Below are 179,090 nucleotides of genomic sequence, written 5' to 3' on the forward strand. Positions count from 1 at the left end.
CGACACCCGCCTTGAGCGCCAATGAATCGTTGATCCCGTCGCCGACCACCATCGGCCGGAAGCCGTTGTCGATTTCCTTGAGCACTCGGTTGAGTTTGTCTTCGGGCAACGCCTGGGCTTCGACTTCGTGCAGGCCGACATCCTTGGCCAGTGTCTGCGCGACGCTTTGCCGGTCGCCGGTCAACAGCAATTGCCGCCCCAGTCCGAGGTCACGCAGTTCACTCAGCGCAAATCGTGCTTCCGGTTTGACCGTGTCGGCCAGCAACAGCCAGGCAAGGAATTCTCCGTTCAATGCCAACCCGGCAATCGGGCCGTCGTGTTCGGGGATCGCCGTGGTCGGGATGCCCAACTGCGCAAACAGCTCCGGACGCCCGAGTGCGGCCTCGCCTTGCGCGGTTTTGGCCACTACGCCCAGCCCCTGCCGCTCATGAATATCGGTCAGCACCAGCGCCTCTTCTGCGCTGACCAGTCCGGCCAGCGCGCGGCTGACCGGATGGCTGCTAGCCGCACCCAGGCTTGCAGCCAGCGCCATTACCGACCCGTGATCAGCTCGCGGGCTGTTGATCGACTGCAAGCGCAGCGTGCCGTAAGTCAGGGTGCCGGTCTTGTCGACCACCAGCGAGGTGAGATCAGCCAGCTCCTCAAGGAATGCCGAACTGCGAATCAGAATCCCGTGCCGCGCCGCCACCGCCACCCCGGCAATCGCCGTGGCCGGCGCCGACAACACCAGCGCGCATGGGCATGCCGCCACCAGCACCGCGAGCATCGCCTGCGCATCGTTGGTGATAAACCAGGTCACCGCCGCGAGCAGCAACACCAGCACCATGTAGCTGCCGGCATAACGTTCGAGCAATCGGGTGATCGGTGGCTTGGAGCGTTCGGCGTTCTGCATCAGCGCGATGACCTTGCCGAGGGTGGATTCATCCCCGGTACGGGTCACTTCGATTCGCAGCAGCCCGTCGAGGTTGATCGCGCCGCCGAACACCGCCATGCCGGCACCCGCTTCCACCGGCACCGACTCACCGGTGATCGACGCTGTGTCGAGGCTGGCCTGGCCCGACAAAACCCGACCGTCCGCCGGCACTCGATCCCCGGCGCGCACTTCGACTTTGTCGCCGGCCTTGAGCGCGCCGTTGTCGACTTCGATGATCGAGCCGTCCGCCTGCACCTTGCGCGCGTGGCTGCGGGTCAATTGGCCGAGGGCATGAATCGCTTCCTGGGAACCGATCACACTGCGCTCTTCCAGCACGTGGCCGAAGATCATGATGATCGGCAACAGCGCCGCCGTGAGCAGATCGCCCGTGGCCCAAGCCCCGATCATCGCCAGGGCGATCAACTGGTCGGTGATGCCGTGCAGGCTCGGATAACGCAGGCTGAACCACGCCGAACGCATTACCGGCACCGCGACTAACAAAGAAGCAGATCCGAGCAGCAACTGACTGACGCCCGTCTGTTCCGGCATCAACCAGCGCCAGATCAGCCCCAGACCGAGCAAGCCGAGGGCGAGCATCGCCAAAGTCAACTGGCGCGCGGCGCGGCGTTGTTCGGCCGAGGACAACAGGCTCGGTGCGGTGGTGGTGGCAGTCATTTACTGGCTCCCTGAATGATCAGGCGTGAATCGTCTTTCGGATCGACCGTGGTGACCGAACCGGCCTGACCGAGAATCTTCGGCATCCGCTCGCGGTACAGACGCAAGAGCATTTGCGGGTCCGTGCCCTGCTGTTGCGCCTTGGCCAGGCTCAATACCGTCGCCGTGTCGGCGGAGGCTTTGGCCAGGCGCTCACCGGCCTGGGCGTGGGCGACTTGCAGCGTGCGGTCGGCTTGCTCGTTGGCGGACTGAGTGAGTTTCTCGGCCTCGGTGCGGGCATTGGCGACCGCTTTGTCGGCTTGCTGGCTGGCGGTGAGGACCGCGTTAAACGCGCTCACTGCCGGCTCCGGCAGGCTCGATTGCACATCGACCCGCGCCACTTCGATGCCGATGCCCTGACCGCTCGCCTTCAACTCGGCGAGACGTCGGTTGATGCCTTGCACCAGATCACCGCGCAACCGTTCGCGACGTTCGGCCGCCTGATTGTCAGCGCCGATCAACTCCGGCCGCGCCACCAGAATCGTGTCCAAGTCCCGCGCGGCCGTCAGCGCCACCGCGCTGCGCGTCACCAATCGATCCAGCGCCGGTAGCACATGTTCGCCCTGCAGTACGAAGTCATAGGGATCGGTGACCTTGTAGAACACCCGCACATCCAGCTGCACCACACCCGCATCACCGGTGAGCAGATAACCGGAGCCGGCCAGCGCGTCACTCAGCGGCGTGGCGAAGGTTGCCACGCGATCCGCCTGCATGGCCTGATCGCTGCGCAGCAGATTTTCCACCCTGCGCTCGATCACCCGATCCGCCGCCGGCAACAAAACCACCTGTTCGAACGGCTGCGGCCACGCCAATAACAAACCGGCATTCTGAATGCGATCCAGCGCTCCGAAATGCAGAACCACCGCGCGGTTTTGCGGATCGATCTGCCGGACATTGGAAAATGCCCAGGCCAATGCCGCGAGCACGGTTACCGCGTACAGCGCGAAAAACGCCAAACGTCCTGCTTGAATCCACGGACTGTTCAGCGAATGTGTTCCACGTGGAACTTCATTCATGGCTGCAATCCGCTCTTGCTGTCGAGATTCGGCGGACCGTCGACCAACACCCGGAATGGCGCGGCGTCGGTGCGCAGGATCAGTTTGGTGTCTGGCGAAACGATGGTGCCGAGGGTGTCCAGCGAACGAAGCAAGTTATACAGCTGCGGCGAACCGGCGTAAGCACGCCCGTAAATCTGCGCCGCTTCCACCCGCGATTGGGCTTCGATATCGGCGGCTTTCACCGTGGCATCGGCTTGCACGATTCGCGCATCGCGTTCGGCGGCGGAGCGGATCTGCGCCGCTTCACGTTTGCCGATGGCGGTGCGTTCGGTGGCGATGGTTTCACGCTCTGCGCGCATCCGGTCAACCGTTGCGGTCAGGGTCACCGATGGCAATGTCAGCCGTTCGATGCCCACCTGCACCACGCGAACGCCATAGGTGGCGAGCAGTTGCTGATCGATTTGCTGGCGCAACTGGGCTTCAAAATCGTCGATGCGAACCTGGCTGGCATCGGTATTCACCAGATTGGCCAGATCAAAACTGCTGGCCGTGGTTTCCAGTGCCGAGCCGACAAACGTGCGAATCTGCCGCGCCGCTTCGTCCGGCTGGTTCTGCACCGCGCGCATGAAGCGCTGCACGTTGTCGGGATCGCCCTGCACCTGCCAGGCCACGTACGCCTGCACGATGATGCGCAGACCGTCGCGGGTGCCGACATCCTGCAAGCCGCTGGAGGTCGTGCGCAAACGCAGATCCACCGGAATCGCTGCTTCGAACGGCGCCGGCCAACGCCAGCTCAGTCCCGGTTGCAGCAACACGCGGGACGGGTTGCCGAACCGGGTGATGACCGTGGCTTCACCGGAGCGCACTTGCACCAGGCTCGCCGCCGCGATGGCGAACGCCAACAGCAACGCCGCCCAGCCCATGCGTTTCCACGGAAAAGGCCCCGCCTCTTCCGGCGCACCGTGGTGATGGTGATGATGCCCGTGATGGTGATGACCGCCGGCATGAGCATGATCGTGGCCGCTGTGGTCATGGTGATCGTGAGTGTGCGACTGGCTCAATGGGTGGCTCCTGGCTGAGCGGTGGTGCGCGCCGGATCTGCCGGCAGCGTGAACGTACGCAGGTCGATGGTCGGTGCGTTACTGCTGCCGCCCAGACGATGGTCGAGTACCAACAGTTTGGCTTTGCTCAAACCCTGGCTGAGTTGGCTGAGGTATTGCTCCAGCACGAAGGCCTGGCCGGCGCTGGCGTAGGCTTTTTGTTCGGCGCTGAATTTCAGATCCGCCGCCCGGGCAGTGGCGTTGATTTCATGGGCGTTGGCACTGGCCTGATCCCGAGCGAGGCTGGCCTGCAACTGCGCCTGATTACTCGCTTCGGCAGCCGCGCCACGCTCGCGGGAGATCAACGCCTGAGCGCCGATCTGCGCGGCTTGCACACTGTGATAGGCATTGGCCGCCCCGGCCGGCGGGTGAATCGCTTCGACCACCGTGGCAAGAATTTCCACACCGCTGTCGAGCTTCTGCAGATCGCTTTGTACGGCACGGCCGATTTCTTCGGCGAGCCCGGTCCTGTCCTCGCCAAGCAATCCGTCGAGGGTGCGCGAGGCAAAGTCGTGCACCAGAATCCGGCTGGCGGTGCTGCGGATCAGCGTCGGCACGTCCGCGCTGTTGTAGGTGGCGGCCAGCGCGTCTTGATCACTGAGGCCGATGCGATAGACGAAGCGCACATCCATGTTGACGATCTGAAAGCTCTGCTGATCGCCACGGCTGCTGGCGATCACCTGTGACTTGTCATTGACGTGGCTGGCGTCCCACAAACGGTTGGCGGTGAGTGGCGCCGGGCCTTCTGCCGGGTCCAACTGCACGGGCGCCGGGTTCTCGCCGACGCTGGTCGCCAATTCATGGACCACGCCGTTTTCAACATTCAGTACACGCCCCAAGGGCCAGGGCAAACCCGCATGCAGCCCCGGCCCGGACACCTGCACCGGTTTGCCGAAACGCTCGTAAATCCCACGGCTTTGCATCGGAATTTCGTGAAGGCCGGTGAGCAACCAGCCCAGCGTTGCCACCAGCACCAACACCGGCAAGAACGCGCGGCGCATGTAACTGAAGGCCCAGATCTGGCGCAGATCGATGCCGAAGCGGTTGTGCAATTCATGCTGCAATGCGAGCAACGGTTGTGGCGGCCAGCGCAGCAGATCGGCGACGAAACTGCGCGCCAGCAGCACCGGTTCGAGTTGTTCGCGGCGCGGGCTGAACAGCGACAGCAGCGCACGCAACAGCAACTCCAGGGCAACCAGCCCCGGCAAAATGCCGATCAATACCGCCAGACGCACAGGCCAGATTGCACTGTCACTGGCGAACAACAGGCACAACGCGCCCAGCACCAGACTGATGATTGCCACGCGTGTCAGTTGCGCCAGCGCTCCGGCCTCGGGCCATTGCGCCGAGTTTTCCTGTGCCAGCTGTCGCTCCAGCACCAGCAGACCGAACGCCAAGAGCAACGCGATAGCCGCGCCGACCGTGGCGGACAACCCCACACCCGCCGCCGGCAGCGTCAGATTCCACATTTGCTCGATGCTTAACAGCGCCAGCAACGACCACCCACCCAGCCACAATGTGGCCGCGCCGATCTGCCCGAGCAGATGCAGACTGCGCTGGCTCATCCGATCCAGCAGCCGCTCGTACCAGCCATCCGGCGCAGGTTCTTCAGCAACCGTCACCGGCACCACGGGATTGATCACCCGCGCCCGCCATTGTGTCACCCACCACGCCGATTGCAGACCGGCCACCAGCACCAGCAACGCCGCGCTCTGATTGACCAGCAACGTGGGCCACAGCGATTGCGGCGCAAACAGCCCGACAAAAAACGCCAGTACCCACCCTGCCCCGGCCAACGCGCCCAGACCGATCGCCAGGCGAAGCAAGCGCCGGCCCTGCGTCGCCGCTTGCTGAAAGCGCGGCAATCCGTTCACCGGCGTGCCTTCATCCAGATCGACTTGCATATCCCCCCAAAACCCTTGGCTCACTGCACATATCGTTACGATATAACGAAAGTCGTGAAATATTTGTACTCATTTGCATCATTCAAAGCTGGGCAACCTGTCGCTTGCCTGAAGCCTTGACCGAAATGTCTGGAAACGCACATATTACGTTCGTAATTTTTAGCACGAACTACTTTTACCGATCCGCATCCTTCAGCCAGGAGTAAGAGCATGAGCAACTATGACGTGGTGATTCTGGGCGGTGGCCCCGGCGGTTATAACGCAGCGATCCGCGCCGGCCAGCTGGGCCTCAAGGCCGCGTGCGTCGAGGGTCGCGCCACGCTGGGTGGCACCTGCCTGAACGTCGGCTGCATGCCGTCCAAGGCGCTTTTGCATGCGTCCGAGCTCTACGAAGCGGCGCTGGGAACGGAGTTCGCCAACCTCGGTATCGAAGTCAAACCCACGCTCAACCTTGCGCAAATGATGAAACAGAAAGACGAAAGCGTGAGCGGCCTGACCAAAGGCATCGAATTCCTGTTTCGCAAGAACAAGGTCGACTGGATCAAGGGCTGGGGCCATATCGACGGCCCCGGAAAAGTCAGCGTGACCGGCGATCAGGGCAGCCGGATCGAGCTGACGGCCAAGGACATCGTCATCGCCACCGGCTCCGAGCCCACTCCCCTGCCCGGCGTGGAGATCGACAACAAGCGCATCCTCGACTCCACCGGCGCGCTGTCCTTGAGCGAAGTGCCCAAGCATCTGGTGGTAATCGGTGCGGGCGTGATCGGCCTCGAACTCGGCTCGGTCTGGCGCCGGCTCGGCGCGCAGGTGACGGTGGTGGAATACCTCGACCGCATCTGCCCCGGTGTCGACGGCGAAGCGGGCAAGACCCTGCAACGCTCGCTGAGCAAACAGGGGATCAGCTTCAAGCTGAGCTCGAAAGTAACCAGCGCCACCTCCTCGGCCACTGGCGTACAGCTCAGCGTCGAACCCGCCGCTGGCGGCAGCGCGGAAATCCTCGAGGCCGATTACGTGCTGGTGGCCATTGGTCGTCGCCCGTACACCCAGGGCCTGGGCCTGGAAAACGTCGGCCTGAGCACCGACAAACGCGGCATGCTCGCCAACAAACAGCATCGCACCGAAGCGCCCGGTGTGTGGGTGATCGGTGACGTGACCTCGGGGCCGATGCTCGCGCACAAGGCTGAAGACGAAGCCATGGCCTGCATCGAGCAGATCGTCGGCAAGGCCGGGGAGGTCAATTACGAGCTGATTCCCAACGTGATCTACACCCGGCCGGAGCTGGCCAGCGTCGGCAAGACCGAAGAGCAGTTGAAGGCCGAAGGCCGGGCGTACAAGGTCGGCAAATTCCCGTTCACCGCCAACAGCCGGGCGAAGATCAATCACGAGACCGAAGGCTTTGCCAAAGTCATCGCCGATGAACGCACGGACGAAGTCCTCGGCGTGCACCTGGTCGGCCCGAGCGTCAGCGAAATGATCGGCGAGTTCTGCGTGGCCATGGAATTCAGCGCCTCGGCCGAAGACATCGCGCTGACCTGTCACCCGCATCCAACCCGCTCCGAAGCGTTGCGTCAGGCGGCAATGAATGTCGAAGGGATGGCGACGCAGATGTAAGCACTGTGCGAATACTTCCCGCGCAATGCGGGAAGTATCAGGACGGCAGATGCCCCAGCGGCAATGCGCCGGGCGTTTTCACCGTGTGGATCGCAAAATTGCTGCGGATATCGCTCACCCCCGGCAGCTTCAACAGGCAACCGGTGAGAAAGCGGTCGTAGGCGCGCAGATCCGGCACCACCACTTGCAGCAGAAAGTCCGATTCCCCGGACACCAGAAACGCTGAAATCACCTCCGGCAATGCGGTCACCGCCCGGTGGAATGCCTCGGCCTGTTCGTCGTTGTGGCGCTCGACCTTGACCCCGACAAACACCGTCAGCCCCAACCCCACTTCATCACGGTCCAGATTGGCCTGATATCCGCGAATCACCCCGGCCTCTTCGAGCATCCGCACCCGGCGCAGGCACGGCGATGCCGACAGGCCGATTTCGTCGGCCAGTTGTACGTTGCTCAGGCGTCCGTCCCGTTGCAGTGCGGCAAGAATCTTGCGGTCGAAGGCATCCAGTTTCATGGTTGGCAGATCCTGATGGTTTTCGCGGTGAAAGAGCGCAGATTATGCCAATCCAGAGGCCTTTAGAAGCTGACTACGCAACCACCTGCCCTGCCCTTCGGCCCTAGACTGAGGCTACCGAATCGACAACGAAAGGGGTGCGACATGGCAAGTCTCTGGCTGTTTTTCCTGGCGCTGGCAGTGGTCTTTCTGTTGCCCGGCCCGGACATGATCCTGCTGTTGCAGACCGGTGCCCGTCAGGGACGCGGCGCAGCGCTGGCCACGGCGGTGGGTCTGGCCATCGCCCGAGGCTGTCATGTAGCGCTCGCGGCGTTGGGGCTGGCGGCGCTGTTCAAGGCGGCGCCGTGGACGTTCGATGCTGTGCGGATCGCCGGGGCGGCGTATTTGCTGTGGATCGGCATTCAATGCCTGCGCACCACGCTGTTGCCGGATCTGGACGCCGGCACCGTGACGGACAGTCATGCGCAGTGGTATGCAGCCATCCGCCGCGGCCTGCTGACCAACCTGCTCAACCCGAAAGCGTTACTGTTCTGCTCGGTGCTGCTGCCGCAGTTCATCGTGGCAAATGGCGCAGCGGTGCTGACCCAGTTCGCCGTGCTCGGTGCGATGCTGGTGGGCACAGGTCTGCTGTTCGACAGCGCCTACGCCCTGACCGGCGCCGCGCTGGGCCGCTGGCTGAAACACAGCCCGACGGCCCAGCGGGTGCAGCAGTGGCTGTTCGGCAGCCTGTTGATCGGCTTCGCCGTGCGCCTGACGTTCGTCCAGCAGGCTTAGGCTTTGCGGGCCTTACGCTGGCGGCGGGTGATCAGCAGCAACGCCACAGCGCTGAAGGCCAGGATCGCTCCGATCTGCACCGGCCACTTGTACGGCCGCAGTGTCGAACGCACCGAATCGGTCACCTGAGTGACGTAGCGCTTGTCGGCGTTTTCAAAATCCGGATAAGGGCATTGATGGCCGAAATCCACAGCCCACGGGACGTACGGCCCTTCATCGACATAGCGTTTGTACAACGCGCTCTGCTCTTCCAGGCTGCTGTTCCAGCCCGCCGCCGAACACAACACAGCGGCGAACGCCTGGCTGGTGTGCGGCAGATTGTCTGCCGCACGGCTGGCCAGCGCCGTGGCGACAAAACGATAGTGATAACGCTCATCCGGTTGCGCTTCACTGGCCTTCTGACGTCGCACTTCGGCCTCGCTGACCAGCGGCCCGACTTTCAGCTCGGTGTTTTCCAGGCTGTAGTTGCCGCCGAAGGTCGCGTAATCCGGGGCCATTTCGTAGCCCAGGATGTCCATGCCCCACTCACGGGCTGTCCACGCAGCATTGAACAGTGCGCTGGCACGTTTGGTCGGCCACCATGCCGAATCGGCCTTCAGGCGTTGCTCGCCATAGAGCCGGGCCTTGTTCTGCAAATCGGCATTGTCGAAATAACCGACCGCTTCTTCGTAGTGCCCCTCACGCAACAACCGCCGCCCCAGCAGATTGCGCAGGCTGGCGGCCACCGGCAGCGGCACGTAATTGTCGCGATCCTGCTGGCTCAGCGCGGGCGGTGCCGGCACGTTGGTATCGACATAGTTTTTCAGCTCCTCGACCGTCAGCACTCGCTCGGCCACGGTCGCGGCGTCGAACCAGTAAATATGCTGGCTGCGATACAACTGGTCGAAAGCCTGCAGGTACTCGCCACGTTGCAGCGCAAGGATCGCGCTCTCGCCCTCGACCCGGCATTTGGGCTGCACGGTTTCGAGATTCCAGTCGGCGGTACGCCGCTCGCCCCAGGACTCCTCCTGCGGGAACGCTTGCGCAGCTTTCGCATAGGCCGCAGCTGCCGCGTTCCTGTCGCCATCGCGCACGGCCAGTTTTGCCCGCAGCCACCACGCCAGACCGCTGTCGCCAGCGTGTTCGAGGAATGCCTTGGCGCTGGCGTAATCGCCCTGTTGATAATTCATCGCCGCTAATCGATCGGCGTTATCGAGGCTGCCGCGGGTGCTTGCTTGCAGCGCTTTGACCAGCTTCTTCTCGTTCGGTGGCTCATCGCCGAACGACCAGCCGATCCGGCTGATCAGCGAGGCGGTCACCAGTTGCTGCACCGCTTCGCGGCGCAGCAATTTCGCCAGCCGATCTTCGGGCTCCTCGGCCAGTTCGTTCATCAACTGCTTCAGCGAGGTGTAACCGACGTTCGAGCCGTGCAGGTTTTGCGCGGCATACAGCTTGATGGCGTTGTTCCAGTCACCCGCCATGCGCAGCGCCCGCGCCTCTTCGCCAAGGCTGGCCACGCCGAGTTCCAGCGGATCGCTGAAACCGTCGATGCTCAGTTGCCGCGTCTGGCGGAACGCGTCGATAGCGTTTTCCCAGGCTTCAAGCGCATCGCCCGCTTCGCTGCTCATGGCAAAGAACGCCCGACCCAGCGAATACGCGGCCCAGGTGCTGCGCAACCCACGCTGATCGGCCGGCAGCGCCAGCAACTGGCGGAAATACTCGACCGCCAATTGATGGTCACCGGCGCCGAACGCCACGGCGCCCGCCACATACAGGCGCAGTTCCGCCGGCAGGCTCGCGCCCTGCACGTCGACCTGACGCGCGTCGGTCAGGCTGCGCAGGCGTTTGACCAGCGTTTGCTGTTCAGGGGTCAGGCCGATCTGCTCGGCCTTGTCGCGCACCTCGGCGGGTTCTGGCGCCTCGGCGTAGATGTCATCCGGATTGTGGGTGGCTGCGGTGACGTTCTTCAGCCCGGCGATGGTTTTGCCGAGGCGACTGATCTCGAACCTGAAGTTGCCCTCCGGCATTTGCGCCAGCGATTGCCCGCGATCGTCGAGCAGGCGCATCGGGAAGTCCGGGCCACAGGCCAGCGCCGAGCCCAGCGGCAGGCTGAGGCTCAGGCAAAGCAGATGGCGGGGCCAGTTACGGGTCAACATGCGAACCTCCTTGATCAATATTTGCGCAGCGTGCCCAACCGATCGCACGCTGCCCGCCCGCCGGCAATCGGCCCTCGCGCAGGCGGGTGAAGGTAAGCAGATCCGCCGTCTGTTGCAACGCATAACCGGCGAGCGCGTCAGCCCCTTCGCAGCCCCGGGCCTTGACGGTGATGCGGGCGGGCCAGGCGCTGTCGAGGTTACCGACGTTACGCAGGGCAATGTCTTGCAGGCCATTCTGTTCGGTAAACACCACGCCGAGATGGCTGCTCAACGCATCGCCTCGGGCGACCGCACGCAGCGTGCTCAGGCTCCAGGCCCTGCGGTCGTTGGCCAACGGCAGACGAAACCAGATCAGGCCGGCCAGATGCGCCGGGCGATCCTCGCGTAACTCATTTGCCAGCCGGCCCAGTTGTTGTGGATCGGCAAGCAATTCGCGGCGCTGGCCACCCCGTTCGAGCGGTACTTCGCTTTCCACCACCGGAGCGCCATCGACATCCGCCAACAGCGCTACACCATAGGCCGGCAGCGCCAGATAAAACGGTTTGTCGGTCACTCGCCCCCAAGCCTTGGCCCAGCGCTGCGCCTGTTCGGAGTCGAACAGACCGCGACGCGGATCGCTGACGGCATGCACCTGCAACACACTGCTGTCGACGGTCGCCAGCAACGCCGGCAATTGCGGACTGTCGAGCCAGGCAGGTAACGCAGTGATGCTCAGGGGCAGATTGGCCGGCAATGCCGTACGCAAGTGAGCAAGGAATCCGGTGTAAGCAGGCAGGCGGGCATTGCCGGCGTCATGGTCGATCTCGATGCCGGCCAGCGTGAGCCCCTGACCTTGCCAGTCAGCAAGCACTTGGAGGATCTGCGCCGTCACCGCTTGCGAATCGAGCGCCTTGAGCTGGCCGTCGAGGCGAATCACCGCGATCAACGGCCGGGCATCGCGTCTCAGCAACGCAGAATCGACGCGTGCCCGACTCCATCCGGCATTCGGGAACGCCTGCAACGCCAAGACCCGCAACGTCGAAAAGTCGTTGCGACTGTCATTCAGGGCAAGCTCATGGGCCGGCGTCCATTGCCGTTGCCAGACGTAAAGTTGCTGATCGAGTGGCACTGCGTCCTGTCGCTCACAAGCACACAGCAACAACACAGCCACCAGGGCGGACCACCCGATGATAAAGCGCATACCTTGCAGATCCCTGAGACATCAGGCTGCAAGGTTACACAAAAGCGTTCAGGGCTTGCGGGCAATGATGACCTGACTTTTCGCCACCACCGCATCCAGCGCCAGCTTGATCTGCGCGCCGCGCGGCGAGTCGAGCACCGCTTGCCAGGTCTCGGCCCAATGGTTGAGCAGCGGATGATCCGGGTTGCTGAACTCGACCTTCGCTTCCCAGAACAGCATCATCCACATCGACCAGTAAAAGCCGTACTGGCTGTGGCTGATGATCTCGAGTCCCGCCTCGCTGACCATCGCCTTGAACTGCTCTTCGCTGATGATGCGAATGTGGTTGGGCTTCTGGAAATACTCCGGCGCGGCGATGTCTTTTTGCAGGTCTTCGGAGCTGGGGTGCGGCACGCTCAGCAAATACAGCGCGCCCGACTGACCGACGCGCACCAGTTCGGCAAGGAACTGCGCCGGGTCGTCGACGTGCTCGATGACTTCAGTGGACACCACGCGAGTGGCCGTTCCATCGGCGATCGGCAGCGGATTGCAGTCGGTCACATGGCATTCGACGCCACGCGCCGGCGTATCGCTCAGGCGCTGGCGAGTCGCTTCGACCTTGGCGCCGTCAATGTCGGCGATGATGATCTTCGCCCCGCGCATGCCGCAGAAATGCACGTTGCCACCGTCGCCGCAACCAACGTCCAGCAAGGTGTCGTCGGCGGTCACCGGGAAGCCCTTGAACAGCTCACCGGTTTGCTGGTTGAACCAGCCGCTGAGCATCGCGTCGTGCAGGCCGAGCATGTAAGGGTCGACCTTGTCGGCGACCGGTGCGACAGCGTGTGCGGGGGCCGGAGCCGCCGTGAGTTTTTTCAGAAGGCTCAGCATGAGGTGGCTCCAGGGGACGAGACGACGGTTCGCGAAGTGGCGAGGCGTTTCACCAGCGTGGCGCCTCGATTGCGCATGGGCATTTCGATCAAGCGGTAATTGAGTTCGCTGAGCAGCACGATCAGGCCACCGGCAATCAGCAGTGTCAGGATCGGATGTCCCGCCGGGCTCGGTAGGCCGGCGCCCTGCAAACGAAAGATCAGTTCTCGCACCAGTTGATAGGCCGGGATGTGAATCAGATAAATGCCGTAGGAGCGGCTGCCGATCCAGGCCATCAGTCGTTGCAGCCTGCCGGCCGGCAGCAGGTAATCGCGGTCGTACGAAGCAATCCACACCAGCACGGCGCTGAGCACGGCGATCGACCCGATGCGGTAACCGGCGAAGGTGAAACGGTCGGTAGCCATGAAGCTGAGCAGCGCTCCGAGGCCGATCAGCGCGAACACTCCGGCCCATGGCCGCCGCAGGAATACCGGCTCCCAACGGCGATAACCCGGCTGCACGCTCCACATGGCCAACAGCACACCCAGCGCCAGCGCATCGGTACGAATCACCATCAGCAGCGGCGTGCGCACCGTGAACAATTGCACCGCCACCAGCGCCAGCAATGCCCACACCAGATATTTGCGGCACAGCATGATCACAAGCGGGAACAACAGGTAGAACTGCTCCTCCAGCGCCAGGCTCCAGTAGACAAAACTGCTGCCGTATTCGTAATGAAAGAACGCATCGGCAAAGCGGAAGTTGGCGTACTGCAGTACCCCGGCCAACGTGGCCTGGACGTTGGCGGACCAGGTCCCGAACGCGCCTGATCGATTCAGAAACACGCACGCCAGCAGCATCAACGCCAGCCACAGCCAGGCCGAGGGCAACAGACGAAACGCCCGACGCAGCCAGAAATTGCGCGTCTGCTCCCAGTATTCCTGGCGATTGCTGCAACCGCGCAGCGCCGGGATCAGGCTGCGGGCAATGACAAACCCCGAGATCGCAAAAAACAGGTCAACGCCCCACCATGGCTGCGCCCAGGTATGGATCCTTTCAAGCAGCGGCACCGGGTCGGTGAACAGGCTGCCCTGCAAGTGATGAAACAGCACGCCGAGTACCGCGACAGCGCGCAGCACTTCAATGTCCATGATCCGCTTGCCGCTCATGACACAGGTCCTGCATCGAGCGGTTTGCGGGCGATGATCACCTGACTCTTGGGCATGAACCGGTCGAGCATCTGCTTGATCGCCAATCCATCGGGCTGCGCCAGCAAGTCCTGCCAGGTTCTGGCCCAACTCTCCATCAACGGTGGATACGGCGCCTGGATCCGGTCGCGCACGGCACCGCCCAGGTCACGTCCTGCAGCCCGTTCGCTGGCCCAGAAAAAGATCATGCCCATGACCCAGAAAAATCCCGTGGCCTGACGATGCTCAATCACCAGACCGGCATCCTCAACCAATGCCGCGAAGCGCTCCGGGGTGAAGATCTGCACATGATTGGGTGACTGGTAATAACCCGCCGGGGCAATGCCCTGCTGCAAATGCTCGCCCACCGGCGCCGGCACACTGAGCAGGTACAGCGCACCGGGACGGCCCATGCGTACCAGCTCGGCCATGAACGGCTCGGGATGATCGATGTGTTCCAGCACTTCCATGCACACGACCTTGCTCGCACAGCCGTCGCTCAGCGGCAATGGCAGGCTGTTGCTGACCAGACCGAGACTGGCCTTGCGGCTCTGCGCTTCGACTTGTCGGGCGAGGTCGCGCACCTTGTCGTGTTCGCTGTCGGTGAAGATCACCGAGGCGCCCTGGCGCACGGCGAACAATGTTGCCACGCCCTCGCCACACCCCACGTCGAGCAGGGTGTCGTCCGCGTCAATGACAAAGCCCTTGAGCAACTCACCACTGTCGCCGTGAAACCAGCCGTCGAGCATGGCGTCATGCAGACCCACATCCCTGGGCGACACGCCCGCGGCAACCGGTTCAGGCACGGATACCGGCGCCGGGTGCGCAACCGGACGCAAACGCTTCAGCAATGCGCGGATCATGTGCCCGTGGCTTCCGTTGCAGCGGCACCACGGTGCTCGTGTACCTGAGCGAGAAAATCGCGCAACCGCTGCTCGGCCACCGCCTGACTGCAGAACGCCTGCAGGCTGGCAACGGCCTGCGCCGACATCTGCGCATAGCGCCCGGGATCGTTCTTCGCCACCTCATAGCTGTCGCGATAGGCCACACAGACCGACGCCCAGTTGGTCATGTAACGCAACGTGCGGAACGCCTTGCGCGGATCGTGAGGCCAGGCGGTGAGTTCATCGGTGGACTCGACCAGGAACGCGTTGTCGGTGCTCAGATAATCGATCATCGCCGTGGTCCGCGGCGCCACGGCCGGCTTGCCGCAGGACATGAATTCCATCAGCGGCAGGCACTGGCCCTCGCCGTAGGAAGTGTTCACCACGTAACGGGTGGCCTGCACCAGACGCTCGTAGTCCGCGTCCGCGAGGTAGCCATAAATCAGCACGATGCGACAGCGGTAGGACTGGTTCTTGTACAGATGATGAAGAATGTCGCTGAGCGCCTCTTCGGCATCGTGGTGCGTGAGCTTGAGCACCAGCGTCGCGTCTTCGACCTCGCGAAACGTCACGCAGAATGCGCTGAGCATGTCTTCCCAGTTCTTGCGTCCGTCACCGGGATTGAACACCGATGTGTAGACGACACCGTCCAGCAGCAGCTCCTGCTCGCGCGCCGGTGCCTGGAAATCGATGCCCTTGCCACGGCGCAGGTGTTTCGGGCCGAACGCGTCGAGATCGAGCTGACGACTGTCGGCGACCAGCCCTTTGATCGTCAGGCGCACCGGCCCTGTCGAGGGCTGCCCCTGAAGCTGCGAGCCCCGGGCTGCAAAGCGATCCCACACCGGCGCGGGCACCGCGACAATCGGGTAATCGGCGCCCATGGCCTCGCGCACGGCGTTGACCGTGTAGGTGGAATGGGTGATCGCCGCGCCGCAGGCCCGGAGCACCGTGCGCCAGTCATTGCGCGGCTCGTTGTCGAAGGGTTCGTTGGGGATGGTGCTGAACTCCCAGGCGAACACCGGCAACGTCGGGCACGCCAGGTGGATCGGCGTGCGGTGCGGCGGCGAGAACGAGAGGAACACGCACGGCTCGCCACGGGCCAGGCATTCCAGATACAGCGCATCGACTTCGCGCGCCGGGTCGACGACCTCCAACACACGACCAAGGCGTTCGAGCACCGGCCGGTATTCCTTGAGGACGAAGTAATAGCTGTACTCCGAACGCCCGAGGTTTTGCGCGATGGTGTGCTGGTTGGTTTCCGAATGAATGATGATCAGCATGAGGCGTTGTCCGTCACGGGGGCGGCATCGGCAGCCAGCGGAACCAGGCCGAAAAAGTCCGCCATGCGCCGCTGCACCGGAGCAAACGCGCAGTAGTCGTGCATGCGTTCGACAGCGGCGGCAGACATGCGCGCGTATTCCTGCGGCTGCGCCTTGGCCATCCGGTAGCTGTTCTCATAGGCGCTTTTGAGCGAAGCCCAGTCCGGCCGGTAGCGCAGGGTGCGGTAGATGATGCGGGTGTCCTGGGGCCAGATCGTCAGCTCTTCGCTGGACTGCACGACGAAGGCCACGGTGTCGTCGATGTAGTCTTCCATGGCCGTGTGATCCGGGGCGATCACCGGTTTGCCGCTGGACATGAACTCCATCAACGGCAGGCACAGGCCTTCGCAGCGTGAAGCGTTGACGTAAAAACTGGCCGCCTGGTAGAGCCGCGCGTATTGCGCGTCGTCCAGATAACCGTGCATCACCAGCACCCGGCAGGCGAACGGTGTCAGTTGTGCGAGCAGGGTCATCAGTTCGCTGTAGTAGGACGCCAGATCGTTCTGCGTGATCTTCAGCACAAGTGTCGCGTCAGGCGTTTCGCGAAAGGCCCAGCAGAAGGCGGTAACCAGATGATGCCAGTTCTTGCGGCCGTCCCTGGGGTTGAACACCGTCACGTAGATCACGCCTTCCACCGTGGTCTCGACCACCGAGGACGTGTCCGGCAGATCCAGCGGCGGTGGCTCGGCCACGGCCACCGCATGCGGAGCGGCAATGGCCGGCAGGCGTTTCTCGAGCCAGGCGTGTGTGCGATCCGACAGCAGATCCTGCACACCTTCCCAGTACCAGTGGTGCAGGTATTTCACCCGTTCTTCACCCGCCCCCAGCATCCACAGGCGCAGATAATGACGGGCAATGACCAGGCGGCGTTTGAACGTCAGCGGTGGCGGGCGCAGTGCCTCGATTTCAGCCAGTTGTTCGGCAGTCAGCGGCTTGGGCAACAGATCGTCGGCAGATAACGCCAGCGTGCGACTGTCGAAAATGCAGCCCTTGATGGCCAGGGTCGCGCCGGGATTGATCGGCGCACTGACATGCTGCTCACGAATGGCGGCGAAGTTTTCCCACAAGGGCGTCGGCAGCACGAGTACCGGAAAGTCCTCGCCCATGGCGCGGCGAATCGCGCGGGCGGTGTGGCTCGACAGCGTGATGACCCGTCCCTGTCGGGCGAGCATCTGCGTCCAGTCGTGGCGCGGATCATCGTCCCATGACTCATCGGGGATCGAGTCGAACTCCCATGCGATCACGCAGATCGTCGGGCATTCAAGATCGGTCGGGGTATTTTGTGGCGGCGTGAAGGACAGGAAAACGCTGCTTTCACCGGCGGCGAGCAGTTGTCGGTAGAGTGGATCAACCTCGGCGCTGGTGGACACCACATGCACTCGCCCCAGGCTTTCCAGCACCGGGCGATAGGCCTTGAGCACAAAGTAGTAGCTGTATTCGGGACGCCCAAGACTCTGGCTGATGGAGCGGTCGTTGACGTCCGAGTAGAGAATGAAATTCATGACATCCCACGGTGCAACCGCCATCCCGGCAGCTTCACGCTATGACGGCCGAGCGTCGGATCGAACCGGCATCAGCGCGGTTCGTCCTGCATCATCGGGCACGTCTCTGTTCTTGTTTTAATGGTCGGTTTTACCCTGTCGCACGATCCTTGCGAAAAGCCGCCGGGGATCGCGACGAGGGGCATTCTAAACACATCCGTCGCGCATTCGGGAACCGCCGGGCGAGAAAAACCCGACTACGCTGACGAGAACTGACCGGTCACGATTTACCCTGTTGAAATTGCTGCGCAATTGGCACAGATTGGCAACCAAACAACTACAACAACGACTTCACCCTTTGTCTGGGCCGGGTTTTCTCTCGGTCTGACAGACATCCCCTTACAGCCTGTGGGAAGAGGTGAAAGTTAAAGACCAAGGGGTCGCTGTTTGAAAAAAAGTCTGTTCATCACGGGCCTCAGTGGGTTCGTAGGACAACACATCCAGTCACGTCTGCAAGGGGAAGACGCGTCGTGGCAACTGCTGCCTGCCGCCTCTGCCTATGACCTGACAAAACCGGACAGCCTCATCGACCTGTGGCCGCAACTGCCCGATGCGGTCATTCATCTGGCCGGCCAGACCTTTGTCCCTGAAGCTTTCCGCGATCCGGCACGTACCTTCGACATCAACCTGCTCGGCACCCTGAACCTGTTGCAGGCCCTCAAGGCCCGCGGCTTCAAGGGCACGTTCCTGTATGTCAGCTCGGGCGATGTCTACGGCCAGGTCGAAGAACCCGCGCTGCCGATCACCGAACAACAAGCACCCTGCCCGCGCAATCCTTACGCCGTGAGCAAACTGTCGGCGGAATTTCTCAGCCTGCAATGGGGGTTGAGCGAAGGCTGGCCGGTGCTGGTGGCGCGTCCGTTCAATCACATCGGCACCGGGCAGAAGGACAGCTTCGTCATCGCCAGCGCCGCACGGCAGATCAACCGCATCAAGCAGGGGCTGCAAGCGCCGCAACTGGAAGTCGGCGATATCGATGTCACCCGCGATTTCCTCGACGTCGGCGACGTGGTCTCGGCCTATTTTGCGCTGCTGGAAAAAGGCACGCCGGGACAGGTCTACAACATTTGCTCAGGTCATGAGCAAAGCATCCGCAGCCTCATCGAACAGATGGGCGACCTGGCCCAGGTCAAGCTGCAACTGGTTCAGGATCCGGCACGCATGCGCCGCGCGGATCAGCGTCGCGTCTGCGGCAGCCACCAACGGCTGGCCCGGACCACAGGATGGACGCCGCAAATCACTACACAACAATCCCTGCGGGCGATCCTGTCCGACTGGGAGAAGCGAGTACAACAAGAATGACAAAAAGTGCATTGATCACCGGGATCACCGGCCAGGACGGCGCGTATCTGGCCAAGCTGCTGCTCGACAAGGGTTACAAGGTTCACGGCCTTGTCGCACGGCGCAGCAGCGATTCACGCTGGCGCCTGCGGGAGATGGGCGTCGAAGCGGACATCGTCTACCTGGATGGCGACATGGCCGATGCCTGCTCGGTGCAGCGCGCGGTGATCAAGTCGGCGCCGGACGAGGTGTATAACCTGGCAGCCCAGAGCTTCGTCGCGGCCTCCTGGGACCAACCGGTGACGACCGGCATCGTCGATGGCCTGGGCGTGACCCACCTGCTCGAAGCGATCCGGCAGTTCAGCCCGCACACGCGTTTCTATCAGGCGTCCACCAGCGAAATGTTCGGTCTGATCCAGGCCGAGCAACAGGACGAGAACACCCCGTTCTACCCACGCAGCCCTTACGGCGTGGCCAAACTCTATGGCCACTGGATCACCGTCAACTACCGCGAAAGCTTCAACCTGCACGCCAGCAGCGGCATCCTGTTCAACCATGAATCGCCATTGCGCGGCATCGAGTTCGTGACCCGCAAGGTCACCGACGCCGCCGCCCGGATCAAACAGGGCAAACAGCAGGAGCTGGCCCTGGGCAACATCGACGCCAAGCGCGACTGGGGCTTTGCCGGTGATTACGTCGAGGCCATGTGGCTTATGCTGCAACAGGACAAGCCCGACGATTTCGTGGTCGCCACCGGCGTCACCACCACCGTGCGCGAGATGTGCCGCATCGCCTTCGATCACGTCGGCCTGAACTACCGGGATTACGTGAAGATCGACCCGGCGTTTTTCCGCCCGGCGGAAGTCGAAGTGCTGCTCGGCAACCCGGCCAAGGCCCAGCGCGTGCTCGGCTGGAAACCCAGGACCGACCTCGACACCCTGATTCGCATGATGATGGATGCGGACATGAAGCGCGTCGCCAAGGAGTAGGCCATGCTGATCCCCGTGATTCTGTCCGGCGGTGCCGGCACCCGTTTGTGGCCGGTGTCCCGCGAGGGCCATCCGAAGCCGTTCATGACCCTGCCCGACGGCCAGTCGCTGCTGGGCAAGACCTACCGGCGCGCCGCCGCGCTGCTGGACGGTTGGGGCGACATTGTCACGGTGACCAACCGCGAGTACTACTTCCAGAGCAAGGATCACTATCAGGCCGCGCGCCTGTCCCGGCATCGCGGACACTTCCTGCTCGAGCCCACCGGACGCAACACCGCACCGGCCATTGCGGCGGCGGCACTGTCGCTGCAAGCCCTGCACGGCGATGCGGCAATCATGGTGGTGATGCCCGCCGACCATTTGATCGTCAATGAAGAGGCGCTCAAAAGCGCAGTCGAACACGCGGTCAATCTGGCGAAGGACGGTTATCTGGTGACCTTTGGCGTGGTGCCGACCGCCCCGGAAACCGGCTTCGGTTACATCGAGACCGGCGCACCGCTCAACGACCGGGGCGCGGCCAAGGTGCAGCGATTCGTGGAAAAACCCGACCTGCAGACCGCCACCCATTATCTGGAGAGCGGCAACTTCCTGTGGAATTCGGGAATGTTCTGTTTCTCCACCGCAACGGTGATCGCCGAGCTGGCGCTGCACGCCCCCGAGCTGCTGGAACAGGCCCGCGCCTGCATGGCCGCCAGCGAACCGGTGGAAACCGCTGGTTGCCTGCAACAGGAATTGTCCGCGCAGCTGTTCGCCGAAATCACCGACATTTCCATCGACTACGCACTGATGGAGCGCTCGGAAAAGGTTGTGGTGGTGCCGGCGGGTTTCGACTGGAGCGACATTGGGTCCTGGGGTGCGGTGGCCGCGCTGGTGCCGGCCGACGCTGATAACAACCGTGCGAGCGGCGAGGCGATCTTCATCGACAGCCGCAACAACTTCGTTCAAAGCGATGGTCGGCTGGTGGCCGCCGTCGGTGTGGAAGACCTGATCGTCATCGACACCGCCGACGCCGTGCTGGTAGCCCATGCCGACCGTGCGCAGGATGTGCGGCGGGTGGCCAAGCAGCTCAAGGACAAGTCCCACGAAGCCTATCGCCTGCATCGTACGGTCAGCCGCCCGTGGGGCACCTACACCGTGCTCGAGGAAGGCCCGCGCTTCAAGATCAAGCGCATCGTGGTCAAGCCCGGCGGCAAGCTGTCGTTGCAGATGCACCATCACCGCAATGAACACTGGGTGGTGGTCGAAGGCATGGCCAAGGTCACCAACAACGGCAGCGGCACGACGTTGGTGGCGAAGAACGAATCGACGTTCATCGCCGCCGGTCACAAGCACCGTCTGGAGAACCCCGGCGTGATCGATCTGGTGATCATCGAAGTGCAAAGTGGCGAATACCTGGGAGAGGACGACATCGTCCGCTTCGAAGACCAATACGGCAGGACGGTGTGAATGCTGCTTTCCCTGTACCGCTCGCTGCACGACTACCGGGGTTTCATCCTCGGTAGCGTCAAGCGGGAGTTTCAAGCGCGGTATCGCAATTCGCTGTTCGGCGCGCTGTGGACGGTACTCAACCCGCTGTCGATGATCGTCGTGTACACGGTGATCTTTTCCCACATCATGCGCGCCCGCCTGCCCGGCGTGGACGACGGCATGGCCTACAGCGTCTACCTGTGCGCCGGGCTGCTGACCTGGGGCCTGTTCTCGGAAATCACCCTGCGCAGCCAGAACATGTTTCTGGAAAACGCCAACCTGCTGAAAAAAATCAGCTTCCCGCGCCTGTGCCTGCCGGTGATCGTGCTGCTCAATGCGGGAATCAACTTCGCGATCATCATCGGCCTGTTCCTCGGGTTTCTATTGATCAGCGGGCGCTGGCCGGGCATGGCCCTGCTGGCACTGGTGCCGCTGCTGGCGCTGCAAGTGCTGTTCTGCGCCGGACTGGGGATGATCCTCGGCGTGCTCAACGTGTTCTTTCGCGATGTCGGGCAATTGTTCGCCATCTGCCTGCAATTCTGGTTCTGGCTGACGCCGATCGTGTATCCGCTGAGCATCCTGCCCGAGTGGGTGCAGCGCCTGCTGCAACTCAATCCGCTGACCAACCTGATCGGCAGTTACCAGAACCTGTTTCTCTACGGTCAGTGGCCGGTGTGGAGTTCGCTGCTGCCGATCTTCGTGATCGGCCTGCTGCTGTGCGCGATCGGCCTGCGCCTGTTTCGTCGGCGGGTCGGCGAAATGGTGGATGAACTCTGATGGGGCACATACGCGTCACAGGCCTGGGCAAGGCCTACAAGCAGTACCCCACCCGCTGGAGTCGCCTGGCCGAATGGCTGATTCCTTTTTCGCCGATGCGCCATCGCCAGCACTGGGTGCTGCAGGACGTGAATTTCGAGATCGCCCCCGGTGAAGCGGTGGGCATCGTCGGGGTCAACGGCGCCGGCAAAAGCACCTTGCTCAAGATGATCACCGGCACCACCCAACCGACCTGCGGCCAGATTCAACTCGAGGGCCGGGTCGCGGCGCTGCTGGAACTGGGCATGGGGTTTCACCCGGACTTCACCGGCCGGCAGAATGCAGTGATGGCCGGGCAATTGCTGGGCATGCAGGTCGAAGACATCGAAGCACTGATGCCGGACATTGAACGCTTCGCGGAAATCGGCGAAGCCATCGATCACCCGGTGCGCACCTACTCCAGCGGCATGCAGATGCGCCTGGCCTTCAGCGTCGCCACCGCGCGACGCCCGGACATTCTGATCGTCGACGAAGCGCTGTCGGTGGGCGACGCCTACTTCCAGCACAAGAGCTTCGACCGCATCCGCAGCTTCCGCAAGGCCGGCACCACGCTGTTGATCGTGTCCCACGACCGCTCCGCGATCCAGTCGATCTGCGACTCGGCGATCCTGCTCGAAGGCGGCCACATGGTGATGCACGACAAGCCCGAAGCGGTCATGGATTACTACAACGCCCTGCTTGCTGAACGCGAAGGCCAGACCGTGCGCCAGGAACTGCTCGACGGCGGCCAGGTACGTACCGTGTCCGGCACCGGCGAGGCCGGGATCCTCAGCGTGCGCCTGCTCGATGAACGCGGACGCTCCATCGACGCCGCCGAAGTCGGTCAGCCGGTGACACTGGAAGTCGAGGTGGGGATTCGCCAGGACATCGAACGGCTGGTGCTCGGCTTCATGATCAAGGATCGCCTGGGCCAGGCCATGTACGGCATCAATACCCACCGCCAGAATCAGGCGCTGGAAGACCTGCGTGCGGGTGAACGCATCACCTATCGCTTCGCCTTCGTCATGGGCCTGGGCAAGGGCAATTACTCCGTGGCCCTGAGCCTGTCGCGACTGGACTCGCACCTGGACCGCAACTTCGAATGGCGTGACTACGGCCTGGTGTTCCACGTGATCAACAACCGTCAGGAAGATTTCGTCGGCTGTTCCTGGCTGGGCGCCAGCACCTCGATCACCCGCCACGCGGACAGCCTCGCGGAGCGCGCGCCATGACCCGCCTGCTGGTTGAATGCACCCACGTGTTCAAACACCCGAAGGTCAATTCGGGGATTCAGCGGGTGGTGCGCAACGTCATCAAACAGCTGCCGCCGAGCGCCGAAGGCGTCGAATGCGTGCCGGTGGTTCTGCTCAAGGGCCAGTTGTACCGAGTGAAGCGTCTGGCGCCGCTGGATTCGCCGCTGTTCAATGCCATCGTCACGTTTGGCGAACGCCTGGAGCGGCTGGCCCATCGTTTCTGGCAACTGCATCAGCGGCTGGATACCGGTTGCCGCACAAAACTGGTACGACGCCTGTTGTACGTCGGCTATCGCCTGACCTCGTTCGGTGCATTCGGAATACCGCTGCGGCTGGTCGAGCAGGTCAATCGCTATCAATTGCCTCAACGCTGCGAACCACTGCAACACCAGACTGGCGATCATCTCGTGCTGCTGGATTCGTCCTGGCATTCGGACTTTTTCCTGCATGCCGAGCGCCTCAAACAGGAAGGCTTGGGCATCGTTGCGGTGATCTACGATCTGATTCCCCTGTCCCACCCGCAGTTCTACGACACGCGGCTGGTCGAGGTGTACAGAGAGTGGTTCGACTGGATCGCCCGTAATGCCGACGGTTTCATGGCCATCTCCGCCACTGTGCGCGATCAGCTGCGTGCAGAACTGCAACGTCGCCTTGGTTCGGCACAAGTCGGCAAACGTTGGTTCGACTACTTTCACCTCGGTTCGGAGCTGGATCTGCAGAGCGTCGAAGCCGCCGTCGAACCGCGTCTGCAAAAGCTGTTCGCAATAAAGGAGCCGGTGCTCCTGATGGTCAGCACCATCGAACCGCGCAAGAACCACGACTATCTGCTGGATGCCTTCGACCATGCCTGGGCGAACGGCTCGAACGCCCGGTTATGCATCGCCGGGCGCATCGGCTGGAAGTGCGACGCGCTGCTGGCCCGGATTCGCCATCATCCGGAGCTGAACCGGCGCCTGTTCATGTTCAACGACTTGAGCGACACCAGCCTCGAACACGCCTACGCCCATGCCAGTGCGCTGGTGTTTCCGTCGTTCGTCGAAGGCTTTGGTCTGCCGCTGGTGGAAGCCATGCAACGCGGGCTGCCGGCGATGGGCAGCGATATCCCGGTGTTTCGCGAGATCGGCGGTGAGTTCATGGCGTATTTCGACCTGCAGTCGCCGCAAAGCCTTGCCGATCTGGTGCTGAGCTTTGAGCGCAGCGGTCGATTCCCCGCCGCCCGCGATGTCAGCGACTGGCATTGGATCGGCTGGCGGGAAGCCAGCGCGCAACTGGCCGAGCGCACCGCGCGCCATGTGCTGGAGGCACCTCAGGTGTCAGCGAGGCAACATGCGCATAGCCCTTAACGCCCGCATCCTCCAGGCACCGCGCACCGGCATCGGCCATTACGTGGCCGAACTGGTGAATGCCTTGCACGCTGAAACCGATATCGAGGTGGCGCTGTTCCACGGCTGGGGCTGGAGTGCGCAACTGCCGGAAGCGGCGATGCCCGGTTATTCGCGCCTGACGCCGCTGCTGCGGCAGATCCCCGGGGCCTATCAGGCGCGCCGCTGGCTTGAACAGAAACGCTTCGATCAGGGCCCGGCGCAACCGGTCGATCTGTACCACGAACCGAGTCTGTGGCCGCTGGCCTTCGATGGCCCGACCGTGATTACCCTGCACGATCTCACGCACCTGCATTTCCCCGAGACCCAGCCACCGGCGCGGCTGCGGGAAATCGAGCGCCGGCTCGCCGAAGGCGTACGCCAGGCGCGGATCATTCTGACCGACTCGCAAGCCATCGCTGACGAGGCCCGGAAGTATTTCGGACTGCCTGCCGAGCGCTTCGTGGTAGCGCCGCTGGGTGTCGCCGAGCGTTTCCATCCGCGCGAGCCGCAGGACATCGATGCGGTGCTCAAGGCCCATGCGGTCGAGTACCGGGAGTACTTCCTCTGCGTCGGCACCCTGGAGCCGCGCAAGAACCTGAATCTGGCCCTGCGTGCCCACGCGCTGCTGCCGGATCGGGTGCGCCAGCGTTTCCCGCTGTTGATCGTCGGCATGGCCGGCTGGCAGCGCGACCAGTTCAGTGATGAATTGAATCAGGCGTTGGCTTGCGGGCACGTGTGCCTGCTCGGCTACCTGCCCGATGAGCAAGTCGCGCAATTGCTGGCCGGCGCCCGGGCGCTGATTTTTCCGTCGCTGTATGAAGGTTTCGGCCTGCCGGTGCTGGAAGCGATGGCCAGCGGCACGCCAGTGGTAATCACCCGCTCTTCGGCCATGCCGGAAGTGGCGGGCGACGCCGGCAACTATATTGAAGCTGACGATGCAGACGGCTTGCGTGATGCGATGAGCCGACTGATCGATGATCAAGCGCACTGGCAGGCATGCCGGGAAGCCGGATTACAGCGGGCACGGCTTTTTTCCTGGAAGCGTTGCGCGCAGGCCACGGCCGGCGCCTACCACCAGGCCATGGGAGGTTGAATGCGAGTTCTTCATTTCTTCAAGACGTACCTGCCTGACTCGGTCGGCGGTATCGAGCAAGTGATCTTTCAACTCTGCGAAAGTGGCGCCCAACACGGCATCGAAGGCCAGGTGCTGACCCTCAGCGCCAATCCAGAACCTGCGGTGGTGCGTCTCGGCCAGCATGAAGTGCATCGGGCCAAACTGGATATCCAGTTCGCCTCCACGGGTTTTTCCTGGAGCGTGTTCAAGCAGTTTCGTGAACTGGCCGCCGAAGCCGACGTAATCAACTACCACTTCCCGTGGCCGTTCATGGATCTCGTGCATTTTGCCAGCGGCGTGAACAAACCGACGGTGGTGACCTATCACTCGGACATCATTCGCCAGAAGCACCTGCTCAAACTCTATCGCCCGCTGATGAACCGCTTTCTCGCCAGCGCCGACCGGATTGTCGCGGCTTCGCCAAACTATCTGCACACCAGTGATGTGTTGCAGCAATTCCAGGACAAGACTCGCGTCATCCCCTATGGCTTGAACAAGGCCGGTTATCCACAGCCTGACGTCGAGCGCATGAACCGCTGGCGTCAGCAGCTTGGGGACAAGTTTTTCCTGTTCGTCGGGGTGATGCGCTATTACAAAGGCCTGCACATCCTGCTCGAAGCCTTGAAAGACGTGGACTATCCGGTAGTGATCGTCGGCGCCGGCCCGCTGGAGCAGGAACTGCACGCCCAGGCCGCGGCCCTGGGTCTGCGCAACATTCATTTCCTCGGGCGGCTGAGCGATGAAGACAAGGTCGCCCTGCTGCAACTGAGCTACGCCATCGTCTTCCCATCGCACCTGCGCTCGGAAGCGTTCGGCATTTCGCTGCTCGAAGGCGCGATGTACGGCAAACCGATGATCTCCAGCGAAATCGGCACCGGCACCAGCTACATCAACATCCACAACGAAACCGGACTGGTGGTGCCACCGAGTCATCCATCGGCATTTCGCGAAGCGATGCGCACCCTGTGGGAAAACCCGGCCCGCGCCGCCGAAATGGGCCTCAAGGCGGAGGCCCGCTATCGGCAGTTATTCACAGCCGATGAAATGGGCCGCAAGTGGACCGAGCTGTATCAGGAGCTGCTGGAAGAAAAGGCGTTGTCCTACGCCTGATCCGTTACAGATCCAGCACCAGTGGCTGGGCACTCTGCGCCGGCACCGCGCAGCAAATCAGCACCTGCCCCTCCTCCGGCACTTCTGCCGGAGGCTGTGGATAATTCACCGCGCCGCTGATCAGCCGCGTCCTGCAGGTGCCGCACGAACCCCCGCGACAACTGAATTCCGGACGCAGGCCGCGACTTTCCGCCAGCTCCAGCAAACTGCCCCCATCGGGCTGCCAGCGCGCTTCCTTGGCTGAGCGTTCGAACACCACCGGCACCGACGTGGTCGCAGCCGGCGGTTGTTCCATCACGATCGCGTCCGGATCGGCCTGGCGCTTGAGGGTCGAAGGGCCGAAGGTTTCGGCATGGATCTGCCCGTCCCGCACATCCAGTTCGCGCAAGATGTCATAAATACCTTGGGTAAAACCGCCGGGACCGCAGAGCACGAAGTCGACCTGATCGAAGTCCTCGTCGGTCAGCAGATTGCGCAACAGATCGCCATCGATACGGCCACGCAGGTCGAAGTCTTTTCCTTCGACCAGATCGTCTTCCGGCTGACTTAGCACTCGCAACACTTTCACGGCATCACCGGCATCCTCCAGCAACCGATCCACCTCTGCGCGGAACGGCTGGTCGGCGAGGCTGCGGGAACTCTGAACAAACAGGGTCGGACGAATCCGCCGGGTCCGCAGGCCCTGATACACCACCTCACGCAGCATCGACAGCAACGGCGTGATGCCGACGCCGGCCGCCAACAACACCAGTGGACGACGCTCCAGCGCCGCGACCGTGAAATGCCCTTGAGGCAAGCGCGCCTCCAGCACATCGCCCACGCGAATCTGCTCATGCAGGTGCGTCGACACCCGGCCTTCGCGTTTCACGCTGATCCGGAAGAAATCATCCGACGGCGCGCCGGACAGGCTGTAGGTACGGATGTGCACCTCGCCATCGAGGGTGAACCGCAGCGGCAGATGCTGACCGGCGAGAAACACCGGCAGTCCTGCGCCATCGTCCGGCTCCAGATAAATCGAGCGGATGTGACGGCTTTCCATTTCGACTTTTGCCACGCGCAATGGCCGCCAGCTGTCCCCCAATGCCTTGGCCTGCAACCGTGCATCGGCCTGGGCCCAGTTACCGGTCAGCAGGCTGGTGGGTGACATGCCGTCGAAGCGCCAGCGAAGAGCCAGCGCTGCCGGACGCCGAACCAGTTTTTCCACCTCGAAAGTCCACAGGCGTTCGGCGCCCTGGAAGGCCTCGATCTGCGGCGCCTCGAGAATGATCTCGGTGCGACCGCTGAGCTGCAACACATCGCCTGTGGAAAAGTCGATGAACAGCAAGCCGGCCAAGGGATTGAGCAGCAGATTGCCCAGCGTGTTGAAGTGCAGGTTGCCGGCAAAATCAGGGATCGTCAGGCGATTACCCTCGATCCGCACAAAACCGGGCTGACCGCCGCGGTGGGAAACATCCACCGAACGCTCGCCGTCGACGTCGACGTAACTGGCGACGAAGAAAGTATCAGCGCTTTCAATCAGCGCAATGGCGGCGTCGTCGAGGCTGTCACGATGTTCGGCTTTGCGGGTCTGCGGATCGGTCAGCGGCACCCGCTGAAACTGACGCAATTGAATGTATTGCGGGCAGTTGCCGAACGATTGATCCACCGTCAGCCCGAAGCCGTTCGCGTCAAGATTATCGATGTGGCCATTGAGCCGATTGCGCCGGCGGGTGTGCAGTTCGATACCAAGCAGACCGATGGCGGCGCCGGCTTGTAACTGCGCCGGGTCATCGGCAGCCGGCAGACTGGCGAACTGCAATTGCGTCGGCTCGGGAGAGTGAGCAAAGCCCGGCTCCCCCTCCAGCACACTGGCCCAGGGGCGACCTTCGGCATCCACCGCGCCATACAGCATGAAGGGCAATTGCTCATAGAACTGACGGTGCTGATCCGGCATCCAGGTGCGAATCACCTTACGCCCGAATTCCGCCATGCGCTCAGCAACGCCGACATGGGCCTGCAACTGTTGCTCGCCAGCGTGCCACGGTGAACGTTCCATCACGGTCTCTCCCCTGCGCCATCGGCGTAGATTGAATGTCAGACGGTGGTTTGCAGGCCGGCAACGGTGCGCGGCATGCCGACGAAGCCAGGCAACGCCTCGATGCGCGAAAGCCAGGCGCGAACGTTAGCGTAGTCGTCCAGCGACACATTGCCTTCCGGTGCGTGGGCAATGTAGCTGTAGGCCGCCACGTCAGCGATGGTCGGCTCAGTACCTGCCAAATACGGGGTTTTGCCCAGTTCCAGGTCCATCACCTTGAGAAAATTGTGCGCGCGGGTGATGACTTCCTCGGCGTTGAACTTCGCCCCGAACACCGTGATCAGGCGGGCGGCGGCAGGGCCGAAAGCAATCGGCCCGGCGGCAGCGGACAACCAGCGCTGCACATGCGCGGCGCCGACCGGATCGCTTGGCAGCCAGCGACCATTACCGTATTTCTGTGCCAGATAGACGAGGATCGCGTTGGAGTCGGCCAGCACCACGCCGTTGTCATCAATGGCCGGTACTTGCCCGAAGCTGTTGATCGCCAGGTAGCCGGGCTGTTTGTGCTCGCCTTTGGCCAGATCGACAAAGATCAGCTCGGTCGGCAGTTGCAACAGTGACAACATCAGTTCGACGCGATGGGCGTGGCCGGAACGCGGGAAGTTGTAGAGTTTGATCGCTTGCATGGTCGACTCCGCTGGATGATGGCGCCGTTCAGGGTGGACGGCGGCCGTGGGAGCCATATTCCCTTGATCGCGAAAGCAATAGAATCACCAGCAAACGCAATCCATTATTTCTCTGGATGAAATAACGCGGCGTTTTTCAGCGCCGGATGCTCGCGCAACGCCTGCACGATAAAGTCGACAAAGCTGCGTATCCGCGCCGGCGCCTTGCGCCCGCCCTGATACACCACATGGATCGGCAAAGCAGGCAGTTCAAACTCGGCGAGGACGATTTCCAGTTCGCCGGAGGCGACCTTGCTGGCCACCTGATAAGACAGCACCCGGGTCAGACCCAGGCCCAGCGACGCCGCCGTGATCGCAGCCTGATTGGCGGTGACCACCAGACGCGGTTCCGGTTTTACGCCGATGAGTTCACCGTGTTCCATGAATGGCCAACTGCGCTGTTGACCGATGGCCGATGTCGCCACCACCGGCGCCCCGGCCAGGGCCTGTGGATGATTCGGCCGGCCATGAATCGCAAAGTACTCCGGCGAACCACAAATCACCCGCCGTACCTCACCGACCCGGATCGCATGCTGATTGCTGTCCGGCAACTCGCCGATACGCACCGCGACGTCGATGCCCTCCTCGACCATGTTCACCACCCGGTCGAGCAACAGGGCATTGATGGAAACGTCCGGGTATTGCGTCAGATAACGCGCCATCACCGGCGTGACAAACAGCTCGCCGAATAAAACAGGCGCCGTCACCGTCAACTGCCCACGGGGCTGGGTATGACTGCCGGCAGCGGAATCCTCCGCTTCCTGCACCTCCGCGAGAATTCTCCGACAGTCTTCCAGGAAACGCAGACCGGCTTCGCTCAAATGCACGCTGCGGGTGGTACGGATCAACAACTGCGTGCCGATCCGCTGCTCCAGCGCCGCCACCGCCCTGGTCACGCTCGCCGCCGACAGACCCAGACGCCGCGCCGCAGCGGAAAAGCCCTGCTCCTGGGCGACGATGGCGAATACCTGCATTTCCTGGAAGCGATCCATGGTGCCCTCGATACGGATAAAAAAATCGCAGCCGAAGCTGCGATTTTATTGGGGGGTGATCAACTGTGGATAACTTATTCCACCGTCACCGACTTCGCCAGGTTACGCGGCTGATCCACGTCCGTGCCCTTGAGCACCGCAACGTAGTACGACAGCAGTTGCAGCGGAATGGTGTAGAGGATCGGCGACAGGATGTCGTGGATGTGCGGCATCTGCACTACGTGTGTGCCTTCGCCGTTGGTCATCCCGGCCTTTTCGTCGGCGAACACGACCAGTTCGCCACCGCGGGCGCGGACTTCCTGCAGGTTGGACTTCAGCTTCTCCAGCAGTTCGTTGTTCGGCGCGACGGTCACCACCGGCATGTCGTTATCCACAAGCGCCAGCGGACCGTGCTTCAGTTCGCCGGCCGGGTAGGCTTCGGCGTGGATGTACGAGATTTCCTTGAGCTTCAAGGCCCCTTCCATCGCCACCGGGAATTGCGCGCCACGGCCCAGGAACAGGGTGTGGTTCTTCTCGGCGAACAGCTCTGCGATTTTTTCCACGGTGCTGTCCATCGCCAGGGCTTCGCCCAGACGGGTTGGCAGGCGACGCAGTTCTTCGACCAGCGTGGCTTCAACGCCTTTGCCCAAAGTACCGCGCACCTGACCCAGAGACAGGGTCAGCAGCAGCAGACCGACCAACTGCGTAGTGAACGCCTTGGTCGAGGCCACGCCGATTTCACGACCAGCCTGGGTCAGCAGGGTCAGGTCGGACTCGCGCACCAGCGAGCTGATGCCGACGTTGCAGATCGCCAGGCTGGCGAGGAAGCCCAGTTCCTTGGCGTTGCGCAGGGCGGCCAGGGTGTCGGCGGTTTCGCCGGACTGGGAGATGGTGACGAACAAGGTGTCCGGCTGCACCACCACCTTGCGGTAGCGGAACTCGCTGGCGACTTCGACCTGGCACGGAATGCCGGCCAGCTCTTCGAGCCAGTAACGGGCAACCATGCCGGCGTGATAGCTGGTGCCACACGCCACGATCTGCACGTTGCGCACTTTGGCGAACAATTCAGCAGCTTGTGGACCGAAAGCCTGCACCAGCACCTGATCCGCACTCAATCGACCTTCCAGAGTGCGCTGCACCACGGACGGCTGCTCGTGGATTTCCTTGAGCATGTAGTGACGGAACTCGCCTTTGTCGGCCGCTTCCGCACCATCCGTGTACTGGATGGTCTGGCGCTCGACGGCTTTGCCGGTCACGTCCCAGATCTGCACCTTGTCGCGCTGGATTTCGGCGATATCGCCCTCTTCCAGGTACATGAAACGGTCGGTGACCTGACGCAGGGCCAGTTGATCGGAAGCGAGGAAGTTTTCGCCCAGGCCCAGACCGATCACCAGCGGGCTGCCGCTGCGAGCAGCAACGAGTCGATCCGGTTGCTTTGCGTGGATAACCGCCAGACCGTAAGCGCCATGCAGCTCCTTGACCGCAGCCTTCAGCGCGTCGGCGAGGTCTGGCAACGACTTGAGTTTTTCGGTCAGCAGGTGAGCGATGACTTCGGTGTCGGTGTCCGAGGTGAACACGTAGCCCAGTGCCTTCAGCTGTTCACGCAGCGCCTCATGGTTTTCGATGATGCCGTTGTGCACGACAGCGACGTCACCGGAGAAATGCGGGTGGGCATTGCGCTCGCTCGGCGCACCGTGGGTAGCCCAGCGGGTGTGGGCAATACCGAGACGGCCAACCAGCGGATGTTCGGCCAGCGCCGCGTCGAGTTCGCTGACCTTGCCCACACGACGAGTGCGTTCCAGAATGCCGTCATTGGTGTACACCGCCACACCGGCACTGTCATAGCCCCGGTATTCGAGGCGTTTGAGGCCTTCGACCAGAATGGCGGTGATGTTACGTTCAGCTACCGCGCCGACGATTCCACACATGCTTATTTCTCCTGACTGACAGTCGCGCAAATCAAGTTGATACCGCGAGCCTGAATCTGATCGCGCGCATCCAGGGACAGGCGATCATCGGTAATTAGGGTATGGACGCTGCTCCATGGCAGCTCCAGGTTGGGAATCTTGCGGCCGATCTTGTCGGCCTCGACCATCACGATCACTTCCCGCGCCACTTCCGCCATCACCCGGCTCAGGCCGAGCAATTCATTGAAGGTGGTGGTGCCACGCACCAAGTCGATGCCATCGGCACCGATAAACAATTGGTCGAAGTCGTAAGAGCGTAGTACCTGCTCGGCGACCTGGCCCTGAAAGGATTCCGAGTGCGGATCCCAGGTGCCGCCGGTCATCAGCAGCACAGGCTCGTGCTCGAGTTCGCTCAGGGCGTTGGCCACATGCAGAGAGTTGGTCATCACCACCAGGCCTGGCTGCTGGCCGAGTTCGGGAATCATCGCGGCGGTGGTGCTGCCGCTGTCGATGATGATGCGGGCGTGCTCGCGGATGCGTGTGACGGCGGCGCGGGCAATCGCCTGTTTGTATTTGGAAACGTTCTGACTGACGTCCGCCACCAGTTCCTGGGGCATGGTGATCGCGCCACCATAGCGACGCAGCAGCAAGCCATGACTTTCCAGAGCGGCGAGATCCTTGCGAATCGTAACTTCCGAAGTTTCGAAGCGCTTGGCCAGTTCATCCACACTCACTTCGCCCTGCTCATTGAGTAAAGCCAGAATGTTGTGACGGCGCTGAGGTGTGTTGCGTTTCGACATGGCTAATTAAGTTTCGATTCGAAAGATAACGGAAGCAATCAAAACCTATCAGCTGCGAATCGTCAAGTCGGCGCCCAAAAAAAAGACCGCTGGCAGCGGTCTTTTTTAATTTGAGCATTGTGGATAACTCAGCTCTTCTTGATCTTCTCAGGCCGCTTCCAGCCATCGATGTTCTTCTGCCGCGCCCGGCCAACAGCCAATTGCGCGTTATCCACATTCTGAGTGATGGTCGAGCCGGCTGCAGTAGTGGCACCGGCGGAGATATCCACAGGCGCCACCAGCGAGTTGTTGGAACCGATGAACACGTCTTCACCCAACACGGTTTTCCACTTGTTGGCGCCATCGTAGTTGCAAGTGATGGTGCCGGCGCCGATGTTGGTGCGCGCACCGATCTCGGCATCGCCCAGGTAAGTCAGGTGCCCGGCCTTGGCGCCCTCGCCCATGCGCGCGTTTTTCAGTTCAACGAAGTTACCCACATGGGCGCGGGCCTCCAGCACAGTGCCCGGACGCAGACGGGCAAACGGGCCGGCATCGCTGCCTTCGCCCAGCACCGCGCCTTCGATGTGGCTGTTGGCCTTGACCACTACGCCTTTGCGCAGGGTGCTGTCCTTGATCACGCAGTTCGGGCCGATCACCACATCGTCCTCTATGACAACCTTGCCTTCGAGAATCACGTTGATGTCGATCAGCACATCGCGACCGACGGTCACTTCGCCTCGCACATCGAAACGGGCCGGGTCGCGCAGGGTGACACCCTGAGCCATCAGGCGACGTCCGGCGCGCAGCTGGTAATGACGCTCCAGCTCGGAGAGCTGTTTGCGATCATTGGCGCCCTGCACTTCCATCGGATCGTGAGGTTGTTCGGTGGCGACGGTCAGGCCATCGCTGACCGCCATCTCGATCACGTCGGTCAGGTAGTACTCGCCCTGAGCGTTGTTGTTCGACAGGCGACTCATCCAATCCGCCAGACGATTGGCCGGCACTGCCAGGATGCCGGTGTTGCCTTCAGTGATCGCCCGTTGCGCTTCGCTGGCGTCCTTGTGTTCGACGATGGCGGCAACCTTGCCGTCGGCATCGCGCACGATGCGGCCATAACCGGTCGGATCGTCCAGCTCGACGGTGAGCAAGCCCATCTGCCCGGGTACAACGTGCTTGAGCAGACGTTGCAGGGTCTCGACTTCGATCAACGGCACATCGCCGTAGAGAATCAGTACGGTATCGGCGGTGATGAAAGGAACAGCCTGGGCCGTGGCGTGGCCGGTGCCCAGCTGCTTGTCCTGCAATACGAAATTCAGATCGTCAGCGGCCAGACGCTCGCGCACTACATCGGCGCCGTGGCCGATGACGACATGAATGCGCTGTGGATCAAGTTGACGGGCGCTGTGGATAACATGGCCAAGCATGGAATCGCCGGCAATCGGATGCAGCACTTTTGGCAGCGCGGAACGCATGCGGGTGCCTTGACCGGCCGCGAGGATAACGATTTCAAGAGACATGACTGGCTACCAATCCTGGGTGGTCAGCAACTGCGACCGGGTTTGTAGAATTCTGAAAAGAAAAAAGGGTAGCCGAGGCTACCCTTTTTTATCAATCGCACAACAAGTGGCTGACGGATCAACCGCCAAACTTCTTGCGGATCTGCTGGACGGTGCGCAGCTGAGCTGCAGCCTCGGCCAGACGTGCGGACGCAGCTCCGTAGTCGAAATCTGCGCTCTTCTCATGCAGAGCAGCTTCGGCAGCCTTGAGAGCTGCTTGAGCCTGAGCTTCATCCAGGTCGGCGGCACGTTGCACGGTATCGGCAAGCACCTTGACCATGTTCGGCTGAACCTCGAGGAAACCACCGGAGATGTAGAACACCTCGGCTTCCCCGCCTTGCTTGATCAGGCGGATCGGACCTGGCTTCAGATTAGTGATCAGCGGCGCGTGGCCCAGAGCGATACCAAGATCACCCAGAGCACCGTGCGCAATCACCATCTCGACCAGGCCGGAAAAGATTTCTCCTTCCGCGCTGACGATGTCGCAATGGACTGTCATAGCCATCTGATTGCCTCAACCTAAATTAGCGCCCGTTGCCGGGCGCCTGGATTACAGTTTCTTGGCTTTCTCGATCGCTTCTTCGATGCCGCCGACCATGTAGAACGCTTGTTCTGGCAGGTGGTCGTAGTCACCGTTGAGGATGCCTTTGAAGCCAGCAATGGTGTCTTTCAGGGAAACGTATTTACCCGAAGCACCGGTGAAGACTTCAGCCACGAAGAACGGCTGCGACAAGAAGCGCTGGATCTTACGAGCACGGTTTACCAACTGCTTGTCGGCTTCCGACAGCTCGTCCATACCCAGGATCGCGATGATGTCCTTCAGCTCTTTGTAACGCTGCAGCACGTACTGAACACCACGAGCGGTCTCGTAGTGATCGTTGCCGATCACGTTCGGGTCCAGCTGACGCGAAGTCGAGTCCAGTGGGTCTACCGCCGGGTAGATACCCAGGGAAGCGATGTCACGGGACAGAACGACGGTGGCGTCCAGGTGAGCAAACGTGGTCGCTGGCGACGGGTCAGTCAAGTCGTCCGCTGGTACGTATACGGCCTGGATCGAAGTAATCGAACCTTGTTTGGTCGAAGTGATGCGCTCTTGCAGCACGCCCATCTCTTCAGCCAGGGTCGGCTGGTAACCTACTGCCGAAGGCATACGGCCCAGCAGTGCGGATACTTCGGTACCGGCCAGGGTATAACGATAGATGTTGTCGACGAACAGCAGAACGTCGTTACCTTCGTCACGGAACTTCTCGGCCATGGTCAGACCGGTCAGCGCTACGCGCAGACGGTTTCCCGGTGGCTCGTTCATTTGACCGTAGACCAGGGCTACCTTGTCGAGAACGTTGGAGTCCTTCATCTCGTGGTAGAAGTCGTTACCCTCACGAGTACGCTCACCCACACCGGCGAACACGGAATAACCGCTGTGCTCGATGGCGATGTTACGGATCAGTTCCATCATGTTTACGGTCTTGCCTACACCGGCACCACCGAACAGACCGACTTTACCGCCCTTGGCGAACGGGCAAACCAGGTCGATAACCTTGATGCCTGTTTCCAGCAGCTCGTTGCCACCGGCCTGTTCAGCGAAGGAAGGAGCGGCGCGGTGGATACCCCAGCGCTCTTCTTCGCCGATCGGGCCAGCTTCGTCGATCGGGTTGCCCAGTACGTCCATGATCCGGCCCAGAGTCGCTTTACCGACCGGTACGGAGATGGCTGCGCCAGTGTTGTTGACGTCCAGACCGCGCTTCAAGCCTTCGGTGGAGCCCATCGCAATGGTACGAACCACGCCGTCGCCCAGCTGCTGCTGAACTTCCAGAGTGGTTTCGGCGCCTTGAACCTTCAAGGCGTCGTAGATGCTCGGTACGCTGTCGCGTGGGAATTCCACGTCGATAACGGCGCCGATGATTTGAACGATACGTCCGCTACTCATAGCTGGATCCTCTGAATATTTGAACCGTTAAACCGCGGCAGCGCCGCCGACGATTTCCGAGATCTCTTGGGTGATCGCAGCCTGACGCGCCTTGTTGTAGATCAGCTGCAAATCGCTGATCAAATCACCGGCGTTGTCGGTAGCGTTCTTCATCGCGATCATCCGCGCAGCCTGTTCAGCCGCGTTGTTCTCGACCACCGCCTGGTACACCTGCGACTCCACGTAACGCACCATCAAGCCGTCAAGCAGCTCTTTGGCGTCTGGTTCGTAGAGGTAGTCCCAGTGGTGCTTGAGTTCTTGATCCGGGGTCGCCACCAATGGAATCAACTGCTCCACGGTAGGCTGTTGCGTCATGGTGTTGATGAACTTGTTGGATACCACGGACAGGCGGTCAATACGGCCGTCCAGGTAGGCATCCAGCATCACCTTGACGCTGCCGATCAGATCATTGATCGACGGCTCTTCACCCAGGTGGCTGATAGCTGCAACGACGTTACCGCCGAAGTTGCGGAAAAAGGCCGCACCCTTGCTACCAACGACACACAGATCGATCTCGACGCCGTTTTCGCGGTTTACCGCCATGTCCTTGACCAGGGCCTTGAACAGGTTGGTGTTCAAGCCGCCGCACAGACCACGGTCACTGCTCACCACGACATAACCGACGCGCTTTACTTCGCGATCGATCATGAACGGGTGGCGGTATTCCGGGTTGGCGTTGGCCAGATGCCCAATTACCTGGCGGATACGCTCCGCATAAGGACGGCTAGCAGCCATGCGCATTTGTGCCTTGCGCATTTTGCTGACCGCCACTTTTTCCATGGCGCTGGTAATTTTTTGCGTGCTTTTGATGCTCGCAATCTTACTGCGAATCTCTTTTGCGCCTGCCATGTAACACCTATCAGGTTAGCAAGCGGGAGCCTTGCGGCTCCCGCTGCGGCTTACCAGGTTTGGGTGGCCTTGAACTTCTCGATACCAGCCTTCAGGCCAGCGTCGATTTCGTCATTGAAGTCACCTTTAACGTTGATCTTGGCCATCAAATCGGCGTGATCGCGGTTGAAGAAAGCGATCAGCGCTTGTTCGAAGCTGCCGATCTTGGCGATTTCAATGTCAGTCAGGAACCCACGCTCAGCGGCATACAGCGACAGCGCCATGTCAGCGATCGACATCGGTGCGTATTGCTTCTGCTTCATCAGCTCGGTAACGCGCTGACCATGCTCAAGTTGCTTACGGGTCGCTTCGTCCAGGTCAGAAGCGAACTGGGCGAATGCCGCCAGTTCACGGTACTGAGCCAGAGCGGTACGGATACCACCGGACAGCTTCTTGATGATCTTGGTCTGAGCGGCACCACCCACACGGGATACCGAAACACCGGCGTTCACTGCAGGGCGGATGCCCGAGTTGAACATGGCCGATTCCAGGAAGATCTGACCGTCGGTGATGGAAATCACGTTGGTCGGAACGAACGCGGAAACGTCGCCAGCCTGGGTTTCGATGATCGGCAGTGCGGTCAGGGAACCGGTTTTGCCGGTCACTGCGCCGTTGGTGAACTTCTCTACGTACTCTTCCGAAACGCGGGATGCACGCTCCAGCAGACGGGAGTGGAGATAGAACACGTCGCCTGGGTAAGCTTCACGGCCTGGTGGACGGCGCAGCAGCAGGGAAATCTGGCGGTAAGCCACTGCTTGCTTGGACAGATCGTCATAAACGATCAGCGCGTCTTCTCCGCGGTCGCGGAAGAACTCACCCATGGTGCAACCGGAGTACGGAGCCAGGAATTGCAGTGCTGCAGATTCCGAAGCGCTCGCTGCAACAATGATGGTGTTAGCCAGTGCACCGTTTTCTTCCAGCTTGCGAACCACGTTGGCGATGGTCGATTGCTTCTGACCGATTGCCACGTAGACGCAGAAAATGCCGCTGTCTTTCTGGTTGATGATCGCGTCGATCGCCAGAGCGGTTTTACCGATCTGACGGTCACCGATGATCAGCTCACGCTGGCCACGGCCGACAGGGATCATGGCATCGACAGCCTTGTAGCCAGTCTGTACAGGCTGGTCTACCGACTTACGCCAGATCACGCCCGGAGCAACTTTCTCGACCGCGTCGGTCTCGGTGTTGCCCAGTGGACCTTTGCCGTCAACAGGGTTACCCAGTGCGTCGACAACGCGACCCAGCAGTTCCTTACCAACCGGAACTTCGAGGATGCGGCCGGTGCACTTGGCGCTCATGCCTTCAGCCAGACTGGTGTATGCGCCCAGTACAACGGCACCTACGGAGTCTTGCTCCAGGTTGAGGGCCATACCGTAGACGCCGCCCGGAAACTCGATCATCTCGCCGTACATGACGTCGGCCAGACCGTGAATCCGCACGATGCCGTCAGATACGCTGACGACAGTGCCTTCGTTACGGGCTTGGGAGGTCACATCGAGCTTTTCGATGCGGCCCTTGATAATTTCACTTATTTCGGAAGGATTGAGTTGCTGCATTGCTCTGCTGCCCCTTCAAACTCAAGATTTCAATGCTTCGGCAAGTTTCGCGATTTTGCCGCGAATCGAGCCATCGATAACCAGGTCGCCGGCGCGGATAACGACACCACCTATAAGGGCAGCATCCTCCGCAACTTGCAGGCGCACTTCCCGGTTGAGTCGTGCACTGAGAACCTTGGCGAGTTTGTCTTGCTGTTCTTGGTTCAATGCAAAAGCACTGGTCACTTCAACGTCTACCGATTTCTCTTGCTCGGCCTTGTACAGGTCGAAAAGAGCGGCGATCTCCGGCAGAAGCGGGAGACGGTCGTTTTCGGCAACGACATTGATGAAGTTCTGTGCCTTGGCATCAAACTTGTCGCCGCACACGTCAATGAACGTGGCGGCCTTTTCTGCGCTCGTCAGTCGCGGGGCCTTGAGCACGCGCTGCATGGTGTCGTCTTGCGACACCGCTGCTGCCAGGCCGAGCATGGCTGACCAATTGGCCAGTTGCTGGTGGGCCTGAGCGTGCTCGAAGGCCGCCTTAGCGTAAGGTCGGGCCAACGTGGTCAGTTCTGCCATGATCGCCCTCGCTTAGATTTCAGCAGCCAGTTGATTAACCAGCTCTGCGTGCGCGTTTTGATCGATTGTGGCACCCAGGATCTTCTCGGCGCCGCCGACAGCCAGCAAGCCCACCTGGGCGCGCAGCTTGTCTTTGACACTGTTCAGTTCCTGTTCGATCTCGGCTTGAGCCTGAACCTTCACACGGTCAGCGTCGACGCGGGCCTTTTCAACGGCCTCTTCGACAATCTGGTTACCGCGTTTCTTGGCTTGCTCGATGATTTCAGCTGCCTGAGCTTTCGCTTCGCGCAGTTGCTGACCCGCTTTCTCTTGGGCCAACTCCAGGTCGCGAGCTGCACGGCTGGCAGCGTCCAGACCATCAGCGATCTTCTTTTGACGTTCGTGCAGAGCCGCGATGACCGGAGGCCATACGAACTTCATGCAGAACAGTACAAAAATCAGGAACGCAACGGACTGGCCAATCAGGGTCGCATTAATGTTCACGCCAACACCTCGCAGTTACGTTGTCCATCACACCAAATCACTCGGAGATCCGAATGATTAGCCAGCGATCTGACCAACGAACGGGTTCGCAAAGGTGAAGAACAGAGCGATACCAACACCGATCATGGTTACGGCGTCGAGCAGACCGGCAACGATGAACATTTTAACTTGCAGCATTGGAACCATTTCTGGCTGACGCGCTGCGCCTTCCAGGAACTTGCCGCCCAGCAGGCCGAAACCAATTGCGGTACCCAGTGCGCCCAGGCCGATCAACAGTGCAACAGCGATAGCGGTTAGACCAACTACAGTTTCCATCTTTCCTCCCGACTTTTACGTCGTATGGTTTAGGTTTTTTAGATTAAAGCGGTAAAACAAATCGTTTCATGGTGCCCCGTGAGGAGCCCCTTCCCGTTTGACCGGGAAGGACATCAGACTAGTCGAGACTGGTCTTAATGGTTTTCTTCGTGCGCCATCGACAGGTAGACGATGGTCAGCATCATGAAGATGAACGCCTGCAGGGTAATGATCAGGATGTGGAACACAGCCCACGCCCACTGCAGGACAACGCCCAGGCCGCTGAGCCAGAGCAGGCCGCTGCCGAACATCACAGCGATCAGGATGAACACCAGCTCGCCGGCATACATGTTGCCGAACAGACGCAGAGCCAGAGAGATCGGTTTGGCGATCAGGGTCACGAATTCCAGCAGGAAGTTCACCGGGATCAGCAGGGCCTGAACGAAGATGTTCTTGCTGCCGAACGGGTGCAGGGTCAGTTCGCCGATGAAACCGCCGATGCCCTTGACCTTGATGCTATAGAAAATGATCAGTGCGAAAACCGAGAACGCCATGCCCAGGGTCGCGTTCGGGTCGGTCGTCGACACGGCGCGGAACGGGATGTGGTGGTCGCCGGAGATCAGGATGGCCAGCTGAGGAATCCAGTCGACCGGTACCAGGTCGACGGCGTTCATCAGGAACACCCAGACGAAGATGGTCAGTGCCAGCGGTGCAATCACCGGGCTACGGCCATGGAAGCTGTCTTTCACGCTGCCATCGACGAATTCGACCAGGACTTCAACGAAGTTCTGCAGTGCACCCGGCTGACCGGAAGTCGCCTTCTTGGCCGCCATGCGGAAAAGAATGACGAAGATCAGACCCAGCGCGACCGACCAGCCGAGGGTATCGACGTGGAAAGCCCAGAAGCCCATTTCCTTGGCTTCTGCTGCGGTGTGGGCAAAGCCCCAGCCGCCGTTGGGTAGCTGACCGAAGGTCAGGTTCTGCAAGTGGTGCTGGATATAGCCCGAAGCGGTTGTTTCTGCCATGGTTGCCTCAAACGCCCTAAGGTCTCGAAAGTCTTGTTCTCATCAGCAGGGGAGCGAACCAGCTGACCGACTGAGTCAGCACGAAGGCGCCGAATACAGCGATCGGCGCCAGTGGCTTCACACCTGCAAACACCAGTGCAAACAGCACTGCCGTCAAAATCAGTTTGCCTGCCTCGCCGGCATAGAAAGACCGGACGATGGACTGGGCTGCTCGGGCGCCGGAAAACCGAAATGCCTTGTGAGCGAAATAAACATTGGGCAGCAAGGCTATCAGGCCTCCGCAAAGTCCCGAGTATCCGGCAACGACTCCGTGCCATTGCCAGAGCGCCAAAGCGGCAATGAGCAAAATGACAAATTGAGCCATTAACACCGGAAAAACCGCCAGGCGATGGAACGGCAGGCGGTTTGGCTTGCGGGTTTCCATCACTATTGCTCTCCAATGGCCGGCTGCCGAAATTCAATAACTTGGCATAATTTGTGCCGACAAAATGCGCGCAGAGTATAGGGGCGGTTCTGCCCCTATTCAACTGTCAGGTAGTGATTTCCGACTGCGCGCTACAAGAGGAATTGTTTCAGCGGATGTGTGCGAGCACACCTTGAAGCTCATCGAGGGAGTTGTAACCGATCACCAGCTGCCCCTTGCCCTTCTTCCCGTGGCGGATCTGCACCGCAGAGCCCAGGCGCTCGGCCAGACGCTGTTCGAGGCGGGCGATATCCGGGTCGGGTTTGGACGGTTCGACCGGCTCCGGTTTGCCACTCAACCATTGGCGAACCAGTGCCTCAGTTTGGCGCACGGTGAGACCCCGTGCGACAACATGTCGCGCCCCTTCCACCTGCTGATTGTCCGGCAGACCAAGCAATGCACGGGCATGACCCATCTCCAGGTCGCCATGGGACAGCATGGTCTTGATCACTTCCGGCAGCGCAATCAGGCGCAACAGATTGGCCACGGTGACGCGGGACTTACCCACAGCCTCGGCAACCTGTTGCTGAGTGAGCTGGAATTCCTGCTGCAAGCGCTGCAGGGCTACCGCCTCTTCAATCGGGTTCAGGTCTTCGCGCTGGATGTTCTCGATCAGCGCAATGGCGATTGCCGTTTCATCCGGCACATCACGCACCATCGCGGGGATGGTTTCCTGCCCGGCTTGTTGACTCGCGCGCCAGCGACGTTCGCCGGCAATGATTTCAAAACGACCACCACCAATCGGGCGAACCACGATCGGTTGCATCACGCCCTGAGCCTTGATCGACTGCGCCAGCTCTTCCAGCGCCTGCGGATCCATGTCCCGGCGTGGCTGATACTTGCCGCGCTGCAGCAGGTCCAGCGGCAGGTGCTGCAACTCGCGGCTGTCAGCCTGCGCCGCTTGTTCTTCCAGCGAGCTGACAGTCGGACCGCTCAACAGCGCATCCAGTCCTCGTCCGAGACCTCGTTTCTTGACGGCCATGGGGATTCCTTAAGTTGGCTGGGCGGCGGCGGTGCGTGAATTTTTGCGCTGACGGCGAACCATCTCGCCCGCCAAGGCCAGATAGGCCAGCGCGCCACGCGATTGCTTGTCGTAGGCCAGCGCCGGCATGCCGTAGCTCGGAGCTTCGGCCAGACGAATGTTGCGCGGGATCACCGTGTCGTACAGTTGATCGCCGAAGTGTTCCTTGAGCTGGGCTGAAACGTCGTTCATCAGGCTCAGACGCGGGTCGTACATGGTCCGCAACAGGCCTTCGACTTTCAGGTTCGGGTTCAGCAGTTCAGCGATGCGCTTGATGTTATCCACAAGGTCGCTCAGACCTTCGAGCGCAAAATACTCGCACTGCATGGGGATAATGACCCCGTCAGCGGCGACCAGTGCGTTCAGTGTGAGCATCGACAGTGACGGCGGGCAGTCGATCAGAATGTAATCGTAGTTCTCGCGGATCGGCGCCAGCGCGCTGCGCAGACGGCTTTCCTTCATCTGCATTTCCAGCAGCACCACTTCGGCCGCCGTCAGGTCGCGGTTGGCCGGCAGCAGTTGATAACCGCCATGTTCGGAGTAGTGCATCGCCTGGGCCAGATCGCATTCGCCGATCAGCAGGTCGTAGACCGAGTTTTCCAGGCCATGCTTATCCACACCGCTACCCATGGTGGCGTTGCCCTGTGGATCGAGATCGATCAACAGCACCCGGCGCTTGGTCGCGACCAGGGATGCTGCGAGGTTGATGCAGGTGGTGGTCTTGCCCACACCACCCTTCTGGTTCGCTATCGCGAATACCTTAGCCATTCTTGCTTGTGTTCCCAATCATGCCGTGCGGCGCAGTATCAGCAGATGGCGTTGGCCTTGGCAACCGGGTACGGCCAGGGCGTGTTCGCTATCGAGTTTGAAGTCTGCCGGCAATGCTACCAGCTCATCCGCCGGATGGACGCCCTTCATTGCCAGCCAGCGCGTATCGGCGTCGCCGAGGTGGCGAGTCCAGTTGGTGAAGTTCTCCATGCTGCTGAACGCCCGGGAAATGATCCCGTTGAACGGCTGTGCAGGCTGGAAGGCTTCGACGCGACTGTGGATAACTTGCAGATTATCCAGTTTGAGTTCGAGTTTGACCTGGGTCAGGAAGCGGGTTTTCTTGCCGTTGCTGTCCAGACAGGTCACCTGCGAGTCCGGATACAGGATCGCCAGAGGGATCCCCGGCATTCCGCCGCCGCTGCCGACATCCAGCCAGCGCCCATTTTCGATGAACGACATCACGCTCAGGCTATCGAGCAAATGACGGGAAACCATTTCGTCCGGATCGCGAACGGCAGTCAGGTTGTAGGCCTGGTTCCATTTGATCAACAGGGCCAGATAACCCAGCAGCAGTTCGTGCTGGGTTTCAGTGAGATTGACACCGAGCTCGCGGGCTCCTGTGGATAACTCTTCGGCGTGTTGCGAAGTGACCTTAGAACTCAAGCGCTTTGCTCCAACTGACGGCCCGCGCCGCGTTTTTTCAAATGAATCATCAACAGCGAGATCGCTGCCGGGGTCACACCGGGGATCCGCGAAGCCTGGCCCAGCGTCTCGGGACGCGTGGCACCCAGCTTGCTCTGGATCTCCTTGGAGAGACCGGAAATGTTGGTGTAATCGATATCCACAGGCAGTTTCGTGTCTTCACTGGCACGCAGACGGGCGATTTCGTCCTGTTGGCGATCGATGTAACCGGCGTACTTGGTCTTGATCTCGACCTGTTCGGCGACCTGTGGATCTTCGGCGCCCTGCCCGGTCACTTCGACCAGACCAGCGTAGTCGATTTCCGGACGGCTCAAGAGATTGAGTAAGTTGTATTCGTGAGTCAGCGGCGTGCCGAATTTGTCGGCAATCGCATCGCCCTGCGGGGTGCCCGGGCGAACCCAGGTGCTTTTCAGGCGTTGCTCTTCGATTTCGATGCTTTCGCGTTTCTTGCAGAACGCTGCCCAGCGCGCGTCATCGACCAGGCCCAGTTCGCGACCTTTTTCGGTCAGACGCAGGTCGGCGTTGTCCTCACGCAGGATCAGACGGTACTCGGCACGGGAAGTGAACATGCGGTACGGCTCTTGGGTACCGAGGGTGATCAAGTCGTCGACCAATACCCCAATGTAGGCTTCGTCGCGACGCGGGCACCAGGCTTCTTTGCCTTTCGCACGCAGTGCGGCGTTCGCGCCAGCCAGCAAACCCTGGGCGCCGGCTTCTTCGTAACCGGTGGTGCCGTTGATCTGGCCAGCGAAGAACAGGCCGCCGATGACTTTGGTTTCCAGGCTGTACTTCAGGTCGCGCGGATCGAAATAGTCGTACTCGATCGCATAACCCGGACGCACGATGTGAGCGTTTTCCATGCCGCGGATTGATTGCACGATCTGCAATTGCACGTCGAACGGCAAGCTTGTGGATATCCCGTTCGGATAAAGCTCATGGGTGGTCAGGCCTTCCGGCTCGATGAACACCTGATGGCTTTCCTTGTCGGCAAATCGGTGAATCTTGTCTTCGATCGACGGGCAATAACGCGGACCAATGCCCTCGATTTCGCCTGCAGCGGAATACATCGGCGAGCGATCGAGGTTCGCGGCAATGATTTCGTGGGTGCGGGCGTTGGTGTGGGTAATCCAGCAACTGACTTGCCGTGGATGCTGTTCCTTGTTGCCCATGAACGACATCACCGGGATCGGCGTATCACCTGGCTGCTCGGTCATCACCGAGAAATCCACAGACTTGCCGTCGATACGCGGTGGCGTACCGGTTTTCAGGCGACCGACACGCAGCGGCAGTTCACGCAGACGATGCGCCAGGGCGATCGACGGTGGATCACCGGCGCGACCGCCGGAAAAATTCTGCAAGCCGATGTGGATAAGTCCGCCGAGGAACGTACCAGTGGTCAACACCACGGAATCGGCGAAGAAACGCAGACCCATTTGGGTGACAACACCGCGTACCTGTTCCTGCTCGACGATCAGGTCGTCAGCGGCTTGTTGAAATATCCACAGGTTCGGCTGGTTTTCCAGTATTTCGCGGACAGCGGCTTTGTACAAAATCCGGTCGGCTTGCGCACGGGTTGCCCGTACGGCCGGGCCTTTGCGGCTGTTCAACACGCGAAACTGGATACCGCCCAGATCGGTGGCCATGGCCATCGCGCCGCCGAGGGCGTCGATTTCCTTGACCAGATGGCTTTTGCCAATGCCGCCGATGGCCGGGTTGCAACTCATGGCACCGAGGGTTTCCACGTTGTGCGTCAGCAGAAGGGTTTTTGCACCCATGCGTGCTGAGGCCAGTGCTGCCTCGGTACCGGCATGACCGCCGCCGATGACGATCACTTCAAAACGGGAAGGGAAATCCACCACGCACCTCGTGCCTGCTTAAGTAGGTAATTCAGGAATAGTTTGAGATCAGGTTTCTGGACCTGGTCGGCAAGTATAGGGACTTCGCCCTTCCTAAAGAACCCTTTGCACAAAATTTAACCAGCTGTGGAGAACTTGCGGTTAAAAGAATAAAAAAGAGAGAAATTTATAAAACCTTTGTTTTAAAGCTTATTCTTACTGCCCATGATATCTGTGGATAGATTTCTACAGGCCTTTATTTTCAATGTGTACAGAGATTCAAAACCCTGTGGCCATGTCGCCATGAGGCCCTTGGATAACCGGTGTAAGCCTGTGGATGAATGGGGTGGTTATCCACAGAGGCAGTTATGTTCAGCTTTCAGGTCCTGTTATCAACTGCCCTCAGTGGCAGTTATTCACAGGGCTTAATCCACAGAAAATCGACGAAACGGCTTTTCCAGGGCGCCATAAAAGCGCCTGTCCGGGGGCAGGTGACGGTGGAGAAGCTGATGGAGGGAAGTGACAGGGCTATTGTGAGAGAACGTAACAGAGGCTAATAATAGCCATTATCATTAACTCACCAGTTGCTCCCATGTCCCTACCCGCCCATAACGCTGCGATCGAGCAAATCTACGAGCAACACCATTCGTGGCTATATGGTTGGCTGAAGGGAAAATTGCATGACGCCTGCGATGCGGCCGATGTCGCGCATGACACATTTGTGCGGATCCTGGCCGCCCGCAATGCGGCTCAGATTCGCGAACCTCGGGATTATCTGGCCACCGTTGCACGCGGCCTGGTCATTGATCGGTATAGAAGACGCGCGATCGAGGCCGCGTATTTGCAGACCCTCGCCGCCAGATCTGAAGCCACGGCCATCAGCGAAGAAGACAAGGCGCTGATCATCGAAACCCTGGTTGCTGTGGATAAAGCCTTGGCCGGTCTTGGCGCACGAACCCAGCGGATCTTCATGCTTTCGCAGATCGATGGGCTGACTTATCAACAGATCGCCGTGCAGTTGAAGGTGTCGCTGACAACAGTGAAGAAGCACATGATCCGCGCTTTGACGGAATGTGCCCTGATCATGGCGCAGCGTTGATGGCCATCGCACCCAGCCGCAAGATTTTCGAAACCGCCGCCAGTTGGTACGTGCAGTTTCAAGCCGACCCGCCGACCCTCACCGAACAGAAAGCCTGGCAACTGTGGATAGATAGTGATCCAGCGCATCTGGCGGCGTGGAACCAGATGGAACAACTACAGCGTCACCTCGGCACCCTGCCGCAAGATTTGAAACGTCGTGCGCTGAATACCGGCCAGCAACGGCGCCAGGTACTGAAGTTGTTGTTGCTCGCCGCAGGAACTGGTTTCGTTGGCTGGAATGTTCAGCAGCGTACCTCCCTTGGCGATGTCTGGGCCGACTATAAAACCGGCGTCGGTCAGCGCCGCAACATTACATTGGCCGATGGCAGCCAGATTCAGCTCAATACCGGTACAGCGATTGATGTGTCTTTTGACGCAGCCCAGCGACTGATCCGTTTACGCTCTGGAGAGATCCTGATTCAAACCGGCAAGCTCGGTGATCAACGGCCTTTTCTCGTCGAAACCCGCAATGGCCGGATTCAAGCGCTGGGTACCCGATTCTCTGTACATCAGTTGTCGGTTTCTACCCGTGTGGGTGTGCTGGAAGACCGGGTCAGCGTCCAGCCCGCCGACCTGTCGACAACCGCAATCATCCTGAAGGCGGGCGAAGGCGCCGACTTCGATGGTCGGCACATCGGGTTGATTCATCCTTTCAAATCCTCGGAAGTAGCGTGGACCAACGGTCAGTTGATTGTGCTCAATGCCCGGTTGGGCGAGGTGATCGACGAGTTGGGGCGCTATCGCAGCGGTGTTTTGCATTGCGATACCCGCGCACGGGATCTTCGGGTTTCCGGCACCTTTCGTCTCGACTCCACCGACGCAGTGCTGGCCAATCTTCAGGCGTCCCTGCCGATAAAGGTCCGCTACTTCACCCGTTACTGGGTTTCGATCAGTCACGACGCCTGAGCGAAAAAATACCCGGGGAAAAATAATTGAACACAAGGGTTATCTTTTTTTGCCCTGACCCGGCCCTACAGGTAATCGCGATAAACGCGGCTCTTTGCCACTTTCAGGGCTTATCCACACATGCGTCTTCCCACGTTCCGTCAGCGTTTTTCCCACCACTGCATTGCCTACAGCTTACTGATCACCAGTGCTGCGTCCTGCCTGGTCATCACCGATGACGCCTTCGCTGCGACAGCAGCTCAGCGGTACGCCATTGCTGCGGGACCGCTCGATACCGCCCTGAGCCAGTTCGCCTCGGCCGCGAATGTGATTCTGTCGTTCTCGCCGCAACAGACCAGCCGTTTGCGCAGCGCCGGGCTGAACGGCAACTTCAGCGTGGAACAAGGGTTTGCCCAACTGCTGCAGGGGTCGGGATTGCAAGCCGTGCCACAGGCGCCGGGAAGCTACATTCTGCAGGCACTGCCAAACGGCGATTCGCTGGAGCTGGCACCGACCAATATTAATGGTCAGCTGGCCAACCCGATGAACCTGGATTACGCCGACGACGTCGGTTACAAGGCGCAGAACAGTCGGGTCGGTACGAAAACCAGTACGCCGTTGTCGCAAACACCACGTTCCGTGTCAGTCGTAACCGCCCAACGCATGAAGGATCAGAAATCTCAGACACTCACCGAAGTACTCGGCTACGTACCGGGGATCTTTGCGCCACCGTTTGCCGCCGGCGACAGTCTGGCGGGGGATCTGTTCTACATTCGCGGTTTCAACGCCACCGATTACGGCTACGGTCTGTTGCGTGATGGACTACGCGTACAGGGCAACCGGTATGACACCAGCACCGAGCCTTATGGCCTTGAGCGAGTGGAGATTTTCCGCGGCCCTTCTTCGCTGCTTTATGGGGAAAACGCACCGGGCGGGCTGGTTAATCTGGTGAGCAAACGTCCTACCGCTGTACCCCGGGGTGAAGTGCAACTGGGCTACGGCTCGAACAATCGCCGGCAGGTCGGCGTCGATGTCGCCGGTCCGCTCAACGACAGCGGCAACATTCTCGGGCGGGTGGTGATGCTCGGACGTAAATCGGACACCCAGACCGATCATGTCCCCGATGACCGGATCTATGTTGCACCATCCCTGACCCTGAATTTTGACGACTTCAATACCCTGACCCTGCTGGCCAACTACCAGAAGGATCACACCAACATGGAACTTGGCCTGCCAGCCGCCGGGACTTTGCTGACAAACCCCAACGGCAAGTTATCCAAAGGCACCATGCTTGGTGACCCGGACTGGAACACGTTCGAAAGGGAAACGTGGAGCACTGGCTATGAATTCAGCCACTCGTTCAACGATGACTGGCAGTTCCGTCAGAACTCTCGCTACATGCAGTCGCGCATCACCCGACATGAGACCTGGCCGGGCAACCTTAACAACGCCGGGTTCGGCACGCGTCTGAACATGACCGCCTACGATCGCTTCAATAAGTCGATGGTGTACTCGCTGGATAACCAACTGGAGGGCAAATTCCAGGTCGGTGGCCTGGAGAATACGGTGCTGGTCGGCGCCAGCTATGATCGTACCTCCTTCAATCAGGACTGGAATGCAGGGCTGGTCGGGTCGATTGATGTGTATAACCCCGTCTACCTGCGCGATCCGACCACGCCGATCGCGGTGCAAAACACCTTGCTCGAACAACAGATGAAAGGTGTTTATGCACAGATCCAGAGCAAATACGACCGCTGGCTGTTCCTGCTCGGTGGTCGTCAGGATTGGGTCGACAGTGATTTCCGCGACAAGGTGGCCCGCTCCAGCGACATTAGTTCCGAGGACAAGAAGTTCACCTATCAGGGCGGAGTGATGTACCAGTTCGACAACGGTATGACGCCGTATGTCAGCTATTCCACTTCGTTTGTGCCGGTGCAACAGATCTCCAACGCCGGCGCGCCTCTCGATCCGATCACCAGCAGCCAGTACGAAGTGGGTCTCAAGTACGAACCGATCGGTTGGGACACCGCATTCACGGCGTCGGTGTATGACCTGCGCAAAAAGGACGACACCTACTTCGATGCCACGACGTCGAGTTACCGTCAGGTGGGCGAAAGCCGTTCCAAAGGTGTAGAACTTGAACTCAACAGCAATCTGACACAGAACCTGAATGTCACTGCGGCCTACACCTATACCGACGCCCGAATCACCAAAGACGCGACGACGTCATTGGTCAAAGGCCACCAGATGACGGGCGTGCCGCGTAATCAGGCCTCGGTCTGGGCCAAATACCGCTTCCTTGATGGCGAACTGAAAGGATTGTACGTAGGGGGTGGTGTGCGTTACTTCGACAGTGCGTTCGCCTACACCTCGCCTTCGCTATACGGAAAGCTGGACGCCGGCGATGTGACGTTGGTGGATGCGGCGATCGGTTATCAGATCGACACGCACTGGAGCGTCGACCTGAACGCGAAGAACCTGTTCGACAAGGAATATGTGTCTGGATGCAACGATGCCGGCCGCTGCTACTGGGGCGAGGACCGCACCTTGCTCGGTACGGTTTCTTATAACTGGTAAGACAAAAAAGGGGCTGTGGATAAAATGTCCACAGCCCATTTTGTCATTTGCCGATACAGAAGCTGGAAAAGATCCTTCCCAGCAGATCATCGGAACTGAAGGCCCCGGTTATTTCACCCAGAGAATGCTGGGCCTGACGCAAATCCTCAGCGAGCAATTCGCCAGCGCCCGCCAGCGTCAGCTGGGCGCGACCGTGTTCCAACGCCGCACTGGCGTGACGCAAGGCCTCCAGATGCCGGCGCCGCGCACTGAAGCTGCTTTCCGAGGTTTGCTCGTAACCCATACAGGCCTTGAGGTGATCACGCAGCAGATCCAGCCCCTCTCCCGCAGATTTGGCGCTCAGGCTGATCGTCACATGGCCATCGTCACTGACTTCCAGGGCAATGGCTTCGCCAGTCAGATCGGCTTTGTTCCGGATCAATGTGACCTTCGCCGGATCCGGCCGGGTTTCGAGGAATTCCGGCCACAGGGCGAACGGATCGGCGGCCTCTGGCGCAGTGGCGTCGACTACCAGTAGCACTCGGTCAGCCTCGCCAATGGCTTTCAATGCTCGTTCAACGCCGATCTTTTCCACATGGTCATCGGTATCGCGCAGACCGGCGGTGTCCACAACGTGCAGCGGCATGCCGTCAATGTGGATATGTTCGCGCAGGATATCCCGGGTGGTGCCGGCGATTTCGGTCACGATGGCGGCTTCACGACCGGCCAGAGCGTTGAGCAGGCTGGATTTGCCGGCATTCGGACGACCGGCGATCACCACGGTCATGCCGTCCCGCAGCAACGCGCCCTGCCCGGCTTCGCGCAATACGGTGGATAACTCGTCGCGCACCTTGTCGAGCATGCTCAGGACATGGCCATCGGCAAGGAAGTCGATTTCTTCTTCCGGAAAGTCGATGGCCGCTTCGACATAGATCCGCAGACCGATCAGTTGTTCGGTGAGGTTATGCACACGTTGGGAAAATGCCCCCTGCAGAGAGCGCAGGGCATTGCGAGCAGCCTGTGCAGAACTGGCTTCGATCAGGTCGGCGATCGCCTCGGCCTGAGCCAGGTCGAGTTTGTCATTGAGGAATGCTCTTTCGCTGAATTCTCCGGGACGGGCCAGACGGCAGCCCAGTTCCAGGCAACGCTTGAGCAGCATGTCCAGAACGATCGGGCCGCCGTGGCCCTGCAGTTCCAGTACGTCCTCGCCGGTGAACGAGTTCGGCCCGGGGAAATACAGCGCCAGACCTTCATCCAGCACCTGTTGATCGTCAGTTAAGAACGGGCCGTAGTGGGCAAATCGTGGTTTCAGTTCACGGCCGCTGATGGCTTTGGCAGCAACGCTGGCCAGCGGCCCGGAAATTCGAACGATGCCCACACCACCACGGCCCTGGGCGGTGGCGACAGCTGCGATGGTTTCACGAGGTGCGCTCATAAACCGGTATCCAGACAAAAATGGCAGATAGCAAAACGCCCCACTAGGGGGCGTTTTGAGTGGTGTTATCCACAGAGTAAGTTACGCCTCGGCTTTTTTCGTCGCCGCTTCGATCTTACGCGTGATGTACCACTGTTGGGCAATCGACAGGCAGTTGTTCACAACCCAGTACAGCACCAGACCTGCCGGGAACCACAGGAAGAAGAAGGTGAAGATGATCGGCATCATTTTCATCACCTTGGCCTGCATCGGATCCGGAGGTGTAGGGTTCAGACGCTGCTGGATGAACATGGTCGCGCCCATGATGATCGGCAGGATGAAGAACGGATCCTTGATCGACAGGTCGGTAATCCACAGCATGAATGGCGCCTGGCGCATTTCCACGCTTTCCAGCAGAACCCAGTACAGGGAAAGGAAAACCGGCATCTGCACCAGGATCGGCAAGCAGCCACCCAGCGGATTGATCTTCTCTTTCTTGTACAGCTCCATCATGGCTTGCGACATTTTCTGCCGGTCATCGCCATGTTGCTCTTTCAGTGCAGCCAGTTTCGGAGCCACGGCGCGCATGCGGGCCATCGACTTGTAGCTGGCGGCCGACAGAGGGAAGAAGATCCCTTTGATCAGCATGGTCAGGAAGATGATCGACCAGCCCCAGTTGCCGACGATGCTGTGGATATGTTGCAGCAGCCAGAAGATTGGCTGGGCAATGAACCACAGAATGCCGTAGTCGACAGTCAGTTCCAGACCTGGGGACAACTCTTTCAGCACCGCCTGGCTTTTCGGACCGGCGTAAAGAACAGCGCTGGTCTCGACTTTCGCACCCGGTGCAGCGGTCAGCGAAGGACCGGTGTAACCGATGATGTAGTTGCCTTTGCTGTCTTTACGGGTCTGGACGATGTTGTTTTCGCCCTTCGGAGCAACCCATGCAGTCACGAAGTAGTGTTGCAGCCAGGCTACCCAACCACCGGTGACGGTTTCCTTGAGCTGAGCTTTGTCCATGTCCTTCATGGACACTTTCTTGTACGGCTCGGAACTTGTCCACAGGGCGGCGCCCAGGTACGTCGCGGTACCGGTTGCAGTTGTGGACGAAGGATCGGCGCTGGCATCGCGTTTCAGCTGGGCGAACATCGAACCGGACCAGGGCTGAGCGCTCTGGTTGTCGATCAGATAAGTCACGGTCACGTCATACAGGCCACGTTTCAGAGTGAAACGCTTGATGTAATTGACGCCGTCCTTGCTGAACTTCAGGTCGACGACCAGTTGGTCCTGACCGTCAGCCAGTTGATAAGTCTTCTTCTCCGAGGAGTAGATCGGACGACCGGCCGGGTTTGCATCCGGACCGTTGGTGCCAATCAGACCGCTCTGTGCCAGATAAGTACGTTCACCACCGTTGTCGAACAGCTGGAACGGAACGTCCGGACGATCCTGACGACGTGGATACAGCGGCAAGGTCAGTTGGGCAACATCACCACCTTGTGGATCGATCGACAGATCGAGCACGTCGGTCTTGATCTGGATCAGATCCTTGCTGGCGGCGACCGGCGTTTCGGCAGGTGCGCTGGTATCGCTTGCGGCGCGCGGAATATCGTCACTGGCAGCAGCATTATTGCCAGTGGCGGTGTCCGGCAAACCGGATGTAGTCGTACTGGAAGCAACATTCTGAGTCGGCAGGGCAGCCTGGCCATAGTCCTGGTTCCATTTAAGGACCATGACGTAGGACACGATTGCCAGGGCGACGATCAGGATCGTGCGTTTGATATCCATGATTACTCGGCCATCGAAGAAGAACGGGAGGTAGGGATAGGTGGAACCGGGTCATAACCACCGGGATTCCACGGATGACAGCGACCTAAACGACGAAAGGTCAGCCAGCCACCGCGCAGAAGGCCATGATTTTCGATGGCTTCATACGCGTAGCAAGAACAACTGGGGTAGAAACGACAGTGACTGGCCATCAGGGGACTAATGGCGTAGCGATAAAACTGGATCGGAACGAGTGCCAGTTTACGCATCTGGACTGTCTACCCCTACAGTTTCGGTTTTGACTCCTGGTACCGGCTTGTTGCGTGCCAGACGTTTCCAGAGTTTGCCGAAATGCTGAATCAATTCGGGGTTTTCTACGTCACCCAAACCTTTGCGCGCGACGATAACGATGTCCCAGCCGACCAGTGAATCCTGGTGCAGGCGAAACGATTCGCGCATAAGACGTTTGAGGCGATTGCGCTCGACGGAGAGCTTGACGCTCTTTTTCCCGATAACCAGCCCGAGACGGGGGTGATCGAGATCGTTGTTGCGCGCAAGGAGCAGGAGATTTTTCCCCGGAACCTTGCCGGTAGGGGAGTCAAAGACTGCCTTGAAATGCCGGGGTGTAAGCAGACGCTTTTCCCGACTGAAGTCCTGACTCACCTCCAGTGCCGGATTATCAAACTGCCAGACGTGCGCGGCCTTTGGCGCGACGACGCGACAGTACGGCACGACCGTTCTTGGTAGCCATGCGAGCACGGAAACCGTGGGTACGAGCGCGTTTGATAGTGCTTGGTTGGAAAGTACGTTTCATGTCGTGTTACCTGGTTCGTCCACAACGGGCCGGAATGGCCCCCGTTTTAAGAGACCGGGGATTCTAGAGAAAGCAAGCCAATAGGTCAATTTCCAACCAACGTTTCCTTATAAATAGATCTTCAGAGCGTCCAGGACCTGATTACCCGTTTGCCAGAGATAAAAATAAAGAAGGGAATTATTTAAAGCTTTTCTGTAAAGCTTGTAAAAGCTAGGAACCCCGCTGTCTGTGGATAACTGGCTCAAGGCCTTGTTTCAAGTGATGTACAGAGAATGACAACTACAGTGGAAAACCGTGTTCAGCCTGTGCTGCGCTGTCGGATAACCTGTGTGTGGAATGGGTTGTTATCCACAGAATGGTTATCCACCGAGTTTCGCCCCCAGTTGTCCAGTGTGCTCAGATAGGGTTATCCACAGAGCTTATGCACACACCGTCGGTCGCCTTTTTCTCGTTTAACGTATTGATAAATCATGTCCACCGGGCAACCTGCATGTGGATAAGTGGACGACTGGCCGCTACAATGGCCGCTTGTTTTTGCCTCACCGGCTTTCAACTTAGGGGATATCCGTGTCAGTGGAACTTTGGCAGCAGTGCGTGGAGCTTTTGCGCGAAGAGCTGCCTGCCCAACAATTCAACACCTGGATCCGTCCACTACAGGTCGAAGCCGAAGGCGACGAGTTGCGCGTCTACGCACCGAACCGTTTTGTTCTGGACTGGGTCAACGAAAAGTACCTGGGGCGCGTCCTTGAACTGCTGGATGAGCATGGCAACGGTCTGGCACCGTCGCTCTCCTTATTAATAGGCAGCAAACGCAGTTCGGCGCCGCGTGCCGCACCGAATGCGCCATTGGCTGCTGCGCAAGTGTCCCAGGCTCAGGCCAATGCCGCGCCGGCCAGCGTTCCAGCGCCAGCTCCCACGCCTGCACCGACCAAGCGCTCGACGCAGAAAACCGAAGAAATCAGTGAAGAGCCGTCCCGTGACAGCTTCGATCCGATGGCTGGTGCCGCTTCGCAACAGGCCCCGGTTCGTGCCGAACAGCGCACTGTGCAGGTCGAAGGCGCGCTCAAACACACCAGCTATCTGAATCGCACCTTCACCTTTGAAAACTTCGTCGAAGGTAAATCCAACCAGCTCGCCCGTGCGGCGGCCTGGCAGGTGGCAGACAACCCGAAGCACGGCTACAACCCGCTCTTCCTTTATGGGGGCGTGGGTCTGGGTAAGACGCACTTGATGCACGCGGTGGGTAACCATCTATTAAAGAAGAACCCGAATGCCAAGGTCGTGTACCTGCATTCCGAGCGTTTCGTGGCCGACATGGTCAAGGCGCTGCAACTGAACGCGATCAACGAGTTCAAGCGTTTCTACCGTTCGGTGGACGCCCTGCTGATCGACGACATTCAGTTCTTCGCCCGCAAGGAACGTTCCCAGGAAGAGTTTTTCCACACCTTCAACGCCCTGCTTGAAGGTGGCCAGCAGGTCATCCTCACCAGTGACCGCTACCCGAAAGAAATCGAAGGCCTTGAAGAGCGCCTTAAATCCCGCTTCGGCTGGGGCCTGACGGTTGCCGTCGAGCCGCCGGAGCTGGAAACCCGCGTAGCGATCTTGATGAAGAAGGCCGACCAGGCCAAGGTCGAGTTGCCACACGATGCGGCGTTCTTCATTGCCCAGCGCATTCGCTCCAACGTCCGTGAGCTGGAAGGCGCGCTGAAACGCGTGATCGCCCACTCGCACTTCATGGGCCGCGACATCACCATCGAGTTGATTCGCGAATCCCTGAAAGACCTGTTGGCGTTGCAGGACAAACTGGTCTCTGTGGATAACATTCAGCGCACCGTCGCCGAGTACTACAAGATCAAGATCTCCGACTTGCTGTCCAAACGCCGCTCGCGTTCGGTCGCTCGTCCGCGTCAGGTGGCCATGGCATTGTCCAAGGAACTGACCAACCACAGCCTGCCGGAAATCGGCGATGTGTTTGGCGGTCGCGACCACACGACCGTGTTGCACGCCTGCCGCAAGATCAATGAACTTAAGGAATCCGACGCGGACATCCGCGAGGACTACAAGAACCTGCTGCGTACACTGACCACTTGATGAACACCAGCGCAGCTTATTAAGGCAAGGGACTAGACCATGCATTTCACCATTCAACGCGAAGCCCTGTTGAAACCCCTGCAACTGGTCGCAGGCGTCGTCGAGCGCCGACAGACCTTGCCGGTACTGTCCAACGTGCTGCTGGTTGTCGATGGCCAGCAACTGTCGCTGACCGGTACCGACCTGGAAGTCGAGCTGGTCGGTCGCGTGCAACTCGAGGAGCCGGCTGAAACAGGTTCCATCACCGTGCCGGCGCGCAAGCTGATGGACATCTGCAAGAGCCTGCCGAACGATGCGCTGATCGACATCAAGGTCGACGAGCAGAAGCTGGTGGTGAAAGCCGGCCGTAGCCGTTTCACCCTGTCGACCCTGCCGGCCAACGATTTCCCGACTGTGGAAGAAGGCCCGGGTTCGCTGACCACCAGCCTGGAACAGAGCAAGCTGCGTCGCCTGATCGAACGCACCAGTTTCGCCATGGCTCAACAGGACGTGCGTTACTACCTCAACGGTATGTTGCTGGAAGTGTCGACCGGTGTGATCCGTGCCGTGGCCACCGACGGTCACCGTCTGGCCATGTGCTCGATGCAGGCCGACATCGGCCAGCAGGATCGCCATCAGGTGATTGTGCCGCGTAAAGGTATTCTCGAACTGGCACGTCTGCTCACCGAGCCGGATGGCAATGTCAGCATCGTGCTGGGCCAGCACCACATCCGCGCGACCACCGGCGAATTCACCTTCACCTCCAAGCTGGTCGACGGCAAGTTCCCGGACTACGAGCGTGTTCTGCCGAAAGGCGGCGACAAATTGGTACTGGGCGATCGTCAGGCGCTGCGTGAAGCGTTCAGCCGTACCGCGATTCTGTCCAACGAGAAGTACCGCGGTATCCGTCTGCAACTGGCTAGCGGTCAGTTGAAGATCCAGGCCAACAACCCGGAGCAGGAAGAAGCGGAAGAAGAAGTAGGCGTGGAATACAACGGCGGCTCCCTGGAAATCGGCTTCAACGTCAGCTATCTGCTCGACGTGCTGGGCGTGATGACCACCGAGCAGGTTCGTCTGATCCTGTCCGACTCCAACAGCAGTGCGCTGGTGCAGGAGTCCGACAACGACGATTCGGCTTACGTTGTCATGCCGATGCGTCTGTAATCAGCTGACTCTGGATGTCGCTAAGTCGCGTCTCGGTCACCGCGGTGCGCAATCTGCACCCGGTGACCTTCTCCCCCTCTCCCCGAATCAACATTCTTTACGGCGCCAACGGCAGCGGCAAAACCAGTGTTCTGGAAGCCATTCACCTGCTGGGGCTTGCCCGTTCGTTTCGTAGCACGCGGCTGTTGCCGGTCATCCAGTACGAACAACTCGCCTGCACCGTATTCGGTCAGGTTGAACTTGCCGAGGGTGGCCATAGTGCATTGGGGATATCTCGCGATCGTCAGGGCGAGTTCCAGATTCGCATTGACGGTCAGAATGCCCGCAGTGCGGCACAACTGGCGGAGATCCTGCCGCTGCAGTTGATCAACCCCGACAGCTTCCGCCTGCTGGAAGGCGCGCCGAAGATTCGCCGGCAGTTTCTCGACTGGGGCGTGTTCCACGTCGAACCGCGGTTCATGGCCACTTGGCAGCGTTTGCAGAAGGCCTTGCGCCAGAGAAACTCCTGGCTGCGGCATGGTACACTTGACGCCGTTTCGCAAGCGGTTTGGGACAGGGAACTGTGTCAGGCCAGCGCTGAAATCGATGAATACCGCCGCGCTTACATCAAAGCCTTGAAACCAGTCTTTGAACAAACCTTGAGCGAACTGGTTGAGCTCGAAGGTTTGACGCTCAGCTATTACCGAGGCTGGGACAAAGACCGGGAATTGAGCGCTGTACTCGCCGGATCCGTGCAACGGGACCAGCAGATGGGTCATACCCAGGCTGGGCCACAGCGGGCTGACTTGCGTCTTAGATTGGGCGCCCACAACGCCGCGGACATCTTGTCCCGGGGTCAGCAGAAGTTGGTGGTCTGTGCCTTGCGGATTGCCCAGGGGCATCTGGTGAGCCAGGCCCGACGCGGCCAGTGTATTTATCTGGTGGATGACTTGCCGTCCGAGCTGGACGAGAGCCACCGTCGCGCGCTGTGCCGCTTGCTGGAAGACTTACGCTGCCAGGTTTTTATCACCTGTGTAGATCACGAATTATTGAGGGAAGGCTGGCAGACGGAAACGCCAGTCGCTCTGTTCCACGTGGAACAGGGCCGTATCACCCAGACCCACGACCATCGGGAGTGAAGGCATTGAGCGAAGAAAATACGTACGACTCATCGAGCATTAAAGTGCTGAAAGGCCTGGATGCCGTGCGCAAACGTCCCGGTATGTACATTGGTGACACCGACGATGGCAGCGGTCTGCACCACATGGTGTTCGAGGTGGTCGACAACTCGATCGACGAAGCGCTCGCCGGCCACTGCGACGACATCAGCATCATCATCCACCCGGATGAGTCCATCACCGTTAAAGACAACGGCCGTGGCATCCCGGTAGACGTGCACAAAGAGGAAGGCGTTTCCGCCGCCGAGGTCATCATGACCGTCCTCCACGCCGGCGGTAAGTTCGACGACAACTCCTACAAGGTATCCGGCGGTCTGCACGGTGTAGGCGTTTCGGTTGTGAACGCGCTGTCCGAAGAGCTGGTCCTGACCGTTCGCCGCAGCGGCAAGATCTGGGAACAGACCTACGTCCACGGCGTACCTCAGGCACCGATGGCGATCGTTGGCGACAGCGAAACCACCGGTACCCAGATTCATTTCAAGGCTTCCAGCGAAACCTTCAAGAACATTCACTTCAGCTGGGACATCCTGGCCAAGCGCATTCGTGAACTGTCCTTCCTCAACTCCGGTGTCGGCATCGTCCTCAAGGATGAGCGCAGCGGCAAGGAAGAGCTGTTCAAGTACGAAGGCGGCCTGCGTGCGTTCGTTGAATACCTGAACACCAACAAGACTGCGGTCAACCAGGTGTTCCACTTCAACATCCAGCGTGAAGACGGCATCGGCGTGGAAATCGCCCTGCAGTGGAACGACAGCTTCAACGAGAACCTGTTGTGCTTCACCAACAACATTCCGCAGCGCGACGGCGGCACCCATCTGGTGGGCTTCCGTTCCGCGCTGACGCGTAACCTGAACAACTACATCGAGCAGGAAGGTCTGGCGAAAAAGCACAAAGTCGCCACCACCGGTGACGATGCCCGTGAAGGCCTGACCGCGATCATCTCGGTGAAGGTGCCGGATCCGAAGTTCAGCTCCCAGACCAAAGACAAGCTGGTGTCTTCCGAAGTGAAGACCGCGGTCGAACAGGAAATGGGCAAGTACTTCTCCGACTTCCTGCTGGAAAACCCGAACGAAGCCAAACTGGTCGTTGGCAAGATGATCGACGCCGCCCGTGCCCGTGAAGCGGCGCGCAAGGCCCGTGAGATGACCCGCCGTAAAGGCGCGCTGGACATCGCCGGCCTGCCAGGCAAGCTCGCTGACTGCCAGGAAAAAGACCCGGCGCTGTCCGAACTGTACCTCGTGGAAGGTGACTCCGCGGGCGGCTCTGCCAAGCAGGGACGTAACCGCAAGACCCAGGCCATCCTGCCGCTGAAGGGCAAGATCCTCAACGTCGAGAAAGCACGTTTCGACAAGATGATCTCGTCCCAGGAAGTGGGCACCCTGATCACCGCGCTGGGCTGCGGCATCGGTCGCGAAGAGTACAACATCGACAAGCTGCGCTATCACAACATCATCATCATGACCGATGCTGACGTCGACGGTTCGCACATCCGTACCCTGCTGCTGACCTTCTTCTTCCGTCAGTTGCCTGAGCTGATCGAGCGCGGCTACATCTACATCGCCCAGCCGCCGCTGTACAAAGTCAAGAAAGGCAAGCAAGAGCAATACATCAAAGACGACGACGCCATGGAAGAGTACATGACGCAGTCGGCCCTGGAAGATGCGAGCCTGCACCTGAACGAAGACGCCCCGGGCATTTCCGGCGAAGCGCTGGAACGTCTGGTGAATGACTTCCGCATGGTGATGAAGACCCTCAAGCGTCTGTCGCGCCTGTACCCGCAGGAGCTGACCGAGCACTTCATCTACCTGCCGGCCGTCAGCCTGGAAATGCTCGGCGATCACGCAAAGATGCAGGACTGGCTGGCCCAGTACGAAGTCCGTCTGCGCACCGTCGAGAAGTCGGGCCTGGTCTACAAGGCCAGCCTGCGTGAAGACCGCGAGCGTGGCGTGTGGCTGCCAGAGGTCGAACTGATCTCCCACGGCCTGTCGAACTACGTCACCTTCAACCGCGATTTCTTCGGCAGCAACGACTACAAGACCGTCGTCACCCTCGGCGCTCAACTGAGCACCCTGCTCGACGAAGGCGCGTACATCCAGCGCGGCGAGCGCAAGAAAGCGGTCACCGAGTTCAAGGAAGCCCTGGACTGGCTGATGGCCGAAAGCACCAAGCGCCACACCATCCAGCGATACAAAGGTCTGGGCGAAATGAACCCGGATCAGCTGTGGGAAACCACCATGGACCCAAGCGTGCGCCGCATGCTGAAAGTCACCATCGAAGACGCCATTGGCGCAGACCAGATCTTCAACACCCTGATGGGTGATGCGGTCGAACCTCGCCGTGACTTCATCGAGAGCAATGCCCTGGCGGTGTCCAACCTGGATTTCTGATCCCGGTCAGCGCCAACGAAAAGGCCAACGCATTTGCGTTGGCCTTTTTTATTGCCTGCGATTCACTCCCCTGCCGCCACACTCTCCAACCGATACCCATACCCATAAATCGTCAGCAACTGCCAACCCCGATCCGCCGTCAGCCCGAGCTTGTTGCGCAGGCGATAGATATGCGTGTCCAGCGGTCGCGACGTGGACATTTCTTCGTGGGGCCAGAATCGTTCGTAAAGGTAATCCCGTGAAAGCGGTCGGCCGAGGTTGCTGAACAGACAATGGGCGAGGCGATACTCACGTTCAGTCATAACAATCGGTTTCCCGTCGCGGGTAACGGTGAGTTCGGCGTCGTCGAACACCAGGTCGTTGAAACGCAGAACCTCGGCCGGTGCGCTTCGTTGCAGACTGTGCCGGCGCAATACCGCCGCCACGCGCGCCTTCAGTTCATTGGGCCGAAACGGCTTGCTGACATAATCGTCGGCACCCGCATTCAGGGCCTGGACGATATCGCTCTCGCCATCGCGGCTGGTGAGCATGATGGCCGCCGGCGGGGCTTCCATGTGTTCGCGGGTCCAGCGCAGCAGCGCCAGGCCGGTGAGGTCGGGCAGTTGCCAGTCGAGGATCAGCAGGTCGAAGGTTTCCCGGCGCAACTGTCGCAGCAGGTCTTCACCGCTTTCGAAGCTGTGCAGTGACCAGGGCTGTCCTCCGGCCTCGGCCATTTGTTGCAGGGTCTGCTCGACCCGGCGCAGTTCGGCGGGTTCATCGTCCAGTATCGCAACGCGCATACGCGGTGGTTCCTTGTCGCTCGGGCAATGGGTGCCGACCGGATCGGCTCACTCCATGCAGTGAAAGTAAGCGGCACGCCGAGGGGTGAGCCGCTATGATTCTTCGGGTCTACGTCCTCAGACCGGCCGCCTATGAAACCATTCAACCCGCCCTGCCCTGTTCCCCATGAATAACCACCGCCGACGCGAAAGCCGCGTACCCAGCCAGGTTCAGCGTTTGTTCCGGCAACTGGTGCGCGAGTGGGTGTGGATAAGTCTAGTGCTGTTGCCGCTGACTGCACTGCTTTCCTGGCGTGCGCAGATCAATTTGCATGATCCGGCGCCGTTGATGGGCGCGGGACTTTCAGTTGCCTTGGTCGCGTGCGTACTTGGGTTGCTGCTGTGGCGCCCGCGTCTGGCACTCTGGCTGACATTGGGCGGGATGGCCTGTGTGCTGCTGACCAGTGCGGGTCTGGCGGAGATGAGGCGTTGGTGGTCGCCGACGCCGGCGGTGCTGGGCATGTTATTCGGTTATCTGATCTGGAACTGGCGACGCCTGAGTGTGGTGCTGACCTACTTCGGCTGGGAGCTGGCGCGGCTGGACAGTGAACCGAAAGTCTTTCCCGAACGGCGTCGGGCGCAGTTTCCCAGCGCCGACCGCTTGCAGGGGCAGATCATGGCGCTTGAGCAAGCCATGAGCCGTACCCGCGATACCCGCCGATTCATTGCCGACGGGCTGGAGTATCTGCCGGTCGCGACCCTGATCAGCGATCCACGGGGGCAAGTCTTGTTGGGCAACCGCAAGGCCCGGAGCCTGTTCGATCACAATCTGGTGGGCGAGGATGTGCTCGATCAACTGGCGGGCCTGGGCTATCCGGAGTTATCCACAGAGCCACACCCGCCGCTGTCCGAGCTGCCTCTGCTGGAGTTTCGTGACCACAAGGAACGTAGCCTGCGCCTGGAACGCGCCGCATTGTTGCCGGTTGATGGCGACCTGCCGATCGGCTGGCTCCTGAGTCTCACTGACCTCAGCGCCGAACGCGCCGCCGAGGAACAGCGCGGTGTGTTGCTGCGCTTCCTGTCCCATGACCTGCGCGCGCCCCATTCGGCGATTCTTGCCCTGCTCGATGTGCACCGACATCAGGCGGGAACGGATTCGCCACTGTTCGAACAGATTGAGCGCCAGGTACGCCGGGCGCTGGAACTCACCGACGGCTTCGTTCTGCTGGCCCGTGCGGAATCCGAGGCGTACCAGTTTCAACCGAGCCTGTTCGGGATGCTGGTCATGGACGTTCTGGATCAGGCGTTGCCCATCGCTCAGCAAAAACGCATCGAGCTCCTGAGCGACATGGACGAACAATCACAGGAGCGTCTGATTTTGGCCGATCAAGGCTTGTTGACCCGCGCCCTGTTCAACCTGCTGGAAAATGCGATCAAGTACAGCCCGGCTGGATCCACAGTGAATCTGCGTGTCAGTTGCGACAACGACTGGCTGCGTTGTGAACTGTCCGATCAAGGCAAAGGAATCGCTGCAGAAGAACTGCCTGACCTGTTCAGCCAGTACCGGCGGTTTTCCTCTGCGCAGGGTATCGATGGCGTGGGGCTTGGGCTCTCGATGGTCAAAGCTGTGATCGATCACCACGGCGGTCGGATCGAATGCCTGAGTGTGGTTGACCAAGGCACGACGTTCCTTCTGGAACTGCCACTGATCGCTGAAGAGCAGGCATAAAAAAACCGGCTATATCAGCCGGTTTCCTTACTTCCGAAAAAAACTTATGCACCTTTTACGGTGTTTTATCAGCTTCGGAAATATATAAGTAAATCAGTGAGTTAATTCGATAATTCGGGATTTTGCGAACAAACCGTACACAGGTTATCCACAAATCTCAGACAGCGATCTGATCGTTCGCAGCCGGTGCCTGAGGGGCCGGAGGCAGCGAGCCCATTTCTCGTTGTGTTTTCTCGTTCCACGCCTGCACCCGGTCATTCAGATCGGCGATGGCGCGCGGGCCACTACCCTCGGCGTACATCGGCTCACCGATGACCACGGTAATCACACCCTGCTTTTTACCCCAACCGATTTTCGGCCAGAACTTGCCGGCATTGTGTGCAATCGGCAGTACCGGAAGCCCCGCATTCACCGCCAATGCGCTGCCACTGCGGGAGAACTTGCCGATGGTGCCGTGGGGAACGCGAGTGCCTTCAGGGAAGATCAGCACCCAGACATTGTCCTTGAGCAGCTCGTCACCTTTCGCCGCCACCTGCTTGAGGGCGGCTTTCGGGTTGTCGCGGTCAATCGCGATCGGTCGCAGCATGGCCATGGCCCAGCCGAAGAACGGCACGTACAGCAATTCACGCTTGAGCACCTGGCTCAAGGGCGAGAAATAAGCGGAGAGAAAAAACGTCTCCCAGGTGCTCTGGTGGTTCGATTGAATCACACAGGGCCGGTCAGGCACGTTTTCCGCGCCTTTGACTTCGTAACGGATACCGAGAAATACCTTGGTCAACCACAAGGCGCAGCGGCACCAGTACACGTTGATGAAACGATAGCGCGCCTTGAACGGCAGAAAGGGCGCGATAAAAAAGCTCAGGCTGCACCACAGCAGAGCGGTGGTACCCAGCAGCAGGTAAAAGAGGAAGATTCTGATGGCCTGCAGTATCGACATGGCGACGTTTACCGTTACGGGCAATGCCCGACTGTTCAAGCGCACTCCCGATCAATCCCTGGTCAGGAACTTCAGAAGCACTCTAGTTGTGGATAAGTTCTGCGGCAATTGCCGCGAGATCGTCAAAAATCAGGGTGCCAACCGGCAAGGTCTTGGCCTGAGTCTTTTCGCCTTTCCCGGTCTTTACCAAAACGGGCTGTGAATCGACGGCTTTGGCGGCCTCCAGGTCACCAAGGCTGTCGCCGACGAACCAGACATTCGTCAGCGCGACGTTGTAATGCTGTGCGATGGTTTTCAACATCCCCGGTTTCGGCTTGCGGCAGTCGCAACCCTCATCCGGTCCATGCGGGCAATACACGATCAGCCCGACTTCACCGCCCTGCTCCGCTACCAGCGTGCGCAGGCGCGCGTGCATGGCATCGAGGGTGGCGAGGTCGTAGTAGCCGCGAGCAATGCCCGACTGGTTGGTGGCGACCGCCACCGTCCAGCCGGCCTTGCTCAACTGCGCAATCGCTTCGATCGAGCCGGGCAGCGGAATCCACTCCTCCACCGACTTGATGTAAGCGTCGGAGTCGTAATTGATCACTCCGTCCCGATCGAGAATCAGCAGTTTCAACAGCAATCCCTCAACCCAGCAGCGAAATGTCGGCAACGCCCAGGAACAGGCCCCGCAGACGCGCCAGCAGCGCGTAACGGTTGGCCCGCACATTGGCGTCGTCGGCATTGACCATCACCGCGTCGAAGAACGCATCCACCGGCTCGCGCAGTGCAGCCAGACGTGCCAGCGATTCGTTGTACTGACGCGCCGCAGCCATTGGCTGTACAGCCTGGTCCGCTTGCTGGATCGCCGAGTACAGCGAGAACTCGTTGGCGTTGTCGAAGTATTTGGCCTGGACTTCGGTCGGCACCGAGCCTTCCACCTTGCTCAACAGGTTCGATACGCGCTTGTTCACCGCCGCCAGCGCTGCCGCTTCCGGCAGTTTGCGGAAGGCCTGAACCGCTTGCACACGCTGGTCGAAGTCCAGCGCCGAACCCGGCTTCAGGGCACGCACCGACAGGTAGGTGGCGACATCCACGCCTTCGTCTTCGTAACGCGCACGCAGACGGTCGAAGATGAACTCCAGCACCGCGTCGTTCAGGCCGGCAGCCTTGACCTTGGCACCGAAGGCATTCACGGCGAACGCCACGGCGTCGTTCAGGTCCAGATCCAGTTGTTTCTCGATCAGGATCCGCAGCACGCCCAATGCCGCACGGCGCAGGGCATACGGGTCTTTGCTCCCGGTCGGCAGCATGCCGATGCCGAAGATGCCGACCAGGGTGTCGAGCTTGTCGGCGATGGCCACGGCCGCACCGGTCAGGGTGGCAGGCAGTTCAGCGCCGGCACCGCGCGGCATGTACTGCTCGTTCAGCGCCAGGGCGACGTCTTCCGGCTCGCCGTCATTGAGGGCGTAGTAGTAACCGGCGACACCTTGCATCTCCGGGAACTCGCCGACCATTTCGGTGGCCAGGTCGCACTTCGACAGCAGGCCTGCACGGGCAGCCCACGAAGCGTTGCCGCCGATGCGTGCGGCGATGTACGCGGCCAGTTTCGACACGCGCTCGGCCTTGTCGTAGACGCTGCCGAGTTTCTCCTGGAACACCACGTTCTGCAGGCGATCGTTGAACGCTTCGAGCTTCTGCTTCTTGTCCTGCTTGAAGAAGAACTCGGCGTCGGTCAGGCGTGGGCGAACCACCTTCTCGTTACCGGCGATGATCTGCTGCGGGTCTTTGGATTCGATGTTGGCCACAGTGATGAAACGTGGCAGCAACTTGCCGTCGGCATCCAGCAGGCAGAAGTACTTCTGGTTGTCCTGCATGGTGGTGATCAGCGCTTCCTGCGGCACGTCGAGGAAGCGTTCCTCGAACGAGCACACCAGCGGTACCGGCCACTCGACCAGCGCGGTCACTTCGTCGAGCAACGCAGGAGGCACGATCGCGGTGCCTTCCTGACGGGTGGCCAGTTCTTCGGTGCGCTTGCCGATGATTTCGCGACGCTCGTTGGCATCGGCCAGCACGTAGGCGGCACGCAGGTCGGCCAGGTAGCTCGACGGCGAACCGATGCGCACGCTTTGCGGGTGGTGGAAACGGTGGCCACGGGATTCACGGCCAGCCTTCTGCGCGAGGATCGTGCAGTCGATGACCTGGTCGCCGAGCAGCATCACCAGCCACTGGGTCGGACGCACGAACTCTTCCTTGCGCGCCCCCCAACGCATGCGTTTCGGGATCGGCAGGTCGTTCAGCGAGTCTTCGACGATGGTCGGCAGCAGGCTGGCGGTCGGCTTGCCGGCGATGTTCTGGCTGTAGCGCAGTTTCGGACCGCTCTGGTCGATTTCGCTCAACTCGACGCCGCACTTCTTGGCAAAACCCAGTGCCGCTTGAGTCGGGTTGCCTTCGGCATCGAACGCGGCCTGACGCGGCGGGCCGTCGAGGTTGATGCTGCGATCCGGCTGCTGGGTGGCCAGCGCAGTGATCAGCACAGCCAGACGGCGCGGCGCGGCGTAAACGGTTTTGCTCTCGTAATTCAGGCCAGCGGCTTGCAGGCCCTTGTCGATACCGGCCAGGAACGCTTCGGCCAGGGTGTTCAGGGCTTTGGGTGGCAGTTCTTCGGTGCCCAGTTCAACCAGAAAATCTTGAGCACTCATTGTGCAGCCTCCAGCTTGGCCAGTACTTCGTCACGCAGGTCCGGGGTTGCCATCGGGAAGCCCAGCTTGGCGCGGGCCAGCAGGTAGGCTTGAGCGACGGAACGCGCCAGGGTGCGTACGCGCAGAATGTATTGCTGACGCGCGGTCACCGAGATCGCCCGGCGCGCATCCAGCAGGTTGAAGGTGTGCGAGGCCTTCAGGACCATTTCATAGCTTGGCAACGGCAGCGGCTGGTCGAGTTCGATCAGGCGCTTGGCTTCGCTTTCATAGAAGTCGAACAGTTCGAACAGCTTGTCGACGTTGGCGTGTTCGAAGTTGTAGGTGGACTGCTCCACTTCGTTCTGGTGGAACACGTCGCCGTAGGTCACTTTGCCGAACGGACCGTCAGCCCAGACCAGGTCGTAGACCGAATCCACGCCTTGCAGGTACATGGCCAGACGCTCGAGACCGTAGGTGATCTCGCCGGTCACCGGGTAGCACTCGATGCCGCCCGCTTGCTGGAAGTAGGTGAACTGGGTCACTTCCATGCCGTTCAGCCAGACTTCCCAGCCCAGACCCCAGGCGCCGAGGGTCGGCGATTCCCAGTTGTCTTCGACGAAGCGAATGTCGTGGACCAGCGGGTCCAGGCCGACATGCTTGAGGGAGCCCAGGTACAGTTCCTGGAAGTTGTCCGGGTTCGGTTTCAGAACCACCTGGAACTGATAGTAGTGCTGCAGACGGTTCGGGTTTTCGCCGTAACGGCCGTCAGTCGGACGGCGGCTTGGCTGCACGTAGGCGGCGTTCCAGGTTTCCGGGCCGATGGCGCGCAGGAATGTCGCGGTGTGGAAAGTGCCGGCGCCTACTTCCATATCGTAGGGCTGAAGTACCACACAACCTTGCTCGGCCCAGTACTGCTGGAGCGCGAGGATCAAGTCTTGGAAGGTACGCACGGCTGGCGTAGGCTGGCTCACGAAATTCACCTGTTTCTTGGGCTGCGATTTAAAGAGCGGGAGTATACCCGATTCAGTCGCACCTCCACCCCCTGGAGCCTTATGCCACGCTGCTTTTGGTGCAACGAAGATCCGCTGTACATGGCTTACCACGATCAGGAGTGGGGTACGCCGCTACGCGATGCGCAGGGTTTGTTCGAGTTGCTTTTGCTCGAAGGGTTCCAGGCCGGGCTGTCGTGGATCACCGTGCTGCGCAAGCGCGAGCGATATCGCGAGGTGTTGTTCGGCTTCGACGTACAGCGCGTGGCGCAAATGAGCGACGCGGAAATCGATGAATTGATGCTCGATCCGGGAATCATCCGCAATCGCCTCAAACTCAATGCCGCCCGGCGCAACGCCCAGGCCTGGCTGGCGCTGGAGGATCCGGTGGCCTTCCTCTGGTCGTTTGTGGATAACCGCCCGGTGATCAATCATTTCAAGGATCGCAGCGAAGTCCCGGCGATCACCCCGCAAGCCGTGGCCATGAGCAAGGGCCTGAAAAAGGCCGGTTTCACCTTCGTCGGTCCGACCATCTGCTACGCGCTGATGCAGGCCTCGGGCATGGTCATGGATCACACTCAGGACTGCGACCGCTACGCGCAGCTCGTCAACGGCGGTTAGAATGGCCGCCTCGCGCACAGCACAAGATCAGGAGTGACCTGTGGAAAAGTTTAAAGGCGCCATGCTGGTTGGCGCTCTGCGGCTGTTTGCCCTGCTGCCGTGGCGGGCCGTGCAGGCCGTGGGTTCGGCAATCGGCTGGATCATGTGGAAAACCCCCAACCGTTCCCGCGATGTGGTGCGGATCAACCTGGCCAAATGTTTTCCCCAGATGGACCCGGCCGAACGCGAGCGTCTGGTCGGCCAGACCCTGAAAGACATCGGCAAGTCCCTGACCGAAAGCGCCTGCGCCTGGATATGGCCGGCCCAGCGTTCCATCGACCTGGTGCGCGAAGTCGAAGGCCTCGAGGTGCTGAAAGAAGCGCTGGCATCGGGCAAGGGCGTGGTTGGCATCACCAGTCACCTGGGCAACTGGGAAGTGCTCAACCACTTCTATTGCAGCCAGTGCAAACCGATCATTTTCTATCGGCCGCCGAAGCTCAAGGCTGTGGATGAATTGCTGCGCAAACAGCGGGTGCAACTGGGCAACAAAGTCGCCGCGTCGACCAAGGAAGGCATCCTCAGTGTCATCAAGGAAGTGCGCAAGGGCGGTCAGGTGGGGATTCCAGCAGACCCGGAGCCGGCCGAATCCGCCGGGATCTTCGTGCCGTTCTTCGCCACCCAGGCCCTGACCAGCAAGTTCGTGCCAAACATGCTGGCTGGTGGCAAGGCCGTCGGCGTGTTCCTGCATGCCCTGCGTCTACCGGACGGTTCCGGCTACAAGGTGATCCTGGAAGCAGCCCCAGAAGCCATGTACAGCACCGACACCGAAACCTCCTGCGCGGCGATGAGTAAAGTCGTCGAGCGTTATGTGGCGGCTTATCCGAGCCAGTACATGTGGAGCATGAAACGCTTCAAGAAGCGTCCGCCGGGCGAGGCGCGCTGGTACTGATCGGCGATGGGTGTTTGTGGATAACCTGAACAAACGGGTTATCCACAGCCGTCATGGCTTCCGCCGATCCAGCTTCTTCAGAAACACCGTCATTTCCTTTTCGGCCTGCTTGTCGCCATGGGCCCGGGCGGCTTCCAGCCCCTGCTCCCACGCCTGCCGCGCAGCCGCCAGATCACCCAGCGCCAGTTGCGCCTTGCCCAACAGCTTCCACGCCGCCGAATACTTCGGATCAAAGCCGACGCAATGCTGGAAATGCTCGGCCGCCTTCGTGTTCTCCCCCTGATCCAGATAACCCTTGCCCAAGCCGAAGCGCAGCAGCGAGTTATCCACACCCTTGGCGAGCATTTTTTCCAGGGATTCGATCATCGGTCTCGCCTCTTGGTCGGTCAGAAGAAACTCAGGCCCACGTGGAACAGCTTCTCCACATCGCGAATATGCTTTTTATCCACAAGGAACAGAATCACATGGTCGCCGGCGGCAATCACCGTGTCGCCATGGGCGATGATCACTTCTTCATCGCGGATGATCGCGCCAATGGTGGTTCCCGGCGGCAGCGCAATGTTTTCGATGGTCTTGCCGATCACCTTGCTCGACTTCGAATCTCCGTGGGCCACCGCTTCGATGGCTTCCGCCGCGCCACGGCGCAATGAGTGCACGCTGACGATATCGCCGCGCCGCACATGCGCCAGCAAGGTGCCGATGGTTGCCAGTTGCGGGCTGATGGCGATGTCGATGTCACCGCCCTGGATCAGGTCCACGTAGGCCGGGTTGTTGATGATCGTCATCACCTTCTTCGCGCCCAGGCGCTTGGCCAGCAGCGACGACATGATGTTGGCTTCGTCATCGTTGGTCAGGGCGAGGAAGATGTCGGCGTCGGCGATGTTCTCTTCCAGCAGCAGGTCGCGATCCGACGCGCTGCCCTGCAACACCACGGTGCTGTCGAGGGTATCGGAGAGATAACGACAGCGCGCCGGATTCATCTCGATGATCTTCACCTGATAGCGGCTTTCGATGGCCTCGGCCAGCCGTTCGCCGATCTGCCCGCCACCGGCGATGACGATGCGCTTGTAGCTTTCGTCTAGCCGGCGCATTTCGCTCATCACCGCGCGAATGTTCGCACGGGCGGCGATGAAGAAGACTTCGTCGTCGGCCTCGATCACCGTGTCGCCCTGGGGAAGAATCGGTCGATCGCGGCGGAAAATCGCGGCCACCCGTGTTTCCACATTCGGCATGTGTTCGCGCAACTGGCGCAGCTGCTGGCCTACCAGCGGCCCGCCGTAGTAGGCGCGCACCGCGACCAGTTGTGCCTGGCCTTCGGCGAAATCGATCACCTGCAAGGCACCGGGATGCTGGATCAGACGCTTGATGTAGTTGGTGACGACCTGCTCGGGACTGATCAGCACGTCGACCGGAATCGCCTCGTTCTGGAACAGCTGCTCCTCGCGGGTCAGATAAGACGCTTCGCGCACCCGGGCAATCTTGGTCGGGGTGTGGAACAGGGTGTGAGCGACCTGACAGGCAACCATGTTGGTTTCGTCGCTGTTGGTCACCGCGACCAGCATGTCGGCGTCGTCGGCACCGGCCTGACGCAGAATGTTCGGCAGCGAGCCTCGGCCCTGCACGGTGCGGATGTCGAGGCGATCGCCAAGATCGCGCAGACGGTCGCCGTCAGTGTCGACCACCGTGATGTCATTGGCCTCGCTGGCCAGATGTTCAGCCAGCGAACCGCCGACCTGTCCCGCACCGAGGATGATGATTTTCATCCAATCACTCCATTGAATCCGTTTAGCCGCGCGCGGCAGCGATCTTGATCAGCTTGGCGTAGTAGAACCCGTCATGCCCGCCCTGCTGGGCCAGCAATTGGCGACCATGGGGCTGCTTGATCCCGGCGGCGGTGGCCAGATCCAGCTCCCGCGCGCCCGGCGTACGCTCAAGGAACGCAGCGATGACTTCGGTGTTTTCGGTCGGCAAGGTCGAGCAGGTGGCGTAGAGCAGGATGCCGCCCACTTCGAGGGTTTTCCACATCGCGTCGAGCAACTCGCCTTGCAGGTGCGCGAGGGCGGCGATGTCGTCGGCCTGACGGGTCAGCTTGATGTCCGGATGACGGCGAATCACCCCGGTGGCCGAGCATGGCGCGTCGAGCAGGATGCGCTGGAACGGTTTGCCGTCCCACCACGCTGCCGTGTCGCGACCGTCGGCGGCGATCAGTTCGGCGCTCAGACCGAGACGTTCGAGGTTTTCCTTCACTCGCACCAGCCGCTTGGCTTCCAGGTCCACCGCCACCACGCCGGTCAGTGCCGGTTCGGCTTCGAGGATGTGGCAGGTCTTGCCGCCCGGCGCGCAGCAGGCGTCCAGCACTCGCTGGCCCGGCGCGAGGTCGAGCAGGTCGGCGGCCAGTTGCGCGGCTTCGTCCTGTACGCTGATCCAGCCTTCGGCGAAGCCCGGCAGGCTGCGTACGTCGGCGGCAGTGTCGAGGATGATGCCGTCGCGGCTGAAGGTGCATGGCTGTGCGGCGATACCCGCTTCAGTCAGCAGACTCAGGTAGGCATCGCGGCTGTGATGACGGCGATTGACCCGCAGGATCATCGGCGGATGCGCGTTGTTGGCTTCGCAGATCGCTTCCCATTGCTCAGGCCAGAAGGCCTTCAGGGATTTTTGCAGCCAGCGCGGGTGAGCGGTGCGCACCACCGGATCGCGTTCCAGTTCGGCGAAGATCGCCTCATGTTCGCGCTGCGCATTGCGCAGTACGGCGTTGAGCAAACCTTTGGCCCACGGCTTTTTCAGCTTGTCGGCGCAACCGACGGTTTCGCCGATGGCGGCGTGTGGCGGGACGCGGGTGTAGAGCAACTGGTAGAGACCGACGAGCAGCAGCGCCTCGACATCGGCGTCGGCTGCCTTGAACGGCTTCTGCAGCAGTTTTTCTGCCAGCGCCGACAAGCGTGGCTGCCAACGGGCGGTGCCGAACGCGAGGTCCTGGGTGAAACCGCGATCGCGATCGTCGACCTTGTCCAGTTGTGTCGGCAGGGAGCTGTTGAGCGAAGCCTTGCCGCTGAGGACAGCGGCGAGTGCCTTGGCGGCGGCCAGACGCGGGTTCATTGCGCGTCCACCGCTGCGCCCAGCACGGTGCCGGTGGCGAATTTCTCACGACGGCTGTTGAACAGATCGCTGAAGTTCAGCGCCTTGCCGCCGGGCAATTGCAGGCGGGTCAGGCACAGCGCCTGTTCGCCGCAAGCGACGAGCAGACCGTCCTTGCTGGCGCCGAGGATGGTGCCCGGTGCGCCTTTGCCTTCGGCCAGTGTCGCCGCCAGCACTTTCAGCGCTTCTCCGTTGAGCGTGCTGTGGGTGATCGGCCATGGATTGAAGGCGCGGACCAGACGTTCCAGCTCAACGGCCGGTCGGCTCCAGTCGAGGCGTGCTTCGTCCTTGTTCAGTTTGTGCGCGTAGGTGGCGAGCTCATCGTTCTGCACTTCGCCTTCCAGGGTGCCGGCGGCCAGACCGGCAATCGCCTGCACCACGGCGGGCGGGCCCATTTCGGCCAGGCGATCGTGAAGGCTGCCGCCAGTGTCTTCGGCGCTGATCGGGGTGACGACCTTGAGCAGCATCGGCCCGGTATCGAGGCCTGCTTCCATGCGCATCACGGTCACGCCGCTCTCGGCATCGCCCGCTTCCACGGCGCGCTGGATCGGCGCCGCACCGCGCCAGCGCGGCAGCAGCGAGGCGTGGCTGTTGATGCAGCCCAGGCGCGGAATATCCAGCACCGCTTGCGGCAGGATCAGGCCGTAGGCGACCACCACCATCAAGTCAGGCTTCAGCGCAGCGAGCTCGGCTTGAGCGTCAGCGTTGCGCAGGGTCGGCGGCTGCAACACCTGGATATTGTTTTCCAGGGCGAGCTGTTTGACCGGGCTCGGCATCAGTTTTTGCCCACGACCGGCCGGACGATCCGGTTGGGTGTAGACCGCAACGATCTCGTAAGGGCTGTCCAGCAGGGCCTTGAGGTGTTCGGCGGCGAATTCCGGGGTGCCGGCAAAAACGATGCGCAGTGGCTCAGTCATGGGGGAGTCTCATAAAAAGAAAAAGGCTTGCCGCAGCAAGCCTTTGGAGAGGGGCATCAAGCGTTCTGGCGGTGCTGCTTTTCCAGTTTCTTCTTGATCCGGTCGCGTTTGAGCGTGGACAGGTAATCGACGAACAACTTGCCGTTGAGGTGGTCGCATTCATGCTGGATGCATACTGCGAGCAGGCCTTCGGCGATCAGTTCGTAAGGCTTGCCGTCACGGTCCAGAGCCTTGATTTTGACCTTCTGCGGGCGGTCAACGTTTTCATAGAAACCCGGCACCGAGAGGCAACCTTCCTGGTATTGCTCCATTTCGTCGGTCAGCGATTCGAACTCGGGGTTGATGAACACCCGCGGTTCGGTGCGGTCTTCGGAAAGGTCCATCACGACGATACGTTTGTGCACGTTGACCTGGGTCGCGGCAAGGCCGATGCCCGGCGCTTCATACATTGTTTCAAACATGTCATCGACCAGCTGACGCACTTCGTCGTCCACTACAGCCACAGGTTTGGCGATAGTGCGCAGACGCGGGTCCGGAAATTCGAGGATGTTCAAAATGGCCATAAGCTTGATTGCTGCACGTGTGAGGTAAAGTCGGGCGATGGCCTGGCGGGTCCGAAGATGCAGGCTACCGTTGTGAAACGTAGCTCCTTGATTTTCAGCATAGAGCAGGGAGCGAGCCACGGGGGCTCTGGCGTTTCACGCGAACGCACATAATAAAGGGATTCACCGCATGAGGAAATCACTACTCGCCCTGCTGTTTCTGGCCTCGGCCAGTACCGCGCACGGGCAAGTGCAACTCAAGGAAGGTTTTCCACAGCAATACACGGTGGTTTCGGGGGATACGCTCTGGGACATCTCCGGTAAATATTTGCGCGAACCCTGGCAGTGGCCGCAGTTGTGGCGGGCCAATCCGCAGATCGAAAACCCCAACCTGATCTATCCGGGCGACACGCTGACGCTCAGTTACGTCAACGGCCAGCCGCGCCTGACCGTCAATCGCGGCGAGTCACGCGGCACCATCAAGCTGTCGCCGCGCATCCGCACCAGTCCGGTGGCCGATGCGATTCCGAGCATTCCGCTCAAATCGATCAACAGCTTTCTGCTGAGCAACCGCATCGTCGACAAGGTCGAGGACTTCGACAAGGCGCCGTACATCGTCGCCGGCGATGCCGAACGGGTGCTCAGCGGCACCGGTGACCGGATCTTCGCCCGTGGCCATTTCGATCCGAACCAGCCGGTCTACGGCATCTTCCGCCAGGGCAAGGTCTACACCGATCCGCAGAGCAAGGAGTTTCTGGGGATCAACGCCGACGACATCGGCGGTGGTGAGATCGTCGCCACCGAAGGCGACGTCGCCACCCTCGCCCTGCAACGCACGACCCAGGAAGTGCGCCTCGGCGACCGCTTGTTCAGCGGCGAAGAGCGTTCGATCAACTCGACCTTCATGCCCAGCGCGCCCTCCACCGACATCAACGGCCTGATCATCGATGTGCCGCGCGGCGTCACGCAGATCGGCGCGATGGACGTGGTGACCCTGAACAAAGGCAAACGCGACGGTCTGGCCGAAGGCAACGTGCTGGTGGTGATGAAAACCGGGGAAACCGTGCGCGACCGGATCACCGGCCAGCCGCTGAAAATCCCGGATGAACGTGCCGGATTGCTGATGGTGTTCCGCACCTACGACAAACTCAGTTACGGCCTCGTGCTGAACGCATCGCGCTCGCTGGCGGTGCTGGACAAGGTGCGAAATCCTTAGCTGGCTTCACAAGTTACCAACAGAGTTATCCACAGCTTGTTCCGAAAGGTTCGGGCCTTATAACGGTCAAGGATGATCCATGATGATGCCTGTCTCCCCGTCGGTTTCGCCGGCAGAACTGGAAGCGCGCCTGCGCCTGCACCGCTTGCCGGAAATCGGTCCCAAGCGTTTCACCAAATTGCTCGAAGCCTTCGGCTGCGCCTCGAAGGCGATCGGCGCGCCGGCCAGCGCCTGGCGCTCGCTGGGTTTGCCGGCGGCTTGCGCCGAGGCCCGACGCTGTTCTGAAGTTCGCGACGGCGCCAGCCACGCATTGCGCTGGCTAGAGCGTCCGGATCAACATTTACTGATGTGGGACCAAGCGGATTACCCGGCCTTGCTGGCGCAGATTCCTGACCCTCCGCCCCTGCTGTTCGTCGCTGGCGACCCGCGGATTCTGGAAAAACCGCAACTGGCGATGGTCGGCAGTCGCCGCGCTTCCCGTCCGGGCATGGACACTGCCGCTGCATTTTCCCGCAGTCTCGCGGGGGCCGGATTTGTCATCACCAGTGGCCTGGCGCTGGGCATCGATGCGGCGGCGCATCAAGCCGCTGTGGATGTCGGTGGGCAAACGGTCGGCGTGCTCGGTACCGGCCTGGAAAACTTTTATCCACAGCGCAACCGTCGGCTGGCGGACGCGATGATTGCGTCCGGCAGTGCGGTGCTTTCGGAATTTCCTCTGGACACCGGGCCGACGGCGAGCAACTTCCCGAGACGCAACCGCATCATCAGCGGCTTGTCCCTCGGCGTGCTGGTGGTCGAGGCCAGTGTCGCCAGCGGTTCCTTGATCACCGCACGGCTGGCGGCGGAACAGGGGCGCGAGGTGTACGCCATTCCGGGTTCGATCCATCACCCCGGCGCTCGGGGCTGTCATCAACTGATACGTGACGGAGCCGTGTTGGTGGAAACCATCGAGCATATTCTCGAAGCCCTGCGCGGCTGGCAGCAGTTGCCGCTGTCCGCTTCGGCGCCGGATCCCGATCATCCTCTACTGGATCTGTTGCACGCCGCACCGCACACCAGCGAGGGTCTGGCCGACAGCAGTGGCTGGGCGTTGCCCAAAGTGCTGGCGGCATTGACCGAACTGGAGATGGATGGCCGCGCCGTGTGCGAAAACGGCCGCTGGTTTGCGCGCGTAAGCTAGGTTTTACATTGAAGATCGGTAAACTGCGCGAAACCTGTTTGCGGAGAGTTTTTCATGGTCAACAGTTGGCGTGTGCAACAAGCCGCACGAGAGGTTCGCGCCGGGGCGGTGATTGCCTATCCAACCGAAGCCGTCTGGGGGCTGGGGTGCGATCCTTGGAATGAAGAAGCGGTGGATCGCCTGCTGGCGATCAAGAACCGTTCGGTGGACAAGGGCTTGATCCTCGTCGCCGACAACATTCGTCAGTTCGATTTTCTGTTCGAGGATTTCCCGCAGGACTGGATCGACCGCATGGCCAGCACCTGGCCGGGCCCGAACACCTGGCTGGTGCCGCACCAGAACCTGTTGCCAGAGTGGGTGACCGGGGTGCATGACACCGTGGCGCTGCGGGTCAGCGATCATCCGCAGGTGCGGGATCTGTGCTCGCTGGTAGGGCCGTTGATTTCGACGTCGGCCAATCCGCAGGGGCGGCCGGCAGCGCGCACGCGCTTGCGGGTCGAGCAGTATTTCCGTGGTCAGGTCGATCTGGTGCTTGGCGGAGCGCTTGGCGGTCGCAAGAATCCGAGTCTGATTCGGGATCTGGCCACCGGCAAGATCGTGCGCCCGGCCTGATATCACCCTTGGTTGATTCTGTGAGTACTCCTCGGCTTCCATGGCGAGGAGTACTACGCGCGTCTACGATTTTTCCTTCATATGGCTGAAGTTACAGCCCGGTTTTTGCTTTGAATTTCTCCTTTCTACGTCAGATGAATCTTTAAGTATTCAATTGTTGTAATTTTTCCGACGTTATTCTCAGAAGCCACACAGTGGCGATTTTTCTAAAACCATTCATTATTTCAATGCGCTCAGAAAACTTCGAAAAGTTAACGGCTGCGGAGAAGAAATGGATATCAGGGATTCGCAATTAACGGATTATCTGCAGGAGATTCAGACGACCTTTAAAAGGCGTCATGAAAACTATCGCATCGTTATTCTTGAAGCAGGATCAGACACACGAGAGTTTGAACGGTTTGTTGCCCGTCATTTTCGATTGCGATTGCAACACTACATGTTGACACCCAGAGCCAGGTCACTTGAAACACGCCTGGCGATTATTTCGCGCAGTACCCACTTTCTGTTGTATCAGCACGACAGGCCCACGGCCGTATTGAGAGTGACCCCTGCGCCGTTCGAATGGGCCTCACTGGCGCAGCAGCAACTGTCTCCCGCCACGACGCTGTCGCGCCATGTCGAGTTCAGTCGCTTGATCAGTCACTCGCAAACTCAGTTCCCCATGTCGATCAACGGCCTGCTGGCCGCTGCCACGGAATGGGCGGTCACGCGGGGTTATGAGGGCGTTACCGCGCTCTGCCGATCACCGCAGCGGCGACTGTTCCAGCGCTTCGGCCTGACGCCCATCACCACCGACGCCCTTCGCATCGAACAGCGCCAACGCGGCGATTACTGGCTGCTCTCGGCTCAATGGCAGCAAATCCTCACGGCACTTCAACAGTCTGCCCACCTGCTCGCCAACCCATTGGAGACCCCCGTTGATGAATACGCCTCTCAGTTTTGAACAACAATTAAGCCTGCTCGATGAGCGAATCGAAAAATCATGGGCCGATATTCTGGAAAGTTCGCGGCTGGTGAAAGCCATCCGTGAGGGCAGCGTTTCCAAAGCCTTGTACGCGATCTATATGATTCAGACTTTTCACTACACGGCGCACAATGCGCGAAATCAAGGATTGGTCGGTGTCCGACATGCGGATAATCCGGTGTATGCCAAGTTCTGTTTTGAACATGCGGCACAAGAAGTCGGCCATGAAAAAATGGCACTGCACGATGTCATGAGTCTTGGTTTGAAGAATGAAGTGTTTGATATTCCGCCTGCACTTCCGGCCACTGATGTGCTGATCGCTTATTTATATTGGATCTCCTTTACCGGTAACCCGTTACAACGGCTTGGTTATAGTTATTGGGCAGAAAATGCCTACCAGTTCATTACTCCGCTCATCGATAGCCTGAGTGAAACACTGTCGCTAAAACCCGCTCAACTTACATTCTTCATTGCACATTCCGACATTGATATCGAGCACTTCAACGAAATCAAACTGATGCTGCAGCGCACCTGCAAGCGTCAGGAGGACTGGGATGCGATAGCCACTGTGATGGAAACCAGCCTGCGTCTGACCGGCAACATGCTCGAGGCGGTTTATGAGCAGTTCGAGGCCTGGCAAAACGGGCTGGCGCCCCGTTATGAATTCCTCCACGCCCTGGCCAACCAATGAAGGCCGCCCGCCGATGTTCCGATCAGATGGCTGGAGGCAGACATGGCTGATTATTTCGACCGGCTCAACTACACGCTTGGGGACGAGGACACCGCGCTTGAATACGCGATCCTGCCCAGACATGCCGGGCACGTGCTGGGTATCGCCGGATGTGGCGGCCGGTTGTTGCCGTTGCTGGCGGCTGCCCCTTCACGCATGACCTGTACCGACATCAGTGCGCCGCAACTGGCGTTCACCCGATTGCGTTTTGCCCTGCTGGAACAGACCGATCACGAGTCGTTCATGGCGTTCATGGGCTATCGAACGGAAGGCCTGAGGTCGAAACGCCGATCCATTTTCCAGCAACTGGTTTTACCGCCGGAGGATCGTCGCTGGTTGTCCGGGTTGTTCCAGGCCCGGCACTGGGAAGCGCCGATTTACATGGGCGCATTCGAGCAGACCCTGAAGCGCTTGGCGAAGATCACCGGACTGTTTACCGGCAAGGCCGGCCGGGGCATTTTTCAGTTCAGTCAGCTTGACGAACAAACGGAATATTACCGAAACCGCTTTCCGCTCAAGCGCTGGAAAGCCGTGATCGCGTTGCTGGGAAACGCAGCAGTCCTCAATTCGCTGCTGTACAAGGGCGCGTTTCCACCCAACAACCTGGGGATCAGTTCCCGCGCGGCGTATCTGGAAATTTTCCATACGTTGTTCACCACTCAGGTGGTCCGAGAGAGCTTTTTCCTGCAAATGCTGTTTTTTGGTGAGCTGCGTTATCCACAAGGCTTTCCACTGGAGTGCGATCCGCAGATTTTCCAGCGGGCCCGCGAGGGGCTTCGGCAGTGCGAGTTACGAGTGGTGCAGGCTGACATCCTCGACTGTGTTGCCGGGGAAACAGACATCGATTTCGTATCGCTGTCGGACGTGCCTTCCTTCATGCCCGAAGCGGCTGGCAAGAACGTTTTGCAGCGCCTGGCACCGGCCCTGGCAGAAAACGCACAGGTGGTCATGCGCGGGCATTTGCATGTGGTGCGACCCGATTGCGCAGGTTTCTGCGATATCACCCAGCAATACCAGGCAGACATTGCGCGAGAAAAAACCCAGCTCTGGCATGTCCAGGTCTATCGCCGCACACCCTCCTTGCAGGTATCCCGATGAACACTTTTCAACCGACCGTCAATTGGGTCAAAAACCGTGTCCGGCAAGCGCGAGACGATCAGCAGCAGCTATTCGATGCGGGGCTGAATGGCCTGAAGCTGGCTAAACGTGAAGGCAAAGAGATCGAACTCGAAAGCGGCGAGCGGCTGACCGAGTTTCTCTCGTGTTCTTATCTGGGGCTGGAGTGTGATCCTCGCTTGATTCAGGGGGCGATGCACTCCGTCGAGTCCTTCGGCGTGCAATTCGCCGCCGCACGGACCCGAGCGCTGTTGCCACCGATGCGTGAGCTGGATGAACTGCTGAACCGGATATTTCAGGGGCATTCAGTCACCTTCAACTCGGTGGGCAGTGCACATCTTGGCTGTCTACCGCTGCTTGGCTCCGGTGAGATGCCCTCCTATCCCATGCGTCGTGGCCCGTGCTGGATTGTCGACCGTGCCGCTCATGCTTCGATGCAAGTGCTGCAAGGCATTCTCTGGCAATTCGGCCCGATACAGCGCCGTGATTGCAGCGATGTAGAGCAGGTCGAAGAAGCGTGTTCAACGGCAGTCGCGGCGGGTAATACGCCCATTATCCTGACCGACAGCATTGGCTCGATGCGCGGTGTTTACCCGATCAATCGCCTGCTGCAACTGGCGGAGCGTTTCGACGGTTATCTCTATGCGGATGACGCCCACGGTACGTCGATCCATGGCGTGGCCGGAGGTGGTTACGCGCTGGACGCGGCGGAAGAACGACAGCGTGGCCGGCTGATCCTGGTGTCGTCGCTGTCGAAGGCGTTCGGTGCAACCGGTGGGGCAATCACCGTGCGCACCGAAGCGGATGCCGAAATGATCCGGCGTCATGCGTCGACCTACACGTTTGGCGGACCATTGTCCGTTGGCGGGGTGGGCGCGGCAGTCGCTTCGGGGAAAATCCATTTGTCGCCGGAGCTGGGCCATTTGCAGGTAGCGCTGTGGCGAAACATCGCCACGGTCGACAGGTTGCTGGGGCCGGTGCTGGGCAATCATCATGTCGCGTCCCCCATTCGTTTTGTCCGCGTCGGTGCCGAGAGAGATGCGATAAGCCTGGCGCAGCATTTGCGCCGGCAGGGCATGGCGGTCACCACCGCGGTGTTTCCGGTGGTGGCCAAGGGCGAGGCCATTTTGCGTCTGGCCATCAGCGCGAGCCACAGTCAGCTCCAGTTGGAGTCTCTGGCGAACGCCGTCCGTAGCGGATTCGATGAGCTGGGCATTCGTCAGGGAGGGCGCGGCCATGAGCAATGAACTCGTCACGGATGTATCGGCCGAGGCTCTAACACACAAATTGGCTTACGCACGCTCACTGCCATGGTTTCGTGCGCTGTATCCGAGAATCCTGGAAGTACAGGGATTGGCCGATCTCCATCGATTGCCGGTTCTGGCGGTGGAAGACGAGTCCGGCGGCGTATTGTTTTCCACCCTCGGTGAAGCCTCCCATCGAGCACCGGGCGGCGGGCTGACCCTGACCTCGGGAGGCAGCACCGGCAATCGCAAACAGATCACCCATTCCTGGGCGTTCAACGCTGCAATCGTGCCTTTGGGGGCACGGATGTTCGGTTCGACGGACGAACGCCCCGAGGTGGTCGTCAACTGCCTGACAGCCGGGGAAATGCAGGGTGCCTTTCAATACGCGGCAGCTATCGTCCAGCACATAGGCGCACGCCTGCTGCCTGCCGGTTCACAGATGGGCGTGCAGCGCGTTGCCGAGCTTATTGAGGCACACAAGGCTGATGCGTTGATATGCACTCCCTCCTTCGCCGCCGCGTTGTTCAATCATGAGAAAGTCGGCGCTGTGCAATTGTGCAGCCTGAAGTGGCTTTACTACATTGGAGAACCTTGCAGTCAAACGCTGCGCGACCAGTTGGCCCGGGACTGGCCGATGCTGAAGATCCGCTCGCTGGGCTACAGCTCGACGGAGACCGGTCCCATCGGTTTTCAGTGTGCCCATCTGGAGCACGGTTTTTTTCACCTGCATGCGGACGCCATGCTGCTCGAGGTGGTTGATTCTCTGACCCTGCAAGCTGTAACTGAAGGGGAAGCCGGTGAGTTTCTGCTGACGCCATTGCTTCCTGATCATGTGCCGTTGTTGCGTTACCGGATCGGCGATCGTGGGCGAATCCTGCGCACAGTGACGAAGTGCGACTGTGGCAGTTCCATGCCGGTACTGGCGCTTGAGGGGCGGGTGGAAACATCGATCAAACTGGGGGGCGCGATCATCACTCAGTCACAGGTGTTGCACGTACTCCGACAGCTTTTGCCGCAGCTGCAGAACACCGATGTCCAGGTGCAGATTGATCGACAGCCCGAGGGGGCACGCATGCGTCTGGTCATAGCCGAGGACGCACTGACAGCCAACACACAGAGCGTCATTGAAGATGCGTTGCAAGTCGAAGGACAGGCCAGTGCATTGCTCAGGCTGCCGGGCGTTTTGGGGTTGGAGGTGAAGCGTCTTGCCCGTCAGGAATTCGAAACTACCCTGGCCGGCAAGACGCCGTTTTTCGTGACGACGGAAAAGACCCCGGTACCGTCATGAAGATGCGCCGAGGTCATTGGTGGTCAGGGCAGCAGGACAGTGGAGCCCGTGGTGCGCCGCGCCGACAGCTCGGTCTGCGCTTTCGCCGCGTCAGCCAATGGATAACGCTGGCTGATATCCACTTTCAGCTTGCCGCTGATAATCATCCCGAACAGCTCGTCGGCCATGCGCTGCAGGTTTTCGGCGTTATTGGCGTAGGTCGCCAGGGTCGGACGGGTGACGTACAGCGAACCTTTTGCCGCCAGAATCCCCAGGTTCACTCCGTCCACCGCGCCCGACGCATTGCCGAAGCTCACCAGCAGGCCACGGGGCGCCACGCTGTCCAGCGAAGCCGGCCAGGTGTCCTTGCCAACGCCGTCGTAGACCACCGGGACTTTTTTCCCATCGGTCAATTCCAGCACTCGTTGGGCGACGTTTTCGTGGCTGTAATCGATGGTTTCCCAGGCGCCATGGGCCTTGGCCAGATCGGCTTTGGCTTTCGAGCTGACGGTGCCGATCAGCTTCACGCCCAAGGCCTTGGCCCATTGACAGGCGAGCAAACCGACGCCGCCGGCCGCTGCGTGAAACAGAATGGTTTCGCCATCCTTGAGTTCATAGGTCTGGCGCAGCAGGTACTGCACGGTCAGGCCCTTGAGCATCACGCCGGCGGCAGTTTCGAAGCTGATGGCGTCCGGCAGTTGCACCACATTCGCTTCCGGCAGAACGTGAACGTCGCTGTACGCGCCCAACGGGCCGCTGCCGTAAGCCACGCGGTCACCGACCTTGAACCGGGTGACCTCGCTGCCCACGGCCTCGACAATGCCGGCGCCCTCCGCACCCACGCCCGACGGCAAGGCCGGTGGCGCGTAAAGACCGCTGCGGTAGTAGGTGTCGATGAAGTTCAGGCCGATGGCCTTGTTGCTCACGCGAACCTGCTGCGGACCGGGTTCGGCCGGTTGATAGTCAACGTACTCGAGCACTTCGGGGCCGCCGTGGGCGCGGAACTGGATTCGCTTGGCCATCTGCCTACTCCTTGGGTCATTTGGGAAGGTCCCTATCGAACGCTCATGCTTGATCTTCGTCAACTGCGGCGTGCCGGTTTGCGATGGTATGCTACGCGCCCATTTGCGCGGGGCGCCGCGCAGTTCCGCCCGATCCAAGGTGAAGCCATGACGACCCGCACCGACGCCGTAAAGGCCTATCTGCTCGACCTGCAAGACCGCATCTGCGCCGCGCTGGAAACCGAAGACGGCGGCACGCGCTTCGTCGAAGACGCCTGGACCCGTCCGGCCGGCGGTGGCGGTCGGACCCGGGTGATCGAGAATGGCACGGTGATCGAAAAGGGCGGCGTCAACTTTTCCCACGTCTTCGGCAGTGGCCTGCCACCGTCCGCCAGTGCCCATCGGCCGGAGCTGGCCGGGCGTGGCTTCGAAGCCCTCGGCGTGTCGCTGGTGATCCACCCGCACAATCCGCATATACCGACGTCCCACGCCAACGTGCGCTTTTTCATTGCCGAGAAGGAAGGTGAAGAACCGGTCTGGTGGTTCGGCGGTGGCTTCGACCTGACCCCGTACTACGGCAACGAAGAAGACTGCATCCACTGGCACCGCGTCGCCGAGCAGGCCTGCGCGCCGTTCGGCCCGGACGTCTACCCGCGCTACAAGGCCTGGTGCGACACCTACTTCCACATCAAGCATCGCCACGAACCGCGCGGCATCGGCGGGTTGTTCTTCGATGACCTGAACGAGTGGGACTTCGACACCAGTTTCGCCTTCATGCGCGCCATCGGCGATGCGTACATCGACGCTTACTTGCCGATCGTGCAGCGCCGCAAGAACGACGCCTTCACCGCCAAACAGCGCGAGTTCCAGGAATTCCGCCGTGGCCGCTACGTCGAATTCAACCTGGTTTACGACCGTGGCACCCTGTTCGGCCTGCAATCGGGCGGGCGCACCGAGTCGATCCTGATGTCGCTGCCACCGCAAGTGCGCTGGGCCTACGACTGGAAGGCCGAGCCGGGCAGCGAAGAAGCGCGCCTGACCGAGTACTTCCTGCAAGACCGCGACTGGCTGGCTCAGGCCTGAGGACTTCTGATGGATCGTTACGTCGTTTTCGGTAACCCGATCGGCCACAGCAAGTCGCCGATGATTCACAAACTGTTCGCCGAACAGACCGGGCAGCGTCTCGACTACAGCACCCTGCTGGCGCCGCTCGAGGACTTTTCCGGCTGCGCCACGGCGTTTTTTCAGGAAGGTTGCGGCGCCAACGTGACCGTGCCGTTCAAGGAAGACGCCTATCGCTTGGCCGACAGCCTGACTGCCCGCGCCAAACGCGCGGGTGCGGTGAATACTTTGAGCAAACTGGCCGACGGCAGCCTGCTCGGCGATAACACCGACGGCGCCGGGCTGGTGCGCGATCTGACGGTCAACGCCGGGGTCAGCCTCGCCGGCAAACGCATTCTGCTGCTCGGCGCCGGTGGCGCGGTGCGCGGTGCGCTGGAGCCGTTGCTGGCGGAGAAACCAGCCTCGGTGATCATCGCCAATCGCACGGTGGACAAGGCCGAGCTACTGGCCGAACTGTTCTGTGATCTGGGGCCGGTGTCGGCCAGTGGTTACGACTGGTTGCGCGAGCCGGTGGACGTGATCATCAACGCCACCTCCGCCAGCCTCACCGGCGATGTGCCGCCGATTGCCCCAAGCCTGATCGAGCCCGGCAAGACCCTGTGCTACGACATGATGTACGGCAAGGAACCGACCGCATTCTGCCGCTGGGCCAGCGAGCATGGCGCGGGCGTGGTGATGGACGGGTTGGGCATGTTGGCCGAACAGGCTGCCGAAGCCTTTTTCCTGTGGCGCGGCGTACGTCCGGACACTGCGCCGGTCCTGGCGGAGTTGCGTCGGCAGTTGGCGCAGTAACCCCTGTAGGAGCGAGCCTGCTCGCGATGACGTCGCCAGATCCAGCATCAATCTGACAGACAGACAGATCGCCATCGCGAGCAAGCTCGCTCCCACAACGGGTTCTTCTTCAATCTTCAAAGCGAATCGGGCATTTCTCCGGCCCTTCGAGTTTGCGCAACTCCTCCACCACCTGCGGTCGCGCCTGACGCAAGGTCAGGCTGCGATCCTGGCGCAGCAGGCGCCGGGCTTCCTGATGGAGCATTTCCACGCCGGAATAGTCGATGAAGTTGATCTGTTGCGCCTCGATCACCACCCGCGCGCCGTGCATCCGTTGCAGGCGCACTTGCAAGTAGTGGCTGGCGCCGAAGAAGATCGAGCCGCCGACCCGCAGTACATCGTCTTCGCCATCGCGCCAGTGCTGCACCCTCGGCTGCGAAGTGCGCTTGAGGTAGAAAAACAACGAGGCCAGCACGCCGGCATAGATCGCCGTCTGCAATTCCAGCAGCAAAGTGGCGACGCAGGTCAGGCTCATCACCACAAATTCCGCCCGGCTGACCCGCAGCAGCGCACGAATGCCGCGATGATCCACCAGTCCCCAGGCGATCAGCAGAATGCTGCCGGCCATGGCCGGGATCGGAATATGCGCGATCAGCCCCGCACCGAAAATCGCGAACAGTGCCACCCACAACGCCGAAAACACCCCGGCCAGTGGCGAACACGCCCCGGCCTCATAGCTCAGCCCGGAACGGGTGAACGAGCCAGCGGACAACGATCCCGAAAAGAACGCCCCGACAATGTTCGAAAGCCCTTGCGCGCGCACTTCCTGGTTGGCGTCGAGCAGCTGTTGCGAGCGTGCGGAAATCGAACGGGCAATCGACAGGCTGGTGACCAGCCCGAGCATGCCCACCGCCACGGCACTGGGCAGCAGGCGCAGGATCAGGTCCATATCCAGCGGCAATCCACTGAACGGCGGCAGGCGCCCGACAAACGCGCTGACCAACTGAACGTGGCCGAACATCGCCGGCCACAGCCACACCGCCAGACTGCCGAGCACCAAGGTCATCAACAGCGTCGGCCAGCGTGGCAGCCATTGTTTGAGCAGCGCACCGACCACCACCGTGGCGACACCGAGGACCAGCGACGGTTTATCCACAGCCCCGAGATGGCGCAGCAGATCCATCAGGCTGGCCAGCGCCGTGGCCTTGGCCGGCAGATCCAGTCCCAGCAGGTTCGGCAATTGACCGATGGCAATCACCACCGCCGCGCCGAGGGTGAAGCCCAGCACCACGGAATGCGAGACGAAATTCACCAGCGCGCCGAAGCGCAGCAGGCCGAGCAACCACTGGAAAATCCCGGCGAGGAAGGTCAGTAGCAGGATCAGGGTGATGTAGTCCTGTGATGCAGGCACCGCCAGTGGGCTGACACTGGCGAACAGCACAATCGAAATGGCCGCTGTCGGGCCGCAGATCAAGTGCCACGACGAGCCCCACAGGCAGGCGATCAATACCGGAACGATGGCGGCGTAGAGCCCGTATTCCGGTGGGAGACCGGCGATCAGGGCGTAGGCAATCGACTGGGGCAACGCGAGAATCGCCCCGCTGAGGCCGACGACCAGGTCCCGCCCGACGCTGGCGCGGGTCTGCCGGGGCAGCCAGGTCAGGAAGGGGAAAAGTGAGCGACGGCTGGGGAGGGCCATGGATCCTCTCGGTTTGGGATGGGTGGTGTGTGAAGGGTATCAGGGTGTCAATCAGGAACAGCCCCCTCACCCTAACCCTCCCGAAACGTCGGACCGCCCGGAGGGAGAGGGAACTTACCGAGGTGTCTTTTCGAAATCCATCGACCTGAAAGTCTTCAGTCGAACTCAGGTTCTGAAACCAACGACGGTCAGCTCCCTTTCCACCTCGCCCCCCTTGGGGGGAGAGGGTTGGGGTGAGGGGGGAAAAGATCTAAAGCGAACTCAGACCTTCAGCACACCGCGATCAAAGCTTCGCTTTAACCGCCGCCAACGCATCTTTGCCATCCACCGTCTTCACACCATCAAGCCACTTATCCAACACCGCCGGATTCGCCTTGATCCAGGCCTTCGCCGCCTCCGCATTGCTGACTTTCTTGTTCACCACCTCGGCCATGATGCTGTTCTCCATCTCTTGAGTGAACGAAAGATTGGTCAGCAATTTACCCACATTCGGACAGGCCTCGGCGTAGCCCTTGCGGGTCAGGGTGTAGACGCTGCCGGTGTCGCCAAAGTACTTCTCGCCGCCCTTGAGGTAGTGCATTTTCAGCTGCACGTTCATCGGGTGCGGGGTCCAGCCGAGGAAGGTGACGAATTTCTGTTTCTTCACCGCCCGCGAGACTTCAGCCAGCATCGCCTGTTCGCTGGACTCGATCAGCTTCCATTGGCCCAGGTCGAAGTCGTTTTTCTTGATGATCTCTTGCAGCGAGATGTTCGCTGGCGCGCCAGAGCCGATGCCGTAAATCTTCTTCTCGAATTTATCGGCGTACTTATTCAGGTCGGCAAAGTTATGCACACCCGCGTCCCACACGTAATCCGGTACGGCCAGGGTGAATTCGGTGCCGTCGAGGTTCTTCGCCAGTTGGGTGACGTCACCCGTGGCAACGAACTTGTCGTAGAAACCCTGCTGCGCCGGCATCCAGTTGCCGAGGAACACGTCGACCTGGCCATCCTTCAAGCCGCCGAAGGTGATCGGCACCGCGAGCGTGTCGACCTTGGCCTTGTAGCCCATGCCATCCAGCAGAAACCCGGTGATGGCATTGGTCGCGGCGATGTCGCTCCAGCCGGGATCGGCCATTTTCACCGTGTCGCAGCTCTCGGCGAACGCAGATGCGCTGCCCAGTGCCAGCAGACTGACCGTCACGACTGTGGATAACTTGACCATGGACTTCCCCTTAACGTTATTGGTTTTGGCAGGGTTGTGGATAACGGGCCTTGCGCTCCAGGTCATCGAGGTCGATGTGGTTGCGCATGTATTGCTGACTGGCGTCCACCAGCGGCTGGTGATCCCAGCTCTTCAGCTTGCCGATCGTCAGCGCCTCGGCGACGAAACGCCGACGGCGCTGGCTTTCGAGGACTTCGCGGTGGATTGCCGGGATGTCCCACCTGGCCCGTGCTTCGGCGAGAAAATCGTCGAACAGCCGGCGATGTTGCGGTGATTGGCTGAGTTCTTCCTGCTCGCGTGGATCGTTATCCACATCGAAGAGTAGGCAAGGGTCGGATTCGCTGTAGATAAATTTGTAGGCGCCACGACGGATCATCATCAGCGGGCTGACGGTGCCTTCGGCCATGTATTCGCCGAACACTTCGTCGTGACCGCCCTGCCCTTGCAGGTGCGGAACCAGCGAACGGCCGTCCAGCGGCAGGTCAGGCTCCAGGCTGCCGCCGGCCAGTTCGACGAAGGTCGGCAACAGATCGGCGGTGGACACCGCGGCGCTGACACGGCCTGATTGGAACTGGCCAGGTGCACTTATCAACAGGGGCACCCGCGCGGCCATCTCGAACCAGTGCATTTTGTACCAGAGGCCGCGTTCGCCGAGCATGTCTCCATGGTCACCGGAGAACACAACGACGGTGTCGTCCGCCAGCCCGCAGTCCTCGAGGGTTTGCAGAAGTTTGCCAACGTTGGCGTCGATATAGCTGCATGCACCGAAGTACGCCCGACGGGCGTCGCGGATTTTATCCACAGGCAGCGGCTTGTCCCACAGATCATAAACCTTGAGCAAACGCTGGGAGTGCGGATCGAGTGAACGCTGATCCGGCGTCGTCGGAAGCGGGATATCCGCATCGTCGTACAAATCCCAGAACGCCTTGGGAATCGTGTACGGGTCGTGGGGGTGAGTCATCGACACGGTCAGGCAAAACGGCTGATCGCCATCCTCGCGGATATGGTCGAACAGGTATTGCTGAGCCTTGAACACCACCTCTTCGTCGAAGTCGAGCTGGTTGGTGCGTACGCACGGGCCGGCCTGCAACACCGACGACATGTTGTGATACCAGCTCGGCCGCACATCAGGCTCGTCCCAGTTCACCGCCCAGCCGTAGTCGGCCGGATAGATGTCGCTGGTCAGGCGCTCTTCGTAACCGTGCAGTTGATCGGGGCCGCAGAAATGCATCTTGCCCGACAGCGCGGTGCGATAGCCGAGGCGGCGCAGGTAATGGGCGTAGGTGGGAATGTCGGCGGGGAAATCGGCGGCGTTGTCGTAGGCGCCGATCTTGCTCGGCAACTGGCCGCTGACCAGGGTGAAACGCGACGGTGCGCACAGCGGGCTGTTGCAGTAAGCGGCATCGAATACCACGCCTTGTTCGGCGAGGCGGCTGAGATTCGGCAGTTTGATCGGCGACGGGCCGTAGAACGGCAACATTGGCGCGGCCATTTGATCGGCCATGATGAAAAGAATGTTCTTGCGCTTCATGTGATCGCGGCATTCCATAGTGAATATTTATGCGACATTGCTGCGATCGAGCATGGATTCCACGCAATATCCGGTAAAGCCCGCGCCGGACAATGACTAGGATAAGCACAGCTTATGTATGAAGCCCTCGGTGATCTGTCGCTGGACCTGCTGCGCGCCTTCGAGGCGGCGGCCCGTCATCGCAGTTTTACCGCTGCCGCTGTTGAACTGGGTACGACGCAACCAGCAATCAGCCAACAAATCAAACGGCTGGAAGAACAGCTCGGCACGCGGCTGTTCGATCGTATCTATCGGGGCATCGAACTGACTGAGGTCGGATCGATCCTGTTCGAGCAAGTTACCCTTGGTTTGCAGAATATCGACGCGGGATTAAGCGCAATCAGCACGCAGCAGCAACATGAAGTGCTGCAGGTTGCCACCGATTTCGCCTTCGCCGCGTATTGGCTGATGCCGCGTCTGCACCGCTTCCATGAAGCTTATCCACAGGTGGATGTGAGCCTGGTCACCAGCGAGCGCAATCACAACATGCTGCGTCCGGATATCGACGTTGCCGTGCTGTTCGGCGACGGTCGCTTCAAACAGGGCGAGAGTCACTGGTTGTTTAGTGAAGAAGTGTTTCCGGTGTGCAGCCCGCAATTGCTCAAGGATCGCCCCCTGCCCTTGCCGGCCCAGGCATTGATGGAGTTTCCGCTGCTGCACCTGCGCGGGGAAAACAGCAGTAACTGGTTCGACTGGAGCGGTCTGTTCCGCGCGCTGAACATCAGCGCGCCGCCAGCGCCGGGCCAACTGCGCTTCGACAATTACACCCTGCTGATTCAAGCGGCGATTGGCGGTCAGGGCGTGGCGATTGGCTGGCGGCACCTTGTGGATAACTTGCTCACTCAAGGTCTATTGTGCCGGCCGATCGCCGAAACCACCCTGTCGCGTCTCGGTTATTACGTGGTGCTGCCACAGCGCAAGCGCCGGGGCGCGTTGATTCAGACGTTCGTGGACTGGCTGATGGCCGAACAGGCCAGCAGCGCCGAATCCCTGGCCGGGCTGCCGCTGCCGTCAATTGCGGTATAACGATCAGGAGGCGGCAACAAAATCCACGTGTTGATGGATATGCAGATTCAGTCGCAGCTCATCGGCAATCCCCACCGCCACCCGGTTCAGGCGTTCCAGCGGTTCAGCCAGTCCCGGTTCCAGCGTGCGGCCGACCTGACTGAAATGCTCGATCGTCAGCCCGGCGACGCTGCGCGGTGCGTTCACCAGCGTCCAGTGCAACGGGCTGCTTTGCAGGGCTTCGTGTACTTCCAGAGCGGCGTGGCGTTGCAGCGGATCGGCGTTTTCCGGATCGTCCAGTGCTTCGAATTCGCCGATGACAAACAGCCGCGAGACGTTTGCCGCCTGTAGCCCATCGATAAGCGCATCCACCGCCAGCACCTGTTCCACCGGCCCCAGCACCACGGATTTTTCGACATGATCGCTGCTCAGCGGCAAGCCCGGCGCATTCAGCAGGCAGATCACTGCCGAGCTGCCGGCGACACTCTGGTTGACCCGCTCGGCATCGAGCAGATCGCCGCTTTTGGTGCGCAGCCCCGGCCGTGGCGCGAGCGCCGTCAAATCGTCGAGGATGGCGATGACTTCGTGCTGGCGACGCAGCAGTTCAGCCATCAACGCGCTGCCCAGGCTACTCATGGCACCATAGAGCACCACTTTCACCGCCGGGGTTTCGGCATTTTTCATGGCTGAGGTTCCTTTTGTTTTCCCTTGTATGGCGTGTGACATACGGGCAACGCCGAGGGTTCGAACCGATTCAGAGGGTTTGCGATGCAGACGATCAAGGGTTATCACGCCCACGTTTATTACGACGCCAGCACGATCGAACAGGCGCGGGCACTGTGTGAGCAGGCCGCGCAATTATTTCCATTGAGGATGGGCCGCGTGCATGAGCGCCCGGTCGGCCCGCACCCGGACTGGAGCTGCCAGCTGGCCTTCGGCCCGGAGCTGATCGGCGATGTGCTGCCGTGGCTGGCACTCAATCGCAAGGGATTGGTGGTGTTCCTGCACCCGGACACCGGCGATGACTTGCTCGACCACACCGACCATGCAATCTGGATGGGCGCGATGCGGCCGCTGGATCTGTCTGTTTTTTAATCAGATGGTTTCTTCGGGTTCGCCAGGTAAATGCTCGTCCAGGTGCAGCCATGGCAACTGGCTGTCGGTCCAGATATGCCGCTCGGCGGCGGCCTGCTCCGGATGATCCAGTGTGGCGACCGTCAGATCGATGCTCTCGGGGCTGAGCAGCGTCACCAGCGCCAGTTGTGCGCCGCAGTTCGGGCAGAAGAACCGTGCGCAGCTGTCTGAAGAGTCGTAGCGCGAAGGTGTTCCGGCCAGCCACTGGAATTTCGCTGCCGGCAGCGTGATCCAGGTGGTGACGATGCCACCGCTGACTTTTCGGCAAATCGAACAATGACAGTGGGCGATGTAGTGCAATGCTCCGCTGAACTGATAGCGGATATGTCCGCAATGGCAGCCACCGCCGTGCAAATCAGTCATGCCCTGCCCTCCACTTCCCGTGTTCATTGACTCTAGCCCGCATCCGACGGCCGGTTGGCCGTTCGCCCAAAGCTTTCTTGCGCGAAAGGTAGCTGAAAGGTTCCCCGATTAGGATCGCCCCCACTGCCGGCAACAGACCGGTTGGCCAACGCGTGTGATTGCTCGCACGACAGGCCCAATTAACAACAACAATGGTGATTCTGATGTCCTCTGCAACCCGCCTCCTCCCACGCCTTTTTTCTGACACTCCGCTCGTACGCCTCGTGCTTCCCGTTCTGCGCTGATCCCGCCGATCCGCTCACTTACCTAGCCGCGCTACGCCTGGAGTATTCCCATGCTGACTTTCCTTGGCTTCGCCATGGTCATCACGTTCATGTTCCTGATCATGACCAAGCGCCTGTCTGCGCTGATCGCTCTGATCATCATCCCGATCCTGTTCGCCCTGTTCGGTGGCTTTGCTCCGAAGATCGGTCCGATGATGCTCGAAGGTATTACCAAGCTCGCGCCGACCGGCGTGATGCTGATGTTTGCGATTCTGTATTTCGCCCTGATGATCGACTCCGGCCTGTTCGACCCGGCCGTGCGCAAGATCCTCAAACTGGTCAAGGGCGACCCGCTGAAAGTTTCGGTCGGCACCGCCGTACTGGCGCTCGTCGTTTCCCTCGATGGTGACGGCGCGACCACTTACATGATCTGCGTGGCCGCCATGCTGCCGCTGTACAGCCGCATCGGCATGAGCCCGCGGATCATGGCCGGTCTGATCATCCTCGCCGGTGGCGTGATGAACATGACCCCATGGGGTGGCCCGACTGCCCGTGCCGCCAGTGCCCTGCACGTAGACCCGTCGGACATCTTCGTGCCGATGATCCCGGCGATGGCTGCCGGTGTGGTGGCGATCCTGATCATTGCCTACTTCTACGGCAAACGTGAGCGTGCGCGTCTGGGTGAGCTGCACCTGATCGGCGACGAAATCGATCACAGCGAAATCAGCGTCTCGCAATTCCCGGATGCCCGCCGTCCGAAACTGATCTGGTTCAACGGCCTGCTGACCCTGGCGCTGATGTGCACGTTGATTGCCGGCCTGTTGCCGCTGCCGGTGCTGTTCATGGTGGCGTTCAGTATTGCCATGATCGTCAACTACCCTTGCCTGCAAATGCAGAAGGATCGCGTCGCCGCCCATGCCGGCAGCGTGCTGTCGGTGGTCAGTCTGATCTTCGCGGCGGGCATTTTCACCGGTATCCTGTCGGGCACCGGCATGGTCGATGCGATGTCGAAAAGCCTGCTGGCGGTGATCCCTGATTTCCTCGGCCCGTACCTGGCGGTGATCACGGCGCTGGTGAGCATGCCGTTCACGTTCTTCATGTCGAACGACGCGTTCTACTACGGTGTGTTGCCGGTGTTGTCCGAAGCGGCCAGCCATTACGGCATCACCGCAGTGGAAATGGCCCGTGCCTCGATCGTCGGTCAGCCGGTTCACCTGCTGAGCCCACTGGTGCCGTCGACATACCTGCTGGTGGCACTGGCGGGGATCGAGTTCGGCGATCACCAGCGTTTCACCCTGAAGTGGGCAGTGCTGGTCTGCCTGTGCATACTGGTCGCCGCCTTGCTGTTGGGGACTTTCCCGCTGTTCAGCACGTTGTAACGGTACCAAACTCACCAGGACGCCAGCTGATTGCTGGCGTCCTGGTTTAACACTCGCTCAAAGGAATACACATGGAATGGCTGACCAACCCTGAGATCTGGGTTGCCTTCTTCACCCTGACCGCCCTGGAAATCGTTCTGGGCATCGATAACATCATCATGATTTCGATCCTGGTCAGCCGCATGCCCAAACACATGCAGCAGCGCACCCGGATCTTCGGTCTTGGCCTGGCCATGATCACGCGGATCCTGTTGCTGCTGTCGATCACCTGGGTCATGCGCCTCACCGCCGACCTGTTCGAAGTGTTTGGCCAGGGCATTTCCGGTCGCGACCTGATCCTGTTCTTCGGTGGCCTGTTCCTGCTGTGGAAAAGCTCCCAGGAGATGTACCACGCACTGGAAGGTGAAGACGAAAGCGACGAGACGCCCGGCGGCAAGGGCGGCAACTTCCTCTACACCATCATCCAGATCGCGATCATCGACATCGTGTTCTCGCTGGATTCGGTGATCACGGCCGTCGGCATGGTTTCCCACGTTCCGGTCATGGTTGCGGCGATCATCGTGGCCGTGCTGGTGATGATGCTGGCCTCGGGCAAGATCAGCGAGTTCATCGACAAGCACCCGTCGCTGAAAATGCTCGCGCTGTCGTTCCTGCTGGTGGTCGGTACCGTGCTGATTGCCGAATCGTTCGACGTGCACGTACCGAAAGGCTACGTCTACTTCGCCATGGCATTCTCGCTGGCGGTCGAAGCGATCAACATCAAGATGCGCACCGCCATCGCGAAAAAACGCAAACAGCAGGACCCGGTGAAACTGCGCAAGGATATTCCGGGTCAGTAACCCGAACGCTGCGCAACAGATCAAAGGGCCTTCGGGCCCTTTTTTCATGGCTGCATGAACCTGTTTTCATGACACTTTTGTTTCAATCCCCGCTTTAGCTGTGCAATGCTGGCGCCCAGACCGTTAGCCAACTACAGCTTAAGTATCAGAACGTAGAAATTGCGCGGTACCGTCCACTTGCCCCTCTGGGGCGCTGCCATTACAGGGGGTCTGCATGCTCACCCTGCTCAATTTGCTCTCTGCCGTGGCCCTGCTGATCTGGGGCACGCACATCGTCCGAACCGGCATCCTGCGGGTGTACGGCACCAATCTGCGCCACGTGATCGGCCAGAACATGTCCAAACGCTGGCTGGCCTTTGTCGCCGGCATCGTTGTCACTGCGATGGTGCAGAGCAGCAACGCCACCGCCATGCTCGTGACGTCGTTTGTCGGTCAGGGCCTGATGGCGTTGACCCCGGCCCTGGCGACCATGCTGGGTGCCGACGTCGGTACGGCACTGATGGCACGGGTGCTGACGTTCGACCTGTCGTGGCTGTCGCCGCTGCTGATTTTTATCGGGGTGATTTTCTTTCTGTCGCGCAAACAGACGCGGCTCGGGCAGATGGGCCGCGTGTCCATTGGGCTTGGGCTGATCATTCTGGCGCTGCAACTGATCGTCGAGGCCGCTGCGCCGATAACTCATGCCCAAGGGGTGAAGGTGATTTTCGCCTCGTTGACCGGCGATATCCTGCTCGACGCCTTGGTCGGCGCGCTGTTCGCGATGATTTCCTACTCCAGTCTGGCGGCCGTGCTGCTGACCGCCACGCTCGCCGGCGCTGCGGTGATCAGTCTGCCGGTGGCGATCGGTCTGGTGATCGGCGCCAACATCGGCAGCGGCGTGCTGGCGTTCATGAGCACCAGCATGCAGAACGCCGCCGGCCGGCAGGTGGCGCTGGGCAGCCTGCTGTACAAACTCATCGGGCTGCTGCTGATCATTCCGGTGCTCGACCCGCTGGTGCACTGGATCGACAGCCTGGATTTCAGTCCGCAGGAAATGGTCATCGGCTTCCACCTCCTCTACAACACAGCGCGTTGCCTGATCCTGCTGCCGAGCGTCGGACCGATGGCGCGACTGTGCGCCTGGCTGCTTCCGGAGCGCCCGGAGGTCAACGGCACCGCCAAGCCCCGTCACCTTGATCCCACCGCGCTGGTCACGCCGAGCCTGGCACTGGCCAACGCCGCCCGGGAAACCCTGCGCATGGGCGACCTGATCGACAACATGCTCGACGCGACCCTCGACGTGCTGCGCGGCAAGCAGACCGCTGTCACCCAGGAAATGCGCAAGCTGACCGATGACGTCGAAGCCTTGTACAGCGCGATCAAACTGTACCTGGCGCAAATGCCCCGCGAAGATCTTGGCGAACAGGACAGTCGGCGCTGGGCGGAGATCATTGAGCTGGCGATCAACCTCAAACTGGCCAGCGACCTGATCGAACGCATGCTGCGCAAAGTGCAGCAGCAGAAGACTTCGCAGCGCCGCTCGTTTTCCGAAGACGGGCTGGAAGAACTGGCCGGTCTGCAACAGCAATTGATCGCCAACCTGCGACTCGGGCTGTCGGTTTTCCTCAGCGGCGACAAGGAAAGCGCCCGTCAGCTGCTGCGCGAGAAACGTCGCTTTCGCGCCCAGGAACGGCGTCTGGCCCACGCCCATGTCAGCCGATTGCAACGCAAGATCGTGCAGAGTATCGAGACCAGTTCGTTGCACCTGGAGCTGATTGCTGACATGAAACGTTTGAACTCGCTGTTCTGCAGCAGCGCCTATGTGGTGCTGGAAACTTCCGATACCGGCGCGCTGGCGGCGGACGATATGGCGGACATCACGCATTCGCCTTGAACGTCTGGGGTTGTGGTCAGTCAGTAACATTGATTCAGCCTTCAGGTCGCCATCGCCAGCAGGCTGGCTCCCACAGGGAATGCGTTTCAAATGTGGGAGCCAGCCTGCTGGCGATGAGGGCCGGACTGACGACACGGATCTCCAATTCAGCCGTATGGAAGCTCGTTATGCGTTGCCTGTTGTTCGCTTGTCTGCTGCTCGGTTCCCTGCCCGCCTTCGCCCTGGATCGTTTTCAGGTCGAAGGCTATGCGCTGCCCAACGGTTTGCAATTGCTGCTCAAGCCCGGCACCGAGCGTGGGCACGTGGCTATCCGGCTGGTGATCGGCGTCGGTCTCGACGATTTCGACTGCAATGAAAAGGAGCTGCCGCACCTGCTCGAACACTTGCTGTTCAGCGGCATCGACGCCACCGGCGAAGGTGGCCTCGAAGAGCGCATGCAGGCCCTCGGCGGCGACTGGAACGCCTTCACCAGCAACGCCGACACCACGTTCGTCATCGAAGCCCCGGCGAAAAACCAGCGCAAGGTTCTCGACCTGCTGCTGGATCTGCTGACCCAGACCCGTTTCGACGACAACGCGATCAACGCCGCCAAACGGGTGGTCGAGCGCGAGGACGGCGGCCATTACACCCGGCTGCAACGCTTCCTCGACCGGCAGGACCTGGGCCACACCGCGAGCAATCAACTGGCGGTTGAACTGGGCCTGAAATGTCCGCAGCGGGCTGAAGTCGATGGCCTGACCCGCGAACAACTGGAGAAGGTGCGCAAGGCCTGGTACGCGCCGAACAACATGACCCTGATCGTCGTCGGTGACCTCGACAAACTGCTGCCGGCCTATCTGGAACGGGCGTGGGGCGCGCTGGAAGCGGTCGAGCCGAGCGAACACCGCCCGTTGCCGGACATCCGCGCCAGCGCCGCTCACGAACGCACGATCACTCGCGGCTTCATCGGCAACAGCGCCAAGCTGCACTGGCTGGTGCCGGAGCCGGTGCTGGACGACCAGTACGACCAAACCTTCGACCTGCTCAAGGAATACCTGGAGTGGGCGCTGTACCGCCAGTTGCGCCTGAACCACGGTTTGTCCTACGGGCCGTGGGCCGAGCGCGAAGTGTTCGGCGGCGTCGGTTTCATGAGCCTCAACGCCGACCTGGATCGCGGCGATATCGCCGAAGCCGAGCAGGTGCTGGAAGACCTCAAGGCCGACCTGCTGAAAAACGGCCTCGACGCCGACACCTTCAATCGCTTGAAACAAGCCGCCATCGCCCACCAGGCCTGGGCCGTGCAAGGCACCAGCGCCATGGCCGACTATTACTGGAGCGCGCTGGGCGACTACGAGGATGGCCGCTTCGCCGATCCTGCGCGGGAGCTGCAAGGCGTGACGCTGGAGGCGGCGAACAAGGCCATGCGCGAGTTGTTGCTGCAACCGGGTTATCTGCGGATCGAGAAACCGCTGCTCAGCGACGATCAGGTGTTATGGCTGCTGGCGGGCGGATTGGGCGTGCTGGTGCTGATTCTGCTCGGCTGGCGCCTGCATCGGCGCAAGTCCGTGCATCCGGAATGACCGGCAGCCTCGCCACACGGCCCGGCGGGCGGTACTCTGTCGGGGTTTTTTCCTCGACTGTCGTGAACCGCCCAAATGTCTAAATTGACCCTCCTGATCCAGCGCATTCTCGAACTGATGAAGCGCTATCCCGGGGTCATTGCGCTCGGCGGTTTCATCTCCGGGGTCGGCAGCTTCATTCTGGTCGACCGGCAACAGGGGCTGGCGAGCTGGATCACCACGATCATGCTGCTGAGCTGGATCTGGCTGATGCTGGAAAACAGCCTGACCAAACTGTTCACGCGAATCTTCAAACGGGAAATCCCCCAGCCGCTGCTGCGTTACGCGACGCAGATGATCCACCAGGAAAGCCTGTTTTTCGTCCTGCCGTTCTTCTTCATCACCACCACCTGGAACAGCGGCCAGCTGTTTTTCACCGGGCTGCTGTGCATCGCGGCGCTGATCTCGATCGTCGACCCGCTCTACTACAAGTGGCTGGCGCCACGGCGCTGGGCGTTCCTCGCGCTGCACACCCTGACCCTGTTCGCCGCCCTGCTTACGGCGCTGCCGGTGATCATGCACCTGACCACCTCGCAAAGCTTCAAATGGGCGCTGGGGATTGCGGTGGTGTTGTCGTTCCCGAGCCTGGCGTCGATCTTCCCGATCCGCACCGTGCGCAATGCCTTGGCGATCCTGTGTATCACGGTCGGCATCGGTGGCGTGGGCTGGGTCCTGCGTTCATGGGTGCCGCCAGCGACGCTGTGGATGACTGACGTGGCGATCAGCACCCAGGTGCAGGACCGGGTTCCGGGGGCCAGCCTCAAGGAAGTCAGCGCCGAGCAGATCCGTGGCGGCGGGCTCTACGCCTACACCGCGATCAACGCGCCGCGCGGGCTCGACGAGCGGATTTATCACGTCTGGCAGTTCAACGGCAAAGAGGTCGACCGCATCGCCCTCGACATCCACGGCGGGCGCAAGGAAGGCTACCGAGCCTGGACCCACAAGCAGAACTTCCCCGGCAACCCGGCGGGCAAGTGGCAGGTGCGAGTGTTGACCGAGGACGGTCAGGTGATTGGCGTGCTGCGCTTCGAGGTCACGGACAGCACACCGACCAAAGAAAAGTAACCGGGTTCGTGCTATTACGTAGGTTCGTCTCGATAGCCGAACAAGCACGGAGCTTATGACCAGCAGCCCAATGACCGGCAGTGCCCGCCTGGACACCTCGATCACCCCTGCCCGCCTGCGGGTCACCGGGGACTGGACGCTTGCCCATTACGCCGACCTCAAGCAACTGAGCGAAACGCTCCACGGCCAGTACGACGCCAACACGCCCATCGATCTCAACGGCCTCGGCGCCCTCGACACCGCCGGTGCGTCGCTGCTGGTGGAACTGCTCGGCTCGGAGCGGCTGGGCAAGTCCGCCGAACACCCCGATTGCACGATTTCCAGCGCCGACCGCGCCCTGCTGCAAACCGTGTATCGCTCGCTGACCGATTTCTGCGTGCCGATCAAGGAACCGGAAATCAGCGTCAGCGTGCAACTGCTGACGCGCATCGGTCGGGCCGTCGACACGGTCTGGCGAGACACCCTGCAATTGCTCGGCTTCGTCGGCCTGATTCTCGAAACCATCGCCCGCAGCCTGTTCCGGCCCAAGCGCTGGCGGATCACGCCGATGATCGCCCACATCGAACAGACCGGCCTCGACGCCGCGCCCATCGTCGCGTTGCTGACCTTTCTGGTGGGCGCGGTGGTGGCGTTCCTCGGGGCGACGGTGCTGGCCAGTTTCGGTGCCAGCGTATTCACCGTGGATCTGGTGGGCTTCGCCTTCCTGCGCGAGTTCGGCGTGTTGCTCACGGCGATCCTGATGGCCGGCCGCACCGCCAGTGCCTTCACCGCGCAGATCGGCTCGATGAAGGCCAACGAGGAAATCGACGCGATTCGCACCCTCGGCCTCGACCCCATGGAATTGCTGGTGGTGCCGCGGGTGCTGGCGCTGCTGGTGGCGCTGCCAATGCTGACCTTCCTCGCGATGATTTGCGGGATCGTCGGCGGCGCGGTGGTTTGCGCGGTGTCGCTGGATATCTCGCCGGCGATGTTCCTGTCGCTGCTGCAAAGCGACATAGGGATTCAACATTTCCTGGTGGGTCTGGTCAAAGCCCCGATCTTTGCTTTCCTGATCGCCGCCATCGGCTGTCTGGAAGGCTTCAAGGTCAGCGGCAGCGCCGAATCGGTCGGCGCCCACACCACCTCCAGCGTGGTGCAATCGATTTTCGTGGTGATCGTGCTCGATGCGGTTGCCGCGCTGTTTTTCATGGAGATGGGCTGGTGAGTCGTCTACCCCGCGCGCCCTCTGAGGCGGTGATCGAAGTCCGTGGCCTGTGCAATCGCTTCGGCCGCCAGAGCGTGCACGAGAACCTCGATCTCGACTTGTACAAAGGCGAAATCCTGGCCGTGGTCGGCGGTTCCGGCAGCGGTAAATCGGTGTTGCTGCGCAGCATCGTCGGCTTGCGCCAGCCCAGTGAAGGCATGGTCAAGGTGTTCGGCCAGAACCTGCCGAGCCTGCCGGAGCATGAGCGCTCGCTGATCGAACGGCGCTTTGGTGTGTTGTTCCAGAAAGGCGCGCTGTTTTCGTCGCTGACCGTCACCGAGAACGTCGCCCTGCCCCTGATCGAACACGCCGGTCTGAGCCGCGACGACGCCGAGCATCTGGCGGCGGTGAAGCTGGCGCTGGCCGGTCTTCCGCTGTCGGCAGCGGACAAGTACCCGGCTTCGCTGTCCGGCGGCATGATCAAGCGCGCGGCACTGGCCCGAGCGCTGGCGCTGGACCCGGACATCCTGTTTCTCGACGAACCCACCGCCGGCCTCGATCCGATTGGCGCGGCGCAGTTCGACCAATTGATCCTGACCCTGCGCGATGCCCTGGGCCTGAGCGTATTTCTGGTGACCCACGACCTCGACACGCTCTACACCATCACCGACCGCGTCGCGGTATTGGCGCAGAAGAAGGTGCTGGTGGCCGGTCCCATCGACGTGGTCTCGGAAACCGACGACGCGTGGATTCACGAATACTTCCACGGCCCTCGCGGCCGCTCGGCGCTGGACGCCGCCAAACAGCTCAACGAGGTCTGACATGGAAACCCGAGCCCATCATGTGTTGATCGGCCTGTTCACGGTGATTGTGGTGGCAGGCGCCCTGCTCTTCGGTCTGTGGCTGGCCAAGTCCAGTGTCGACACCGAGTTCAAGGATTACGAAGTCGTGTTCAACGAGGCGGTCAGCGGCCTGTCCCGGGGCAGCCCGGTGCAGTACAGCGGGATCAAGGTCGGCGACGTGGTCAGCCTGCGCCTCGACCCGCAGGACCCACGTCGGGTGCTGGCACGCATTCGTCTGGCCGGCGACACGCCGGTCAAGGAAGACACCGAAGCCAAACTGGCTCTGGCCGGGATCACCGGCACCTCGATCATCCAGCTCAGCGGAGGCACGCCGCAAAGTCCGAAACTCAAGGGCCATGACGGCAACCTGCCGACCATCGTCGCATCGCCCTCGCCCATCTCGCGGCTGCTCAGCGACAGCAACGATTTGATGAGCGGGGTCACGACGTTGCTCAGTAATGCCAATCAGATGTTCTCTGCCGACAACATCGAGCGCGTGAGCAAGACCCTTGAGCATCTGGAGCAGACCACCGGTTCGATCAACGATCAGCGCGGCGACCTGCGTCAGGCCATGCAGCAACTGGCGACGGTCGGCAAACAGGCCGGCAACATGCTCGAACAGACGTCCGCGCTGATGCGCAACGCCAACGGCCTGCTCAACGATCAGGGCAAACAGGCGCTCGGCAGTGCCGAACAGGCGATGAAATCCCTGGAGCAAAGCAGCGTCACCATCAACGGCCTGCTCAGCAAGAATCAGAATTCCCTCGACAGCGGCATGCAGGGCCTCAACGGCCTGGCCCCGGCGATTCGCGAACTGAGGGAGACTCTGAATTCGCTGCGCGCCATTTCCCAACGCCTGGAGGCCAACCCCAGCGGTTACCTGCTGGGCAGTGACAAGAACAAGGAGTTCACGCCATGAAGCTGACTCGCCTCGCCCTCCTCGCCGGCTTCACGCTGATCAGCGCGTGCTCGATCCTGCCCAAGTCCGAACCGTCGGATGTCTATCGCCTGCCGGCGGCACAGGCACCCGCCTCGGCCGGTTCGGCGGCTGCTCAGCACTGGTCGCTGCGCCTGAACAAACTGCAGGCCAGCGAAGCGCTGAACCGGCCGAGCATTGCGGTGATTCCTCAGGGAGATGTGATCAGCAGCTACAAGGCCTCGCGCTGGAGCGATCCGGCACCGGTGCTGATGCGTAATCGGTTGCTTGATGGATTCCAGCGCGATGGCCGGGTATCGCTGTTGAGCACCGACGACAGCAACTTCCAGGCGGACCTGGAACTGGGCGGCAGCCTGCAGGCGTTTCAGACCGAGTATCAGGGCACGCAGGCCAGCGTGGTGGTGCGGGTCGATGCGCTGCTGGTGCGCGGTTACGACCAGCGGATTCTCGCCAGTCGCCGCTTCGAAGAACGTCAGCCGCTCAGTGATGTGAAGGTTCCGGCGGTGGTGGCCGGATTCGGGCAGGCCAGTGATCGTCTCACCGCGAAAGTCGTGGCGTGGGCGGTGGAGCAAGGGCAGAAAGTTGCCCCACCTGCCCGGCCTTGAGCCTTAACCGAAGAACCAGTAGCAGACGCCGATTGCGCCGAGAACACCCGCCAGCTCGGCCAGCAGCGCACAACCTACGGCATGCCGGGCGCGCTGGATGCCCACCGCGCCGAAGTACACCGCCAGCACGTAGAACGTGGTTTCGGTGCTGCCCTGAATGGTTGCGGCGACCAGCGCCGGGAAGCTGTCCACGCCCGAGGTCTTCATCGTTTCGATCAGCATCGCCCGGGCGGCGCTGCCGGAGAACGGTTTGACCATGGCGGTCGGCAGCGCATCGACGAAGCGCGTGTCCCACCCTGCCCACTCCACCAGATGGCGGATGCCGTCGAGGCCGAAGTCCAGTGCGCCGGACGCGCGCAATACGCCGATCGCGCAGAGCATCGCCACCAGATACGGCAGCAGGTTCTTGGCGACGTCGAAACCTTCCTTCGCACCTTCGACGAACGCTTCGTAGACCTTCACCTTGCGCAAGGCGCCGATCACCAGGAACAGCATGATCAGGCCGAACAGCGTCAGGTTGCCGAGGATCGACGACAGGCCCGCCAGCGCAGTGGCCGACATTGTCGCGAGCAACGCCATGAAGCCGCCGAGGATCAGCGCGCCGGGAATCAGGTAGGCCAGCACCACCGGGTCCCACACGCGCAGGCGCTGCATGAACGCCACCGACAGGAAGCCGACGATGGTCGAGCAACTGGTGGCCAGCAGGATCGGCAGGAACACCAGCGTCGGGTCCGGCGCGCCTTGCTGGGCGCGATACATGAAGATCGTCACCGGCAGCAGGGTCAGGGACGAGGCATTCAGTACGAGGAACAGGATTTGCGCGTTGCTGGCGATGGTCGAGCTGGGATTGAGCTCTTGCAGCGCCTTCATGGCTTTAAGGCCGATCGGCGTGGCGGCGTTATCCAGGCCCAGGCCGTTGGCAGCGAAGTTCAGGGTGATCAGGCCGATGGCCGGGTGACCCGCCGGCACTTCCGGCATCAGTCGCAGGAACAGCGGGCCCAGCGCTTTGGCCAGCCATTCAACGATGCCGGCCTTCTCGGCGATGCGCAGGAAGCCCAGCCACAGGGTCAGCGTGCCGAACAGCAGCACCATGACTTCGACCGACAGCTTGGCCATGGCAAAAATGCTTTCCACCATCGCCGCGAAGATCCCGGCGTTGCCGCCGATCAGCCATTGCCCCAGCGCCGAAACGGCTGCCACGATGAAGAAGCCAAGCCACAGGCCATTAAGCATCAGTCAAATCCCCCGGAAGATGCGGCGAATGATAGCGGGGTCGCCAGAAACGACAAACCCCGGATTTCTCCGGGGTTTGTCAGGGTGCCTTGCGGGCGGGGATCAGTTGTTGGAAACGTCACCGGCCGGCAGTTTTTCCTTGCTGCGCCAGTGCGGCAGCGAGTTCCAGTAGCGCTGGCCCTTGGCGTCGTCGTACATGCCTTCCCAACGAGCGATGACCAGTACGGCGAGGGCGTTGCCGATCACGTTCAGGGCGGTACGCGCCATGTCCATCACACGGTCGACACCGGCGATGAAGGCCAGGCCTTCCAGCGGAATACCCACGCTGCCCAGGGTGGCCAGCAGCACCACGAAGGACACGCCCGGCACGCCGGCGATGCCTTTGGAGGTAACCATCAGGGTCAGGACCAGCAGCAGTTGCTGGCTGATCGACAGGTCGATGCCGTACAACTGCGCGATGAAGATCGCCGCGATGGACTGGTACAGGGTCGAGCCGTCGAGGTTGAACGAGTAACCGGTCGGCACTACGAAACTGCAGATGGCTTTTGGTGCGCCGTAGGCTTCCATCTTCTCGATCACCCGTGGCAGCACGGTTTCCGAGGAGGCGGTGGAGTAGGCCAGGACCAACTCATCCTTGAAGATGCGCATCAGCTTGATCACCGAGAAACCGAACATCTTGGCGATCAGGCCCAACACCACAAAGGCGAAGAAGGCGATGGCGACGTAAACCAGGATCACCAGCTTGGCCAGCGGCAGCAGCGAGGCGAAACCGAAGTTGGCCACGGTCACCGCGATCAGGGCGAACACGCCGATTGGCGCGTAGTTCATGATCATGTGGGTGACTTTGAACATGCTTTCCGATACGCCCTGGAACATCTTCACCAGCGGCTCGCGCAGGTCCGACTGCAGGCTCGACAGACCGAGACCGAACAGCACGGAGAAGAAGATGATCGGCAGCATTTCGCCGCGAGCCATGGCCGCGAAGATGTTCGACGGGATCAGGTTGAGGATGGTCTCGATGAACGCGTGTTCATGCTGCACTTCGGCGGCGGTCGCCTGGTACTTGGAGATGTCCACAGTGCCCAGGGTGCTCATGTCGATGCCGGCACCCGGATGGAACAGGTTGGCCAGCAGCAGGCCGACGACGATGGCGATGGTGGTGACGATTTCGAAGTAGATGATGGTTTTCAGGCCGATGCGCCCGAGTTTCTTGGCGTCGCCCACGCCGGCGATGCCGACGATCAGGGAAGAGATGACGATCGGGATCACGATCATCTTGATCAGACGGATAAAGATATCGCCTGCCGGTTGCAGGACGTTGCTGATCCACCAGGCCTTTTCGGCGCTGAAATGGTTAAGCAACGCGCCGATTGCAATCCCCAATACCAGACCGATGAGGATCTGCCAGGCGAGGCTAAGCTTTGCCTTCTTCATTATCTTTACCCTTACTTGCGTTTGACTCAGGCACATGCAGGAACTGGAACGCTCATCAGCGGAAAAGTCTGTGCATCTGCCTCCGTATAAGGTGCCCCGAAGCGCGTGTTTACGGCTCTCCGGCAGGCGAAAAAAGGCGCAACTATTCCGATGCAAGGTTGCGCCGTCTAATGCCGTAAACGCCTACCCTATGCCGAATCGGCATGAGCTTTTTTTTATGAAACTGGCGTCCCAACCGGTTCGAATACGACATTTCGGCAGGCATAAGTGCCGTGAACCGGCCATTACAGCGTAGGTTGGTTATTTTTTGAACGAGTGATTTCGACGAAAAATTTAGGAAAAAGCCTACGTTCGGAAACTAAATGTCCGACTGATTCGATCGACTCTTTCTCGATATACGGTCGCCAGGAAACACCGCGAAATGCTTTCGCATGCAGTGTGAGCGATAAAAAAGTTGAGCAGAACGCTCTGGATCAACGTTTTGTCACGTTGAAAGCCCAGCGCAAGTCCGTCGAACCACTCCGGTTGGCGAACTTGCGTCGCAGCTTTTACCCTGACCCGGCCCTCATCGCAGGCACTCCCTGTACCCGTAGGTCACTCCGACCCTGCAACAGTCAGAACGTCCCGGCCCCCTGGTCATGCACCGGCCTTCCTCGGGCCGACGCAATGGAGGACAGCCTTTCGGCTGCCCTCGTGTTCAATACCAGTTCGGATCTTTCTTCAGCGTTTCCATCAGAAGGTTTTGCATGCCCTGATCGGGTTTGCCGAGGAAGCGGTAGGTGGCATGTCGCGTTGGCGACTTGTCCGCCGGCAGTCCTTCAGGCACATCCACAAGCATGGCGTAAGCGTCTTTCTTGTCGAAACTGAACGCGACGATCAAGCGATGGTTCATGCACTTGTCTGCGGATTCGCAGAGCGGACCGACCAGATACTTGTCGCCATCTTCGGTCACGGCATTCATCTGCTGGTCAGGCGTGCCGGACAGGTTCATCACCCATTCCGGCAGGCGTTCTTCCTTCTTCACCACGCCTTCCCAGGTTTCCCTGTATTGCGGGTCGGAACTCAACAGTTCGTTGACCCGCGCCTGGCCGTCATTGGCCGCGATTGCCATGGCACTACCGCCCAGGAGCAGGGCGGCTGCCAGTGTCTTTAACCCCTTCATGTTCAACCTCGACCGCGACGGCCAAAGAAGAAGGAAGCGATGAACATCACCAGGAACACGACAAACAGAATCTTGGCGATACCCGTGGCGGTGCCCGCGATACCACCGAAGCCCAGTACTGCGGCGATGATGGCAATGATCAGGAATGTGATTGCCCAGCTCAACATGGTGATTCTCCTTGCTTCTATTTAGGGATGTTGCCGGTCTCGGCGCAGGGGCGCCCAGATTCGTGAATCAGAAAACCCAGCGTTCTTCACGGGGCATGTCGCCCAGCGGTTGTGGCTGGTCGACGTCCATCATGCGCATCGCGTCGTTGTCGGCCTGGCTGCTGCTGACGGCGCTGAAGTGCGTCTGCGTCGCGTGTTGCATGGAAATCAGGGGCTCAGGCTGCTGGCTCTGCTCCCAGCGCAGATATTGCTGGCAGGCGATCAGAGTGATCAGCAGCGCAAGTGCGCCAAACAGGGCCTGCTGCAGATGCAGTGGCGAAATACGCATTTGGGCGGCACGTTGGCGAGTCATCCTGGGTTCCTCACTCTTGTTCGGTGGGGGCAGTGCATTTCTGCCCGGGCTGAATGATGTATTGCAGCCCGCATGCCAGCTTTTTTGTTTAAAAAAATCTAATAAAATCAGTTAGTTATAGATGATGCAAAAGTTACTGACGACGCATCCTGCACGATGACCCTCGCGGCGTCGTGCGTAATGCACGATTATTTCGTAGGAGAAATCATTCTTTTTGAATTGAGAGCAGGGTGCGGATGTCAGAAAAGGAGGCAGGAAACCGTCCTGAAACTGTGCGATGTTTAAAAAATCAACAAAATCAGTGGATTAGCCGTGAGGGCAGGAGAGAGCTACCCTGCTATGACTGGAATCGATCAGAATCAACCATGCAACTTGCCCGATTTTTCCGGGACTAACCCAAGACATTCATTTATGGAGCGTAGGAAAAATGGAATCAGCCACTGAGCACCAAGGCCGCATTCTGCTGGTGGACGATGAATCCGCCATCCTGCGAACCTTCCGTTACTGCCTGGAAGACGAAGGTTATACCGTCGCCACCGCCAACAGCGCGGCCCAGGCTGACGCGCTGCTGCAACGTCAGGTGTTCGACTTGTGTTTCCTCGATTTGCGTCTGGGCGAAGACAACGGCCTCGATGTATTGGCGCAGATGCGCATTCAGGCGCCGTGGATGCGGGTGGTGATCGTCACCGCCCATTCGGCCGTCGACACCGCGGTGGACGCCATTCAGGCCGGGGCTGCCGATTATCTGGTCAAACCCTGCAGCCCGGATCAATTGCGCCTCGCGACCGCCAAGCAACTGGAAGTGCGCCAGCTGTCGGCGCGTCTGGAAGCCCTCGAAGGCGAGATCCGCAAACCCAAGGATGGCCTCGATTCCCACAGCCCGGCGATGAAAGTCGTCCTGGAAACGGCGCGGCAGGTGGCGGGCACCGATGCCAACATCCTGATCCTTGGTGAGTCGGGCACAGGTAAAGGTGAGCTGGCCCGAGCCATCCACGGCTGGAGCAAGCGCGAGAAGAAATCCTGCGTCACCATCAACTGCCCGTCGCTGACCGCCGAACTGATGGAAAGCGAGCTGTTCGGTCACAGTCGCGGCGCGTTCACCGGGGCCAGTGAAAGCACGCTGGGTCGAGTCAATCAGGCCGATGGCGGTACGCTGTTTCTCGACGAGATCGGCGATTTTCCACTGACATTGCAACCCAAGTTGCTGCGCTTTATTCAAGACAAAGAATACGAGCGGGTAGGGGATCCGGTCACCCGTCGCGCCGATGTGCGTATTCTCGCCGCCACCAACCTGAACCTTGAGGACATGGTGCGCGACGGACGTTTCCGCGAAGACCTGCTCTACCGTCTGAACGTCATCACCCTGCATTTGCCGCCGCTGCGCGAGCGGGCCGAAGACATCCTGACCCTGGCCGACCGGTTCCTCGCCCGCTTCGTGAAGGAATACGCGCGTCCGGCCCGGGGCTTCAGTGACGAAGCTCGCGAAGCACTGCTGGGCTATCGCTGGCCGGGCAACATCCGCGAGCTGCGTAACGTGGTCGAGCGGGCCAGCATCATCTGCCCGCAGGAACGTGTGGAAATCAGCCACCTCGGCATGGCGGAGCAACCGGCCAACAACGCGCCACGGGTCGGCGCTGCGTTGAGCCTCGACGAGTTGGAGAAAGCCCACATCGGCGCGGTACTGGCGACCGCCGGAACTCTCGATCAGGCCGCCAAGACCTTGGGGATCGACGCTTCGACGCTGTATCGCAAGCGCAAGCAGTACAACCTGTGAGCATTCGCCGATGAAACTGGCGATGAAGTTGCGGACTCGCTTGTTCCTGAGCATTTCCGCGCTGATCACCGTGGCCTTGCTCGGGCTGATGCTCGGGCTGGTCAGTGTGATGCAGATGGCCGGCACTCAGGAGGCGCTGATCCGCAACAACTTCGTCACCCTCGATCTGGGGCTCAAGCTGCGCCAGACCCTCGGCGATCAACTGATCATGATGCTCGCCGAAAAGCCCGACCCCGTGGCGTTCGAGGCGTCCAAACAGCATTACTTCCAGTTGCTCGACGAGGGCATCGCCCAGGAGCAGAAAGACGACGATCGCCAGTATGGATTCAGTCAGGCCAAAATCGATTACCTGAGCTTCCTCCAGGCGTTCGACATCTCCCGCGACCCGGCTGCTGCCCTGAGCGGCGGTGGCGACTTGCGTGAGCGCTTCAACACCCTGCGCAACGGATTAATTACCGAGCACAAGCACGCACTGGAGAACATCAATTCCGTCCAACATGCCGCCCGCGACCGCGCGTTGCTGATCGCTGGCCTGTTGGGACTGGTGGGGCTGGCGGTGCTGATCATTGGCTTCGTGACCGCCCAGGGCATTGCCCGGCGTTTTGGTGCGCCGATCGAAGCGCTGGCCAAAGCGGCGGACAATATCGGCCAAGGCAATTTCGAGGTGACCCTGCCGGTGTCCTCGGCCATGGAAATCAACCTGCTGACCCGGCGCTTCGGGCTGATGGCCGAAGCCCTGCGCGAGCATCAGGCGACCAATGTCGACGAATTGCTCGCCGGCCAGCAGCGCCTGCAAGCGGTGCTCGACAGCATCGATGACGGTTTGCTGATGATCGACCGTCAGGGTCGTCTGGAACACTTGAACCCGGTGGCCCAGCGACAACTGGGCTGGGACAGCGACCGTTTCGGCGAAGGCCTCGGCACGGCGCTTCAGCGACCGGAGCTGGATGCACAGCTGCAACTGGTGTTGCGCGGTGGCAACCTTGAGCGGGCGCCGGAAGATTTGAGCATTGAGGTCGACGGCGAAACGCGCCTGCTGACCTACAGCCTGACGCCGGTCAGCCATACCCAGGGGCATATCCTCGGCGCCGTGATGGTCCTGCACGACGTCACCGAGCAGCGCGCCTTCGAACGGGTGCGCAGCGAGTTCGTGTTGCGTGCTTCCCACGAATTGCGCACACCGGTCACGGGCATGCACATGGCGTTCGGACTGTTCCGCGAGCGGGCGAAGTTTCCTCCGGAGTCGCGTGAGTCCGACCTGCTCGACACGGTCAATGAAGAAATGCAGCGCCTGATGCAGTTGATCAACGATCTGCTCAACTTTTCGCGTTATCAGAGCGGTTTGCAGAAACTCACACTGGCGCCGTGTTCCATCGAGGACCTGCTTGAACAGGCGCGTTTGCGTTTCGCCGATTCGGCAGCGCAGAAGGGCGTTACCTTGACCGTCGAAGCGCAGAGCCCGCTGCCACGCTTGCAGGCGGATCAGGCGCAGCTCGATCGAGTCCTCGACAACCTGATCGACAACGCCTTGCGCCACACGGCGCGCGACGGGCTGATCCGCTTGCAGGCCCGTCGCCATGGCGAACGGGTGATCATCAGCGTCGAAGACAACGGCGAAGGGATTGCCTACGGTCAGCAAGGGCGGATTTTCGAACCTTTCGTTCAGGTGGGCCGCAAGAAGGGTGGGGCCGGGCTGGGTCTGGCGCTGTGCAAGGAAATCGTCCAGTTGCACGGTGGGCGGATGGGCGTTTACTCGCGGCCGGGGCAGGGCACGCAGTTCTATATGGCGCTGGCGGTTTAGGCTTCGTCGTCGATCCGGCGGCCGGCGAGTCGCCGTCCACGGGTAATCAGTTCGATGAACTGCACCGCGCTCAAGGCGTGGGCGAACAACCAGCCCTGACCGAACTTCACCCCTTCGCTGCTCAGCAGCGCCGCTTGTGACTCGAATTCGATCCCTTCGGCAATCACCTTCAGGTCCAGCGCCTGGGCCATGTGAATGATGTGTGGCGCGACACCGCTGCTGGCGGCGTCATGGCCGAGGGCGTCGATAAATGCCTTGTCGATCTTCAGGCAATCCACCGGCAGGGTTTGCAAATAGGCCAGGCTGCAATAGCCGGTGCCGAAATCGTCGATCAGCACCTGATGCCCGACATCGCGCAGCGCCTGCAGGTTTTCCCGGGCTACCACCACATCGATCAGGCCGCGCTCGGTCACCTCGAAAGCAATCTGCCGCGCCGCCACCCGATGCAGGGTCAGCAGCCGCGCCATGACCTGGCCGATGCGCGGCACCATCACGTCGCAGGCGGCCAGATTCACCGAGATGTACAGCTGCGGATTGGCCCGCAGCAACTGACCCAACTGCTCGAGCAGGCGTTGCAGGACGAAGTCGGTCATCTGGCGAATCTGTCCGGTGTTCTCGGCCATCGGGATGAACAGGTCGGGGCTGGTCAGCGTGCCGTCCGGCCGGCGCCAGCGCAGCAGGGCTTCGGCACCGACGCAGTTGCGGCTGTCGAGATCGAAGATCGGCTGATAAAGCACCTGCAACTCGCCACGGCGGATGGCGCCGTGCAGCTCGGCGTCGAGCGACTGGCGCTGGCGCACGACCCAGAACACCAGAACGCCCACCAGCGCACCGAGCACCAGACAGAAAGGCACCATCCACCACCAGAGCTCCGGAATGTGCATGCCCGTGCGCGGGCTGATCAGCACCAGTTGGTATTCCGGGTTGTCAGTGGGCATGCGGTAGATCAGGTGTGACTGGGTGACTTGCAGTGCGTTCGGGGTTTTCGGCGGCCAGGGCTCGGTGGGCGGCCAGACCTGTGGAACGCCGAGCACCGGAATCGCCCGGGTCCCGTGATCCAGCACTACCAACAGGCTGCTGCCGGGCAACAGGTCGACCATGTCGGTGAGATGTCCGCGCGAGGTGGCTACGCGAAAGTTGCCGCGCCCGAGCATCAGCGCTGCGCGGTTTTCATCGGGTTCGGTGGTGGTGTTCAGCCAGTAGCTGTAGGTCGGGCCCTTGATGTCCGGAGGACGGATCACCGACAGGCCTTCCTGGCGCGGACGGTTGGAGCAAATCCGCGTGGCGTCCATGTAGGCGGCTTCATAGACGAAGCGGTAGTTGAACGTCACTTGCTGCAACGTGGCGATCATTTCGTCGTCGCAGCTGCGCAAGGGCTGGGCTTCGAGGTCGTCGAGGCTTTCGCGCAACTGGCCGAAGAGTTGCTCCAGACGTGCCAGGAACCGCTCGCCCTGGGCGTTCATTTCCTGGCTTTCGCTTTGCTCGACCTGCCGAACGGCCACGAACAGCCCGCCGGTGATCAGCAGGCTCGCACTGAGGACAGCCGCGATCATCGCCAGAAACCAGGGGCGATAAAACCAGCTACGCAGCGTCTCTCGGGTAGCAACCATCATGGATATCCGAAGAATTACCAATGAGTTATAGCTGCTGATTGCGATTTCGCCCTGACCGTCGGGCGGGCGTCATTATTTTGTCTGATTCAGCACCAGCAGCAACGCTGCCGTTTGCGCATCCGGCGTGCCGTCAAAGCGCGCAGGGCGGTAGTGCATCTGGAAGGCCGCGAGCACATGGCGGGTCGCTACATCCAGCTCACCGGTTTGCGGCGTCGAGTAGCCCAGGCGTGCCAGTTGGCTCTGGAACCAGGTGATGCTCGGCAGCTCGGCGTCGAACTGCGCTTGCTGGCGTGCCACGGCTTGCTCGTCGGGCCAGAGCCCCAGCCCCTCGGCCGCCAGCCGCTTCCAGGGGAACAGCGGCCCCGGGTCGAGCTTGCGCAACGGGGCGATGTCACTGTGGCCGATGATGTGGCGCGGGCTGATGCCCTGGCGTTTGCTGATGTCCTTGAGCAGGACGATCAACGATTGCACCTGGGCTTCGCTGTAGGGATACCAGAGGCGACCGGTCGGTGTGTCCTTGAAGCCCGGATTGACGATTTCAATGCCGATCGAACTGGAGTTGAGCCAGGTACGGCCTTGCCATTCGCTTTCGCCGGCGTGCCATGCGCGCAGGTTTTCGTCCATCAGCTTATAGATGGTGGCGTTCTTGTCATCGCCGATCAGGTAATGGCTGCTGACTTCGCCGTGGGTCAGCAATTGCAGTGAGCGTTCGAGCGAGGCGGAGGTGTAGTGCACGATCACGAACTGCACACGGCTGTCGTGATTGACCGAAGGATGGCTGGTGTCAAAACGCGGGCCGCTGGCACAACCGGCCAGTAGGAGGAGCGACGCGAGGAGGGTGAAAAATTTCATGGCAGAGGGCAGTACACGCAAGACGATAATGCAACAGTGTAACGTATCGCCTTGCGCTTCGACGCTTAAAGGGCTGATTTAAACAATATGGAACAATTGCCTCAGCCCACCTCTACCCGGTTACGCCCTGCGTTTTTTGCCCGGTAAAGCGCCTGATCGGCTCTTTTGAGCACCAGATCGCTGTGTTCTCCCGGCCGGAACGCCGCCAGCCCCATGGAAACCGTGATCGTGACGCGCTCGCCCTTGAAGTGAAACGGGCAGGCTTCGATGGCGGCGCGCAGGGTTTCCAGGAGTTTGGCGCCGACCGCCGGCGGGGTGGCCGGGAGCAGAAGAACAAACTCTTCCCCGCCGAAACGGGCGATGAAATCACTGCCGCGCAAACGCTTGCGCAGCACCGTGGCGATGATTTTCAAGACCTTGTCGCCGGCCAGATGCCCGTAGTTGTCGTTGATTCGTTTGAAGTGATCGAGGTCGAGCATGGCCAGGCTCAAGGTATTGCCGTGCTGCTGCCATTGGGTGATTTCATATTCGAGCCGTTCGGTCCAGGCGGCGCGGTTGGGCAGGCCGGTGAGCGGATCGATCAGGGCTTTCTGGCGTTGCTCTTCAAGGTGTTCGCGATATCCCTGCGCTTCCTGCTCCATGTGCGCGACGCGCTCGGCCAGGCTTTTCAGGCGTCCAGCCACTTCCTGTTCCCGGGCGTCGCGCTGCTTCTGGTGCTGATCCATGGTGCCGAGCAGGCCTTCGAGGTGGTTTTCCAGCACTTGCTTCAGATCATCCAGATCGGCCGCTTCCTGCACGCTGTTCTGCAGGCCGTCGACCTGTTCGCGGATCTGCGTGTCCATCGCTCGCGCCGCAGAGCTGTTGTCGGCGTGGCCTTCGCTGGCGGCCTGCAAGTTGCTCTGGAACGCTTCGAGGCGCTCGTTGAGTTGCTGCAGGTAGGCTTCGAATTCGTGCTGGCCACTGTCGGTAATGGCCAGCATCAAGGTCGCGAGATCGTCGAGGATCGGCAGCAATTCGTACCAGTTCAGGCCGTTTTTCAATCGATCGCGCATGGCCTCGGCTTGCGGGCGATGGCGCTCCGGCAAGGTCAGGTCATCCAGCAGCCCGATCAGCGTGTCTTCGATGTGTTTGGCGACCGAACTGTACGACGGCTCCGGCGAGTCCGGCAGGGCGTAGAGGATGTCGTGCTCGGATTGTTCCGGATCGATGGCGGCCAATGCCTGGGCGATGGGCTCGGGCAGGGGCAGGCTGTCGAGGATTACGGGCGGCGGGGTATCGCCGGGGTGGATCAGTTCGTCGGGGTTGATGGCTGTTGACACTGCCGGCGCGAAAACCGGAGGAGGTGTGAAGGTCTGCGGCTCCGGTTCTGGCTCGACGGGTTCTGGTTCGCTGGGGGCGGTGGCGGCTTCGGTGAGAATTCTGGCAGGCTCAAAGGCCGCCACCTCCGGTTCCGCAAGATATTCGGGGATTGGCTCTGGCGCTATGAAGGGCTCGGCCACGGGGGCGGCGATCGGCGCTTGGCTGACGCTCGCAGTGGCGACCGGTTCGGCGCTTGTAACTGGCGCTTCCGGCGCTGGCGCAGCTTCATGTGTGACGGGCGCTTGCTGTGGCTGCACTGGTGGTGCGACCGCAGCGGCTTGAGCCACTGGAGCAGGCGTTTCCTCGCTGTCGCGACTGCCGAACAGGCGCTGCAACAAGCCCGGGCGTCCCGGTTCCGCCGGCGTTGCCAGCTGGCTCAAGGCCTTGCCCTGCAGGCCGCTGAGTTCGCTGAGCAGCAGCGGCATCTCTCTGGCCTGACTCACCCGCCCATCCAGCTGCTTGGCGAATTTCTTCAGCGGCTGAGCCACATCGCGAGGCAGGGGCAGAGATTGCAGTTGGGTGACCAGCGCCGTCAGTGCGGTGCTGACCTGTTCGATCCGGGTTTCCCGGCGCTGCTCGGAATCGAGCACGGCTTTTTCCAGGCGCGGCAGCAGGGCGGCGAGGCCGGCGTCCATGTCGTCGGTGCGCACTACGTCGCGCATTTCTTTCATGCACTGGTCGACCACGCGGTCGGTGCCTTCCGCTGCCAGAGTGCTGCGCACCAAACCGCGGCGCAGCAGGTCGAGCCGGGCGTCCCATCGACGTTCGAGCTTTTCCTGTTGTTCGATGCTTTTGAGGTATTTCTCTTTCCAGCGCTGGGCTTCGTCGCTCATTCAGGGGTTCCGCGAAGGGCAGTGCTCAACGCGGGCAATGCATCGGCCGTGAGCGAACCCGGCAGACGAATCTCTACCGCGACCGGCAGGTGATCGGAAATCGGCTGTGCCAGCACTTCGACTTTTTCCAGGGTCAGGGTCGGGCTGAGCAGAATATGATCCAGGCAGCGCTGCGGGCGCCAGCTGGGGAATGTCGCTTCGAGTTGCGGGGCCAGCAGGCCGAGGTCGCGCAAAGGCGAGTGTTGCAACAGATCGCTGGCGTGGGTGTTCATGTCGCCCATCAGCACCTGATGCTTGTAGCCGCCGATCAGCTCGCGGATGTAAGCCAGTTGCATGCTGCGCACCCGGGCGCCGAGCGCCAGGTGCATCATCACCACCACCAGTGCCTCCGGGCCCTCGCCGAAGCGCACGAGAATCGCCCCGCGTCCCTTTGGACCCGGCAGCGGGTGGTCTTCAATCGCCCACGGCCGCAGGCGACTGAGCACGCCATTGCTGTGCTGGGCCAGTCGGCCAAGGTTGCGATTGAGTTGTTGATACCAGTAGGGGAAGGCGCCGAGCTGGGCCAGGTGTTCGACCTGATTGACGTAGCCTGAACGCAAGCTGCCGCCATCGGCTTCCTGCAGGGCGACCAGATCGAAGTCGCCGAGCAGATTGCCGATCTTTTGCAGATTGGTGGAACGCCCGGGGTGCGGCAGCAGATGCTGCCAGCTGCGGGTCAGGTAGTGCCGATAGCGCTCGGTGCTGATGCCGACCTGAATATTAAAGCTGAGCAAGCGCAGACGGCTGTCTGCGGGCAGGCCCGTCGATTCCAGGTGATGCTCGTTGACCTGCGGATCATGCAGGCCAACGACGCGTTCGGTTCCCCAGCGGCGCATGGCGATTGCCGCGCTTAGTTGGCGGCTGCCTTGGTGGTCGCTCGCTCTTTGGCTACCAGTTGGTCAGCCAGTTTCAGCGCCTGTTCGGCGCCGCCGGCGGAGCCGATGTCGAAGCGATACTTACCGTTGACGATCATGGTTGGAACGCCGGAGATTTCATACTTCTTGGCCAGTTCGCGGGCTTTCACGATCTGCCCTTTGATGGCGAACGAATCGAAGGTCGCCAGGAACTTGTCCTTGTCCACGCCTTGAGTGGCGAGGAAGTCGGCCATGTCGTTCTTGTCGGTCAGCTTCTTGTGTTCTTTCTGGATCGCGTTGAACACGGCAGCGTGCACATTGTGCTCGACGCCCATGGCTTCCAGGGTCAGGAACATCTGACCGTGAGCGTCCCACGGGCCACCGAACATCGCAGGAATGCGCACGAAGTTGACGTCGGACGGCAGTTTTTCAACCCATGGATTGATCACCGGCTCGAACGCGTAGCAATGCGGGCAGCCATACCAGAACAGCTCGACCACTTCGATCTTGCCAGGCACGGCGACCGGCACCGGGTTGCTCAGTTCGACGTAAGGGGCAGCAGGGGCTTCGGCGGCCTGGGCGGTCACGCCGAACAGGCTGGCAGCGACGAGGGCGGCGCTGATGATCAGATTACGCATGCTTTACTCCTGGACAATTTTGGTCGCCTCGCGCGACCTGTTTTCAGACAGATCCTGGCGGGCATGAGTTCTGTAGTGTAACGGCAGCGGCCACAAAAAAGGGCGGCCAAAGCCACCCTTTTTATACTTGCTGCGACGGATTAATCGAGCGTTAACGTGGCAGGCGTTGGCCATCGCACGTAACGCTCGAATCGCGCGTCTTAGTGCAGGCCCTGAATGTAGCTGGAGACTGCCGCAATGTCTTCGTCGCTCAGCTTGCGGGCGATGGTGCGCATGGTCATTGCGTCGCCGTCGTTGTTGCGACCGGCTTCTTCCTTGCGGAAATCGGTCAGCTGCTTGGCGATGTACTGAGCGTGTTGGCCACCCAGGTGCGGGAAGCCGGCGGCTGCGTTGCCGGCGCCGTTCGGCGAGTGGCAACCGGTGCAGGCTGGCAGGCCTTTCTCGATATTGCCGCCACGGAACAGGGCTTCACCGCGAGCGACGATCTTCGGATCGGCGGCGCCGACGCTGCCTTTCTGGCTGGCGAAGTAGGCGGCGATATCGGCCAGGTCCTGATCGCTCAGGTTGGTCAGCAGGCCCGTCATTTCCAGAACGGTGCGCTTGCCCGACTTGATGTCGTGCAATTGCTTGGTCAGGTAGCGTTCACCCTGTCCGGCCAGCTTTGGAAAGTTTGGCGCCATGCTGTTGCCATCCGGGCCATGGCAGGCGCCGCATACGGCGGCTTTTGCCTGGCCTGCGGCTGCATCACCGGCAGCATGGGCGAAGCCTGAGATTCCCACGGTCAACAGCAGACTCACGATCAGTTTGTTCATCAGCTAATCCAACTACGGCTAAGGGTTAAGAGTTATGGACCGGGCTTACTCTCGCTCATCCAGAGGATGAGGGCCTGGTAATCCTCGGCACTGCAGTCCATGCACAAACCACGCGGCGGCATCGCCTTGAAACCCTGGGTCACGTGTTGCACCAGCGTCTCCATACCTTTCGCCAACCTCGGCGTCCAAGCTGCCTGATCGCCTCTTTTGGGCGCCATGGGTAGTTGGCCGGAATGACAGGCTCCACAAACACGGTTGTACACGGCTTCCGGATCCTGTGTAGCCTGTGCGCTGTAAAGCGGCATCAAGACTCCGGCAGCCAGCAGCCATTTCGTCATAAAACGACCTTTTCAGGGTTGAGAGCGTTCTGCGTTCTAATGCGCAATCAAGGTCTGTCGCTCTCGTGAACTTCATCCTTCGCTGGGACAAAGCACACACAAAATCTGCGGCATTATATACTGGCGTCACTGAAACGGAAGCGACACCGCGTTCCGCGCCTAATCCCGGCGCCGCCCACATCGGAAATCCCATGCAACTCAAGAATCCCATCCTCGGCCTGTGCCAACAGTCCACGTTCATGCTCAGTGCCGCCAAAGTCGATCAGTGCCCCGACGACGAAGGCTTCGAAGTGGCGTTTGCCGGTCGTTCCAACGCCGGTAAATCCAGCGCGCTGAACACCCTGACTCACGCCAGCCTGGCGCGCACCTCGAAAACCCCGGGTCGCACACAGCTGTTGAACTTCTTCAAGCTAGACGATGAACGGCGTCTGGTCGACCTCCCGGGCTACGGTTATGCAAAAGTACCGATCCCGCTCAAGCAGCACTGGCAGCGTCACCTCGAGGCCTACCTCGGTGGCCGTGAGAGTTTGAAGGGTTTGATTCTGATGATGGACATCCGTCATCCAATGACCGACTTCGACCTGCTGATGCTCGACTGGGCCGTTGCGGCCGGCATGCCGATGCACATCCTGCTGACCAAGGCCGACAAACTGACCTACGGCGCAGCGAAGAACACGCTGCTCAAGGTGCAGTCGGAAATCCGTAAGGGTTGGGGCGATCAAGTGACGATCCAGCTGTTCTCCGCCCCTAAACGTATGGGCCTGGAAGAGGCCTACACTGTGTTGGCAGGCTGGATGGAACTGGCCGATAAAGGCGCGGAAGCAGCGGCTGAATAATAAGGATATGGAAAATTGGCTGTAGTGCGGTCAGGCAAGGCAAAAGTGTTAGTAAAAAGCGGAGTTTAGGGGACCTAAATGAGCATTTTTACTAACGCTTTTAACGCAGCATGACCGCGCTACAGCCAATTTTGAGGCAAAAAAAGCCCCGGACTTCGTATGGGGAGGGAGAAGTTCCGGGGTTTAAGTTCCGAACCGCTAGGGCGGGGTTCAGATATCTGCCAACACTTAACACAACATAGGAGCATCGAAGGGCTTCACCAGCCATTCAGTATCTCTGAGTGCCCTGTCGCAAGATTAGTTCAGAATCTTTTCAAAAAACTTTGGAATAAACTCAAGAACGATCAGGCCTAAGCGGTTTCCGGTGCTTTTGCCGCGACGCTCGGTCGCAGCAAAGCCGCGTCCCAGAGGCCTCAGTGCGCCTCGTCCCAGTTGTTGCCAACTCCCACTTCCACCAGCAACGGCACGTCCAGTTTTGCCGCTTCGCTCATGTGCACGCGAATTTCTTCGCGAACCTGATCGACCAGATCCTCGCGAACCTCCAGCACCAGTTCGTCGTGCACCTGCAGGATGACTCTGGCGTCCAGCCCGGAAGCGCTCAGCCAGTTGTCCACCGCCACCATGGCTTTCTTGATGATGTCTGCTGCGGTGCCTTGCATCGGCGCGTTGATCGCCGTGCGTTCGGCGGCCGCGCGATCCTGCGGCTTGTTCGAGTTGATTTCCGGCAGATACAGACGACGACCGAAGATCGTTTCCACGAAGCCTTGGTCTGCTGCCTGGGCGCGGGTGCGATCCATGTACTCGCGAACGCCCGGGTAACGCGCGAAGTAGGTGTCGATGTAGGCCTTGGCGGTCTTGGTGTCGACGCCGATGTCCTTGCCCAGCTTCTGCGCGCCCATGCCGTAGATCAGGCCGAAGTTGATCGCCTTGGCGCTGCGGCGCTGGTCGGACGTCACTTCGTTGAGCTCGACCTTGAATACTTCGGCTGCGGTGGCGGTGTGCACGTCCAGGTTGCTGCGGAACGCATTCATCAGCCCTTCGTCGCGGGACAGGTGGGCCATGATTCGCAGTTCAATTTGCGAGTAGTCCGCCGCCAGCAGTTTATAGCCTTTCGGCGCGACAAAGGCCTGACGGATGCGTCGGCCTTCGGCGGTGCGCACCGGGATGTTCTGCAGATTCGGATCGCTCGACGACAGGCGTCCGGTCGATGCCACAGCCTGATGGTACGAGGTGTGGATACGCCCGGTGCGTGGGTTGATCTGCTCCGGCAGGCGATCGGTATAGGTGCTTTTCAGCTTGCTCATGGAACGGTGTTCCATGAGCACTTTCGGCAAGCGGTGATCGTCTTCGGCCAGTTTCGCCAGCACTTCTTCGGCGGTGGACGGCTGGCCCTTGGCGGTCTTCTTCAGCACCGGCAGGCCAAGTTTTTCGTAGAGGATCACGCCCAGTTGCTTTGGCGAGCCGAGATTGAATTCTTCACCGGCGATCTCGAAGGCTTCACGTTCCAGCGCGACCATCTTGTTGCCCAGCTCAATGCTCTGAATGCCGAGCAGGTCAGCATCGACGAACGCGCCCTGGCGCTCGATGCGAGCGAGCACCGGCACCAGCGGGATCTCGATGTCGGTCAACACGCTGGCCAGGCTCGGGATGGCGCTGAGTTTTTCGAACAGGGTCTGGTGCAGGCGCAGGGTCACGTCGGCATCTTCGGCGGCATAGGGCCCGGCCTGTTCCAGAGCGATCTGGTCGAAGGTCAGCTGCTTGGCGCCTTTGCCGGCGATGTCCTGGAAGCTCACGGTGGTGTGGTCCAGGTATTTCTGCGCCAGGCTGTCCATGTCGTGACGGGTGGCGGTGGAGTTGAGCACGTAGGACTCAAGCATCGTATCGAAGGCAATCCCGCGCACAGTGATGCCTTCATTCTGATCGCCGCCAATGGCGCAGTTGGCCAGGATGTTCATGTCGAACTTGGCGTGCTGGCCGACCTTGAGTTTGTTCGGATCTTCAAGGATCGGCTTGAGTGTGCGCAGCACAGTGTCGCGATCCAGCTGCTCCGGCACGCCGATGTAGGAATGGGTCAGCGGGATGTACGCCGCTTCGTTGGCCTGTACCGCGAAGGAAAGCCCGACCAGTTGCGCCTGCTGCGCGTCGATGCCGGTGGTTTCGGTGTCGAAGGCGAACAGCTTGGCGTTCTTCAGCTTTTCCAGCCAGACGTCGAATCGCGCCTGGTCGAGGATGGTTTCGTAAGCGGCTTCAGCGGATGTTGCAGGCGCTTCGGCTTCTGGCGCGCTGAACAGATCGCCGGCCGGCGCAGGCTCGGCGGCAGCGCTCAGTTCCTGGCGCTTGGCATCGCGATCTAGGTCATTCAGCCAGCTCTTGAATTCCAGCAGGGTGTATAGCTCGTAAAGTTTGGCCGGGTCCTCCGGACCCATTTGCAGGTCGTCGAGGCCGATGTCCAGCGGCACGTCGACCTTGATGGTCGCCAGTTGATAGGAGAGGAATGCCATCTCCTTGTGCTCTTCGAGCTTGGCCGGCAGGGTCTTGGCGCCACGGATCGGCAGGGTCGGCACGATGTCGAGTTGCGCGTACAGCTCGGTCAGGCCGCCGTTGACGCCCACCAGCAGGCCGGACGCGGTCTTCGGACCGATGCCCGGAACGCCGGGGATGTTGTCGGAAGAATCGCCCATCAGGGCCAGATAATCGATGATCTGCTCCGGAGCGACGCCGAATTTCTCCTTCACGCCCTCCACATCCATCGAACTACCGGACATGGTGTTGACCAAGGTAATGTGGCCGTCGACCAGTTGCGCCATGTCCTTGTCGCCAGTGGAGATGATCACCGGGCGATCGGCGGCCGCGCTGCTGCGGGCCAGGGTGCCGATCACGTCGTCGGCCTCGACGCCATCGACACACAGCAGCGGGAAACCGAGGGCGATCACGCTCTGGTGCAGCGGCTCGATCTGCACGCGCATGTCGTCAGGCATGCTCGGGCGGTTGGCCTTGTATTCGGCGTACATCTCATCGCGAAATGTCCCACCCTTGGCGTCGAACACCACGGCGAACGGGCTGTCCGGATACTGCTTGCGCAGGCTCTTGAGCATGTTCAGCACGCCTTTGACCGCGCCGGTCGGCAGGCCTTTGGAGGTGGTCAGCGGTGGCAGCGCGTGGAAGGCGCGGTACAGGTAAGACGAACCGTCCACCAGGACGAGGGGGGCTTGGCTCATGAGCAGAATCAACCTTTTCGGCGGGCCCGGCGCTAGAATAGCGGGACCGTTGACGACAAAGGGACAAGGTTATCATGCGTACGTTAAATCGCTTGCTGCTGGTCAGTCTGATTGCTGTCTCACCGCTGGCCGCGATCGCGGCGGATGATGCGCCATCATCGGAGCCGGAAGTTACCATCAGCACGCATACGGAAGGCGACAAGGTCATTCAGGAATACAGCCGGAGTGGATTCGTGTACGCGATCAAGGTCACACCGAAGGGCGGCAAACCCTATTTCCTGGTGCGCGCCGATGGTACGGACGCGAACTACATCCGATCCGACCAGCCGGATATGCTGATTCCGTCGTGGGAAATTTTTACCTGGAAGTAAATTTCCTGATTTTTAATCGGCGCCGCGCAAAAGCGGCGCCAGAACTGAGCAGTTTTTAACCATGTCTGTGTTCACCCCCCTGGCTCGGCCCGAGCTGGAAACCTTTCTCGCCCCTTACGGGCTCGGCCGTCTGCTCGATTTCCAGGGGATCGCCGCCGGCAGCGAAAACACCAACTTCTTCATCAGCATGGAAAAGGGCGAGTTCGTCCTGACCCTGGTCGAGCGCGGCCCGGTGCAGGAAATGCCGTTCTTCATCGACCTGCTCGACGTGCTGCACGAAGCCGATCTGCCGGTGCCTTACGCGCTGCGCACCACCGACGGCGTGGCCCTGCGCGAGCTGAAAGGCAAACCGGCGCTGCTGCAACCGCGCCTGGCCGGCAAGCACATCAAGCAGGCCAATGCCCAGCATTGCGCGCAGGTCGGTGACTTGCAGGCGCATCTGCACCTGGCGACCCAGGGCGACAACATGATCAAGCGCAAGACCGATCGTGGCCTGGACTGGATGCTGGAAGAGGGCACGCAGTTCCTTTCGCACCTGAACGAGCAGCCGCGCGCATTGCTGCAAAAGTCTCTGGATGAAATCACCCAACAGAAAGAGAAAATTCTCGCGCTGCCTCGGGCAAACATCCACGCCGACCTGTTTCGCGACAACGCGATGTTCGAAGGCACGCACCTGACCGGGCTGATCGACTTCTACAACGCCTGCTCCGGGCCGATGCTCTATGACGTGGCGATTGCCCTGAACGACTGGTGTTCCGATGACGAAGGCCTGATCGACGGCCCGCGTGCGCGGGCGTTCCTTGGTGCCTATGCGGCACTGCGTCCGTTCACGGCGGCCGAGGCAGAACTGTGGCCGACCATGCTGCGAGTGGCGTGTGTGCGGTTCTGGCTGTCGCGGTTGATCGCGGCGGAATCGTTCGCCGGGCAGGACGTGCTGATTCACGATCCGAAAGAGTTCGAGCAGCGGCTGGCGCAGCGTCAGCAGGTCAGTACACCGCTACCTTTCGCCCTGTAAAAAAACCGCAGCCTGTACAGGCTGCGGTTTTGTTGTATCAGAGCGATTCCAGGCAACCCGCCAGATCATTCCCCAGCTTCTCCAGCACTTGCTCATAACCCTGAGCCGTCGCTGGCGTGTATCCGCCCAGCGCATCCAACTCCGCCAGCTTCACCGGCAGGCCCGCCACCAAGGTCTCGGCCAGACGTGGACGCAGCGGCGGCTCACTGAACACGCACGTCTTGCCGACTTCCTGCAAACGCGTACGCATCGCCGCCACATGCTGGGCCCCCGGCTGCACTTCCGCCGCAACGCTGAACACGCCGGCGTGTTTCAAACCGTAGGCCTCTTCGAAGTAGTCGAAGGCTTCGTGGAAGACGAAGTAGGGTTTGCCTTCAACACTGGCCAGGCGTTGCTTCAAACGCTGATCCAGTGCATCCAGACGCTCGTCGAACGCCTTGGCGTTGCTCTGATAGCGCTCGGCATTGGCCGGGTCGGCGGCACTCAGGTCAGCGGCCATTTTGTCGGCAATAACCCGCGCGTTCACCGGCGATAGCCACAAATGCGCATCGAGACTGCCCGGGCGATGGTCGTGATCGTGTTCGTCGGCTTCTTCAGCGTGGGAATGGTTGTCCGCAGCGAAGCGGCGCAGCTTCATGCCCGGCAAGTCCTGCACGGCGACGCTCGGCAGCGTACGACCATTCAGCACGCGTGGCAGGAAACCTTCCATGTCCGGGCCGATCCAGTACAGCAGGTCCACCGATTGCACCTTGCGCACGTCGGACGGTCGCAATGCGTAGTTATGCGGCGAAGCGCCCGGTGGCAGCAGCACTTCCGGAATCGCCACGCCGTCCTGCACTGCAGCGGCAATCAGTTGCAGGGGCTTGATGCTGGTGAGAACTCTGACCTCGGCCTGAGCCGGACCGATCAGCAGAAAACCGGTGATGAATACGACAAAAACAGAAAAAAGTCGGGACACGATGACCACTCAATGAGGCGAGAACGGGTAACATAATAACGTCTCTAACCAAACTCGTCGCCGCTCATGCCTATTACACCGATTGCCAGCCGTCCCCACGACCACTCGCACTGCGTTCACAGCGCGCTGTCCGAGGCCGATGCCCTGTGTGCACAGAAAGGCCTGCGCCTGACCGCGTTGCGCCGGCGGGTGCTGGAACTGGTCTGGCAGAGCCACAAGCCGCTGGGCGCCTACGACATTCTGGCGGTGCTCAGCGAGCAGGACGGCCGCCGCGCCGCGCCGCCGACCGTATACCGGGCGCTGGATTTCCTGCTGGAAAACGGTCTGGTGCACCGCATTTCCTCGCTCAACGCCTTCGTTGGCTGTGTTCACCCGAAACATTCGCACCAGGGCCAGTTCCTGATTTGCCGCGAATGCCATGCCGCCATCGAACTTGAGCAAAAAACCATCAGCGATGCGATTGTCCACAGCGCCAAGGACGTCGGCTTCATCGTCGAGGCCCAGACCGTCGAAGTGGTCGGCCTCTGCTCCGGCTGCCGGGGGGCTTGATGAGCGATGCGCTGATCCGTCTGGAGCAGGTGGCGGTCCGGTTTGCCGGGCAGAACGTGCTGGACAACATTCACCTGAGCGTCGAGCCGGGGCAGATCGTCACCCTGATCGGCCCCAACGGCGCCGGCAAGACCACGCTGGTGCGCGCCGTGCTCGGGCTGCTGAAACCGGACAGCGGCAGCGTCTGGCGCAAGCCGAAGCTGCGCGTCGGTTACATGCCGCAAAAACTTCACGTCGATCCGACCTTGCCGCTGTCAGTGCTGCGCTTCCTGCGGCTGGTGCCGGGCGTCGATCGCCCGCGTGCGCTGGCGGCACTCAAGGAAGTCGGCGCCGAGCACGTCATCGACAGCCCGGTGCAAAGTGTTTCCGGCGGTGAAATGCAGCGCGTGCTGCTGGCCCGTGCCTTGTTGCGCGAGCCGGAGCTGCTGGTGCTCGACGAGCCGGTGCAAGGCGTCGATGTCGCCGGGCAAGCCGAGCTGTACAGCCTGATCACCCGTCTGCGCGACCGTCACGGCTGCGGCGTGCTGATGGTGTCCCACGATCTGCATCTGGTCATGAGCACCACCGATCAGGTGGTGTGCCTCAACCGTCACGTCTGCTGCTCCGGGCATCCCGAGCAGGTCAGTGGCGATCCGGCCTTCGTCGAGCTGTTCGGCAACAACGCGCCGAGCCTGGCGATCTATCACCACCATCATGACCACGCCCACGACCTGCACGGTTCGGTGGTCAAAGGGCCTTTGACGGGCCAACCTCACGTTCACGGAGATAGCTGCAAGCATGGCTGATTTTCTGTTCTACGCCCTGCTTGCAGGTCTGGCGCTGGCGGTGGTCGCGGGGCCGCTGGGCTCGTTCGTGGTCTGGCGGCGCATGGCCTATTTTGGCGACACGCTGTCCCACGCCGCGCTGCTCGGCGTGGCGCTGGGCTTTCTGCTGGATGTCAGCCCGACCGTTGCGGTGACTGTGGGCTGTCTGCTGCTGGCAGTGCTGCTGGTGACCTTGCAACAGCGCCAGCCGCTGGCGTCCGACACACTGTTGGGCATTCTTGCGCCGAGCACACTCTCTCTCGGGCTGGTGGTACTAAGCTTCATGCATGAAGTGCGGATCGACCTGATGGCCTATCTGTTCGGCGACCTGCTGGCGATCAGCCCGACCGATCTGGCGTGGATCCTCGGCGGCAGCGCGGCGGTACTGGTGTTGCTGGTGACGCTGTGGCGCCCGCTGCTGGCGATCACCGTGCACGAAGAACTGGCCAAAGTCGAAGGCCTGCCCGTGGCCGGTTTGCGCATGGCGCTGATGCTGTTGATCGCAGTGGTGATCGCAGTGGCGATGAAAATCGTCGGTGTGTTGCTGATCACGTCGCTGTTGATCATCCCGGCGGCTGCGGCACAACGTCACGCCCGTTCGCCGGAGCAGATGGCACTGGGCGCGAGTGTGCTGGGCATGCTCGCCGTGTGTGGCGGGCTGGCGTTGTCGTGGTTCAAGGACACCCCGGCCGGCCCGTCAATCGTTGTGACGGCGGCCGCACTGTTTCTGCTGAGTTTTGTTCTGCCCCGTCGAGGGGTGTAGACTTGCTCGTTTTTTGCGCAAATAGAGAGTCGCAGGAATGAAGCCGTTCGCCTCCCGTTATCTGCTCCTTGTGGCCTTTTCAGTGCTGCTGGGCGCCTGCCAAAGCACGCCGCCGGTGGCCGAAGTCCCCGATGCGCGGGCCACGGCCATCGCACAGCTGGAGCAAAGCCTGGCCAGCAGCGAACTGGCCACTGCCGAAGACCAATTGGCAGCCTTGCAGGCCGAAACCCCCAACGATCAATCCCTTGAGCAATACCAGCGCCAGTTGGCCGAAGCCTATCTGCGCCGCAGCCAGATCGTCCTGCAGAAGGGCGATGTGAACGCGGCCGCAACCGCGCTGGCCCGTGCCCGCGTGCTGATGCCCAAGGCCCCGGCGCTGACCGGTGGTGTCAATGGCGCGATCACCGAAGCGCGCAAGGCCGAGCTGGAGAAAGCCGAAGCAGCGCTGCAGGCCGCTGAAGCCAAGCCGAAAGCCAAGGTGATCGATCCGACTGCCGAAAGCACCACGGTTGCGCTGAATATCACAGATAGCCGCAAACTTCGCCGCCAACTGGATGCGATCGCCGCCGATGTAGTGAACTATGACTGTGCGGTGAGCATTCAGGCCCCGCGTACCAATGATTACCCGTGGCTGGCGACGTTGATCACCAAGCGCGTTAAGAAGCTCGATCCGGATTTCGATCTGCAAATCAAGAAGCAGATCCTGCGCAGCGTTCCCGCTCAAGTGGTTTTGAGTCCTCGTAAACCATAAAAAATCGCGAGCAGGCTCGCTCCCACAGGTACAACATGATTCCTGTGGGAGCGGGCTTGCTCGCGAAGGCGTCCTTTCAGTTAACCAACAACCTTAAGCTGGAATGGCCTTGGCCTTAGGCTCCCGATCCCAGACCCGATGCTGCCCGATCGCCGCAAAGAACGGCTGGGTCAGTGCCTTCACATCCTTGCCTTCGATCAACCCCGCATCCGTTTCCAGCTTCAACACGTCCAGCAACTGTTTGGCCTCGCCATGCAGCGCAATCGCCTTCAAGTGTTTGTACGCCTCCAGCAGGTAATGCAACGCCACGCCGTCACCGCTCAACGCTTTAACCGACGCCGCGCCACCCGGCACGAATACCGCATCGAACGCAATCGAAGGCAAACCTTCCATCGACGCATCCACCGCTAGGCTTTTGCCATCGGCGGTCTTCACCGGCGCCGAGGTCGGGCCGAGCAGTTTGGCGTGCGCACCTTCTGCCGCCAGCGCCTGCTTCATCGCATCAATCGCCGCACCATCGACGCCGTTGGCCGCAAGGATCGCAACTTTTCGTGTCTTGATGTTCTCCGGCAGCAGGTTGGCCTGACTCAGCGCCGGCGAGCGATCCAGTGATGTTTTGGGCACGTCGACAGTACCTTTGCCTGGCGCTGGCAGACCCAGGTTGGCCGCCACGCGTTTGGCCAGCTCCAGATCGATGTTGGCGAGAATCTCGTTCACTTCCCGCGCCCGGATGAACTCACGCTCAACCTTGCCCAGTTCGAAACTGTAGGCGGCGATGATGTGCTCTTTCTCGTGCGGGCTCATGCTGTTGAAGAACAGCCGCGCCTGGGAGAAGTGGTCGCTGAACGACTCGCTGCGCTGACGGATCTTGTTGGCGTCGATACGCTCCGGGTAGCTCTCGAAGCCGCCGTCCTGCGCGGCCGGTGGCGTCTCTTTCGGCCAACCGCCATCGATGGAATTGGGTTCATACGAGGCACGGCCCTTGTCGATCACCGTGCGGTGCTGGGCATCGCGCTGGCCATTGTGGAACGGTGCGACCGGGCGGTTGATCGGCAGCTCATGAAAGTTCGGCCCACCGAGTCGGCTGATCTGCGTGTCGGTGTAGGAAAACAGCCGACCTTGCAGCAGCGGGTCATTCGAGAAGTCGATGCCCGGCACGATATGGCCTGGGCAGAACGCGACCTGCTCGGTCTCGGCGAAGAAGTTGTCCGGGTTGCGGTTGAGGGTCATCTTGCCCAGCGGCGTGATCGGAACGATTTCTTCGGGAATCAGTTTGGTCGGGTCGAGGATGTCGAAATCGAAGTCGTGCTCGTTTTCCTCTTCGATGACCTGAACGCCGAGTTCCCATTCCGGGTAGTCACCCATCTCGATGGCTTCCCACAGATCGCGCCGATGGAAGTCGGTGTCTTTACCCGCGAGTTTTTGCGCCTCGTCCCATACCAGCGAACAAGTGCCGGCAGTAGGGCGCCAGTGGAATTTGACGAAGCGCGATTTGCCCTCGGCATTGATCAGCCGGAAGGTGTGCACGCCGAAGCCCTGCATGCTGCGCAGGCTTTTCGGGATGGCCCGGTCGGACATGGCCCAGATGACCATGTGCGCCGATTCCGGCACCAAGGACACGAAGTCCCAGAAGGTGTCGTGGGCCGAGCCACCGGTGGGTATTTCGTTGTGCGGCTCGGGTTTTACCGCGTGGACGAAGTCGGGAAACTTGATCGCGTCCTGTATGAAAAATACCGGCATGTTGTTGCCGACCAGATCGAAGTTGCCTTCGTCGGTGAAGAACTTCACGGCAAAACCGCGCACGTCACGGACGGTGTCGCCGGAGCCGCGCGGCCCCTGGACCGTGGAAAAGCGCACGAATACCGGAGTTTTCTTCCCCGGATCCTGCAGGAAACCGGCCTTGGTCAGCGCCGCATGGTTCTCGTAGCTTTGAAAGAATCCATGGGCGCCGGTGCCGCGGGCGTGAACGATGCGCTCGGGAATCCGTTCATGGTCAAAGTGCGTGATCTTTTCACGCATGATGAAGTCTTCCAAAAGCGACGGCCCGCGAGCCCCGGCCTTGAGAGTGTTTTGGTTATCAGCAATTTTCACGCCCTGGTTGGTGCGCAGGGCCTGACCGGTAGCGTCGGAGCGAAACTTCTCCAGGCTGTCGAGTTTGGCGTTGGTGTTGGCGCGATCCGGGGTATCGGTGCCGGCCAGTTGGCTTTTGTCATTGGCAGGTTTCTTGGTACTCATCAGTCATGAACTCCTGTTTGTCCCGGGATTGCTCCGGGACGCTTGAGTGTTTCCCAGGCACGGCACCCAGGGTTTTCAAGTCGCTTAAGTAGTGACTGACGAGGGTTTCGGGCGTTCCTTTTTTATGACCTTTGATCCTGTTATTGCCAAATCGAAGGATATTTGCGAAATAAATGCTAAGAACCTCTATACGGACAGGCTAAAATGCGCGCCCGGCTAACCGCTGATCCTTTTCCAACGCGCCCCACAAGGTTCGCTACGTGATCGAGTTTCAAAACGTCCATAAGACTTACCGCGTCGCCGGTAAGGACATCACCGCGCTGCACCCGACCAGCTTCTCCATCGAGAACGGTCAGGTGTTCGGCCTGATTGGCCATTCCGGCGCGGGAAAAAGTACCCTGCTGCGTCTGATCAATCGCCTGGAGCAATCCAGTGGCGGCAAGATCATCGTCGACGGCGAAGAAGTCACCGCGCTGGACGCCAACGGCCTGCGCCGTTTCCGTCAGCAGGTCGGGATGATCTTCCAGCACTTCAACCTGCTGGCATCCAAGACCGTGGCCGACAACGTCGCGCTGCCACTGACCCTGGCCGGTGAGCTGTCCCGCGCCGAGATCGACCAGCGTGTGGCCGAGTTGCTGGCGCGGGTCGGCTTGTCCGATCATGCCAAGAAGTACCCGGCGCAGTTGTCCGGCGGTCAGAAGCAGCGCGTCGGCATCGCCCGCGCCCTGGCGACCAAGCCGAAAATCCTGCTGTGCGACGAAGCCACCAGCGCTCTCGACCCGCAGACCACGGCGTCGGTCCTGCAACTGCTGGCCGAGATCAACCGCGAGCTGAAGCTGACCATCGTCCTGATCACCCACGAGATGGATGTGATCCGCCGCGTGTGCGATCAGGTCGGCGTGATGGACGCCGGTGTGATCGTCGAGCAAGGTTCGGTGGCCGATGTGTTCCTGCATCCGAAGCACCCGACCACCAAGCGCTTTGTTCAGGAAAGCGAGCAGATCGACGAAAGCGAGCAGCGCGATGACTTCGCTCACGTGCCGGGCCGCATCGTGCGTCTGACCTTCCAGGGCGAAGCGACCTACGCGCCGTTGCTCGGTACCGTCGCCCGGGAAACCGGTGTGGACTACAGCATCCTGGCCGGTCGCATCGACCGCATCAAAGACATTCCTTACGGGCAGTTGACCCTCGCCGTCACCGGTGGCGACATGGAAGCAGCCTTCGCCCGCTTCACCGCCGCTGACGTTCATATGGAGGTGTTGCGCTAATGGAAGACCTGATGAGTTTCTTCACCAATATCGACTGGTACGAAATCTGGCTCGCAACCGGCGACACCATGATGATGCTCGGTGGTTCGCTGCTGTTCACCGTGCTGCTCGGCCTGCCGCTGGGCGTGCTGCTTTTCCTGTGCAGCCCGCGTCAGTTGCTCGAAGCCAAAGGCGTGTACGCGCTGCTGTCGTTGGTGGTGAACATCCTGCGTTCGTTGCCGTTCATTATTCTGTTGATTGTGATGATCCCGTTCACCGTGCTGATCACCGGCACCTCGCTGGGCGTGGCCGGTGCGATTCCGCCGCTGGTAGTGGGCGCGACACCGTTCTTTGCGCGGCTGGTGGAAACCGCCCTGCGTGAAGTCGATCGCGGCATCATCGAAGCGACCCAGTCGATGGGCGCGACCACTCGCCAGATCATCATGAACGCTTTGCTGCCGGAGGCCCGTCCAGGCATCTTCGCAGCAATTACGGTGACGGCGATTACACTGGTTTCCTACACGGCGATGGCCGGTGTGGTCGGTGCCGGTGGCCTGGGTGACCTGGCGATCCGTTTCGGCTATCAGCGTTTCCAGACTGACGTGATGATTGTCACCGTGGTGTTGCTGCTGATTCTGGTGCAAGTGCTGCAAATGGTCGGCGACCGACTGGTCGTGCACTTCTCGCGCAAATAACCGGTTTTGTAATGACATGAGCCGGCCATTCGCTGGCAGGCGCCAGACCGGCGCCGTAAAAAGGAGTTAGCTGAATGAAAAAACTGATCGTTGCCCTGGCTGCCGTTGCAGCGTTCTCGGCCCACGCCGACGAAACCCTGACCGTTGCTGCCACTCCGGTACCGCACGCGGAAATCCTCGAATTCGTGAAGCCGGCTCTGGCCAAAGAAGGCGTGGATCTGAAGGTCAAGGTCTTCACCGACTACGTACAGCCGAATGTCCAGGTGGCCGAGAAGCGTCTGGACGCCAACTTCTTCCAGCACCAGCCGTACCTCGATGAGTTCAACAAGGCCAAGGGCACCAGCCTGGTGTCCGTGACCGGCGTGCACCTGGAACCGCTGGGCGCCTACTCCAGCAAGTTCAAGAAAATCGAAGAGCTGCCAAGCGGCGCCAACGTGGTGATCCCGAACGACGCCACCAACGGCGGCCGTGCGCTGTTGTTGCTGGCCAAGGCCGGCGTGATCACATTGAAGGATCCGACCAACATCCTGTCGACCGTCAAGGACATCGCCGAGAACCCGAAAGACCTGAAAATCCGTGAACTGGAAGCCGCGACCATCCCGCGCGTGCTGACCCAGGTCGACCTGGCGCTGATCAACACCAACTACGCGCTGGAAGCCAAGCTCGATCCGTCCAAGGATGCGCTGGTCATCGAAGGCAGCGACTCGCCTTACGTGAACATCCTGGTGTCCCGCGCGGACAACAAGGACAGCGACGCCATGAAGAAACTGGCCGCTGCCCTGCACAGCCCGGAAGTGAAAAAATTCATTACCGAGAAGTACAAAGGCGCGGTGTTGCCGGCGTTCTGATTCAGATAGCTGTAACGAAAAAGGGGACGCCAGTGGCGTCCCCTTTTTTGTGGCCGGGTGTTCGGCTTTGGACCCACTGTGTATTCGTCCCTCACCCCAGCCCTCTCCCGAAGGGAGAGGGGGCCGACGTAGGTGTCTTGCGCTATCTGTCGACCTGCAAGTTCGAGTCGATTATGGATTCGGTGAAGCATGATCAGGTCGACGTAAATCTGCAGCATCCCCCATTCGGTTCCCTCTCCCTCCGGGAGAGGGTTAGGGTGAGGGCTAGCTTTTGATCTTCTTACTTGCGGTTCAACATCACCGGCAACTGCGCCACCAGCTTGGCGTTGTTCAACGGCGCCCGAATAAACCCGCGCTGCGTCCCATCAGGCCCGATCACCGCCAGGTTGCCGCTGTGATCTACCGTGTAATTCGGCTTGCTGGTGTCCGCCGGAATGAACGGAATGCTCACCGCGTTCGCCACCTTCTGCAGCTCGTCGATGGACTTTGGTGTCAGGCCGATGAACTGTGGATCGAAGTAGCCCAGGTACTGTTTCAACTGCGCAGGGTTGTCGCGGTTCGGGTCGACGCTGACCAGCACGATCTGCAACTTGTTCACAGCATCCTTCGGCAATTCGCTCTTGATCTGGCGCAGCTGGGCGAGGGTGGTCGGGCAGATGTCCGGGCAGAAGGTATAGCCGAAGAACAGCAGACTCCACTTGCCCTTGAGCTCGTTGATCGTGACCGGTTGGCCGTCCTGATTGGTCATCGTCACGTCCGGCAGGTTGCGGCTCTGCGGCAGCAGGATGATGCCGGCGTCGATCAGTGCGGTCGGGTCGCCCTGGCCCTTGCCGCTCAGCACTTTGTTGACGGTCAGGCCGAGGATCAGCGCGATCACGGCGACGAGGATGAAGACGGTTTTCTGGGTTCGAGTCATAGGTTCAACAGTAAGTAGTGGTCTACGAGCAGGGCGATGAACAGCAGAAACAGGTACCAGATAGAGTACTTGAAGGTGTTGATCGCCGCGTGCGGCCGAGTGCCACGGTACAGCACCACGGCCCATTGCAGAAACCTGGCGCCCAGACCGAGCGCGCAGATCAGGTACAGCAGGCCGCTCATGTGAATCACGTACGGCAACAGGCTGACCGCCAGCAGGGCGAAGGTGTACAGCAGAATGTGCACTTTGGTGTAGTGCTCGCCATGGGTGACCGGCAGCATCGGAATGTCGGCCTTGGCGTATTCCTCCTTGCGATGGATCGCCAGCGCCCAGAAGTGCGGCGGGGTCCAGGCGAAGATGATCAGCACCAGCAGCAGCGGTTCGGCACTGACGTGGCCGGTGGCGGCGGTCCAACCGAGCAGCGGCGGGGCGGCGCCGGCGAGGCCACCGATGACGATGTTCTGCGGCGTCGCGCGTTTGAGGAAACCGGTGTAGATCACCGCGTAGCCAAGCAGCGAGGCCAGGGTCAGCCACGCGGTCAGCGGATTGGTGAAGGTCAGCAGCAGGGCCTGGCCGAGCAGTGCCAGCACCAGCGCAAAGGTCAGTGCGCCCGTGGGCGAAACCCGGCCCTCGGCCAATGGCCGTTTGTGGGTGCGGGCCATGACCGCATCGATGCGCCGGTCCACCACATGATTGACCGCCGCCGCGCCACCGGCACACAGCGCGATCCCCAGGTTGCCGAACACCAGCACCGTCCACGGCACCCCGGCGCGGGTCGCGAGGAACATGCCCACCAGCGAGGTGATCAGCATCAGCACCACGACTTTCGGTTTGGTCAGCTCCAGGTAATCACGCCACAGCGCCTGCGCCGGACGTTCGCCGATCAGAATCGCCATGGCGTCTCTCCTTTAATCGTGATGGGCGCCGCCGAGTGTTTACGCGGGCTCAGGCGCCAGCGCGCGATCATCGGCTGCCTGACCCGAACCAGACTGGTCCGCGCGTGATAGTTGACCAGCACCATGGTCAGCAGCAGCGCTGCGCCGCCGGCGTTATGCGCCACAGCCACCGGCAGCGGCAGATGGAACAGCACGTTGCTGATGCCGAGGGTGATCTGTGCGGCGAGGGCGATCAGCACCAGCCCGGCCAGTCGCGTCATGCCCACCACTTTCAGTTGCCAGGCCAGGCCGAGCAGGACGACCGTCACCAGTAACGCACCGATGCGGTGGGTCAGGTGAATCGCCGTGCGTGCATCGCTGTCGAGTTGCCCGCCAAGATAATTGGGGCCGATGTGTTGGGTCAGGTGAAAGCCGTTGGCGAAATCCGCTGGCGGCAGCCACTGGCCGTGGCAGGTCGGGAAGTCGATGCAGGCCACTGCCGCGTAGTTGGAACTGACCCAGCCGCCGAGAGCAATCTGGCCGATCACCAACAGCAATCCGGCAGTCGCCCAATATTGCAGACGCTTGGGCACGGTCAGCGCCGGCAGCACGCCGGACAGTCGCAACGTCAGCAGAAACAGCAGGCTCAAGGTCGCGAAGCCGCCGAGCAAATGCCCGGTCACCACTTGCGGCCAGAGCTTGAGCGTCACCGTCCACATGCCGAACGCCGCCTGGGCGAACACCACCGCCAGCAGAAACAGCGGCAGCTTCAGCGGTTGTCCCGGATGACGACGATTGACCCACGCGCGACCGGCCAACACCGAGATCAGCAGGCCGAGGGTGCCGGCGAAGTAACGGTGGATCATCTCGTTCCAGCCTTTGTGCGCCTCCACCGGCGCGTCCGGGAAATGCAGTTCGGCATGGGCCAGTTGGGCTTCGCTTTTCGGCACGCTGATGAACCCGTAGCAGCCCGGCCAGTCCGGGCAGCCGAGGCCGGCGTGGGTAAGGCGGGTGTAGGCGCCGAGCAGCACGACGATCAGTGCCAGCAGGGTGGCAAACAGCGCGAGGCGAAATCCAGGTTTGGCCATGACGATGCCCTTATCCGATGTTCGACAGTTTCAGCAGGTGGCGCAGGTCGTTGAGCAGATCCTTGCCCTTGACGCTCGGGTCGTAACGCAGCACGAGGTTGCCGTGGGGATCGATGATCCACAGCTGCGGTGTGGCCTTGTCGCCCGTGGCCTTGCTGAAGGTGGCTGCGTCCAGCGGGTAGCGTTGCAGCTGCGGATATTCGCGGGTCAGCTTGGCTTCGTAGTCGGCAGCCAACGGTTGTGCAGCGGCCAGGGCGTGGCTGGCGCGCCCGGCTTCGCGGCCCAGGCCGATCTGGATCTGCCGCGCCAAGTACACCAGTTGCTGGCAGTCCACCGCGCAATCCTTCGGTGCGGTCACGAGCATCTGCCAGCGCGTTTCGTCAGCCTGGATGCCGAGGTCGGCGCGGGTCTGACCGTTGCCGATCAATTCGCCGTGATAGCTGCGACCTTCCGGCACCCAGAACTGCAACTTGTACATGCCGGTGGCGAGGATCATCGGACCGACCACGCCGAGCACGATCAGCAGCAGCTGGATGCGTCCGCGACGGCGACTGGCCGGGACTTTCGTTTCAGACATGCTGGGTGGATTCATGGCCGCTCCCATGGTGTTTCTCCTTTGCGTTGTGCCAGCCGAGATAGAGGTAGAGCCCGAGCAGGGCGGTGGCCATGGCGAACCACTGCACGGCGTAACCGAGGTGTTTTTCCGGGCCCATCGCGACTACCGGCCAGTCGGCCTGATAGCTGGCGGGGCCGGGTTCGGCGCGTAATTCGTAGGCGAAACCATCGCGTTCGAGGGTTTTCCACAGCTTCGCGGGTTCGACGGCGGTGACGGTTTGCGGCCAGGTGCTGCTGACCGGATCGGCATGCAGCTGGAAGGTGGCACCGGGGGCGACATACACCCAGGCATCGACATTCACGGCATCGGTCGGGGTGTTGAATTGCGGTGCCGTGCGCCGGTCTGGCCATGGCAGCCAGCCGCGATTGACCAGCAGCCACTGGCCGCTGCGTTGATCCTGAAACGGTTGCAGCAATTCGACGCCGACCTTGCCGTTGCGCTGACGGTTGTCCAGCAACAGGCTGTGCGCGGCATCGAACTGGCCGTGCAGATGCACCCGGCGAAAGGCCGGATCGGCGCTGTGCAGCAACTCGGTGCTGGCCATCGGTTCGGCGGCGCGGCGTTCGGCGTAGCTGGCGAGCAGGGCGGTTTTCTCCGCGCCCCGGCCCAGTTGCCAGAAGCCCAGCGAAATCAGCAACGGCAGCAGCAGGCCGACCACCAGAGTCGGCACCACGCCCGGCCGGAAGCGCTTCATGGCCGCGCCAGAAAATCAGTCAGTGCGATCGCTATACTCAAGTGCATCGCTAGTTCCCCCGGAGTTCTTCCCATGCTCAAAGCAGCCATCGTCCTGATGCTGATTGCCACGGTGGTCAGCCTGTTCAGCGGCCTGTTTTTCCTGGTCAAGGACGACAGCAGCTCGAATCGCCTGGTGATCGCCTTGAGTGTTCGGGTGGCATTGGCCGCTTGCACCGTCGGCTTGATTGCCTGGGGTTTCTACAGCGGCCAACTGGTGTCGCACGCGCCTTGGTAGCTCTGTTCCTCAGAGCACGTAAACGAAGATGAACAAACCGATCCACACCACATCGACGAAGTGCCAATACCAGCTCGCCGCTTCAAAACCGAACTGATGTTCGTTGTCGAAGTGGCCCTTCATGATGCGCATCAGCATCACGAACAGAATGATCGTGCCGATGGTCACGTGGGCGCCGTGGAAACCGGTGAGCATGAAGAACGTCGCGCCGTAGATGCCCGAGCCGAGGGTCAGCCCCAGTTCGTGGTAGGCGTGGATGTATTCTTCGGCCTGGAAACCGAGGAACGCGCAGCCCAGCAGCACGGTGATCGCCAGCCACAGTTTCAGCGCGCCGCGATGACCTTTCTTCAGCGCGTGGTGGGCGATGGTGATGGTCACGCTGGAGCTCACCAGCAGGATGGTGTTGATCAGCGGCAGGCCCCAGGGGCTGATGACTTCCTTGGGCGGCGGGAACAGTTTCGGATCCGGCGTGTGCAGCAGCGGCCAGGTGAACTGGAAGTTCGGCCAGAGCATGTGGGCGATGCCTTTGGTGCCTTCGCCGCCCAGTGCCGGGCCGGAAATGTGCCGCACGTAGAACAGCGCGCCGAAGAAGGCGATGAAGAACATCACCTCGGAGAAGATGAACCAGCTCATGCCCCAGCGGAACGAGCGGTCCAGCTGCGGGCTGTACAACCCCGCGCGGCTCTCCTTGATCACCGTACCGAACCAGCCGAACAGCATGTACGCCAGCAACAGACCGCCGACGAAAAAGATCAGCGGGCCGTGGGATTCCGGACGCGCTGCCTTCAGATCGTTGAACCAGGTCGCCAGACCGTACACGGTGACGAACATCCCCACCGTGGCGACGATCGGCCACTTGCTCTGGGCCGGGACGTAATAGTGCTCATGAGTTGCCATTTATTGTTCTCCTTATCGGGCACGCTTAACCGCCAGTGTTTGCAGCCACCGGAGGATGTCGGGCGGTGATATCGAACAGCGTGTAGGACAGCGTCAGGTGCTTCACGTCCTTGGGCATGTCGCGGTCAACGATGAAACGCACCGGCATCTCGATCTGCTGACCGGGCTGCAGCACCTGCTGGGTAAAGCAAAAGCATTCGGTCTTGTGGAAATACGCCGCCGCATTGCTCGGCGCGATGCTCGGTACGGCTTGAGCGCTCATTGGTTTGTCGGTGGGGTTGCGCGCGATGAAGATCATCTCGTTCACCGCGCCGGGGTTGGCCGTCAGCTCGTCATGCTTGGGATAGAAATCCCATGGCATGTCGGCGGTGTTGGTCGACAGAAACTGCACCCGCACCTGCCGCGTAGCATCGACGGTCTGCTCGCCCTCGTACTGCCCGGCGGTCTTGCCGTTGATACCGAACGCCTTGCACATCACGTCGTAGATCGGCACCAGGGCAAAGCCGAAGACGAACATCGCCACCACCACGCCGAGCAGTCGGGTGACCAGCTTCTTCATCGAAATCGAGTCAGCCATGGTGGCGGCCCTCAACGGCTACAGGGTTCATTTCACTTCCGGCGGCGTGGTGAAGGTGTGATACGGCGCCGGTGACGGCACGCTCCATTCCAGACCTTCGGCGCCATCCCACGGTTTGGCCGGAGCCGGCTCGCCGCCACGGATGGTCTTGATCACGATGAACAGAAAGAAGATCTGCGTGGCGCCGAACATGAACGCGCCGATCGACGAGACCATGTTGAAGTCGGCGAACTGCAGGTTGTAGTCCGGAATCCGCCGGGGCATGCCCGCCAGACCCACGAAGTGCATCGGGAAGAACGTCAGGTTCATGCCGACGAAGGACAGCCAGAAGTGCAGCTTGCCCAGGGTTTCGTCGTACATGTGGCCGGTCCATTTCGGCAGCCAGTAATAGGCCGACGCGAAGATCCCGAAGATCGCCCCCGGCACCAGTACGTAGTGGAAATGCGCGACCACGAAGTAGGTGTCCTGGTACTGGAAGTCGGCCGGGGCGATGGCCAGCATCAGCCCGGAGAAACCGCCGATGGAGAACAGAATCACGAACGCCACGGCAAACAGCATCGGCGTCTCGAAGGTCATCGAGCCTTGCCACATGGTGCTGGCCCAGTTGAACACCTTCACCCCGGTCGGCACCGCGATCAGCATCGTCGCGTACATGAAGAACAACTCGCCCACCAGCGGGATGCCCACCACGAACATGTGGTGCGCCCAGACGATGAACGACAGGAACGCGATGCTCGCTGTGGCGTAGACCATCGAGGTGTAGCCGAACAGCGGCTTGCGCGAGAAGGTCGGGATGATCTGGCTGACGGCACCGAAGGCCGGCAGGATCATGATGTACACCTCGGGGTGGCCGAAGAACCAGAACACATGCTGGAACAGCACCGGGTCACCGCCACCGGCGGCACTGAAGAAGCTGGTGCCGAAGTGGATGTCCATCAACATCATCGTCACGCACCCGGCCAGCACCGGCATCACCGCGATCAGCAGGAACGCGGTGATCAGCCAGGTCCAGACGAACAGCGGCATTTTCATCAGGGTCATGCCGGGGGCGCGCAGGTTGAGGATGGTGGCGATCACGTTGATCGCGCCCATGATCGAACTGATCCCCATCAGGTGGATGGCGAAGATGAAGAACGTCACGCTTTCCGGGGCATAGGTGGTGGACAACGGCGCGTAGAACGTCCAGCCGAAGTTCGGCCCGCCACCGGGGGTAAACAGGGTCGAGACCAGCAGCAGGAACGCCGCCGGCAGCAGCCAGAAGCTGAAGTTGTTCATCCGCGGCAGGGCCATGTCCGGCGCGCCGACCATCAACGGGATCATCCAGTTGGCGAGGCCGACGAACGCCGGCATCACCGCACCGAACACCATCACCAGGCCGTGCATGGTGGTCATCTGGTTGAAGAACGCAGGCTCCACGATCTGCAGGCCGGGCTGGAACAGCTCGGCGCGGATCACCATGGCGAACGAGCCGCCGAGCAGGAACATGCAGAACGCAAACCACAGGTACAGCGTGCCGATGTCCTTGTGGTTGGTGGTCAGCACCCAGCGCATCAGGCCTTTGGCGGGGCCGTGGGTGTGGTCGTGGTCGGCATGACCGTGGTCATCGATGACAGCGCTCATGGCCGGTCTCCTTCAAGTGAGTGGACTGGGCAGGCCGGGACGCAGGGCCCCGACCGGTTCACGAAGTACGCAATAGACCGGCTCATTTGCTTTCCGCCTGTTTCAGCTCCAGCACTTCTTTTGGCGTGACCATGTCGCCCTTGTTGTTGCCCCAGGCGTTACGTTCGTAGGTCACGACCGCTGCGATATCGACTTCCGACAGCTGCTTGCCGAACGCCGCCATGGCGGTGCCGGGCTTGCCGTGGAAGACAATGCTCAAGTGGCCTTCTTTCGGGCCGGTGGCGATTTTCGAGCCCTTGAGGGCCGGGAACATTGGTGGCAGGCCCTGGCCTTCAGCCTGGTGACAGGCGACGCAGGTGGTGTGGTAGATCTTGTCGCCACGTTCCTTGAGTTCGTCGAGGGTCCATTCCTTGCTGGTCAGCTCCTTGAGCTGCAACGCTTCGGCCTTGCGCTCGGCAAGCCATTTTTCGTAGTCGGCCTTCTCCTTGACGTCGACCACGATCGGCATGAAGCCGTGGTCCTTGCCGCACAATTCGGCGCACTGGCCACGGTAGAGGCCGGGCTTGTCGATGCGGGTCCAGGCTTCGTTGACGAACCCGGGGATCGCATCGCGCTTGACCGCGAAGGCCGGCACCCACCAGGAGTGGATCACGTCGGCGGAGGTCACGAGGAAGCGCACCTTGGCCCCGGTCGGTAGCACCAGCGGCTTGTCGACTTCGAGCAGGTAGTGCTCGCCCTTGGCCTCCTTGTTGTGGATCTGCTCGGCGGGCGTGGCCAGGTTGCTGAAGAACTCGACGTCCTGGCCCAGGTATTTGTAGTGCCACTTCCACTGATAACCGGTGATCTGGATATCGATATCCGGCTCACTGGTGTCGTACATCTTGATCAGGGTCGCGGTCGCCGGAACGGCCATCGCCACCAGAATCAGCAGCGGGACGACGGTCCAGAGAATTTCGACGGTGGTGCTTTCGTGGAATTTTGCGGCGACCTGCCCGGTAGAACGGCGGTGCACCATCATCGACCAGAACATGGCGCCGAAGACGATGATCCCGATCACCACACAGATCCAGAAAATGGTCATGTGCAGGTCGAATACTGCGTGACTGATTTCAGTCGCTCCAGGCGCCATATTCACAGTCCAGGCAGCTTGCACCGGGCTGAAAATCGACCACAACAGGAGGCCCATCCAGACGTGTGGATGTCGCATCATTGCGGGTTCCCCTTATCGTTCTTGTTATCCCGCCGGCTTTCACCAGAGGCAAGGGAGCGGCTGCATCAGACTACGAACTTGAATCGCCGGGCCTTGCTGCGTGGGCAGTCGGGCGTCATCAGCTAACTCCATTCAATGGCGAGTATAGACAGCCACCGAGAAATGCAATGTGAGGACGTAAATCGAATGAAACAGCTGACGCTTGCGTTCCAGGGCACGAATGGAGAAGGATGCAGACGAGTGGTGGCAAACCGATATAACGCCGGTGCATCAAGGATGAAATAATTATGACAAATGCGTCTTAGCATTTTTCGTAAGCCAGCTAAGTTATGTCTTCCCTATTTCATTGCCTTGTTTCCTGGAGTTTTCATGAACACCGCCGCATTGCGCGAGCAAATACACATAGCCCGACAACACGAGATTGAAACCGGAAAGCTGACCCGTCAGCTCGAAGCTCAAATGCAACACCTGCACCCGGCGATCCAGTTGCCGGAAACCGACGCCAACGGCGTGCTGACGCGTTTTGTCGCCGCCTACATCGACGAAGTGCCAGACCTGCTGGATGCAGCCAATGAAGTCGCCAGGGAAGCGGGAATCGAATCGCAGATCAAACCGGTGCTGAAAATTGCCGAGCAGTACTTCCTCCAGCCGCCCGTGGGCCTGGACAGTCTGCTGGACGAAGCCTATCTGGCGCACCGTTTTGTCGAAGAGGTCAACGACCTGTACATCAAGCATTTCGGCCAGCCACTGATCCCCTTGGACATGACGGTCGCCAATCTGATTGCTCACCAGTTGATCGGTGAGGAATTTGCCAACCAACTCGACGAAGTGGTGCACCACGCGGTGGACAGCATGCTCGACGACGACAGCTTTGCGCTGGAGTCGGTGGAAGCCTACCGCGAGAAACTCAGCAGCCCGGACACCGGTGCGGCATGGAAACGCTGGCCGTGCATGAGCCGGCGTCTGGGCGTGGGCCTGGAACTGGATCAGCCTGCTGCATAAACCGGAGTTGCACGCGATTCAAATGTGGGAGCGGGCTTGCTCGCGAAAGCGCTGTGTCAGTCAAAATTAATGTCGACTGATCCACCGATTTCGCGAGCAAGCCCGCTCCCACAGGGGTATTTCCACGTCAGGTTTTTAGCCAGCAGCACCTATTCCGGTGGTGGTGCGGATCCTCCCCTCGAGCCGTCGCTTCAATCCACGCGACTCGATCAACAGTTTCGCCCCCTTGGCCGCATTCGCCCGGCCCCACTCTTCGAGCAGTTCCAGACACGAATGGTCGATGTAGCTCAGGTTATTGAGCGGCACGTGCACCGTCGTGCCCGGCGGAATGCTGCCCAGTACCTGAGTCAGCGCCGGCACCTTGAGGAACGTCGCGGCGCCCACCAGACGCAACTCCATTTCCCCTTCCTGCGGCAGATCGATCAGGCTGATTTTCAGGCGCGAGGCCTTGAACGCCAGTTTCAACAAAGTCAGGCCGAAACCGATCAATACGCCCGTCAACAGGTCGGTGAAGATGATCGCCAGCGCCGTGGCGGCGTAGGTGAACATCGGCATCCGGCCATAACGCCCCAGACCACGGAACGCCTTGAGATCCACCAGTTTGAAACCGGTGTAGACCAGAACGCCCGCCAGACTCGCCACCGGAATGCTCTGCAGTACACTCGACAGCAACAGCACGAACGCCAGCAGCCACAGGCCATGGAAAATCGTCGAGTAGCGCGTGGTGGCGCCGGCCTGGACGTTGGCCGAACTGCGTACGATCACCCCGGTCATCGGCAGCGCGCCGACCAGACCGCAAAGCATGTTACCGACGCCTTGCGCCGACAGCTCACGGTCGAAGTCCGAACGCGCGCCACTGTGCATGCGATCCACCGCGGCGGCGGACAGCAGGGTTTCGGCGCTGGCGATGAAGGCGACAGCGAACGCGGCGATCAGCAGCGTCGGGTCGGCCAGGCTGAGCAGGTCCGCCGGTTTCAGCCAGTCGATGGCTTCGGCCAGATTCGCCGGCACTTCAACCCGCTTCACTTGCAGCGCCAGCAAAAGGCTGGCACCTGTCGCCAGCCCGACCCCGAGCAGCGCGCCGGGAATGAAACGCAGCGAATGCGGGCGGAATTTTTCCCACAGCCACATCACCGCGATGGTCGACAGCCCGAGCAGCCCGGCCTGCCAGCCAAAGGACGGCAACGCCTGCGCCACTGCGCCGGGGAATGCCGTCAGATTGTCCAGACCAGAGGGTTTCGGTGACGCGTCAAGCATCACATGCACCTGTGACAGCACGATCAGCACACCGATACCGGCAAGCATGCCGTACACCACCGCTGGCGCCGTGACCCGGAACCAGCATCCGAGCTTCAGGCGTCCCGCTACCAGTTGCAGGAAACCGGCGAGCAGCAGGATCGGCCCGAGCATTTCAATGCCGTGCTGGCGCACCAGTTCGAACACCAGCACCGCCAGACCCGCCGCCGGACCGCTGACCTGCAACGGCGACCCCGCCAGCCAGCCCACCACCAGCCCTCCGATGATCCCGGTGATCAGGCCTTTGGCCGGTGGCAGCCCCGAAGCAATGGCAATGCCCATGCACAGCGGCAACGCGACCAGAAACACAACCACTGAAGCGAGCAGCTCCCGTGGCAACACAGCTTTCAATTGAGCCGCACGCATGGCGATACTCCCGAAGTTTTCTTCAGGCGTGGCAAGGCCTGGCCGCTGAAACAGCGGCCGGCGTCAAACCACACGGATTTTTAGGAGGATTTAGAAGCGCGCTTTGGGCGTCGCCACCGGAATCGGATGGCTGCCGTCGAGCGGCAGGAAGCATCCCTGATCCGCGTCGTAAGCTTTGATTTCGCTGGTTTCGATGTTGTAGACCCAGCCATGGATGAACAGATGACCGTTCGCCATGCGCGAGGCTACCGAAGGATGGGTACGCAAGTGCTGCAGTTGGGCGATGACGTTTTCCTCGGTGAGGATCGGCATGCTTTCTTTTTCGTCGGCGCAGTTGCAGTTGTCATGCACCATGGTTTTCGCGACTTCGGCGTGGCGCAGCCAGGCTTTGACCGTCGGCATCTTTTCCAGGCTGTCCGGATTGAGTACCGCACGCATGGCGCCGCAGTCGGAGTGGCCGCAAATGATGATGTGCTGCACGCCGAGGGCCAGTACCGCATATTCGATGGCGGTGGAAACGCCGCCGTTCATCTGGCCGTAGGGTGGCACGACGTTGCCGACGTTACGGGTCACGAACAGATCGCCGGGCGAACTCTGGGTGATCAGTTCAGGAACGATGCGCGAGTCGGCGCAGGTGATGAACATGGCCCGTGGCGATTGGGCCGTGGCGAGTTTCTTGAAGAGTTCTTCCTGCTGTGGGAAGACCTCATGATGAAAATGCAAAAAGCCGTCAACGATACGCTTCAACGCTGCATCGGCGGATTCCGCCACAGGGGCGGCTTGCGCCGACGCAGCCAACGGCTGTTTATCCTTGTCACTCATGATTCATCCTCATTGGCGGATTCGGGGAGTCGTTCCCGTGTATTCCGGTGTGAAGCCAGTGGCTGTTTAGAACATCCGGGTCATCCCGACCCGTCAGTCACTCGATGAGCAAGGTAACTGCCGAAACTTAACTCAAACTGAATCAAGCGCTCTAGAACGTGTGTTCCAGGTCACAAAATGTGTGACCGGCGTAAACCGGGTCAAGCATTCCTTCCTCTCAACCATGGGCCAATTGTCGCTAAATCAGCGCCATCTGACGACCCGGCGGACAGAAGGCCGTGCAGTCGAGGTTGTAGCCTTCGCGGTGATTGAGTCCCAAGCGCTTGATCGCTTTGGCGAAGCGCTGGGCGAGCAGGTCGGCAAACGGCCCCTCGCCGCGCATCCGGGCACCGAAACGGCTGTCGTACAGCTCGCCGCCACGGCTTTGGCGGATCAGGCTCAGCACATGCGCTGCACGTTGCGGGTAGTGCGCCTCGAGCCATTCCTCGAACAGCGGTGCCACTTCCAGCGGCAGGCGCAGCATCATGTAGGCCGCGCTCTGGGCGCCGGCCGCGTGGGCCTCGGTCAGCAGGCTTTCGATTTCGCTGTCGTTGATCATCGGAATCATCGGCGAACACAACACGCCCACTGGAATCCCCGCCTCGCGCATCACCCGGATCGCCCGTAACCGGGCCTTGGGTGCGGCGGCGCGGGGTTCGAGGATGCGTTTGAGTTCGTCGTCCAGGGTGGTCAGGCTGATCATCACCGCCACCAGCCGCTGTTGTGCCAGTTCGGTGAGCAGGTCGAGGTCGCGCAGGATCAGCGAGCCCTTGGTGACGATCGTCACCGGATGCCGGTAGCGCAGCAGTACTTCGAGGGTCTGGCGGGTGATCCGGTGTTCGCGTTCGATCGGCTGATAGGGATCGGTGTTGGATCCGAGGTTGATCGGCGCACATTGATAGCCTTTTTTCCCCAGCTGTTCTTCCAGTAGCTGTGCCGCGTTGGTTTTGGCGATCAGTTTGGTTTCGAAATCCAGCCCCGGCGACATGTCCCAATAAGCGTGGCTGGGCCGTGCATAGCAATAAATGCAGCCATGCTCGCAGCCGCGATAGGGGTTGATCGAACGGTCGAAGGGCAGGTCCGGCGAGGTGTTGCGGGTGATGATGGTCTTCGCGGTTTCGAAGCTGACTTCGGTGCCCTGAGTCAGTGGCACTTCCTGATACCAGCCGTCATCCTCGGCCACCGAACGACTCGGCGCGAAGCGGTTGTGCGGGTTGGTGGCGGTGCCGCGACCGCGCGGAGGAAGAGGGGTGGACATGGCAATGCCTCGATACTGTGTGCATATACAGTATCGAGGCGCTGTCGGTCTGACTAGTGCCGTTGGGCGAACAGTCAGTTGTGCTGTGTCACCTGGCCGAGGTCATCGTTCGAGGTTTGCTTCATATCGTCCTTGCGCAGTTCGGCCACATCAGCGGCCTTGACCGGCGCGCCATGGTTGCCCCAACTGCCACGGATGAAGCTCACCACATCGGCCACTTCCTGATCCGACAGACGCCAGGCGAAGCCAGGCATGGTGAAGGTCGATGGCGCGGCGTGCGTCGCAGGTAGAGTGCCGCCCTTGAGCACGATGTGAATCAGCGAGGTCGGGTCGTCCGATTGCAGCACCGGATTGCCTGCCAGCGCCGGGAACACCCGGGTGTAGCCGTGGCCATCCGTGCGGTGGCAGGCGGCGCAGTTGTCGATGTACACCGCCGCACCGCGCTGACTGTCGTCACCATTCCACAGGGCCTTGGCGGCTTTCTCGTCGTACTGGTGCGGCTGGTCGGCAGGATCATTGGCCGGCAGCGATTTCAGGTAACGGGCAATCGCGGTCAGGTCGGCGTCGGTCATGTACTGCATGCTGTGGGTGACCACGTCGCTCATGCCGCCGAACACCGCACTGCGGTCGCTGCGACCGGTCTTGAGGAACTGCACCAGTTGCTCTTCGCTCCAACTGCCGAGACCGTCCTTGTGGTCACCGCGCAAACTTTTGGCGATCCAGCCCTCCAGCGGCGCGCTGCCTGACAGAAAACTGCTGCCTTCGGCCGCGCTCAGGGATTTTTCCTGCATGGTCAGGGCCCGTGGCGTATGGCAGGCGCCGCAATGTCCGAGGCCTTCCACCAGATACGCCCCACGGCTGACGACGGCATCGTCCGACGCGGGTTTGTAGTCCTCGACCTTTGGCGCGAACAGCCAGCGCCAGCCCATCAGCGGCCAGCGCATGCTCAATGGCCACGGGATGTCACTGGCCTTGTTCTCTTGCGCCACCGGTGCAACGCCATGCATGAAGTAGGCGTAGAGCGCCCGCATGTCGGTTTCGCTGACACGGGCGTAGGACGGGTACGGCATCGCCGGGTATAGGGTCGTGCCGTTTTTGGCCACGCCATGGCGCACGGCCTGGTCGAAATCCTCGAAACTGTAGTCACCGACACCGGTTTTATCCGGGGTGATGTTGGTCGAGTAGATCGTGCCGATCGGGGTTTCCATCGGCAGGCCACCGGCGAACGGCTTGCCATCCTTGGCCGTGTGGCAGGCCACGCAGTCGCCGGCACGGGCGAGGTATTCGCCTTGCTTGATCAAGGATTGATCAATTTCGGCGCCGTGAGCGGCCGTGCTGCCGAGCAGCGCGAGGGTCGCGATAACGAGAGTCTTCATGGTCATCGCTCCTTAAGCCTGAACCAGCGGGCCGGGGTTTTTCAGGTACTGCTCGCGAATCGCTTTCGCCGACCAGTAGGTCAACGCGGCGACCAGCCCGGTCGGGTTGTAACCCAGCCCTTGCGGGAACGCCGAGGCACCCGGAACGAATACGTTGTGCACGTCCCAGCTCTGCAAGTAACGGTTCAGCGCGCTGGTCTTCGGATCGGTGCCCATGATCGCGCCGCCGTTGAGGTGGGTGGTCTGGTACGACGCGCTGTTGAAGTGGTCGCCGACTTTCTTGCCGATCACGGCAATGGCTTTCGGGCCCATGGCCTCGGCGATCTTGCCCATTTTCTCGACCATGAAGCGGTTCATCTTGATGTCGTTTTCCTGCCAGTCGAACGTCATCCGCAGCAGCGGCATGCCGTAGGCATCGCGGTACACCGGATCCAGATCGAGGTAGTTGCCACGGTAGGACTGATGCGCGCCGTGGGCGTCCATCGAAACTTGGTGGGTGTAGTAATCGGCGGTGGCGCGTTTCCACGCACTGCCCCAGGCCGGGGTGCCCGGCGGGTTGGAGGTGCCGGCGATCGGTCGGCTGCCGGCCTGGTTGACCCACATCGGCGAGCCACCGACGAAACCGTGAGGCCCGTGGTCGAAGTTGTCGGCGTTGAAGTCATCCACCGCCACACCGTTGCCGCCGGCGCCGATGAAGTTGTTGGTGTGGGTGTCCTTGTCGAAGAACGCCTTGATGGTGGCCATGTTCTGGTAGGCGAAGTTGCGCCCGACCACGCCTTCACCGCTGACCGGGTCGTAGGGTTTGCCGATGCCGGAGAGCAGCATCAGGCGCACGTTGTGCAACTGGAATGCGCCGAGGATCACCAGGTCCGCCGGTTGTTCGATCTCGCGGCCCTGGCCGTCGACGTAGGTGACGCCGGTGGCTTTGGTTTTCGTACTGTCGAGGTTGACCCGCAGCACGTGGGCGTTGGGCCGCAGTTCGAAATTCGGCAGCGGCTTCAGCGCCGGCAGAATGTTCACGTTCGGCGACGCCTTGGAATACATGTAGCAAACGTAACCGCTGCAGAAACCGCAGAAGTTGCACGGGCCCATCTGCGCGCCGTAAGGGTTGGTGTACGGCCCTGAAGTATTTGCGGAAGGCAGGTTGTAGGGCTTGTAACCCACCTCAGTAGCCGCTTTGCCGAACAGCTGTGCGGAAACCGTGTTCTTCTGCGCTTCCAGCGGGAACGGGTTCGAGCGATCCGGTGCGTACGGGTTGCCGCCCTTGCCCTGGCCGACCAATTGGCCTTTCACGGTCCAGGCCTGGCCGGAGGTGCCGAAGACTTTTTCGGCGAAATCGAAGAACGGTTCCAGCTCTTCATAGCTGACGCCGAAGTCCTGAATGGTCATGTCCTTGGGGATGAAGCTTTTGCCGTAGCGCTCTTCGTAGTGGCTGCGCATGCGCAACTCGATCGGGTCGACCCGAAAGTGCACGCCCGACCAGTGCAGCCCGGCGCCGCCCACGCCATTGCCGGGCAGGAACGCGCCCAACTGGCGATTCGGCAGGGCGATGTCGTTGATGCTGTGGCGGATGGTGACGGTTTCCTTGGAAACGTCCTGGAAGAGTTTTTTCCGCACGCTGTAGGTGAGTTCGTCGATCACCTGTGGATAGTTGCCGTCAGGGTAGGTGTCCTGCATCGGCCCGCGTTCCAGTGCCAGCACGTTCAGCCCCGCTTCGGTGAGCTCCTTGGCCATGATCGCGCCCGTCCAGCCGAAACCGACGATCACTGCGTCGACCTTTTTCATTACCGTTGCCATGCTCACGCCCTCTCGCCGCGAATCGAAACTGCCGGGAAGGGGTACTGCTCGTTGCGTTCCACCCAATCCATGAAATCGGCGCGGGCGCCGGGGAAGCCGATCATGGTCCAGCCGACCATGCCTTTATTGCCGCCGTGGATCGGGTCGCAGAAGAACCCTTCCTTGGTGTTTTGCAGCAGCAGACTGAAGAAAATCTTCGCCGGAACCGCGTCGAATTGTGGTTTTCCGGCTTCAAGCTGCTTGAGCAGATCGTCTCGGGTAGCGCTGTCTTGCTCGGCAAATGTTTTACCGTTGATGGATTTTGCCCACTGATCCGTGGCGGCGATGCCGAGACGATAGATTTCTTTCGGGACCAGTTTGCTCTGCCAGCCCATCTCCGGCGCGGCGTCGGCATTGAACGGGCCCTGCATGTACCAAAGGGCACCGGCGGCGTACGGGGTGTTCATCTGACGGTCGATGTATTCCGGCACGCCAGCTTCGAGTGCACCTGGGCCTTGTGCGTCGTTGGGGATCAATTGCGCGACGGCGGCATTGATGAACGCCCACTCTTCGGCAGTGAAATAGCTTGGCTGATAGGTACTGGCTTCAACGGCGGCCGGTTTCGCCGGGGGCGTGGCAGGCGCACTTTCCGGCGCGGCTTGCAGCACGGTGCTGCCGAGTCCGCTGCCGGCGAGGGTAACCACTGGAATCAGGGTCAGGGATTTGCGCAAAAACTCACGCCGCGGGTTGTCTCGATCTTCATCAGACATGGGGATGCACCTCATCAGGCATTGATGGTTGTCAGCCGTTTCTGCGAACGGCTCAAGAATTTTCTGGCTGCGACGTGGCCGGAATGACCGGGAGAAAGGGGACGCGTCTGCAACATGATGTGACAAATGGTAGCAGGCTAAGCAACGGGATGAACCGACTCAGCCAAAAAAACAGCGCTTTTCGATCAAGGGAACCGCGGTATTCACGATTCTTTTACAAGCGCCTCACGCGGATTTGACCGCGAAGCTCGCAAGCTGCGGCCTTCACTGACGAAACCCACACGGTCGCCGTAAAGCATGTTCCTGACGCGTTTTTCCTCCGCTTTCTGTTTATCGCTGCTGGCCCTGTTCAGCTGGATTCCAGCTCAGGCTGCGCAAACCCCGGCTTCCCGTCCCGTCGAGTGGGCGCAACCGGTAGAGGTGCAATACAACCTGTTCCAGATGTCGCCCACGCTGTATCGCAGCGCGCTCCCTGATGACGGCGCGGTGCCGTTGCTGAACAATCTGAAGGTGGCCACCGTCATCAATTTTCTGCCGGAAGCGGATTCCAGCTGGCTGAAGGCCCCCGGTATCCATCAGGTGCAATTGCCCTATCGCACCAATCACGTGGACGACAGTGATGTGCTCAAGACCCTGCGGGCGATTCAAGCCGCCGAAGCCGACGGCCCGGTGTTGATGCACTGCAAGCATGGCTCCGATCGCACCGGCCTGATGGCGGCGATGTACCGGATCGTCGTGCAGGGCTGGAGCAAGGAGGATGCCCTGAACGAAATGACCCAGGGCGGCTTTGGTGAAAGTGGTCACTTCCGCGACAGCGTGCGTTATGTGATGCAGGTCGATGTCGACAAGTTGCGCACCGCGCTGGCCAATGGCGATTGCAGTACCAGCGCGTTTGCAACGTGCTCGATGAAGAGCTGGTTTCAGACGGTCAATCTGAAGTAACCCTTCCGGCCTCCTCATTAACGAGGCCGGCGACTGGCCGGCCGATGAACGCTTCAACCGCATCCAGGAGCGGACGCCCCGCACCCGGTGTAAAGAACGTTGCGCGAAACTCACGACCGGTCTGCGCGTTGAACACCCAGTCGCGGCTGAAGCGCTTGAATGCTTCCTGGGCCAGCATGTTCGACCAGACATAGGCGTAAACCGAAGCGTCGTACTGGGTCACCATGTAATCGAAACCATTGGCGAACCGGTGATCGTCCGGTAATTGCAGATGAGTCAGAGTGCGCTGCACATCGTTGCAAACCTCTTCGACCGAGCGTCCATCGCCGTGGGTCAAGTGCAGTTCGAAGTCAATCATCGCCCCCATCAGCAACAAGGCCTGTTGCCGGCTGGAATGGGCCTGACTGGCTGACAGAGCCGCGTCGACCCGTGCGGCGCTCAAGCGCTCGCCGGTCTGAAAATGGGCACCGAGCCACAGCACAAACTCGCGCGACTGACACCATTGCTCAAACAATTGCCCGGAAAACTCTGCCGCTTCATGCCCCAATTGCAGGATGCCGGACAGCGTGTAATGGGGCGAACGCGTCAACACGTGCTGGAGGCAGTGGCCAAACTCATGGAAAAGCACCCGAAGATCGTCGATTTCGAGGCGGCACGGATGGATATCGGTGGGCGGTGTGAAATTGCTGTGGAGCAGGGCAATCGGCAGCGCCGGGCGACCTTCGGCGTTGATCCGGCGATTGCGCAGTGTGGTGGTGCCGGGGAAGTCCACCGCCTTGTCGCGGTGAAACGGGTCAAGGTAGATGTAGCCGATGACCTGTTCATGCTCGCTGATTTCCAGCAGGCGCACATCGTCATGCCAATGCCCGCCGCCGGACTGCTCGACGATGCGGATCTCGAACATCCGTTCACAGAACAGAAAGAGCCTGCGCAGGGTGCCCTCGAGTGGGAAGTAATCACGCAGGTTTTTCAGTGCGCCGGGAAACTGCTGCTGACGCCATTGTTCGGCGAGGAAGTCTTCATCCCACGGCTGGACCCGGTCGATCCCGCATTGCTGCACAAAGGCCGCCAGTTGTTCTGCATCCTGCGCGAGGGCAGGTGCCAGCTGCGCCGCCTGACGCTGGAGAAAACCACTGACCCACGCCGTCGTCCCGGCGCTGTGTTTGGCCAGACTCAGTTGCGCGGCGTTTTCGTGGCCGAGCAAACGGGCTTTCTGCTGGCGCAAGGCAAGCAGCTTGGTCAGCACCGGGCCGTTATCGAAGCGACCGGCCAGTGGGCCCTGATCGGAGGCGCGGGTCATGTAGGCTACGTAGCATTCCTCACGCAAGGCGCGGTTCTCGGCGTACTTGAGAATGTGCTGGCAGGTGTTCTGCTCCAGCCGGATCAGCCAGCCGTCATGCCCGGCCTCGCGTGCGGCGCGCGCCAGACGATCCTTCATCGCCGGCGACAAGCCTGCGAGCAGCGCAATGTCGTCGACACGCTTGCTCCACGCCTCGGTCCAGCGCTCGAGGTTGTCCAGAAATACGTGCTCCAACCCGCCGATCTCGAGGTTCAACCGCGCCAGCTCCTGTTGCTGTTCAGTAGGAAGCTCGATGCCCGACTGCTTGAATCGGCGCAGAATCCGCGCCAGTGCGATGTTGCGCGACTCATCGAAACTGCCGGCGATCGAACTCTGCGCCAAACGCTGATAGGTCTCGTACAACCGGCGATTGCGGGCTTTTTCAGAGCGATACTGATTGATCGCCAGATGCGCCTTGGCGCTTTCCACGAGCCAGGTGGGATCGTCGGACCTGACCATCGACAACGTTTCGAGAATCGAGCGGACTTCACCGAGGCGGGCATCGGCTTCGTCGATGCTCAGCACCAGATCGTCCCAGCCGGGATGTTCGGACTGACTGGCGATCACTTGGGCGATGATATGTCGATTGTCGGCAATGATGCGGTTGACTGCCGGCACGAGATGCTCGGCGCGAATCGCTGGCCAGGGTGGCAGCGTCCAATGTTGCAGGAGGGGATTGGTGTCGGGCATGGCAGCTTCCTTCGAGGCGTGGCGCAAAGGGGCCAGCCTACGAAGCAAGTGCGGGGGACAGGTGTTAAGCCAATACCACCTTCCACCGACGAATCGGGGAAGGTGGTTGAGGATCAGTGCTGCTCGTCAGGCTTTTTCTTCAGCTTCGGATTCGGGAAGAACTGCACCGCCTGAACCGTCTTGTCCGGGGCAGGCTTGAGCGCGCTGGTGTTGACCCGCGTGCCCAGCTCTTTCGGCACCGACAGCCCTTGGGCATTGAGCGTGTCGCTGTAACCGCACGCCACGCATTCACGGTGCGGGACATCGTCCTCGCTCCACATCATCAATTTGTCCGGCTCGCTGCACGCCGGGCAGACCGCCCCGGCGATAAAGCGTTTTTTGGTCTTCACGGGTGCCTCACTCATGCTGCCGCGTCCTCACTCAGGCCGCTGTGGCGCAAGAGTGCGTCAATCGACGGCTCACGGCCACGGAAGTCGACGAACAGCACCATCGGCGCCTGGGAACCACCGCGGGCGAGGATCGCTTCGCGGAAGGCGCGACCGGTGTCGGCATTCAGCACGCCGTCTTCTTCGAATTTGGAGAAGGCATCCGCCGACAGCACTTCCGCCCACTTGTAGCTGTAGTAACCCGCCGCGTAACCGCCGGCGAAGATGTGGGCAAAGCTGTTCGGGAAGCGGTTGTAGGCCGGAGGACGCATCACCGAGACTTCGTTGCGCACGCCTTCGAGCACCTGCGCGACGCTGCGGCCGTCACCGTGGGTGGCGTGCAGTTCGAAGTCGAACAGCGAGAACTCCAGTTGGCGCACCATCATCAGACCGGACTGGAAATTCTTCGCCGCGAGCATTTTTTCCAGCAGATCCTGCGGCAGCGGCTCGCCGGTTTCGTAGTGGCCGGAGATCAGCGCGAGACCTTCCGGCTCCCAGCACCAGTTCTCCATGAACTGGCTTGGCAGCTCGACCGCGTCCCACGCCACGCCGTTGATGCCGGACACGCCGGCATGCTCGACGCGGGTCAGCAGGTGATGCAGGCCATGGCCGAATTCGTGGAACAGGGTAGTCACTTCATCGTGGGTCAGCAGCGCAGGTTTGCCGCTGTCGGCCGGGGTGAAGTTGCACACCAGGTTGGCCACCGGGCTTTGCAGCACGCCGTCGACGGTGCGGCGACGGTCGCGGGCGCCGTCCATCCACGCGCCGCCACGCTTGTTGGCGCGGGCATAGAGGTCGAAGAAGAAGCGGCCGACGTGCTGGCCGTTTTCCTTGATTTCGAACAGGCGTACATCCGGGTGCCAGGTGTCGAAGCCTTTCAGTTCGGCGATCTCGATGCCGTATAGACGCTGAACAATAGCGAACAGGCCGCCCAGCACTTTGTCGATCGGGAAGTAGGCGCGCAGGGTTTCCTGAGCCACGCTGTAACGTTGTTCACGGAGTTTTTCACCATAGAAACCGCTGTCCCAGCTTTGCAGATCGGCGCAGCCCTGCTCGGCGGCGTAAGCCTTGAGCTGTTGCAGATCCTGGGCGGCGAACGGTTTACTGCGTTTGGCCAGATCGCGCAGGAAGCTCAGCACCTGATCGCTGGACTCGGCCATTTTGGTGGCCAGACTCAGTTCGGAGAAGCTGGAGAAACCGAGCAGTTTGGCCAGTTCCTGACGCAGGTCGAGGATTTCGCCCATCACCGGGCCATTGTCGTTCTGGCCGGCGTTCGGGCCTTGATCCGACGCACGGGTGCAGTAGGCGGCGTAGACTTCTTCACGCAGCGCACGGTCCTGGGCGTAGGTCATCACCGCGTAGTAGCTCGGGAATTCCAGGGTGATCAGCCAGCCGTCGAGGCCTTTGGCCTGGGCGGCAGCAGCCATTTGCGCCTTGGCCGAATCGGTCAGGCCGGCGAGGGCGGCTTCGTCGGTCAGGTGCTTGGTCCAGGCCTGGGTGGCGTCGAGCAACTGGTTGGAGAAGCGGCTGCCCAGCTCGGACAGCTTGCTCTGCACTTCGGCGTAGCGTTTCTGTTCGGCTTCCGGCAGGTCGATGCCCGACAGGCGGAAATCGCGCAGGGCATGTTCCAGAATGGTTTTCTGCGCCACGTCGAAACCGGCGGCTTCCGGGCTGTTGGCCAGGGCTTCATAAGCCTGGAACAGCTCGCGGTTCTGGCCCATCTCGGTGGAGTAGGCGCTCAATGCCGGCAGGCACGACTCGTAGGCTTCACGCAGTTCGGCGCTGTTGCACACGGCATTGAGGTGGCTGACCGGGCTCCAGGCGGCGCCCAAGCGATCATTGAGTTCGTCCATCGCCAGCACCAGCCCGGCCCAGGTCGGGTTCTGGCCCTGGGTCTTGAGGATTTCGGCGATGGCGGCGCGGTTGTCGGCCAGGATGGTTTCGATGGCCGGCTGCACGTGTTCGGCACGGATCGCGGAGAACGGCGGCAGGTCGTAGGACTGCAGAAGAGGGTTGTTCACGCTCACGGTTGGCACCTTGGCTGGAAGAAACATGCGCCCATCTTAATTACAATCGACACCCACCGCAGCTATCGGCGACAGAGAGAGAACTAATCGTGTCCCTTCGCAAATACCAGAATCACACCCCACGCTTGAGCCAAGGCGCTTTTGTCGACGGCTCGGCGGTGGTGATCGGCGACGTCGAAATCGGCGAAGACAGCTCCGTGTGGCCGCTGACCGTGATCCGCGGCGACATGCACCGCATCCGCATCGGTGCGCGCACCAGCGTGCAGGACGGCTGCGTGTTGCACATCACCCACGCCGGCCCGTTCAACCCGGACGGCTTCCCGCTGCTGATCGGCGATGACGTGACCATCGCCCACAAGGTCATGTTGCACGGCTGCACCGTCGGCAGCCGCGTATTGATCGGCATGGGCAGCATCGTGATGGACGGCGCGGTGGTCGAGGACGACGTGATCATCGGCGCCGGCAGCCTGGTGCCGCCGGGCAAGCGCCTGGAAAGCGGATTTCTGTACGTGGGCAGTCCGGTGAAACAGGTTCGTCCGCTGACCGACAAGGAAAACGCCTTTTTCACCTACAGCGCGGCGAACTACGTGAAGCTCAAGGACCTGCATCTGGCCGAAGGCTACGACCAGCTCTGACTTTTCTCTCTACCGCCCGGGATTTTTCATGCATTACCAGACCGTACTGTTCGACCTCGATGGTACCCTCACCGATCCGCGTGAGGGCATCACCCGTTCCATCCAGTTCGCCTTGAGCAAACTCGGCATCGACGAGCCGGACCTGACCAAGCTGGAACACTTCATCGGCCCGCCGCTGTTGCAGGCATTCATGCAGTTTTATGGTTTTGATGAAGCGAAGGCGTGGGAGGCGGTGAATTTCTACCGCGAGCGTTTCAAGGTTACCGGTCTGTACGAGAACCGGGTGTTCGACGGCGTCACGCCGTTGCTGGAAACCCTGAGCGGCCAGGGTCGGCAGCTGTATATCGCGACGTCGAAGCCTTGGGTGTTCGCCCGGGAAATCGCCCGGCACTTTGATTTCGCCAGACACTTCAAGGTGATCTACGGCAGCGAACTGGACGGCACCCGTACCAACAAGGTCGAGCTGATTGCTCACCTGATCGCTGAAGAGGGTCTGGATCCGGCCAATACGCTGATGATCGGTGACCGCAAGCATGACCTGATCGGTGCTCGCAGCAACGGTCTGGATGCAGCGGCTGTTGGTTATGGGTTTGGCAGTTTTGAAGAGTTGAATGCCGAGGCGCCGGCTTATCACTTCGAGACTTTGGATCAGTTGCATCAGGCATTTTTGCAGCGCTGATCAGATAGCCTTCGCGAGCAAGCCTGCTCCCACAGTGACCGCGTTTCAGAACCGGAACTCGGCTTCCTGTGGGAGCGAGCCTGCTCGCGATGGGGCCAAAAAGCCGCAGTAGATTTATGAGCCTGCCAGCACTTTCAGAGCCGACTTACGCTCAACGACTGGCAAGCCACCCAACTTCTCGACTTCTGTGTAAAACCTGACCCAATCCCCATCGACCTGCCTGAACAACGCCGCAAACGCCGGCACCCACTGGTCATACAGCCCGAACGGCAACAGCCGCGCGTTGTTCAACGGCGCATTGACCCAGGCGTCATAGCGTTTGTCGCCGGCCCACTGGCTATCGCGCATTGTTCGGTAGTCGTGTCGAAACCGTTCGAACTCCGCCGCCTTGCGCTCGCGCATCTGCGCTGTCGCCAATGGTTGTGCATAGAGTTTTTCGAGGCGTGAACGGGTGTCGAGGATCAGCTGAATGAACTGATCCCGCTGCTTCAGCTTCGAGTCGTTTTCCGGGGGTAAGCCCCGAAACGCTCGCCACTGCCGCGTACCTTCCTGCTCGACGAAGGTCGCGAAGGACTCGTTGAACTCGGTGTCGTCCTTCACATAGAAACGCTGGTGAGCCAGTTCATGGAAGATCAGCGTTGCCAGACGCTCGTCGCCCCAGCCCATCATCGAATTGAGGATCGGGTCATTGAACCAGCCCAGGGTCGAATAGGCCTCGACGCCGCCGATCGACACGTCCATGCCTTGCAGGCGCTGAATCGCGGCTTCGCCCCGCGCCGCACTCTGGCTGTAAAAGCCGCGATAGGCCACACAACCGGCAATCGGGAAGCAATGGTTCTGCGGGCTCAGGGAAAACTCCGGGGTGGCGAACACATTCCACACGACAAACGGCCGACCGATGTCGGCATAGAGGCGATAGCTTTGGTTGTCCGGCAGATGCAGGTGTTCGCTGGCGAAGGCCCGGGCTTTCTGGGACTGGGCCAGGTGAGTGCGCAGTCTGGTGTCGCGGGTCGGGTCGGCGATCACCTTGGCCACCGGCTCCCGCGCCCGCAAAAGCTGCAGCTGACCGCTGGCCAGCTGGCTGTAATAGCTCAGGCTTGAGCAACCGTTGAGCAACAAAATCATCACGCCCGGAAACAAAATCCGCAAAACGCGATCAAGTAACCCATGGCTTGGAAGCGGCCTGATCAAAATAAGAAATCCCCCGGAAAGTCTGCCCAAGACTATCCCGCCCATTGGAGCTCCGCTATGCGCATGTTGATACTGACAGGAAGCGTGCTGACGCTGGCCGGTTGTGCCGGATTCGGAATGCCGACCCCTGACCCCTCGCAAGCCTGGATCGATCTGGATGCCCGGCAACAGGACACGGCGCTGCTGGCGCTGGAAGTCGACAACAAGGCGGCCGTCGATCATCGTTACTTCGAAGTGCAGCCCGGCAGCCATGAGCTGAGGGTGCGTTATCAATTTCCGGTCGAGGCGACCAATATCGGCCCGGATGCCGAGCCGCTTTGGCGTGATTGTCAGTTGAGCGTGAAATTCAAGGATTTCAACGCCGGCCAGCGTTATCAGTTGCAGGCGGGAAGCATCGGTTTCCGCCCGTGGGCCAAACTCTACGATCAACAACGCAACGTGGTGGGCCAGGGCACGCCGGCGGGCTGCCAGCGAACCTGATCAGCGTTATGCTGGATGTCCGAACTCACGGACATCCATCATGCGCACGTTGATGCTGTTGCTCGCCGCCAGCCTGCTCGCCGGTTGCCAGACACCGTTGCCCCCTGTCGATCCGAACATGGCCTGGGTCGAGTTCTCCACGCCGTCCCCGGGCGGTAAGTTGCTGATGGCCGAGCGTCTCGACAACCAGCGACTGACTGATGGGCGTTTCTTTCAGGTTACGCCCGGCAGCCATGAGTTGCGGGTGCGTTTCGACTTTGAAGTGTTCGGCGGAGGCGGCAGCCTGATGACCGGCCCTGTGGAGCGCCTGTGCTACCTGACCATCCGCTACGATCATTTCGAGGCAGGGCAGCGTTACAGGCTGGAAGGCCGCTCTCTGGCATTCACCCCGAGTGCCCGCCTTTACAACGAAAGGCGGGAAATCGTCGCCGAGGATCGCGAAGTCAACTGCATCATCTGAGGCGTATCAGCGGTCGTTCTTCTGATAGATGATGGCTTTGGTGCCGTTGTCGCAGGTGCCGACGATCATGGCGATGTCGTGTTTTTCCGCCTCCTCTTTGGAAACTATCTCCAGGGTGTAGGAGGGCACGGCGTTCGCCTGAATCTTGATTTCGATCTCTTGCTTGAGTTCTTCGCAGTCTTTGGGCGCTGCGAAGGCCGACGTTGCCAGCACGCCACAGATAACCGCCAAGGCAAAACGTTTCATGGTTGAAGCTCCATCGAAGCAGCGCGCACGAAGATGCGCGAAAGCTGCTGTCATTTATTCGACCACACTTTTGCCTGGCGGGTTCTGATCCGGCTCAAGGCAGTCAGCTGTCCAGCGATGCGTCGAGACTGATCTTCGCATTCAGCACCTTGGATACCGGGCAACCTTCCTTGGCCTTGTTGCTCAGATCTTCGAACTGCGCCTGGGTCGCTCCCGGAATTTTTGCCTTGAGGATCAGTTTCACTGCGGTGATTGCAAAGCCGCCGTCCACCTGATCCAGCGTGACCTCAGCCTGGGTGTCGATGCTGTCGGCCTTGAGCCCGGCGTCGCCGAGAATCATCGAAAACGCCATGGAGAAACAGCCCGCATGGGCGGCGCCGATCAGTTCTTCCGGATTGGTGCCCTTGCCGCCTTCGAAGCGGGCCTTGAAGCCGTAGGGCGCTTCACGCAGGACGCCGGTTTCGGTGGAAATCGAGCCGATGCCGGTTTTCAGGTCACCTTCCCAATGCGCGGATGCCTTCTTCACGATAGCCATGTGTGCCTCCTTCAATTCGGGCGCTAAACGCCGCGCCGTCGTGGTTTTTGCCTGCAAGGCTTCTGAGGATAGACGCCGGAACAAAGTTCAGCCCAAGTGAATCGTTGACTTTTTTAGTAGGAAATTTCGGATCAGCTATTGAAACTCGGGTATATGCCCTCATTGCACAGAACACGCTTATGAATTGGGCAGGTTTGCGTTCGCCAAGAACACACCTGCGCCCTCAATCGGAGATGCAGGTTTATGAAGCAACTGTCCGACGTAAAATTTTCCACCCTCGATCTGGTGCCGGTGCGCGAGAACGGCAGCCCGGCCCAGTCGCTGCGCAACTCGCTGGACCTGGCGCAGCATGTCGAGAAATTTGGCTACACGCGGTTCTGGGTCGCCGAGCACCACAACATGGACGGCATCGCCAGTTCCGCCACCTCGGTGTTGCTGGGTTATCTGGCCGGTGGCACGTCGACCATTCGGGTTGGCTCTGGCGGTGTGATGCTGCCCAACCATGCGCCGCTGGTGATCGCGGAGCAGTTCGGCACCCTCGAAAGCCTGTATCCGGGACGTATCGACCTCGGCCTGGGCCGTGCGCCGGGTTCCGATCAGATGACCGCCCGTGCCTTGCGTCGTGAGCGTTCCGGCAGTGCTGATGATTTCCCCGAAGACGTGGCTGAGCTGGCGCGCTTTCTAGGTCCGCGCACGCCGGATCAGCGGGTGATCGCGATGCCGGGAACCGGCACCAACGTGCCGATCTGGCTGCTCGGCTCGAGTTTGTTCAGTGCGCAACTGGCCGGTGAGCGCGGTTTGCCCTACGCTTTCGCCTCGCATTTCGCACCGCGTTTCATGCACGAGGCGATTCGCGTCTACCGCAATCACTTCAAGCCATCGGCGGTGCTCGACAAGCCGTACGTAATGCTCGGTGTGCCGTTGGTGGCAGCCGACACCGATGAACAGGCCGACTACCTGGCGACCTCGGTGTACCAACGAATCCTCGCGCTGATGCGAGGGCAAAGTCTGGTGCAGCGCCCACCGGTGAAAACCATGGACGGCCTGTGGCTGCCCCACGAGCGTGAGGCCGTGGGTGATTTCCTTGGTCTGGCGATGGTCGGCAGTCCGCAGAAAATCCGCGCGAAACTCGAAGTGCTGATCGAACAGACCCAGGCTGATGAGCTGATCTTCACCTGCGACCTGTACGAGCACGCCGATCGCCTGCATTCCTACGAACTGCTGGCGCAGGTGATGAAGGGCTGAGCCCGATAGCCGCGCACAAAAAAGCCGACGCATTGCGTCGGCTTTTGTTTCTCCGGCGTGATCAGCCGCGGGTGTAGACGATCTCTTTGGCGCCGCCTTCGCAGGTGCCGACGACTTTGCCGCCACTGGCCGCACCCTTGTCGACAATCTCCAGCGAATACCCGGAAACGCCCTTGGCATCCAGCTTGGCCGCGATTTCGGCCTTCAGTTCTTCACAGGGCTTGCCGGCAGCAAACGCACCACCCGCAAGGCTCAACAAACCTACTGCCAATATCAACTTCTTCATCGGTCGCACTCCCTGGTCGGATTAATTAAGGCGGGCATCGAGCCGTTCCCTCGATGCACTCACCTCGTAGCGCATTGCCATTCCTATGGCACTCGGCCAGCGCGCAAGTTCAGAAGCGTAGACCAAACTCAGCTGCTGGCAATCCGGAACCCGACTTTCAGGGTCACTTGAAAGTGGGCAGCCTTGCCATCCTTGATGTGGCCGCGGGTTTCGGTCACTTCAAACCATTCCAGATGCTTGATGCTCTTGTTGGCCTCGGCCAACGCATTGTTGATGGCGTCTTCGATGCTGCTGGTGGACGAACCGACCAGCTCGACTTTCTTGTAGGTGTGATGGTCACTCATGGTGTTCTCCTTGAAGTGTGCAATTGAGCCTAGCAGCGATTTGCCGTGTTGATTTCGGCGACTTGGGGGAATGGAAGTTCAGATTTTCTGCACTTTCCAGAAACGCTGAAGTCCCAACCAACACACGCCACTCATCACCAATGCAGGAGAGCCACCATGGCCAACACCTCGTTACGCAAAGCCTCGTTGCAAAGCATGGAAGCGGAGATCGAGAGTCTGCTCAAGTCGTTGGAAAGCCTGAAGGACGACGCTTCGGACGAGTCGCGCAAGACCCTCAAGGCGCTCAAGAGCAACGCTGAAAGCGCGCTGAAACATTCGCGCAGCCTGCTCAGCGATGCCTACGAAGAAGTCAAAGTCAAAACCCGCGAGACCGGGATTGCCACACGCGATTACGCGCAGGAACACCCGTGGACGACTGCCGGTGTGGCGGTCGGTGCGCTGGGTCTGCTGGCCGCTTACTTGCTGTTCAAGCGCGGCGAGTGATCCGCCTGGCGCAGTTCGTTCCTGAGCCACTGCGCCAATTGCCGGGCGCGCCCGTCCGCGGCGCGCTTGGGTAGCCACAACGCCAGTTGCGCCGGGGTTTCGCTGAAACCCCACGGCGCGACCAGGCGCCCGGCCTTCAAGTCTTCGGTCACCAGCGGTTCCGGTGCGATCGCCACGCCCAGCCCGGCGACGGCCGCTTCCAGCAAGTAATACAAATGCTCGAAACCTTGCCCCATCTTCAACGCCTTGGCGTTGAGGCCGCTTTGCTGCGCCCAGCTCGGCCAGGCTTGCGGGCGTGAAGTCGTGTGCAGCAAGGGTTCATCGAGCAGGGCAATGGGCGGTGCCGATTGCAGGCGCTGGTAGCCGCTGAACAGCGGGCTCATGACCGGGCCGATGCGCTCGCTGGCCAGCTCATAGACTTGCATGTCTGCGGGCCATGGCGGTTCGGCGAACAGCAGCAATGCATCCAGCCCCGGGCGACGCGGGTCGAGATCGCCTTCGCCGGCTGACAGGTGCAGACGCAAATCCGGCAGATCGGTATTCAGCCTTCCCAGTCGCGGAATGAACCAGCGCGCCAGCAAGCTACCGGAGCAACCGAGCACGAACGGCGCATCGGCGGTGCTTTGGGTCAGTTCGGCGCAGACGCTGCGCAAGCGGTCGAACGCCTCGCCGCTGGCATCGCGCAGGCGGATGCCGGCATCTGTGAGTTTCAGGCCACGACCGTCCTTGACGAAAAGACTGACGCCGAGATGCTCTTCCAGCACCTTGAGCTGGCGGCTGACCGCACCGTGGGTGACGTGCAGTTGCTCCGCAGCCTGGCTGACACTGTTCAGGCGGGCGGTGGCTTCGAAGGCGCGCAGGGCGTTCAGCGGGGGAAGGTCATGGCTCATGATATCTGTGAGTTTTCCTGACAGGTTGTGGCGATCTTATCGGTTTTCAGTCTGGAAGGTCAGGGGTAGAGTGAACGCCATTGTCTTCTCGTGAAATCCGCTGGAGCGAACCATGACCCAGACTTCGAACACTTCCGATCTGCGTAGCGGCCCTGACGCCAACGGCCTGTTTGGCTCGTTCGGCGGCCGTTACGTCGCCGAAACCCTGATGCCGTTGATCCTCGATCTGGCCCGCGAATACGAGGCGGCCAAGGAAGATCCGGCGTTCAAAGAGGAATTGGCCTACTTCCAGCGTGACTACGTCGGACGTCCGAGCCCGCTGTATTTCGCCGAGCGCCTGACCGAGTTCTGCGGTGGCGCCAAGATCTACCTCAAGCGCGAAGAGCTGAACCACACCGGCGCGCACAAGATCAACAACTGTATCGGCCAGATCCTGCTGGCGCGGCGCATGGGCAAGAAACGCATCATCGCCGAGACCGGAGCCGGCATGCACGGCGTAGCCACCGCCACCGTGGCTGCGCGTTTCGGTCTGGATTGCGTGATCTACATGGGCACCACCGACATCGAGCGCCAGCAGGCCAACGTGTTCCGCATGAAGCTGCTGGGCGCCGAGGTGATCCCGGTGGTCGCCGGCACCGGCACCCTGAAAGACGCAATGAACGAAGCGCTGCGTGATTGGGTGACCAACGTCGACAGCACCTTCTACCTGATCGGCACTGTGGCCGGTCCGCACCCTTACCCTGCAATGGTTCGCGACTTCCAGGCCGTGATCGGCAAGGAAACCCGCGATCAGCTGCAAGCCCAGGAAGGTCGCCTGCCGGACAGCCTGGTGGCGTGCATTGGTGGCGGTTCCAACGCCATGGGCCTGTTCCACCCGTTCCTCGATGACAAGAGCGTCGAGATCATCGGCGTGGAAGCCGCCGGTTATGGCATCGAGACCGGTAAGCACGCGGCCAGCCTCAACGGTGGCGTACCGGGTGTGTTGCACGGCAACCGCACCTTCCTGCTGCAGGACGACGATGGCCAGATCATCGACGCCCACTCGATTTCCGCCGGCCTCGACTATCCGGGCATCGGCCCTGAGCACGCGTGGTTGCATGACATCGGCCGCGTCCAGTACACCTCGGTGACCGACGACGAAGCCCTCGCTGCGTTCCACCAGTGCTGCCGTCTGGAAGGGATCATTCCGGCACTGGAAAGCGCCCACGCCTTGGCCGAAGTCTTCAAACGTGCACCGAAACTGCCGAAGGATCACCTGATGGTGGTCAACCTGTCCGGCCGCGGCGACAAAGACATGCAGACCGTCATGCACCACATGGAACACTCTCAACAAGAGCAATCGAAGCAGGAGAAACACTGATGAGCCGCCTGCAAACCCGCTTTGCCGAACTCAAAGAACAGAATCGCGCCGCCCTCGTGACCTTCGTCACCGCTGGCGACCCGGACTACGACACTTCGCTGGCGATCCTCAAAGGCCTGCCGAAAGCCGGTGCCGACGTGATCGAACTGGGCATGCCGTTCACCGACCCGATGGCCGATGGCCCGGCGATTCAGCTGGCGAACATCCGTGCCCTGGGCGCCAAGCAGAACCTGGTCAAAACCCTGCAAATGGTCCGCGAGTTCCGCCAGGACAACAGCGACACGCCGCTGGTGCTGATGGGGTACTTCAACCCGATCCACAAGTTCGGCGTCGAGCGCTTCATCGCCGAGGCCAAGGAGGCCGGCGTTGATGGCCTGATCGTGGTCGACATGCCGCCGGAGCATAACTCGGAGCTGTGCGACCCGGCCCAGGCGGCGGGCATCGACTTCATCCGTCTGACCACCCCGACCACCGATGATGCGCGTCTGCCGAAAGTGTTGAACGGCAGCTCCGGCTTTGTTTACTACGTGTCGGTTGCCGGTGTGACCGGCGCCGGTGCGGCGACTCTGGAACACGTCGAGGAAGCGGTGGCGCGTCTGCGTCGTCATACCGATCTGCCGATCAGCATCGGTTTCGGTATCCGCACGCCGGAGCAGGCCGCGTCCATCGCGCGTCTGGCCGACGGTGTGGTGGTGGGCTCGGCGCTGATCGATCACATCGCCAATGCGACCACACCGGACCAGGCCATCGACGGCGTGCTGAGCCTGTGCTCGGCGCTGTCCGAAGGCGTGCGTAAGGCTCGCGTCAGCTGAAGGTAAAGTTCCTGATACAGAGGAATTAGGGCCTCGCGGCACAGACTAATTGAGCAAGACCGAGGGGTTCAGAGCCACGTTCTGAACCCCTTTTTGCTGTCAGTGCAGTGAGGAAAGACCCGATGAAAATGCCGAAACGTCTGATTGCCAGTCTGGGCGTGCTGATGATCAGCGCGACGCCGCTGCTGGCCAGCGCCGATCCGCGCGACGATCACGACCACGGCGGCCCGCAACAGGGCCACTACGACAATCGCGGTGGTGATCACCATGATTGGCAAAACAACCATCGCGGCGGCCCGCCGCCTCGGGACTTCGGCCCGGTGCGTCAGGTGATCCGTGACAATCATGGCTACTTCGTGCGCGGTGCGCCGCCACCTCCAGGCATCCATCTGGTTCGTGGCCGACCGCTGCCCCATGGCTATTACGGCGAGCGCCTGGATAACCGGGCCTTGAGTCGTTTGCCGTATTACCCGGGTTATGAATGGCGTCGTGCCGGCGGTGACATCGTGCTGATCGCGGTAGGCAGCGGGGTCGTTTACGAAGTGCTGGATGGCGTTCTGTACTGATCGTCAGGCAATAAAAAAGACCGCAGCCTTTACGGGCTGCGGTCTTTTGTTTTCAGGGCTGCTGTTCAGGGCAACTCCAATCCGCCCGAGGCTTTGTGCAGTTTGCGCAGATGCTCGCCGATCTGCTTCACGTTGGCCTCGCTGGCCGCAATCTCGGCTGCTCGTTTGGGTTCCAGTAACGCGCGCACTTCCTTATCCAGATCGCCGGTCAAGGCCAGCAACTGTTTCTGACGCTGGCTGCTTTCCGCTTCCAGTCGGCTGAATTCGCTCGGTTGCGGCAGGCCATAACCTCGGGAGTCGAGCAATTCTGCCGGTCGGCTGAGGAAGCCGCTGTTGGCGAGAATCTGCTGCAAGGTGGCGTTGGCCTTGTCCATGCCTCCGTTCTCCAGCTCACGGGCGCCGAGGTAGCGTTGCTTGACCTCATCCTGAGCCAGCAGCAGTTGGCGGCGGAAACTGGCCTGTTCCAGCAATAGCAGTGCGGCACTGGTGCGCAGGTCAGCCCGTTCGAACCATGGACGACGCTCCTCGGCAGACAGCGAAAGCCATTCTTCAACGGTTGTCTGCTTGATCGGCAATTGCTTCTTCAACACATCGAACATCGCTTGATATCGATCACGGAACGAGTCGAAGCGATAACCCAGGCGCAGCGCCTCTTTCGGATCATCGAGCACGCTGGTGTCGGCCAGGCCTCGCCCCTTCAGCACTTCCAGCAAACCGTTGGGCATGATGCTGTCGAGGCCGGTCAACCGGGCGTTATTGCTGCCGCTGCGCAGCAGTTTCAAGCCTTCGACCGCACAGTTGTTGGAGAGGAAGAAGTAATTGCCGTCGTAGCTCCAGTGCATTTCGGCAGCGTGTTCGACCACGCCCTCGATTTCGCTGCGAGAGAGATTCAGCGGCACCGACGCCAGGCTGCGCAGTTCGGTCTTGGTGTATTCGTCGATCACCTGCGCCAGCGGCAGCACGAACAGTCGCGAAGGGTACTTGCCGACCAGCCCGTCCCAGCTCGAGAGCTGCACGTCGCCGACGAAAGCGCGGTACGACAACACCAGATGCTGATCCAGATCCAGTCGGCAGTCCGGCCCGCGTGGCCGGCCCGGTGCGCAGATCACCAGACGCAACATGCTGTGGCCCCAACGGCTGACCCAGTTCTGGTTGGCTTCGGCCAGCAAATAATCCACCGCGTACACCCGTTCCGGATCGACCTGGCCCAGGGGCTGTTTGGCAAAGTCGTTGCCGGCATTGAGGAAAGCGAAGGTTTTGGCGCATTCATCCTTTGCTGGCGGTGCCCAGCCGAAGTGTTCCTGGTAATAGCGATACAGCGCCGGGCGACGACAGGCGTAACTCGGGTCGAGGAGGAAATACTCCATATTGACCGCGACAAACTCCTTCGGGCTGGAGATTTCGTAGAGGTCGGGGCTGCGGGCGATCTGCCGGTTGTGCTGTTCCCGCTCACCCCGACGCCCGACGTATTGCTGCCAGCCGGCGAGGTCGAGCAGGCGTGGATCATCGCTGAGGGTGAAGCGCCGACCGTTCTGGCCGCGGCACTCATCGGGAATGCCGATCAGCCCGGCGCTGTTGTTGCGCCGGGTGCAGCGCTGGATCAGCGTGCGTTCGGCCGCCGGCCACAAGCGCGCGCGATCGTAAATGTGGGTGATTTCGTGCAGCACCGTGGCCAGCAGTTCCCGGCGAACGGTGCCGTGGGGGCGATTGGTTTTTTGAGTGGCCGCGCTGCCATCGGTTAGTCCGGCGAGCAGTTTGCGGTTCAGATCCAGTTCGGAGACGAGCGTCGCCTGACCATAGGCGTTGCCGGGCATGTCGTCGGTCCAGCCGACATCGATGCGCCGATCCAGGCGTTCGATGAAGCTCGGCGGCAATGCCTGCATGGCTTCATCGAGCAGCGCCTGGCTGGCCTGTTGTTGGGTGGGGCTCAAGCCATCGGTCTTGAGCCGCAATTGCAGGCCGGCGTGGGCGCTGTTGCCAAGCAGCAACAACGCCCCGGCCAGCAGCCAGGCGCCGAGTGACCTCACAGTGCGAGGATGGCTTCGGCGAGTACCTGATCACTGGCGTCGCGGGCTTCCGGCACGCGGGTGCGCAAGGTCTTGAAGGCCGCTTCCAGGTTTGCACCACGGATATCACCGTCGCTGGCCACGAAACTGGCAGCGTCGTCATGGGCTTCGCGGATGATTTTCGAATCGCGAATCGACGTAGTAGTGTCGGAGGTGAAATCGATGGTGCGCTGGGAAGCGCGGACGATGATGTTACTGGTGGCTACCAGGGTATGTGCCTGGGCCATATCGGCCAACAACAGCAGGCCAAGGGCGGCAGCAATCAGCGGGCTACGCATGGAACGACTCCGAAAGGACAGGGATGACTATTGGACGAGAATTGCCTGTGCCAGTTCAAGGTCACTGACATGAAGTTTTGGCCGGCTCTTGCGCAGGTAATGCAGCGCAGATTCGAGCTGTGCGCCGCGCATCTGGCCGTCACTGGCAACGAACGCTGCGGCATCGTCGTGCGCGGCGATGATCAGTTTACGGTCGAACGGTGCGGAAGAAACCATGCCCGTGGCCCAGACGCTGACGACGGTGTTCTGTGTGGACACATCGAAGGCGTCTGCCAGAGGAATCCAGCAGGCGGTGAGCAGTAAAGAAGGGATAAGCAGATTTGAAAGAAAACGCATGGGACTCGGCAACTGTTGGCGAGTCCCAAGGCTAGCGCAATGCCCCGACTAGAGCCAGCGCCGAAACATCGGGACACGACCGGCGTGTCCCGCGATGCCCCTGTCGCTTAGATCGTCAGAATGGCCTGGGCCAGCTGTGCGTCGGTCGCGTTCAGTTGCGGAGCCTGATGACGGATGTGATCCAGTGCGCTCTCCAGTTTCACACCACGGATTTCACCTTCGCTGGCCACGAAGCTGGCAGCGTCGTCACGGGCAGCGAGCACGATCTTGTCGTCACGGAAGGACGACGTAACGTCGGAGGTGGCATCTGAAGAAGACTTGAGCGCGCCAACCACGGCGTCGGTGGTCACGATGAAGCTGCTGGCGCTGGCGTTGGCAGCGACGGCCAGCAGGGCGGCGGCGCTAAGAAGACGAAGACGGGACATGGGGGAACTCCTGTGGATAAACCGTATTGAGAGGTGGCTCGGTGTCTGAAGGTCAGACGCCAGTTGCACAGCATTCGCCACGTTCTGAATGGAGCTTAGGCTTCCGTTGCAACTTCGCACAGTGGTCAGGATGCTGGCCTGAACCGATTTCTCGTAACTGTACCTGTCTTGAATTTAAGTATGAGAACTGTACCTGTCCGATGATCGAGGGTGGCTACTCGGTTTTCTCAGGCCACAAACGACAAGACCCGTCGCGGTTTCCCGCGACGGCTCTTGTTTATTCAATTCGGGTTGCTGGCGGTGGGTCTAGCGACCAGAGCCAGCGACGCTGATTAGCGCCAGAACGGCTTGCTCAGCTCTTCGTAGCGTTGTGCTTCGCTGATACCGGCATCGGCCAGCAGACGCGAATCCAGACGAGCCAGTTGGTGGCGGCTGGAGATGCGGCGCTGCCACAACATCAGGTTGGCGATAACGCGCAGAGGCAGGGAAGCCTGGGTTTTTGCAGCTTTGTCTTCGAAGAACAGTTCGGAACTGAGTGTACGTTCCATGGTTGACATCCTTCCGCTTGTGGCGGGATTAGGTAGTGGTTTAACTGGTGCCCATGATCCTCTCGTTTGGCCAGACTCTCTAGATACAGTTCACCTGTATTGTGAGTGACCAGTTAACTGTTTATATGGGGTGTACGGGTCAAAATTGCGCAAACTGTACCTGTCTGCGCTTATTTGGTGCATTTTGACCCAGTTTGATGATGTGAGTAGGTAAAAGCTGTAGGAAATGACCGGTACAGCAGTACAGTTTTTGACGATTGCAGTGGTTTTCAAAATCCCGCTGGCGAAACTGTGTTTGCGCCAGCGGAAAATCTGTGCGGATTACACCGCCAGCATGCGTCCGGTTTCTTCCAGATTGATGTGCCAGCTCAGGGCGTCACGCAGAATGTGCGGGGTGTGGCCGCCGATCGCGCAGGCTTTGTCAAAGTAGTCGTTCAGCGCCTGGCGGAAGTCCGGGTGCACACAGTTGTCGATGATCACCCGGGCGCGTTCCCGTGGCGCCAGGCCGCGCAGGTCAGCCAGGCCCACCTCGGTCACCAGGATGTCGACGTCATGCTCGGTATGGTCGACGTGGCTGACCATCGGCACCACGCTGGAAATCGCGCCGCCCTTGGCGATCGACTTGGTCACGAACACCGCCAGGTGTGCGTTGCGAGCGAAGTCGCCCGAGCCACCGATGCCGTTCATCATCCGCGTGCCGCAGACGTGGGTCGAGTTGACGTTGCCATAGATGTCGAACTCAAGGGCCGTGTTGATGCCGATGATGCCTAGGCGCCGCACCACTTCCGGGTGGTTGGAGATTTCCTGCGGGCGCAACACCAGCTTGTCTTTGTACTTCTCCAGATTGCCGAACACGTCGCTGTTGCGCCGCTCCGACAGGGTGATCGAGCTGCCCGAGGCGAAGCTCAGCTTGCCGGCGTCGATCAGGTCGAAGGTCGAGTCCTGCAGCACTTCGGAGTACATGGTCAGGTCTTCGAACGGCGAATCGATCAGCCCGCACATCACCGCGTTGGCAATGTTGCCGATCCCGGCCTGCAACGGGCCGAGCTTGTTGGTCATGCGCCCGGCGTCGACTTCCTGCTTGAGGAAAGTGATCAGGTGATCGGCGATGGCTTTGGTATCGACATCCGGCGAGGACACGGTGGACGGCGAGTCCGACTGCTGGGTGATGACGATGGCGACAATCTTCTCCGGTGGGATCGGGATCGCGGTGCTGCCGATGCGGTCGTCGACCTTTACCAGCGGGATCGGCGTGCGGGTCGGGCGGTAGGTCGGAATATAGATGTCGTGCAGACCTTCGAGGTTGGCGTTGTGCGCCAGGTTGATCTCGACGATCACGTGTTTGGCGAAGATCGCGAAGCTCGCCGAGTTGCCCACCGAAGTGGTCGGCACGATGTGGCCCTGTTCGGTGATGGCCACGGCTTCGATGACGGCGATGTCCGGCAGCTTCAGTTGCTGGTTGCGCAATTGCTCGACGGTTTCCGACAGGTGCTGGTCGATGAACATCACTTCGCCGGCGTTGATTGCCTTGCGCAAGGTGCTGTCGACCTGAAACGGCATGCGCCGGGACAGCACGCCAGCCTCGGTCAGTTGCTTGTCGAGGTCGTTGCCCAGACTGGCGCCGGTCATCAGGCTGATCTTCAGCGGCGTGACCTTGGCTCGCTCGGCCAGCGCATGGGGCACGGCCTTGGCTTCGCCGGCGCGGGTGAAGCCGCTCATGCCGACGGTCATGCCGTCCTCAATCAGCGCAGCGGCGTCGGCGGCGCTCATCACTTTATCCAACAACGAAGGCAGGCGAATACGGTCACGGTACATGGATTATTTTCTCGGGCAGCGAGTAGCAGGATGCGCAGTCTAGTGAATTTCGCGAGCGCCTGTCCCGCTACCAAGGTCGCAAACGAGGCGTCTATTTAGCGGGTTTCAAGTAAAACACCGTTACTGGATCTGCAACAACGCGGCAAATTGTCCGACGTTTTGCGCAAACAAAAACGCCCCGACAAGTCGGGGCGTTCGGTGTTGCCGGCGAGGGTTACTCGACCGCTTTGACCATGTCTTCGATGACTTTTTTCGCGTCGCCGAACACCATCATGGTCTTGTCCAGGTAGAACAGTTCGTTGTCCAGACCGGCATAGCCGCTGGCCATCGAGCGCTTGTTGACGATGATGGTCTTGGCCTTGAACGCTTCGAGGATCGGCATGCCGGCAATCGGCGATTTCGGATCGTTCTTGGCGGCCGGGTTCACCACGTCGTTGGCGCCGAGCACCAGCACCACGTCGGCCTGACCGAACTCGGAGTTGATGTCTTCCATCTCGAACACCTGGTCGTACGGCACTTCGGCCTCGGCCAGCAGTACGTTCATGTGGCCAGGCATCCGACCGGCCACCGGGTGGATCGCGTATTTCACGGTCACGCCATGGTGGGTCAGCTTCTCGGTCAGCTCTTTCAATGCGTGCTGTGCACGGGCCACCGCCAGGCCGTAACCCGGAACGATGATCACGGTGTCGGCGTTGGTCAGCAGGAACGTCGCGTCGTCAGCCGAACCGGATTTCACCGGACGGGCTTCCTTCTCACCGGCAGGACCGGCGTCTGCTGTATTGCCAAAACCGCCGAGCAGGACATTAAAGAAGGAACGGTTCATCGCCTTGCACATGATGTACGAGAGGATCGCACCACTCGAACCCACCAGCGAGCCGGCAATGATCAGCATCGAGTTGTTCAGCGAGAAGCCGATACCCGCCGCCGCCCAGCCGGAATAGCTGTTGAGCATCGACACCACCACCGGCATGTCGGCGCCGCCGATCGGGATGATGATCAGCACGCCCATGACGAACGCCAGGGCCAGCATCAGCGCGAACGCGGCGAGGTTGCCGGTCAGCATGAAGGTGACACCGAGGATCAGCGTCGCCAGACCCAGTACCGCGTTCAGCTTGTGCTGACCGCTGAACTGTACCGGTGCACCCTGGAACAGACGGAACTTGTACTTGCCCGACAGCTTGCCGAAGGCGATCACCGAACCGGAGAAGGTAATTGCACCGATGGCCGCGCCGAGGAACAGCTCCAGGCGGTTACCCGCCGGGATCGAGTCACCCAGTTGCTTGACGATGCCCAGCGACTGCGGCTCGACCACCGCCGCAATGGCGATGAACACCGCTGCCAGGCCGATCATGCTGTGCATGAATGCAACCAGCTCCGGCATCTTGGTCATTTCAACGCGCTTGGCCATGATCGAACCGGCAGTGCCGCCGATCAGCAGGCCGACGATCACGTAACCGATGCCAGCAGTGGCCAGCTCAGCGCCCAGCTTATAGATGAGGCCGACCGTGGTGATGATTGCCAGTGCCATGCCGAGCATGCCGAACAGGTTGCCGCGGCGCGATGTGGTCGGGTGCGACAGGCCTTTGAGGGCCTGGATAAAGCAGATCGACGCGATCAGGTAGAGCGTCGTGACGAGGTTCATGCTCATTACTTAGGCGCCTCTTCTTTTGCTTTCGGGGCTTTCTTCTTGAACATCTCAAGCATGCGGCGGGTGACCAGGAAGCCACCGAACACGTTGACCGCGGCGAGTGCCACGGCGAGGGTGCCCATGGTCTTGCCCAGCGGGGTGACAGTCAGGGCGGCGGCGAGCATGGCGCCGACGATCACGATCGCCGAAATGGCGTTGGTCACTGCCATCAAAGGCGTGTGCAGCGCGGGTGTAACGTTCCAGACCACGTGATAACCGACATAAATCGCCAGCACGAAGATGATCAGGTTGTAGATACCGGGGGAGATAAGCTCTTCCATCGTCTGAATCCCTGCTTAGGCGTTTTTGCGGATGACTTGGCCGTCGCGGCACATCAGGCACGCGGCGACGATGTCGTCTTCGAGGTTCACTTCGAACTGGCCTTCTTTGGTGAAGACCAGCTTCAGGAAGTCCAGCAGGTTGCGTGCGTACAGCGCCGAGGCGTCTGCGGCGACTTCACCGGCGAGGTTGGTCGGGCCGACGATGGTCACGCCGTTCTCGATCACGACCTGATCGGCCACGGTCAGCGGGCAGTTGCCACCCTGGGCTGCCGCGAGGTCGATGACCACCGAGCCGGGTTTCATCTGCGCGACGGTGTCCGCACTCAGCAGCGTCGGTGCCTTGCGGCCCGGGATCAGTGCGGTGGTGATGACAATGTCAGCCTGCTTGGCGCGCTCGTGCACGGCCTGGGCCTGACGCTGCATCCAGCTCGCCGGCATCGGGCGTGCGTAACCGCCGACGCCGACCGCACATTCGCGTTCTTCATCGGTCTCGTAAGGCACGTCGACGAACTTGGCGCCGAGGGATTCGATCTGTTCCTTCACGGCCGGACGTACGTCGGACGCTTCGATGACGGCACCCAGACGTTTCGCCGTGGCAATCGCCTGCAACCCGGCCACACCAGCCCCCAGAATCAGCACGCGCGCTGCTTTCACGGTGCCCGCAGCCGTCATCAGCATCGGCATGAAGCGCGGATAGTAGTGAGCAGCCAGCAGCACGGCTTTATAGCCGGCAATGTTCGCCTGGGACGACAACACGTCGAGACTCTGGGCCCGGGAGGTGCGTGGCGCCGCTTCCAGGGCGAACGCGGTAATCCCGCACTCGGCCATCTTCGCGATGGTGTCGTTGTTGAACGGGTTGAGCATGCCCACCAGCACCGTTCCGCGCTTGATCAGCGTCAGTTCGGCATCGCTTGGCGCGACCACTTTGAGAATCAGCTCGGCGCCAAACGCGTCATTGGCACTGCCAATGGTTGCGCCTGCCGCTTCATAGGCACTGTCGACAACGCTGGCTTTAACGCCGGCGCCGGTTTGCACAGTGACCTTATGACCTTGGCTGATCAGCTTTTTAATGGTTTCCGGGGTTGCAGCAACCCGTGTTTCACCGGTCTGGGTTTCGAGAGGAACACCAATGTGCACGTCAAATCTCCTGCGTGATCTTATTGAGTAAACCCATGCACTACGGATGGTGCGACTGGGGCGGCCGATCAGCACGATCCCGCCAAATCAGGGCGGGGCGCGGCATTTTGCAGGCGAAGTTTATGCCCTTCAAGGGATTATGACGGGTGACGGAAAATTAACTACAAGTCATCCCGTGACCGAATGTCGCAGATGGCCAGTTGAATCCCTTGCAGGCCGTGCCTTTCAAGGAGTCTGGATGAATTTGAAGAATTTTCTCATCGGTGACGTGAATAGGCCGCAATGCGTCGCGAATGAGGGCGCAAAGCCACGTCGGCAGGCGCTTGTGGGACGTCTGTACGACTTTCGGATACAGTCTGTCTATTTGCGACAAATAGTTATATCTGTAGGGCTTTGATTTTCCTGACTACGAGGTTAGTAATCGCTGTAGCCCTTTATCCTTCTGGGTTGTAGCTGTGTGCCTGGTTCACCAGCCAATCGCGAAAAGCCTTGAGTGACGCCGATTCGACCTTTCGCTCCGGAATCATCAGGTAATACGCCTTGATGCTGGAGAGTGCGTTCGGGTTGGCAATCACCAGGCGATTTTCGGCCAGTTCGCGCTGAATCAGGAACGGTGGGATCAGCGCGAGGCCCATGTCGTGCATGGCGGCCTGGGCCAGCATGGAGAATAGCTCGTAGCGCGGACCTGTCATGTCGCGGGGGATGTTCAGGTGTTGCGAGTTGAACCACTGTCGCCAGGCGTAGGGGCGGGTGGTTTGCTGGAGGAGCGGCAGATCGGCGATTTCTTCGGGTGTCAGACTGTTCTTGTCACCAAGCAAGGCAGGGCTGCACACCGGCATCGGATTCTCGCCCATCAACCTGTGGGATTCGGTACCGGACCAGTCGGCATCGCCAAAGTAGATGGCGGCATCGAAGTCAGTGTCGGCAAACAGGAATGGGCGCGTGCGGTTGGTCAGGTTGACTGTCACTTCCGGATGTTTGAGCTGGAAGTCCTTCAGTCTTGGCAACAGCCATTGCGTGCCGAACGTGGGCACCACGGCGAGCTCAATCACATTGGTGCCTTGCTGACCCATCACCGACAGGGTGTCGCGCTCTACGGCATCGAGTTGGGTCGCTACCCGACGGCTGTATGAAAGCCCCGCTTCCGTCAGCTTCACTCCGCGACGCGAGCGCCGGAAAAGTTCGACGCTGAGGAAATCTTCCAGGCTGGCGATCTGTCGACAAATGGCGCCCTGGGTGAGGGAAAGTTCTTCGGCGGCCCTGGTAAAGCTCTCGTGACGGGCAGCGGCCTCGAAGCTGATCAGGGCGGTGGTGCTGGGGATCTTGCGGCGCATGTACGTCAACCTCACTAATACATCGCTTAATCGGCATTTCGCGACGTTTCGGAGTGAGAAATTAACACAACAGGATGCGAAATCCTCGTTTGCCGGGACAGCGAAGCGGGCCTAGGATCAATGCCAGGTTAATTCACCCGATTTGCGAGGACTCACTCATGGGCGGTAAAGCTAGCTTCAACTGGATCGATCCCCTGCTGCTGGATCAACAGCTGACTGAAGAAGAACGCATGATCCGCGACACTGCCGAGCAATTCGCCCAGCAGAGCCTCGCTCCACGTGTTCTTGAAGCCTTCCGCCATGAGAAGACCGATCCGGCGATCTTCCGTGAAATGGGTGAGGTCGGCCTGTTGGGCGCGACCATCCCCGAGCATTACGGTGGCAGCGGCCTCAACTACGTCAGCTATGGCCTGATTGCCCGTGAAGTCGAGCGTGTCGACTCCGGCTACCGTTCGATGATGAGTGTGCAGTCTTCGCTGGTGATGGTGCCGATCAACGAGTTCGGCACCGAAGCACAGAAGCAGAAGTACCTGCCGAAGCTGGCGTCCGGCGAGTGGATCGGCTGCTTCGGTCTGACCGAACCGAACCACGGTTCCGACCCGGGCGCGATGATTACGCGTGCACGCAAAGTCGACGGCGGCTACAGCCTGACCGGCGCCAAGATGTGGATCACCAACAGCCCGATCGCCGATGTGTTCGTGGTGTGGGCCAAAGATGATGCTGGCGATATTCGCGGCTTCGTTCTTGAGAAGGGCTGGAAAGGCCTGAGTGCTCCGGCGATTCACGGCAAGGTTGGCCTGCGGGCTTCGATCACCGGCGAAATCGTCATGGACAACGTGTTCGTGCCGGAAGAGAACATCTTCCCGGATGTACGTGGTCTGAAAGGTCCGTTCACCTGCCTCAACTCCGCACGTTATGGCATTTCCTGGGGGGCGCTGGGCGCGGCCGAGTTCTGCTGGCACACCGCTCGCCAGTACACCCTGGATCGTCAACAGTTCGGTCGTCCGCTGGCCGCCACTCAGTTGATCCAGAAGAAGCTGGCTGACATGCAGACCGAGATCACTTTGGCACTGCAAGGCTGTCTGCGTCTGGGTCGCATGAAGGACGAAGGCACTGCTGCGGTTGAAATCACTTCGATCATGAAGCGCAACTCTTGCGGCAAGTCTCTCGAGATCGCCCGCATGGCGCGTGACATGTTGGGCGGCAACGGGATCTCTGATGAGTTCGGTGTGGCCCGTCACCTGGTCAACCTGGAAGTGGTGAATACCTATGAAGGTACGCACGACGTTCACGCGTTGATCCTCGGTCGTGCGCAGACCGGCCTGCAGGCGTTCTATTAATAGGAGAACGACCATGGGCGCGCTGTCGCATCTGCGGGTACTGGATTTATCGCGAGTGCTGGCCGGCCCGTGGGCTGGTCAGATCCTGGCCGATCTCGGAGCGGAAGTGATCAAGGTCGAGCGCCCAGGTAATGGTGACGATACCCGCGCCTGGGGGCCGCCCTTCCTGAAAGACGCTTACGGCGAGAACACCAGCGAGGCGGCTTATTACCTGTCGGCCAATCGTAACAAGCAATCGGTGACGATCGACTTCACGCGTCCCGAGGGTCAGAAGCTGGTACGGGAGTTGGCCGCCAAGTCCGACATCCTGATCGAGAACTTCAAGGTGGGTGGTCTGGCGGCTTATGGCCTGGATTACGAATCGCTGAAGGCGATCAATCCGGATCTGATCTATTGCTCGATCACCGGTTTTGGTCAGACCGGGCCGTATGCAAAGCGTGCGGGTTATGACTTCATGATCCAGGGGCTTGGTGGGCTGATGAGTCTGACCGGGCGACCTGAGGGTGATGAAGGGGCCGGGCCGGTAAAGGTGGGTGTGGCGCTTACGGATATCCTGACGGGCCTGTATTCGACCGTGGCGATCCTGGCGGCGCTGGCTCATCGTGATCACGATGGCGGCGGGCAGCATATCGATATGGCGCTGCTGGATGTTCAGGTCGCATGCCTGGCCAACCAGGCGATGAACTATCTGACGACGGGCACTGCGCCAAAGCGGCTGGGGAATGCGCATCCGAACATCGTGCCGTATCAGGATTTTCCTACGGCTGACGGTGACTTCATTCTCACGGTGGGTAATGACGGACAGTTCCGCAAGTTCGCCGAAGTGGCGGGGCAACCGCAGTGGGCGGATGATCCGCGTTTCGCGACTAATAAGCTGCGAGTCGCGAATCGGGCCGTCCTGATTCCGCTGATCCGCCAGGCGACCGTCTTCAAGACCACCGCAGAGTGGGTGAGTCAGCTGGAGCAGGCGGGCGTGCCATGCGGGCCGATCAATGATCTGTCACAGGTGTTCGAGGATCCGCAGGTGAAATCGCGCGGGTTGGCGATCGAGCTGCCTCACGCGCTGGCGGGGATGGTGCCGCAGGTGGCTAGCCCGATTCGGTTGTCGCGGACTCCTGTCGAGTATCGCCGTGCGCCTCCTTTGTTGGGGGAGCATACCTTGGAGGTTTTGCAGCGGGTGCTGGGGCTGGGAGCGGGTGCAGTGGCTGCGATGAAAGAGGATGGAGTGCTCTGAGAGTTCTCTCTATATAGAAGGGATATTGAATCCTTCTTCTATATAGAGGGAGTTGGATGTTTTTTGGCCTATCTGCAAGTTATTGAAAGAAAGCCGAAATTAA

168 protein-coding genes (1 of these 168 cut by a window edge) are annotated in these 179,090 nt (G+C 60.8%); 67 read left to right on the forward strand and 101 right to left on the reverse strand.

The window, feature by feature from the left end; translation table 11 throughout:
* The 4 genes in view from L6D74_RS02860 to hflK (L6D74_RS02875) are tightly spaced (each overlapping or abutting the next) and all read right to left on the reverse strand, a layout consistent with a single transcriptional unit that may run on beyond the window.
* A protein-coding gene (locus L6D74_RS02860) for a heavy metal translocating P-type ATPase (protein ID WP_236187624.1) crosses the window boundary here: on the reverse strand, positions 1–1,588 show its 5' portion. It extends 320 nt beyond the left edge of the window; 1,588 of the gene's 1,908 nt are visible here — the first part of the coding sequence; the start codon lies at positions 1,586–1,588; its stop codon lies off the left edge, out of view.
* Positions 1,585–2,643 (reverse strand): protease modulator HflK, encoded by a 1,059-nt coding sequence (gene hflK, locus L6D74_RS02865; RefSeq protein WP_236187625.1) that lies wholly within the window; start codon positions 2,641–2,643, stop codon positions 1,585–1,587. Before hflK (L6D74_RS02865) ends, L6D74_RS02860 begins: the two co-directional genes overlap by 4 nt.
* The gene (hflC, locus tag L6D74_RS02870) at positions 2,640–3,686 is read right to left on the reverse strand and encodes a protease modulator HflC (RefSeq protein ID WP_236187626.1); all 1,047 of its coding nucleotides are present in this window, start codon (positions 3,684–3,686) and stop codon (positions 2,640–2,642) included. The genes hflK (L6D74_RS02865) and hflC overlap by 4 nt, the downstream gene beginning before the upstream one ends.
* On the reverse strand, positions 3,683–5,629 hold the full coding sequence (gene hflK / locus L6D74_RS02875) for a protease modulator HflK (RefSeq protein WP_236187627.1): 1,947 nt from the start codon (positions 5,627–5,629) through the stop codon (positions 3,683–3,685). The genes hflC and hflK (L6D74_RS02875) overlap by 4 nt, the downstream gene beginning before the upstream one ends.
* Positions 5,630–5,839: 210 nt before the next feature.
* On the opposite strand from hflK (L6D74_RS02875), the gene lpdA reads away from it, so the two are divergent.
* Complete coding sequence (gene lpdA / locus L6D74_RS02880; protein WP_064600586.1) at positions 5,840–7,240, forward strand: dihydrolipoyl dehydrogenase; 1,401 nt, start codon at positions 5,840–5,842, stop codon at positions 7,238–7,240.
* 37 nt (positions 7,241–7,277) lie between these two features.
* Here the strand turns inward: lpdA and L6D74_RS02885 are convergent, their stop codons facing one another.
* Positions 7,278–7,751, reverse strand: coding sequence for an Lrp/AsnC family transcriptional regulator (locus L6D74_RS02885; RefSeq protein WP_007954205.1), 474 nt, complete (start codon positions 7,749–7,751; stop codon positions 7,278–7,280).
* 144 nt (positions 7,752–7,895) lie between these two features.
* On the opposite strand from L6D74_RS02885, the gene L6D74_RS02890 reads away from it, so the two are divergent.
* On the forward strand, positions 7,896–8,525 hold the full coding sequence (locus tag L6D74_RS02890) for a LysE family translocator (protein ID WP_039765022.1): 630 nt from the start codon (positions 7,896–7,898) through the stop codon (positions 8,523–8,525).
* Here the strand turns inward: L6D74_RS02890 and L6D74_RS02895 are convergent.
* From L6D74_RS02895 to L6D74_RS02925, 7 genes are read right to left on the reverse strand one after another with little or no spacing between them, the layout of a single operon-like run.
* Complete coding sequence (locus L6D74_RS02895; protein WP_236187628.1) at positions 8,522–10,660, reverse strand: hypothetical protein; 2,139 nt, start codon at positions 10,658–10,660, stop codon at positions 8,522–8,524. The genes L6D74_RS02890 and L6D74_RS02895 overlap by 4 nt on opposite strands.
* Positions 10,647–11,840 carry a DUF3142 domain-containing protein gene (locus tag L6D74_RS02900; protein WP_236187629.1) on the reverse strand — a complete coding sequence of 398 codons (1,194 nt, stop codon included), beginning with the start codon at positions 11,838–11,840 and terminating at the stop codon, positions 10,647–10,649. The genes L6D74_RS02895 and L6D74_RS02900 overlap by 14 nt, the downstream gene beginning before the upstream one ends.
* A gap of 48 nt (positions 11,841–11,888) precedes the next feature.
* Positions 11,889–12,707 carry a class I SAM-dependent methyltransferase gene (locus L6D74_RS02905; RefSeq protein ID WP_236187630.1) on the reverse strand — a complete coding sequence of 273 codons (819 nt, stop codon included), beginning with the start codon at positions 12,705–12,707 and terminating at the stop codon, positions 11,889–11,891.
* A complete protein-coding gene (locus tag L6D74_RS02910) occupies positions 12,701–13,855 on the reverse strand; it encodes an acyltransferase family protein (RefSeq protein ID WP_085647133.1) in 1,155 nt (384 codons plus the stop codon). Before L6D74_RS02910 ends, L6D74_RS02905 begins: the two co-directional genes overlap by 7 nt.
* Positions 13,852–14,736: a class I SAM-dependent methyltransferase gene (locus tag L6D74_RS02915; protein ID WP_236187631.1), complete on the reverse strand. Its 885-nt coding sequence runs from the start codon at positions 14,734–14,736 to the stop codon at positions 13,852–13,854. Before L6D74_RS02915 ends, L6D74_RS02910 begins: the two co-directional genes overlap by 4 nt.
* Complete coding sequence (locus L6D74_RS02920; RefSeq protein WP_236187632.1) at positions 14,733–16,037, reverse strand: glycosyltransferase; 1,305 nt, start codon at positions 16,035–16,037, stop codon at positions 14,733–14,735. The genes L6D74_RS02915 and L6D74_RS02920 overlap by 4 nt, the downstream gene beginning before the upstream one ends.
* Entirely contained in the window at positions 16,031–17,578 is a 1,548-nt protein-coding gene (locus L6D74_RS02925; protein ID WP_236187633.1) for a glycosyltransferase, read from the reverse strand. Before L6D74_RS02925 ends, L6D74_RS02920 begins: the two co-directional genes overlap by 7 nt.
* A gap of 426 nt (positions 17,579–18,004) precedes the next feature.
* On the opposite strand from L6D74_RS02925, the gene L6D74_RS02930 reads away from it, so the two are divergent.
* From L6D74_RS02930 to L6D74_RS02965, 8 genes are read left to right on the forward strand one after another with little or no spacing between them, the layout of a single operon-like run.
* Positions 18,005–18,919, forward strand: a complete 915-nt coding sequence (locus L6D74_RS02930) for a GDP-mannose 4,6-dehydratase (protein WP_236187634.1) — start codon at positions 18,005–18,007, stop codon at positions 18,917–18,919.
* Complete coding sequence (gmd, locus tag L6D74_RS02935) at positions 18,916–19,887, forward strand: GDP-mannose 4,6-dehydratase (protein WP_039765008.1); 972 nt, start codon at positions 18,916–18,918, stop codon at positions 19,885–19,887. Before L6D74_RS02930 ends, gmd begins: the two co-directional genes overlap by 4 nt.
* A gap of 3 nt (positions 19,888–19,890) precedes the next feature.
* Complete coding sequence (locus tag L6D74_RS02940) at positions 19,891–21,333, forward strand: mannose-1-phosphate guanylyltransferase/mannose-6-phosphate isomerase (protein ID WP_085647138.1); 1,443 nt, start codon at positions 19,891–19,893, stop codon at positions 21,331–21,333.
* Complete coding sequence (locus L6D74_RS02945) at positions 21,334–22,131, forward strand: ABC transporter permease (RefSeq protein ID WP_236187635.1); 798 nt, start codon at positions 21,334–21,336, stop codon at positions 22,129–22,131.
* A complete protein-coding gene (locus L6D74_RS02950; RefSeq protein ID WP_236187636.1) occupies positions 22,131–23,381 on the forward strand; it encodes an ABC transporter ATP-binding protein in 1,251 nt (416 codons plus the stop codon). Before L6D74_RS02945 ends, L6D74_RS02950 begins: the two co-directional genes overlap by 1 nt.
* Positions 23,378–24,745, forward strand: coding sequence for a glycosyltransferase family 4 protein (locus L6D74_RS02955; RefSeq protein ID WP_236187637.1), 1,368 nt, complete (start codon positions 23,378–23,380; stop codon positions 24,743–24,745). Before L6D74_RS02950 ends, L6D74_RS02955 begins: the two co-directional genes overlap by 4 nt.
* On the forward strand, positions 24,729–25,859 hold the full coding sequence (locus L6D74_RS02960) for a glycosyltransferase family 4 protein (protein ID WP_236187638.1): 1,131 nt from the start codon (positions 24,729–24,731) through the stop codon (positions 25,857–25,859). The genes L6D74_RS02955 and L6D74_RS02960 overlap by 17 nt, the downstream gene beginning before the upstream one ends.
* Positions 25,860–26,990: a glycosyltransferase family 4 protein gene (locus L6D74_RS02965; protein ID WP_236187639.1), complete on the forward strand. Its 1,131-nt coding sequence runs from the start codon at positions 25,860–25,862 to the stop codon at positions 26,988–26,990.
* Positions 26,991–26,994: 4 nt separating this feature from the next.
* Here the strand turns inward: L6D74_RS02965 and L6D74_RS02970 are convergent, their stop codons facing one another.
* The 19 genes from L6D74_RS02970 to mnmG all read right to left on the reverse strand — a co-directional run bounded on the left by L6D74_RS02970 (position 26,995) and on the right by mnmG (position 46,522).
* Positions 26,995–29,025, reverse strand: coding sequence for a 2Fe-2S iron-sulfur cluster-binding protein (locus L6D74_RS02970; RefSeq protein ID WP_236187640.1), 2,031 nt, complete (start codon positions 29,023–29,025; stop codon positions 26,995–26,997).
* Between the two features lie 38 nt (positions 29,026–29,063).
* Complete coding sequence (locus L6D74_RS02975) at positions 29,064–29,690, reverse strand: glutathione S-transferase family protein (RefSeq protein WP_064600620.1); 627 nt, start codon at positions 29,688–29,690, stop codon at positions 29,064–29,066.
* A 104-nt stretch (positions 29,691–29,794) separates the two neighbouring features.
* Positions 29,795–30,721: a LysR family transcriptional regulator gene (locus L6D74_RS02980; protein WP_236187641.1), complete on the reverse strand. Its 927-nt coding sequence runs from the start codon at positions 30,719–30,721 to the stop codon at positions 29,795–29,797.
* 74 nt (positions 30,722–30,795) lie between these two features.
* Complete coding sequence (glmS, locus tag L6D74_RS02985) at positions 30,796–32,628, reverse strand: glutamine--fructose-6-phosphate transaminase (isomerizing) (protein ID WP_236187642.1); 1,833 nt, start codon at positions 32,626–32,628, stop codon at positions 30,796–30,798.
* Between the two features lie 2 nt (positions 32,629–32,630).
* On the reverse strand, positions 32,631–33,407 hold the full coding sequence (locus L6D74_RS02990; protein WP_064600626.1) for a DeoR/GlpR family DNA-binding transcription regulator: 777 nt from the start codon (positions 33,405–33,407) through the stop codon (positions 32,631–32,633).
* 128 nt (positions 33,408–33,535) lie between these two features.
* Positions 33,536–34,903 carry a bifunctional UDP-N-acetylglucosamine diphosphorylase/glucosamine-1-phosphate N-acetyltransferase GlmU gene (glmU, locus tag L6D74_RS02995; protein WP_085612472.1) on the reverse strand — a complete coding sequence of 456 codons (1,368 nt, stop codon included), beginning with the start codon at positions 34,901–34,903 and terminating at the stop codon, positions 33,536–33,538.
* A 118-nt stretch (positions 34,904–35,021) separates the two neighbouring features.
* Positions 35,022–35,447 carry a F0F1 ATP synthase subunit epsilon gene (locus L6D74_RS03000; protein WP_007954164.1) on the reverse strand — a complete coding sequence of 142 codons (426 nt, stop codon included), beginning with the start codon at positions 35,445–35,447 and terminating at the stop codon, positions 35,022–35,024.
* A gap of 45 nt (positions 35,448–35,492) precedes the next feature.
* Complete coding sequence (gene atpD / locus L6D74_RS03005) at positions 35,493–36,869, reverse strand: F0F1 ATP synthase subunit beta (protein WP_007954162.1); 1,377 nt, start codon at positions 36,867–36,869, stop codon at positions 35,493–35,495.
* A gap of 27 nt (positions 36,870–36,896) precedes the next feature.
* Positions 36,897–37,757, reverse strand: a complete 861-nt coding sequence (gene atpG / locus L6D74_RS03010) for a F0F1 ATP synthase subunit gamma (protein WP_007954161.1) — start codon at positions 37,755–37,757, stop codon at positions 36,897–36,899.
* A gap of 50 nt (positions 37,758–37,807) precedes the next feature.
* The gene (atpA, locus tag L6D74_RS03015) at positions 37,808–39,352 is read right to left on the reverse strand and encodes a F0F1 ATP synthase subunit alpha (protein WP_041073579.1); all 1,545 of its coding nucleotides are present in this window, start codon (positions 39,350–39,352) and stop codon (positions 37,808–37,810) included.
* 21 nt (positions 39,353–39,373) lie between these two features.
* On the reverse strand, positions 39,374–39,910 hold the full coding sequence (locus tag L6D74_RS03020) for a F0F1 ATP synthase subunit delta (RefSeq protein ID WP_007911956.1): 537 nt from the start codon (positions 39,908–39,910) through the stop codon (positions 39,374–39,376).
* Positions 39,911–39,922: 12 nt separating this feature from the next.
* Positions 39,923–40,393 (reverse strand): F0F1 ATP synthase subunit B, encoded by a 471-nt coding sequence (locus tag L6D74_RS03025; protein ID WP_007954149.1) that lies wholly within the window; start codon positions 40,391–40,393, stop codon positions 39,923–39,925.
* A 57-nt stretch (positions 40,394–40,450) separates the two neighbouring features.
* On the reverse strand, positions 40,451–40,708 hold the full coding sequence (gene atpE, locus L6D74_RS03030; RefSeq protein ID WP_003097235.1) for a F0F1 ATP synthase subunit C: 258 nt from the start codon (positions 40,706–40,708) through the stop codon (positions 40,451–40,453).
* Positions 40,709–40,842: 134 nt separating this feature from the next.
* A complete protein-coding gene (atpB, locus tag L6D74_RS03035) occupies positions 40,843–41,712 on the reverse strand; it encodes a F0F1 ATP synthase subunit A (protein WP_039764981.1) in 870 nt (289 codons plus the stop codon).
* Positions 41,713–41,728: 16 nt separating this feature from the next.
* Positions 41,729–42,136 carry a F0F1 ATP synthase subunit I gene (locus L6D74_RS03040; protein ID WP_003229783.1) on the reverse strand — a complete coding sequence of 136 codons (408 nt, stop codon included), beginning with the start codon at positions 42,134–42,136 and terminating at the stop codon, positions 41,729–41,731.
* Positions 42,137–42,284: 148 nt separating this feature from the next.
* Entirely contained in the window at positions 42,285–43,157 is an 873-nt protein-coding gene (locus L6D74_RS03045) for a ParB/RepB/Spo0J family partition protein (RefSeq protein WP_064600630.1), read from the reverse strand.
* Positions 43,158–43,166: 9 nt separating this feature from the next.
* A complete protein-coding gene (locus L6D74_RS03050) occupies positions 43,167–43,964 on the reverse strand; it encodes a ParA family protein (RefSeq protein WP_039764974.1) in 798 nt (265 codons plus the stop codon).
* 18 nt (positions 43,965–43,982) lie between these two features.
* Positions 43,983–44,627, reverse strand: coding sequence for a 16S rRNA (guanine(527)-N(7))-methyltransferase RsmG (gene rsmG, locus L6D74_RS03055; protein ID WP_007911906.1), 645 nt, complete (start codon positions 44,625–44,627; stop codon positions 43,983–43,985).
* Positions 44,624–46,522, reverse strand: coding sequence for a tRNA uridine-5-carboxymethylaminomethyl(34) synthesis enzyme MnmG (gene mnmG / locus L6D74_RS03060; RefSeq protein ID WP_103385810.1), 1,899 nt, complete (start codon positions 46,520–46,522; stop codon positions 44,624–44,626). Before mnmG ends, rsmG begins: the two co-directional genes overlap by 4 nt.
* Before the next feature lie 571 nt (positions 46,523–47,093).
* On the opposite strand from mnmG, the gene L6D74_RS03065 reads away from it, so the two are divergent.
* The 3 genes from L6D74_RS03065 (at position 47,094) to L6D74_RS03075 (ending at position 51,103) form a co-directional block, all read left to right on the forward strand.
* Positions 47,094–47,600, forward strand: a complete 507-nt coding sequence (locus L6D74_RS03065; RefSeq protein ID WP_064600636.1) for a sigma-70 family RNA polymerase sigma factor — start codon at positions 47,094–47,096, stop codon at positions 47,598–47,600.
* Positions 47,600–48,547: a FecR domain-containing protein gene (locus L6D74_RS03070; RefSeq protein WP_236187643.1), complete on the forward strand. Its 948-nt coding sequence runs from the start codon at positions 47,600–47,602 to the stop codon at positions 48,545–48,547. Before L6D74_RS03065 ends, L6D74_RS03070 begins: the two co-directional genes overlap by 1 nt.
* A 120-nt stretch (positions 48,548–48,667) precedes the next feature.
* Complete coding sequence (locus L6D74_RS03075; RefSeq protein WP_236187644.1) at positions 48,668–51,103, forward strand: TonB-dependent siderophore receptor; 2,436 nt, start codon at positions 48,668–48,670, stop codon at positions 51,101–51,103.
* Between the two features lie 43 nt (positions 51,104–51,146).
* Here the strand turns inward: L6D74_RS03075 and mnmE are convergent, their stop codons facing one another.
* The 5 genes from mnmE to rpmH form a co-directional block, all read right to left on the reverse strand.
* Entirely contained in the window at positions 51,147–52,517 is a 1,371-nt protein-coding gene (mnmE, locus tag L6D74_RS03080) for a tRNA uridine-5-carboxymethylaminomethyl(34) synthesis GTPase MnmE (protein WP_064600643.1), read from the reverse strand.
* Positions 52,518–52,598: 81 nt separating this feature from the next.
* Complete coding sequence (yidC, locus tag L6D74_RS03085; protein WP_197868967.1) at positions 52,599–54,281, reverse strand: membrane protein insertase YidC; 1,683 nt, start codon at positions 54,279–54,281, stop codon at positions 52,599–52,601.
* Positions 54,282–54,283: 2 nt separating this feature from the next.
* On the reverse strand, positions 54,284–54,529 hold the full coding sequence (gene yidD / locus L6D74_RS03090; protein WP_010465488.1) for a membrane protein insertion efficiency factor YidD: 246 nt from the start codon (positions 54,527–54,529) through the stop codon (positions 54,284–54,286).
* Entirely contained in the window at positions 54,522–54,923 is a 402-nt protein-coding gene (gene rnpA, locus L6D74_RS03095; RefSeq protein ID WP_236187697.1) for a ribonuclease P protein component, read from the reverse strand. The genes yidD and rnpA overlap by 8 nt, the downstream gene beginning before the upstream one ends.
* A 16-nt stretch (positions 54,924–54,939) precedes the next feature.
* Complete coding sequence (rpmH, locus tag L6D74_RS03100) at positions 54,940–55,074, reverse strand: 50S ribosomal protein L34 (RefSeq protein WP_003213577.1); 135 nt, start codon at positions 55,072–55,074, stop codon at positions 54,940–54,942.
* Positions 55,075–55,641: 567 nt separating this feature from the next.
* Here rpmH and dnaA point away from each other — a divergent pair.
* From dnaA to gyrB, 4 genes are read left to right on the forward strand one after another with little or no spacing between them, the layout of a single operon-like run.
* Entirely contained in the window at positions 55,642–57,165 is a 1,524-nt protein-coding gene (gene dnaA / locus L6D74_RS03105) for a chromosomal replication initiator protein DnaA (RefSeq protein ID WP_085647154.1), read from the forward strand.
* Positions 57,166–57,204: 39 nt separating this feature from the next.
* A complete protein-coding gene (dnaN, locus tag L6D74_RS03110; protein ID WP_011331733.1) occupies positions 57,205–58,308 on the forward strand; it encodes a DNA polymerase III subunit beta in 1,104 nt (367 codons plus the stop codon).
* Between the two features lie 14 nt (positions 58,309–58,322).
* Positions 58,323–59,426, forward strand: coding sequence for a DNA replication/repair protein RecF (gene recF / locus L6D74_RS03115; RefSeq protein WP_003220208.1), 1,104 nt, complete (start codon positions 58,323–58,325; stop codon positions 59,424–59,426).
* A 5-nt stretch (positions 59,427–59,431) separates the two neighbouring features.
* Positions 59,432–61,849, forward strand: a complete 2,418-nt coding sequence (gyrB, locus tag L6D74_RS03120; RefSeq protein ID WP_011331734.1) for a DNA topoisomerase (ATP-hydrolyzing) subunit B — start codon at positions 59,432–59,434, stop codon at positions 61,847–61,849.
* A gap of 62 nt (positions 61,850–61,911) precedes the next feature.
* Here the strand turns inward: gyrB and L6D74_RS03125 are convergent, their stop codons facing one another.
* Positions 61,912–62,628, reverse strand: coding sequence for a response regulator transcription factor (locus tag L6D74_RS03125; protein WP_064592400.1), 717 nt, complete (start codon positions 62,626–62,628; stop codon positions 61,912–61,914).
* A gap of 166 nt (positions 62,629–62,794) precedes the next feature.
* Here L6D74_RS03125 and L6D74_RS03130 point away from each other — a divergent pair, with 166 nt between their 5' ends.
* Positions 62,795–64,336, forward strand: a complete 1,542-nt coding sequence (locus tag L6D74_RS03130; RefSeq protein ID WP_236187645.1) for a sensor histidine kinase — start codon at positions 62,795–62,797, stop codon at positions 64,334–64,336.
* Between the two features lie 157 nt (positions 64,337–64,493).
* On the opposite strand, the gene L6D74_RS03135 is transcribed toward L6D74_RS03130, so the two are convergent.
* From L6D74_RS03135 to glyQ, 4 genes are all read right to left on the reverse strand, one after another.
* A complete protein-coding gene (locus tag L6D74_RS03135; protein ID WP_103385812.1) occupies positions 64,494–65,273 on the reverse strand; it encodes a lysophospholipid acyltransferase family protein in 780 nt (259 codons plus the stop codon).
* Positions 65,274–65,355: 82 nt separating this feature from the next.
* Complete coding sequence (gene gmhB, locus L6D74_RS03140) at positions 65,356–65,895, reverse strand: D-glycero-beta-D-manno-heptose 1,7-bisphosphate 7-phosphatase (protein ID WP_166742338.1); 540 nt, start codon at positions 65,893–65,895, stop codon at positions 65,356–65,358.
* Between the two features lie 4 nt (positions 65,896–65,899).
* On the reverse strand, positions 65,900–67,954 hold the full coding sequence (gene glyS / locus L6D74_RS03145) for a glycine--tRNA ligase subunit beta (protein WP_039764947.1): 2,055 nt from the start codon (positions 67,952–67,954) through the stop codon (positions 65,900–65,902).
* The gene (gene glyQ, locus L6D74_RS03150; RefSeq protein ID WP_003187265.1) at positions 67,951–68,904 is read right to left on the reverse strand and encodes a glycine--tRNA ligase subunit alpha; all 954 of its coding nucleotides are present in this window, start codon (positions 68,902–68,904) and stop codon (positions 67,951–67,953) included. Before glyQ ends, glyS begins: the two co-directional genes overlap by 4 nt.
* 81 nt (positions 68,905–68,985) lie before the next feature.
* On the opposite strand from glyQ, the gene tag reads away from it, so the two are divergent.
* Both tag and L6D74_RS03160 read left to right on the forward strand, forming a co-directional pair.
* The gene (gene tag, locus L6D74_RS03155) at positions 68,986–69,543 is read left to right on the forward strand and encodes a DNA-3-methyladenine glycosylase I (protein ID WP_064592405.1); all 558 of its coding nucleotides are present in this window, start codon (positions 68,986–68,988) and stop codon (positions 69,541–69,543) included.
* A gap of 40 nt (positions 69,544–69,583) precedes the next feature.
* Positions 69,584–70,471: a lysophospholipid acyltransferase gene (locus tag L6D74_RS03160; RefSeq protein WP_085748012.1), complete on the forward strand. Its 888-nt coding sequence runs from the start codon at positions 69,584–69,586 to the stop codon at positions 70,469–70,471.
* A 51-nt stretch (positions 70,472–70,522) separates the two neighbouring features.
* Here the strand turns inward: L6D74_RS03160 and L6D74_RS03165 are convergent, their stop codons facing one another.
* Genes L6D74_RS03165 through def form a run of 5 tightly spaced genes read right to left on the reverse strand, consistent with a single transcriptional unit; the run spans position 70,523 to position 75,086 of the window.
* Complete coding sequence (locus tag L6D74_RS03165; protein ID WP_236187646.1) at positions 70,523–70,837, reverse strand: tetratricopeptide repeat protein; 315 nt, start codon at positions 70,835–70,837, stop codon at positions 70,523–70,525.
* Positions 70,838–70,857: 20 nt separating this feature from the next.
* On the reverse strand, positions 70,858–72,234 hold the full coding sequence (gene trkA / locus L6D74_RS03170; RefSeq protein WP_064592408.1) for a Trk system potassium transporter TrkA: 1,377 nt from the start codon (positions 72,232–72,234) through the stop codon (positions 70,858–70,860).
* 22 nt (positions 72,235–72,256) lie between these two features.
* The gene (gene rsmB, locus L6D74_RS03175) at positions 72,257–73,567 is read right to left on the reverse strand and encodes a 16S rRNA (cytosine(967)-C(5))-methyltransferase RsmB (protein ID WP_236187647.1); all 1,311 of its coding nucleotides are present in this window, start codon (positions 73,565–73,567) and stop codon (positions 72,257–72,259) included.
* Positions 73,564–74,523 (reverse strand): methionyl-tRNA formyltransferase, encoded by a 960-nt coding sequence (gene fmt, locus L6D74_RS03180; RefSeq protein WP_074689778.1) that lies wholly within the window; start codon positions 74,521–74,523, stop codon positions 73,564–73,566. Before fmt ends, rsmB begins: the two co-directional genes overlap by 4 nt.
* A gap of 56 nt (positions 74,524–74,579) precedes the next feature.
* Positions 74,580–75,086 carry a peptide deformylase gene (gene def, locus L6D74_RS03185; protein WP_007954104.1) on the reverse strand — a complete coding sequence of 169 codons (507 nt, stop codon included), beginning with the start codon at positions 75,084–75,086 and terminating at the stop codon, positions 74,580–74,582.
* Positions 75,087–75,255: 169 nt separating this feature from the next.
* Between def and L6D74_RS03190 the strand changes: the two genes are divergently transcribed.
* From L6D74_RS03190 to L6D74_RS03225, 8 genes are all read left to right on the forward strand, one after another.
* Positions 75,256–76,281: a LysM peptidoglycan-binding domain-containing protein gene (locus L6D74_RS03190; protein WP_064592411.1), complete on the forward strand. Its 1,026-nt coding sequence runs from the start codon at positions 75,256–75,258 to the stop codon at positions 76,279–76,281.
* Between the two features lie 79 nt (positions 76,282–76,360).
* Entirely contained in the window at positions 76,361–77,461 is a 1,101-nt protein-coding gene (dprA, locus tag L6D74_RS03195) for a DNA-processing protein DprA (protein ID WP_236187648.1), read from the forward strand.
* 54 nt (positions 77,462–77,515) lie between these two features.
* Complete coding sequence (gene tsaC / locus L6D74_RS03200; RefSeq protein ID WP_085612492.1) at positions 77,516–78,073, forward strand: L-threonylcarbamoyladenylate synthase type 1 TsaC; 558 nt, start codon at positions 77,516–77,518, stop codon at positions 78,071–78,073.
* Positions 78,074–78,344: 271 nt separating this feature from the next.
* Entirely contained in the window at positions 78,345–79,016 is a 672-nt protein-coding gene (locus tag L6D74_RS03205) for a GNAT family N-acetyltransferase (protein ID WP_236187649.1), read from the forward strand.
* A complete protein-coding gene (locus L6D74_RS03210) occupies positions 78,994–79,728 on the forward strand; it encodes an iron-containing redox enzyme family protein (protein WP_236187650.1) in 735 nt (244 codons plus the stop codon). Before L6D74_RS03205 ends, L6D74_RS03210 begins: the two co-directional genes overlap by 23 nt.
* A 42-nt stretch (positions 79,729–79,770) precedes the next feature.
* Positions 79,771–80,865 (forward strand): DUF3419 family protein, encoded by a 1,095-nt coding sequence (locus tag L6D74_RS03215; protein WP_236187651.1) that lies wholly within the window; start codon positions 79,771–79,773, stop codon positions 80,863–80,865.
* A complete protein-coding gene (locus L6D74_RS03220; protein WP_236187652.1) occupies positions 80,862–82,130 on the forward strand; it encodes an aminotransferase class I/II-fold pyridoxal phosphate-dependent enzyme in 1,269 nt (422 codons plus the stop codon). The genes L6D74_RS03215 and L6D74_RS03220 overlap by 4 nt, the downstream gene beginning before the upstream one ends.
* Positions 82,120–83,418 carry a phenylacetate--CoA ligase family protein gene (locus tag L6D74_RS03225; protein WP_236187653.1) on the forward strand — a complete coding sequence of 433 codons (1,299 nt, stop codon included), beginning with the start codon at positions 82,120–82,122 and terminating at the stop codon, positions 83,416–83,418. The genes L6D74_RS03220 and L6D74_RS03225 overlap by 11 nt, the downstream gene beginning before the upstream one ends.
* Positions 83,419–83,441: 23 nt before the next feature.
* Here L6D74_RS03225 and L6D74_RS03230 read toward each other — a convergent pair whose 3' ends face one another.
* A complete protein-coding gene (locus tag L6D74_RS03230) occupies positions 83,442–84,419 on the reverse strand; it encodes an NADPH:quinone reductase (RefSeq protein WP_236187654.1) in 978 nt (325 codons plus the stop codon).
* A gap of 147 nt (positions 84,420–84,566) precedes the next feature.
* Here L6D74_RS03230 and hemF point away from each other — a divergent pair, with 147 nt between their 5' ends.
* Both hemF and aroE read left to right on the forward strand, forming a co-directional pair.
* Complete coding sequence (hemF, locus tag L6D74_RS03235; protein ID WP_236187655.1) at positions 84,567–85,481, forward strand: oxygen-dependent coproporphyrinogen oxidase; 915 nt, start codon at positions 84,567–84,569, stop codon at positions 85,479–85,481.
* Positions 85,482–85,490: 9 nt separating this feature from the next.
* Positions 85,491–86,312: a shikimate dehydrogenase gene (gene aroE / locus L6D74_RS03240; protein WP_236187656.1), complete on the forward strand. Its 822-nt coding sequence runs from the start codon at positions 85,491–85,493 to the stop codon at positions 86,310–86,312.
* A gap of 109 nt (positions 86,313–86,421) precedes the next feature.
* On the opposite strand, the gene L6D74_RS03245 is transcribed toward aroE, so the two are convergent.
* The 3 genes from L6D74_RS03245 to betC form a co-directional block, all read right to left on the reverse strand.
* Entirely contained in the window at positions 86,422–87,990 is a 1,569-nt protein-coding gene (locus L6D74_RS03245) for a SulP family inorganic anion transporter (protein ID WP_236187657.1), read from the reverse strand.
* Between the two features lie 283 nt (positions 87,991–88,273).
* Complete coding sequence (choX, locus tag L6D74_RS03250) at positions 88,274–89,191, reverse strand: choline ABC transporter substrate-binding protein (RefSeq protein WP_236187658.1); 918 nt, start codon at positions 89,189–89,191, stop codon at positions 88,274–88,276.
* Positions 89,192–89,207: 16 nt separating this feature from the next.
* Positions 89,208–90,722 carry a choline-sulfatase gene (gene betC / locus L6D74_RS03255; RefSeq protein WP_236187659.1) on the reverse strand — a complete coding sequence of 505 codons (1,515 nt, stop codon included), beginning with the start codon at positions 90,720–90,722 and terminating at the stop codon, positions 89,208–89,210.
* 114 nt (positions 90,723–90,836) lie between these two features.
* Here betC and L6D74_RS03260 point away from each other — a divergent pair, with 114 nt between their 5' ends.
* On the forward strand, positions 90,837–91,787 hold the full coding sequence (locus L6D74_RS03260) for a choline sulfate utilization transcriptional regulator (protein WP_064592436.1): 951 nt from the start codon (positions 90,837–90,839) through the stop codon (positions 91,785–91,787).
* Positions 91,788–91,790: 3 nt separating this feature from the next.
* Here L6D74_RS03260 and L6D74_RS03265 read toward each other — a convergent pair whose 3' ends face one another.
* Positions 91,791–92,450 (reverse strand): NAD(P)-dependent oxidoreductase, encoded by a 660-nt coding sequence (locus L6D74_RS03265; RefSeq protein WP_085647173.1) that lies wholly within the window; start codon positions 92,448–92,450, stop codon positions 91,791–91,793.
* A gap of 84 nt (positions 92,451–92,534) precedes the next feature.
* Here L6D74_RS03265 and L6D74_RS03270 point away from each other — a divergent pair, with 84 nt between their 5' ends.
* The gene (locus L6D74_RS03270) at positions 92,535–92,861 is read left to right on the forward strand and encodes a DOPA 4,5-dioxygenase family protein (protein ID WP_236187660.1); all 327 of its coding nucleotides are present in this window, start codon (positions 92,535–92,537) and stop codon (positions 92,859–92,861) included.
* Here the strand turns inward: L6D74_RS03270 and L6D74_RS03275 are convergent, their stop codons facing one another.
* Complete coding sequence (locus L6D74_RS03275; protein ID WP_236187661.1) at positions 92,862–93,263, reverse strand: GFA family protein; 402 nt, start codon at positions 93,261–93,263, stop codon at positions 92,862–92,864.
* A 334-nt stretch (positions 93,264–93,597) separates the two neighbouring features.
* Here L6D74_RS03275 and L6D74_RS03280 point away from each other — a divergent pair, with 334 nt between their 5' ends.
* The 9 genes from L6D74_RS03280 to L6D74_RS03320 all read left to right on the forward strand — a co-directional run bounded on the left by L6D74_RS03280 (position 93,598) and on the right by L6D74_RS03320 (position 103,847).
* Complete coding sequence (locus tag L6D74_RS03280) at positions 93,598–94,905, forward strand: CitMHS family transporter (RefSeq protein WP_007954069.1); 1,308 nt, start codon at positions 93,598–93,600, stop codon at positions 94,903–94,905.
* Positions 94,906–94,976: 71 nt separating this feature from the next.
* Positions 94,977–95,744 (forward strand): TerC family protein, encoded by a 768-nt coding sequence (locus L6D74_RS03285; protein ID WP_007954068.1) that lies wholly within the window; start codon positions 94,977–94,979, stop codon positions 95,742–95,744.
* 214 nt (positions 95,745–95,958) lie between these two features.
* Positions 95,959–97,617, forward strand: coding sequence for a Na/Pi cotransporter family protein (locus L6D74_RS03290; RefSeq protein WP_236187662.1), 1,659 nt, complete (start codon positions 95,959–95,961; stop codon positions 97,615–97,617).
* Between the two features lie 167 nt (positions 97,618–97,784).
* Positions 97,785–99,176: a M16 family metallopeptidase gene (locus tag L6D74_RS03295; RefSeq protein ID WP_236187663.1), complete on the forward strand. Its 1,392-nt coding sequence runs from the start codon at positions 97,785–97,787 to the stop codon at positions 99,174–99,176.
* 75 nt (positions 99,177–99,251) lie between these two features.
* Positions 99,252–100,280 carry a DUF5924 family protein gene (locus tag L6D74_RS03300; RefSeq protein WP_039764894.1) on the forward strand — a complete coding sequence of 343 codons (1,029 nt, stop codon included), beginning with the start codon at positions 99,252–99,254 and terminating at the stop codon, positions 100,278–100,280.
* A gap of 55 nt (positions 100,281–100,335) precedes the next feature.
* Positions 100,336–101,484 carry an ABC transporter permease gene (locus L6D74_RS03305; protein ID WP_064592455.1) on the forward strand — a complete coding sequence of 383 codons (1,149 nt, stop codon included), beginning with the start codon at positions 100,336–100,338 and terminating at the stop codon, positions 101,482–101,484.
* On the forward strand, positions 101,481–102,284 hold the full coding sequence (locus tag L6D74_RS03310; RefSeq protein WP_064592457.1) for an ABC transporter ATP-binding protein: 804 nt from the start codon (positions 101,481–101,483) through the stop codon (positions 102,282–102,284). Before L6D74_RS03305 ends, L6D74_RS03310 begins: the two co-directional genes overlap by 4 nt.
* 1 nt (position 102,285) lies before the next feature.
* Positions 102,286–103,224, forward strand: a complete 939-nt coding sequence (locus L6D74_RS03315; RefSeq protein ID WP_039764886.1) for an MlaD family protein — start codon at positions 102,286–102,288, stop codon at positions 103,222–103,224.
* The gene (locus L6D74_RS03320) at positions 103,221–103,847 is read left to right on the forward strand and encodes an ABC-type transport auxiliary lipoprotein family protein (RefSeq protein WP_064592458.1); all 627 of its coding nucleotides are present in this window, start codon (positions 103,221–103,223) and stop codon (positions 103,845–103,847) included. Before L6D74_RS03315 ends, L6D74_RS03320 begins: the two co-directional genes overlap by 4 nt.
* A gap of 3 nt (positions 103,848–103,850) precedes the next feature.
* On the opposite strand, the gene L6D74_RS03325 is transcribed toward L6D74_RS03320, so the two are convergent.
* From L6D74_RS03325 to L6D74_RS03345, 5 genes are all read right to left on the reverse strand, one after another.
* Entirely contained in the window at positions 103,851–105,080 is a 1,230-nt protein-coding gene (locus tag L6D74_RS03325) for a nucleoside recognition domain-containing protein (protein ID WP_007954056.1), read from the reverse strand.
* 102 nt (positions 105,081–105,182) lie between these two features.
* Positions 105,183–106,514, reverse strand: coding sequence for a glutamate/aspartate:proton symporter GltP (gene gltP / locus L6D74_RS03330; protein WP_064592462.1), 1,332 nt, complete (start codon positions 106,512–106,514; stop codon positions 105,183–105,185).
* A 697-nt stretch (positions 106,515–107,211) separates the two neighbouring features.
* Positions 107,212–107,676: an inhibitor of vertebrate lysozyme family protein gene (locus tag L6D74_RS03335; RefSeq protein WP_039764879.1), complete on the reverse strand. Its 465-nt coding sequence runs from the start codon at positions 107,674–107,676 to the stop codon at positions 107,212–107,214.
* Positions 107,677–107,678: 2 nt separating this feature from the next.
* Positions 107,679–107,843, reverse strand: a complete 165-nt coding sequence (locus tag L6D74_RS03340) for a DUF1328 domain-containing protein (protein WP_003177151.1) — start codon at positions 107,841–107,843, stop codon at positions 107,679–107,681.
* Between the two features lie 67 nt (positions 107,844–107,910).
* Positions 107,911–108,195, reverse strand: coding sequence for a hypothetical protein (locus L6D74_RS03345; RefSeq protein ID WP_236187664.1), 285 nt, complete (start codon positions 108,193–108,195; stop codon positions 107,911–107,913).
* A 427-nt stretch (positions 108,196–108,622) separates the two neighbouring features.
* Here L6D74_RS03345 and algB point away from each other — a divergent pair, with 427 nt between their 5' ends.
* Complete coding sequence (algB, locus tag L6D74_RS03350; protein ID WP_007954049.1) at positions 108,623–109,969, forward strand: sigma-54-dependent response regulator transcription factor AlgB; 1,347 nt, start codon at positions 108,623–108,625, stop codon at positions 109,967–109,969.
* 10 nt (positions 109,970–109,979) lie between these two features.
* Entirely contained in the window at positions 109,980–111,770 is a 1,791-nt protein-coding gene (locus L6D74_RS03355) for a KinB sensor domain-containing domain (RefSeq protein ID WP_236187665.1), read from the forward strand.
* On the opposite strand, the gene L6D74_RS03360 is transcribed toward L6D74_RS03355, so the two are convergent.
* From L6D74_RS03360 to L6D74_RS03390, 7 genes are all read right to left on the reverse strand, one after another.
* On the reverse strand, positions 111,767–113,380 hold the full coding sequence (locus tag L6D74_RS03360; RefSeq protein ID WP_170928281.1) for an EAL domain-containing protein: 1,614 nt from the start codon (positions 113,378–113,380) through the stop codon (positions 111,767–111,769). The two genes, L6D74_RS03355 and L6D74_RS03360, sit on opposite strands and share 4 nt — an antisense overlap.
* 75 nt (positions 113,381–113,455) lie before the next feature.
* Positions 113,456–114,235 (reverse strand): N-acetylmuramoyl-L-alanine amidase, encoded by a 780-nt coding sequence (locus L6D74_RS03365; protein WP_039764871.1) that lies wholly within the window; start codon positions 114,233–114,235, stop codon positions 113,456–113,458.
* Positions 114,236–114,336: 101 nt separating this feature from the next.
* Positions 114,337–116,427, reverse strand: a complete 2,091-nt coding sequence (locus L6D74_RS03370; protein WP_236187666.1) for a GGDEF domain-containing protein — start codon at positions 116,425–116,427, stop codon at positions 114,337–114,339.
* Positions 116,424–117,302, reverse strand: coding sequence for an endonuclease/exonuclease/phosphatase family protein (locus L6D74_RS03375; RefSeq protein WP_007954044.1), 879 nt, complete (start codon positions 117,300–117,302; stop codon positions 116,424–116,426). Before L6D74_RS03375 ends, L6D74_RS03370 begins: the two co-directional genes overlap by 4 nt.
* A 14-nt stretch (positions 117,303–117,316) precedes the next feature.
* Positions 117,317–117,958 (reverse strand): thiol:disulfide interchange protein DsbA/DsbL, encoded by a 642-nt coding sequence (locus L6D74_RS03380; RefSeq protein WP_064592477.1) that lies wholly within the window; start codon positions 117,956–117,958, stop codon positions 117,317–117,319.
* Between the two features lie 200 nt (positions 117,959–118,158).
* Positions 118,159–118,770, reverse strand: coding sequence for a c-type cytochrome (locus L6D74_RS03385; RefSeq protein WP_085612514.1), 612 nt, complete (start codon positions 118,768–118,770; stop codon positions 118,159–118,161).
* Between the two features lie 32 nt (positions 118,771–118,802).
* Positions 118,803–119,108 carry a c-type cytochrome gene (locus L6D74_RS03390; protein WP_041475093.1) on the reverse strand — a complete coding sequence of 102 codons (306 nt, stop codon included), beginning with the start codon at positions 119,106–119,108 and terminating at the stop codon, positions 118,803–118,805.
* A gap of 191 nt (positions 119,109–119,299) precedes the next feature.
* On the opposite strand from L6D74_RS03390, the gene yihA reads away from it, so the two are divergent.
* The gene (gene yihA, locus L6D74_RS03395) at positions 119,300–119,944 is read left to right on the forward strand and encodes a ribosome biogenesis GTP-binding protein YihA/YsxC (RefSeq protein ID WP_039764859.1); all 645 of its coding nucleotides are present in this window, start codon (positions 119,300–119,302) and stop codon (positions 119,942–119,944) included.
* A 413-nt stretch (positions 119,945–120,357) separates the two neighbouring features.
* Here the strand turns inward: yihA and polA are convergent, their stop codons facing one another.
* On the reverse strand, positions 120,358–123,162 hold the full coding sequence (polA, locus tag L6D74_RS03400; protein ID WP_236187667.1) for a DNA polymerase I: 2,805 nt from the start codon (positions 123,160–123,162) through the stop codon (positions 120,358–120,360).
* 74 nt (positions 123,163–123,236) lie between these two features.
* On the opposite strand from polA, the gene L6D74_RS03405 reads away from it, so the two are divergent.
* Both L6D74_RS03405 and L6D74_RS03410 read left to right on the forward strand, forming a co-directional pair.
* Positions 123,237–123,533, forward strand: coding sequence for a DUF2782 domain-containing protein (locus tag L6D74_RS03405; RefSeq protein ID WP_011331780.1), 297 nt, complete (start codon positions 123,237–123,239; stop codon positions 123,531–123,533).
* A gap of 61 nt (positions 123,534–123,594) precedes the next feature.
* A complete protein-coding gene (locus L6D74_RS03410) occupies positions 123,595–124,548 on the forward strand; it encodes a homoserine kinase (RefSeq protein ID WP_236187668.1) in 954 nt (317 codons plus the stop codon).
* Between the two features lie 37 nt (positions 124,549–124,585).
* Here the strand turns inward: L6D74_RS03410 and L6D74_RS03415 are convergent, their stop codons facing one another.
* Positions 124,586–125,515 (reverse strand): zinc ABC transporter substrate-binding protein, encoded by a 930-nt coding sequence (locus tag L6D74_RS03415; protein WP_236187669.1) that lies wholly within the window; start codon positions 125,513–125,515, stop codon positions 124,586–124,588.
* 57 nt (positions 125,516–125,572) lie between these two features.
* Here L6D74_RS03415 and zur point away from each other — a divergent pair, with 57 nt between their 5' ends.
* From zur to L6D74_RS03435, 4 genes are read left to right on the forward strand one after another with little or no spacing between them, the layout of a single operon-like run.
* The gene (zur, locus tag L6D74_RS03420; RefSeq protein WP_011331783.1) at positions 125,573–126,055 is read left to right on the forward strand and encodes a zinc uptake transcriptional repressor Zur; all 483 of its coding nucleotides are present in this window, start codon (positions 125,573–125,575) and stop codon (positions 126,053–126,055) included.
* The gene (gene znuC, locus L6D74_RS03425; protein WP_039764852.1) at positions 126,055–126,840 is read left to right on the forward strand and encodes a zinc ABC transporter ATP-binding protein ZnuC; all 786 of its coding nucleotides are present in this window, start codon (positions 126,055–126,057) and stop codon (positions 126,838–126,840) included. The genes zur and znuC overlap by 1 nt, the downstream gene beginning before the upstream one ends.
* On the forward strand, positions 126,833–127,621 hold the full coding sequence (gene znuB / locus L6D74_RS03430) for a zinc ABC transporter permease subunit ZnuB (RefSeq protein WP_007954005.1): 789 nt from the start codon (positions 126,833–126,835) through the stop codon (positions 127,619–127,621). The genes znuC and znuB overlap by 8 nt, the downstream gene beginning before the upstream one ends.
* A 37-nt stretch (positions 127,622–127,658) precedes the next feature.
* Positions 127,659–128,372, forward strand: a complete 714-nt coding sequence (locus L6D74_RS03435) for a PA5502 family lipoprotein (RefSeq protein ID WP_064592487.1) — start codon at positions 127,659–127,661, stop codon at positions 128,370–128,372.
* A gap of 93 nt (positions 128,373–128,465) precedes the next feature.
* Here the strand turns inward: L6D74_RS03435 and katE are convergent, their stop codons facing one another.
* Positions 128,466–130,607 (reverse strand): catalase HPII, encoded by a 2,142-nt coding sequence (gene katE, locus L6D74_RS03440; protein WP_236187670.1) that lies wholly within the window; start codon positions 130,605–130,607, stop codon positions 128,466–128,468.
* A 260-nt stretch (positions 130,608–130,867) separates the two neighbouring features.
* Here katE and L6D74_RS03445 point away from each other — a divergent pair, with 260 nt between their 5' ends.
* The 3 genes from L6D74_RS03445 (at position 130,868) to L6D74_RS03455 (ending at position 133,397) form a co-directional block, all read left to right on the forward strand.
* Complete coding sequence (locus L6D74_RS03445) at positions 130,868–131,875, forward strand: methionine ABC transporter ATP-binding protein (RefSeq protein WP_007953999.1); 1,008 nt, start codon at positions 130,868–130,870, stop codon at positions 131,873–131,875.
* Positions 131,875–132,549: a methionine ABC transporter permease gene (locus tag L6D74_RS03450; RefSeq protein WP_007953997.1), complete on the forward strand. Its 675-nt coding sequence runs from the start codon at positions 131,875–131,877 to the stop codon at positions 132,547–132,549. The genes L6D74_RS03445 and L6D74_RS03450 overlap by 1 nt, the downstream gene beginning before the upstream one ends.
* A gap of 74 nt (positions 132,550–132,623) precedes the next feature.
* Positions 132,624–133,397: a MetQ/NlpA family ABC transporter substrate-binding protein gene (locus L6D74_RS03455; RefSeq protein ID WP_236187671.1), complete on the forward strand. Its 774-nt coding sequence runs from the start codon at positions 132,624–132,626 to the stop codon at positions 133,395–133,397.
* 280 nt (positions 133,398–133,677) lie between these two features.
* Here L6D74_RS03455 and L6D74_RS03460 read toward each other — a convergent pair whose 3' ends face one another.
* Genes L6D74_RS03460 through L6D74_RS03480 form a run of 5 tightly spaced genes read right to left on the reverse strand, consistent with a single transcriptional unit; the run spans position 133,678 to position 137,586 of the window.
* Positions 133,678–134,313, reverse strand: a complete 636-nt coding sequence (locus L6D74_RS03460; RefSeq protein ID WP_236187672.1) for an SCO family protein — start codon at positions 134,311–134,313, stop codon at positions 133,678–133,680.
* The gene (cyoE, locus tag L6D74_RS03465) at positions 134,310–135,209 is read right to left on the reverse strand and encodes a heme o synthase (protein WP_007953992.1); all 900 of its coding nucleotides are present in this window, start codon (positions 135,207–135,209) and stop codon (positions 134,310–134,312) included. Before cyoE ends, L6D74_RS03460 begins: the two co-directional genes overlap by 4 nt.
* On the reverse strand, positions 135,197–136,276 hold the full coding sequence (locus tag L6D74_RS03470) for a COX15/CtaA family protein (protein ID WP_236187673.1): 1,080 nt from the start codon (positions 136,274–136,276) through the stop codon (positions 135,197–135,199). The genes cyoE and L6D74_RS03470 overlap by 13 nt, the downstream gene beginning before the upstream one ends.
* Positions 136,277–136,286: 10 nt before the next feature.
* Entirely contained in the window at positions 136,287–136,880 is a 594-nt protein-coding gene (locus tag L6D74_RS03475; RefSeq protein WP_064384047.1) for a hypothetical protein, read from the reverse strand.
* Positions 136,846–137,586 (reverse strand): SURF1 family protein, encoded by a 741-nt coding sequence (locus L6D74_RS03480; RefSeq protein WP_207984543.1) that lies wholly within the window; start codon positions 137,584–137,586, stop codon positions 136,846–136,848. The genes L6D74_RS03475 and L6D74_RS03480 overlap by 35 nt, the downstream gene beginning before the upstream one ends.
* Positions 137,587–137,658: 72 nt before the next feature.
* Between L6D74_RS03480 and L6D74_RS03485 the strand changes: the two genes are divergently transcribed.
* Complete coding sequence (locus L6D74_RS03485; RefSeq protein WP_064379555.1) at positions 137,659–137,862, forward strand: twin transmembrane helix small protein; 204 nt, start codon at positions 137,659–137,661, stop codon at positions 137,860–137,862.
* Positions 137,863–137,871: 9 nt separating this feature from the next.
* Here L6D74_RS03485 and L6D74_RS03490 read toward each other — a convergent pair whose 3' ends face one another.
* The 4 genes from L6D74_RS03490 to coxB all read right to left on the reverse strand — a co-directional run bounded on the left by L6D74_RS03490 (position 137,872) and on the right by coxB (position 142,166).
* A complete protein-coding gene (locus L6D74_RS03490) occupies positions 137,872–138,759 on the reverse strand; it encodes a cytochrome c oxidase subunit 3 (RefSeq protein ID WP_011331798.1) in 888 nt (295 codons plus the stop codon).
* A gap of 25 nt (positions 138,760–138,784) precedes the next feature.
* Positions 138,785–139,336, reverse strand: a complete 552-nt coding sequence (locus L6D74_RS03495) for a cytochrome c oxidase assembly protein (RefSeq protein WP_085606414.1) — start codon at positions 139,334–139,336, stop codon at positions 138,785–138,787.
* A 27-nt stretch (positions 139,337–139,363) separates the two neighbouring features.
* Positions 139,364–140,956, reverse strand: coding sequence for a cytochrome c oxidase subunit I (gene ctaD / locus L6D74_RS03500; RefSeq protein WP_236187674.1), 1,593 nt, complete (start codon positions 140,954–140,956; stop codon positions 139,364–139,366).
* A gap of 82 nt (positions 140,957–141,038) precedes the next feature.
* Entirely contained in the window at positions 141,039–142,166 is a 1,128-nt protein-coding gene (coxB, locus tag L6D74_RS03505) for a cytochrome c oxidase subunit II (RefSeq protein WP_064592505.1), read from the reverse strand.
* 369 nt (positions 142,167–142,535) lie between these two features.
* Here coxB and L6D74_RS03510 point away from each other — a divergent pair, with 369 nt between their 5' ends.
* Positions 142,536–143,168 (forward strand): hypothetical protein, encoded by a 633-nt coding sequence (locus tag L6D74_RS03510; protein ID WP_039764833.1) that lies wholly within the window; start codon positions 142,536–142,538, stop codon positions 143,166–143,168.
* 135 nt (positions 143,169–143,303) lie between these two features.
* Here the strand turns inward: L6D74_RS03510 and L6D74_RS03515 are convergent, their stop codons facing one another.
* The 6 genes from L6D74_RS03515 to L6D74_RS03540 all read right to left on the reverse strand — a co-directional run bounded on the left by L6D74_RS03515 (position 143,304) and on the right by L6D74_RS03540 (position 150,871).
* Entirely contained in the window at positions 143,304–144,830 is a 1,527-nt protein-coding gene (locus tag L6D74_RS03515; RefSeq protein ID WP_064592507.1) for a SulP family inorganic anion transporter, read from the reverse strand.
* 90 nt (positions 144,831–144,920) lie between these two features.
* Entirely contained in the window at positions 144,921–145,652 is a 732-nt protein-coding gene (locus tag L6D74_RS03520; RefSeq protein ID WP_064592510.1) for a carbonic anhydrase, read from the reverse strand.
* A gap of 238 nt (positions 145,653–145,890) precedes the next feature.
* Positions 145,891–146,949: a PA0069 family radical SAM protein gene (locus L6D74_RS03525; protein WP_236187675.1), complete on the reverse strand. Its 1,059-nt coding sequence runs from the start codon at positions 146,947–146,949 to the stop codon at positions 145,891–145,893.
* Positions 146,950–147,023: 74 nt separating this feature from the next.
* Positions 147,024–148,325 (reverse strand): c-type cytochrome, encoded by a 1,302-nt coding sequence (locus tag L6D74_RS03530; RefSeq protein WP_236187676.1) that lies wholly within the window; start codon positions 148,323–148,325, stop codon positions 147,024–147,026.
* A gap of 12 nt (positions 148,326–148,337) precedes the next feature.
* A complete protein-coding gene (locus L6D74_RS03535) occupies positions 148,338–150,122 on the reverse strand; it encodes a GMC family oxidoreductase (RefSeq protein ID WP_085613564.1) in 1,785 nt (594 codons plus the stop codon).
* 2 nt (positions 150,123–150,124) lie between these two features.
* Positions 150,125–150,871: a gluconate 2-dehydrogenase subunit 3 family protein gene (locus L6D74_RS03540; protein ID WP_236187677.1), complete on the reverse strand. Its 747-nt coding sequence runs from the start codon at positions 150,869–150,871 to the stop codon at positions 150,125–150,127.
* A gap of 297 nt (positions 150,872–151,168) precedes the next feature.
* On the opposite strand from L6D74_RS03540, the gene L6D74_RS03545 reads away from it, so the two are divergent.
* Positions 151,169–151,813, forward strand: a complete 645-nt coding sequence (locus L6D74_RS03545) for a phosphatase domain-containing protein (protein ID WP_064592520.1) — start codon at positions 151,169–151,171, stop codon at positions 151,811–151,813.
* On the opposite strand, the gene L6D74_RS03550 is transcribed toward L6D74_RS03545, so the two are convergent.
* The 3 genes from L6D74_RS03550 to prlC all read right to left on the reverse strand — a co-directional run bounded on the left by L6D74_RS03550 (position 151,800) and on the right by prlC (position 156,294).
* Positions 151,800–153,842: a M3 family metallopeptidase gene (locus L6D74_RS03550; RefSeq protein ID WP_236187678.1), complete on the reverse strand. Its 2,043-nt coding sequence runs from the start codon at positions 153,840–153,842 to the stop codon at positions 151,800–151,802. The two genes, L6D74_RS03545 and L6D74_RS03550, sit on opposite strands and share 14 nt — an antisense overlap.
* 113 nt (positions 153,843–153,955) lie before the next feature.
* Complete coding sequence (locus L6D74_RS03555; protein ID WP_007953955.1) at positions 153,956–154,246, reverse strand: YheV family putative zinc ribbon protein; 291 nt, start codon at positions 154,244–154,246, stop codon at positions 153,956–153,958.
* Positions 154,243–156,294, reverse strand: a complete 2,052-nt coding sequence (gene prlC / locus L6D74_RS03560; RefSeq protein WP_236187679.1) for an oligopeptidase A — start codon at positions 156,292–156,294, stop codon at positions 154,243–154,245. Before prlC ends, L6D74_RS03555 begins: the two co-directional genes overlap by 4 nt.
* 89 nt (positions 156,295–156,383) lie before the next feature.
* Here prlC and L6D74_RS03565 point away from each other — a divergent pair, with 89 nt between their 5' ends.
* Together L6D74_RS03565 and L6D74_RS03570 are read left to right on the forward strand one after the other, a co-directional pair.
* Positions 156,384–156,929, forward strand: a complete 546-nt coding sequence (locus L6D74_RS03565; protein ID WP_064379538.1) for a gamma carbonic anhydrase family protein — start codon at positions 156,384–156,386, stop codon at positions 156,927–156,929.
* Between the two features lie 28 nt (positions 156,930–156,957).
* A complete protein-coding gene (locus tag L6D74_RS03570) occupies positions 156,958–157,608 on the forward strand; it encodes an HAD family hydrolase (RefSeq protein WP_236187680.1) in 651 nt (216 codons plus the stop codon).
* Between the two features lie 114 nt (positions 157,609–157,722).
* On the opposite strand, the gene L6D74_RS03575 is transcribed toward L6D74_RS03570, so the two are convergent.
* A complete protein-coding gene (locus tag L6D74_RS03575) occupies positions 157,723–158,799 on the reverse strand; it encodes an aminopeptidase (protein ID WP_236187681.1) in 1,077 nt (358 codons plus the stop codon).
* Positions 158,800–158,856: 57 nt separating this feature from the next.
* On the opposite strand from L6D74_RS03575, the gene L6D74_RS03580 reads away from it, so the two are divergent.
* Complete coding sequence (locus L6D74_RS03580) at positions 158,857–159,279, forward strand: PA0061/PA0062 family lipoprotein (RefSeq protein WP_236187682.1); 423 nt, start codon at positions 158,857–158,859, stop codon at positions 159,277–159,279.
* Between the two features lie 40 nt (positions 159,280–159,319).
* The gene (locus tag L6D74_RS03585; RefSeq protein ID WP_236187683.1) at positions 159,320–159,739 is read left to right on the forward strand and encodes a PA0061/PA0062 family lipoprotein; all 420 of its coding nucleotides are present in this window, start codon (positions 159,320–159,322) and stop codon (positions 159,737–159,739) included.
* 6 nt (positions 159,740–159,745) lie between these two features.
* Here L6D74_RS03585 and L6D74_RS03590 read toward each other — a convergent pair whose 3' ends face one another.
* Together L6D74_RS03590 and L6D74_RS03595 are read right to left on the reverse strand one after the other, a co-directional pair.
* Complete coding sequence (locus tag L6D74_RS03590) at positions 159,746–159,985, reverse strand: DUF1161 domain-containing protein (RefSeq protein ID WP_007953935.1); 240 nt, start codon at positions 159,983–159,985, stop codon at positions 159,746–159,748.
* Positions 159,986–160,088: 103 nt separating this feature from the next.
* Positions 160,089–160,520 carry an OsmC family protein gene (locus L6D74_RS03595; protein ID WP_236187684.1) on the reverse strand — a complete coding sequence of 144 codons (432 nt, stop codon included), beginning with the start codon at positions 160,518–160,520 and terminating at the stop codon, positions 160,089–160,091.
* 243 nt (positions 160,521–160,763) lie between these two features.
* Between L6D74_RS03595 and L6D74_RS03600 the strand changes: the two genes are divergently transcribed.
* Positions 160,764–161,765 carry an LLM class flavin-dependent oxidoreductase gene (locus L6D74_RS03600; protein WP_039764807.1) on the forward strand — a complete coding sequence of 334 codons (1,002 nt, stop codon included), beginning with the start codon at positions 160,764–160,766 and terminating at the stop codon, positions 161,763–161,765.
* Positions 161,766–161,826: 61 nt separating this feature from the next.
* On the opposite strand, the gene L6D74_RS03605 is transcribed toward L6D74_RS03600, so the two are convergent.
* Together L6D74_RS03605 and L6D74_RS03610 are read right to left on the reverse strand one after the other, a co-directional pair.
* A complete protein-coding gene (locus L6D74_RS03605; RefSeq protein WP_039764805.1) occupies positions 161,827–162,051 on the reverse strand; it encodes a DUF1161 domain-containing protein in 225 nt (74 codons plus the stop codon).
* 128 nt (positions 162,052–162,179) lie between these two features.
* Complete coding sequence (locus tag L6D74_RS03610) at positions 162,180–162,395, reverse strand: dodecin (protein WP_007953919.1); 216 nt, start codon at positions 162,393–162,395, stop codon at positions 162,180–162,182.
* A gap of 156 nt (positions 162,396–162,551) precedes the next feature.
* Here L6D74_RS03610 and L6D74_RS03615 point away from each other — a divergent pair, with 156 nt between their 5' ends.
* On the forward strand, positions 162,552–162,878 hold the full coding sequence (locus L6D74_RS03615; protein ID WP_011331820.1) for an ElaB/YgaM/YqjD family protein: 327 nt from the start codon (positions 162,552–162,554) through the stop codon (positions 162,876–162,878).
* Here the strand turns inward: L6D74_RS03615 and L6D74_RS03620 are convergent.
* The gene (locus L6D74_RS03620) at positions 162,851–163,768 is read right to left on the reverse strand and encodes a LysR family transcriptional regulator (RefSeq protein WP_085647201.1); all 918 of its coding nucleotides are present in this window, start codon (positions 163,766–163,768) and stop codon (positions 162,851–162,853) included. The genes L6D74_RS03615 and L6D74_RS03620 overlap by 28 nt on opposite strands.
* A gap of 112 nt (positions 163,769–163,880) precedes the next feature.
* Here L6D74_RS03620 and trpB point away from each other — a divergent pair, with 112 nt between their 5' ends.
* The 3 genes from trpB (at position 163,881) to L6D74_RS03635 (ending at position 166,506) form a co-directional block, all read left to right on the forward strand.
* On the forward strand, positions 163,881–165,128 hold the full coding sequence (gene trpB / locus L6D74_RS03625; RefSeq protein WP_236187685.1) for a tryptophan synthase subunit beta: 1,248 nt from the start codon (positions 163,881–163,883) through the stop codon (positions 165,126–165,128).
* The gene (gene trpA, locus L6D74_RS03630; protein ID WP_039764800.1) at positions 165,128–165,940 is read left to right on the forward strand and encodes a tryptophan synthase subunit alpha; all 813 of its coding nucleotides are present in this window, start codon (positions 165,128–165,130) and stop codon (positions 165,938–165,940) included. Before trpB ends, trpA begins: the two co-directional genes overlap by 1 nt.
* A gap of 122 nt (positions 165,941–166,062) precedes the next feature.
* Entirely contained in the window at positions 166,063–166,506 is a 444-nt protein-coding gene (locus tag L6D74_RS03635; RefSeq protein ID WP_085748068.1) for an anti-virulence regulator CigR family protein, read from the forward strand.
* Positions 166,507–166,571: 65 nt separating this feature from the next.
* On the opposite strand, the gene L6D74_RS03640 is transcribed toward L6D74_RS03635, so the two are convergent.
* From L6D74_RS03640 to L6D74_RS03685, 10 genes are all read right to left on the reverse strand, one after another.
* Positions 166,572–168,533 (reverse strand): DUF7844 domain-containing protein, encoded by a 1,962-nt coding sequence (locus L6D74_RS03640; protein WP_236187686.1) that lies wholly within the window; start codon positions 168,531–168,533, stop codon positions 166,572–166,574.
* Complete coding sequence (locus L6D74_RS03645; protein ID WP_039764795.1) at positions 168,530–168,850, reverse strand: DUF2388 domain-containing protein; 321 nt, start codon at positions 168,848–168,850, stop codon at positions 168,530–168,532. The genes L6D74_RS03640 and L6D74_RS03645 overlap by 4 nt, the downstream gene beginning before the upstream one ends.
* Positions 168,851–168,877: 27 nt before the next feature.
* Positions 168,878–169,186: a DUF2388 domain-containing protein gene (locus L6D74_RS03650; RefSeq protein WP_064592548.1), complete on the reverse strand. Its 309-nt coding sequence runs from the start codon at positions 169,184–169,186 to the stop codon at positions 168,878–168,880.
* A gap of 107 nt (positions 169,187–169,293) precedes the next feature.
* Positions 169,294–169,611 (reverse strand): DUF2388 domain-containing protein, encoded by a 318-nt coding sequence (locus L6D74_RS03655; RefSeq protein WP_064592550.1) that lies wholly within the window; start codon positions 169,609–169,611, stop codon positions 169,294–169,296.
* 332 nt (positions 169,612–169,943) lie between these two features.
* The gene (locus tag L6D74_RS03660) at positions 169,944–170,159 is read right to left on the reverse strand and encodes a DUF1127 domain-containing protein (RefSeq protein ID WP_003220409.1); all 216 of its coding nucleotides are present in this window, start codon (positions 170,157–170,159) and stop codon (positions 169,944–169,946) included.
* A 321-nt stretch (positions 170,160–170,480) separates the two neighbouring features.
* Entirely contained in the window at positions 170,481–171,974 is a 1,494-nt protein-coding gene (locus L6D74_RS03665) for an acetyl-CoA hydrolase/transferase family protein (protein WP_064592552.1), read from the reverse strand.
* 214 nt (positions 171,975–172,188) lie between these two features.
* Positions 172,189–173,622 (reverse strand): NAD(P)(+) transhydrogenase (Re/Si-specific) subunit beta, encoded by a 1,434-nt coding sequence (locus L6D74_RS03670; RefSeq protein WP_085613551.1) that lies wholly within the window; start codon positions 173,620–173,622, stop codon positions 172,189–172,191.
* Complete coding sequence (locus L6D74_RS03675; protein WP_003220416.1) at positions 173,622–173,942, reverse strand: NAD(P) transhydrogenase subunit alpha part 2; 321 nt, start codon at positions 173,940–173,942, stop codon at positions 173,622–173,624. The genes L6D74_RS03670 and L6D74_RS03675 overlap by 1 nt, the downstream gene beginning before the upstream one ends.
* Positions 173,943–173,957: 15 nt before the next feature.
* Positions 173,958–175,079: a Re/Si-specific NAD(P)(+) transhydrogenase subunit alpha gene (locus tag L6D74_RS03680; RefSeq protein WP_011331831.1), complete on the reverse strand. Its 1,122-nt coding sequence runs from the start codon at positions 175,077–175,079 to the stop codon at positions 173,958–173,960.
* A 434-nt stretch (positions 175,080–175,513) separates the two neighbouring features.
* Complete coding sequence (locus tag L6D74_RS03685; RefSeq protein ID WP_236187687.1) at positions 175,514–176,413, reverse strand: LysR family transcriptional regulator; 900 nt, start codon at positions 176,411–176,413, stop codon at positions 175,514–175,516.
* Positions 176,414–176,571: 158 nt separating this feature from the next.
* Between L6D74_RS03685 and L6D74_RS03690 the strand changes: the two genes are divergently transcribed.
* On the forward strand, positions 176,572–177,753 hold the full coding sequence (locus tag L6D74_RS03690) for an acyl-CoA dehydrogenase (RefSeq protein WP_236187688.1): 1,182 nt from the start codon (positions 176,572–176,574) through the stop codon (positions 177,751–177,753).
* A gap of 13 nt (positions 177,754–177,766) precedes the next feature.
* The gene (locus L6D74_RS03695; RefSeq protein ID WP_085647208.1) at positions 177,767–178,987 is read left to right on the forward strand and encodes a CaiB/BaiF CoA transferase family protein; all 1,221 of its coding nucleotides are present in this window, start codon (positions 177,767–177,769) and stop codon (positions 178,985–178,987) included.
* The last annotated feature ends 103 nt before the right edge of the window (positions 178,988–179,090 follow it).

The sequence above is a fragment of the Pseudomonas pharyngis genome, from assembly GCF_021602345.1.
In the GTDB taxonomy this organism is placed as follows: domain Bacteria; phylum Pseudomonadota; class Gammaproteobacteria; order Pseudomonadales; family Pseudomonadaceae; genus Aquipseudomonas; species Aquipseudomonas pharyngis.

Coding starts and splice junctions, on each gene's coding strand:
- hflK (WP_236187625.1), bottom strand. CDS start 2,643: ATGAATGAAGTTCCACGTGGAACACATTCGCTGAACAGTCCGTGGATT.
- hflK (WP_236187627.1), bottom strand. CDS start 5,629: ATGCAAGTCGATCTGGATGAAGGCACGCCGGTGAACGGATTGCCGCGC.
- lpdA (WP_064600586.1), top strand. CDS start 5,840: ATGAGCAACTATGACGTGGTGATTCTGGGCGGTGGCCCCGGCGGTTAT.
- L6D74_RS02885 (WP_007954205.1), bottom strand. CDS start 7,751: ATGAAACTGGATGCCTTCGACCGCAAGATTCTTGCCGCACTGCAACGG.
- L6D74_RS02890 (WP_039765022.1), top strand. CDS start 7,896: ATGGCAAGTCTCTGGCTGTTTTTCCTGGCGCTGGCAGTGGTCTTTCTG.
- L6D74_RS02895 (WP_236187628.1), bottom strand. CDS start 10,660: ATGTTGACCCGTAACTGGCCCCGCCATCTGCTTTGCCTGAGCCTCAGC.
- L6D74_RS02900 (WP_236187629.1), bottom strand. CDS start 11,840: ATGCGCTTTATCATCGGGTGGTCCGCCCTGGTGGCTGTGTTGTTGCTG.
- L6D74_RS02905 (WP_236187630.1), bottom strand. CDS start 12,707: ATGCTGAGCCTTCTGAAAAAACTCACGGCGGCTCCGGCCCCCGCACAC.
- L6D74_RS02910 (WP_085647133.1), bottom strand. CDS start 13,855: ATGAGCGGCAAGCGGATCATGGACATTGAAGTGCTGCGCGCTGTCGCG.
- L6D74_RS02915 (WP_236187631.1), bottom strand. CDS start 14,736: ATGATCCGCGCATTGCTGAAGCGTTTGCGTCCGGTTGCGCACCCGGCG.
- L6D74_RS02920 (WP_236187632.1), bottom strand. CDS start 16,037: ATGCTGATCATCATTCATTCGGAAACCAACCAGCACACCATCGCGCAA.
- L6D74_RS02925 (WP_236187633.1), bottom strand. CDS start 17,578: ATGAATTTCATTCTCTACTCGGACGTCAACGACCGCTCCATCAGCCAG.
- gmd (WP_039765008.1), top strand. CDS start 18,916: ATGACAAAAAGTGCATTGATCACCGGGATCACCGGCCAGGACGGCGCG.
- L6D74_RS02940 (WP_085647138.1), top strand. CDS start 19,891: ATGCTGATCCCCGTGATTCTGTCCGGCGGTGCCGGCACCCGTTTGTGG.
- L6D74_RS02945 (WP_236187635.1), top strand. CDS start 21,334: ATGCTGCTTTCCCTGTACCGCTCGCTGCACGACTACCGGGGTTTCATC.
- L6D74_RS02950 (WP_236187636.1), top strand. CDS start 22,131: ATGGGGCACATACGCGTCACAGGCCTGGGCAAGGCCTACAAGCAGTAC.
- L6D74_RS02955 (WP_236187637.1), top strand. CDS start 23,378: ATGACCCGCCTGCTGGTTGAATGCACCCACGTGTTCAAACACCCGAAG.
- L6D74_RS02960 (WP_236187638.1), top strand. CDS start 24,729: ATGCGCATAGCCCTTAACGCCCGCATCCTCCAGGCACCGCGCACCGGC.
- L6D74_RS02965 (WP_236187639.1), top strand. CDS start 25,860: ATGCGAGTTCTTCATTTCTTCAAGACGTACCTGCCTGACTCGGTCGGC.
- L6D74_RS02970 (WP_236187640.1), bottom strand. CDS start 29,025: ATGGAACGTTCACCGTGGCACGCTGGCGAGCAACAGTTGCAGGCCCAT.
- L6D74_RS02975 (WP_064600620.1), bottom strand. CDS start 29,690: ATGCAAGCGATCAAACTCTACAACTTCCCGCGTTCCGGCCACGCCCAT.
- L6D74_RS02980 (WP_236187641.1), bottom strand. CDS start 30,721: ATGGATCGCTTCCAGGAAATGCAGGTATTCGCCATCGTCGCCCAGGAG.
- glmS (WP_236187642.1), bottom strand. CDS start 32,628: ATGTGTGGAATCGTCGGCGCGGTAGCTGAACGTAACATCACCGCCATT.
- L6D74_RS02990 (WP_064600626.1), bottom strand. CDS start 33,407: ATGTCGAAACGCAACACACCTCAGCGCCGTCACAACATTCTGGCTTTA.
- glmU (WP_085612472.1), bottom strand. CDS start 34,903: ATGTCTCTTGAAATCGTTATCCTCGCGGCCGGTCAAGGCACCCGCATG.
- L6D74_RS03000 (WP_007954164.1), bottom strand. CDS start 35,447: ATGGCTATGACAGTCCATTGCGACATCGTCAGCGCGGAAGGAGAAATC.
- atpD (WP_007954162.1), bottom strand. CDS start 36,869: ATGAGTAGCGGACGTATCGTTCAAATCATCGGCGCCGTTATCGACGTG.
- atpG (WP_007954161.1), bottom strand. CDS start 37,757: ATGGCAGGCGCAAAAGAGATTCGCAGTAAGATTGCGAGCATCAAAAGC.
- atpA (WP_041073579.1), bottom strand. CDS start 39,352: ATGCAGCAACTCAATCCTTCCGAAATAAGTGAAATTATCAAGGGCCGC.
- L6D74_RS03020 (WP_007911956.1), bottom strand. CDS start 39,910: ATGGCAGAACTGACCACGTTGGCCCGACCTTACGCTAAGGCGGCCTTC.
- atpE (WP_003097235.1), bottom strand. CDS start 40,708: ATGGAAACTGTAGTTGGTCTAACCGCTATCGCTGTTGCACTGTTGATC.
- atpB (WP_039764981.1), bottom strand. CDS start 41,712: ATGGCAGAAACAACCGCTTCGGGCTATATCCAGCACCACTTGCAGAAC.
- L6D74_RS03040 (WP_003229783.1), bottom strand. CDS start 42,136: ATGGAAACCCGCAAGCCAAACCGCCTGCCGTTCCATCGCCTGGCGGTT.
- L6D74_RS03045 (WP_064600630.1), bottom strand. CDS start 43,157: ATGGCCGTCAAGAAACGAGGTCTCGGACGAGGACTGGATGCGCTGTTG.
- L6D74_RS03050 (WP_039764974.1), bottom strand. CDS start 43,964: ATGGCTAAGGTATTCGCGATAGCGAACCAGAAGGGTGGTGTGGGCAAG.
- L6D74_RS03065 (WP_064600636.1), top strand. CDS start 47,094: ATGTCCCTACCCGCCCATAACGCTGCGATCGAGCAAATCTACGAGCAA.
- L6D74_RS03070 (WP_236187643.1), top strand. CDS start 47,600: ATGGCCATCGCACCCAGCCGCAAGATTTTCGAAACCGCCGCCAGTTGG.
- L6D74_RS03075 (WP_236187644.1), top strand. CDS start 48,668: ATGCGTCTTCCCACGTTCCGTCAGCGTTTTTCCCACCACTGCATTGCC.
- mnmE (WP_064600643.1), bottom strand. CDS start 52,517: ATGAGCGCACCTCGTGAAACCATCGCAGCTGTCGCCACCGCCCAGGGC.
- yidC (WP_197868967.1), bottom strand. CDS start 54,281: ATGGATATCAAACGCACGATCCTGATCGTCGCCCTGGCAATCGTGTCC.
- yidD (WP_010465488.1), bottom strand. CDS start 54,529: ATGCGTAAACTGGCACTCGTTCCGATCCAGTTTTATCGCTACGCCATT.
- rpmH (WP_003213577.1), bottom strand. CDS start 55,074: ATGAAACGTACTTTCCAACCAAGCACTATCAAACGCGCTCGTACCCAC.
- dnaN (WP_011331733.1), top strand. CDS start 57,205: ATGCATTTCACCATTCAACGCGAAGCCCTGTTGAAACCCCTGCAACTG.
- recF (WP_003220208.1), top strand. CDS start 58,323: ATGTCGCTAAGTCGCGTCTCGGTCACCGCGGTGCGCAATCTGCACCCG.
- L6D74_RS03125 (WP_064592400.1), bottom strand. CDS start 62,628: ATGCGCGTTGCGATACTGGACGATGAACCCGCCGAACTGCGCCGGGTC.
- L6D74_RS03130 (WP_236187645.1), top strand. CDS start 62,795: ATGAATAACCACCGCCGACGCGAAAGCCGCGTACCCAGCCAGGTTCAG.
- L6D74_RS03135 (WP_103385812.1), bottom strand. CDS start 65,273: ATGTCGATACTGCAGGCCATCAGAATCTTCCTCTTTTACCTGCTGCTG.
- glyS (WP_039764947.1), bottom strand. CDS start 67,954: ATGAGTGCTCAAGATTTTCTGGTTGAACTGGGCACCGAAGAACTGCCA.
- tag (WP_064592405.1), top strand. CDS start 68,986: ATGCCACGCTGCTTTTGGTGCAACGAAGATCCGCTGTACATGGCTTAC.
- L6D74_RS03165 (WP_236187646.1), bottom strand. CDS start 70,837: ATGATCGAATCCCTGGAAAAAATGCTCGCCAAGGGTGTGGATAACTCG.
- trkA (WP_064592408.1), bottom strand. CDS start 72,234: ATGAAAATCATCATCCTCGGTGCGGGACAGGTCGGCGGTTCGCTGGCT.
- rsmB (WP_236187647.1), bottom strand. CDS start 73,567: ATGAACCCGCGTCTGGCCGCCGCCAAGGCACTCGCCGCTGTCCTCAGC.
- fmt (WP_074689778.1), bottom strand. CDS start 74,523: ATGACTGAGCCACTGCGCATCGTTTTTGCCGGCACCCCGGAATTCGCC.
- def (WP_007954104.1), bottom strand. CDS start 75,086: ATGGCCATTTTGAACATCCTCGAATTTCCGGACCCGCGTCTGCGCACT.
- L6D74_RS03190 (WP_064592411.1), top strand. CDS start 75,256: ATGAGGAAATCACTACTCGCCCTGCTGTTTCTGGCCTCGGCCAGTACC.
- dprA (WP_236187648.1), top strand. CDS start 76,361: ATGATGATGCCTGTCTCCCCGTCGGTTTCGCCGGCAGAACTGGAAGCG.
- tsaC (WP_085612492.1), top strand. CDS start 77,516: ATGGTCAACAGTTGGCGTGTGCAACAAGCCGCACGAGAGGTTCGCGCC.
- L6D74_RS03205 (WP_236187649.1), top strand. CDS start 78,345: ATGGATATCAGGGATTCGCAATTAACGGATTATCTGCAGGAGATTCAG.
- L6D74_RS03210 (WP_236187650.1), top strand. CDS start 78,994: ATGAATACGCCTCTCAGTTTTGAACAACAATTAAGCCTGCTCGATGAG.
- L6D74_RS03215 (WP_236187651.1), top strand. CDS start 79,771: ATGGCTGATTATTTCGACCGGCTCAACTACACGCTTGGGGACGAGGAC.
- L6D74_RS03220 (WP_236187652.1), top strand. CDS start 80,862: ATGAACACTTTTCAACCGACCGTCAATTGGGTCAAAAACCGTGTCCGG.
- L6D74_RS03225 (WP_236187653.1), top strand. CDS start 82,120: ATGAGCAATGAACTCGTCACGGATGTATCGGCCGAGGCTCTAACACAC.
- L6D74_RS03230 (WP_236187654.1), bottom strand. CDS start 84,419: ATGGCCAAGCGAATCCAGTTCCGCGCCCACGGCGGCCCCGAAGTGCTC.
- hemF (WP_236187655.1), top strand. CDS start 84,567: ATGACGACCCGCACCGACGCCGTAAAGGCCTATCTGCTCGACCTGCAA.
- aroE (WP_236187656.1), top strand. CDS start 85,491: ATGGATCGTTACGTCGTTTTCGGTAACCCGATCGGCCACAGCAAGTCG.
- L6D74_RS03245 (WP_236187657.1), bottom strand. CDS start 87,990: ATGGCCCTCCCCAGCCGTCGCTCACTTTTCCCCTTCCTGACCTGGCTG.
- choX (WP_236187658.1), bottom strand. CDS start 89,191: ATGGTCAAGTTATCCACAGTCGTGACGGTCAGTCTGCTGGCACTGGGC.
- betC (WP_236187659.1), bottom strand. CDS start 90,722: ATGAAGCGCAAGAACATTCTTTTCATCATGGCCGATCAAATGGCCGCG.
- L6D74_RS03260 (WP_064592436.1), top strand. CDS start 90,837: ATGTATGAAGCCCTCGGTGATCTGTCGCTGGACCTGCTGCGCGCCTTC.
- L6D74_RS03265 (WP_085647173.1), bottom strand. CDS start 92,450: ATGAAAAATGCCGAAACCCCGGCGGTGAAAGTGGTGCTCTATGGTGCC.
- L6D74_RS03270 (WP_236187660.1), top strand. CDS start 92,535: ATGCAGACGATCAAGGGTTATCACGCCCACGTTTATTACGACGCCAGC.
- L6D74_RS03275 (WP_236187661.1), bottom strand. CDS start 93,263: ATGACTGATTTGCACGGCGGTGGCTGCCATTGCGGACATATCCGCTAT.
- L6D74_RS03280 (WP_007954069.1), top strand. CDS start 93,598: ATGCTGACTTTCCTTGGCTTCGCCATGGTCATCACGTTCATGTTCCTG.
- L6D74_RS03285 (WP_007954068.1), top strand. CDS start 94,977: ATGGAATGGCTGACCAACCCTGAGATCTGGGTTGCCTTCTTCACCCTG.
- L6D74_RS03290 (WP_236187662.1), top strand. CDS start 95,959: ATGCTCACCCTGCTCAATTTGCTCTCTGCCGTGGCCCTGCTGATCTGG.
- L6D74_RS03295 (WP_236187663.1), top strand. CDS start 97,785: ATGCGTTGCCTGTTGTTCGCTTGTCTGCTGCTCGGTTCCCTGCCCGCC.
- L6D74_RS03300 (WP_039764894.1), top strand. CDS start 99,252: ATGTCTAAATTGACCCTCCTGATCCAGCGCATTCTCGAACTGATGAAG.
- L6D74_RS03305 (WP_064592455.1), top strand. CDS start 100,336: ATGACCAGCAGCCCAATGACCGGCAGTGCCCGCCTGGACACCTCGATC.
- L6D74_RS03315 (WP_039764886.1), top strand. CDS start 102,286: ATGGAAACCCGAGCCCATCATGTGTTGATCGGCCTGTTCACGGTGATT.
- L6D74_RS03320 (WP_064592458.1), top strand. CDS start 103,221: ATGAAGCTGACTCGCCTCGCCCTCCTCGCCGGCTTCACGCTGATCAGC.
- L6D74_RS03325 (WP_007954056.1), bottom strand. CDS start 105,080: ATGCTTAATGGCCTGTGGCTTGGCTTCTTCATCGTGGCAGCCGTTTCG.
- gltP (WP_064592462.1), bottom strand. CDS start 106,514: ATGAAGAAGGCAAAGCTTAGCCTCGCCTGGCAGATCCTCATCGGTCTG.
- L6D74_RS03335 (WP_039764879.1), bottom strand. CDS start 107,676: ATGAAGGGGTTAAAGACACTGGCAGCCGCCCTGCTCCTGGGCGGTAGT.
- L6D74_RS03340 (WP_003177151.1), bottom strand. CDS start 107,843: ATGTTGAGCTGGGCAATCACATTCCTGATCATTGCCATCATCGCCGCA.
- L6D74_RS03345 (WP_236187664.1), bottom strand. CDS start 108,195: ATGACTCGCCAACGTGCCGCCCAAATGCGTATTTCGCCACTGCATCTG.
- algB (WP_007954049.1), top strand. CDS start 108,623: ATGGAATCAGCCACTGAGCACCAAGGCCGCATTCTGCTGGTGGACGAT.
- L6D74_RS03355 (WP_236187665.1), top strand. CDS start 109,980: ATGAAACTGGCGATGAAGTTGCGGACTCGCTTGTTCCTGAGCATTTCC.
- L6D74_RS03360 (WP_170928281.1), bottom strand. CDS start 113,380: ATGGTTGCTACCCGAGAGACGCTGCGTAGCTGGTTTTATCGCCCCTGG.
- L6D74_RS03365 (WP_039764871.1), bottom strand. CDS start 114,235: ATGAAATTTTTCACCCTCCTCGCGTCGCTCCTCCTACTGGCCGGTTGT.
- L6D74_RS03370 (WP_236187666.1), bottom strand. CDS start 116,427: ATGAGCGACGAAGCCCAGCGCTGGAAAGAGAAATACCTCAAAAGCATC.
- L6D74_RS03375 (WP_007954044.1), bottom strand. CDS start 117,302: ATGCGCCGCTGGGGAACCGAACGCGTCGTTGGCCTGCATGATCCGCAG.
- L6D74_RS03380 (WP_064592477.1), bottom strand. CDS start 117,958: ATGCGTAATCTGATCATCAGCGCCGCCCTCGTCGCTGCCAGCCTGTTC.
- L6D74_RS03385 (WP_085612514.1), bottom strand. CDS start 118,770: ATGAACAAACTGATCGTGAGTCTGCTGTTGACCGTGGGAATCTCAGGC.
- L6D74_RS03390 (WP_041475093.1), bottom strand. CDS start 119,108: ATGACGAAATGGCTGCTGGCTGCCGGAGTCTTGATGCCGCTTTACAGC.
- yihA (WP_039764859.1), top strand. CDS start 119,300: ATGCAACTCAAGAATCCCATCCTCGGCCTGTGCCAACAGTCCACGTTC.
- polA (WP_236187667.1), bottom strand. CDS start 123,162: ATGAGCCAAGCCCCCCTCGTCCTGGTGGACGGTTCGTCTTACCTGTAC.
- L6D74_RS03405 (WP_011331780.1), top strand. CDS start 123,237: ATGCGTACGTTAAATCGCTTGCTGCTGGTCAGTCTGATTGCTGTCTCA.
- L6D74_RS03410 (WP_236187668.1), top strand. CDS start 123,595: ATGTCTGTGTTCACCCCCCTGGCTCGGCCCGAGCTGGAAACCTTTCTC.
- zur (WP_011331783.1), top strand. CDS start 125,573: ATGCCTATTACACCGATTGCCAGCCGTCCCCACGACCACTCGCACTGC.
- znuC (WP_039764852.1), top strand. CDS start 126,055: ATGAGCGATGCGCTGATCCGTCTGGAGCAGGTGGCGGTCCGGTTTGCC.
- znuB (WP_007954005.1), top strand. CDS start 126,833: ATGGCTGATTTTCTGTTCTACGCCCTGCTTGCAGGTCTGGCGCTGGCG.
- L6D74_RS03435 (WP_064592487.1), top strand. CDS start 127,659: ATGAAGCCGTTCGCCTCCCGTTATCTGCTCCTTGTGGCCTTTTCAGTG.
- katE (WP_236187670.1), bottom strand. CDS start 130,607: ATGAGTACCAAGAAACCTGCCAATGACAAAAGCCAACTGGCCGGCACC.
- L6D74_RS03450 (WP_007953997.1), top strand. CDS start 131,875: ATGGAAGACCTGATGAGTTTCTTCACCAATATCGACTGGTACGAAATC.
- L6D74_RS03455 (WP_236187671.1), top strand. CDS start 132,624: ATGAAAAAACTGATCGTTGCCCTGGCTGCCGTTGCAGCGTTCTCGGCC.
- L6D74_RS03460 (WP_236187672.1), bottom strand. CDS start 134,313: ATGACTCGAACCCAGAAAACCGTCTTCATCCTCGTCGCCGTGATCGCG.
- cyoE (WP_007953992.1), bottom strand. CDS start 135,209: ATGGCGATTCTGATCGGCGAACGTCCGGCGCAGGCGCTGTGGCGTGAT.
- L6D74_RS03470 (WP_236187673.1), bottom strand. CDS start 136,276: ATGGCCAAACCTGGATTTCGCCTCGCGCTGTTTGCCACCCTGCTGGCA.
- L6D74_RS03475 (WP_064384047.1), bottom strand. CDS start 136,880: ATGGGAGCGGCCATGAATCCACCCAGCATGTCTGAAACGAAAGTCCCG.
- L6D74_RS03480 (WP_207984543.1), bottom strand. CDS start 137,586: ATGAAGCGCTTCCGGCCGGGCGTGGTGCCGACTCTGGTGGTCGGCCTG.
- L6D74_RS03485 (WP_064379555.1), top strand. CDS start 137,659: ATGCTCAAAGCAGCCATCGTCCTGATGCTGATTGCCACGGTGGTCAGC.
- L6D74_RS03490 (WP_011331798.1), bottom strand. CDS start 138,759: ATGGCAACTCATGAGCACTATTACGTCCCGGCCCAGAGCAAGTGGCCG.
- L6D74_RS03495 (WP_085606414.1), bottom strand. CDS start 139,336: ATGGCTGACTCGATTTCGATGAAGAAGCTGGTCACCCGACTGCTCGGC.
- ctaD (WP_236187674.1), bottom strand. CDS start 140,956: ATGAGCGCTGTCATCGATGACCACGGTCATGCCGACCACGACCACACC.
- coxB (WP_064592505.1), bottom strand. CDS start 142,166: ATGATGCGACATCCACACGTCTGGATGGGCCTCCTGTTGTGGTCGATT.
- L6D74_RS03510 (WP_039764833.1), top strand. CDS start 142,536: ATGAACACCGCCGCATTGCGCGAGCAAATACACATAGCCCGACAACAC.
- L6D74_RS03515 (WP_064592507.1), bottom strand. CDS start 144,830: ATGCGTGCGGCTCAATTGAAAGCTGTGTTGCCACGGGAGCTGCTCGCT.
- L6D74_RS03520 (WP_064592510.1), bottom strand. CDS start 145,652: ATGAGTGACAAGGATAAACAGCCGTTGGCTGCGTCGGCGCAAGCCGCC.
- L6D74_RS03525 (WP_236187675.1), bottom strand. CDS start 146,949: ATGTCCACCCCTCTTCCTCCGCGCGGTCGCGGCACCGCCACCAACCCG.
- L6D74_RS03530 (WP_236187676.1), bottom strand. CDS start 148,325: ATGAAGACTCTCGTTATCGCGACCCTCGCGCTGCTCGGCAGCACGGCC.
- L6D74_RS03535 (WP_085613564.1), bottom strand. CDS start 150,122: ATGGCAACGGTAATGAAAAAGGTCGACGCAGTGATCGTCGGTTTCGGC.
- L6D74_RS03540 (WP_236187677.1), bottom strand. CDS start 150,871: ATGTCTGATGAAGATCGAGACAACCCGCGGCGTGAGTTTTTGCGCAAA.
- L6D74_RS03545 (WP_064592520.1), top strand. CDS start 151,169: ATGTTCCTGACGCGTTTTTCCTCCGCTTTCTGTTTATCGCTGCTGGCC.
- L6D74_RS03550 (WP_236187678.1), bottom strand. CDS start 153,842: ATGCCCGACACCAATCCCCTCCTGCAACATTGGACGCTGCCACCCTGG.
- L6D74_RS03555 (WP_007953955.1), bottom strand. CDS start 154,246: ATGAGTGAGGCACCCGTGAAGACCAAAAAACGCTTTATCGCCGGGGCG.
- L6D74_RS03570 (WP_236187680.1), top strand. CDS start 156,958: ATGCATTACCAGACCGTACTGTTCGACCTCGATGGTACCCTCACCGAT.
- L6D74_RS03580 (WP_236187682.1), top strand. CDS start 158,857: ATGCGCATGTTGATACTGACAGGAAGCGTGCTGACGCTGGCCGGTTGT.
- L6D74_RS03585 (WP_236187683.1), top strand. CDS start 159,320: ATGCGCACGTTGATGCTGTTGCTCGCCGCCAGCCTGCTCGCCGGTTGC.
- L6D74_RS03590 (WP_007953935.1), bottom strand. CDS start 159,985: ATGAAACGTTTTGCCTTGGCGGTTATCTGTGGCGTGCTGGCAACGTCG.
- L6D74_RS03595 (WP_236187684.1), bottom strand. CDS start 160,520: ATGGCTATCGTGAAGAAGGCATCCGCGCATTGGGAAGGTGACCTGAAA.
- L6D74_RS03600 (WP_039764807.1), top strand. CDS start 160,764: ATGAAGCAACTGTCCGACGTAAAATTTTCCACCCTCGATCTGGTGCCG.
- L6D74_RS03605 (WP_039764805.1), bottom strand. CDS start 162,051: ATGAAGAAGTTGATATTGGCAGTAGGTTTGTTGAGCCTTGCGGGTGGT.
- L6D74_RS03610 (WP_007953919.1), bottom strand. CDS start 162,395: ATGAGTGACCATCACACCTACAAGAAAGTCGAGCTGGTCGGTTCGTCC.
- L6D74_RS03615 (WP_011331820.1), top strand. CDS start 162,552: ATGGCCAACACCTCGTTACGCAAAGCCTCGTTGCAAAGCATGGAAGCG.
- L6D74_RS03620 (WP_085647201.1), bottom strand. CDS start 163,768: ATGAGCCATGACCTTCCCCCGCTGAACGCCCTGCGCGCCTTCGAAGCC.
- trpB (WP_236187685.1), top strand. CDS start 163,881: ATGACCCAGACTTCGAACACTTCCGATCTGCGTAGCGGCCCTGACGCC.
- trpA (WP_039764800.1), top strand. CDS start 165,128: ATGAGCCGCCTGCAAACCCGCTTTGCCGAACTCAAAGAACAGAATCGC.
- L6D74_RS03635 (WP_085748068.1), top strand. CDS start 166,063: ATGAAAATGCCGAAACGTCTGATTGCCAGTCTGGGCGTGCTGATGATC.
- L6D74_RS03645 (WP_039764795.1), bottom strand. CDS start 168,850: ATGCGTAGCCCGCTGATTGCTGCCGCCCTTGGCCTGCTGTTGTTGGCC.
- L6D74_RS03650 (WP_064592548.1), bottom strand. CDS start 169,186: ATGCGTTTTCTTTCAAATCTGCTTATCCCTTCTTTACTGCTCACCGCC.
- L6D74_RS03655 (WP_064592550.1), bottom strand. CDS start 169,611: ATGTCCCGTCTTCGTCTTCTTAGCGCCGCCGCCCTGCTGGCCGTCGCT.
- L6D74_RS03660 (WP_003220409.1), bottom strand. CDS start 170,159: ATGGAACGTACACTCAGTTCCGAACTGTTCTTCGAAGACAAAGCTGCA.
- L6D74_RS03665 (WP_064592552.1), bottom strand. CDS start 171,974: ATGTACCGTGACCGTATTCGCCTGCCTTCGTTGTTGGATAAAGTGATG.
- L6D74_RS03670 (WP_085613551.1), bottom strand. CDS start 173,622: ATGAGCATGAACCTCGTCACGACGCTCTACCTGATCGCGTCGATCTGC.
- L6D74_RS03675 (WP_003220416.1), bottom strand. CDS start 173,942: ATGGAAGAGCTTATCTCCCCCGGTATCTACAACCTGATCATCTTCGTG.
- L6D74_RS03685 (WP_236187687.1), bottom strand. CDS start 176,413: ATGCGCCGCAAGATCCCCAGCACCACCGCCCTGATCAGCTTCGAGGCC.
- L6D74_RS03690 (WP_236187688.1), top strand. CDS start 176,572: ATGGGCGGTAAAGCTAGCTTCAACTGGATCGATCCCCTGCTGCTGGAT.
- L6D74_RS03695 (WP_085647208.1), top strand. CDS start 177,767: ATGGGCGCGCTGTCGCATCTGCGGGTACTGGATTTATCGCGAGTGCTG.